General features: G+C 42.0%; 206 protein-coding genes, 1 tRNA gene, 1 other RNA gene, 16 pseudogenes and 1 riboswitch (2 of these 225 only partly in view). Of the genes and pseudogenes, 176 read left to right on the top strand and 48 right to left on the bottom strand.

The window, feature by feature from the left end; genetic code table 11:
- The 14 genes and pseudogenes from GFC28_RS19435 to GFC28_RS02620 form a co-directional block, all read left to right on the top strand.
- A protein-coding gene (locus GFC28_RS19435) for a hypothetical protein (protein ID WP_172798631.1) crosses the window boundary here: on the top strand, positions 1-66 show its 3' portion. 105 nt of this gene lie to the left of the window's left edge; the window shows 66 of its 171 coding nt (coding positions 106-171); its start codon lies off the left edge, out of view; its stop codon occupies positions 64-66.
- 95 nt (positions 67-161) lie between these two features.
- Positions 162-2,099, top strand: coding sequence for an ATP-dependent DNA helicase (locus tag GFC28_RS02560; RefSeq protein WP_044744014.1), 1,938 nt, complete (start codon positions 162-164; stop codon positions 2,097-2,099).
- 107 nt (positions 2,100-2,206) lie between these two features.
- The gene (locus GFC28_RS02565; protein ID WP_044744015.1) at positions 2,207-3,715 is read left to right on the top strand and encodes a carboxypeptidase M32; all 1,509 of its coding nucleotides are present in this window, start codon (positions 2,207-2,209) and stop codon (positions 3,713-3,715) included.
- A 1,187-nt stretch (positions 3,716-4,902) separates the two neighbouring features.
- Positions 4,903-11,898: a DNRLRE domain-containing protein gene (locus GFC28_RS02570; protein ID WP_066329477.1), complete on the top strand. Its 6,996-nt coding sequence runs from the start codon at positions 4,903-4,905 to the stop codon at positions 11,896-11,898.
- Positions 11,899-12,138, top strand: a complete 240-nt coding sequence (locus tag GFC28_RS02575; protein ID WP_044743717.1) for a hypothetical protein — start codon at positions 11,899-11,901, stop codon at positions 12,136-12,138.
- A gap of 250 nt (positions 12,139-12,388) precedes the next feature.
- Positions 12,389-12,634: a hypothetical protein gene (locus GFC28_RS02580; protein WP_044743719.1), complete on the top strand. Its 246-nt coding sequence runs from the start codon at positions 12,389-12,391 to the stop codon at positions 12,632-12,634.
- Between the two features lie 308 nt (positions 12,635-12,942).
- Positions 12,943-13,539, top strand: a complete 597-nt coding sequence (locus GFC28_RS02585) for a hypothetical protein (RefSeq protein ID WP_044743716.1) — start codon at positions 12,943-12,945, stop codon at positions 13,537-13,539.
- A 117-nt stretch (positions 13,540-13,656) separates the two neighbouring features.
- Positions 13,657-14,655: pseudogene (locus GFC28_RS19660) on the top strand (RHS repeat-associated core domain-containing protein); the annotation flags it as partial.
- Between the two features lie 18 nt (positions 14,656-14,673).
- Positions 14,674-15,102 carry a YxiG family protein gene (locus tag GFC28_RS02595; protein WP_044744209.1) on the top strand — a complete coding sequence of 143 codons (429 nt, stop codon included), beginning with the start codon at positions 14,674-14,676 and terminating at the stop codon, positions 15,100-15,102.
- Between the two features lie 86 nt (positions 15,103-15,188).
- Positions 15,189-15,341: pseudogene (locus GFC28_RS20180) on the top strand (RHS repeat-associated core domain-containing protein); the annotation flags it as partial.
- Positions 15,342-15,803: 462 nt separating this feature from the next.
- Positions 15,804-16,403 carry a hypothetical protein gene (locus tag GFC28_RS02605; RefSeq protein ID WP_044745802.1) on the top strand — a complete coding sequence of 200 codons (600 nt, stop codon included), beginning with the start codon at positions 15,804-15,806 and terminating at the stop codon, positions 16,401-16,403.
- Positions 16,404-16,653: 250 nt separating this feature from the next.
- Positions 16,654-17,217: a hypothetical protein gene (locus GFC28_RS02610; RefSeq protein WP_066329475.1), complete on the top strand. Its 564-nt coding sequence runs from the start codon at positions 16,654-16,656 to the stop codon at positions 17,215-17,217.
- A 116-nt stretch (positions 17,218-17,333) separates the two neighbouring features.
- A pseudogene (locus GFC28_RS20185) lies at positions 17,334-18,183 on the top strand (RHS repeat domain-containing protein); the annotation flags it as partial.
- 75 nt (positions 18,184-18,258) lie between these two features.
- Entirely contained in the window at positions 18,259-18,510 is a 252-nt protein-coding gene (locus GFC28_RS02620; RefSeq protein WP_066329471.1) for a hypothetical protein, read from the top strand.
- A gap of 148 nt (positions 18,511-18,658) precedes the next feature.
- Here the strand turns inward: GFC28_RS02620 and GFC28_RS20190 are convergent.
- A pseudogene (locus tag GFC28_RS20190) lies at positions 18,659-19,601 on the bottom strand (IS630 family transposase).
- Between the two features lie 560 nt (positions 19,602-20,161).
- On the opposite strand from GFC28_RS20190, the gene GFC28_RS02635 reads away from it, so the two are divergent.
- The 7 genes and pseudogenes from GFC28_RS02635 (at position 20,162) to GFC28_RS02665 (ending at position 26,218) form a co-directional block, all read left to right on the top strand.
- On the top strand, positions 20,162-21,685 hold the full coding sequence (locus GFC28_RS02635; RefSeq protein WP_172798673.1) for an RHS repeat domain-containing protein: 1,524 nt from the start codon (positions 20,162-20,164) through the stop codon (positions 21,683-21,685).
- On the top strand, positions 21,686-22,282 hold the full coding sequence (locus GFC28_RS02640; protein WP_044746045.1) for a hypothetical protein: 597 nt from the start codon (positions 21,686-21,688) through the stop codon (positions 22,280-22,282).
- 86 nt (positions 22,283-22,368) lie between these two features.
- A pseudogene (locus GFC28_RS20195) lies at positions 22,369-22,833 on the top strand (RHS repeat domain-containing protein); the annotation flags it as partial.
- 14 nt (positions 22,834-22,847) lie between these two features.
- Entirely contained in the window at positions 22,848-23,510 is a 663-nt protein-coding gene (locus GFC28_RS02650; protein WP_044746044.1) for an Imm26 family immunity protein, read from the top strand.
- A gap of 104 nt (positions 23,511-23,614) precedes the next feature.
- Positions 23,615-23,704: pseudogene (locus GFC28_RS20200) on the top strand (RHS repeat-associated core domain-containing protein); the annotation flags it as partial.
- Between the two features lie 692 nt (positions 23,705-24,396).
- Complete coding sequence (locus GFC28_RS02660; RefSeq protein ID WP_052661022.1) at positions 24,397-25,080, top strand: YiiX/YebB-like N1pC/P60 family cysteine hydrolase; 684 nt, start codon at positions 24,397-24,399, stop codon at positions 25,078-25,080.
- Positions 25,081-25,153: 73 nt separating this feature from the next.
- Positions 25,154-26,218, top strand: coding sequence for a hypothetical protein (locus GFC28_RS02665; protein ID WP_044746042.1), 1,065 nt, complete (start codon positions 25,154-25,156; stop codon positions 26,216-26,218).
- A gap of 205 nt (positions 26,219-26,423) precedes the next feature.
- Here the strand turns inward: GFC28_RS02665 and GFC28_RS02670 are convergent, their stop codons facing one another.
- The 4 genes from GFC28_RS02670 to GFC28_RS02685 all read right to left on the bottom strand — a co-directional run bounded on the left by GFC28_RS02670 (position 26,424) and on the right by GFC28_RS02685 (position 30,370).
- The gene (locus tag GFC28_RS02670) at positions 26,424-27,872 is read right to left on the bottom strand and encodes a flavin monoamine oxidase family protein (RefSeq protein ID WP_044746041.1); all 1,449 of its coding nucleotides are present in this window, start codon (positions 27,870-27,872) and stop codon (positions 26,424-26,426) included.
- 230 nt (positions 27,873-28,102) lie between these two features.
- Complete coding sequence (locus GFC28_RS02675) at positions 28,103-29,749, bottom strand: b(o/a)3-type cytochrome-c oxidase subunit 1 (RefSeq protein WP_044746040.1); 1,647 nt, start codon at positions 29,747-29,749, stop codon at positions 28,103-28,105.
- Positions 29,749-30,222 (bottom strand): cytochrome c oxidase subunit II, encoded by a 474-nt coding sequence (locus GFC28_RS02680; RefSeq protein ID WP_044746051.1) that lies wholly within the window; start codon positions 30,220-30,222, stop codon positions 29,749-29,751. The genes GFC28_RS02675 and GFC28_RS02680 overlap by 1 nt, the downstream gene beginning before the upstream one ends.
- 22 nt (positions 30,223-30,244) lie before the next feature.
- On the bottom strand, positions 30,245-30,370 hold the full coding sequence (locus GFC28_RS02685; protein WP_044746039.1) for a hypothetical protein: 126 nt from the start codon (positions 30,368-30,370) through the stop codon (positions 30,245-30,247).
- 625 nt (positions 30,371-30,995) lie between these two features.
- A riboswitch (purine riboswitch) is annotated at positions 30,996-31,097 on the top strand.
- A gap of 142 nt (positions 31,098-31,239) precedes the next feature.
- Here GFC28_RS02685 and GFC28_RS02690 point away from each other — a divergent pair.
- From GFC28_RS02690 to GFC28_RS02760, 17 genes are all read left to right on the top strand, one after another.
- A complete protein-coding gene (locus tag GFC28_RS02690) occupies positions 31,240-31,824 on the top strand; it encodes a xanthine phosphoribosyltransferase (RefSeq protein ID WP_044746038.1) in 585 nt (194 codons plus the stop codon).
- Positions 31,821-33,128 carry a nucleobase:cation symporter-2 family protein gene (locus tag GFC28_RS02695; protein WP_044746037.1) on the top strand — a complete coding sequence of 436 codons (1,308 nt, stop codon included), beginning with the start codon at positions 31,821-31,823 and terminating at the stop codon, positions 33,126-33,128. Before GFC28_RS02690 ends, GFC28_RS02695 begins: the two co-directional genes overlap by 4 nt.
- A 222-nt stretch (positions 33,129-33,350) precedes the next feature.
- Positions 33,351-34,070, top strand: a complete 720-nt coding sequence (locus GFC28_RS02700) for a YebC/PmpR family DNA-binding transcriptional regulator (RefSeq protein WP_044746036.1) — start codon at positions 33,351-33,353, stop codon at positions 34,068-34,070.
- 355 nt (positions 34,071-34,425) lie between these two features.
- On the top strand, positions 34,426-35,499 hold the full coding sequence (locus GFC28_RS02705; protein WP_044746035.1) for a type III polyketide synthase: 1,074 nt from the start codon (positions 34,426-34,428) through the stop codon (positions 35,497-35,499).
- Between the two features lie 7 nt (positions 35,500-35,506).
- Entirely contained in the window at positions 35,507-36,067 is a 561-nt protein-coding gene (locus GFC28_RS02710) for an isoprenylcysteine carboxyl methyltransferase family protein (RefSeq protein WP_044746034.1), read from the top strand.
- A 95-nt stretch (positions 36,068-36,162) separates the two neighbouring features.
- Positions 36,163-39,849 (top strand): dynamin family protein, encoded by a 3,687-nt coding sequence (locus tag GFC28_RS02715; protein WP_044746033.1) that lies wholly within the window; start codon positions 36,163-36,165, stop codon positions 39,847-39,849.
- A gap of 60 nt (positions 39,850-39,909) precedes the next feature.
- Positions 39,910-40,104: a hypothetical protein gene (locus tag GFC28_RS02720; protein WP_044746032.1), complete on the top strand. Its 195-nt coding sequence runs from the start codon at positions 39,910-39,912 to the stop codon at positions 40,102-40,104.
- Positions 40,097-40,375 (top strand): YpbS family protein, encoded by a 279-nt coding sequence (locus GFC28_RS02725; RefSeq protein ID WP_044746031.1) that lies wholly within the window; start codon positions 40,097-40,099, stop codon positions 40,373-40,375. The genes GFC28_RS02720 and GFC28_RS02725 overlap by 8 nt, the downstream gene beginning before the upstream one ends.
- The gene (locus GFC28_RS02730; RefSeq protein WP_044746030.1) at positions 40,372-41,208 is read left to right on the top strand and encodes a sulfurtransferase; all 837 of its coding nucleotides are present in this window, start codon (positions 40,372-40,374) and stop codon (positions 41,206-41,208) included. Before GFC28_RS02725 ends, GFC28_RS02730 begins: the two co-directional genes overlap by 4 nt.
- A gap of 69 nt (positions 41,209-41,277) precedes the next feature.
- Positions 41,278-41,418, top strand: coding sequence for a hypothetical protein (locus tag GFC28_RS19440; protein WP_172798632.1), 141 nt, complete (start codon positions 41,278-41,280; stop codon positions 41,416-41,418).
- Between the two features lie 133 nt (positions 41,419-41,551).
- Entirely contained in the window at positions 41,552-42,067 is a 516-nt protein-coding gene (locus tag GFC28_RS02735; protein ID WP_044746029.1) for a TlpA disulfide reductase family protein, read from the top strand.
- 115 nt (positions 42,068-42,182) lie between these two features.
- The gene (locus GFC28_RS18665; RefSeq protein WP_080861042.1) at positions 42,183-42,314 is read left to right on the top strand and encodes an FbpB family small basic protein; all 132 of its coding nucleotides are present in this window, start codon (positions 42,183-42,185) and stop codon (positions 42,312-42,314) included.
- A 56-nt stretch (positions 42,315-42,370) separates the two neighbouring features.
- Entirely contained in the window at positions 42,371-42,514 is a 144-nt protein-coding gene (locus tag GFC28_RS02740; RefSeq protein ID WP_044746028.1) for an acid-soluble spore protein N, read from the top strand.
- 60 nt (positions 42,515-42,574) lie between these two features.
- The gene (gene tlp / locus GFC28_RS02745) at positions 42,575-42,808 is read left to right on the top strand and encodes a small acid-soluble spore protein Tlp (protein ID WP_044746027.1); all 234 of its coding nucleotides are present in this window, start codon (positions 42,575-42,577) and stop codon (positions 42,806-42,808) included.
- A gap of 110 nt (positions 42,809-42,918) precedes the next feature.
- On the top strand, positions 42,919-43,335 hold the full coding sequence (locus tag GFC28_RS02750; protein ID WP_044746026.1) for an acyl-CoA thioesterase: 417 nt from the start codon (positions 42,919-42,921) through the stop codon (positions 43,333-43,335).
- A gap of 10 nt (positions 43,336-43,345) precedes the next feature.
- Complete coding sequence (locus GFC28_RS02755) at positions 43,346-43,675, top strand: hypothetical protein (protein WP_044746025.1); 330 nt, start codon at positions 43,346-43,348, stop codon at positions 43,673-43,675.
- The gene (locus GFC28_RS02760; RefSeq protein ID WP_044746024.1) at positions 43,662-44,057 is read left to right on the top strand and encodes a hotdog fold thioesterase; all 396 of its coding nucleotides are present in this window, start codon (positions 43,662-43,664) and stop codon (positions 44,055-44,057) included. Before GFC28_RS02755 ends, GFC28_RS02760 begins: the two co-directional genes overlap by 14 nt.
- A gap of 30 nt (positions 44,058-44,087) precedes the next feature.
- On the opposite strand, the gene GFC28_RS02765 is transcribed toward GFC28_RS02760, so the two are convergent.
- A complete protein-coding gene (locus GFC28_RS02765) occupies positions 44,088-44,375 on the bottom strand; it encodes a HesB/YadR/YfhF family protein (RefSeq protein ID WP_044746023.1) in 288 nt (95 codons plus the stop codon).
- 135 nt (positions 44,376-44,510) lie between these two features.
- Between GFC28_RS02765 and GFC28_RS19945 the strand changes: the two genes are divergently transcribed.
- Positions 44,511-44,645, top strand: a complete 135-nt coding sequence (locus tag GFC28_RS19945; RefSeq protein ID WP_255363059.1) for a hypothetical protein — start codon at positions 44,511-44,513, stop codon at positions 44,643-44,645.
- 281 nt (positions 44,646-44,926) lie between these two features.
- Positions 44,927-45,865 carry a magnesium transporter CorA family protein gene (locus GFC28_RS02770; RefSeq protein ID WP_044746022.1) on the top strand — a complete coding sequence of 313 codons (939 nt, stop codon included), beginning with the start codon at positions 44,927-44,929 and terminating at the stop codon, positions 45,863-45,865.
- 63 nt (positions 45,866-45,928) lie between these two features.
- On the opposite strand, the gene GFC28_RS02775 is transcribed toward GFC28_RS02770, so the two are convergent.
- Positions 45,929-46,525, bottom strand: a complete 597-nt coding sequence (locus GFC28_RS02775; RefSeq protein ID WP_044746021.1) for a DUF502 domain-containing protein — start codon at positions 46,523-46,525, stop codon at positions 45,929-45,931.
- 182 nt (positions 46,526-46,707) lie between these two features.
- Here GFC28_RS02775 and GFC28_RS02780 point away from each other — a divergent pair, with 182 nt between their 5' ends.
- The 13 genes from GFC28_RS02780 (at position 46,708) to GFC28_RS18670 (ending at position 59,107) form a co-directional block, all read left to right on the top strand.
- A complete protein-coding gene (locus tag GFC28_RS02780) occupies positions 46,708-48,147 on the top strand; it encodes an NAD(P)/FAD-dependent oxidoreductase (protein WP_044746020.1) in 1,440 nt (479 codons plus the stop codon).
- Between the two features lie 313 nt (positions 48,148-48,460).
- Positions 48,461-49,453, top strand: coding sequence for a biotin synthase BioB (gene bioB, locus GFC28_RS02785; protein WP_044746019.1), 993 nt, complete (start codon positions 48,461-48,463; stop codon positions 49,451-49,453).
- Between the two features lie 290 nt (positions 49,454-49,743).
- Positions 49,744-50,664 carry an NAD(P)/FAD-dependent oxidoreductase gene (locus GFC28_RS02790; protein ID WP_044746018.1) on the top strand — a complete coding sequence of 307 codons (921 nt, stop codon included), beginning with the start codon at positions 49,744-49,746 and terminating at the stop codon, positions 50,662-50,664.
- A gap of 104 nt (positions 50,665-50,768) precedes the next feature.
- Positions 50,769-52,136 carry an aspartate aminotransferase family protein gene (locus tag GFC28_RS02795; protein ID WP_044746017.1) on the top strand — a complete coding sequence of 456 codons (1,368 nt, stop codon included), beginning with the start codon at positions 50,769-50,771 and terminating at the stop codon, positions 52,134-52,136.
- Complete coding sequence (locus GFC28_RS02800; RefSeq protein WP_044746016.1) at positions 52,117-52,818, top strand: CoA transferase subunit A; 702 nt, start codon at positions 52,117-52,119, stop codon at positions 52,816-52,818. Before GFC28_RS02795 ends, GFC28_RS02800 begins: the two co-directional genes overlap by 20 nt.
- Positions 52,797-53,459, top strand: coding sequence for a 3-oxoacid CoA-transferase subunit B (locus GFC28_RS02805; RefSeq protein ID WP_044746015.1), 663 nt, complete (start codon positions 52,797-52,799; stop codon positions 53,457-53,459). The genes GFC28_RS02800 and GFC28_RS02805 overlap by 22 nt, the downstream gene beginning before the upstream one ends.
- A 15-nt stretch (positions 53,460-53,474) precedes the next feature.
- Positions 53,475-54,749 carry a peptidase gene (locus tag GFC28_RS02810; protein WP_044746014.1) on the top strand — a complete coding sequence of 425 codons (1,275 nt, stop codon included), beginning with the start codon at positions 53,475-53,477 and terminating at the stop codon, positions 54,747-54,749.
- A 36-nt stretch (positions 54,750-54,785) separates the two neighbouring features.
- A complete protein-coding gene (ablB, locus tag GFC28_RS02815; protein ID WP_044746013.1) occupies positions 54,786-55,625 on the top strand; it encodes a putative beta-lysine N-acetyltransferase in 840 nt (279 codons plus the stop codon).
- A gap of 83 nt (positions 55,626-55,708) precedes the next feature.
- Positions 55,709-57,112, top strand: a complete 1,404-nt coding sequence (gene ablA / locus GFC28_RS02820) for a lysine 2,3-aminomutase (RefSeq protein ID WP_044746012.1) — start codon at positions 55,709-55,711, stop codon at positions 57,110-57,112.
- Entirely contained in the window at positions 57,109-57,381 is a 273-nt protein-coding gene (locus GFC28_RS02825; protein WP_044746011.1) for a YokU family protein, read from the top strand. Before ablA ends, GFC28_RS02825 begins: the two co-directional genes overlap by 4 nt.
- A gap of 294 nt (positions 57,382-57,675) precedes the next feature.
- Positions 57,676-57,894, top strand: coding sequence for a YozE family protein (locus GFC28_RS02830; protein ID WP_044746010.1), 219 nt, complete (start codon positions 57,676-57,678; stop codon positions 57,892-57,894).
- Between the two features lie 141 nt (positions 57,895-58,035).
- On the top strand, positions 58,036-58,686 hold the full coding sequence (locus GFC28_RS02835) for a hypothetical protein (RefSeq protein ID WP_044746009.1): 651 nt from the start codon (positions 58,036-58,038) through the stop codon (positions 58,684-58,686).
- A gap of 244 nt (positions 58,687-58,930) precedes the next feature.
- On the top strand, positions 58,931-59,107 hold the full coding sequence (locus tag GFC28_RS18670) for a YozD family protein (RefSeq protein WP_080861053.1): 177 nt from the start codon (positions 58,931-58,933) through the stop codon (positions 59,105-59,107).
- A gap of 36 nt (positions 59,108-59,143) precedes the next feature.
- On the opposite strand, the gene GFC28_RS02840 is transcribed toward GFC28_RS18670, so the two are convergent.
- Positions 59,144-60,265, bottom strand: coding sequence for a DUF2515 family protein (locus tag GFC28_RS02840; RefSeq protein ID WP_044746008.1), 1,122 nt, complete (start codon positions 60,263-60,265; stop codon positions 59,144-59,146).
- A gap of 277 nt (positions 60,266-60,542) precedes the next feature.
- On the opposite strand from GFC28_RS02840, the gene GFC28_RS02850 reads away from it, so the two are divergent.
- The 4 genes from GFC28_RS02850 to GFC28_RS02865 all read left to right on the top strand — a co-directional run bounded on the left by GFC28_RS02850 (position 60,543) and on the right by GFC28_RS02865 (position 63,013).
- Positions 60,543-61,370 (top strand): serine/threonine protein kinase, encoded by an 828-nt coding sequence (locus tag GFC28_RS02850; RefSeq protein ID WP_044746006.1) that lies wholly within the window; start codon positions 60,543-60,545, stop codon positions 61,368-61,370.
- Positions 61,354-62,118, top strand: a complete 765-nt coding sequence (locus GFC28_RS02855) for a sporulation protein (RefSeq protein ID WP_044746005.1) — start codon at positions 61,354-61,356, stop codon at positions 62,116-62,118. Before GFC28_RS02850 ends, GFC28_RS02855 begins: the two co-directional genes overlap by 17 nt.
- 304 nt (positions 62,119-62,422) lie before the next feature.
- Positions 62,423-62,740: a YodL domain-containing protein gene (locus GFC28_RS02860; protein WP_044746004.1), complete on the top strand. Its 318-nt coding sequence runs from the start codon at positions 62,423-62,425 to the stop codon at positions 62,738-62,740.
- Between the two features lie 93 nt (positions 62,741-62,833).
- Complete coding sequence (locus GFC28_RS02865; protein WP_044746003.1) at positions 62,834-63,013, top strand: hypothetical protein; 180 nt, start codon at positions 62,834-62,836, stop codon at positions 63,011-63,013.
- A gap of 62 nt (positions 63,014-63,075) precedes the next feature.
- Here GFC28_RS02865 and GFC28_RS19445 read toward each other — a convergent pair whose 3' ends face one another.
- Positions 63,076-63,231: a hypothetical protein gene (locus tag GFC28_RS19445; protein ID WP_172798633.1), complete on the bottom strand. Its 156-nt coding sequence runs from the start codon at positions 63,229-63,231 to the stop codon at positions 63,076-63,078.
- A 118-nt stretch (positions 63,232-63,349) separates the two neighbouring features.
- On the opposite strand from GFC28_RS19445, the gene GFC28_RS02870 reads away from it, so the two are divergent.
- From GFC28_RS02870 to GFC28_RS02880, 3 genes are all read left to right on the top strand, one after another.
- Positions 63,350-63,745: a hypothetical protein gene (locus GFC28_RS02870; RefSeq protein WP_080861063.1), complete on the top strand. Its 396-nt coding sequence runs from the start codon at positions 63,350-63,352 to the stop codon at positions 63,743-63,745.
- Between the two features lie 440 nt (positions 63,746-64,185).
- Positions 64,186-64,890, top strand: coding sequence for a purine-nucleoside phosphorylase (gene deoD, locus GFC28_RS02875; RefSeq protein ID WP_044746002.1), 705 nt, complete (start codon positions 64,186-64,188; stop codon positions 64,888-64,890).
- A gap of 50 nt (positions 64,891-64,940) precedes the next feature.
- Positions 64,941-65,789, top strand: coding sequence for a M15 family metallopeptidase (locus GFC28_RS02880; protein WP_044746049.1), 849 nt, complete (start codon positions 64,941-64,943; stop codon positions 65,787-65,789).
- A gap of 316 nt (positions 65,790-66,105) precedes the next feature.
- Here the strand turns inward: GFC28_RS02880 and GFC28_RS02885 are convergent, their stop codons facing one another.
- Both GFC28_RS02885 and GFC28_RS02890 read right to left on the bottom strand, forming a co-directional pair.
- On the bottom strand, positions 66,106-66,366 hold the full coding sequence (locus tag GFC28_RS02885) for a hypothetical protein (RefSeq protein WP_066329456.1): 261 nt from the start codon (positions 66,364-66,366) through the stop codon (positions 66,106-66,108).
- A gap of 69 nt (positions 66,367-66,435) precedes the next feature.
- Complete coding sequence (locus GFC28_RS02890; RefSeq protein WP_044746048.1) at positions 66,436-67,134, bottom strand: class I SAM-dependent methyltransferase; 699 nt, start codon at positions 67,132-67,134, stop codon at positions 66,436-66,438.
- Between the two features lie 198 nt (positions 67,135-67,332).
- Between GFC28_RS02890 and GFC28_RS02895 the strand changes: the two genes are divergently transcribed.
- From GFC28_RS02895 to GFC28_RS02910, 5 genes are all read left to right on the top strand, one after another.
- Positions 67,333-68,196: a cation diffusion facilitator family transporter gene (locus tag GFC28_RS02895; RefSeq protein WP_044746001.1), complete on the top strand. Its 864-nt coding sequence runs from the start codon at positions 67,333-67,335 to the stop codon at positions 68,194-68,196.
- 60 nt (positions 68,197-68,256) lie between these two features.
- Complete coding sequence (gene corA, locus GFC28_RS02900; protein ID WP_044746000.1) at positions 68,257-69,165, top strand: magnesium/cobalt transporter CorA; 909 nt, start codon at positions 68,257-68,259, stop codon at positions 69,163-69,165.
- Between the two features lie 431 nt (positions 69,166-69,596).
- Positions 69,597-70,511 (top strand): EamA family transporter RarD, encoded by a 915-nt coding sequence (rarD, locus tag GFC28_RS02905; RefSeq protein WP_044745999.1) that lies wholly within the window; start codon positions 69,597-69,599, stop codon positions 70,509-70,511.
- 331 nt (positions 70,512-70,842) lie between these two features.
- Complete coding sequence (locus tag GFC28_RS18675; RefSeq protein WP_082063809.1) at positions 70,843-70,941, top strand: YjcZ family sporulation protein; 99 nt, start codon at positions 70,843-70,845, stop codon at positions 70,939-70,941.
- 44 nt (positions 70,942-70,985) lie between these two features.
- Positions 70,986-71,141 carry a YjcZ family sporulation protein gene (locus GFC28_RS02910; protein ID WP_063504935.1) on the top strand — a complete coding sequence of 52 codons (156 nt, stop codon included), beginning with the start codon at positions 70,986-70,988 and terminating at the stop codon, positions 71,139-71,141.
- 45 nt (positions 71,142-71,186) lie between these two features.
- On the opposite strand, the gene GFC28_RS02915 is transcribed toward GFC28_RS02910, so the two are convergent.
- The 3 genes from GFC28_RS02915 to GFC28_RS02925 all read right to left on the bottom strand — a co-directional run bounded on the left by GFC28_RS02915 (position 71,187) and on the right by GFC28_RS02925 (position 75,448).
- Positions 71,187-72,557 carry an MATE family efflux transporter gene (locus GFC28_RS02915; protein WP_044745998.1) on the bottom strand — a complete coding sequence of 457 codons (1,371 nt, stop codon included), beginning with the start codon at positions 72,555-72,557 and terminating at the stop codon, positions 71,187-71,189.
- A 289-nt stretch (positions 72,558-72,846) separates the two neighbouring features.
- Entirely contained in the window at positions 72,847-74,112 is a 1,266-nt protein-coding gene (locus GFC28_RS02920; protein WP_044745997.1) for a two-component system sensor histidine kinase NtrB, read from the bottom strand.
- 154 nt (positions 74,113-74,266) lie between these two features.
- The gene (locus tag GFC28_RS02925; protein WP_044745996.1) at positions 74,267-75,448 is read right to left on the bottom strand and encodes an alanyl-tRNA editing protein; all 1,182 of its coding nucleotides are present in this window, start codon (positions 75,446-75,448) and stop codon (positions 74,267-74,269) included.
- 607 nt (positions 75,449-76,055) lie between these two features.
- Here GFC28_RS02925 and GFC28_RS02930 point away from each other — a divergent pair.
- Positions 76,056-77,258 carry an MFS transporter gene (locus tag GFC28_RS02930; protein ID WP_044745995.1) on the top strand — a complete coding sequence of 401 codons (1,203 nt, stop codon included), beginning with the start codon at positions 76,056-76,058 and terminating at the stop codon, positions 77,256-77,258.
- A gap of 112 nt (positions 77,259-77,370) precedes the next feature.
- Here the strand turns inward: GFC28_RS02930 and GFC28_RS02935 are convergent, their stop codons facing one another.
- From GFC28_RS02935 to GFC28_RS02945, 3 genes and pseudogenes are all read right to left on the bottom strand, one after another.
- The gene (locus GFC28_RS02935) at positions 77,371-78,507 is read right to left on the bottom strand and encodes a tetracycline resistance MFS efflux pump (protein WP_044746047.1); all 1,137 of its coding nucleotides are present in this window, start codon (positions 78,505-78,507) and stop codon (positions 77,371-77,373) included.
- A 159-nt stretch (positions 78,508-78,666) separates the two neighbouring features.
- Positions 78,667-79,826, bottom strand: a pseudogene (locus GFC28_RS02940) (RNA-guided endonuclease InsQ/TnpB family protein).
- Positions 79,813-80,420: pseudogene (locus GFC28_RS02945) on the bottom strand (IS607 family transposase). The pseudogenes GFC28_RS02940 and GFC28_RS02945 overlap by 14 nt, the downstream one beginning before the upstream one ends.
- Positions 80,421-80,886: 466 nt before the next feature.
- Between GFC28_RS02945 and ilvA the strand changes: the two are divergent.
- Positions 80,887-82,095: a threonine ammonia-lyase gene (gene ilvA, locus GFC28_RS02950; RefSeq protein ID WP_044745994.1), complete on the top strand. Its 1,209-nt coding sequence runs from the start codon at positions 80,887-80,889 to the stop codon at positions 82,093-82,095.
- 30 nt (positions 82,096-82,125) lie between these two features.
- Here the strand turns inward: ilvA and GFC28_RS02955 are convergent, their stop codons facing one another.
- Positions 82,126-82,377, bottom strand: a complete 252-nt coding sequence (locus GFC28_RS02955) for a DUF6154 family protein (RefSeq protein ID WP_044745993.1) — start codon at positions 82,375-82,377, stop codon at positions 82,126-82,128.
- A 153-nt stretch (positions 82,378-82,530) separates the two neighbouring features.
- Positions 82,531-82,782 carry a hypothetical protein gene (locus tag GFC28_RS02960; protein WP_044745992.1) on the bottom strand — a complete coding sequence of 84 codons (252 nt, stop codon included), beginning with the start codon at positions 82,780-82,782 and terminating at the stop codon, positions 82,531-82,533.
- A 129-nt stretch (positions 82,783-82,911) separates the two neighbouring features.
- On the opposite strand from GFC28_RS02960, the gene GFC28_RS02965 reads away from it, so the two are divergent.
- Positions 82,912-83,676: an alpha/beta hydrolase family protein gene (locus GFC28_RS02965; RefSeq protein WP_044745991.1), complete on the top strand. Its 765-nt coding sequence runs from the start codon at positions 82,912-82,914 to the stop codon at positions 83,674-83,676.
- A 309-nt stretch (positions 83,677-83,985) separates the two neighbouring features.
- Here the strand turns inward: GFC28_RS02965 and GFC28_RS02970 are convergent, their stop codons facing one another.
- A complete protein-coding gene (locus GFC28_RS02970; protein WP_172798674.1) occupies positions 83,986-84,522 on the bottom strand; it encodes a flavodoxin family protein in 537 nt (178 codons plus the stop codon).
- Positions 84,523-84,680: 158 nt separating this feature from the next.
- On the opposite strand from GFC28_RS02970, the gene GFC28_RS02975 reads away from it, so the two are divergent.
- From GFC28_RS02975 to GFC28_RS03045, 16 genes and pseudogenes are all read left to right on the top strand, one after another.
- A complete protein-coding gene (locus tag GFC28_RS02975) occupies positions 84,681-85,328 on the top strand; it encodes a TetR/AcrR family transcriptional regulator (protein ID WP_044745989.1) in 648 nt (215 codons plus the stop codon).
- 167 nt (positions 85,329-85,495) lie between these two features.
- Positions 85,496-85,856, top strand: a pseudogene (tnpA, locus tag GFC28_RS02980) (IS200/IS605 family transposase).
- Between the two features lie 12 nt (positions 85,857-85,868).
- Positions 85,869-86,978: an RNA-guided endonuclease InsQ/TnpB family protein gene (locus GFC28_RS02985; RefSeq protein WP_066329453.1), complete on the top strand. Its 1,110-nt coding sequence runs from the start codon at positions 85,869-85,871 to the stop codon at positions 86,976-86,978.
- 235 nt (positions 86,979-87,213) lie between these two features.
- On the top strand, positions 87,214-88,356 hold the full coding sequence (locus tag GFC28_RS02990) for an acyl-CoA dehydrogenase (protein WP_044741650.1): 1,143 nt from the start codon (positions 87,214-87,216) through the stop codon (positions 88,354-88,356).
- A gap of 54 nt (positions 88,357-88,410) precedes the next feature.
- Positions 88,411-90,063, top strand: a complete 1,653-nt coding sequence (locus GFC28_RS02995) for an AMP-binding protein (RefSeq protein ID WP_257722552.1) — start codon at positions 88,411-88,413, stop codon at positions 90,061-90,063.
- A 10-nt stretch (positions 90,064-90,073) separates the two neighbouring features.
- Entirely contained in the window at positions 90,074-91,429 is a 1,356-nt protein-coding gene (locus tag GFC28_RS03000) for an acetyl-CoA carboxylase biotin carboxylase subunit (RefSeq protein WP_044741649.1), read from the top strand.
- An 85-nt stretch (positions 91,430-91,514) separates the two neighbouring features.
- The gene (locus tag GFC28_RS03005; RefSeq protein WP_044741648.1) at positions 91,515-91,727 is read left to right on the top strand and encodes an acetyl-CoA carboxylase biotin carboxyl carrier protein subunit; all 213 of its coding nucleotides are present in this window, start codon (positions 91,515-91,517) and stop codon (positions 91,725-91,727) included.
- Between the two features lie 12 nt (positions 91,728-91,739).
- Positions 91,740-92,648 carry a hydroxymethylglutaryl-CoA lyase gene (locus tag GFC28_RS03010; RefSeq protein ID WP_044741647.1) on the top strand — a complete coding sequence of 303 codons (909 nt, stop codon included), beginning with the start codon at positions 91,740-91,742 and terminating at the stop codon, positions 92,646-92,648.
- A gap of 17 nt (positions 92,649-92,665) precedes the next feature.
- Positions 92,666-93,445 (top strand): enoyl-CoA hydratase, encoded by a 780-nt coding sequence (locus GFC28_RS03015; RefSeq protein WP_044741646.1) that lies wholly within the window; start codon positions 92,666-92,668, stop codon positions 93,443-93,445.
- A gap of 14 nt (positions 93,446-93,459) precedes the next feature.
- The gene (locus GFC28_RS03020; protein ID WP_044741645.1) at positions 93,460-95,007 is read left to right on the top strand and encodes an acyl-CoA carboxylase subunit beta; all 1,548 of its coding nucleotides are present in this window, start codon (positions 93,460-93,462) and stop codon (positions 95,005-95,007) included.
- A 56-nt stretch (positions 95,008-95,063) separates the two neighbouring features.
- A non-coding RNA gene (gene ssrS, locus GFC28_RS03025) (6S RNA) lies at positions 95,064-95,254 on the top strand.
- A gap of 272 nt (positions 95,255-95,526) precedes the next feature.
- Positions 95,527-95,970, top strand: coding sequence for a MarR family winged helix-turn-helix transcriptional regulator (locus tag GFC28_RS03030; RefSeq protein WP_044741644.1), 444 nt, complete (start codon positions 95,527-95,529; stop codon positions 95,968-95,970).
- Between the two features lie 4 nt (positions 95,971-95,974).
- Positions 95,975-96,613, top strand: coding sequence for an HlyD family secretion protein (locus GFC28_RS03035; protein WP_044741643.1), 639 nt, complete (start codon positions 95,975-95,977; stop codon positions 96,611-96,613).
- Positions 96,614-96,758: 145 nt separating this feature from the next.
- Complete coding sequence (locus GFC28_RS03040; RefSeq protein ID WP_369818766.1) at positions 96,759-98,309, top strand: DHA2 family efflux MFS transporter permease subunit; 1,551 nt, start codon at positions 96,759-96,761, stop codon at positions 98,307-98,309.
- 173 nt (positions 98,310-98,482) lie between these two features.
- Positions 98,483-98,653 (top strand): DUF2639 domain-containing protein, encoded by a 171-nt coding sequence (locus GFC28_RS18680; protein ID WP_082063415.1) that lies wholly within the window; start codon positions 98,483-98,485, stop codon positions 98,651-98,653.
- 44 nt (positions 98,654-98,697) lie between these two features.
- Positions 98,698-98,904 carry a DUF6501 family protein gene (locus tag GFC28_RS03045; RefSeq protein WP_044741641.1) on the top strand — a complete coding sequence of 69 codons (207 nt, stop codon included), beginning with the start codon at positions 98,698-98,700 and terminating at the stop codon, positions 98,902-98,904.
- Positions 98,905-99,117: 213 nt separating this feature from the next.
- Here GFC28_RS03045 and GFC28_RS03050 read toward each other — a convergent pair whose 3' ends face one another.
- From GFC28_RS03050 to GFC28_RS03060, 3 genes are read right to left on the bottom strand one after another with little or no spacing between them, the layout of a single operon-like run.
- Positions 99,118-100,257, bottom strand: a complete 1,140-nt coding sequence (locus GFC28_RS03050) for a Ger(x)C family spore germination protein (protein ID WP_044741640.1) — start codon at positions 100,255-100,257, stop codon at positions 99,118-99,120.
- Entirely contained in the window at positions 100,257-101,783 is a 1,527-nt protein-coding gene (locus GFC28_RS03055; protein ID WP_044741639.1) for a spore germination protein, read from the bottom strand. Before GFC28_RS03055 ends, GFC28_RS03050 begins: the two co-directional genes overlap by 1 nt.
- Positions 101,783-102,871: an endospore germination permease gene (locus GFC28_RS03060; RefSeq protein WP_044741638.1), complete on the bottom strand. Its 1,089-nt coding sequence runs from the start codon at positions 102,869-102,871 to the stop codon at positions 101,783-101,785. The genes GFC28_RS03055 and GFC28_RS03060 overlap by 1 nt, the downstream gene beginning before the upstream one ends.
- A 281-nt stretch (positions 102,872-103,152) precedes the next feature.
- On the opposite strand from GFC28_RS03060, the gene GFC28_RS03065 reads away from it, so the two are divergent.
- The 3 genes from GFC28_RS03065 (at position 103,153) to GFC28_RS03075 (ending at position 105,881) form a co-directional block, all read left to right on the top strand.
- Positions 103,153-104,028, top strand: a complete 876-nt coding sequence (locus tag GFC28_RS03065; RefSeq protein ID WP_044741637.1) for a DMT family transporter — start codon at positions 103,153-103,155, stop codon at positions 104,026-104,028.
- Positions 104,029-104,054: 26 nt separating this feature from the next.
- Positions 104,055-104,960 carry a DMT family transporter gene (locus GFC28_RS03070; protein ID WP_044741636.1) on the top strand — a complete coding sequence of 302 codons (906 nt, stop codon included), beginning with the start codon at positions 104,055-104,057 and terminating at the stop codon, positions 104,958-104,960.
- A 315-nt stretch (positions 104,961-105,275) separates the two neighbouring features.
- Positions 105,276-105,881: a nitrous oxide reductase accessory protein NosL gene (locus GFC28_RS03075; RefSeq protein WP_044741635.1), complete on the top strand. Its 606-nt coding sequence runs from the start codon at positions 105,276-105,278 to the stop codon at positions 105,879-105,881.
- Positions 105,882-105,925: 44 nt separating this feature from the next.
- Here the strand turns inward: GFC28_RS03075 and GFC28_RS03080 are convergent, their stop codons facing one another.
- The 5 genes from GFC28_RS03080 to GFC28_RS03100 form a co-directional block, all read right to left on the bottom strand.
- Positions 105,926-106,636: an ABC transporter ATP-binding protein gene (locus GFC28_RS03080; protein WP_231883441.1), complete on the bottom strand. Its 711-nt coding sequence runs from the start codon at positions 106,634-106,636 to the stop codon at positions 105,926-105,928.
- On the bottom strand, positions 106,633-107,457 hold the full coding sequence (locus tag GFC28_RS03085) for an ABC transporter permease (RefSeq protein WP_044741634.1): 825 nt from the start codon (positions 107,455-107,457) through the stop codon (positions 106,633-106,635). The genes GFC28_RS03080 and GFC28_RS03085 overlap by 4 nt, the downstream gene beginning before the upstream one ends.
- A complete protein-coding gene (locus GFC28_RS03090; RefSeq protein WP_231883440.1) occupies positions 107,454-107,915 on the bottom strand; it encodes a nitrous oxide reductase accessory protein NosL in 462 nt (153 codons plus the stop codon). Before GFC28_RS03090 ends, GFC28_RS03085 begins: the two co-directional genes overlap by 4 nt.
- Complete coding sequence (locus tag GFC28_RS03095; RefSeq protein ID WP_044741633.1) at positions 107,912-109,243, bottom strand: right-handed parallel beta-helix repeat-containing protein; 1,332 nt, start codon at positions 109,241-109,243, stop codon at positions 107,912-107,914. The genes GFC28_RS03090 and GFC28_RS03095 overlap by 4 nt, the downstream gene beginning before the upstream one ends.
- A 1,180-nt stretch (positions 109,244-110,423) precedes the next feature.
- On the bottom strand, positions 110,424-111,674 hold the full coding sequence (locus GFC28_RS03100) for a sensor histidine kinase (RefSeq protein ID WP_044741632.1): 1,251 nt from the start codon (positions 111,672-111,674) through the stop codon (positions 110,424-110,426).
- A gap of 815 nt (positions 111,675-112,489) precedes the next feature.
- Between GFC28_RS03100 and GFC28_RS03105 the strand changes: the two are divergent.
- From GFC28_RS03105 to GFC28_RS03155, 12 genes and pseudogenes are all read left to right on the top strand, one after another.
- Positions 112,490-112,789: pseudogene (locus tag GFC28_RS03105) on the top strand (GntR family transcriptional regulator); the annotation flags it as partial.
- 108 nt (positions 112,790-112,897) lie between these two features.
- A complete protein-coding gene (locus tag GFC28_RS03110) occupies positions 112,898-114,184 on the top strand; it encodes an IS110 family RNA-guided transposase (protein WP_066329493.1) in 1,287 nt (428 codons plus the stop codon).
- 474 nt (positions 114,185-114,658) lie between these two features.
- A complete protein-coding gene (locus tag GFC28_RS03115; RefSeq protein ID WP_066329411.1) occupies positions 114,659-115,933 on the top strand; it encodes an IS110 family RNA-guided transposase in 1,275 nt (424 codons plus the stop codon).
- Positions 115,934-116,417: 484 nt separating this feature from the next.
- Positions 116,418-117,317 carry an ABC transporter ATP-binding protein gene (locus GFC28_RS03120; RefSeq protein ID WP_044741630.1) on the top strand — a complete coding sequence of 300 codons (900 nt, stop codon included), beginning with the start codon at positions 116,418-116,420 and terminating at the stop codon, positions 117,315-117,317.
- Positions 117,292-119,004 carry a DUF6449 domain-containing protein gene (locus tag GFC28_RS03125; protein ID WP_044741629.1) on the top strand — a complete coding sequence of 571 codons (1,713 nt, stop codon included), beginning with the start codon at positions 117,292-117,294 and terminating at the stop codon, positions 119,002-119,004. Before GFC28_RS03120 ends, GFC28_RS03125 begins: the two co-directional genes overlap by 26 nt.
- A gap of 452 nt (positions 119,005-119,456) precedes the next feature.
- Positions 119,457-119,756 (top strand): ArsR/SmtB family transcription factor, encoded by a 300-nt coding sequence (locus tag GFC28_RS03130; protein WP_044741628.1) that lies wholly within the window; start codon positions 119,457-119,459, stop codon positions 119,754-119,756.
- 8 nt (positions 119,757-119,764) lie between these two features.
- Positions 119,765-119,976 (top strand): annotated as a pseudogene (locus GFC28_RS20205) (IS1595 family transposase); the annotation flags it as partial.
- Between the two features lie 34 nt (positions 119,977-120,010).
- Positions 120,011-120,478 carry a DinB family protein gene (locus GFC28_RS03135; RefSeq protein WP_044741627.1) on the top strand — a complete coding sequence of 156 codons (468 nt, stop codon included), beginning with the start codon at positions 120,011-120,013 and terminating at the stop codon, positions 120,476-120,478.
- 161 nt (positions 120,479-120,639) lie between these two features.
- Positions 120,640-122,745: a heavy metal translocating P-type ATPase gene (locus GFC28_RS03140; protein ID WP_044741626.1), complete on the top strand. Its 2,106-nt coding sequence runs from the start codon at positions 120,640-120,642 to the stop codon at positions 122,743-122,745.
- A gap of 239 nt (positions 122,746-122,984) precedes the next feature.
- Positions 122,985-124,442: a SpoIIE family protein phosphatase gene (locus tag GFC28_RS03145; protein WP_044741625.1), complete on the top strand. Its 1,458-nt coding sequence runs from the start codon at positions 122,985-122,987 to the stop codon at positions 124,440-124,442.
- A gap of 856 nt (positions 124,443-125,298) precedes the next feature.
- Positions 125,299-127,038, top strand: coding sequence for an ABC transporter ATP-binding protein (locus GFC28_RS03150; RefSeq protein WP_044741624.1), 1,740 nt, complete (start codon positions 125,299-125,301; stop codon positions 127,036-127,038).
- Between the two features lies 1 nt (position 127,039).
- Positions 127,040-128,812, top strand: a complete 1,773-nt coding sequence (locus GFC28_RS03155; protein WP_231883469.1) for an ABC transporter ATP-binding protein — start codon at positions 127,040-127,042, stop codon at positions 128,810-128,812.
- A gap of 34 nt (positions 128,813-128,846) precedes the next feature.
- Here GFC28_RS03155 and GFC28_RS03160 read toward each other — a convergent pair whose 3' ends face one another.
- The gene (locus tag GFC28_RS03160; RefSeq protein WP_044741622.1) at positions 128,847-129,482 is read right to left on the bottom strand and encodes an MOSC domain-containing protein; all 636 of its coding nucleotides are present in this window, start codon (positions 129,480-129,482) and stop codon (positions 128,847-128,849) included.
- 473 nt (positions 129,483-129,955) lie between these two features.
- Complete coding sequence (locus GFC28_RS03165) at positions 129,956-130,573, bottom strand: hypothetical protein (RefSeq protein ID WP_052660897.1); 618 nt, start codon at positions 130,571-130,573, stop codon at positions 129,956-129,958.
- Positions 130,574-130,907: 334 nt separating this feature from the next.
- Between GFC28_RS03165 and GFC28_RS03170 the strand changes: the two genes are divergently transcribed.
- The 14 genes from GFC28_RS03170 to GFC28_RS03240 all read left to right on the top strand — a co-directional run bounded on the left by GFC28_RS03170 (position 130,908) and on the right by GFC28_RS03240 (position 145,474).
- A complete protein-coding gene (locus tag GFC28_RS03170) occupies positions 130,908-131,465 on the top strand; it encodes a thioredoxin family protein (protein WP_044741621.1) in 558 nt (185 codons plus the stop codon).
- A gap of 70 nt (positions 131,466-131,535) precedes the next feature.
- On the top strand, positions 131,536-131,934 hold the full coding sequence (locus GFC28_RS03175) for a gamma-glutamylcyclotransferase family protein (RefSeq protein ID WP_044741620.1): 399 nt from the start codon (positions 131,536-131,538) through the stop codon (positions 131,932-131,934).
- 665 nt (positions 131,935-132,599) lie between these two features.
- The gene (locus tag GFC28_RS03180) at positions 132,600-133,484 is read left to right on the top strand and encodes a sulfite exporter TauE/SafE family protein (RefSeq protein WP_044741619.1); all 885 of its coding nucleotides are present in this window, start codon (positions 132,600-132,602) and stop codon (positions 133,482-133,484) included.
- Positions 133,485-134,027: 543 nt separating this feature from the next.
- Positions 134,028-135,392 carry a type I glutamate--ammonia ligase gene (gene glnA, locus GFC28_RS03190; protein ID WP_044741617.1) on the top strand — a complete coding sequence of 455 codons (1,365 nt, stop codon included), beginning with the start codon at positions 134,028-134,030 and terminating at the stop codon, positions 135,390-135,392.
- Positions 135,393-136,142: 750 nt separating this feature from the next.
- On the top strand, positions 136,143-137,108 hold the full coding sequence (locus tag GFC28_RS03195) for a sugar kinase (RefSeq protein WP_044741616.1): 966 nt from the start codon (positions 136,143-136,145) through the stop codon (positions 137,106-137,108).
- A complete protein-coding gene (locus GFC28_RS03200; protein ID WP_044741615.1) occupies positions 137,093-138,391 on the top strand; it encodes an MFS transporter in 1,299 nt (432 codons plus the stop codon). The genes GFC28_RS03195 and GFC28_RS03200 overlap by 16 nt, the downstream gene beginning before the upstream one ends.
- Positions 138,392-138,584: 193 nt before the next feature.
- Entirely contained in the window at positions 138,585-139,598 is a 1,014-nt protein-coding gene (locus tag GFC28_RS03205; RefSeq protein ID WP_044741614.1) for a LacI family DNA-binding transcriptional regulator, read from the top strand.
- A 63-nt stretch (positions 139,599-139,661) separates the two neighbouring features.
- On the top strand, positions 139,662-140,300 hold the full coding sequence (hxlA, locus tag GFC28_RS03210; RefSeq protein ID WP_044741613.1) for a 3-hexulose-6-phosphate synthase: 639 nt from the start codon (positions 139,662-139,664) through the stop codon (positions 140,298-140,300).
- Positions 140,297-140,848: a 6-phospho-3-hexuloisomerase gene (gene hxlB / locus GFC28_RS03215; RefSeq protein WP_052660896.1), complete on the top strand. Its 552-nt coding sequence runs from the start codon at positions 140,297-140,299 to the stop codon at positions 140,846-140,848. Before hxlA ends, hxlB begins: the two co-directional genes overlap by 4 nt.
- A 158-nt stretch (positions 140,849-141,006) precedes the next feature.
- A complete protein-coding gene (locus tag GFC28_RS03220) occupies positions 141,007-141,969 on the top strand; it encodes an MBL fold metallo-hydrolase (protein ID WP_044741612.1) in 963 nt (320 codons plus the stop codon).
- A gap of 98 nt (positions 141,970-142,067) precedes the next feature.
- On the top strand, positions 142,068-142,856 hold the full coding sequence (locus GFC28_RS03225) for a GDSL-type esterase/lipase family protein (protein WP_044741611.1): 789 nt from the start codon (positions 142,068-142,070) through the stop codon (positions 142,854-142,856).
- Positions 142,853-143,761: an ABC transporter ATP-binding protein gene (locus tag GFC28_RS03230; RefSeq protein ID WP_044741610.1), complete on the top strand. Its 909-nt coding sequence runs from the start codon at positions 142,853-142,855 to the stop codon at positions 143,759-143,761. The genes GFC28_RS03225 and GFC28_RS03230 overlap by 4 nt, the downstream gene beginning before the upstream one ends.
- On the top strand, positions 143,754-144,734 hold the full coding sequence (locus tag GFC28_RS03235) for an ABC transporter permease (RefSeq protein ID WP_044741609.1): 981 nt from the start codon (positions 143,754-143,756) through the stop codon (positions 144,732-144,734). Before GFC28_RS03230 ends, GFC28_RS03235 begins: the two co-directional genes overlap by 8 nt.
- Positions 144,735-144,850: 116 nt before the next feature.
- On the top strand, positions 144,851-145,474 hold the full coding sequence (locus GFC28_RS03240; RefSeq protein WP_369818746.1) for an NUDIX hydrolase: 624 nt from the start codon (positions 144,851-144,853) through the stop codon (positions 145,472-145,474).
- A 42-nt stretch (positions 145,475-145,516) separates the two neighbouring features.
- On the opposite strand, the gene GFC28_RS03245 is transcribed toward GFC28_RS03240, so the two are convergent.
- Entirely contained in the window at positions 145,517-146,410 is an 894-nt protein-coding gene (locus tag GFC28_RS03245; protein WP_044741607.1) for a DMT family transporter, read from the bottom strand.
- Between the two features lie 129 nt (positions 146,411-146,539).
- Here GFC28_RS03245 and GFC28_RS03250 point away from each other — a divergent pair, with 129 nt between their 5' ends.
- The 8 genes from GFC28_RS03250 to GFC28_RS03285 all read left to right on the top strand — a co-directional run bounded on the left by GFC28_RS03250 (position 146,540) and on the right by GFC28_RS03285 (position 153,749).
- On the top strand, positions 146,540-147,427 hold the full coding sequence (locus tag GFC28_RS03250) for a LysR family transcriptional regulator (RefSeq protein ID WP_044741606.1): 888 nt from the start codon (positions 146,540-146,542) through the stop codon (positions 147,425-147,427).
- Between the two features lie 83 nt (positions 147,428-147,510).
- Positions 147,511-147,936 carry an SRPBCC family protein gene (locus GFC28_RS03255; protein WP_044741605.1) on the top strand — a complete coding sequence of 142 codons (426 nt, stop codon included), beginning with the start codon at positions 147,511-147,513 and terminating at the stop codon, positions 147,934-147,936.
- Position 147,937: 1 nt separating this feature from the next.
- Entirely contained in the window at positions 147,938-148,273 is a 336-nt protein-coding gene (locus tag GFC28_RS03260) for an ArsR/SmtB family transcription factor (protein WP_044741604.1), read from the top strand.
- 252 nt (positions 148,274-148,525) lie between these two features.
- Entirely contained in the window at positions 148,526-149,734 is a 1,209-nt protein-coding gene (locus GFC28_RS03265) for a DNA polymerase IV (RefSeq protein WP_044741603.1), read from the top strand.
- A gap of 393 nt (positions 149,735-150,127) precedes the next feature.
- Positions 150,128-150,442, top strand: a complete 315-nt coding sequence (locus tag GFC28_RS03270; RefSeq protein WP_269465544.1) for a metal-sensing transcriptional repressor — start codon at positions 150,128-150,130, stop codon at positions 150,440-150,442.
- A gap of 13 nt (positions 150,443-150,455) precedes the next feature.
- The gene (locus tag GFC28_RS03275; RefSeq protein WP_044741602.1) at positions 150,456-152,840 is read left to right on the top strand and encodes a heavy metal translocating P-type ATPase; all 2,385 of its coding nucleotides are present in this window, start codon (positions 150,456-150,458) and stop codon (positions 152,838-152,840) included.
- A gap of 22 nt (positions 152,841-152,862) precedes the next feature.
- Entirely contained in the window at positions 152,863-153,069 is a 207-nt protein-coding gene (gene copZ, locus GFC28_RS03280) for a copper chaperone CopZ (protein WP_044741601.1), read from the top strand.
- A 128-nt stretch (positions 153,070-153,197) separates the two neighbouring features.
- Entirely contained in the window at positions 153,198-153,749 is a 552-nt protein-coding gene (locus GFC28_RS03285; protein WP_044741600.1) for a DJ-1/PfpI family protein, read from the top strand.
- A 227-nt stretch (positions 153,750-153,976) separates the two neighbouring features.
- Here the strand turns inward: GFC28_RS03285 and GFC28_RS03290 are convergent, their stop codons facing one another.
- The 6 genes and pseudogenes from GFC28_RS03290 to GFC28_RS03315 form a co-directional block, all read right to left on the bottom strand.
- A complete protein-coding gene (locus tag GFC28_RS03290; protein ID WP_044741652.1) occupies positions 153,977-154,885 on the bottom strand; it encodes a DMT family transporter in 909 nt (302 codons plus the stop codon).
- Between the two features lie 165 nt (positions 154,886-155,050).
- Positions 155,051-155,230, bottom strand: a pseudogene (locus tag GFC28_RS03295) (DUF1572 family protein); the annotation flags it as partial.
- Between the two features lie 343 nt (positions 155,231-155,573).
- Positions 155,574-155,906 (bottom strand): DUF1572 family protein, encoded by a 333-nt coding sequence (locus GFC28_RS03300; RefSeq protein ID WP_082063746.1) that lies wholly within the window; start codon positions 155,904-155,906, stop codon positions 155,574-155,576.
- Positions 155,907-156,014: 108 nt separating this feature from the next.
- Complete coding sequence (locus GFC28_RS03305; RefSeq protein WP_044744724.1) at positions 156,015-157,232, bottom strand: MFS transporter; 1,218 nt, start codon at positions 157,230-157,232, stop codon at positions 156,015-156,017.
- Positions 157,233-157,255: 23 nt separating this feature from the next.
- The gene (locus GFC28_RS03310; protein WP_044744723.1) at positions 157,256-157,696 is read right to left on the bottom strand and encodes a MerR family transcriptional regulator; all 441 of its coding nucleotides are present in this window, start codon (positions 157,694-157,696) and stop codon (positions 157,256-157,258) included.
- Between the two features lie 269 nt (positions 157,697-157,965).
- Entirely contained in the window at positions 157,966-158,970 is a 1,005-nt protein-coding gene (locus tag GFC28_RS03315; RefSeq protein ID WP_044744722.1) for an LLM class flavin-dependent oxidoreductase, read from the bottom strand.
- 516 nt (positions 158,971-159,486) lie between these two features.
- Between GFC28_RS03315 and GFC28_RS03320 the strand changes: the two genes are divergently transcribed.
- The 3 genes from GFC28_RS03320 to odhB all read left to right on the top strand — a co-directional run bounded on the left by GFC28_RS03320 (position 159,487) and on the right by odhB (position 164,027).
- A tRNA-Gln gene (locus GFC28_RS03320) sits at positions 159,487-159,558 on the top strand.
- 302 nt (positions 159,559-159,860) lie between these two features.
- The gene (locus GFC28_RS03330) at positions 159,861-162,719 is read left to right on the top strand and encodes a 2-oxoglutarate dehydrogenase E1 component (protein ID WP_044745809.1); all 2,859 of its coding nucleotides are present in this window, start codon (positions 159,861-159,863) and stop codon (positions 162,717-162,719) included.
- Between the two features lie 42 nt (positions 162,720-162,761).
- On the top strand, positions 162,762-164,027 hold the full coding sequence (gene odhB, locus GFC28_RS03335; RefSeq protein WP_044745808.1) for a 2-oxoglutarate dehydrogenase complex dihydrolipoyllysine-residue succinyltransferase: 1,266 nt from the start codon (positions 162,762-162,764) through the stop codon (positions 164,025-164,027).
- A 513-nt stretch (positions 164,028-164,540) separates the two neighbouring features.
- Here the strand turns inward: odhB and GFC28_RS03340 are convergent.
- Positions 164,541-165,959, bottom strand: coding sequence for an amino acid permease (locus GFC28_RS03340; protein ID WP_044745807.1), 1,419 nt, complete (start codon positions 165,957-165,959; stop codon positions 164,541-164,543).
- A 254-nt stretch (positions 165,960-166,213) separates the two neighbouring features.
- Positions 166,214-166,705, bottom strand: a complete 492-nt coding sequence (locus GFC28_RS03345) for a QueT transporter family protein (RefSeq protein WP_044745806.1) — start codon at positions 166,703-166,705, stop codon at positions 166,214-166,216.
- Positions 166,706-166,918: 213 nt separating this feature from the next.
- Between GFC28_RS03345 and GFC28_RS03350 the strand changes: the two genes are divergently transcribed.
- Positions 166,919-167,671 carry an NAD-dependent protein deacylase gene (locus GFC28_RS03350; protein WP_044745805.1) on the top strand — a complete coding sequence of 251 codons (753 nt, stop codon included), beginning with the start codon at positions 166,919-166,921 and terminating at the stop codon, positions 167,669-167,671.
- A gap of 208 nt (positions 167,672-167,879) precedes the next feature.
- Here GFC28_RS03350 and maa read toward each other — a convergent pair whose 3' ends face one another.
- The gene (gene maa / locus GFC28_RS03355; RefSeq protein WP_044745804.1) at positions 167,880-168,449 is read right to left on the bottom strand and encodes a maltose O-acetyltransferase; all 570 of its coding nucleotides are present in this window, start codon (positions 168,447-168,449) and stop codon (positions 167,880-167,882) included.
- Positions 168,450-168,767: 318 nt separating this feature from the next.
- Here maa and GFC28_RS03360 point away from each other — a divergent pair, with 318 nt between their 5' ends.
- Positions 168,768-169,505 (top strand): N-acetylmuramoyl-L-alanine amidase, encoded by a 738-nt coding sequence (locus GFC28_RS03360; RefSeq protein ID WP_066329445.1) that lies wholly within the window; start codon positions 168,768-168,770, stop codon positions 169,503-169,505.
- Between the two features lie 286 nt (positions 169,506-169,791).
- On the opposite strand, the gene GFC28_RS03365 is transcribed toward GFC28_RS03360, so the two are convergent.
- Positions 169,792-170,679 (bottom strand): LysR family transcriptional regulator, encoded by an 888-nt coding sequence (locus GFC28_RS03365; protein ID WP_172798634.1) that lies wholly within the window; start codon positions 170,677-170,679, stop codon positions 169,792-169,794.
- A gap of 128 nt (positions 170,680-170,807) precedes the next feature.
- On the opposite strand from GFC28_RS03365, the gene GFC28_RS03370 reads away from it, so the two are divergent.
- The 11 genes from GFC28_RS03370 (at position 170,808) to GFC28_RS03415 (ending at position 182,167) form a co-directional block, all read left to right on the top strand.
- Positions 170,808-171,734, top strand: a complete 927-nt coding sequence (locus tag GFC28_RS03370; RefSeq protein WP_369818765.1) for a DMT family transporter — start codon at positions 170,808-170,810, stop codon at positions 171,732-171,734.
- A 125-nt stretch (positions 171,735-171,859) separates the two neighbouring features.
- Positions 171,860-172,024 (top strand): hypothetical protein, encoded by a 165-nt coding sequence (locus tag GFC28_RS19450; RefSeq protein WP_172798635.1) that lies wholly within the window; start codon positions 171,860-171,862, stop codon positions 172,022-172,024.
- A 527-nt stretch (positions 172,025-172,551) separates the two neighbouring features.
- Positions 172,552-172,692, top strand: a complete 141-nt coding sequence (locus GFC28_RS18685; protein ID WP_080861200.1) for a YrzI family small protein — start codon at positions 172,552-172,554, stop codon at positions 172,690-172,692.
- A 136-nt stretch (positions 172,693-172,828) separates the two neighbouring features.
- Complete coding sequence (locus GFC28_RS03380; protein WP_044744011.1) at positions 172,829-174,589, top strand: ABC transporter ATP-binding protein; 1,761 nt, start codon at positions 172,829-172,831, stop codon at positions 174,587-174,589.
- Positions 174,586-176,607, top strand: a complete 2,022-nt coding sequence (locus GFC28_RS03385) for an ABC transporter ATP-binding protein (RefSeq protein WP_044744012.1) — start codon at positions 174,586-174,588, stop codon at positions 176,605-176,607. Before GFC28_RS03380 ends, GFC28_RS03385 begins: the two co-directional genes overlap by 4 nt.
- 155 nt (positions 176,608-176,762) lie before the next feature.
- Complete coding sequence (locus tag GFC28_RS03390) at positions 176,763-177,944, top strand: IS701 family transposase (protein WP_066329444.1); 1,182 nt, start codon at positions 176,763-176,765, stop codon at positions 177,942-177,944.
- A 262-nt stretch (positions 177,945-178,206) separates the two neighbouring features.
- Positions 178,207-178,647, top strand: coding sequence for a PH domain-containing protein (locus tag GFC28_RS03395; protein WP_004577731.1), 441 nt, complete (start codon positions 178,207-178,209; stop codon positions 178,645-178,647).
- A 181-nt stretch (positions 178,648-178,828) separates the two neighbouring features.
- Positions 178,829-179,398: an SdpA family antimicrobial peptide system protein gene (locus tag GFC28_RS03400; RefSeq protein WP_052661017.1), complete on the top strand. Its 570-nt coding sequence runs from the start codon at positions 178,829-178,831 to the stop codon at positions 179,396-179,398.
- Positions 179,383-180,333: a sporulation-delaying protein SdpB family protein gene (locus GFC28_RS03405; RefSeq protein ID WP_044745799.1), complete on the top strand. Its 951-nt coding sequence runs from the start codon at positions 179,383-179,385 to the stop codon at positions 180,331-180,333. Before GFC28_RS03400 ends, GFC28_RS03405 begins: the two co-directional genes overlap by 16 nt.
- A 364-nt stretch (positions 180,334-180,697) precedes the next feature.
- The gene (locus GFC28_RS03410; protein WP_044743090.1) at positions 180,698-181,390 is read left to right on the top strand and encodes a sporulation delaying protein family toxin; all 693 of its coding nucleotides are present in this window, start codon (positions 180,698-180,700) and stop codon (positions 181,388-181,390) included.
- Positions 181,391-181,780: 390 nt separating this feature from the next.
- Positions 181,781-182,167 carry a thiol-disulfide oxidoreductase DCC family protein gene (locus GFC28_RS03415; RefSeq protein ID WP_052123408.1) on the top strand — a complete coding sequence of 129 codons (387 nt, stop codon included), beginning with the start codon at positions 181,781-181,783 and terminating at the stop codon, positions 182,165-182,167.
- A gap of 83 nt (positions 182,168-182,250) precedes the next feature.
- Here the strand turns inward: GFC28_RS03415 and GFC28_RS19670 are convergent.
- Positions 182,251-182,415: pseudogene (locus GFC28_RS19670) on the bottom strand (ATP-binding protein); the annotation flags it as partial.
- A gap of 76 nt (positions 182,416-182,491) precedes the next feature.
- On the opposite strand from GFC28_RS19670, the gene GFC28_RS03425 reads away from it, so the two are divergent.
- Positions 182,492-183,642, top strand: a protein-coding gene (locus tag GFC28_RS03425) for an IS3 family transposase (RefSeq protein WP_197478858.1) whose coding sequence is annotated in 2 segments (ribosomal slippage) — positions 182,492-182,747 and positions 182,747-183,642 — 1,152 coding nt in all. Because the reading frame shifts where the segments join, the coding sequence is not laid out codon by codon here.
- 41 nt (positions 183,643-183,683) lie between these two features.
- On the opposite strand, the pseudogene GFC28_RS20210 reads toward GFC28_RS03425, so the two are convergent.
- Positions 183,684-183,797 (bottom strand): annotated as a pseudogene (locus GFC28_RS20210) (helix-turn-helix domain-containing protein); the annotation flags it as partial.
- 214 nt (positions 183,798-184,011) lie between these two features.
- Here GFC28_RS20210 and GFC28_RS03430 point away from each other — a divergent pair.
- The 18 genes and pseudogenes from GFC28_RS03430 to GFC28_RS03515 all read left to right on the top strand — a co-directional run bounded on the left by GFC28_RS03430 (position 184,012) and on the right by GFC28_RS03515 (position 204,346).
- Positions 184,012-184,638, top strand: a complete 627-nt coding sequence (locus GFC28_RS03430) for a hypothetical protein (protein WP_197478857.1) — start codon at positions 184,012-184,014, stop codon at positions 184,636-184,638.
- Positions 184,639-184,683: 45 nt separating this feature from the next.
- Positions 184,684-185,914: pseudogene (locus GFC28_RS03435) on the top strand (IS701 family transposase).
- Positions 185,915-186,295: 381 nt separating this feature from the next.
- Positions 186,296-187,486, top strand: coding sequence for an N-acetylglucosamine-6-phosphate deacetylase (gene nagA, locus GFC28_RS03440; protein WP_044742510.1), 1,191 nt, complete (start codon positions 186,296-186,298; stop codon positions 187,484-187,486).
- Positions 187,473-188,228 carry a glucosamine-6-phosphate deaminase gene (nagB, locus tag GFC28_RS03445; protein ID WP_044742511.1) on the top strand — a complete coding sequence of 252 codons (756 nt, stop codon included), beginning with the start codon at positions 187,473-187,475 and terminating at the stop codon, positions 188,226-188,228. Before nagA ends, nagB begins: the two co-directional genes overlap by 14 nt.
- Positions 188,225-188,947 (top strand): GntR family transcriptional regulator, encoded by a 723-nt coding sequence (locus GFC28_RS03450; protein ID WP_044742512.1) that lies wholly within the window; start codon positions 188,225-188,227, stop codon positions 188,945-188,947. Before nagB ends, GFC28_RS03450 begins: the two co-directional genes overlap by 4 nt.
- Positions 188,948-189,005: 58 nt before the next feature.
- Positions 189,006-190,382, top strand: coding sequence for an N-acetylglucosamine-specific PTS transporter subunit IIBC (nagE, locus tag GFC28_RS03455; RefSeq protein WP_044742513.1), 1,377 nt, complete (start codon positions 189,006-189,008; stop codon positions 190,380-190,382).
- Positions 190,383-190,459: 77 nt separating this feature from the next.
- Complete coding sequence (locus GFC28_RS03460; protein WP_044742514.1) at positions 190,460-191,191, top strand: SIS domain-containing protein; 732 nt, start codon at positions 190,460-190,462, stop codon at positions 191,189-191,191.
- 748 nt (positions 191,192-191,939) lie between these two features.
- Positions 191,940-193,175 (top strand): EAL and HDOD domain-containing protein, encoded by a 1,236-nt coding sequence (locus tag GFC28_RS03465; RefSeq protein ID WP_044742515.1) that lies wholly within the window; start codon positions 191,940-191,942, stop codon positions 193,173-193,175.
- A 350-nt stretch (positions 193,176-193,525) separates the two neighbouring features.
- A complete protein-coding gene (locus tag GFC28_RS03470; RefSeq protein WP_044742516.1) occupies positions 193,526-195,259 on the top strand; it encodes a methyl-accepting chemotaxis protein in 1,734 nt (577 codons plus the stop codon).
- A 431-nt stretch (positions 195,260-195,690) separates the two neighbouring features.
- Complete coding sequence (locus GFC28_RS03475; protein WP_044742517.1) at positions 195,691-196,569, top strand: GNAT family N-acetyltransferase; 879 nt, start codon at positions 195,691-195,693, stop codon at positions 196,567-196,569.
- A gap of 107 nt (positions 196,570-196,676) precedes the next feature.
- Complete coding sequence (locus tag GFC28_RS03480) at positions 196,677-197,480, top strand: DUF2935 domain-containing protein (RefSeq protein ID WP_044742518.1); 804 nt, start codon at positions 196,677-196,679, stop codon at positions 197,478-197,480.
- A gap of 148 nt (positions 197,481-197,628) precedes the next feature.
- Entirely contained in the window at positions 197,629-197,856 is a 228-nt protein-coding gene (locus GFC28_RS03485; protein WP_044742520.1) for an alpha/beta-type small acid-soluble spore protein, read from the top strand.
- Positions 197,857-198,402: 546 nt separating this feature from the next.
- Positions 198,403-199,224 (top strand): ABC transporter ATP-binding protein, encoded by an 822-nt coding sequence (locus GFC28_RS03490; protein ID WP_044742519.1) that lies wholly within the window; start codon positions 198,403-198,405, stop codon positions 199,222-199,224.
- Between the two features lie 104 nt (positions 199,225-199,328).
- The gene (locus GFC28_RS20215) at positions 199,329-199,670 is read left to right on the top strand and encodes an HAD family hydrolase (RefSeq protein ID WP_052660938.1); all 342 of its coding nucleotides are present in this window, start codon (positions 199,329-199,331) and stop codon (positions 199,668-199,670) included.
- Between the two features lie 313 nt (positions 199,671-199,983).
- Positions 199,984-200,541: a 5'-nucleotidase, lipoprotein e(P4) family gene (locus GFC28_RS03500; RefSeq protein ID WP_172798636.1), complete on the top strand. Its 558-nt coding sequence runs from the start codon at positions 199,984-199,986 to the stop codon at positions 200,539-200,541.
- Between the two features lie 188 nt (positions 200,542-200,729).
- Complete coding sequence (locus GFC28_RS03505; RefSeq protein ID WP_044742478.1) at positions 200,730-201,722, top strand: zinc-dependent alcohol dehydrogenase family protein; 993 nt, start codon at positions 200,730-200,732, stop codon at positions 201,720-201,722.
- Between the two features lie 674 nt (positions 201,723-202,396).
- Positions 202,397-203,290: a DMT family transporter gene (locus GFC28_RS03510; RefSeq protein WP_044742477.1), complete on the top strand. Its 894-nt coding sequence runs from the start codon at positions 202,397-202,399 to the stop codon at positions 203,288-203,290.
- A gap of 189 nt (positions 203,291-203,479) precedes the next feature.
- Positions 203,480-204,346 (top strand): oxidoreductase, encoded by an 867-nt coding sequence (locus GFC28_RS03515; RefSeq protein ID WP_044742476.1) that lies wholly within the window; start codon positions 203,480-203,482, stop codon positions 204,344-204,346.
- Positions 204,347-204,415: 69 nt separating this feature from the next.
- Here GFC28_RS03515 and GFC28_RS03520 read toward each other — a convergent pair whose 3' ends face one another.
- Together GFC28_RS03520 and GFC28_RS03525 are read right to left on the bottom strand one after the other, a co-directional pair.
- Complete coding sequence (locus GFC28_RS03520; RefSeq protein WP_044742475.1) at positions 204,416-206,515, bottom strand: DNA topoisomerase III; 2,100 nt, start codon at positions 206,513-206,515, stop codon at positions 204,416-204,418.
- A gap of 440 nt (positions 206,516-206,955) precedes the next feature.
- On the bottom strand, positions 206,956-207,453 hold the full coding sequence (locus GFC28_RS03525; RefSeq protein ID WP_044742474.1) for a YhcN/YlaJ family sporulation lipoprotein: 498 nt from the start codon (positions 207,451-207,453) through the stop codon (positions 206,956-206,958).
- Positions 207,454-207,914: 461 nt separating this feature from the next.
- Between GFC28_RS03525 and GFC28_RS03530 the strand changes: the two genes are divergently transcribed.
- The 4 genes from GFC28_RS03530 (at position 207,915) to GFC28_RS03545 (ending at position 211,739) form a co-directional block, all read left to right on the top strand.
- Positions 207,915-208,535: a nitroreductase family protein gene (locus GFC28_RS03530; RefSeq protein ID WP_044742473.1), complete on the top strand. Its 621-nt coding sequence runs from the start codon at positions 207,915-207,917 to the stop codon at positions 208,533-208,535.
- Positions 208,536-208,559: 24 nt separating this feature from the next.
- Positions 208,560-208,955: a DoxX family protein gene (locus GFC28_RS03535; RefSeq protein ID WP_044742472.1), complete on the top strand. Its 396-nt coding sequence runs from the start codon at positions 208,560-208,562 to the stop codon at positions 208,953-208,955.
- A 159-nt stretch (positions 208,956-209,114) separates the two neighbouring features.
- Positions 209,115-210,170: an FUSC family protein gene (locus GFC28_RS03540; protein WP_044742471.1), complete on the top strand. Its 1,056-nt coding sequence runs from the start codon at positions 209,115-209,117 to the stop codon at positions 210,168-210,170.
- Between the two features lie 309 nt (positions 210,171-210,479).
- On the top strand, positions 210,480-211,739 hold the full coding sequence (locus GFC28_RS03545; RefSeq protein ID WP_044742470.1) for an MFS transporter: 1,260 nt from the start codon (positions 210,480-210,482) through the stop codon (positions 211,737-211,739).
- Between the two features lie 321 nt (positions 211,740-212,060).
- On the opposite strand, the gene GFC28_RS03550 is transcribed toward GFC28_RS03545, so the two are convergent.
- Positions 212,061-213,293 (bottom strand): MFS transporter, encoded by a 1,233-nt coding sequence (locus tag GFC28_RS03550; protein WP_044742469.1) that lies wholly within the window; start codon positions 213,291-213,293, stop codon positions 212,061-212,063.
- 717 nt (positions 213,294-214,010) lie between these two features.
- On the opposite strand from GFC28_RS03550, the gene GFC28_RS03555 reads away from it, so the two are divergent.
- The 4 genes from GFC28_RS03555 to GFC28_RS03565 all read left to right on the top strand — a co-directional run bounded on the left by GFC28_RS03555 (position 214,011) and on the right by GFC28_RS03565 (position 216,929).
- Positions 214,011-215,072 (top strand): PQQ-dependent sugar dehydrogenase, encoded by a 1,062-nt coding sequence (locus GFC28_RS03555; protein ID WP_052660935.1) that lies wholly within the window; start codon positions 214,011-214,013, stop codon positions 215,070-215,072.
- Between the two features lie 75 nt (positions 215,073-215,147).
- A complete protein-coding gene (locus GFC28_RS19170; protein ID WP_156487505.1) occupies positions 215,148-215,318 on the top strand; it encodes a hypothetical protein in 171 nt (56 codons plus the stop codon).
- Between the two features lie 26 nt (positions 215,319-215,344).
- Positions 215,345-215,839, top strand: coding sequence for a M15 family metallopeptidase (locus GFC28_RS03560; RefSeq protein ID WP_197478856.1), 495 nt, complete (start codon positions 215,345-215,347; stop codon positions 215,837-215,839).
- Between the two features lie 73 nt (positions 215,840-215,912).
- On the top strand, positions 215,913-216,929 hold the full coding sequence (locus GFC28_RS03565; protein ID WP_044742467.1) for a S66 family peptidase: 1,017 nt from the start codon (positions 215,913-215,915) through the stop codon (positions 216,927-216,929).
- 158 nt (positions 216,930-217,087) lie between these two features.
- Here the strand turns inward: GFC28_RS03565 and GFC28_RS03570 are convergent, their stop codons facing one another.
- A complete protein-coding gene (locus GFC28_RS03570; RefSeq protein WP_044742466.1) occupies positions 217,088-217,585 on the bottom strand; it encodes an NUDIX hydrolase in 498 nt (165 codons plus the stop codon).
- A 276-nt stretch (positions 217,586-217,861) separates the two neighbouring features.
- Between GFC28_RS03570 and GFC28_RS19175 the strand changes: the two are divergent.
- The 10 genes and pseudogenes from GFC28_RS19175 (at position 217,862) to GFC28_RS03610 (ending at position 227,621) form a co-directional block, all read left to right on the top strand.
- Positions 217,862-218,124: pseudogene (locus tag GFC28_RS19175) on the top strand (YiaA/YiaB family inner membrane protein).
- A gap of 157 nt (positions 218,125-218,281) precedes the next feature.
- The gene (locus GFC28_RS20220) at positions 218,282-218,452 is read left to right on the top strand and encodes a DUF4083 family protein (RefSeq protein ID WP_082063572.1); all 171 of its coding nucleotides are present in this window, start codon (positions 218,282-218,284) and stop codon (positions 218,450-218,452) included.
- Between the two features lie 68 nt (positions 218,453-218,520).
- A complete protein-coding gene (locus GFC28_RS03575; RefSeq protein WP_044742465.1) occupies positions 218,521-218,979 on the top strand; it encodes a YoqH family protein in 459 nt (152 codons plus the stop codon).
- 346 nt (positions 218,980-219,325) lie between these two features.
- Positions 219,326-221,392: a BglG family transcription antiterminator gene (locus GFC28_RS03580; RefSeq protein ID WP_044742464.1), complete on the top strand. Its 2,067-nt coding sequence runs from the start codon at positions 219,326-219,328 to the stop codon at positions 221,390-221,392.
- Between the two features lie 236 nt (positions 221,393-221,628).
- Positions 221,629-221,910 carry a PTS sugar transporter subunit IIB gene (locus tag GFC28_RS03585; RefSeq protein ID WP_044742463.1) on the top strand — a complete coding sequence of 94 codons (282 nt, stop codon included), beginning with the start codon at positions 221,629-221,631 and terminating at the stop codon, positions 221,908-221,910.
- Between the two features lie 19 nt (positions 221,911-221,929).
- Entirely contained in the window at positions 221,930-223,306 is a 1,377-nt protein-coding gene (locus GFC28_RS03590) for a PTS ascorbate transporter subunit IIC (RefSeq protein ID WP_044742462.1), read from the top strand.
- 88 nt (positions 223,307-223,394) lie between these two features.
- On the top strand, positions 223,395-224,237 hold the full coding sequence (locus tag GFC28_RS03595; RefSeq protein WP_044742461.1) for a transketolase: 843 nt from the start codon (positions 223,395-223,397) through the stop codon (positions 224,235-224,237).
- Entirely contained in the window at positions 224,234-225,196 is a 963-nt protein-coding gene (locus GFC28_RS03600; protein ID WP_044742460.1) for a transketolase family protein, read from the top strand. Before GFC28_RS03595 ends, GFC28_RS03600 begins: the two co-directional genes overlap by 4 nt.
- 260 nt (positions 225,197-225,456) lie before the next feature.
- Positions 225,457-226,014, top strand: coding sequence for a GNAT family N-acetyltransferase (locus GFC28_RS03605; RefSeq protein WP_044742481.1), 558 nt, complete (start codon positions 225,457-225,459; stop codon positions 226,012-226,014).
- A gap of 284 nt (positions 226,015-226,298) precedes the next feature.
- The gene (locus GFC28_RS03610) at positions 226,299-227,621 is read left to right on the top strand and encodes a TIGR00366 family protein (protein WP_044742459.1); all 1,323 of its coding nucleotides are present in this window, start codon (positions 226,299-226,301) and stop codon (positions 227,619-227,621) included.
- Between the two features lie 110 nt (positions 227,622-227,731).
- Here GFC28_RS03610 and pdxR read toward each other — a convergent pair whose 3' ends face one another.
- Positions 227,732-229,183, bottom strand: a complete 1,452-nt coding sequence (gene pdxR, locus GFC28_RS03615) for a MocR-like pyridoxine biosynthesis transcription factor PdxR (protein ID WP_044742458.1) — start codon at positions 229,181-229,183, stop codon at positions 227,732-227,734.
- A gap of 264 nt (positions 229,184-229,447) precedes the next feature.
- Between pdxR and GFC28_RS03620 the strand changes: the two genes are divergently transcribed.
- Entirely contained in the window at positions 229,448-230,068 is a 621-nt protein-coding gene (locus tag GFC28_RS03620) for a LysE/ArgO family amino acid transporter (RefSeq protein ID WP_044742457.1), read from the top strand.
- A 388-nt stretch (positions 230,069-230,456) separates the two neighbouring features.
- Positions 230,457-230,686, top strand: partial view of an Nramp family divalent metal transporter gene (locus tag GFC28_RS03625; RefSeq protein WP_172798637.1) — the 5' portion only. The gene runs 1,126 nt beyond the window's last position; only the first 230 of its 1,356 coding nucleotides appear in the window; it begins with the start codon at positions 230,457-230,459; its stop codon lies beyond the right edge, outside the window.

Consider the following 230,686-nt stretch of genomic DNA (forward strand, 5'->3'; position numbering starts at 1 on the left):
GAAATAGCCAAACACGAATGGAAACAAGCATTTACATATGCAATGTCTGATGTGTTTCGTGCGTAATGGCGGCCAGTGTTCCGACTCTTACATTGACATCCTCCGACAGATAAGGGATAATAATTGATTGTTACTCTTATTATGTTGGAGGGGGTCGAAGGATGAGCCGCGAGCGCTATCCTTTTTCGTTAGAAAAAAACGAGAACTTTTTTGATAAATTAAATGAATGGATCGGCGATGTATTTTATGATGTTTTGCCGGACGCTGGCTTTGAATTGCGCGATGAGCAAGTTTATATGGCGTTTCAGCTGGAAAGAGCGTTTAAAGAAAAGAAAGTGATGTTTGCTGAAGCCGGGGTGGGAACAGGAAAAACGATCGTTTATTTGCTTTATGCGATCTGTTATGCGCGTTATACCGGGAAACCAGCGATCATTGCTTGTGCCGATGAAACACTCATTGAGCAGTTAGTGAAAAAAGAGGGGGATATCGCCAAAATTTCCCTGGTGCTCGGCTTACATATTGATGTGCGTCTTGCTAAATCACAAGATCAGTATTTATGTTTAAATAAGCTTGATCGAGTGTTAATGACGGAAGATGATGTCGAGCTTTACGAGCAAATTTTTGATGATCTTCCTGATTTTGTACATGATTACAAAGCGCTGCAGTCGTTCTATCATTACGGAGACCGCAAAGAATATGCACATTTAAGCGACGAGCAATGGCGAAAAATTGCCTGGGATTCATTTCAAGATTGCTTTGCCTGTGATAAGCGGCACCGCTGTGGACAAACATTGTCGCGTGAGCATTATCGGAAAGCAGCTGATTTAATTGTTTGTTCACACGATTTTTATATGGAGCACGTATGGACATATGAGGCACGCAAACGGGAGGGACAGCTTCCGCTTTTGCCTGAGGCGTGCTGTGTGGTCTTTGACGAAGGCCATTTATTGGAATTTGCCGCTCAAAAGGCCTTAACATATCGAATGAAGGAAACAACATTAGAAACACTATTGACTCGCTTATTAGAAAACGACATTCGTGAGGAGCTCGCTTATCTTATTGAAGAAACGCTGCAGCTGAATGCTCGCTTTTTTGCTGAGCTGACGGCTTGCGCGGTAGAAATTGCAGGTTCGAATCGCCAAGAAATTTCTTTCTCTGACCAGTTGATGAAACGAGGCAAACAACTGCTTGCAGCGATTGAGAAGATCGGCAATGAACTTGTTTTTGAAAGTGAAACATTTACCATCGATCACTATCAATTAAATATTGTTGATGAATATTTAGATCAGATTAGCCATTCACTTCACTTATTGATCCATAATCGCGATGCGATTACGTGGCTGGAAGTACTGAACGAAGGAAAAACACTAGTCATCATGCCGCGGACGGTGCAGGAAGTATTGCAGGAGAAAGTGTTTAGCAAAAATATTCCTTTTATCTTCTCATCTGCTACGCTGTCGAATCACCAATCGTTTGAGTATATCGCGATGAGCTTAGGAATTAAGGATTATTTATCTTTTAGCGTGGAATCACCGTTTAATTACGATGAGCAGATGACGATTTATATGCCGTTTTTTGCAAATGATGAAACGTTATTTGAACAAAAATATCGCTATGCGCTGCAAAAAATTCGCGAAACAAATGGACGGGCTTTACTTTTGTTCCCTTCACGGCAAGAGCTGCAAAGATTTAAGAAAAAGGCCGTACATGAGGACGGGCTTTCCTTTTTATTTGAAGGAGACCAAGAAATAAGTGAGCTTGTAGCGACTTTCCAAAGACAAGAAGAAACGATTTTATGCTCTGAACATTTATGGGAAGGATTAGATATTCCGGGACCGTCGTTGGCAAACGTCATCATCTGGTCGCTTCCATATCCGCCAAACGACCCTGTGTTTCAAGCGAAACGGAAGGCATACGAAAATCCATTTTGGGAAGTCGATGTTCCGTATATGTTATTGCGGTTGCGCCAAGGAATAGGGCGACTGATCCGCACACATGAGGATCAAGGAATCGTGTCCATTTTTGTAACGAATGAGGAAAGCGAGAAAGTAATTGAAGCAGTTAAAAGAGTGCTGCCGACGAATGTAAGGGAAGAATAATTTCTTCCCTTTTTTTTCGTGGCATGGTTATTTTCATAAAGAAAGAGGAAAAGGAAGATGAAGAGGGAATTATAATAATTTGGGCGAACCAAGAAAGGGGGATAAATATGCTGAAGGAAATGGAGCAGCAATTTTTGCGCTATGTAAAAAAAATGATGAGCTACAATGAAGCGATCCAACTAATGTATTGGGACATGCGGACTGGCGCCCCGAAAAAAGGCTTAGAGCAGCGTGCAGAAGTAGTCGGTATTCTATCTCAAGAAATGTTTAAAATGTCGATATCAGAGGAAATGGCCGCTTATATCGCCAAGCTGTCACCAAGCCATGTGCAAACGGAGCTATCTGCAGTGGTGCAATGTGCCTTAGCGGAATGCAGAAAAGAATATGAACGAAATAAAAAAATTCCGGTTGAGGAATATAAGGAATATGTTGTGTTGCAGTCGAAAGCGGAAAGCGTTTGGGAAGAAGCGAAAGAAAAATCCGATTTTGCGATGTTTCGTCCTTATTTAGAAAGATTAGTGGAGTTTAATCAAAAATTTATCGAATATTGGGGCTATCAAGGACATCCGTACAATACGTTGCTTGATTTGTATGAAACGGGCATAACGGTTGAACTGCTCGACCAAGTATTTGCCAAACTGCGAGAGCGTATGGTTCCGCTTGTTCAAGCAGTGGCCGCTGCCGAGCATAAACCCGACACCTCATTTTTATTTCAGAAATTTCCGAAGGAGAAACAGCGCGCTTTTAGCCTCGAATTGTTGCGCGAGCTTGGCTACGATTTTTCCGCCGGCCGTTTAGACGAGACGGTTCATCCGTTTGCGATTGGGTTAAATCCAGGAGATGTCCGGATTACCACTCGATACGATGAGCACGATTTTCGCACGGCTCTATTTGGTACGATTCATGAGTGCGGCCATGCGATATATGAGCAAAATATCGCTAAAGAGCTGGTCGGTACGCCCCTATGTACAGGAACGTCAATGGGAATTCATGAGTCGCAGTCGCTGTTTTACGAAAATTTCATCGGCCGTCATTATTCATATTGGAAGCGCCATTATCCGCTTCTCCAGAAATACGCGCCAGAGCAATTTGCCAGCATCACATTAGATGAGTTTTATCGGGCGGTGAATGAAGCGAAGCCATCTCTTATTCGCATTGAAGCGGATGAGCTCACCTATTCTTTACATATTATGATTCGCTATGAAATCGAGAAAGAACTGTTCAATGGAAGCGTTGCTGTGGACGACTTGCCGGAGCTTTGGAACGATAAATACGAGGAATATCTAGGCATTCGACCGGATTCCGATGCGTCTGGCATATTGCAGGATGTGCATTGGTCAGGAGGCAGCTTTGGCTACTTTCCTTCTTATGCGCTTGGCTATATGTATGCCGCCCAATTCAAGCATGCGATGCTGAAGGATCTGCCTCATTTTGACGATTTGCTGGAAAAGGGAGACATGCTCCCGATCCGCAGCTGGCTGACAGAAAAAGTCCATTGCTTCGGAAAAACGAAAAAGCCGCTTGACATTTTGCAAGAAGCGACAGGTGAAGAGCTAAATGTGGATTATTTAATTCAATACCTAGAAGATAAATATCGAGCGATTTATCAGCTATAAACCTATTGGAACCACCTTTTGCCCGCTTGGATAGGCGGAGAAAAGGTGGCTTTTTATACCATCACCGCAGGCTGAAGCCGTTGATTTATTCAGAATGAGAGAGACGAAGTGAAGCACAAGAGGAGGCAGAGCAAAGAACGTGGTTGTTTCTGTGTCAGACAGCAGTAGCATTCAAGTATTTAATAGACAAACAGCTAAATGAGGATATCAAAATGAGCCGTGCTTCCATCGGGAATTGCTGGGACTAACAGGCTGCATGGGAAAAGAGATTGCAATTTATGGTTAGAATTAGACACAGTTATTGAAAGAAATAAAAAATATAGTTCAGTGATGACAATAAGGTATATAAGGGAATTAGCTGTGGTGATTTTAGGACGAGGAAATATTAAAAAAGAAATATAGGTTTTCATAATCCTCATTTTTTGTTGTCAAAAAGAGTGCAAGACAAAACCTTTTCTAGAAAAATGAATGTACGTTTTCAGCATGATGATAACGAGAACAGTTTATTTAGATTTTCTGTGTTGCTATATTCTGGGGGCTCTGCTAAATGTTATATAAAGAAATTAATAATCAATTGAGCCTCCCTCTCATAGTTTGGCAGTGACCACTCGATTTGATAAAGATTTTGCTTTTTCGATAAGAAAAAAATAATAGAATGAGTTAGTATTAAACTCTAGGTACTAAGGTTAGACTTGCACTCTTATGTCAGGCTTCTTCTGACAAATGACGATTGGTAATTTGTGAAAGCTTTAGAAAGAGTAAATAATTGATTACAGCCGTCCCCCATGTACATGTAAATCCGTATTGCATAACTACTCGCAAAAAACGCACCTTTAGTTCTTATGAGATATGGATTGAATGAAAGAGTATGATTGAGAAAAAGAGCGTGTAGATACGTTTTCGTTTTAATTCCTGTATTATCAACTGCTTCAGTTTTTCATTAAAAAATCATATGTCTTTTTTATTCTCTCCAACTTGAACGAAAGCACTAAGCTATTCTTAAATAAGGTCTGGCTTTTTATTCTGCTTCTCTGGAATGGCCGCCCAGATTAGGAATAGGAGGAAAAGGGATCATCGGACTGAATTTTGTCGAAATTTCTCGTATATTGTCTGTCGAAAAATCTTGCCACTCCCTTTTCTCCTCGCTACAATGTTTTTGAACCATGGATAGATAAAGGGAGAATACGATGAAACCACGCAAAAGGATGAAACAACTTAGAAAATGGTTCATTTGGAGTCTGGCTTTTTTGTTAATTTTGACTAGCCTCCCAGTGGAGGGGTGGGCGGAAGCGATTCACGCTCAGGCGGACAACACCGCCAAGCCGTCACCGTCCCGAGTGCCGCCCGCTCCTTCCTTTCAGCTTCAGCCTGGGGAGCTTATGGAACAACGGACCGAGAGAACCAAGGTATTCTATAATGGAGACGGCACGTTTACCAAGCACATTTATTTTGAACCGATTCACCTAAAGAAAAAAGGGGAGAAACGGTTTGAAGAGATATCCCCAGGTTTAATGGATCGTTCCGATCGCCCCAATGTGGTGGAAACGGATCGTACGATGCTCGAGACGGATTTTTATAAAAAAATGGTGAACGGGGAATATGCGACCTTTCATTACAATGGCTCCTCGATTTCGTACTCGATTGTCGAAGCATCGGGAGAGGGCGTCCCACCGATCCGAGCCAAGGATGTAGTCGCTACCTATCAGAAAAAAGACAATAAAATTCTTCATAAAAATGTATTTCCACATATAGATTTACAAAATATCGCCTTTAATGAATCGACAAAAGAAGATATCGTGCTTCGTTCTTTTAATGGGTATCATATTTTTAAATTTCATTTGAAAACGGACTTACACGCAGCCGTTCAAGAGGACGGTTCCATTTTATTTACCAACCAGAAAAAAGAAAAGGTGTTTGAACTGCCGAAGCCTTTTATGGTCGATTCCAATCTTGATGAGCGTTCAGGAGAGGTGCAACGGTCTGAACAGGTCACGTATGAGCTTCAACCGGATGATCAAGGGTATATCTTAACGGTCACGGCCGATCCAGAATGGTTGAAAGATCCGAAGCGAGTGTATCCTGTCTATATTGATCCGAGCACTTCCATTCAGCTATCGACGGATACCTTTGTGATGAGCGCGTATCCGACGACGAACTATAGTTCTGCTTCGAGTAAGTGGGACTCTGCACAAGGACAATATGTGCTCAAAGTAGGCTATTATGATGGAACGACAGGGACGTGTTACGGGTTTTTAAACCCGGATATTTCTAGTGTCAAGAACATGAATGTGACCAGCGCTACATTCAATGTGTATGTGCCCCACTCCTACTATGCTACAACAGCCACCGGCTTATGGTTGGACGCGGTCAACGGCTCGTGGTCGGCGAGCACTTTAACATGGAATAATCAGCCTTCTTCTACCAATATCGGCAAGGTCGATGTCGCCAGAGACCAATGGGCGCAATTTAATGTCACCAATACGGTTAAAGAATGGGCAGCTGGAACCAAACCGAATTATGGCTTGAAACTTCATACGAACGGAAATGGACAAACATATTGGAAAAAAGTTGTCTCTTCCACGAACAGTAATTATAAACCCTATTTGTCTGTCACGTATACGATCCCCGTTCCAAATACACCGACAGGAACGGCCTACAGTAATGGGGATGGAACCGGCTATGTCGATCTATCATGGAATCCCGTTCTGGGCGCAACCGGGTACAAAGTATGGATTTATAACGGGAAAGAGTATGAGTCGTTTAGTGTCGGAAACGTGACCTCTTGGAGCACAAAAGGAAAGAAGATTTGGCCGACGGCTTCAGAAATCAGCGCGGGACGCTATGATTTGCATCAGGACGGCTTAGGAACCGAATTAGCTGTGGATCCGTCTCCTGTCTATCGCAATTCAGGAGGAAGCTATCCGAATAGTAAGAACTATTGGTTCCGTGTCAGCGCGATCTTCCCTCAAGGGGAAAGCGCGGTATCAGAGGCCTATATGCCCGCCATTCCGAATTTAGCGAAGCCATCCGCTCCGACAGGAAAAAGCTATACCAATGGAGATGGAACCGGCTATATAGATGTTCAATGGAACCCGGTGAGTGGCGCGACGGGATATAAAATTTGGATTTTTAATGGAGCCTCCTATGAATCGCTCAACGTCGGAAATGTGACGTCGTGGACCACCAAAGGGAAAAAATATTGGCCGACTCCGGCAGAGGTGGACGCTGGTCGCTATCAGCTGCATTTAAATGATAGCCGCGGGGCCGAACTGCCTGTGGATCCTTCTTGGACCTACGCCAACGCAGGAACGCGATATGAGAATTCAACGAACTACTGGATTCGGGTCAGTGCCTATAATTCACAAGGGGAAACGGTCTTTTCGGAGGCGTATATGCCGAGAATTCCGGACTTATCCGTACCGCCCGCCCCTTCTGGATTTGCTTACGCCAATCAGGTAGGCAGCCAATCTGGTTATGTGATGCTGGACTGGGACAAAATAGAGGGAGCCACAGGGTACAAGGTTTGGATGTTTAACGGGCTTTACTATGAAGCCTTTGATGTAGGAGATGTAGACCATTGGACGACACAAAATAAAGGAATTTGGCCGACGCCACAGGAAATTGAACAAGGCGATTCGAATACGTTAACATTGCATCATGATGGACAAGGAGTCGAACTGCCGAAAGATCCTTCGCCTATGTATGCGAAAATGGGAACCAAATACGCAACGAGCACGGGTTATTGGTTCCGGCTTAGTGCCTACAACGCTGAGGGGGAAACGATTTTCTCTGGGAACGCATTCACGGTGAAAATTCCGGAGGCGAATGAGTATTTAGGGAAGGAAGAATACTGGTCCATTATCGATGTTCCTTACGGAAGCGTCAATGCCGCCACTGGAAATCTCATCATCGACGAAGATGATCTTTCGATTTCTGGAAGAGGCCCGGAGCTTAGAATCACAAGAACCTACAATAGTTTATCCGCATCGACCGGGTTATTCGGAAAAGGATGGCATAGCGATGCGGAAATGACGATTGTGGCTCAAGGAAATGAAGCCCGATTTATAGACGAAGATGGGACGCTCCATCGATTTACGAAATTATCCGATGGCACCTATAAAGCGCCAACAGGGGTTTACTTGGAATTAAGTGAAACGACAAATGAATATATACTGACGACTAAAGATCAAACGAAGCTATATTTTCAAAAAACAGATGGAAAGGTAACCAAAATCGTGGATGGTCATGGAAATACCACCGCCTATGGTTATGCCAATGGAAAGGTAGTGTCTATCACGGATGCGTCCGGAAGAAAACTGGATATTCAGTACAACTCGAACGGAAAAATTGAAAAAATCACCGACCCGATGAACCGGACCATCACATATGAGTATGAGAATGATCAGTTAACCAAAGTGACCCAAACGGGCGGAGAAATCACCAGATACCAATATAATGAACAGGGACGGTTGGAAAAAGTATTCGAACCGACGCATACGGAGGATAAGCCGGTTGTCAATCAGTTCGTATATGACGGAGGCCGGCTCCATCAAGTGATCGACCCGGAGAATCACACGTATACATTAAGCTACGATTCGACGAAACGGCAGCTGGTCATGGAGAAACCGAATGGCCGCAAAACCCGCTACACCTTTAATGAGGCCGCCAACCCGATTGAAATCGTGGAGGATGTCGGCGGTTTAAACATTACGACCAGTTATGTTTACGAAGGAAATAACTTAAAGGAAACACGCGATCCCAATGACCAACATGCGGCGAACCCTACTGAATCGTATACGTATGACGCCAACGGAAATGTATTAACGGCGAAAGATAGTTATGGGACGGAAACCTACCAGTATAACCAAAATCATGATGTGGTCTCCATGAAAGATACGGAAGGCGATACCACCACGATTGCCTATGATGGCTTAAATCCGGTATCCGAAACCGATCAATCGGGAAAAACGTCTTCTGTAGCGAAGTACGATGCCTATGGCAACATCATTGAGGAAAGTGATACATTAGGTAGTGCGACGAATTTACTCTCTAATCCTAGCTTTGAACAGGGAACGACCGCTTGGAATTTGCTTCGTTCGAATGACTCTGGACAGTTACAGGAAGATACGAATGTCTATAATGGATTGACGGGACGGAAAACGCTAAAAATCACGGTGAACTCCACGTCGCCTGCCACCGAACTGGGCTATGTGGCGGCCACCCAAGAAATTGCAATCAAACCGAACGTCACATATACATTAAGTGGAAAAATGAAAACGAACTTAACGAAAGCCCATGCGTTTTTTAATATCGAACTTTTAGATAGCCAAAATCGCCGGATTTCTTGGATAGACAATCGCTATAGCCAATTGACGGGCACAAGACCTTGGACGGATCGACAACTGACCTTTAAGACGCCTGCGAATGCGGTGAAAGTGCGCATCTATTTAGAGATCGATCACCAATCACCAACCGCATCAGGGGAAGCGTGGTTTGATACTGTTCAATTCGAGGAAGCGCAGGTTTCTTCGAGCTACAACCCAGTATTAAATAGCAGTTTTGAAGGAAACGTTGCGAATTGGAGCGGAACGGGCGGAAGCGTAGACAATATGGAATCATTCGATGGGTCTTACTCCCTCAAAGTATCGAGAACGAGCACCACGCAGTCCGCGAGTGAATATAAGCAGACCGTGATCGTAGGGCAAACTTCGAGTGATACGCCGCTTCGTCTGACACTCACCGGTCTTTCCAAAGCGCAGGATGTCAAAGCCAATGGAACCGTGAGCCCAAGCGATTATTCGATTACCGCGAAAGCGTATTTTGTCGACGGAACGACCCAAACGTATACGGCAGATTTTCCGATCGGCACGCAAGAGTGGAACCGTGCCGCCGTTTCGATTCAGCCTTCCAAGCCAATGGATAAAATCGACCTATCCGCTGTCTTCCGCGGCAATTACACCGGAACGGTCTGGTTTGACGCCATTCGCTTAATGGAAGGAAACGTTGTCACGAAAAACAAGTATGACGCCAAAGGCAACTATGTGGAGGAAGAAACAGATGAAGCCGGGTATGTCACGAAAAAGAGCTATGATGCGGTAGGAAATCTGTTAAGTGAATATGATGAGAAGGGACATCAAAAACAGTACAAGTATGACCCATCCAATCGTTTAAAACAACTCCTATTGGCGAATGGAACGTCCGTCCACTATGATTATGACTTGAACGGCAATATGACTTCGAAAGTCATTCAAACGAGCAGCGGTCCGTCACAAGGATTTACCTATTCGTATGATAAGACGGGAAAACTCCTGAAAACGGTTGGTCCATTAAATGACGTAACAACCAATGAGTATGATGCCAACGGCAATAAAATCAAAACCGTCTTGCCGAAAGGCAACACGATTCAATGGACGTATGACGGAACGGAACGAGTCAAGACCATTTCCTACAACAACGTCCCGTATTACGAATTTAGTTATGATAAAAATGGGAATGAACTTTCGGTTCAATACTTAAAAGACGGCACGACGAAGACTAGAAAGTTTGATGAGAAGAACCGTGTGACGGAGCAATCCGACCGCGGCGGAGTCCAAAAATGGACGTATCCGACCACCTCGGATAAATTGCAACAGTTCCTGTTCTCGCACGGATCATTTAGCCAAACCGTCACCTACCAATACAACGCGTTGGATCAAAATACGGTTGTTCAAGATGGAACGTATACGTACCGTTTGGATTATGACGAAAGAGGCCATGTCCGCACGTTTACCACCGGAAATGAAGCGGGTGCCACCTTTACGTATGACGACCGCGGCTTGGTGAACAGTCTGGTGGTGGGAACGGCGAACGGAACCGAGTTATTGGCGGAAACGTACCGTTACGACGAAAACGGCAATCGGACCCGAATCGAAACGTCGAACGGGGACGTCACGGTGTACAGCTATGATGAGCTCGATCAGTTGAAGACCGAACAATGGCCAGATGGAACGACGATCGAGTATACGTACGATGGATTCGGGAACCGGACGAAAATCGTGAAAACGAAAGACGGATCATCGACGACGACGACGGCCGATTATAATGCGGCGAATCAATTGGTTCGTTTCGGCGATGAAACGATCACGTACGATGCGAACGGCAACCGGACCGAAGACAGTGAGTACCAATATGAATGGAACGAAGCCGATCAGCTTGTCGCTATCACTCGAAAAGGCGAAAGCGCGCCGTTTGTCACATACAAATATGACGACGACGGCCGCCGCATTCAAAAGAACGTCAATGGCGTGGTGACGAACTACCACTACCAAGGCGACGGCCTCAACGTCTTATATGAAACCGACGCAAGCGGAAATGTGGTACAATCATATGTATACGGAGAAAACGGCCAGCTGTTGGCGATGAAAAAAGGCGGGGCGACGTACTTCTACCACTATAACGCGCATGGCGATGTCATTGCTTTGACCGATGCGCAAGGAAATGTGGTGGCCCGTTACGAGTACGACACATGGGGCCAACTTCTTTCAAAATCCGGTGAGATGGCAACCGAAAACCCGTATCGCTACGCGGGATACCAATATGATGAAGAGACGGGACTCTACTATCTGATCGCCCGATACTACCACCCGACCCATGGCGTGTTCTTGTCTATGGACCCTGATCCAGGAGATTCGGACGATATCTTGACGCAGAACGGCTACACATATGCGAACAACAACCCGGTGATGCTGGTCGATCCGGATGGGCATTTTGTGTGGATGGCGATTAATGCGGGATTTGCGGCGTATGATGGGTATAAGGCCTTTAAAAAAGGCGGTTGGAAAGCGGCGGCGATTGCCGTTGGCGTAGGGCTTGTTGGTGGTGCGGCTTTTAAAGGTGCCAAAATTGCGTATAGGGTGTATAAAGCTAGACGGGCTCTAAATTTTGCTAAAGTTACTAGAAAGGCTGTAGCTGGAAAAATAACAGGATATACTAAACATGGTTTAGCACAGGCTATGCAAAGAGATGGTGGTAGAGGAGTGGCTCCTAAAGCTATTCTAGATGCAACTAGAACCCCAAAGAAAGTGGTTCAACAGTCAGGAGGAAGAACGAAATATGTGGGTAAGAATGCGGTTGTAGTTCTAAATAAGAACGGAAAAATAATTACTACTTACGCAAAGGGCTCAAAAGGTATAAGGAGGAAGTAAATGTTAAAGCTAAGCGCAGATATGTTACTTTTATTAAGAGAATGCTTGGAATCCCGTAGACCCGACCTTCTGTGGGTTTTAAATAATGAAATTAATATAAATGAAACCTTAGGTAACGAATTGAGAGATATTGTAAATGAAGAGTTTTTGGAAAAAGGATTAAATAATGATGATGAACCAAATGAGCTGGGGATAAAATTAGAGAGATTAATAGACGAAATTGGAAGGTGTTTTATGTAAGTATGTCTGTTTAAAAGGTGAGATTTCCCAGATTTACGATTTATAATCGTGAATTAATCCTTAGAAGACAAATTCTCTTGAAGTTTTTCGATTAGAGTAATAGGTATGTGTCGAAAGAGAATGTGGCATGGGACTTTGAATCATAATGGTAGAATTATACAGGTTAGACCTGATACTAAATTTACTGGTGGTGCCAAGGTTCACTATCGTTTTGATAGGAATGGGAACTATATTGGAAAGTGGTGAAAAAATGAGACAACCAACAAAAGAGGAAGTGGTTGATAAACTAAAAATGATTTTACAAGGAAAGCTAACAAGAGAAGAAGCAGCAGATTGGGCTTCAGAATATGTCATGCAGGATGAGCCAAATATATCAGATGAAACTGTTTGGGAACTTTTACAAATTGTTTCCGGAGTTGATTTAAAAGATGGTCCGGATGAATACCTACATGTAGAACAAGACGTTATGGATTGGATAACCAAGTATAGCGATTAAAAATATTAAAAAAACCTTGATTGGTTATGTGCCTTTCAAGGTTTTTCAATTTCAAGCCTAACAGATCTATCAAAGAGATGAAGGTGTTTATAATCGAGGAACTGATGAGGGGAACTACATTTTATTAGAAATTTAAGAAAGAATGGTTGGAGTTTTGAGAGAAAGGGAAGTATATTTAGGTTAACTAAAAATGGAGCTGCATACATTGTGCGTGCCAAGGACAAAAACTGGCATGGATGGACGGCAGAGTATTTTCCAAAAGGACATAAAGGCGCCGCACCTTTAAAAATTCGGTTAGGTGATAAAGAATGAACTTGAAAGAACTATTTATTAAAGCCGAAAAAGAGTATTTAGAGATAAAAGAAATTTTAAGTACAACATTTCAGCTTCAATGTGAATTGCCAGATCAAGTATTCCAAAGGGGGTATGGTAGTTTTCTTTTTGGGAAATATAACTATTTATTTAAAGAAGAGTTTTGGAATAGCATTCAAGAGTTGTCTAAAATATCAGGCGATTCATATGTCCTATTAGCAGAACTGGAAAATTATTATAACGAAAAAATGGGATGGTATGAATGTGTTAAAATTCCAGTTGAACTCACTTATGAACATTATTTAGACATTTTCAACACGGAAGAAAGCGATAATGGAAAATTTGGTTTGGTTCATTATGGTTTTTATTTCGTTTTTACTTCGCCGTCTTTGCAATGGGGAATCTGGGCGGAAAGAGATATTGAAACTTATGTGTTTTCGTGCAAAGAAAATTTTAAATCTAAACTTGCTGAAATTCGATTGCCAGGCGCTTTTCAGCTAAAAGAGGTTACCAATCATATTAATTCAGTCTATTATGACGAGGAGGAGGCTAAAAAGTTTTGCGAGAAGTTATTAAGGAACTACAAAAATTAGGAATTTGTAGCTAATACCATTTCAAAACTTAAAGGGTGAAGACAATTTTTGAAAAGCAGGAGAAATTCTATTCTCTTGCTTTTCTATTTTAATTACGGTGCCAGACATGTGCCGGGAAAAGGCGAAAGCACGCCGTTTGTGACCTACCAATATGATGAAGATGGCCGCCGCATTCAAAAGAACGTGAATGGCGTCGTGACGAACTACCACTACCAAGGCGACAGCCTCAACGTCTTATATGAAACCGACGCGAGCGGAACTGTGGTACAATCATATGTATACGGAGAAAACGGCCAACTGTTGGCGATGAAAAAAGGCGGGGCGACGTACTTCTACCACTACAACGCCCATGGCGATGTCATCGCCTTAACCGATGCGCAAGGAAATGTGGTGGCCCGTTACGAGTACGACACATGGGGCCAAATTCGTTCTCAAACGGATGCCCTAGCAACCGAAAACCCGTATCGCTATGCGGGATACCAATATGATGAAGAGACGGGACTCTACTACTTGATCGCCCGTTATTACCACCCAACCCATGGCGTGTTCTTGTCCATGGACCCTGATCCAGGAGATTCGGATGATATTTTGACGCAGAACGGCTACACATATGCGAACAACAACCCGGTGATGCTGGTCGATCCGGATGGGCATTTTGTGTGGATGGCGATTAATGCGGGATTTGCGGCGTATGATGGGTACAAAGCCTTTAAAAAAGGCGGTTGGAAAGCAGCAGCGATTGCCGTTGGCGTGGGACTGGTTGGCGGTGCGGCGTTTAAAGGAGCCAAAATTGCGTATAGAGCATATAAAGCAGGTAAATTTTCAAAAACTTATAGGCTAGCGAAAAAAGTATCAAAAACATTTGGCGGAACTTTAGGAAGAACTAAAGGCGATGGATGGAAGGTAACTATTCCGGATGGTAGAAAACCTCTAGTTGTAAGAGTTATGAATAAAGGTGGAGTACGTAATAAACCGTACTTTAGAATAAGTAAAGATGGTCGAGGTTCTTTGACGTTAAATGGTGAGTGGTCTAGTCGTAGGGAACTCACACATATTACCGTATCGAGAAGATCCTATAAACAAATTGTGAGAGCGATTAATAAATACAGAGGATAGATGGGGTGAGTAATTAGTATGAGCTCGGAAAAATTAGTTACTTTACTAAATGAAATGTGGGCTAGCATAGTCGAAAGTTTTCATATTGATATTTTATACCATACGATTAGTCTAAAAGTTAAAGTAAGTGATACTAAGGGACATTATCAGATTATATTTAAGGGTGTTTCTTCTTTTTATTTCATAGAAAACTCTGGAGAATTCCGCCTAAATCCTATCGATCCAGAAGATGGGGATTACACTGAACTAACTTCAATTGATTATTATCAAAATGGAATAGGTAAAATTCATATTAGTTCAGCAAAAGAAATTTGGGTTGGTGAATATTTTTCTTCAGCTAATTTTGTACTTGAGTTTTGGGAGGCGTTATTATTTATCGAAGCAAAAAGTATAGTGATTAACGAGGAGGAGTTTCTAGTAGATTATCCACTTAAAGAGCAAAGTTAAAAACTTCTAAATTAATATTACAGAAATGGCTGTCCCATGTAGTATGAGGCAGCCATTTATTAATTAATATACGACAGACGGATCCCTATTACTTGATCGCCCGTTATTACCACCCGACCCATGGTGTGTTCTTGTCCATGGACCCTGATCCGGGAGATTCGGACGATATCCTCACACAAAACGGCTATACGTACGCGAACAACAACCCGGTGATGCTGGTCGATCCGGATGGGCATTTTGTGTGGATGGCGATTAATGCGGGATTTGCGGCGTATGATGGGTATAAGGCCTTTAAAAAAGGCGGTTGGAAAGCTGCGGCGATTGCGGTAGGTGTAGGGCTTGTTGGAGGTGCTGCGTTTAAAGGAGCTAAAATTGCGTATAGGGCATATAAAGCGAAAAAAGCTACAAAGTTTTTAGCCTATATAGGTCAAAAATCTAAATACATTAACATAACAAAAGGTAAAAGTGTTTATAATAGAGGAACTGATGTCAAGGTGCTATCTTTTGTTAGGAATTTGAGAAAATCTGGTTGGGGCTACAGACGCATTAAATCTCAAAATCAAGATGTACTCCTTTTTGAAAAAGATGGCACAAAGTATGCTCTTCGAAAATTTGCAAAGTCACATAGAGGTTGGACTGCTGATTACATTCCAAAAGGACACAAACGAGCAGCTTTAAAAATTCGACTAGGGGATGATTAAGTGAGCTCTGAAGAGTACTTTATTAAAAATCAAAATGAATATATTGAAATGAAAAAAACATTGAGCAATATTTTTATAATTAATCAATCAATGCCAAACCAGGTCTTTCGTGAAGGGTATGGCGGTTTTCTTTTTGGGGAATATGATGGTATGTTTCAAGAGGAGTTCTGGAATTCATTGAAACTATTGGCTCAAAAGTCAGGTGATCAATATATTTTACTGGCCGAATTAGACAACTACTATAATGAAAGAATGGAAAGGTATGAATGGGCAAAAATCCCGGTTAATCTTTCCTATGGAGATTATTTAGACATCTTAAATGCAGAACCCTTAGAGGATATTCATATTGGATTGGTTAACTATAGTTGTAAATTAGTGTTCACCTCACCATCTCTACAATGGGGAATTTGGGGAGAGTGGGAGCAGGAGCTCTATGTATTTGCATGCAAAGAAAATTTTACGTCTAAATTTAAAGACTCTACTTTAACGATCGCCTTTCAATTAGATGAAGATTTAGAAGATTACATTTATGCATCCTATCGTGAAAAGGAAGCCTCTAAATCATTTTGCGAGAAGTTATTAAGAAACTACAAAAATTAGGGATTTTCAGATAATACCATTTTAGAAATTAAAGGATAAAGGGAGTTTTGGAAAAGCAAGAGAACCCCCATTCCCTTGCTTTTCTATTCTAATCAATCAAGATAGGTACTGTGTCTAGTTTGCAGTGTATGAAGAGTATAAGATGTATAAAACCGAAGAATGATGAAAATATGCAGCTAAAAAGATGCATCTAGATTTAAAACGTTACGGAGTGTATGAGGATATACATTTTTAAAAGGGAGGGGTTCCATTGTCATCGGTACCACATTACCTGATTCCGATCCAAGCAAAGCTTGATGATTTACGTAGGATTTCCCAATCACAACATATACGAGTATTTGTAAGTTGTTCGGATTTAGATCCTGACTATCGGGAAGCTTTTAGCTGCACGCAAGTCGTACTGCAGGTGAATCATCAGGAATGTTATGTAGTGACGGCGGAGCAAACAGAAATCGCTTATAAAGCGGAGATTGATCATCTTCTCATTGTAAAGGAAAAAGAAATACCAACATTACAATCGTTCAATCCTAAAGAAAAATTAGAGTTTATCCAGATAAAAGAAATGCAATCTCAAAATGGATTTCAACTGATTACTTTTTTAGAAGAAGACTATTATTTTAACTCTAGTGGGCTAATTTTCACTTTTGAAGCAGGAGCAGCTCTTATGTTAGCCAATCATAATGAAAAAATTTTCATTAGCATTGGAAACACTCCGTATGTGCTCCTTACGACCTCAAACATCGAGGATATTCATAAGATTTTATTAAAAAGGGAGTTAAAGCCTTATACATTACAGATGAAACCTAGTATTTAAAAAAAGAGGAAGCGATCTTTTGGTTAGTATCGCAAGAACGGCGTCAAAGTGTTTCTTGGTCAGAGGTTATCCCGGGGTTTCGGGTATAACCTCTTTTTGTTATAAAAATACGATGACGCATTCAAAAGAACATCAATGGCGTGGTGACGAACTACCACTACCAAGGCGACAGCTTAAATATTCTGTACGAAACCGATGCAAGTGGAAATGTGGTACAATCGTATGTATACGGAGAAAACGGCCAGCTGTTGTCAATGAAAAAGGGCAATGTCACCTACTTCTACCACATACAACGCGCATGGTGATGTCATCGCGTTAACCGATGCGCAAGGAAATGTGGTGGCCCGTTACGAGTACGACACATGGGGCCAAATTCGTTCTCAAACGGATGCCCTAGCAACCGAAAACCCGTATCGCTATGCGGGATACCAATATGATGAAGAGACGGGACTCTACTACTTGATCGCCCGTTATTACCACCCAACCCATGGCGTGTTCTTGTCCATGGACCCTGATCCGGGAGATTCGGATGATATTCTAACCCAAAACGGCTACACATATGCGAACAACAACCCGGTGATGATGGTCGATCCGGATGGGAAATATGCTATAGTTCGTAAGTATATAAATAAGTATGATAAGGAATTTACAAGATGGAGCAAAAATAAGTATGTATCTAGAGAAGTTGGTAAGAGTGCTGCTAGCGGTGCGGTAAAAGGTGCAATTTTCGGAGGTTTAGCAGGTTCTGGATGGAGAGCGTTTATTAAATACATTAAAGTGGGAAAAGCTTTCGGAGGATTAGTCGGTAAAAAGACAATACCAAGAGTGGGGGCTATGGGAGGAGCTGTTATAGGTTATCATTTAGGAGCATCTAAAGGAGCTATTGGGGGTTATGGGAAACACTTGTTCGGGAAATTTTATGTTTGGAGCAAAAGTAAGTATAAAAGTTGGAGAAAAAATAGATAGGATCTTAAAAATTGTAAAGTAAGTAATCAAGGGGAGTGTATATGATTAAAATAAGTATATGAAAGGGTGAAGGGATTGTATTTACTGATATTTTGTTTCCTAAGTATAGGGATTACTTTGACTACTGTTTCTATATATAAAGTTATACAGGAAATCAAACGAGAAGAATCTAGGATTGGAAAATTACAAACCTTTCTACTAATTATATTTGATATATTTATTGAAAATCCAATATCTGGTACTGCAATTGCCTTTTTATTTGGTATGGCATCACTAGCTGCAGGTTTAATTTTTCTGTTATTAGTTATGTTTGATATGGCTGTATAACTTTAAGTAATCTAAAAACTGCGAAACTTATTTGTCTCAAAGTCTTTTCACAAAAATATTAATTAGGAGAGGAAAAGAAGTAAAGTTCTTTTCTAGTTATTCTATTATAATTACTATATACATCCAAATTGAAATTTTAACCTCTGGTTCACGCAATACACCCGATGCAGCGTAACACCTCATCAGGGTGCTGTAAGACGTATTGTTCAAAACGAGTAATCGACTGGGCCATGTCATTTTCATCTTTATGCAAGACGTTGGCGATGACTTCATCTTTCAGCCATTTCCATAACCGTTCAATGGGGTTTAAATGTGGGGAATACGGCGGCAAAAAGATAAAGTGAAATACAGCGCCTTCTTCACTCTCAAGGAAAGCTTGCACCATGTTGGCATGATGAATACGCGCATGGTCCAATACAAGCAAGATGAATCGATCCGAATATTTCTCTTTCAACAGGCGCAAAAAGTCTAGAAACGTCTCGGTATTGGCGGATGATGCACGATGAAACATGATATCGCCTTGTTGAACGTTGACGGCACCGAAAATCGACACGTGGGCATGGTGACCGTAGCTTGGCACTTGTTTTTGATTTCCCACTTCTGCCCATGTCGTACGAAACGCTTGATACGCGCGAACATGTGTCTCATCCACATAAAACATGGTGACGTTCTCGGTGATTAGTTTTTTTTATAAATTCAAGTTCCTTTTGAAAAGCAGCTTGATGTTCTGGATTACCTTTCACAAGCTTATAAGTCGGGCGCGTCCATGACAAGCGAAGACGATGTAACCACTTGCGAATGCCTTCACGTGACATCGAAACACCATACGTTTGTTGGATGTAAGATTGTAAAATACGTGTGTTCCATGACGAAGCAATGCCCCGACCGACCTCCACAGGGGTGGTGGTTAACACGAGTTGTCTGATTTCTTGTTGTTGTTCTTCCGTAAGAAACGGCACGCGACCAGGTGGCAAGCGACGATCGAGTAAATGATCGAGCCCTCCTTCATTAAACCGTGCCACATAGAGGGCAACCGATTGACGGCATCGATTAACCATTTTGGCGACATCTTTTCCGAGATGCCCTTCCATGACGAGACGAACGGCAGTAACCCGAGCACGAAGCAAAGCATCTTTGATTTTCCGTTCTTGTTTCCGAAGTGTTCGAGGTGTTCAGCCGTGATCATTCGTCATTTTAAGACGTTTCATGTCATGTCCGCTCCTTTTATACATGGGTATGTAGGAGCAGTATAACCATGGAAAAAGGTGTTCATACAGAAATCATTACTTTAAAGTGCATGTATATATTCTAATCAAGGAATCGGGTTCATGTCTCCTTTTTTGTATGAATGTAAATTTATGTTAGCGAATTTGCGCATCTACAGTTATATATCTATAAAAATGCTAGAGAGTTTGACTCTGCCTAGCATTTTTATTTTTTATACCTAATTTATAATGATGTATTTTCATTTTAATACTTAAAGGACGGCACGACGAAGACAAGAAAATTTGATCCGGCGAATCGAGTCATCGAACAGTCCAACCGCGGAGGATTACAAAAATGGACGTATCCGACCACCTCGGATAAATTGCAACAGTTCCTGTTCTCGCACGGATCATTTAGCCAAACCGTCACCTACCAATACAACGCGTTGGATCAAAATACGGTTGTTCAAGATGGAACGTATACGTACCGTTTGGATTATGACGAAAGAGGCCATGTTCGCACGTTTACCACCGGAAATGAAGCGGGTGCCACCTTTACGTATGACGACCGCGGCTTGGTGAACAGTCTGGTGGTGGGAACGGCGAACGGAACTGAGTTATTGGCGGAAACGTACCGTTACGACGAAAACGGCAATCGGACGAAAATCGAGTCCTCAACAGGAGAAGCGATCGTTTACCGTTATGATGCGCTCGATCAACTAGTGGAAGAGCAATGGCCGGATGGAACGACGATCGAGTACACGTACGATGGATTCGGGAACCGGACGAAAATCGTGAAAACGAAAGAGGGATCATCGACGACGACGACGGCCGATTATAATGCGGCGAATCAATTGGTTCGTTTCGGCGATGAAACGATCACGTACGATGCGAACGGCAACCGGACCGAAGACAGTGAGTACCAATATGAATGGAACGAAGCCGATCAGCTTGTCGCTATCACTCGAAAAGGCGAAAGCGCGCCGTTTGTCACATACAAATATGACGACGACGGCCGCCGCATTCAAAAGAACGTCAATGGCGTGGTGACGAACTACCACTACCAAGGCGACAGCCTCAACGTCTTGTATGAAACCGACGCAAACGGAAATGTGGTACAATCGTATATATACGGAGAAAACGGCCAGCTGTTGGCGATGAAAAAAGGCGGGGCGACGTACTTCTACCACTACAACGCCCATGGCGATGTCATCGCGTTAACGGATGCGCAAGGAAATGTGGTCGCTCGTTACGAGTACGACACATGGGGCCAGCTTCTTTCAAAATCCGGTGAAATGGCAGCCGAAAACCCATATCGCTACGCGGGATACCAATACGATGAAGAGACGGGACTCTACTACTTGATCGCCCGTTATTACCACCCAACCCATGTCGTGTTCTTGTCCATGGACCCTGATCCAGGAGATTCGGACGATATCTTGACGCAGAACGGCTACACATATGCGAACAACAACCCGGTGATGCTGGTCGATCCGGATGGGCATTTTGTGTGGATGGCGATTAATGCGGGATTTGCGGCGTATGATGGGTATAAGGCCTTTAAAAAAGGTGGTTGGAAAGCAGCAGCGATTGCCGTTGGCGTGGGACTGGTTGGAGGTGCTGCGTTTAAAGGAGCTAAAATTGCGTATAGGGCATATAAAGCGAAAAAAGCCAAAAAGCTTTTGGCTTATATAGGCCAAAAATCTAAATACATTAACAAAACAAAAGGTAAAAGTGTTCGTAATATAGGAACTGATGTAAAGGTACTATCTTTTGTTAGAAATTTAAGAAAATCTGGGTGGGGCTACAGACGTGTTAAATCCAAAACACAAGATGTACTCCTCTTTGAAAAAAATGACGCAAGGTATGTTGTTCGACGATATGCCGATTCATATGACGGTTGGACTGCTGAATACACTCCGAAAGGGCGCAAAAAAGCAACTCTAAAAATTCGGCTAGGGGATGATTAAATGAACCTTGAAGAGTTCTTTATTAAAAATAAAAACGATTATATTGAGATGAAAGAAAGATTGAGTAACATTTTTATACTTAATCAATCAATGCCAAATCAGGTCTTTCGTAGAGAGTATAATGGTTTCCTTTTTGGGGAGTATCACGGTATGTATGAAGAGGAATTCTGGAAGGGATTACAAATATTAGCTCGAAAGTCAGGTGATAAATATATTCTATTGGCGGAACTAGAAAACTATTATAATGAAAGAATGAAAAGATATGAATGGGCAAAAATCCCGGTTGATCTTTCCTACGAAAATTATTTAGACATCTTAAATGCAGAACCTTTTGAGAATATTTATATTGGGTTGGTTGACTATAGCTGTAAATTAGTGTTTACCTCACCATCTCTACAATGGGGGATTTGGGGAGAAAGAGATCAGGAGCTTTATGTATTTGCGTGCAAAGAAAATTTTAAGTCTAAATTTAAAGAATCACCCTTAACGGACGCTTTGCAGTTGAATGAAGCTTTAGATTATATTTATGCAGTCTATCATGACAAGGAAGCCGCTAAATCGTTTTGTGAGAAGTTGTTGAAAAACTACAAAAATTAATAGCTTGCAGATAATACCATTTCAAAAATTAAAGGATTAAGGTAACTCTCGAAAAGCAAGAGAAACTTCATTCTCTTGCTTTTTCATTAATGTTAGTGGATTCGGACGGGCATTTTTTCTGGTTTGTGGTTAATGCGGGATTTGCGGCGTATGATGGGTATAAGGCGTATAAATCGGGAAAAGGATGGAAAGGTGTCGCGGTCGCGGCGGCGTTTGGTTTTGTTGGTGGAGGGCGAATTAAAGCTGCTAAGCAAGCGTCACATAGTGTTTATTTATTGACTAAGAATAGCAAGGTTGTGTATGTAGGAAGAACTAAAAATGTTGTTAGTCGGAGAAGTGCCCATAAACTAGGGAAACATCGAGATGCAACGTTTAGTGTTGTAAAATCGAATCTGACTTATGCAGAAGCTAGAGGATTAGAACATAGATTATATCTAAAATATGGTGGGAAAAAGAAATTGAGAAATGTTATTAGGCCAATAAGCCGTAAGAATAAAAAGTATAAATATTACATGAGTGTATCTAGAAATGCGTACAGATCATTAAAGTAGTTGGGGGGATTAAAATGAAGGAAAAAAAACTGAAGTTACATGAGTTACTTACTTCTAATCTTAACGAAATTAACGATGTTACATTAAAAGAAATTGAGAATAGAATAATGGAGGCTATCAATTTTGACAATAGAAAAATACGTGATCTAACAATAACAGAAGTAAAAATAAAGTTTAAAAAAAACAGGAGCAAATATTTTAAAGAAATCAATCAAGGAGATATTTTTGAAATTTATTTGCGGGACATTAGTAAATATGTGTACGGTATTGTTGTATCGGGGGAAATAAACAAAAATAAGGATGAAGAGATTTTAATTGGTTATTTGAACAAATTCTCTCCCACAGCGCTTCTAATAGATGAAATTTTTCAGTTAGTCAAGCAAAGGAAATTTTTATTCATTGCAAATACAGGAATTAGCGGTATTAGGGAACGTAGGTGGAGATTTGTTACTAATTACTCCGATAAAGTATTTAGTGATGAAGAACTAAGAAAGATACCATATAAAGTCTATTTTTTGGATAAGTATCGTAAGAGCGTCGGGGATAGTGTAAAAGAAATCGCGGAATGTGAAGTGATTTCGAAAGAGGAAGCCGATCAGATTCCTAATCCTCTTGGAATCACTGGTGAGAAAGCGATTGAAAATTTGTTAATTCAAAAATTCCAAGATACTATTTGAACGAGGAAGCAATCTTTTTGCTAAACTCGATGATCCAATTGTAAGGACATATTCCAAATATTTCTTAGTGAGAGGTTATCCGAGAATTTCGAGGATAACCTCTTTTTGTTATATCAAAATACGACGAAGACGGCCGCCGCATTCAAAAGAACGTCAATGGCGTGGTGACGAACTACCACTACCAAGGCGACAGCTATAAAGGATTTTTTATGGACTTTTTTCAATTCGGAATTTTCGAATTAAATTAATGCAACGCTAGTGATTAGACTTCTAAGTAGCAAAGAAAATTGTTATATAAAGATTTTTTTGCTTTGTATCCCCATTACGAACCGTTAAGGAAACTATTTAAATGAATTCTCCCATTTTTTTGAAGAATTAAAAGTGCTAAAGCTGATGATAAAATTGGTCTTGACATAGCTATTTTTTATTTAAGAATTTAAAGAAATGATACCACCAATAAATATTTATTAAACACAAAAGTAAAACTACTACTGCCCACCAAGATCCTTTAAATAATTCAGATATAAAAAATTCTAATTCGTTTCCCCGAGTTCTATACAATGGGAAAATGGATAGAAAAACGGTTATCACTATCAATGATACTATGTTTAATATTGAAAACCTAACTTTCTTAAAAATTCCATATATAGAAAAAAGTATACTTAGAATAATGATACCTACAATTAAAACAAGTAACCAAAATGGTATAGTTGTAAATCCGCTCAAAAAATTCCTCTCCTCTACACATTCAATAATTATATTATAACATATAAAGAAATTTTTGCATTTTATGTTGGATTTTTTAAATTCATTTATTGAAAAAACAAAAAATTTTGATATATTTTATTATGGGTACCCAATAATTATAAAGAAAGGAAGATTAATATTGAAATTGAAGTTAAAGGTATTAATTGCTACTGCAGTGTTATGCTCTAGTCTTTCCACGGTAACCAGCAATACTTTAGCTAATAATAAGGTTACTACAGAACAGCAATTGCAAGCTGAATGGGAAAAGGAAGAAAGAGAAACTCAACAAGCTATCAAAAACTTTCAACCGACTACTGCTGAAGAAAGTAGAAAAAACCTTGAAGCATTGAAAAAAATGGCACCTGAAAAATATGAAGAAGCAACAAAAGTTAACATTCTAGCGAATTCAGGAAAAATGGGAACTGTAGGAGATATTTTAATTACTTATGATAATAAAACATCTGTTTGGGCACATGGACACGCTGCTATTGTTAGAGATAATAATGACTATATTGTAGAAGCGTGGCCGGATGTAGGTGTCCGTGTTTACCAAAATAACTGGGCAAATAGATTCTCTACCAAAAAGAAGTTTTATGTAAAAGACGCATCTTATTCGAAATATGACTCTGCTCAAAAATGGGCTTATTATCAAGTAGGAGATCCTTATAGCCTCACAGCAACAAAAGATAGTGTAGACAAGTTTTACTGCTCACAACTAGTCTGGAAAGCTTGGAACAATACAGGTTATGATTTAGATGCTGATGGTGGCCAAATTGTGACTCCTGCTGATTTAGAAGAGCATAGTTTAACAATAGCATATTAACCATTTTTCAAAAGCAGAACCATTTTTGTTGTTCTGCTTTTGAAAATATAATCATAGAGGAGATAAATTTATTATGAGTCAAAAAGAAAAAAGGACGATAAAAATACTATTAATAATAGTAGCATCAGCTGCATTCATTTGGTTTTTAGGTAATTTACTCTTAGACTTTTTATCTTATAAAAAAAGTAATATTGTAATGAATGAAAATATAGAACTTAAATTAAATGATGGAGAATTGCATTTTATATACTCTCATCCATTCGATGATGGAAGTTATTATTTAAAAACGAAAGACGGCCTTAACTTTGAAAAAGTAAAATTTGACCTAAATGATATATCATATCTTTATAATGACTTTGACAATAATGTTTATTTATTATCGCAACATGCCTTTTCTTACTATAAAATTACAAAAAAAGGAGATGATATCGTTGAAAATAAAGTTCCATTTCCTTTAACTTTTATGTTTAAGGATCAAAATCTAGAAGTGTTTGGAATTAATAAAGACATTCAATCTAATACGCTAGATGTTCGTGATTTAAAATATCATAAGAAATACCAAATAGAATATCCCACTTATTTATCTTTAATGAATTATGATGATAAATACATATATTTATCTAATGATGTTATAGATCAGGAAAAATCTGTGATACGAATCATCAGTAGAGAAAATGGAGAAGAAGTTAAAACAATTGAAATATCAAGCACAGCAACTGATTTAGTATTTTATAAAGATAAAGTGGTTGCTGTAACGGATCATTTTCTACATTTCATAGATAAGAATACTTTTGACGTTATGGACATTTCTTATCCATTAAGTTCAGCAGTAGGAGAAGGCGATAAAGCAATAAGTATAAATAATAAACTCTATGTTAGCTACAACAATAAAGGGAAAGTTTCAATTCTTACTCTTGATGAAAAATACAAATGGGAAAATACTATTAACTTGGATATTAATTATGGTTCAGGTAAATTTATCGATCATCAATTTTTTGTATTAGAACAATACGAGCTATCAGAAGATGCTGGTGGCAAATTAAGTGTTTACGACATCACTGAAGATAAAGTTACATCCATTTTTTTACCGAAACAAGATCGTAAAGTTCAAGATTTTGTCCTGACTAAAAATAATTAAATAGGCAGGAATGGATCCATTCTTTGCAGGGCAATATCATACCCGACACTCCATGTGAAGCGGTGAATATGCAATAAATGGTGTCTATCCTTAATTGCCACTAACACTTTTTTCTTTCAAGTCCCCGAAAACCTTTCTAATAGGAATGCTCCCCCACCTACATTTCGCTTAGAGGTGGGAGACTCCTTTAAAATAAAACTAGAGATTATGGCAGATGGTTTACTTCAAGTGCCACGCGGATTCCTGATTTAATCGCTGTTTGGATCCATCCGTGCGGGACATCCGTGTGCTCGCCGGCAAAATACATTCTTCCTTCTGGAGAAGCGATATGTGGCGAAAGCTCTGTTTCTTGCCATGGTTTATATAATGTAAAACATCCGCTAGAATAAGGATATTTCCCCCAATTATGCGAGATCCCTATCACAAAATGATCGGAAATAGACTGATCATAAATAATCGATAAGGTGTCCAAAGCCTTTCTAATTTGCTCATCTTCGGTTAGGCTTTCCCATGGTAACGCATCATCTTCCCATGTATAGCTAGCTAGCATGACTCCATGTCCTTCTGAGTCGAAATCATGACTTGGAAAATAGGAAAAGCGAGTAGGAAGATCAGTAATGACTCTTCCGCCGTACATTCCTTCCTTTTCCCAAAACCGTTGGCTGAATTGTAAGCCTATTTTGGCCGAAGTAACATAATGAAGCTCGCGAATCGCCTTTCGTTTTTCGTGAGAAACAGAATCGTATGGTTCCATCTGAACAAACTGTAAGGTGGAGAAGGGAATGGTAATGATTGCAATATCACCAGTGTAGTGGTAAAGAGATTTTGTTTGCGGATGAATACAAGAAATGGTCACATCGTGCTGCGTCTGATGAATTTTGACGACTTGACGATTAAAATGAATGTTCGGATATAGTTCAGACAAAAAAGCGTTCGGCAATAAATCGTTGCCGCCTTTAATTTCATAAAAATGCACATCGTCGTTGAAAAGAAGGGACATTTCTCGTAAAACTTCAACCAAAGAAAATTCTGGGAATCCTTCGATCATATGCATAATTTTGATTAATTCAATGGCTGCGTTTGATAAGAAAAGACCATAAGGGTTTGAACGAAGATAGTCGTCCACTGAAAACTTTTCGAAATACTCAATCACAATAGGCCAATGTTTCTTCGGATTTTGAGAGACAAAACGGAAAATCGGTTCGACCATTTTGGTAATGAGTTGATTGACATTTTTTCCTTTTTCCGAAGGGGAGACAGGATAGTTCAAAATGTCAGGATTGCGTAAATATTGACCGTATGTCGTTTTAATTCCATTTAAGTAAAGGATGTCATGAGGGGATGAATTAATGAATGGCTGCAAAGGCAAATTGAATTTTTTTACATATTCCATCACTAAACGGTGAGAGTTCGGAATTCTCATTGCGCCAACATCTAAATAGAGCCCTTCTGTAAATGGAGCCCTTTTTGTGAAAACTCTTCCGCCCACACGGGTCGATGCTTCGATGATTTGCACATTATGTCCGGCGTGGTTTAGCAGGGAAGCTGCCACAAGTCCGGACATTCCTGCTCCTACAATTAAAATTCTTTTGGGATAACTTGATTTTTCTATTCCGCTTTGGATAATTTGGATCATTTTTTTTTCTGATACCATGCTCGTACGATTCCTCCCGCTCTGTGTTCATCACTACATTTTATTTTGCTAGTGAAGGGATTTATGCTATTTTTAACATGTTTTAACATATTTGCTAAAGAGCTTTCGCTTTTTTAAAAAAATATAGCGGGAGAGTTGAAAAGCAGATGCCATATAAAAAGCCATCCATTCCAGAGCGCTTTGGAATGGACGGCTGAAACGATGTCTTGTCCATCTTAATCGGATCGATGTTACCAAAGTTTATAGCCTTTTGAGCCAGGAGGAGCATTTTGGATCATATCAATGAACGGAATCGTATAAGCGATCAAAATCAAGATGATGGCGATGCCGATCCAAAGCTTCCAGTTTTCGAAAACAAGCGGTGTACGTTCTGCCTGTTCGGCTACTTCAGCGACAGGGAACTCTGTTTCTCCTTTTGGAGCAAAGAAAGCTAAATTGGTGACGATAACAAGCACTAAAATAATACCGATGAACAGAATAGTCCCACCGACGGCTTGGGCAATTTGATACGGAATCCATTCAAGGGCCTGCGGTGAATTCGCATATGTTGAAAATGCCGAACGACGCGGAGCGCCAAGCAATCCAGCAAAATGCATCGCACCGGACATAAAGGACATGCCGACCACCCATACAATTGTTTGGATAATGGCCAAGCGATTCATCGCTCTTGTCATGATGCGACCGCTTAAATGAGGAATAAGCCAATAGGCTGCGCCAAAAAATGTAAGAACAACGGTAGTAGCCAATGTTAAATGAAAGTGTCCTGTTACCCAAACGGTATTGTGGACGACCTGATTCAGCTGATTCGAAGCATTGACCAATCCGCCAGCTCCTGCAGGAATGAAAAATAACATCCCGACAAACGGAGCAAAAAAGCGGGCGTCCCCCCAAGGAAGCTTGCGCAGCCATCCAAATAAGCCTGTTGCTCCTTTCGAGCGGCCGTACATTTCAAAAGTGGCAAACATTGCAAAAGCTGTCATTAATGACGGAACCACGACCATAAATGTTAAGACAACCTGAACGTATTTCCAGAACGGGTCAATCCCCGGTTCTGTTAATTGATGGTGGAAGCCAACAGGAGTGGAGAAAAGTAAAAATAAGATAAACGATAGCCGAGCCAATGAATCAGAGAACATTTTGCCGCCGATCACTTTTGGAATAATGGCATACCAAATCATATAGGCTGGCAACAGCCAGAAATAAACGAGCGGGTGACCAAAATACCAAAACAAGGTTCGGCTGACAAGTACATTGATTTGATCGACAAGTCCAAGAGACCATGGTAATAGCTGAATTAAAACAGTAGCTGCTACTCCAAGCGAACAAATCAACCATAGCACCATGTTGACAACAGCCATAAACGAGAGAAGCGGTCCGACCTGTCCTGGATTTGCTTTTTTCCAGCGAGCATAATGAACAAATACGACGAATCCGCTGATCCAGCTGCCGACGACAACAAGGGTTAAGCCGAGGTAAAAACCAGGATGCGCCTGCAGCGGAGCATAAAATGTATATAAAACAGAGGCTTCCCCAATTAAGATGAAAAAGGCTGTGATGGCTGTGCCGATAGTCATTAGCCAAAAGCCAATCCATCCCCAAAAGCGGTTGCGGTCGGAAAAGGCTCCAGTCGTCCGACTGATAGCGGCGAATTGAAATCCAATAATAAAGAATGTGGTTAAAACAAGACCAAGCAATACGCCGTGAGTGGTTAAAATGGTATAATAGCTAATATTTGCAGGTAAATTAAACTTTCCGGAACGAACTAACGTCTGTAGCAGCCCTGCTAAGCCGCCGAGAGCTAGTGCGATAAATGCTACATAAATATGGGCCAGCGCCAATTTAGCGTCGCGGCGATCGACCTTTAACACATCGTTCATTACTTATCCACCACCTTGATTCGGGCTGTCATCATATGGTGACCAGCTCCGCAATATTCATTGCACAAAATGGTATATTCGCCGGTTTTGTCAAATGTTTTTGTTAATGAGTTCACATATCCGGGCTCTACCATCATATTTATATTGGTCCCTACTACTTCAAAGCCGTGAATGACATCTTTGGTTGTAATATTAATCGTCACTTTTGCTCCTTTTGGAATTTCAACCTGAGCCGGCGTATAAGCGAATGCTGATGCCACCATGTTGAGCTGATATTCATTATTTCCTGTTTTGACTAATCCCGGTTTATCAAATGGGGGCGTTTGATCCACTTTCTCTGGATCGATGGTTGTCAAACAGCTTGGCGGCTGGTTTCCTTTAGCGAATGCGCCTACGCCAAGGACGGTTAAAAACACGAATAAGCAGCCAATACCAAAAATCAGCCAAATTTTTTCATATTTGTGTATGTGCATGCCGTCCATTCTCCCCTTTCCCTTAAAGACGTTCTAAAAATAGAAAATAAACACTGACCCATGTGAAGATAAGGAAAAAACCTAGCAAAAACACCGAAACCAGCGTTCCTTTTAAATGGTTGTCTTCTGCCGCTTTTCCTTTTGTCATCCTCCCATACCTCCTTTCCGCTGTACCCCCCAACAAGTGATTACACCTTCATAATACAAAACAAATGATCATTTGGTAGGGGATTTTTGTTATTTCACAAATTGTTCATTCCTTGCTTTAGCACTATTGGAATAGTAAGAAATTAATAGATCCACCTTTTTAAGCAAAATCGTTCATAGGAAATATGACGATATTGTGAACATAGGTTTGCCAGCTGACCTATCATAGATGAACAGTGTTTGTAAAAAATGCACAGTCCGAAGAGTCTTGTGACTTGCTTTTTCATTACACAGCTATGAGGCAAAAGTCGCGACGATGGAGCTTGCAGATCCTGTAAAGCAGCTCGACTGCCTTCCTTTGTTTTAGGGAAATGGACCGGGTTTTCTCTTGTTCATATGTCAAGTTAAAAGATAAAACGAATGATCTCTGGAAAATCAATGAACGGAGGCGAATCTGTCCCTTGTTTTGGCGCGTTTTTGTATAGGAAAAGGAGAGGAATGAATGATAGAAAAGGCCGAGGCAGTGAATGGAATTAGCCGAATAATTCATCTTGTTTTTGTTAAAATGTTCGCTTCTCTCTTGCGATCTCTTTTCAAACAAGGGAAATCATGCTATACTGCTAATAACTTGATATCGCTGACTCACTCATATAATAGCAGGGATATGGCCTGCTAGTTTCTACCGATCAACCGTAAATTGATCGACTATGAGTGGCAATGTCAGAAACGGACGGATGGAATAAATGAAGGCCTTCATTTTGCCGCATGACCCCATCCTTTGTTTTCTATTGGCTTAAAAGACATTGCCTTACTCATACAAAGAGTGGGGGCGATGTTTTTTAAGCTTTTTATTTTCAAAGGAGGAACAGCATGCGAGAATTAATGGAAAAAATCAGAGAAGAAGGAGAAGCGATTTCCGATCATGTGCTGAAGGTGGACCGCTTTTTAAACCACCAAGTTGACCCTGAACTGATGATGCGAATTGGCGAAAATTTTGCGGACGCGTTTCGGAATGAGGGGATCACTAAAGTGCTGACATTGGAATCATCCGGGATCAGTCCCGCTCTAATGACCGCATATATATTGAAGGTGCCGCTTTTATTTGCAAGAAAACGCAAATCTTTAACGCTGCAAAACGATTTGTATACAGCCACTGTCTATTCATTTACGAAGCAGGAATATACCGAAATTTCCGTATCCCGTTCGTTTCTTCAGAAAGACGATCGTGTTTTGATTATTGATGATTTTTTGGCAAACGGTCAAGCAGCATTAGGACTAACAGGAATTGTGCAGCAAGCGGAGGCAGAAGTAGCAGGAATTGGCATTGTGATTGAAAAAGCATTTCAAGATGGCGGAGAGCAGTTGCGCCGCTTAGGTTTTCGGGTGGTGTCTCTTGCCCGCATTACCTCTTTAAAGGAAGGCGTACAATTCGCAGAAGAGGTGATGTGCCAATGAATCCAATCAAATTAGGTTCTTTAGGCCTGCAGCATGTTTTGGCGATGTATGCCGGGGCCATTATTGTTCCTTTAACAGTCGGAGGAGCCTTGAAGCTGACATCAGAGCAGCTGACCTATCTTGTGGCGATTGATTTGTTAATGTGCGGGATTGCTACTTTATTGCAAGTATGGCGTACGGGGTTTTTCGGGATCGGCTTGCCGGTTGTATTAGGCTGTACCTTTACGGCCGTTGGCCCGATGATTGCGATCGGACAGCGGTACGGATTGTCAGCGGTATACGGCGCTATTATCGCTTCTGGAATTTTTGTTATCTTCATTGCCAAGTATTTTAGTAAACTGCGTGTTCTTTTTCCGCCGATTGTGACAGGTTCGGTTGTTACAGTCATCGGTTTGACTCTGATTCCGGCGGCCATGAACAACATGGCAGGCGGACAAGGGGCGAAAGACTTTGGTCATATTGATAATATTGCCCTTTCATTCGGTGTTCTGTTATTGATTATCGTGTTGTATCGGTTTTCTACTGGATTTATTCGTTCGATTGCGATTTTGCTCGGCATGATTGCTGGAACCATTGTGGCAGCATGGATGGGGAAGGTTGATATGAGCGCTGTTCAAGAGGCTTCGTGGCTTCATCTCCCTCATTTATTTTATTTTGGGATGCCTACTTTTAATCTAACAGCTGTCTTAACAATGATTTTAGTCGCAATTGTGAGTTTGGTCGAATCGACAGGCGTCTACTTTGCTTTGAGCGATATTTGCAAACAGCCGTTGACGGACAAAGACTTAGCAAATGGCTATCGCGCGGAAGGCTTGGCCATTTTGCTGGGCGGATTGTTCCAAGCGTTTCCTTACACCACTTACTCGCAAAATGTGGGCCTTGTCCAGCTTTCTGGAGTGAAGAAGCGCCGAGTCATTTATGTGGTGGGAACGATTCTGGTTGTGCTCGGATTGATTCCAAAAGTCGCCGCGCTGACCACGATTATTCCGGCTCCTGTGTTAGGCGGAGCGATGGTGGCGATGTTTGGGATGGTCATTGCTTATGGCATTAAAATGCTCAGCCAAGTGGAGTTTGCCTCACAAGAGAATTTATTTATTATTGCTTGTTCAGTTGGCGTAGGGCTTGGGGTCACAGCGGTGCCAAATTTATTTGCGGAGCTGCCGTCAAGCATTCGAATTTTAACTGATAGCGGCATTGTCGCTGGCAGCCTGACAGCCATTGTTTTAAATATCATTTTCCATGTCTGGCCGGCGAAAAAACGCAGCCATTCCGCTTCTCCCCTTCAAGAGCAGCAAGTATCATAAAGAATAACAAACAGCGCCGTCTCGTCTTTAGCAAAAGCGAGATGGCGCTGTTTTGTATTTTTCTATGCTTTTAAACACTGGACAGAAGGGAGTAAAACTAGCTAAAAATGGCTAACTTCATATATAATATAATATTGTGACTAGATAAAATGCCTTATGTGGTTTCAAAAACGTCAGATATGGCTTTGACAGATTCAAAATATAGAAAGAGAGTGAAGCAGAATGGGACGTAAATGGAACAACATCAAAGAAAAGAAAGCGTCGAAGGATGCGAATACAAGCCGTATTTATGCCAAATTCGGGCGGCAAATTTACGTGGCTGCTAAGCAGGGAGAACCAGATCCAGAGTCAAACCGGGCTTTAAAAATGGTGCTTGAGCGAGCCAAAACATATAGTGTGCCAAAAGCGATTATTGACCGAGCGATTGAAAAAGCGAAGGGAAGCTCGGATGAAAGCTATGATGAATTGCGTTATGAAGGCTTTGGACCGAATGGATCAATGGTCATTGTCGATGCGCTTACGAATAATGTGAATCGGACAGCATCAGAGGTGCGCGCAGCCTTCGGTAAAAACGGCGGCAATATGGGAGTAAGCGGATCGGTATCGTATATGTTTGATGCCACGGCTGTCATTGGTGTCGAAGGGAAGACGGTGGATGAAGTGCTTGAACTATTAATGGAAGCAGATATTGATGCGCGCGATATTTTGGAAGAGGATGAAACGGTGATCGTTTACGCCGAACCCGATCAATTCCATGCGATGCAGGAGGTGTTTCAGCGCGCAGGAATCACAGAATTTACCGTGGCTGAACTGACCATGCTCCCACAAAATTATGTCACGCTTTCTGATGAAGCGCTGGCTCAATTTAAAAAAATGATCGACGCATTGGAAGATTTAGAGGATGTTCAGCGCGTGTACCATAATGTCGATATGGATGAATAATGGCTTAAGCTCCGAAGTGTGTTGAAATAGGAAAAATAATGAACGATCCGTGCTGTGAACGGGAAAGATGGCCGATGTGCCAATCATTTTATCTTTGAGCGGTAGACATGTTGAATAGATTTGATCTGTATGACAGACAGAAGAGGCTGTTTCTATGAGCAGCCTCTTTTTTATATAGAATCGTTTTTCTGTTTCATACGATTTTTCGATGATTTCCATGAATGATGTTCCAACAGCGATGGACGGCACGTTTTCCTGACCAGGTGGAAGAAGAAAAGGAAAGAATGGAATCATTTGCATTTTTTTTAACACAAAGGGAATAGTACAGGTAGCTGATGAAAAAAGAGGTGGTTGTATGCCTGCGATTATTTCCGCTGGTCTTGCTTCATTGCCATTTACGGTTACGCAAGACGAGATACGTCAATATGTGAAACGGCTTTTTGCGTCCTCTGTTCCACATATCGAGCGGCTGCTGCCGGTCTTTGCGAACGGCGGCATTCAATCGCGATCGTTCGTTCAGCCGCTTGAGTGGTATGAAAAACGGCACGGCTTTTCAGAAAAAAACGAGCTATATATAGACCGCGCTGTCCATTATGGATGTGAGGCGATTGAAAAATGCTTAAGCAATGAGACCTTTTTGTCTAAACCGATCAACTATGAAGAAGTAGAAGCGATTTTTTATATTTCCACTACTGGCCTTGCCACGCCAAGTATCGAAGCAAGAATCATGAACCAACTGCCGTTTTCTCCTCATACGAAGCGTGTGCCGATTTGGGGATTAGGCTGCGCGGGTGGAGCGGCCGGGCTAGCGCGCGCTTATGAATATTGCTTAGCGTTTCCGAAAGCAAAGGTGCTGGTCGTCGCCGCTGAATTTTGCAGTCTCACCTTTCAGCCGCATGATACCGGAAAAAGCAATTTGATTGGCACATCGTTATTTGCTGACGGGGTTGCCTGTCTTTGTGTGGCAGGGGATGAAGCTGTCGATAACGTGCCTCGTCCGCATATTGTTGATGTGCAGTCGGTGCTTATGCCGCATTCTGAAGAGGTAATGGGGTGGAACATTCAGGATGATGGTTGGTTTGTCGTCTTTTCCAAAGATATTCCATCACTCGTTCGTTCATGGCTGAAGCCGAATGTAGAAGCATTTTTGCAAAGAAACGGCCTGGCGCTGCAGGACCTGCGCCATTTGATTGCCCACCCAGGAGGAAAAAAAGTCATTGAAGCCTATCAAGAAGCGCTTATGATGGATGAGTCAAAAACAAATGGATCCTTTGAGATTTTGCGTCGATTTGGCAATATGTCTTCTGCTACGGTCTATTTTGTTCTCGAACAATTTATGCAGCAGCCCATTCCAAAAGGTGATTATGGTTTAATGATGGCCCTTGGCCCAGGATTTAGCGCGGAGCTCATTTTAATGTGCTGGGAGTGAATAACGTATGCTCATTTATGCCTTCTTTTGTCTTATTGTGTCCATGCGGGTGCTTGAATTATGGATCGCTAAACGGAATGAGCGGAGATTAAAGGCGATAGGGGCAAAGGAGTTTGGCCGTGCGCACTATCGTTGGATGGTCATTATGCATACGTTTTTTTTACTTTCTTTTTTGTTTGAGTCACTATACAAAGGAGGGCATCTTTCGCCATGGTGGCCATTCTTTTTTGGCGTGTTTCTTATTGTTCAATGGTTGCGCATTTGGTCCATTGTTTCATTAGGCCCGTTTTGGAATACTAAAATTTTGATCTTGCCTAACGCTCATGTCGTGGTAAAAGGGCCCTATCGCTTTTTGCGCCACCCCAATTATCTGGTTGTTGTTCTTGAATTTTTGCTTATTCCTTTGTTGTTTCAAGCGTACATAACGGCGGTTGTGTTTTCTTTTTTGAACGTTTGCGTCTTATTTGTCCGAATTTCGACTGAAGAAAAAGCGCTTGCCGCCATGACAGATTATGAATCTCGTTTTCGAAATCGCTCTCGTTTTTTTCCGTTTCTCCCTGCCAAATAACGGCGGGAGATTTTTTTGCAATTTTTTATGTTGGGAAATGTGCGCAAATACAGTAAAATAGGTATATATGTTGCAAACGTAAGGGGTTTTGATACATGGTTCAGATAACACAACGTTCATCATTGCGTCCTTGGCTTGCCAAACTAGCTTATCTTCATGACGAATGGGTGAACGAGGGAGATCAAGAAAATGCCAAAAAAGCACAGCAGCTGTTGCGAAAAATAGCAGATGAGGAATTTTCCATTGCCTTTTGTGGCCATTTTTCTGCTGGAAAATCAAGCATCATCAATGAATTAATCGGTGAACCGCTGCTGCCGTCAAGTCCGATTCCGACAAGCGCTAACCTTGTCAAAGTGAAGGCTGGACGGGAATATGCCCGCGTTTTTTATAAGAACGGACAGTCGGTCGAATATGCGTCTCCCTATGAATATGAACAAATTCGTGCATATTGCAAAAACGGAGAGGAAATTGAAGCGATCGAGATCAGCCGGAAAACGACGCACATCCCCGAAGGTGTGGCGATTTTGGATACTCCAGGCATTGACTCGACGGACGATGCGCATCGGCTTGCTACTGAATCAGCGCTTCATTTGGCAGATGTCGTCTTTTATATGATGGATTATAACCATGTTCAATCGGAATTAAATTTTCAATTTACAAAGGAATTGACAAGTGACGGAAAGGCATTGTATTTAATTGTCAATCAGATTGATAAGCACCGTGATGGAGAGCTTTCGTTTTCAGAGTTTCAGCAATCGGTGCGCGAGGCGTTTCGCCAATGGAATGTTCAGGTGGAGCGTATCTTTTTTACCTCTCTGAAAGAACGAGAACATCCATTCAATGAATTGAATGAGCTTGTCCATTTTTTCCAGCTGCTATTTGCCGAAAAAGAGGCGCGGCTTCTCTCCGGAGTCGAGGTGGCAGCTAAGCGGCTTGTCAGCGATCACCTTGCTTTTATAGAAAACCAGGATGCCAAAGAGGAAGAGGCCATTTATGCTCGTATGGAGCATGTAACGAAATCCAAGGAAGAAAGTGATATCGATGATCTTGAGAGCCGACTGCATGAGATTGATGCGCTTTGCGCGGAGGTGGAGACGAAGTTTCAGCAGGAGCTTGACAGCATTTTAGAGCATGCGTATGTCATGCCGTTTGAAACGAGAGAATTGGCGAAAGCTTATTTGCAATCGGTTCAGCCGGATTTTAAAATCGGGTTCCTGTTTAGTAAAGCAAAAACAGAGCAGGAACGGAAAGCAAGGCTCACGGCATTTTACGAAAATGTGAAAGAAAAAGCGACATCACAAATCGAATGGCATGTACGCGACCATCTTGTTCGGTTTTTAAAAGAGCATGACATTGGCGATGTCCAGTTAATGAGCCAATGTCAGCAGTTGTCTGTTGTATGGAGTGAGCAGCTGCTAGAGTCGCTTGTTAAAAAAGGAGCGGGGGTTACAGGAGAATCTGTATTAAATTATACAAATGATGTGGCGACGGAATTGAAAAAGCGGTATCGAAGCGAAGCGATGCACATCTTTGCCCCTGTTTTTTCCTTCTGGAAAAATACGGTGCAAGCAGAGCGAAATGAGCTTGCCGAGCAATTAAAAATAGAAAAGGAAAAGCAGCAGCTGCTTGATGAATTAGCGAAACGAAAGCAGCAGCGTGACGACCATTACGCCCAATTGCTAGCGCTATTGGAATCCGAGGCTCCTAGCCATATACAGGAAGCGCGGGTTCAGGAGCTTGTCAGCGAATTAACGCCAATTCAAGTTGAGCAGGCTGTGCCTTCTGTCGGCAAAGAACAGCATTCGAATGCTGCGCGTCAAGCAGAAAAAAGTGAGGCGATTCACAGCGAATCGGTGTCATTAAGCAGTGATAAAACAAAAGAAAAAACAGCGAAAGCGATTGTCAATTTACGTCAAGCTGCCGAGCTTGTGTCTGGCATTCCAGGCATGACACGTTTTATTCATGGATTGACGGAAAAAGCGAGCCGCCTTGAAAACCGAACATTTACCGTGGCGCTGTTTGGGGCGTTCAGCGCCGGAAAATCATCGTTCGCCAACGCGTTAATGGGAGAGCAGTTATTGCCATCGTCACCGAATCCAACGACGGCAACCATTAATAAAATTGTGCCGCCGACTTCTAGCTATCCACATGGCACAGTGGTCGTTCAGATGAAAACAGCCTCACAGCTGTTAAAGGATTTGCAAAACTCGTTGCGCTATTTTCATTTGAAGGCAGAAACGATGGAAGAGGCGCTGGGAGCGTGCGAAAAAGCGCTGTTGATCGAAACGGTCGAAGCGAAGGAAAAGCCGCATTATACGTTCCTGCAGTCGGTCGTCCGCGGATACACAGACGTAAAGGACGTGCTGGGAACCTCTTTGCAAATCGGTCTTGATGAATTCCAGCAATATGTAGCTGATGAGACGAAAGCCTGCTTTGTGGAGTGGATGGAGCTGTATTATGACTGTGCGCTCACTCGGCAGGGCATTGCGCTGGTCGATACGCCAGGGGCGGACTCCATTAATGCCCGTCATACAGGAGTAGCGTTTGAATACATTAAAAATGCCGATGCTGTTTTGTTTGTCACTTACTATAATCATGCCTTCTCGAAAGCAGACCGCGAGTTTTTAATCCAGCTTGGGCGCGTCAAAGACACATTCAGCATGGATAAAATGTTTTTTATCGTCAATGCTGCGGATCTGGCGAATTCACAAGAAGAGTTAGAAACGGTCACTTCCTATGTGAAAGAGCAGCTCGAGCATTTCGGCATCCGTTTTCCGCGCTTGTATGCCTTATCAAGCCGATTGGCTCTTGAGGAGAAAACAGAAAAAAAACAGCAGCACCATTACGGGATTTTGCGCGAATCTGGGATTCGCGCCTTCGAAGCGGATTTTATTCGCTTCATTATGGGAGAATTAACAAATGTAGCCGTAGCGGAGGCGTACGCTGAACTGAAGCGCCTGCGTGCGACTTTGCAAGACTATATGGTCCAAGCGAAACAAGGAAATGAAGAAAAGGCAGCGAAGCGGCAAAAGCTGGGCGACGAACAGGCTCGGATTCAGGCGCTGCTTCAATCCTCTGATCTTGCTATGGATAGGCAAGCATTAAAACAAGAAATTGCTGAATTAGCGTATTATATCAAGCAGCGTATTTCATTCCGCATGGGCGATTGGTTTAAAGAAGCGTTCAATCCGGCTGCATTGCGTGATGATGGCCGGGATATCCGTCAGGCGCTTTCTGGCTGCCTGCGCGAGCTGCTTCAATCTGTCGGTTTTGATTTGGCGCAAGAAATGCGGGCAACGAGCTTGCGCATTGAACGTTTTCTTACAAACAAGGCACAGGATCGCTTTCAACTGCTCGCAAATGAGATCGGCCGCATTCATCAGGGAATTACGCTATCGAAGGTCGAGCTTCCTGCATTTGCGACACTGGAGTTTTCTGAAGGGCTTGAGCAGCTGAATGAATCACACTTTAAAAAAGCGCTGTCGCTTTATAAAAATGCAAAAGCATTTTTTGAACGGGATGAAAAGCGGCTCATGAGAGAAGAAATTGAAAAGCAGCTGCAGCAGCCAATTCATGAATATGTGTCCGAAAATGGAGCGCGCCTCTTTGCATTTTATCAAGAAGAACACGAAAAGCGGATCCATCATTTGCTTTATGCGCTGCAGCAACAAATGGATGACTATTTTGCAGGCCTCATGACGGCACTTACCGAACAAGTGGATGTAGAACATCTCGGTAAAGTGGAGGAGCAGCTGTCGGCTCTCTTACCACAAAATGAGTAATTAGAAAAAAACTGAAGCGGTGATTGAACGTGCGATTGAAGATAGGGGAGAAAGCGAACGATGACGCGGTTTCATGCTTGTGCCACGTGCATTCATTATCGGATGAAAAAAACAGAGAACGGAATGTACCGCTATTGTCAACGGCTCGGCTATGAAACGAAGCCGCATTATCAATTTCGCTGCTGGACGCCAAAGCCGCACGTTCGATCACTAATGGAAAAAGAACGAGCAAGAGAGGAGAAAAAAGATGAGTGAAGTTCATCATGCGATCACAGCACATTCTCATAAGCAGCATAGACTGATCAAGCAGTTTTTACAGCTCGATGCACAACGCGAGCGCTATATTGAGGAAGCGGTGGAGCATTGCCGAAATGGACAGCCATTTACTGTTGAAAAGATTAATGAGACGACCAAGCAAATCAATGAGCTGGCTAAACAAGGTGTGGTTCCGCAGCGAAAATACGTGACTGTCGACATGGTCGCGGAATACGTAGAACGTCTAAAAACGAAAGGGGAACGTAAATGAAATATATCGTTTCGCCACAATGGATGTCTGAAAGGCTCTCTCGCGATGATGTGCGGGTCATTGACTGCCGCTTTTACATGGGCGATTCTTCCCGCGGCATAAATGAGTACATACAATCTCATATTCCAGGCGCGCTTTATTTTGACTTAGAAAGAGATTTGTCCGGTCCTGTCCATGAACACGGGGGACGGCATCCGCTTCCTGAGTTTGATGAATTGATTGAGAAATTATCAGCGGCTGGAATTGACCGTGATACGACGGTTGTTGCTTATGACGATCAAGATGGTGCAATGGCCGCTCGTTTTTGGTGGCTGCTGCGCTATTTAGGGCATGAACGTGTTTATGTGTTGGATGGCGGCTATACGAGATGGAAAGAGGCTGGATATCCGATAACCGAAGAAGTGGTTGTATTTCCGAAGCGTACCTTTATTCCTGCTTATCAGCCATCTCTTTTGGCGACGACAGAAGATGTAAGACGCGCAAGTGAACAGGCTTCCGCCATTTTGGTGGATTCACGCGAGCCGAAGCGTTATTTGGGCATTGAAGAGCCTATTGATCGAATGGCTGGCCATATTCCTGGAGCAAAAAATTGTTTTTGGAAAGATGCACTAACAAGCGAAGGATATTGGAAGAAGCCGCATGAGCAAGCCGCGCGTTTTGCTTCCATTTCGAAGGACGAGAAGATTATCGTGTATTGCGGTTCAGGTGTCACCGCTTGTCCGAATGTTCTCGCGCTATCGGAAGCGGGCTATACGAACGTGCAGCTATATGTAGGCAGCTTTAGCGATTGGATTTCTTATCCGGATCATCCGATTGCAACAGGAGAGAATTAACAGCATACTTTCCATGCGGCTGACGGAAACTACATATGCAGTTCCTGATTTTCAAAAGAGGTGAAGCAAGTGGGCCGCACAAAGCTCGGAAACGCAAATGCACAGCGCAACAATAACGCCAAGCAAAAAAACGGATTCAACAACGAGTTTGCTTCTTATGCTGAAATAGAAGCGAAAAAAATGCAAAACGACCATAAAAACAGTCGCTAGCATGTGTATGTCTAAGACGGGATCAAGTGGAGCTATTTTTTATCAAGCGTTTGTGAATGGAAAGGGCTAGGAAAATATACAGCCCTTTCTCTTTTTTTTCTTTTATGCTTAAATGGTGATAGGAGGGAAAAGCATGAAAAAAATCGTTGCTATTGTTTTGCTGCTCGGTTTGACTGGATATGGGATTTGGCAGGCTTTGGCAGCCGAACAGCAAAATCGGAAAGCGGGGCTGGCCGTTGGTGATATCGCATATGATTTTGCATTAAAGACCCCAGAGGGTCAACAAATTCGTTTATCGGATTTGCGCGGCAAGCCAGTGATCATCAATTTCTGGGCAACTTGGTGCCCGCCTTGTCAGAAGGAAATGCCGGATATTGAGAAGTTTTACAAGCAGTACAAAGATGATGTGGAGCTTTTATCTGTTCATTTAACATCACAGGACCGCCGCGAAAACTTAAGCCCATTTATGAAAAAATATGGCTTAACCTTTCCGATTGTGATGGATGAAAAAGGAGAGGTATTAAAGCTGTATAACATTCAAACCATTCCGACGACCTATATTATTGATGGTCAAGGCGTCATTCGCAAAAAGGTAATCGGGCCGATGACATATAAACAAATGCAAGATATCATAAGCCGTCTTCCGTAAGAAGCATCCTTCAACATGAAGGAGCTTCTTTTTATTTTTTTCGAAAATTTGTAATAAATTTTGCTTATTTGGGAAATTATTAAAATTATAATAAAAATGAGAGGGGTTGGATCAAATGAGAAAGAACCGAAAGCTGACATTTGAACAATTAGTGTTGGAAAATAAACGGCAATTGTTAAATGATGAGAAAGCGATGGAGGAAATCGAAAAAAAATTAGAGGAACGGATGCTGAAAAAGGCAGAGTAAAATGATGCATAAGCCGATTTAAACCGAGCACACTAGATGGTGAGGAGGCGAGAGTCATGAGCAATCCAAAAGGAAGCAGAAAACATTTCGTTCCAAACCATCTAGGCACTCAGCCGCGTGCTGCGGGCGGAAATAAAGGAAAAAAAATGCAGGATCAATCAGGGCAGCACGCTCAAGTCATCCAAACAAAGGGTGAGTAATTTTTTGTTAACATAATAAAATTATTATAAAATTAAATCGATATCAAGGAGGAACTGAAGATGGCTTATCAACGTCCAAACCCAGATGATCGCAGTGATAATGTTGAGAAATTACAAAACATGGTGCAAAATACCATTGAAAATATAGAAGAAGCCCACGAAGCCATCCCTTTTTCTTCATCAGAAGAACGAAAACAGATCGAAGCCAAAAATAAACGGCGTGAAGAAGCCATTGCTGCGCTGCGTTCTGAAATTAAAGATGAAGCGGCAGCGCGCCAAAACGGTTATCAGTAACAATGAAAGAAGACGATCCCGCTGATGCTGCGGATCGTCTTCTTTGCTATTTACAGGACAAAAGGTCATTCATATGGTAAGATAAAGAAAAAAGTAGGTGGGGGAATGCCATGAAAATTGCTGAGAAACAAATCGAAGTACGCTATGCTGAAACGGACCAAATGGGAGTTGTTTATCACGCCAATTATCTGATTTGGATGGAAATTGGGCGGACCGAATTTATCAAACAGCTCGGATTTCATTATGCTGATATGGAAAAGGAAGATATCCTCTCTCCTGTAACCGATTTGCAAATTTCATATAAAAAGCCGCTTCGCTATGGCGATATGGCAACCGTTAGAACATGGATTGATGCCTATGATGGAATCCGTGTGACGTATGGTTATGAAATCTTTACATCAGACGGCGAGCTGGCGGCAACTGGAAAAACACAGCATGTGTGCGTCAGACGCGATTCCTTTCGACCGATTTTAATTCGCAAATATTTTCCGGACTGGCATGAAGCTTACGAGCGTGCCAAAAAGTAAGGCGATACATATGGCATTTGGCATTCGAAGGAATGAGCTGGAATTATGGAAGAAAAAGGTGATAAACGGAGAAATCGCTTTTCTCACTCACTTTTGGTATGATCAGCGCTTTCCGCATTATACGACAGTCACAAAAGTGGGGTGCGGCGATTTAGACAAGCTGCTGGCCTGGGGCGAAAAATATCAGCTTCGTCCTGAATGGGTTCATCAACGAGACTCTTTTCCGCATTTTGATTTATTAGGAGAGAAGCAGAAAGAAGTTTTGCGGCAGGAAGGATTGATGGATCATTTAGAACGATTTCATTTAGAAAAAGGGGATAAGTGCAATGAATGCAAATGAAATGGGGAAGGGAACGTTATTAGAAGTGCTTGGAATCGAAATTACGGAAATAGGGCACGGGCGTGTTGTAGCTACAATGCCGGTAGATCACCGGACGCATCAGCCGTTTGGTTTGCTTCATGGCGGAGCGTCGGTTGCCTTGGCGGAAACCGTTGCCAGTCTGGGCGCTTACGCATTGGTGGATCAAGATACAGAAAGTGTGGCCGGGCTGGAAATCAACGCTAATCACGTACGTCCAGTCCGAAGCGGAACAGTGACAGCGACTGGTACGGTCCTTCACCGCGGCAGAACAACGATGGTATGGGATATTCGCATCGTGGACGATCAACAGCGACTTGTTTGTGTCTCTCGCTGTACCATCGCTATTATAAAAAAAAGCTAGCTTTTTTAAGTCAGCTAGCTTTTTCGCTTTTTATTCAAGTGAAAAAACGGGTTCACTTGCTTGTTCATTAAAATCAACAATCAAATCATGCCCGTCAAAGTACCATATATCGTTGTCCTCAACAAAAAAGGTGATACCATCTATAGTCGTTTGCGCTTTTGGATCGGAAGGGACGCTTTTTTCCATGCCGAGTGAAAAGCCTTTCTGCACGGTGCTGCATCCACCATATCGTGCAAAAAAGCGAATAGAATCTCCTTCGCGTAAATCAAGCTCCTCTTTATACCATGCTAACGCTTTTGGTTTGATAATAATTTCCATGATAAACCCTCCTTATTCACCATTATAAAGCATTTTTGGCAAAACGGGCGAATATTTGCTGCAGAAATCATTGACTAAACAGGGCGATGATTACATAAAGTAAATATACATCATCCATGAAGGGGGAAAGGTTCATTGACAAAAAAACAAGCTGATTTTCCGTTAAGCTATGAGTCAGATGGGATCATGAAGAAAAAGCATCAGCAAAAGCCTTCGACACCTAAAAAAGAAAATAAGGATTTTTTCAATACGACGCAAGCAAGTGAATAAAGTAGCCATGCAGCAGGCTACTTTTTTATTGCAATAAACAAATTTTTACTATACAAATAGTTATTTCAACGCTATTATTAATAAGGACACATATTTTGGAGAAGGGGTGACGTTTTCGCATATGAGTAGTCGAAGTTCAAACGAACCTGAGCCGGAATACTGCGGGGAAGCATTGCCTTTTCCTTTGCGAATGAACGAGCTACTCGCCATCCGAAAACGGGCTCCATTCGAAAGGAAAAGATAGCAAGCCTTCCTCGCTTGGAAAAGGAGGAAGCGTGCATATGATGAAGATGTATTTGTCAAATGCTAATGGAAAAATTGAAGAAATTCATGAGCTTAAAAACGGTTGCTGGATTAAGCTAGTAGCTCCGACGGAAGAAGAGATTCGCTATATCGCTAACCATTTGGACATCCCGATTGATTCGATCAAAGACGCCCTCGATGATGAAGAACGTTCGCGTGTCGAAAAGGAAGATAATCATGTGTTAATTATCGTGGATATCCCGATCATTACTCATGATGAAGTGGATGGCCCTATTTATGAAACGATTCCGATCGGAATGATTATTACGAATACATGCTTTATTACGGTTTGCCTTCAAGAAAATCCGATTTTTGAAGAATTTGCGAACCACAAAATTAAAAATTTTTACACCTTTATGAAAACGCGTTTTGCTTTGCAAATGCTTTATATGATTTCGACTTACTATTTGCGGTATTTAAAGCAAATCAACCGCCGCACAAGCGAAATTGAAAAAGAGCTGCATCAATCGATGAAAAATCAGGAGCTGTTCTCGCTGTTAAGCATGGAGAAAAGCTTAGTGTATTTCATGACCTCGCTAAAAGCGAATAACATTGTCATGGAACGGCTTATGCGCCTTAATTACTTGCGAATGTATGATGACGATCAAGAGCTGTTGGAGGATGTGATCATCGAGAATAAGCAAGCGATTGAGATGGCTGAAGTATACAGCAGTATTTTGAGCGGAATGATGGATGCTTTTGCTTCGGTCATTTCTAACAACTTGAATATTGTGATGAAATTTTTAACAGCTGTGACGATTGTGATTTCACTGCCAACCATGGTTGCCAGCTTCTATGGAATGAACGTCCCAATTCCGTATCAGCATTCCCCATATGCGTTTATGGTGGCAATGCTTCTGGCCGCTTTGCTATCGAGCATTACCGCCTTTGTTTTTTGGAAAAAGCGATATTTTTAGCAAAACAAAAACCGCCCTTGATAAAAGGGCGGTTTTTGTTCGGGATTAAAACGATCATTACGGCTATTCTACACGCTTTTCCTTGTTTTTAGACGCCGTCATCCCGCCAGAAAGGATGAATTTCATTGCTTCTTCCGGTTTGACATTGATCACCTCAATCTGCGTTTTGGGAACGAGGACGGTGATTCCTGCTACTTGAAATGTCTGCGGAATGTAGACGGCTACGTACTCTTTAAGAGGATGAAAAAGCGATTCCACTTCTTCTGACGTAATAAAACCAATGCATTTTATTTCCGTGTGCGGCAGATCGATAAGGACGACCTTTGAAAACGACCGTTTTTCACCAATAAAGGAAGAGATCGTATCTTTTAAAACCGAATAAACGGTTTTCATCAGCGGAATGCTTTCGAGCAGCCGATCGATCAGCTTAATGAGACGGCCGCTAATATATTGGGTCGATAGCCATCCTAAAACGGTAATGAGAGCAATCGTGCATAAAATGCCGATGCCGGGTATGTATGCTTCATGAAGATACGGCTTGACATATTTTCCGAGCAGTCCATCGAAAAAAGTGAATATTTTAATAAACACATAGATGGCCAGCACAATTGGAACAACTGTCAATACGCCGTTCATAAAATTTTTTGCAAGGGTCTTCATGCATTTGCTCCTTTCTATGTGATCCTCTATCACCTTATCAAGTTTTCTCAGAAAAGACAAGATTTATAAATACGAACATTTATATATTTTTTTTGTAAAAAGTTCGTATTTATAATTGACGATTCATCTTATCCTTGCTATAGTTACAAATGGAAAAAAATGATGCGTTGGAGGACAGGATCATGAAGTCACATTATGACGTTATTGTCGTTGGTGCTGGACCGGCCGGTATTTTTACTTGCTATGAATTGACGTTGAAGCGAAAAGAAGCGAAGATTTTGCTCATTGATAAAGGTCACGATATTTATAAGCGGCGCTGCCCGATTCTGGAAAAAAGGATCGAAAAATGTCCGCCGCCGATGGGGAAAAAAGATTATGCTGGCTGTGTGCCCGCCTGTTCGATCACGAACGGATTTGGCGGTGCAGGGGCGTACTCTGATGGAAAATTCAATATTACCAGCGAGTTTGGTGGTTGGATGACGGACTATTTACCCGCTTCGCTTGTGCTCGACTTGATTCATTACGTCGATGAAATTAATTTGCAGCATGGTGCCACATCTACTATTACTGACCCGACGACAGAAAAGGTCAAGGAGATTGAACGGCGCGCGTATGCTGCTGGTTTAAAACTGCTAAGGGCGAACGTTCGGCATTTAGGAACGGAGCAAAATCTCGAGATTTTAAAAAGCATTTATGAATATTTGCGTGAGCGCATTGACATGGCTTTTCAAATAGAAGTAGAGGATATCTTAACTGAGAAGCAAAGCGAACGCCATACGGTCAAAGGAGTGGTTTTAAGGGACGGAACTTCCGTAATGGCTGAAAAGGTTGTAATTGCTCCGGGACGTGATGGCTCAGCATGGCTCGCCAAAATATTGAAAAAACGCCGTTTGCGCATGCTGAATAACCAAGTGGATATCGGAGTGCGCGTGGAAACAGCCAACATTGTGATGGAGGAAATTAACGAACATTTATATGAAGGGAAATTTGTTTTCAACACATCGGTCGGTACACAAGTCCGTACATTTTGCAGCAATCCATCAGGTCATGTTGTCGTGGAAAACCATTCTGGAACGATGCTGGCGAACGGGCATGCGTATAAAGATCCAAAGTTGGGCAGCAATAATACGAATTTTGCCCTGCTTGTCTCACATAAATTTTCTGAGCCATTTGATCAACCAAATGAATACGCTCATAAAATTTCTCGGCTGGCCAATGCTTTATCGAACGGTGGCATCATTGTACAAAAATACGGAGATCTTCTAAAAGGAAGACGGTCAACGGAAAAGCGCATCAAAGAAGGATTTATCGAACCGACATTAAAAGAAGCGGTTCCAGGCGATTTAGGTCTCGTGCTTCCTTACAATACAATGAAAAGCTTAATCGAAATGACGGAAGCGCTGAATCATGTGACACCTGGGCTTGCTTCTGAGCATACTTTGTTTTATGGAGTAGAAGCGAAATTTTATTCTGCGCGTCCGAAACTAACCGATCGTTTTGAAACAGAGATTACGGGTCTATATGTTGGAGGAGATGGCGCAGGAATTACCCGCGGTCTTGCTCAGGCAGGCGCATGCGGTGTTTGGATTGCCCGCGATATCGCGCAAAAGCTAGCAAAATAGCAGGATAGGCGTACGCCTATCCTGTTTTTTATGGTGATTGAACGGTATTTCTATTGAACTGGGAAAATGGAACCACTACAAAAAACTCACAGTCGCAAGCAAGCTAGTGGCCTACCTTGGTCAAGCTATAGTGCTCACGCGGCGACGTACCAGGCTATATTGATAAGCACTACGGGTATTTGTTTTCGTCAATGGAAAGAATACTCTCGATGAATGATTGTATTCTTATTGTCAACTTATTTATTAAAAAAGTTGACAATAAGAACCTTCTACCCTACGATAAATGTAATCGTATGGAAAGGGGAGAGAAAATATGAAAAACTGGTTGGAGTTAGCCGATCAAGTGTTGGCTGGATATGAGCTGAACGATGAAGAGGCGCTGGCGCTGTTAGACTGTCCGGATGAACAGCTTCTTCTTTTATTGCAAGGGGCCTATCATATTCGCTGCGCGTATTTTGGAAATAAAGTGAAGTTAAATATGATTATTAATGCTAAATCTGGATTATGTCCAGAAAATTGCGGGTATTGCTCGCAATCCTCGATTTCGACGGCCCGTGTCCAACCGTACAAAATGGTAGATAAAGAAACGCTGATTCGCGGAGCGGAGGAAGCTTATCGTTTACAGGTAGGTACATACTGCATCGTGGCAAGCGGTCGCGGGCCAAGCGAAAAAGAGATAGATACGGTTGTTTCTGCTGTCAAAGAAATAAAAGAGCGATTTGGTTTAAAAGTGTGCGCCTGTCTCGATATTTTAAAACCTCAACAAGCCCTCCGCCTTAAAGAAGCAGAAGTGGATCGCTATAATCATAATATTAATACATCGAAAGAGCATCATCCTAAAATTACAACCTCACATACATACGATGATCGTGTACAGACGGTACAAATCGTCAAGCAAGTTGGCATTTCCCCGTGCTCTGGCGTTATTATTGGCATGAAAGAAACGAAACAGGATGTCGTTGATATGGCCAGAAGTTTAAAGGTGCTAGATGCTGACTCCATTCCGGTGAATTTTCTGCATGCAATCGACGGCACGCCACTTGCGGGAACGGATGAGTTAGATCCGCGGTACTGTCTAAAGGTACTGGCTCTGTTCCGCTATATCAATCCATCAAAAGAAATTCGCATCTCCGGCGGACGAGAGGTGAATTTGCGATCACTCCAGCCGCTCGGGTTATATGCCGCCAACTCCATTTTTGTCGGGGATTATTTAACAACGGCCGGTCAAGAAAAATCGGAGGACTATCGCATGATAGAAGATCTTGGATTTGAAATTGATTTTACTAGTCCCGAGCTTGTTGGTTAGCCTGATGCCGCTGACTTCGATGATGAGGGCAGCTTAGACTGTTAACGAACGCTTTCATTCTGCGTCACTGGCCTCGCTTATCCGCTCATGAACGTCTTTTGCTCGATTCGTCGTCTTCACTCAGCCGCGTTCCTTGTTTGCTTCAGTCTCAGGGGAAATCAACACCATGAATGGAGGTTATAGACAGAGGCCCTTTTGACTTTGTCTATCACCTTCGTTGCCGTTTGATGAATCAAAACGGAAAAAGTGAACGACAATAAAAAAGAATGACATCCTAGGGAAGTGAAACGATGAAGGACTATGAATGCATTATTATTGGCGGAGGAATTGCTGGGCTGCAGGCTGCCATCCAATTAGGCCGTTATCATCATCGCGTTCTTGTTATAGATGCTCAGAATGGCCGTTCCACACTGTGCCGAGCTTATCACAACTTGCTTGGCTGGCCGGATGGAGTCAGCGGTGAACAGCTGCGATCAAGCGGAAGGCAGCAGGCAGAACGGCTGAACGTTCACTTCGTAGACGACGAAATTGTCACTGCTTCCAAGGAGGAGGAACAATTTCAGCTTATGGGCAAAAGTGGACGACGGTACGAAGCAAAACGGATTTTATTGGCGACGGGAATAAAGGATCGTATTCCTCCGATTCCTAATCTGATTCCTTGTTTAGGGACGAGCGTTTACGTGTGCCCGGATTGTGATGGATATGAGGTGACCGATAAGAGGGTGATTGTACTTGGTGCCGGAATGGCAGGGGCCAATATGGCGTTGACACTCCTCTATTGGACGAGAGAAATCACTTATATCAATCATGATGGTGAGGATGTGGCTCCAGAGCTAAAGAGAAAGCTGCAAGAACAAAATATTCGCTATGTACGCGAACCGATTGAAGCAGTGTTGGTGAAGGACGGTCCGCTTTTCGGCGGTGTCCGTCTGCAAAACGGCACTGTGATTGCAGGAGAGCGCGGATTTATTGCTTTTGGAAATAATCAGGTGAATACAAATTTAGCCAAACAGCTTGGAGTAGAAAGGTTGGAAAATCGGCACATTCCGACAGACGCGAGAACGAAACAGACAAATGTCCCCAATGTATGGGCTGCTGGCGATATCGGAGTTCATTCGGAGCAAGTAGCGATTGCTATGGGGGAGGGGGTTCAAGCGGCGATTTGGATTCATAAAAGCATTATGGCAGAAAAAAACGCGAGCCTTAGGTGAAAGGCTCGCGTTTTTACATGATGTAGCGCCGAGCATTTCTTTTCATGAAAAAGTTTTGATTCGCATAATATCTCAATACAGAGACAGAAAAGGGGGAAGCAGCTGTGGTGCCTACATATTTGATTAAACCGCATCTCCAGCGCCACTATCCGACCGTGCAGTACGCCAAAGGAATCTATGTGTATGATACGAATGGAAAAAAATATGTAGACGGCTGTTCCGGGGCCGTGACAGCCAATCTCGGGCATGGTGTTCCAGAAATTATTGAAGCGATGAAGGAACAGGCGAATAAAGTATCGTTTGTATACCGTTCCCAATTTACAAGCGAAGCGGCTGAAAAGCTTGCCGAAACGTTAAATGAGCGCATTGGCGGCGAAACTCGCTATTGGACGTTTCTTGTCAACAGCGGATCGGAAGCGACAGAAACGGCTATGAAAATCGCCATTCAATATTGGCAAGAGAAAGGAAAAAAGGGAAAAAATAAAATTTTATCACGTTGGCTTAGCTACCATGGCATTACGCTCGGAGCACTTTCCATGTCTGGACATACAGCAAGAAGAGAGCGTTTTGTTCCTTTGCTTGAAGATTTTCCAAATGTGCCTCCTCCATATTGTTATCGTTGTCCCTATCAGTTAACTTGGCCATCGTGTCAATGGCGCTGTGCCGATGAACTGGAGGAAGCGATTATTCGCATCGGTGCCGAGCACATTGCTGCTTTTATTGCTGAACCGATTATCGGAGCAGCAGGCGCGGCGCTGACTCCGCCAGAAGGGTATTATGAACGCATTCAAGCGATTTGCCGTCGCCATGAGATTTTATTTATTGCCGATGAGGTCATGACAGGGCTTGGCCGGACAGGAAAAATGATGGGGCTTGACCATTGGCAGGCAAAGGCGGACATTATTGCGCTTGGAAAAGGATTGGGAGCTGGATATACGCCGATTGCTGCTACGCTTGTCAGCGAGCACGTGATTGAGCCGATTAGAAATGGGTCAGGAGTGGTGATGAGCGGACATACGTTAAGCGCAAATCCGCTTTCAGCTGCTGTTGCTTTGGCTGTGCTTCAATATATCGATCAGCATCGTTTAGTTCAAAAAGCAGAGGAGATCGGGAGCGATTTATTTACGAAGCTATGCCGTTTGCAGCAGAAGTTTTCATGGATTGGCGACATCCGCGGCAAAGGATTAATGCTTGGAATCGAGTTCACCGTTCCCAATACCAAAACAATGACGCCCAATAAATGGACATTTACGGATATCGTTGTGACGAAGGCCCAAGAAAAGGGTTTGCTTGTGTATCCGTCTGCTGCGGGAAATGGAAAAGATGGAGCAGCGATCATCATTGCTCCACCGCTCACGATTGAGCGCGCACAACTCGATGAATTAGTAAGTTTGCTAGAGGAAGCCTTTCATCATATTGAAAAGCATTCTCCAATGAAAGGGAATGGTCGCAATGATGGTAGCCGGAAATGAGTATGGCAAAATCGTTTCTATTGAATATGCGATTGACAAAGTAATGGACGGCTGCACCTTGATGGTTGGCGGGTTTGGCGGTGTTGGTTCGCCACCCACGCTGCTTCAGGAGGTGTTTGACAAAGGAGTGGAGCAGCTGACGCTCATCTGTAACGATACAGCCTTTCCTCATATCGGGGTTGGTCCACTTGTGAAAGAAGGAAGAGTAAAAAAAGCAATTGTTTCGCATATCGGCTCCAATCCGATTGCGGGTTCCTTATTTCAAGAAGGGAAGATGGAGGTAGAGTTTTCTCCGCAAGGAATTCTGATCGAACGAATTCGCGCCGGAGGAGCTGGATTAGGAGGAATCCTTGTGGATATTGGCATGGATCATGAATGGTTGTCAAAAGGGAAGCCAATCGTTGAAGTAGATGGAAAGCGCTTTCTTTTGGAGCGTCCGTTGACAGCAGATGTATCGCTTGTATATGCGAAAAAAGCAGATCCTTTCGGCAATCTAGTATATGACAAAAGTGCACGCAATACAAATCCGCTTGTCGCGATGGCCGGAAATATAACCATTGCTGAAGTCGAAGAGATTGTGCCGCTTGGCGAACTGAATCCGGAGGAAATTGTAACGCCAGGGATTTTTGTTCACTATATTGTGAAAAGCAGAGGAGTGAATTGGAAGTGGGCATGGGAATAAGGGAGCGTATCGCCAAACGGGCTGCGAAAGAACTCAAGGATGGAATGATCGTCAATCTTGGCATCGGTATTCCGTCACTGATTCCTAATTTTTTGCCGAAAGGGATGCGCATTATGTTTCAGGCGGAAAACGGCATTTTGGGCATGGGGGAAAGTCCGGACAAAGGCAAAGAGGATGCCAACCTTTGCAACGCTGCCGGCTATCCGGTCACGATTGTCGATGGAGCTTCTTATTTTGACAGTGCTACCGCTTTTGCCATGATTCGAAAGGGATTGATTGATGTTACAGTTCTCGGAGGATTGCAGGTAAGTGAACAAGGAGATTTAGCGAATTGGATGGTTCCGGGGAAACGTGTTCCGGGAGTTGGCGGAGGAATGGAACTGGCTCAAAAAACGAAAAAAGTGATTGTGGTGATGAGCCATGTTAGTAAAGATGGCGAGCCCAAAATTGTGACGGAATGCTCTTTACCGCTGACAGCTAGGCAATGCGTCCATTTGATTATTACGGATCAAGCGGTTATTGAAGTGACAAAAGAAGGGTTATTGTTAACAGAAGTGATGGCTCCGTATCATGTGGAAGATGTAGTGGCCAATACGGGAGCGTTTCTTCAGATTGCCCCGTCTCTTAAACGAATCGAATAAAAAAGAGGTGAAAGAATGAAAGATATACAGAATCAGCTTCATCAATGGATTTTAAAAAATCAGGATCAAGCCATCCAATTATTAAGGCGGCTTGTTCAAGAGGCGAGCACACAAAAAAATGAAGCAAACGCACAAGCGCTCATTATCGAAAAATGTCGACAGCTGCAGTTAGAGCTTGATATATGGGAGCCGGATATCGAAAAGCTGCGACAGCATCCATATTTTGTATCAGCACGCACTAGCTTTAGAAATAGCCCGAATGTTGTAGCTATCTGGAAAGGAGCAGGCGGAGGGCGGTCTCTTATTTTGAATAGCCATATTGACGTTGTTCCTGAGGGAGATACGCAGCAATGGAAAGATGATCCATACAGCGGACAGATAAAGGAAGGAAAAGTATATGGACGAGGCGCCTCTGATATGAAAGGAGGAACCGCATCGCTCTTATTGGCGATCGAGGCACTGCAATCCCTTGGTATCAAGTTAAAAGGAAACGTGATTTTTCAAAGTGTGATTGAAGAAGAAAGCGGTGGGGCAGGCACTTTAGCTGCTGTTTTGCGCGGATACCAAGCGGACGGGGCCATCATTCCTGAACCGACAAATATGAAACTATTTCCAAAGCAGCAAGGTTCTCTCTGGTTCCGTTTGATCGTCTCAGGCAAATCGGCACACGGCGGCACACGTTATGAAGGAGTGAGTGCGATTGAGAAGGCATCGCTTATTTTAGCAAGGATTCAGCAGTTAGAAACAGAAAGAAATCAACGCATGGTCGATCCGCTGTACGAAAATATCCCGATTCCAATTCCAATTAATGTCGGTACGATCCATGGAGGAACATGGCCTTCCTCTGTGCCTGATTGTGTGGTTTTAGAAGGGAGAATGGGGGTAGCGCCAAATGAAACGATTGAGCAGGCGAAGCAGGAGATGGCGCGCGCCATTCATGAATGCAATGAGCAAGATGAATGGCTTCGAGAGCATCCTGTTCAGTTAGAATGGTTTGGCGCTCAATGGCTGCCAAGCGAGATTGAACCAACGCATCCGCTCATGCAAGCATTGAGCCGTTCGTATCGTCATGTGAAGCGGGAGGAACCGGTGATTGAGGCGGCACCATGGGGAACAGATGGAGGGCTTCTTACACAAGTCGGAAAGATCCCTACCGTTGTGTTTGGTCCGGGAACGACAGCAGTGGCCCATTATCCGAATGAATATATTGAAATATCGCAGATGCTGGAAGCGGCAGAAATGATTGCATTAACGATGATCGATTGGTGTGAAATGGACACATCAGTCTAAAATCTTTTGGCCATTTGTGAGGAAAGGGGAAGTGATATGAACGACTGGATTAAAGAAACGCAGTTTGCCGCTTCTGTCGTCTTTGATGATTTTAATGAACGGTTGCGCGTCGAAGATTATCGCGGGAGCGTTTTACCGCTTATTCATTCTATCAAAACCGCCGCTCAACAAAAGAAATATAGCAAATTAATTGTTAAAGCGAGAAACGAGCATGTGCCATTGTTCATTGAAAAAGGATTTCGCTATGAAGGATGGATTCAAGGATACTTTCATGGGAGTGACGCTCATATTCTTACCTACTATTTTCAGCAAGAGAGGCGCATGAGCGGGCATGAATGGGCAGAGGATCAAATGGTGGCAGACATTCAGACAAAATCGCCGCTCTCTTCCTTGTCGCCGCTTCCTGACCTTTATAAGCTGCGGAACGCGCAAGAAGCGGACGCTGTGGCGCTTGTCGAGCTATATCGAACAGTCTTTAAAATTTATCCCTCTCCATTGCACGAGCTCGGATATATGGAGAGCATTTTGAAAAAAGGCGCGCTCTTTTGCCTGATCGAGCATGACAAGCAAATTGTCAGTGCCGCATCTGCAGAAGTGAATCGGATGTATTACAACGCAGAGCTTACGGATTGTGCTACGCTTCCTGAGCATCGCGAGCATGGACTTATGAAGCATTTGCTTCGCTTTTTAGAAATGGAACTGAAAAAACAAGGCATTTTTTGCGCTTACTCGCTGGCCCGTGCGCAATCGTATGGAATGAACGCTGCCTTTCATCAGCTAGGCTATCGTTATAGCGGCCGGCTGATTAATAATTGCTATATTTTTAATGATTTAGAAGATATGAATATATGGGTAAAAGATTTGTCGGCGACATGATGCCTTTTTAGTAAAAACGCATAAATATGGTAGCAAGCCAAAAAAGGCAGCACGACGATCAAATAAAGGAGGGTTTACTACCTATGAGTCTATATCGGCCGAAACGCCATTGGAAGGAAATCGAGCTTTGGAAGGATGTCACAGAAGAGCAGTGGAATAATTGGCTTTGGCAATTAACGAATACGATTCGTACGCTTGATGATTTGAAAAAGGTCATTCATTTAACACCAGAGGAAGAAGAAGGGGTGAAAATTTCTGCTAAAACCATCCCGTTGAACATTACTCCTTATTACGCCTCATTGATGAATCCAGATGATCCTCGCTGCCCGATTCGCATGCAGTCTGTGCCAATTGGAAAAGAACAGTATAAAACAAAATACGACCTTGAAGATCCGCTGCATGAGGACGAAGATTCTCCCGTTCCGGGACTGACTCATCGCTATCCGGACCGTGTTCTCTTTTTAATTACGAACCAATGCTCGATGTACTGCCGCTACTGTACGCGAAGACGTTTTTCCGGCCAGGTCGGTATGGGGGTGCCAAAAAAGCAGCTGGATGTTGCCATTGATTATATCGCACAGACTCCGCAAGTGCGCGATGTTTTATTGTCAGGTGGCGATGCTTTATTAGTCAATGATCAAATTTTAGAGTACATTTTAAAAAAACTGCGAGCCATTCCCCATGTTGAAATTATTCGCATCGGCACAAGAGCTCCGGTGGTATTTCCGCAGCGGATTACCGAAAATTTATGCAACATCTTAAAAAAATATCATCCAGTATGGCTGAATACCCACTTCAATACTTCCATTGAGATTACGGAAGAATCAAAACGTGCCTGTGAAATGCTGGTTGATGCCGGCGTTCCTGTGGGGAATCAAGCCGTCATTTTAGCGGGAATTAACGACAGCGTTCCAATCATGAAAAAACTAATGCATGATTTAGTGAAAATTCGTGTGCGTCCGTATTATATTTATCAGTGTGATTTATCAGAAGGAATTAGCCATTTTCGCGCTCCTGTATCAAAAGGGTTAGAAATCATTGAAGGATTGCGGGGACACACCTCGGGATATGCCGTGCCGGTTTTTGTGGTTGACGCTCCTGGCGGCGGCGGGAAAATTGCCTTGCAACCGAACTACCTCATTTCACAAACGCCAGAAAAAGTGATTTTGCGCAATTATGAAGGCGTGATTACGTCATATCCGGAGCCGAAGGGTTATGTTCCCAATCGAGCGGAGGCCTATTTCCAAGAAATTTTTCCGGATATGGATCAGAAGCAATCAACGGCGGGTATTTCCGGCATCGCCAATGACACACGATTTTCGATTGTTCCTGAAAAATTAGAGCGCATTGAACGACGAAAAATGTATGAATCAGATCCTGCTCATAAATCATTAAAGGATTTGCGGGAAAAAAGAGATGAACTGAAAGAGAAAAAATATCAAGCGATGCTGAAAAAAACAAATGAAACGGAGATGAAGAAGGAATGACTACATGCCTTTGGTGCGGGTTTTCACAAGCTCAAGAAACGAAACAAACGGTTTATTGGGAGCTGCCAGACGGGCTTCGGGCGATTGAAATTACCCATACTCCAAGCATTTCCTGTCCGGACTGCCAAATGGTGTATCAAGAAGATGATGTGGTTGAAGCGATTGAGGATCAGCTCTTTTTAATTGATACGAGCCGTTTGTCCAGTACCGTCACTTATGAAGAGCTAATGAGCCAGCCGCGCCGTTTAAAAAGAAATTATTTTAAATAACATCAGATGTGTGGATGATTCACTAAAAACCTATGGATGTCGCTTGATTCCTCGCTTTTCGGCCTTAGACGCAAGCCCTTCTCGAACAACAAACGTTGGCGAAACGGATATGTCTGCTGCCGTTCTTATTCGAAGGAAGAGGCAGAGAAGCCAATATTTAACCAGATCGTTCTCTGTTTTTGTAAAATAATGGATGATTCACACTTATGAAATGAAAATATCTCTTCACAAATATCATGAAACCCATTAAAATGACAAGCAGCAGAAGAATGAATAAAAAAGAGGATGAGAGAAATGGAGCGTTCATTTTATCGATATTTGCTGAGATTTCGCGATGGAAAAAAAGATGACCCATTTGTTCGCTTGGCGAATGGGGTTTATCATGATCACGGTTTTCCAAAAGCTTCAGCTGATTACGATGAAATCAGCCGTTATTTAGAAATGAATGGGGATTATGTAGAAAGCATGACGGTGTTTGATGAAGTATGGGAGCGTTTTTTGCAAGAAGCGTAAGCGCGTTCAAGCAAGAACGCTCTTTTTTCATTCGATCGCTTACGAAATTGGATTTCTGCATATTCCTTGGATAATGAGTGTCCGCTTGTTTCTATCTGCATATAATTTACTATAGCACTTGATCGAAGGGAGGGAAACTTGATGAAGACGCCAAAATTTGCGCTTGGCGATATTGTTGTCAATACGTTGTATGGAACGGTAGGGATGGTGACTGACATTCAGCATGTTGATGATATGTTTTTGTATGAAGTAAATCATAGTCAAAGCTTATTTATGGAACAATCGCTTGTATTGCTATCAGAATTTTCCGGTGATGTGCTCATTGCGGAAGAAATTGAAATTGAACTTCCTTTCTTTCTTGGTGAGCTTGTGCATGTCCACAATTATGATCACGATTTATTTAAAATTATTGGTGTACGGACGGAGATCTATCGTTATCAAGAAGAAAGCTGGGAGGAAATTGTATATGAGCTAAAGCGCTTAGAGGACGGTTTAGAAATCGAGGCGAATATTGAGGATGTCATTTCCATCGCGTCTTCAGAAGAAACATCGGTAACGGTTTTACAAGATATCACACTCCTTGGGTATCTTGGTGAGCATCAATTGCTTTCTTCGTATTTACCGCTTCCAGAACGCCCGACAGAGGATGGATCAATCGATCAACTGTTAGATGCTTATAACGATTATCAACGGCTATATGAATGGTTTGGCGACGAACAGTATAAGAGCATGATGGAAATGACAGTCACTCGTTTACAAAAGCTTGTCCAAAAGAAAGATTTACCATCATAAAAATTGGATAAGTATATAGAAAAAATAAGGGATACCTAAGCAAACAATCGCTAAAAATAGGCTGTTTGTGACGGTTTCCATGACATGATCAATGATTTCGTCCATTTTATTCAAAGCAACCCCTCCCTTGTTTTGCTATTTCTAATGTATGAGCGACTCTTTTTTTGCATACATACGGATGAAAAAAATCTTTTGACATAAATCGGAGTTTTGCCACATACAACAATACAAAGGGGGCGATAGGATGAAAGAAATCGAGGTCGTCATTGATACGGAAGAAATTGCGGAATTTTTTTTTAAAGAACTGATTCGCCGCGGTTTTGTTCCATCGCGGATGGAGCTTGAGGAGATGGCGGATATTACGTTTGACTACTTAATTGAGAAATGCATTATTGATGAAGAAATGGATGATGATGAATAAGAAAAGAAAAAGAACGACGAGATGACCTCGTCGTTTTTAGTTTGTTAACTTTGCGGCAGCAAGCAGCTTTTTGAGATTTTGCTTATAATGACTGGTGATTTCTGGCGCTTTGACGAATGGAAGTTGTTTGATTTCTTGTAGGATTGCGAGATCGTGAAACCAATCGCGGCGATCAGAAAAACGATGCGTCACATCAGCCCATGCTTCTTGTAAGTGCGGGCTGTAGATATGAGCGGCTTTTGTATGGTTGATCGCCGAAAAAATATGCGGCCAAAAATCAGCGCGCGATCCTGTATGCTTGGTTTGGCTAACAAAACGGCCCACGCCTCTTAAAATACGCTTTCGGTAAAACAGCATGCCATAAAGAGCTTTTCCTATCTGAATGCGGTGATATACATCAGCGAAGTCACGAGCCGTGATCCCAGCAAGATGGATTCGCTCGTTATGCACATAAGGAATCAATAAATCATTCAATCCGAGCCATTGCTGAATGAGAAATGGAAAAGAATCAAGAACGTGCCATTGATAGAACGGATGGTCAACGACCCGCTGTTGAATATATTGCTGCTCGTTAATAATGAGTGCTACGGTCAATAGTGGAGAATCCTTTGTTTGATAAAAATACTCCCAAAACGGGCGCATAAATGAAGAAACAGAGAAGGCGGGAAGCAGATGAAACAGCGCTTTGTTATGTTGCCTGCTTGCTTCATATAGCAAAAGCTGAGGATAAGCATCGTGGAAGATTAAGGCATTGGCTCGTTCTAAAAATAAAAAAAGCGGCTGAATTTGCTCATGGCCAATAATCGATGGGATTAACCCGCCTTTGAGATCAGTCATATTCCAGCCTCCATTACGCGAAACGAGATGTGCTACAAGCGCCCAATGAATCTCGGGAAAGCGTGTGAAAAAAGAAAGATACGCTTGTGTACGTGTAACGTTATTGCGGTTATGATGTTTTGTTTGTTGGCGAATCCAGGAGATAAGACGCTTTTCTTCGTCCGTGAACGGCTGGCTTTTTTCTGGCTTCTCCCACTGTCGGCATAAGTATTCACATATAGAAGATGAGGCAATCGGAATGGACTCCCGATATAAAAGATGTCGATATAGTGATTGGAATGGGTGAGAAATCTTGGCGATCCAATTGTGAAAGCTGTCCATTGCAAGTATCTCCTTAAAACTTTTTGAAACTTCCTTTGCCTTTTGACGTATATATAAGGGACTATGGATCAAAGGGAGCGATGGCAGTGTTAAGAAAAATCATGAAGTCGATTCTGAAAGAAAACCTTTCGCGCCGCCACCATAAGCCACATTATTCGAGCAGCGATCATTATTCAAAATATCGTAAGCATATTCATCCATCTCATTACGGTCATGGGCATTATAAAAAGAAGCATCGCAGCGGAAGCTTTTTTTCCAGCTTCTTTAGCAGCTAACCATGAATCTTTCTTATTTTTTCACGAACATTCAGCGAATATTCGAACGACGCTATAAAAAAGGAGCTGTTTTGTATGGCCGCTACGAAATCATACAGGAGCTAGGGATGGGAAGCTATGGCATCACGTATTTGGCGAACGATTTGCACACAAATAAACAAGTCGTGATCAAGCAAATGCGAAAGCGGAAGCGGAAAACAAGAGAAGATTCTTTTAGAAGAGAGGCCGCTATTTTAAGGCAACTCAATCACTCGCAAATTCCTGCTTTATACGACACGTTTACTGTGCGTCATACCCCCCATCTCGTAATGGAGTATATGGAGGGGGACACGGTAGAATCACTTATCTTTGCAAAGGGAAAAGTATTTACGGAAGAAGAAGCCTTTCAATTATTAAAACAAGTATTAACGATTGTTGAGTATATTCATGCAAAAGGAATTGTTCATCGTGATTTGCGAATCCCGAATATCTTGCTGCGCGATGAGGATGTCTGCATTATCGACTTTGGTCTGGCGCGCTTTTTATCCGAACAGGATCCTCATATAGAAACATATATTCTGGAAAAAAAGCTACGCCGGCAGATTGATGTGAAAAGCGACATTTATGCATTGGGACACTTTTTATTGTTTTTGCTCTATTCTTCCTATGAGCCGACGACGAAAGAGGAAAGAAGCTGGGAAGAAGAATTGGAAATATCGAATTTCGCTCGCACCATTTTGCGAAGGATGCTGCAAATTACGGAGCCTTATGACGAGATCGCGTCATTAAAGGAGGATATTGATTGCATGCTCAAACGGAAGGAGAGGAACAAGCATGTCATTGTTTCATAAAATGCTGGCAAGCATCGGAATAGGAGCGGCTAAAGTAGATGCCAAGCTGATATCTGAAAGGCTTATGATCGGCGACGATGTTCAGGGAGTGGTCGATATCATAGGAGGCAGCAGCGCGCAAGAAATTGATCATATTTATATTTCTCTCTATACTACGTATACAGTGGAAATTGATGATCGAAAAAGCACGCGCCATGCGTTGATTGGCAAATGGCGCATCACTGACAAGTTTACGATCGGAGCTCATGAGAGGCGGCAAATCCCTTTTTGTTTTACTCTCCCGATTGAGACGCCGATCTCTGTTGGAAGGACAAAGGTATGGCTTCATACAGGATTGGATATCAAGCAAGCGCTTGACCCAACAGATGAAGATTACATTCGCGTTGAACCGTCTCCGGTCATGACCGCTGTATTAGCGGCTGTGGAACAGCTTGGATTCCGATTGCGTGAGGCGGAATGTAAAAAAGCGAGAGGTGCGAACGGTCTTCCTTTTGTTCAAGAGTTTGAGTATGTTCCGAAATCCGGATCATTCCGCAGTAAATTGGATGAGATTGAACTTGTATTTTCGCCGATTTCGAAAGATGAAGTCGAAATATACATGCAGATTGATCGTCGGGCGCGTGGATTGGGCAGCTTGCTGGCAGAGGCGATGGATTTAGATGAATCGCATGTTCGGTTTCGCGTCACCACTGCTGAAATTGCCCAGCTTCCTCAAAAGCTTTCCCGTTTGCTACAATCGTATTGCTAAAAGCGGAGCGACAAGCAGACGATGGTGCCACTTGCCTCGTTGATGAACGTCTTGATTCGATTCGCATCTTTGCTCAGCCGCGTTTCTTATCTGAAAAGCGTCAAGACAGTTGAAGATGGAACATTCGAAATGAGTGGATGTCGGAGAGATAGGGAAAGTCAAAATGAATTTTGTCTGAAATCTGAAAGATTGGGCTACAAGCCCGATCTTTTTTTAGTTCGACAAAACAACTGTTATTTTGCTAAAGGAATCGACAGTCAACATGACTAATAAATTGATAAAAGAAATGAAAGGGAGATGTTATATGGTTCGGCTGTTAGTGAAAAAAATGTTGAAATCACGGCAAATCTACGATGCGACACTGCTGCAGACGCCAAGATACGGACAGGTGAAGGGATATGAGCCTGTTTATCGTTTAACGGTCAATGCTACTACGCATGATGAAGCACTGGCGATTATTTATCGGATGTTTAACGTAGCGGATTTGCTTCCAAAAGACTATAAGGCGCGGTATGTTAGTACAGGAGATGTTGTCCTCATTGATGAAGGAACGTACGGAAAAACGTATTACAAGCTTTGCGCAGATGGATGGAAAAAAATCAATCGTGTCCACATTCGGTAATTGTTAATTTTAGAAAATTCTAAAAAATTATTTTGTTTGTCGAGAAAGTATGCTACAATGAAAAAAATCGAATAGTTTCGTGGACACAAGGGAATGGATAAAAATAAAAAAGGAGGCGAGGATTTGAAACGGCAACAAGAGCCACCGACTGTGGCGCCGGGAATAGACGATGATGAAGAATTGAGACAAAAAGCTTCAAAAGAGGAAATTGCGCGCGGAGACTATACGAAGGTTGTGACGCTCGCGCTGGATGAAGTAGATTCATCGTCGTAAAAACAAACCCTTGTGTTCAGCAAGGGTTTGTTTCGTTTTACCATTAAATTTTGTAAGGCGTATTAGCTGTCAGGGTTGTCGTGATGGCCGGGACCGTTTTTTCGTCCGGTTGCTGAATACTCCTTAGCATGTGCTGCGTTTTCTGACTGTAGCGCCTCTTTTGGAATATGATTATTCTTCTTCTGTCCGTTTATTCGGTTTCGATGTTTTTTCCCCATTGTTTCGCCTCCTTTGTGTTGTTTGCCTATTAGTATGTGCCGCTTCTATAGGATTATCGTTGGAGATTTTTTGCAGGGTTTTGACTTTAAATGCTAAATAAAGGAAGGAGATTGAAGAATGATGACGGCATTAATCGCTTCTGCTTTTCTTTCGGTAATATTGACAATGGTTTTATTGTCTATAAAAGCAGTCATAGAGAGAAAGTTTAACCGGCGCAGAAAAATTTCGAGTTTGCATGTTGCCAATGTGCTGCTGCTCGGCATAATCATTGCTGGCCTGTATTATATATTAAGCGAAGCGAATAGTCGGCCCTCGTTTCCGTCATTCTTTTATGTATATTTTGGAGCCATTCAACTGCTGTTGCCAATCTATGCCCTTGTTTGCATCGGATTTTCAAAATACGAAAGAAAAAGGAAAAAATATATAATAAGTCCTGATAAAAAGGTATTGTATATTAAAGAGGAGTATTTAGCTCGGGGGCGGCATGATAACTATCAATCGAAGACTTCCTAGCTTTTTGGCTATCGTTGCTTTTTCTTCTATATGAATGTGGTCAGTAGAGAAAATAGGGAGGAGACACTCCCTACCTTTTTTGTGCTTCTGGTCTTTTCCTACGAAATCTTCTTCTAACTGTACCTACCAATCAAATTTTTCAATCATGAATCAAATAAAAAGATGTTCATAATATAAAAAAGAAAGGGCCGCTCGTTGTACGGATTGGGACAGATGTAACTGGGAATGTTTATATTTGTATCAATATGGATTTATAGTTGGGCTTTTATGGCATCAATAGCATAGACAGGTCCATAGAATGGTCTCTTGCCGTCGATTTTTCAAAGATGATTCATTCCGTCTTCCGTGTGTGGATCGATCCATCATTCTTACCATTGTGCATATTCAGTAAAGAGTGTACAATGGTTGAGTAAAACGATATTTTTGAAGGAGGACATGGAATGAGTATCCATATCGAAGCGAAAGAACATGAAATTGCTGAGAAAGTTTTGCTGCCAGGAGATCCGCTTCGAGCACAATATATCGCAGAAACATTTTTAGAAGGAGCAACGTGCTACAACCGCGTACGCGGCATGTTTGGTTTTACAGGTACATATAAAGGACACCGAATTTCTGTTCAAGGAACGGGAATGGGGGTACCGTCTATTTCGATTTATATAAATGAACTGATGCAAAGCTATAACGCCCAAACGCTGATTCGTGTAGGCACATGCGGAGCGATTCAAAAAGATGTAAAGGTGCGCGACGTGATTTTGGCCATGAGCGCATCAACTGATTCACAAATGAACCGTGCCACGTTTGGGGCTGTGGACTATGCGCCAACAGCGAACTTTGATTTGCTGCGAACAGCATATGATATTGGCGGTGAAAAGGGCCTGCAGCTAAAAGTAGGGAACGTATTCACAGCCGATATGTTCTATAACGAAAATGCAGAGTTTGAAAAATGGGCGCGTTACGGAGTGTTGGCGGTTGAGATGGAAACAGCTGCACTTTATACATTAGCCGCTAAATTTGGCCGTAAAGCCCTTTCAATTCTAACGGTGAGCGACCATATTTTAACTGGCGAAGAAACAACGGCGCAAGAGCGTCAAACAACGTTTAATGATATGATCGAAGTCGCTTTAGAAGCGGCGATCCGTTCTTAATCCGTACAATTCGAAGTGAGCCAAGAATGCTTAAAAGCAAGGTGAAAAACATGCAAAAAGTAATCATCACAGCCATAGCGGCAGCGTGTCTGCTCGGTGGTTGCGCAGCGCAAAAAGAACATATGCAGCATCAGTCGCAAGAACAAACGGAGCCGACAGATCAGCATCCGGAAAAAGTGAATACAAAGGAACAAGGCAATGAGACGAAAGAGCCAGTGACCGAGCAAGAAACAAAGCCGCCAACAGATCCGGATCTAGTGCTTGAATCGCAATATTGGAATGTAGTTGAAGTAAAAAACGGCATGAAGGTCATTATGAACCCTGCTAATATATTGGCGATGGTGAACAAGGAACAGAGCTTGCCATCTACCTATAAACCAAGTGACTTAGTGATTCCAAATGTACCGTTTTCTTTTTCTGAAACGAATGTCGAAAAGCGGCATATGCGCAAAGAAGCGGCAAAAGCTCTCGAACAATTATTTACAGCTGCCCGTCAAGCGGGTATCCAGCTTGTAGCCGTATCGGGATATCGCTCTTATGATCGGCAAAAGGTTTTATTTGATGAAGAAGTGCGAAAGAACGGGAAAGCGAAAGCGGTTCAAGCTGTGGCGATCCCAGGACAAAGCGAACATCAAACAGGGCTGGCTATAGACATTTCAAGCCCGAGCGTCCGCAATGGCTTGACGGAAGCTTTTGGCCAAACGAAAGAAGGGAAATGGGTAGCAGCCCATGCTCATGAATACGGATTTATTGTTCGCTATCCAAAGGGCAAGGAAGCGATTACCGGATATGAGTATGAGCCATGGCATTTGCGCTATGTCGGAACAAAAGCCGCTAAAGTCATTTTTGAAAAAGGAATTACGCTAGAAGAATATTTCCGGATTGTAAAAAAAGTATAGCGTCTTCTTACGCTTTCATCATGCAAAACAAAAGCAGCGGATCTACCATGGATCCGCTGCTTGCTCATTTAGGGAGTTCTGGAACTCACGAGAATCGCTAGGAATGAATCACATTTAGCAGATGGCGATCTTCCCCTTGCGTTTGAACGCTAAAACGGAAGCGCAGTTGTGTTTTTATCCTTCTAATCGTACAGGCAACTAAACTGAAGCGCAGATGTTTTCGACTCATTAATGAATAGGGAAATCTGCGGAGCAGATGGAGAAGATTCATGAGCAAGGATACTGTACGGTTTCTTAGGAAGGAAAAAGAGAATGCCTACCAGAATAATCCGACTAATGCGATTCCTGCAATTGCACCGAGTGCAATTCCATAGCCAAATCCCCAACCCCATCCCCATCCCCAACCTGGATATCCGTATCCAAATCCGCCTAAATTTCGTCGGTCATTAGGGATGATATAGACACGATTGGGTGTGACGCGAGTAATTCGTCCAACATGAACATTGCCGGATCGATCATGAATTCGCACCACTTGGCCGCGATAACGGCAGCAGACATCGTACCATTGTTGTGACATGTATAGTCCTCCTTTTTATTGATACATTTATAGGGTATGTGTCGAAAAAAAAGAGGTTTGTACCAATGTCTACTTTTGGCACGAAAATATGCAATAACCAAGCTGAGTACCATATCGTTTTTTCATATATTCATGTGTGTTTAAGATTGCCATTGTCTCAGCAGATAAACGAGTTTCCAGTGTGAAGATCGTTTGGTCGGCAGGATATTGGGTGGTGGAATAGGCAGCCATTTGAATTGCACGAAATCCGTATTTGCGTAAAAGAAGATGCCACTCTTTTTTTGTAAGAAGCTGTCGAAATTGATAAAACGAACAAATTTCCTTTTTGTCGCTTTCGGACAACTGCGCATGAGCCGCTTCAATACCAATGAGCTTCCCATGTGGTTTTAACGCTCGATAGATTTCTTGTAACGCTTTTGGCAGTTTGACGAAAGAAAGAACAGATTCGCATAATACAATATCAAATTGCTCAGGTTGAAATGGTAAAGATTCAACGGAAGCTTGATATAGATGAACCGGCTGCGGAAGGGAAGAAAAGCGGCTTTTGGCTTTTTCAAGCATTTTAGGATGAATATCAATAGCGGTTACGTGAGCGCCGTATGTTTCGGAAATGTAAGCAGCCGTTTGTCCGGTTCCGCATCCGACATCGAGAATTCGGGTTGTTGGTTGTATATTAAGTTTACGTAATATTTCTTTGGTTAACAAAGGCCCACCGGGATGTGCACTATCGATTCCTAACTCTGCTAAAACATCAAGATATGTTTTCAATTTTTCGTCCTCCAATGATTCTTTTTTATAATTTATGCGCAATGAGTGAATTTTGCCTTTATGCAATAAAGTTCCCTCAATAGGAAAAAGTTTGTCTTACTCTATAGTCCTTCTGTACGCCAATTTTGTTGTTGTAGACCCACATGGTGTTATGCTGATAAACTATTACATGCAAATAGAAAAAGAAAGGTGAAATGCATGAAAGCAGAAGTTGGGGCTTGGGTGAGTATAGGGAGCTATCTGATCTTAGCGGCAGCGAAGCTTGCTATTGGTTATATTGCTCATTCGGATGGAGTGACGGCCGATGGATGGAACAATTTTACGGATATTGTTGCTTCTGTTGCCGTTTTAGCGGGAATAAAAATTGCGCAGAAACCGAGAGATCACAATCATCCATATGGACATTCGCGGGCAGAAAACATTTCATCGCTGATTGCCGCCTTTATTATGATGTCTATTGGAATCGATGTTGCTCTGAAGGGGGCTTTGTCGCTTTTTCATCAAGAACAAAATGAACCGCCGCAATGGCTGGCTGCGTGGGTAGGAATCGTTTCAACTTTGGTGATGATGCTAGTGTATCGATTTAATCATCGTCTTTCTCAGCGTGTCAATAGCCCAGCATTGGCGGCAGCAGCAAAGGATCATTTATCGGATGCGCTCGTCAGCATCGGGACGGTCGTTGGGATTATTGGTGCGCAGTTTCATCTTTTTTGGCTTGATCCATTAGCGGCCTTTATGATTGGGATCATGATTTGTAAAACGGCTTGGCATATTTTTGCTGAAACCTCGCATTTGTTGACGGACGGATTTGATGAACAGACTTTAGCTGTGTATGAGCAAGAAATTGCTGAGATTGAAGGAGTTAAGCATGTTTCAGATGTGAAAGCGCGAATGGTAGGCAATCAAATCATTTTGGATGTGACCATTCATGTTGATGCAGCGCTGACAGTGGCGAAAAGCCATGAAATCGCTGATGAAGTGGAACGGATGATGCGGAACAAGCATCAAATTGAAATGACTCATGTTCATATTGAGCCAGCCTTCAACCTTAATCGTTCATAAATGATTAAGGTTTTTTTCATACTATAGAATAAATGCCGTAATGAAGAAAGGATTGTATCGATGCGACACGATGGAATAGCAGAGAAATGCTGGATTCATTTTACCGAGAGAACAAAACACGAGTTGAAATTGCTGGCGGAACAATTGAAGCTTCATCCACTCGCAACGCAATCTCTTTTGAGCGAGAGCCATTTACCGAAAATTGACGTATATGATGACAGTCTTTTTATTTCGCTGGCTTGGATCCAGGAGGAATGGCGTGTGAGCCGCTTACAGCTTATTATCACCAAGCAATATGTGATTAGCTATACAAAGAATGATGAGCCAATGATTGAGCAAGTAGAAAAAAAGCTGCTTCATCATCCCGAAGAAGCGGTTGATCCGTGCTTTGTTTTTTATCGGATGTTAGATGTAGCTACGTTTCATTTTTTACATGTGATTGATGAAATAGCCAATAAAATTCAAGCGCTTGAAAAACAAGTATTTAAAACCCCTTTTGAAAATGAGATTGGCCATAGCGTATATCGCTGGAAAGTAAAAATTCACGAGCTCCGCCAAACGATTGAAGCTCAAGAAGAAATGATGAAAACGTTAAACCATCCAGAAATTCCGCATATAAACGAAAAAATCCGTCCTTACCTTCAGGATGTGTCAAGCCGTTTCTCAAGGAGCACAGCCGCACTAGATGCGTTTAAGGAAACGTTATCAGATATTTTTAATTTACAGCTTTCATTGAAATCAGACCATATGAATACGATTATGAAGACGTTAACATTAGTTAGTGTGATTTTTATGCCAATGACCTTTGTCGCTGGTGTGTATGGGATGAATTTTAAATGGATGCCAGAGTTAACATGGACATATGGGTACATTTATGCATTGGGATTAATGGGCGGATTAGGAATAGCGATTGCATTTTATTTTAAGAAAAAAGGCTGGTGGGGAAAAAAGAAGGACGGCTCTATATAAGCAAAAGGACCATTAGTGTAAAAAGAAAAGGAAGGACGGGGGCTGCATCGATAGATGATATAACTGGACAGTTGTATGAATATGGAGCTATGCTGGTTGCGTGACGAAGGCAAGTCTGCTGATGACCGTGGTGATTTTGATCCAATACCAGTCTCCGTCCTAAGAGAAGAAGAGAGAGAAATTTTCTGTAAAAGATCTTTTGCTTGGAAAGCTATGTAAAGCGATTTATAATAGTAGCATTATGATAGCTGTTTGATCTGGAAGCTATCAGGCAAGACAAAGGTGGAAGACAAAGGTGGGATTGTTTTTTGAAGGAAGGTCAGATTTGCCTGCTCTTCGGTGGTTCTTAGTAGATACTTTGAAACAGACAGAGAGTGGATAGCTGATTCTGAGCCTACGAAAGCGGAAACACAAAAAAGGGGATAAGCAAAATGAAGCAACACAATGAAAAAGTAGGTATCCTGTATACGGCTGCAGCCTATTTGATGTGGGGAGTTTTACCTCTTTATTGGAAATTGCTTGATGAGCGTCAAGCGAGTGAAATTTTAGCGCATCGCATTGTTTGGTCATTCGTTTTTATGATTGCGTTGTTGACGTTAACAAAACAAATGCGTTCATGCTGGAAGCAATTTTTTGAGATGGTAAAGCAGCCAAAACAAGCATGGGGGATCATTGCGTCTTCATGCTTAATTAGCGGCAACTGGTTTATCTACATATGGGCGGTGAATCACGGACATATTGTGGAAGCAAGTCTTGGCTACTATATCAATCCGCTCATTAGCGTTGTTTTAGGCATGATTGTATTGAAAGAGCGTTTAAACACATGGCAGTGGCTCTCTTTTTTACTCGCGTCTATCGGTGTTTGTCTCATTACTCTTCAATATGGAAAGTTTCCTTGGGTTGCGTTATCGCTTGCGTTGTCGTTTGGATTTTATGGATTGGCGAAAAAGTTGACATCGTTTGATTCCGCCATCGGTTTGACGATTGAAACGATGATGGTGACACCGTTGTCCTTTATTTATCTCATTTTTTTATATGCCCAGTCTCAAGATTTGCCTTCCTTTTCATGGTGGCAAACGCTTTTGTTAATCGGTGCAGGTCCAGTTACAGCGTTGCCGCTGCTGTATTTTGCGAAAGGTGCAAAACGCATTTCATTGACAATGCTCGGTTTTCTTCAATATATCTCGCCAACGTTAAGCTTATTATTTGGGGTTTTTCTGTTTCACGAAACATTCACTAAGACGCATGTCTATGCATTTAGTTGTATTTGGTGTGCCTTGCTTATTTTTTCGTTTGCAAATGTGAAGCAGCTGCAACTGCCAAAGCGAAATTCAATGAAAATATAAACGAAATAAAAAATAGTCTTCGCCATGCGAGGACTATTTTTTTATTTATGAAAGTTCATAATACTCAGATCCAATCGATTCACTGATGATCCTCGATACATATGATGAATGAACAGTATATGTAAAAAATGACGGTCGGTCGCCTAACCGTCAAAGGCGGATCATCCCCCACTCACATAGAAAGTGATATCGATCAGCGTTGCATGTAATGATGAACGAGCGTTACGGGTTCATGGAATGATATACAAATACCCATTTTTATAAAAAAGTCTAACCATTTTCACCTAAAGTGAATAGTCTACTAGTACAAAAGCGAAGGAGGTGCTCAAAGATGGGTGCAGCTTATGGCGGCGGTTTTGCGTTAATCGTTGTATTGTTTATTCTGTTGATTATTGTAGGTGCAGCATTTGTTGGTGGCTGGATGTACTAATTCACCCTGCCATCATAACATGGCAATAAAAGGAGGGGTGTAGCATGTCATTTGGATACGGATGGGGCTATGGCGGCTTCGGTGGTTGCGGCGGCTATGGTGGCTACGGCGGCTACGGTGGCTACGGATATGGACGTGGCTTTGTGCTTATCGTCGTCTTGTTTATCCTGTTAATTATCGTTGGTGCAGCTTGGTGCTAACGAAAGCCAACTAAAAATAAAAAAAGATAAAACGGAAGAAGCCAACTAAGCTTCTTCCGTTGCTTTTTCATGATGATTGTATTTTTTTTGGATCAGTACGAGCCGGCATGAAAGAAAGATCGCGCCAGTAGCCAATCCAGTAATTAATCCGATCCAGTATCCGAATGCTCGGGCAGAGGTAAAATTGGCGAGAATATATCCGACTGGCAATCCGATAGCCCAGTATGATAAAAAAGCAGCAATAAACGTGGCATTTACATCCTTATATCCCCGTAGTGCTCCTTGGATAGGGGCAGCCACTGCATCAGAAAACTGGAAAAAGATTGCATAAAGTAAAAATTGTTTGGTTAACAGCAGCACTTCTTGTTCACTTGTATATAAAGCGGCCACTTCGCCGCGGAAGAAATAAAGCAGCAAAGAAGTAATGACCGCAATGGCGACCGCCATTCCAACACCAAGTGCGCTATATTGCCTAGCATCGCGCTGCCGCTTTGCCCCGACTTCAAAACCCACGGCAATGGTTAAAGCCATAGAAACGCTTAGCGGAATCATATAAAGGAGCGATGCAAAATTGATGGCACTTTGGTGCGCAGCAATGGTCATTGTACCGAATTCGCTCATTAGTAAAGTTACAGCGGAAAAGATACTGGTTTCAAAAAAAATCGAAAATCCGATGGGAATTCCTACTTTCAGTAGTTCCTTCCATGCCGAAAGGGATAGCCGATATAATCTCTGAAAAATGTGATATCGCGAAAAGCGTTTTAATTTGTAAATCATAAAAAAAGAAAGAAAACAGCAAAACCAATATGTAATGGCTGTAGCGTATCCCGCTCCGACACCACCTAACTTTGGAAAACCCAAGCGTCCATAGATCAGCAAATAGTTAAACACAATATTAACGGGCAAAGCGGATAACGTAATCAACATGGTGATTTTCGTTTGACCGAGCGCGTCCATAAAGCAGCGAAGAACATAATAAATGAACAGCGGCACCATTCCCCAAGCAAGAGCGAATAAATAGCGGGAAGCAATGGTTTGCACGCTGCTTTCTAGTTTCATGCTTGTCAAGAGTCTCTCCACTCCTAGTGCGCCGATCAAAAGCACGAAGACAGCGATGGCAGCAGCTAAATAAACCGCTTGAAGGACATAATAGGGAATTTGCTCATGCCGTTGGGCGCCAAGATGTTGAGAGATAATGGGGGTTAGGGCTAATAGGATTCCACTAATTCCAGTAAAGATAGGGACCCAAATATTTGAACCGATGGCTACTCCAGCTAAATCTTGGGCGCTGGCATGCCCCGACATGGTCACATCAGCAAAATTCATGGCATAAAGGCCGATTTGAGTGATGAAAACTGGAAAAAGAAGATGAAAAAATTGAATCATTTTTTGCTTGAGAGTAAAAGTTTGTTCCATAAAAGTCCCTCCCTCTTAGTGACGAAGCGGCATCAATCGCACAGGGGCCTTTACTTGATGGGATGCTTCGTTAGTGTGATGGTTGCAATATCAATGCTTCAATGAAGTTGCTGGAAATAGACCTTGCAGATTAAAGGATTTTTGAGCAAGTCAACGGGCGAATGCAAGTCTGTAGATTTGCATTCGCCACGTGTTCGCCTAAAGGGGGGCAAACAACATCGCTTTCCGACTGGATAAAAAGCGGCCGCAAAATCATGAAAAATAAACAAAATAAGAAACTACCCCCATGTTAAGAGGCAGCTTCCCGTTGATTGATCGGCAATTCAATGATAAAGCATGTTCCGTCTTCGCCGCTTTGCACTTTCATTGTGCCTTTATGCAATTCCACAATTTTTCTTGAGAGAGAAAGACCAAGTCCTGTTCCCGCTTCTTTTGTTGAGAAAAATGGATCAAAAATATGCTCAATAATCGTCGGCGGAATTCCTGGACCGTTATCTTGAAAATAAATTTGCACAATATTATTGTGCAGCTTGCTCGAAATAGCAATGCATAATGTTCTTTCTGTCTTTGCTTCAATCGCGTTGCGAAATAAATTGAGAAATACCTGCAGCAATTGATTTTTATCGGCTTCGACATCGTACATACCCAATCGTTCATCTAAATCAAAATGAACCTTAATATTGTGAAGCAGCGCTTCGCTTTGCAGGAGAATGCCTAAATCTTCAGTGATAAACTGATTAATGTTGATGTGATTTGTTTTTACTTCCGCTGGTTTAGCGATGTTTAGAAAGTCGGTGATAATGCCGTTTGCCCGATCCAGTTCGGGAATCAGCAGCTTATCAATCAGCGCAATAATTTTATCTGGAAGATCGTTTTTAAAAAATTGCAAATATCCCCGTACAGTCGTAAGCGGGTTGCGAATCTCATGAGCAATTCCAGCTGCAATGCGTCCTGCTACGGCCAGTTTTTCTGTTTCCTTCATCAAGTTAAGCGACTGAAACATGCTGATAACCCGTTTAATCGATCCATCGGCGTTATGAATCAAACGCGTATTTATAATGCCGTAATAGCGGTCAAGCACTTCCTGATTATAAATAGGTTCATTTTTTTCGATGGATTTAAGCGTCACAATGAGTTCATCAGGCAATTGCAGCAATTCGCGTATATGTTTGCCGATGACTGAGTCGCGGTTCACTCCTGTATCGTTGGCCGCCTGTAAATTACAAAGTGTGATCATACCGTTACCGTCCACAAAAACGATATGATGCGGAACAAGATCAAGGATCGGCGACAAAAACGCCTCAATTTGCTCAAATGGCAAGTCATTGCTTAAATCAACATCCAACTGCAGATGAGCGCCATTTTCATGTTGAACAGGGAGGAAGCCGATGATGGGCTCTTTTTGACCCCGTTTTTTTTCCATCGTCATCCCTAATGTATAGTCAGTAAATTCAAAAGGAAACGTTAATTCTTTGATAAAATTTTTATAGAATTGCAATTCTTTTTCTAATTGAGCAATCCGTTTATTTAATTGTTGATGAGATGTATTTAGCATAATTAGCCACTACTCCTTAATGAAAACAGCCTTCGTTAAGTAGTGTACAGAAAATTTTTTGTTTTCGCCAGAGGAAATCATAAATTTTGTAACAATTTTGTAATATAATATTTGGTTGTACGACAAAAAGATCTGATCCAATGAATGATGGTGATCATGTATGGGTCGATAACCCATTTTGCAGCTGCTGGATAAAGGAAATTAACTCATCGTTAGTGGAAAAGACAGCCTGTGCTTGTCGGTCATTGCCGCCTCCTTTGCCATTTGTGGCTTCAAGCTGTTGTTTTAGCACATTTCCAGCATGAAAAGAATGGCTAGGGGATTTGACAATAATCAAACGAGATTCGGCTTTTGTTGCTAAGATGGCCGTTTTTTGATAATGAGTAACCACTTCGCTGGCAATGATTTGCAAATCTTTGCTTGGAAGGTCCTCATAGATGCGAAAAACAATGGAAGAATCATTCGCTTCTTGAACGATTCCTTCTGCTTCTATGCGGGCCATCATTTGCTTCATGTGCTGCAGCTGCTTTTGGTATTCCTTATTGTCTGCTTCTAGCTTGTATAGAACATTGGCAAGCATCTCTCGATGAGCGCCGAAATGCTGGCTTAATGATGTTAAGAGGCGATGGGATGTTTGATAATCGTCAAGCGCTCGCCTTCCACATTTAAAGAATAGGCGCGTCATCCCGCGGTGCTTTTCCGTTTTAAGCAGTTTAATGATGCCAATTTCTCCTGTTCTTGAGACATGGGTGCCGCAGCAAGCGGAAATGTCAATTCCTTGAATTTCTACGACCCGAATATCTCCGTCCAGCTCTGGCAGCTTGCGGAATGGCAGCTTTTTTGCTTCTTCCTGTGACACGTAATAGGTTTTAATAGGGATGTTGTTATAAATCAACATATTGGCCTGATCTTCAATCGCGAGTAATTGCTGCTCTGATAAAGCAGGGATATCTAAATCAATCGATACGATATCACGGCCAAGATGAAAGCTTTTGGTATGCGCATCTAGTAGCTCTATGCAGACGGCCGAAAGTAGATGCTGGCCGCTATGCTGTTGCGTGTGATCCCACCGGCGCTGTGCATCTATTTCACAGTGAACAGATGATGAGGCCGGGAGCGCCGATAAGCGATGATATACTTCACCGTTTTCCTCAAACACATCCATGACAGGAATCGCTTCAATGGTTCCACAATCAGAAGGCTGTCCGCCTCCTTCAGGATAAAAAGCTGTTTCTTCTAGAGTCACAATGTATGTATCTCCGTCCTTTTGGCTGCTTGTAATCGTTGTTTTCCAGCTTGTTATAGAAGGGGAAGTATAATAGAGCTTGACTGTCATATAGGTCACCCTTTCTCTCTTATTTCTTTCTCATCTTAACCATATAAGATGGGAGTTTCAACAAAGATATTTCCAATTCTAACATATTCATCGAGAAGTTTCCTGCTTTTAACCTAAAAATCAATTCAAAAAAGAGCAGCGGATAGAAAAAAGGCCCGTTGCTAAACACGACTTAAAGATTGAGAGAACAGAATCCGTAAAAAATCACGGTCAGAAGGCAGCTCCTCAAGCTTGCCTTTTCGTTACATATCGGCTGACAAAGGTAGGAAGCCGTTGTTTTCAGGCCTATTCTTAGTTCTATGAAGCAGCGTTGTTCGCTTCCGACTGTCAACGGTGAAAAAAAGTGTAAATTCCAGATCGATGCAAGTGCTAGCACGATAAATTCTAAAGGCGGCTGGGCCTTTTATATGGTTCGCTTCAACTCTTATCCATAACAATCTTTCTATTCTACCATATCACAAACAATAATACAGAAGTTTATTCAATTTAATTAAACTATGTTCTAAATAATCAATACAAATTTATGAAAAAAGGATCATTAAGAAGTAGTTTGCTAGTTGAGAAAATTATGATAAAATGTCAATGGAAAAGAAAGGGAGATATGGACATGTGGAGAAACAGAAATGTATGGATCATTTTGTCAGGAGAATTCATAGCAGGGCTTGGGCTATGGGTCGGCATTATCGGAAATTTAGAGTTTTTACAGAGGCACGTTTCTTCTGATTTTTTCAAATCGCTTATTTTATTTATAGGGCTGTTAGCCGGTGTTTTAGTCAGCCCGATGGCCGGGAAAGTGTGCGACCGTTTTCCTAAAAAAACCGTTTTATTATATTCAGGGTTATTGCGGATGATTAGCGTTATTTTTATGATGCTCGCCCTTCATTTTTCTTCCATTGGCTGGATGATTATGTTTACCATTGTCATTCAAATCGCCGCTGCTTTTTATTTTCCAGCGCTTCAAGCAACCATACCGCTCGTGGTGGAGGAGAGACAGCTTCTATCTATGAATGGCGTTCATATGAATGTATCGACCATTTCTCGTATTCTTGGTACAGCTTTAGGCGGTCTGCTGTTAGCGGTCGTTAGTCTTTATTCTTTATATATTTCCAGTTTTATCGCATATGGCTTGCTTCTTGTAGCGACCTGCTTTTTACAAGTGAGCGAAGAAAAAAGCCTCATTGGCCGTCAGCGAGGCAAAAAGGCCAATTTTAGCGAGCTGATCCCTATATTAAAACAATATCCGCTCGTCAAAATTTCCTTATTGCTGACGATTATCCCGACCTTATTCCTAGGAGGATTTAATTTAACGGTCATTAATATAAGTGAATTGCAAAATGATAGCACGATCAAAGGCTTGCTATATACAGTAGAAGGAATTTCGTTTATGGTAGGGACGTTCGTTTTAAAACGGATTGCCGCAAAGTATGATATGCAAAAAATGCTATACGCCTTCTCTTTATTGATTGCTTTTGCGCATGTGTCCTTATATTTTGCCGATATCAAAATAACATCGCTTCTTTCTTTTGCTTTATTTGGATTTAGTGTCGGCTGCTTTTTTCCAACGGTCGCTACCATTTTTCAAAAAACGATTCCGAAAGAATATCATGGCCGTTTTTTCTCATTAAAAAATATGCTGGATCGTATCATGTTTCAAATTGTTCTTCTTGGAACAGGATTCTTGCTTGATATGATCGGATTGAAAAATATGATGGTTGTATTCGGTACGGTTTCTTTCATATTAGTCATTTATTTTTTTGCAAAAGAATCGCGACAATCGGTGACTGTTCAAGGCCACGATTCATCTCTGTAAAGCTTGTTCTTTTTAGATCTAGAGGCGAGTTTTGCTGACAAATGGCTATGTTGGAACAGCCAGCTCTTATTAAAAAAAGATGTCCCAAAACCAAATGGCTTTGGGACGTTTTTTATGAAGCGGTTTGGTGCTGCTCTTTTTGCTTATACACAAATAAATAGTAGCAAGAGAGGGCCAAAACAGACAGGATCACTCCAGATATATAAGGAAGGGTGATGGTAATTGTAAATAACCATCCTGCCACTGGAGGACCGATAATGCGTCCTAACGAGTCGAAAGAGGAGAGAATTCCTGTTGCGCTCCCTTGCCCTCCGTTTGTCTGTTTCGTAATAAGGGAGGAAAGACAAGGACGAATCATGCCATTTCCGACACCAAAAATGGATAAATACAGAGCGGCTGTCCAAAAGTCATGAATCAGTAAAATCAAGGCAAAGCCAGCTGCCGAAATCACAATGCCTGCTTGAATGACTTTTCCTTCTCCAAAGGTGCGAATCAGCCTGCCGATGAGTCCTCCTTGAATAAAAGCGCTAGCAAGTCCCATGATCATAAAAATATATCCAAGCTCCGTCGAGTGAAGATGGGCCCGTTTTGCTGCGAAGTAAGCAAAAGTGGCTTCAAGACCTGATAATGAAAAAGAAATAAACCATTGTAGAATATATAAGAGTAGGATCGGACGGTTAAGATCTTGCCAAATGGAAGCCGATGGGGCCACTCGATTTGCTTGTGCTTGCTCCTTCGTAAGCGATTCTTTTAAAAACAAAAACACGAATAATGAAGTAAGCAAAGACAGGGTTCCAGCTATGAAAAACGGCGTATGTAAGCTTATTTTTGAAAAAATTCCCCCGATGGCTGGTCCAAAAATAAATCCAAGTCCAATGGCTGCACCGATCATTCCCATTCCTTTCCCTCTCTCCTCAGGGGAAGTAATATCAGCCACATAAGCCATTGCGGTTGGCATCGTAGCGGAAGAAAGAATCCCGCCGACGATGCGGGCTATAAACAGCAGGGAAAGAGTTTTCGCCACAGCGAATAAAAAAAAGGAAAGAGATAAACCTATAATTCCTACAAGTAAAATCGGTTTGCGGCCATATTGGTCCGAAATGCGTCCCCAGATGGGAGCGAACAGAAATTGCATCAAAGAATAGATAGACATAAGCAGTCCAAGTTCCGTTGGGGTGGCACCAATGCTTTCGGCAAAAAACGGAAGAACCGGGATGATAATGCCAAACCCGCACATGACTAAAAACATAACAGAAAATAAAAGTGCTAATGATGTTTTCAATAAGCTTCCGTTACGCAAAACTTACAAAACTCGACAAAAACCTTGTGAAAGTTTCTGTTTGCTTCCTCATTCATCGCGCCCGATTTCGCCAGGGCTACTCTCGTTTGGTGTAACGCTCCAGAGGCTTCACTTCCCGCGTAACTCGCGGTACGAAACAAATGCAGTATATTTCGATAAATTTATGCTCGCATTCAAATCTCTGTCGATACTTATTCCGCAAGCATCACATCTAAATGTTCGTTCAGATCATTTCAATGATTTCTTTAAATATCCGCATGAACTACACATTTTTGAGGATGGATACCATTGGCTTGCTTCGATAAACTCAATGCCATATGCCTCGCACTTATGTTTTAGCTTTTGCTTAAAAGCATACAGGCGTTGTTGTTGTATCGCTTTTGATCAATGGCGATTTTTCATTATCCCTTTAATGTTTAGGTCTTCCATTATGATTCGAGCGGGCTTGGTTCTCACCAGTTCATTTGACCCTTTTTCATAATCCTTGCGGATATTTTTCATCTGAATGCGCAATTTCTGCATCTGCGTTTCGAGTTTTGTCATGTTGCGTGTTTTGACGTAACGGATTACACCTCCTTCTTCTTGGATTTTGTTCCTTTCATACTTTCTCGAACATTTCCGTTGCAACCGACGGAAACGCTTCTCTAATCGCTTTAATCGTTTTGATTGGGTTACATTGGGGTATATTGTACCATTTGAACAAACAACGAAATATTTCACCCCAACATCCATGCCTAATAATTCATTAGACAACGCCTCGTTTGGAGAATCCACTTCAAAGCTGACAGAGATATACCCATGCACCCCGTCGAATGTTACTCGTGGATTAACATATTTAGCTTGAACAGGGATTTCCCCTTTTTCTGACAGAAGGATCCATCCGACTTTTTCAATATACACATGTGTATCGCTGAATTTAATTTTGGCTGTATCTTGATAGAACGATGGTTTGTTTCGTTTCTTGCTTTTAAACTTTGGCTTATTTGCTTTTCCATTAAAAAACTTCTTATATGCATCACATAAATCTTTAATCGCTTGCTTGGCAATATTGTTGCTATAATCATACAACCATTTGTAATCAGGATTTGTCTGTTTTAATGCTGTTTGCGCACATCTCCATCTTTGATGAAATTCCCGCCGTTTTTATCGTTATTTTTTTGCTGTTCTAATGCCCAATTGTACGCCCATCGAGCCACACCAGCGCAACCAAACAGCTTGGTGCGCTGTTTATTATTTGGTTCTAATCTAATTTTTCTAGTTCGTATCATCATGAACCAACTCTTTTATTATTTTTTGGCTCTGTTTGCTCGTTTCTCTTGAAGCTTACAACTAAAAACGGTGATCATTTGTACTAAATCCTCTACTAACTCTTGTTCTTCTGTCTTTTCGGTGTTGTCAATAATTTCAATCTCTACGCCATAGCAAGCAGATATGCTCCATCAATTCAAAACCCAATCGAACCAACCTGTCTTTATAAAGAACAACGACTTTTTCCACCCTATTGCTACATAATTTAAATCAATTCATTTCTTTAGCCCTTGTTTCGAATAGTTCATCCCGCTACCGATGTCTTCAATGATTTCAAAAGAATAACCTTCTGCCATCATATATGTTCGAACAGCTTCAACTTGACGCTCTAGGTCGTCTTTTTGCTTTTTACTAGAGATTCGGCAATCCCCAATTACCTTTTTCTGCACTTTTTGTTTCCTAATACTTGATTCAATTGCTCGTCGGAATAGTATCTAAATCCAGACGGAGCCATTATATGCAGGTTTTAATACTCCTTTTTTATCCCCATTCCTTAATGTCTGTTCGCTTTTTCCGATTAACTCCGCAAATTTTCCTATGCTATAATACGCCATAAAAATCACCTCTATATACAACTTACCGAAAGTGAGTAAAATGTATATAGTTTTATAAAAAATTATAGAAATATTTTAACTGTTTACGCCCTCCTTATTATCATCGAGCTATTTGTGAGAACGAAGAGTCAGCTCTTGGCATGTCTCATGTCGCAGCAAGATCACGGATGTTGACATCAACCTGTCGTCTCCAATGATGAAATGCCGCAGAGGTTAGTCTCTTTTCTTAAAGCATGAGGGCTTGATTTTTTCTCAGCGAACAACAACGAAAGGACAAGTCATGATTGATTTGCCTCTTCCATCATAAAGGAATGAATGGTTATTTGCCAAGTAAAGGCGAAAGAAGAAAAGCAGATGCAAACAGGTAAAAGTACGGGCTTTTCATCACTTATGATAGCATATCGCTTAGAGATTCGATATAATGACAATGCGTGGATTAAACGATAAATAGTTAGGTGATGAAAGGATGCTAACACTTCAAGATGTTTTACAGGCCAGAGAAAAAATGAAAGAGACTGTTCATCACACTCCGTTGGAGCATTCCCAAACATTCAGTCAATTTTCTCAAAACGAAGTGTATATGAAATTGGAGAATTTGCAAAAAACGGGATCTTTTAAAGTGCGGGGGTCATTTAACAAGATTATGACATTAAGTGAAGAGGAACGGAAACGAGGAGTGGTGGCGGCATCGGCGGGAAATCATGCTCAAGGAGTCGCCTATTCAAGTGCGATGATTGGCATTCCTTGCACGATTGTCATGCCGAAAGGGGCGCCTTTAAGCAAAGTACAGGCGACACAAGGATATGGAGCCGAAGTCGTTTTGCATGGCGATGTGTTTGATGAGTCGCTGGAATATGCTTTACAATTGCAAAAAGAACGTGAAGCGACATTTGTCCATCCCTTTGATGATTTAGCGGTCATTGCTGGTCAAGGCACGATTGGTTTGGAAATTATCGAGCAGCTGCCTGATGTGGATGTGGTGCTGTGTCCAGTAGGAGGAGGGGGGTTGCTCGCTGGATTAGCCTTTACATTGAAGCAACTAAAACCATCGATTCAAGTATACGGTGTGGAATCATCGGCATGTCCCGGCATGACGGAAGCGCTTCGCCAAAAAAAACCGGTGACGATCGTCTCTGCTGACACGATTGCTGATGGGATTGCCGTCAAAAAGCCAGGTGGCATCACATACCAATACATTGAAAAATATGTCGACGGAGTGGTTTGTGTAGAAGAAACAGAAATTTCAAGAACGATGCTTTATTTACTTGAACGGAACAAGCTGCTTGTAGAGGGATCGGGCGCTTGTCCGCTTGCGGCGTTATTATATCATAAAGTCCCATTCAAAGGAAAAAAAGTGGTCGCGGTATTAAGCGGAGGAAATGTGGATGTTACATTAATTTCCCGGATCATTGAACGCGGTTTAGTGGAGTCAGGACGGTTTGTCACATTCACCACGATCATTTCCGATAAACCTGGACAGCTCAATAAACTGCTTCGCATTATTGCGGAATTGGAAGCTAATGTCATGTCCATTCATCATCAGCGCATTGGAGCAAAGGTATTGCCGGGTCAAGCAGAGATTCACTTTTCACTTGAAACGAAAAATCAAGACCACATTCATCGCGTCCATCAAGTGTTGATCAATGAAGGATATGATGTAGAGTTTTTTCAATAAAAATAAAAGGGTGGCGGCAAGCCATCCTTTTTAATGAATAATAGAGGAGGAAGACCACTTTGTTTGTCCGACTCCTTCATTGGCTATTTTTGCTTTCAGACATTCAAGAATGTAAAGGCCGACCATGCCGACCAATTCGGTTTCGTCCATATCTTCAATCAGCTGCAGCAAATCTTTTCGACTCAACTCTTCTAAAATAGACATGGTCATGATTTCTGCGTCTTCTTCGTCTCCAGTCAGCCGATCTTTATAATATTCATACAATTCATCAACAAATTTCATCAATAAGTCCTCCACAAGGCTAATGGCCCTTCATTGATTGCGCCCCTCCTCCCCATGAATACTCCTATCAGGAATTGTCTATTTCTTGCTTATTTCGTTATGGTTGATAAGTGTTTTTTTAGTGATTTCTGATCAAGAGGAGGGCTCTTCTTTTTACTTCATGTCAGAAAAATGCTGTGCATGCTTAATGAACATTTCCTGATTTTCAATGAGTCCGCATGCGGCACATTGAACACGATAGCTCGGTCCGCGGTAAGGCAGATGGAAAGGATCAAGGGAATCATTGGTATATTCTTGTTCAATTTCACCTGTTTGCGGATGGAGCTTGACGGCCACGGGACGCTGTTCAATTAAGTTAAAGCGTGTTCGATTCGTTTTGCAATTTGGACATAACATTGGTTCCAAATGGCTCACCTCCGTTTATTATCTTTTAAAATAAAAGCATAGATTATACATAAAGTCACTCATTTTTCCTATCCATATAAAAAATTGCCAGGACAAGGAACGAATACGAAGATAAAGGGGGAAGAGAAGATGCAAAAAGCCATTACGTTAGTGCATCGCGGAATGACACTTCGCGGAATGGAACATATTCCTCCACGAAAGGAAGGGGAAAAAGTTCCGGCGGTCATTTTATTTCATGGTTTTACAGGGACGAAGCTTGAGCCGCATCGATTGTTTCTTAAGTTGTCGCGGGCGCTAGAGAAGCAAGGAATAGCGAGCTTTCGTTTTGATTTTCTCGGAAGCGGGGAAAGCGACGGGAATTTTGAAGATATGACTGTATCAAGCGAAATAGCAGAAGCGCACGCCATTCTTGATTTTGTAAAAAAAGATGAGCGCATTGATGTGACGAAGATTTGTTTGCTTGGTCTTAGTATGGGAGGGCTCGTAGCGAGTGTTTTAGCTGGAGAAAGAGCGGCTGAAATTCATAAGCTTATTTTACTAGCGCCGGCAGGAAATATGTATGAGCTGCTGATGTATACGGTTAAGCAAAACAAGATGGATATCACTGCTCCTTATTATGACCATACGGGTAATTTAGTCGGTCGCTCATTTTTAGAAGATTTGAAAACGATCAATGTATTCGAACGAGCGAAGCCGTATAGAGGTCCAGTCTTACTGATTCATGGCACGAATGATGATGTGGTCCCTTATCAAGTAAGCAGCCAGTATCAGCAGAGATGTTATGGAGAGCAAGCAACCATTCACTGGATTAACGGTGCCAATCATACGTTTGATCGGCATGAATGGGAATGCGAAGTGCTTGATAAGGTTCTGCAATTTGCCTCGATTTATTAAACTTATTGTTTATTTTGTCAGGATGGTCTAGCTTCCCACAAAAACAGTGGGTACTTATTGAATGTTTCGTCGCCTGCTCCTACCGTAGAAAAAGCCTTGATGTTCATCATCGATGCCGAATGGTATCACAAATTGTATCTTCATACTCGTGGTGCTAGTTGGGTAGATGATCCTGATCCCTTCCATATTCGCTCTCATGTGAACCGCCGAGAGGTCGGCGCGCGGTCACACTTTGACGCGACCAAGGTAAGCCACCGACTTGCTCTCCAGCGGATGTGTGAAAAAGTTTATTTTTAAAAAGGAACGGAACTAAAGCGAACGAAAAATCTTATTCCAATATTTTGCTTCACTTAGTGCTCGCTGGTCGGAAAGAATTTCATCAGGCGCGTTTCCTTGACCGATTAAGTAACCGATATACGTCAAGCCAACAAACTGGAAAATGTATTGGAATTGCTGGATAAGCGGCAGTCCTTTTATATACGGATCATCTCCACCAACAGCCACAACAAACGCTTTTTTTGATTTCATTTCCTCCTTGAAGGAAAAATGAGGATCTCGCAAGCTTTGTGACCACCGATCAATAAACAGCTTCATTTGTCCACTCATTCCATACCAATAAATCGGTGTGGCAAAAATCAAAATATCATGTTCGCGAACAAGACGAATGATTTTTTCATAGTCATCTGCCACAGGAGTAAATCCTTCTGGATCATGCCGTTTATCAATAATCAGTGTAATCGAAAAATCTTTCATATAGATCTGTTGATGAGCGATCCCCTCTAGCACAATTTGCGCTAATCGTGCTGTATTCCCGTTTTCGCGTGAACTGCCATTCATGAGAAGAATATTAGCCATTGAACTTACCTCTTTCTTTTTTTTATCAACGCTTATTATAAACAATTATTGACATCTGGGTCATTTATTACGTATTTTATAGATAGCAATTACAAAATATTTAACTTTTCTAAAAATTATGTTAATATAAACGATAAAGGAGATTTTCAATGGCAAATAAAACGTTAAAAGAAAGAATTATCGATACGGCTCTATATCTTTTTGAACAATATGGCTATCATGGAGTTACCGTCGATCGGATTGTCACAGAAATTAACGCATCAAAAGGCGGTTTTTATCATAATTTTAAATCAAAAGATGAACTTCTTTATCACATTCACGATGTGTTTATTACTTACGTGCTCAACAAGGCGCAGGCGGCCTATGAAAACTATAAAACGCCTACAGAGCGTTTATGTGCCATTATTCAATCATTTGTCAAAGTATTTCATTTATACAAGCCGCATATCACGGTGTTTTACCAAGAAAGCACTTATTTAAAACCGGAGTATTCACAAAAAATCAATGAAAAGCGTGATGAGTTTAAGCAGGTGATTTTCCGGGTCATTCGCGAAGGCATTGCCGCAGGCGAGTTTCGTCCAGAGCTTTCTGTAGAAATTACAGGCATGACGATTATTGGTATGGTGAACTGGACGTATAAATGGTATAAGCCGGAAGGACCGATGACAATCGAACAAATTGCCGACTATTTTATTGATTTTATTTTGCATGCTGTCCTTACAGAAGAAGCTAAGCAAAAATCGGAAAATATCATTTATTTCATCAAAAACAAGCAAGCTTCACTCCGATCGTTTTAACATCTTTCCGAAAGAAGTCTCCCACTTCTAAACGAAGTGAAAGTGGGAGATGAATTTCGGTTAGGCGTAGCCTAAAGTGGTCTCTTTTTTTGTGTGTTATGATATAATTAGTTTTAGAAAAATGAAAGGCCGTTGTATCAATGAAATGAGACAATAATAACCATTCAGTGTTCCTGTTGTATTATCATCTTGTTCTGGTTGTAAAATATCGCAGAAAAGTGATTGATGATCCCATATCTGACTATGCAAAAGATATGTTTGTGAGATTGGGTAAAAATTACGATATTTCCTTGGTCGAATGGAATCACGATATGGACCATGTGCATATTTTGTTCAAAGCACATCCAAATAGTGAACGATCAAAGTTCATCAATGCCTATAAAAGTGCAAGTCAAAAAGCATTTTCCGAAAGTGAAAAGAAAACGGTGGAAAGAATATTTTTGGTCAAGAAGCTTTTGCCTGCTTACAACGGGTGGTGCGCCCATTGAAGTAATAAAAAAATATATAGAAAATCAAGGTATGAAGTGATGTGGTGTCGATATGGCAAACAAAGCCTATCAGTTCCGTCTATACCCAACAAAAGAACAAGAACAACTGCTCGCCAACACTTTCGGTTGTGTCCGTTTCGTGTATAACAAAATGCTTGAAGAACGCATACAAATTTTTGAAAAGTTCAAGGACGATAAAGAATCCTTGAAACAGCAAAAATTTCCGACCCCTACCAAGTACAAAAAGGAGTTTCCTTGGCTAAAAGAAGTGGATAGCCTTGCGCTGGCAAATGCCCAATTGAATTTGCAGAAGGCGTTTCAAAACTTCTTTTCTGGCCGCGCTGGATTTCCAAAGTTCAAAAACCGCAAGGCGAAACAGTCGTACACCACAAATGTGGTGAATGGCAACATGAAGCTTTCAGATGGCTATATCAAGCTGCCCAAACTGAAATGGATCAAGCTCAAGCAACATCGGGAGATTCCTGCCCACCATATCATCAAGGCTTGTACGATCACGAAAACAAAAACAGGAAAATACTATATTTCTATTCTCACAGAGTACGAACATCAACCTGCACCAAAAGAAGTACAAACGGTTGTTGGGCTTGACTTTTCCATGAATATGCTGTATGTCGATAGCGAGGGTAAGAGAGCCAATTATCCTCGATTCTATCGCAAAGCATTGGAAAAATTAGCGAAAGAACAGCGTAAATGGTCTCGTAAAAAGGAAGGCTCTAATCGTTGGCATAAACAGCGTCTGAAAGCAGTGAAGTTGCATGAGAAAATTGCCAATCAGCGCAAGGACTTTCTGCATAAGGAATCGCACAAATTAGCGAAACGGTATGATTGCGTGGTGATTGAAGACCTCAACATGAAAGCAATGTCCCAAGCCCTCCATTTCGGTCAAAGCGTTCATGATAACGGCTGGGGCATGTTTATCACTTTCCTTCGGTACAAATTGGAAGAACAGGGGAAGAAGCTGATCAAAATCGACAAATGGTTTCCATCATCAAAAACTTGTTCGTGCTGCGGTAAAGTTAGGAAGTCTCTATCGCTTTCTGAGCGTACATTCCGCTGTGAATGTGGATTCGAGAGCGACAGGGACGTCAATGCGGCCATCAATATCAAACATGAGGGCATGAAACGATTAGCGATAGTCTAACTTGTCCTCGAACCGTGGGGCACACGGGGATCGCTCGGTCAACTTCTCATCATGAGATGGGATTACCCGAGAAGCCCCCACCTCTAAGCGAAGCGTAGGTGGTGGGAGTATGTCACAAAATGATGCTTACTGAATGTAAGTGCTGCTCGTGAAACAAACCAACTAGTCGGTCTTAAAACAATTCAAAACCGACTAGTCGGTTTTAGAATAATATGTTATAAATGGGGGAGAGAGAATGAATTTTGAACTGACAAAAGAGCAACAGATGATTAAAGAAATGGTAAGGGAGTTTGCCGAGAAGGAAATTGCACCAAACGCGGCGAAATGGGATGAAGAAGCCTATTTTTCTGTCGGAATATTCAAAAAGATGGGAGAATTAGGGCTATTGGGAATCCCGTTTCCAGAAGAATACGGCGGAGCTGGTGGCGATACGATTTCATATGCCGTCGCTGTTGAGGAAATTGGCCGTGCTTGTGGCGGGACAGGTCTTAGCTATGCTGCTGCTGTCTCACTAGGTGCAAGCCCTATTTACTATTTCGGCACAGAAGAGCAAAAGCAAAAATGGCTTGTTCCGATGGCAAGAGGAGAGGCGTTGGGAGCGTTCGGATTAACCGAACCGAATGCTGGTTCTGATGCTGGGGGAACCCGGACGAGAGCGGTGCTAGACGGAGATGAATATATCATCAATGGAGAAAAATGCTGGATTACGAATGCGGGGCATGCAAGGCAAGTGATTGTGACTGCAGTCACCGGAAAGGATGAGAGAGGAAAAAATATCATCTCTGCTATTATTGTTCCAACAGATACCCCGGGATTTACGATTCGATGCAATTACGACAAAATGGGTGTCCGTGCTTCCAATACGTGCGAGCTTGTGCTAGAAAATGTGCGTGTGCCGAAAGAGAACGTATTAGGGGATCCAGCAAAGGGCTTTAAGCAATTTTTATATACTCTCGATGGCGGCCGCATTTCGATTGCTGCTCTTGCCGTTGGAATCGCTCAAGCTGCGTTTGAGAAAGCGCTTCAATATGCGAAAGAACGCACACAATTTGGCCAATCCATTTCTAAATTTCAAGCGATTCAGTTTAAGCTTGCCGATATGGCGATGGAAATCGAATTAGCCCGCAATATGGTGTATAAAGCGGCTTGGCTAAAAGACCAAGGGAAACCGTTTACAAAAGAAGCCTCTTTTGCTAAACTGTTCGCTTCTGAAGCTGGCTTCCGCATATGTAATCAAGCCATTCAGATCCATGGCGGATACGGGTACATGAAAGAATATGGAGTCGAGCGCCATTTGCGCGATATTAAGCTTATGGAAATTGGTGAAGGCACATCTGAAATTCAGCGGCTCGTCATTGCCCGTCAGCTTGGATGTTAAAGGCAGAAAAATGGCGCGGATGAAAATTTCATTCAACCAAAGGAGGCGCATGTTATGGCGGAGATGTTAGAGGTTACAGTTGGCAAGCTATTAGAAGAAAAAGCGAACGCTTACCCAGAGCATGAGGCTGTTGTGTATGCAGATCGCGGACTTAGAATGACATACAGGCAGTTTGATGAATATTGCCGTCTTGTTGCTCGGGGATTCATGAAGCTGGGCATTGAGACAGGAGAGAATGTTGCCATTTGGGCAACGAACACTCCTGAATGGCTGGCGTGCCAGTTTGCTACAGGTAAAATGGGGGCTGTGCTTGTAACGGTCAATACGAACTACCGCACAGCTGAATTAGAATACTTATTGAAGCAATCAGATTCTACCACGCTGATTTTAATAGAACGATATCGCGATTCCTCTTACATTGACACTATTTATGAGATTGCTCCCGAACTGTACGAATGTCAGCCAGGACAGCTGAAGTCGAAACGTCTTCCGCGTCTAAAAAATGTGATTGTTCTGGGGGACCAACGTTACCCAGGCACATACACGTGGAATGATATTTTGGCGATGGCCCATGACATCACCGAAGAGGAACTTGATCAACGAATGAACGCTCTTGACCCTCACGATGTCATCAACATGCAATATACCTCAGGAACGACGGGCTTTCCAAAAGGAGTGATGCTCAGTCACTACAACATTGTCAACAATGCCTACAACATCGCTCAATGCATGAAGCTTACAAAAGAAGATCGTTTATGTATTCCTGTGCCATTTTTCCACTGCTTTGGCTGCGTGCTTGGCGTCTTAGCATGCGTCTCTGTCGGCGCTACGATCGTGCCAATTCAAGAATTCAACGCGAAACAAGTGCTTCAAACGGTTCAAGATGAAAAATGCACAGCTTTACATGGCGTGCCAACCATGTTTATTGCCGAGTTGAACGACCCTGATTTTGAAAAATACGACTTGTCTTCCTTGCGGACAGGAATTATGGCAGGATCAAACTGCCCAATCGAAGTGATGAAGGCGGTCATTGAAAAAATGGGAGTCAAGGAAATTACGATTGCTTATGGACAAACTGAGTCTTCGCCTGTCATTACTCAGACGAGAACGGATGACCCTATTCATTTGCGTGTCGAGACAGTGGGGCGTGCGCTTCCGAATGTTGAAGTCAAAATTGTCGAACCGGGCACAAACAGGGAAGTGCCACGCGGGGTGCAAGGAGAGTTATGTACAAGAGGCTATCATGTCATGAAAGGATATTATAACAATCCGGAAGCAACGAGAGAAGCGATTGATGACGAAGGATGGCTTCATACAGGTGACTTAGCAATAATGGATGAAAATGGATATTGTCGTATTACTGGAAGGTTAAAGGATATGATTATTCGCGGCGGAGAAAACATTTATCCGCGAGAAATTGAAGAATTTTTATATCGGCATCCGAAAATTCTAGATGTTCAAGTGGTTGGGGTGCCTGATGAGAAGTATGGGGAAGAAGTGATGGCGTGGATTATTTTAAAACCAGGGCAAGCTGCAACGGCTGAGGAAATTCGTGAATTTTGCCGCGGAAAAATATCGCGTCATAAAATTCCTCGTTATATTGAATTTACGGATTCATATCCGATGACAGCGTCTGGAAAAATCCAAAAATTTAAGTTGCGTGAGCAGGCTAAACAAATTCTTCGTGCCAAGACAATCAATGAATAGGAGGAGTTGCATGTTTAAAAAAGTATTAGTGGCGAACCGGGGAGAAATTGCAGCACGAGTCATTCGAACATGCCAGCGGTTAGGAATTCAGACGGTGGCGATATACTCAGAAGCAGATGCTGATTCTCTCCATGTCAAATGGGCAGACGAAGCTTATTTAATCGGAAAGCCGCGTGTCAGCGAGAGTTATTTAAATATTGAAAAAATTATTGAGGTCGCCAAAGCGACGAAAGCGGAAGCCATTCATCCAGGATATGGTCTGTTATCGGAAAATCCGGCGTTTGCGCGTCGTTGTGAAGAGGAAGGAATCGTATTTATCGGGCCGAATGCGGATGTGATTGCGAAAATGGGAAGCAAGATTGAATCGCGGAAAACGATGGCAGAGGCAGGTGTGCCGATCGTTCCAGGCATTTCGTTTCCGCTTCAAAATGTTGAAGAAGCAGTGAGCGCGGCAGCGACAATCGGTTATCCCATTATGCTAAAGGCATCTGCGGGTGGTGGCGGCATCGGCATGCAAATCGTCCATAATGAGGAGGAATTGCGCAAAGCGTTTGAAGGCAACCAAAAGCGGGCGACTTCTTTCTTTGGCGATGGGGCGATGTATTTGGAAAAGTATATTCAGAACCCTCGTCATATTGAAGTTCAGCTTCTTGCGGATCGCCACGGAAATTATGTGTATTTATGGGAGCGTGAATGTTCGATTCAGCGGCGTCATCAAAAGGTGATTGAAGAAGCTCCTTCCTTGTTTTTAGATGAGCAAACAAGAAAAAAAATGGGAGAGACAGCGATTCAAGCTGCCAAATATATCGGTTATACAAATGCAGGAACGATTGAATTTCTTGTTGACGAACAGAAAAATTTCTACTTTCTTGAAATGAATACGCGACTTCAGGTAGAGCATCCAGTAACAGAGGAAATCACCGGTTTGGATCTTGTCGAAGAGCAGCTGCGCGTCGCTGCCGGAGAAAAGCTTGGCTATAGTCAAGAGCACATCCAGCGTCGAGGGCATGCCATTGAGGTGCGGATTTACGCGGAAGATCCAAAAACCTTTTTTCCATCCCCAGGAGCCATTACGGCCTTTCAATTACCGGAAGGAGAGCATATTCGCAATGAAACAGCTGTTCAAAGCGGAATGGTTGTAACGCCGTTTTATGATCCTATGATTGCTAAATTAATTGTGAAAGGCGAAAACCGAAAGGAAGCAATTGATCGCATGTTGCAAGCGCTCGACAGCTATCAAATTGAAGGAATTAAAACAAACATTCCAATGTTAAAAGAAGTATTAACACACCCGGCATTTCAAGCGGGGCATACGACAACAGATTTTGTCAATCGTCATTTAAGCAATATTTCGATCAAAAAATAAGAGGCTCATGAAGTCTTCCACTTTTCTTCATTAAGAAAGTGGAAGACCTTCGATCATCAAGATTAGGAAATGGAGGAATAAAAAGATGAATCAAATTGTGGCAACAATGGCAGGAAATGTATGGAAAATCGTTGTTTCTGTTGGTGAAAAAATTGAGGAAGGGCAAGATGTCGTGATTTTAGAATCAATGAAAATGGAAATTCCCATTGCTGCAGAAGCAAGCGGAGTCGTTAAAGAAATTCATGTGCAAGAAGGCGATTTTGTCAATGAAGGCGACCTTTTGCTTGAATTGGAATAAGAGGTGAGGAGCGTGGGAAACTGGCCGAAACACGTAACAATTAAAGAGGTAGGGCCTCGTGATGGGCTGCAAAACGAAAAGACAGCCATTGCGACTGAAGATAAAATTGCTTGGATTAATCAGCTTTCCAAAACAGGGTTGACGTACATTGAAATCACATCATTTGTTCATCCAAAATGGATTCCGCAGCTCGCTGATGCCTTCGATGTTGCAACAGGAATTGAGAGAGTTCCTAGTGTTACATACGCTGCACTTGTTCCGAATCAAAAAGGGCTCGAAAAAGCTTTGGCGGCTCAAGTGGATGAAATCTCAGTATTTATGTCGGCAAGTGAGACACACAATCAAAGAAATATTAATAAATCCATCTCCGACACCTTTCCTGTTCTAACCGCTGTTGTTCAGGAAGCAAAGCGTGCTCAAAAAACCGTTCGCGGCTATCTTTCAACGGTTTTTGGTTGCCCTTATGAGGGGGAAGTTTCCGTTGAACAGGTAGCCGCTATATCAGAGCGGTTGTTTGAAATGGGAGTGGATGAGCTTTCGTTAGGCGATACGATCGGTGTTGCTACCCCGCGCCAAGTGGAAGCTGTACTCAACTCACTTTTAAAGAGATTTCCAAAAGAAAAACTAGCCATGCATTTTCACGATACGAGAGGAACCGCTTTAGCCAATGTACTGATTTCATTAGAAATGGGCATTACAACCTTTGATAGCTCACTCGGCGGATTGGGCGGCTGCCCATATGCTCCAGGAGCTTCCGGAAATGTCGCAACGGATGATTTATTATATATGCTTCATGGCATGGATATTGCTACAGGCATTGACGCCACGCGGCTAACGGAAGCGGCGCTATTCATTCAAAACAAAATCGGTCGAGCGCTCAGTAGCCATCAGTTACAAACCATCGATTCGTGTTTGTCTTAATGAAGGAGAGTGATTGAATGGAACCTTCTATTCTCTATGAGGCGGCGAATGGAGTGGCGGTGCTGACCTTGCATCGCCCGCAAGCAGCCAACGCTTTGTCCACTGCGATGTTAAACGAGCTGAAGCAAAAGCTTGAGCAATTAAAATTTGATCGCTCGATTCGATGTGTAATTGTAACAGGAAGTGGAAAAAAAGCATTTTGCGCTGGTGCCGACTTAAAAGAACGCGCCAGTATGACTGAAACAGAGGTGAGAAAAACGGTCGCGCTGATTCGCGATACGATCAATGAAGTTGAACAGCTTCCAGCACCGACGATTTGTGCCATGAATGGTGTTGCTTTTGGCGGTGGCCTGGAATTGGCGTTAGCCTGTGACATCCGCATTGCCTCTGATCATGTCCAGCTTGGATTAACCGAGACATCGCTTGGCATTATTCCGGGAGCCGGCGGAACTCAGCGGCTTCCGCGTTTAATTGGAAAAGGCAAAGCAAAAGAGCTCATTTTTACGGCCAAGCGGCTAACAGCGGCGGAAGCGGCCCAGCTCGGAATAGTAGAGTATGTTGTGCCTGATGAGCAGTTAATGGAAAAGGCGAATGAACTTGCCGAACAAATCATCCAAAATGCGCCGATCGCTGTTTCCCAAGCTAAAATAGCCATTAATCGAGGTCTGGAAGTCGATTTATATACAGGCTTGAAGCTGGAACAGATGGCTTATGAGATGACCATTCCAACAAAGGACCGTTTAGAAGGGCTGCAGGCCTTTAAAGAAAAACGGAAGCCTGTTTATAAAGGAGAGTAAAGGAGGAAGTGCGAGTGATCAACGAGCAAGCAAAAACGTTGACTGAGAAATTGGCGGAACAAATTGAAAAAATTGAGCAAGGTGGTGCAATAAAGTACCATCAAAAAAACGCGGAGCAAGGCAAGCTATTTGTACGGGATCGTCTAAAGCTGTTATTTGATGATGGAATGCAATTTGAGGATGCTTTATTTGCCAACTGTCTTGCTGACGGTCTGCCGGCTGACGGGGTGGTAACGGGGGTCGGCAAAATCAATGGGCAAACCGTATGTGTAATGGCCAATGATTCAACGGTAAAGGCCGGGTCTTGGGGATCACGCACCGTAGAAAAAATCATTCGCATCCAAGAAACCGCGGAAAAGCTTCGATGCCCGATGCTGTATTTAGTAGACTCTGCCGGAGCGCGCATTACCGACCAGGTGGAAATGTTTCCTGGCCGACGCGGGGCAGGGCGCATTTTTTACAATCAGGTGAAGCTGTCTGGAAAAGTGCCGCAAATCTGTTTATTATTTGGTCCATCGGCAGCCGGTGGTGCTTATATTCCTGCTTTTTGTGATATCGTCATTATGGTTGAAGGGAATGCTTCGATGTATTTAGGATCGCCGCGAATGGCCGAAATGGTCATTGGCGAAAAAGTGACGCTCGAAGAGATGGGTGGAGCGCGTATGCACTGCAGTGTTTCAGGATGCGGAGATGTACTTGTAAAAACGGAAGAAGAAGCGATCCAATTTGCACGCAAGTACTTATCTTATTTTCCGGCCAACTTCGCTGAAAAACCACCGGTTGTCGAAGCAAAGCCAGCGAAGAGCTTTGAAAAAAACATCGAGGATATTTTGCCGTTGAATCAAAATGCGCCGTTTAATATGTATGATTTGATTGAGCGTTTTGTGGATGAAGACTCTTTTTGCGAAATCAAAAAGCTGTTTGCACCTGAATTGATTACAGGACTTGCTCGCTTGAATGGACAGCCAATCGGCATCCTCGCTAACCAGCCGCGCGTCAAGGGCGGTGTCTTGTTCCATGATTCGGCTGATAAAGCAGCCAAATTTATTACTTTATGTGATGCCTTCAATATTCCGCTTTTATTTTTAGCCGATATTCCAGGATTTATGATCGGCACAAAAGTGGAAAGAGCAGGAATTATCCGACATGGAGCGAAAATGATTTCAGCGATGTCAGAAGCAACGGTTCCAAAAATTTCTGTTATTGTGCGGAAAGCGTATGGGGCCGGTCTTTATGCGATGGCTGGTCCAGCCTTTGAACCGGATTGCTGCTTAGCATTTCCTAATGCGCAAATTGCCGTGATGGGGCCGGAAGCAGCCGTTAATGCGGTATATGCCAATAAAATTGCTGAGCTTCCTAAAGAAGAACAAGCGGCCTTTATTGAACAAAAACGGGAGGAATATCGCCGCGATATTGATATTTATCGCTTAGCGTCAGAGATGGTCATCGATGGCATTATCGCACCAAATCAGCTGCGGGAAGAATTGACTCGCCGCTTTGATGCCTATATGTCGAAATACATCGTCTTTTCGGAAAGAAAGCATGGAGTGTATCCGGTGTAATAAAAAATCGGGAATTGATACTTGCAAGGTAGCAAAAGATTATGTATGATAATAATCACCTGCTGCGTTGTACGTGACAGAATGAAGTTTCAACCGATGACTGTAAAGAGGGAGTTCTATATCGAAACGGGAATGTCATGCCTCGATAATCGGATGCGGAGGACGACAAGAACGTTTCTGCGAACACCCACCTAGTGGAGTGTGGTTGAGAAACTCCATTCAGAAAACGGCAAATCGCGGCATCTTTATTCGATCATACAAAAGCCGATCTCTTTCAGAGGTCGGCTTTTTGTTATATTGATATAGATAAATTTTTATCTTTTTTGATAAAATTTTTATTTGTCTGAATGAGATCTTATTACGATAACAGTAGTTTTGCTTGTTTGATAAAGGACATACTAATCTCTGAAATGATAAAGGCAAGATAGTTGATTTTTAATAAAAATATGCTATAATCAATTTTCGTATGAGAATAATTCGTATTGAAATTATTTAAATTGAAATGAAAGGAGGGAACCAATGAATCCATTAGGGCGTGACTTGATGTATTCTGTTTTTCGGATTCAAAAAGCGTTATATCGCCTAGTTCGCGAGGATGCCACGCGAGTGGGGATCACAGAACTGCAGCTCATTATTCTTTACACGCTGTTTAAACAAGAGAACGTCCGTTTAAATGATCTGGCGGAGAAGTTAAATATGAGCAATAGTACGGTCAGCGGGACAGTGGACCGATTAGTCAGTGCGGATTTGGTAATGCGCGAAACATCTAAAGAAGACAGACGCGCTGTAACCCTATACTTAACCGATAAAGGCCGAAAAAAGCTTAAAGAAGCGTTCAATGACGAGGAGTCGGTCCTGTTTCGACAGTTAAAACGCTTGACAGATGTAATCAGTAAGGAAGAGTTAGAACATCTCATATCGCTTCATGGCACTATTCGAGACATTTTGCTAGGGGAGGAATAAACGAGTGAATACAAGACGTCTCATTACATTGAATATCATTGTTCTTATTTTACTTGTAGCCGGCGGCTTTGCGGCTTATTATTATGTAAACGAAGCGACGAACTATATTAAAACAGATAACGCTCACGTTGACGGGCAGCAAATTGTGATTGCGTCTCCCGTTTCAGGAAAGCTGACAAATTGGTCTGCCGATATCGGAAAAAACTTTCGCAAAGATGATAAGGTTGGGGAAGTATCCGACGGAGAGCATACAATCTCTGTGACAGCGCCGCAAAATGTTACGATTGTTCAGCAAAGTGCTGTAGCGAATTCTTTTGTGGCTGCCGGGACAGCGTTGGCACGGGGATATGATTTAGATGACTTATGGGTTACTGCGAACATCAATGAAACCGATATAGAGGATGTAAAGGTTGGTCAAGACGTTGATATTTACGTTGATGCTTATCCAGATCGGAAATTTACAGGAACGGTTCAAAAGCTTGGCTATGCGACAGCAAACACATTCAGCTTGCTTCCAAGCTCCAATAATACAGGAAACTATACAAAAGTGACACAAGTTGTCCCTGTTACGATTTCCATTGATAACTACAGCGGAGCGGGACTAGTGCCGGGCATGAATGTCACCGTTCGCATTCATAAGTAGGTGATCAAGCATGTCTAGCTTTTTCATAGCCTATATTGTTTTTTCTGTTTTCGTACTAGCTGCATTGAACTATGCAATAAAGAGAAAACGGAACGTCGCTACCCGTGTAGTTAGCGATGAAACGGACGTTGCTGTAGCTCCGGCGATGGGGGCAGAAGAACAGCAGCAGCCTCCTTCTGCTTCAGCTCATCAAGAAGAGTTAGGCAGCCGCGGGAAAGTAGTCGTCACCATCATGCTTGGCGCCTTCGTTGCCATTTTAAATCAAACATTAATCAATGTGGCATTGCCGCACATGATGAATGATTTTAATGTAGAAACATCGACAATCCAATGGCTTGTTACCGGATATATGCTAGTTAACGGCGTCCTGATTCCGATCAGCCCATTTCTAATCGCGAAATTTCCAACCAAAAAGCTGTTTCTCTCAGGAATGGCCTTTTTTGCGCTTGGCGCCTTCGTTTGCTCCTTGGCGCCTTCCTTTGGCGTGATTTTAACTGGACGCTTAATTCAAGCGGTTGGCGCTGGAATCATTATGCAGCTCATGATGGTCATTATGCTGAATATTTTCCCTCCTGAAAAACGGGGAATGGCAATGGGAACCGTGGGAATTGCAATGATGTTTGCCCCAGCGGTCGGCCCGACGTTATCAGGATGGATTGTCGAGCATTATTCATGGCGTCTGTTGTTCGATATTGTTCTGCCAATTGCTATAGTGGATATTATTTTAGCGTTTATGTGGCTGAAAAATACGCCGAAAACAGCCAATCCAACGTTGGATGTTCGAGGAGCTATTTATTCCACTCTCGGCTTTGGGGGAGTGCTGTACGGTTTTAGTGAAGCAGGAAGCAATGGCTGGGGGAATACAGAGGTAGCCGTTTCCATTGTCATTGGTGCTATCTTCTTGGTTCTGTTTATATGGCGCTGCTTTACAGTGGAGCATCCTATTTTGAATTTACGGGTATTTAAATATAATATTTTCACCTTAACAACTGTCATTGGCTGTGTCATTAATATGGCTTTATTTGCCGCAATGGTGCTGCTTCCGGTTTATTTGCAAAATCTTCGCGGTTTTACTCCGTTGGACTCCGGTTTGCTTTTACTGCCGGGAGCCATTGTCATGGCGATTATGTCGCCGATTTCCGGAGCCATCTTTGACCGAATTGGCGCTAGATGGCTAGCCATTGTTGGGCTTGTTATTACAGTTGTTACAACATGGGAATTTAGCCGATTGACGATGGACACACCCTATTCGCATATTTTATGGCTGTACATTTTCCGGATGTTTGGCATGTCCATGCTATCGATGCCAATTATGACGGCAGGATTGAATGTGCTGCCGCGTCATTTGTATAGCCATGGAACGGCAACAGCGAATACGCTGCGCCAAGTTGCTTCTTCCTTGGGAACTGCTTTTCTTGTGACGGTTATGTCGAATCGCTCCAAGTTTCACGCTGAAAGCTATCGAAATGAAATGACACTGAATAATCCGACGATAGCAGACCTAGTTGCTCAATTGAAGCATTTAATCCCAAGTGATGAAGCCGTCACTCAACTGTTGTACGGAATGGTGCAGCAACGTTCAGCTGTTGAAGGAATTAACGATGCATTCATAGTAGCAACAGGACTTGCTTTTTTAGCGTTGATTTTATCATTTTTCTTAAAAGGGAAAAACAAAGATCGCGCCTCATCGGTTTAACAAAAAGGGGAGTGCAGCCGATCTTTGCTTCGGAAAACCACTTCTGTTGCCTTGCTGTAAACAACAAAAAATGCGGAGAAGCTGTTTACGCTTCTCCGCATTTTTTGTTCTATCATATGTGCGGTGAACATATAGTATAGGAAAAGTTGCGGAAAAAGAAAGGAGAAGTTTTTATGGCCCATTTTGGTTCAAAAGGCTGGCTTGTTCAACAATTAAAGGATATCGGCATTCGCCGCCACCCGATCGGACAGAAGAAGGTAGAAGCGTACAAGGCTTCCGTTTTATATGGTCTGTATCAAAAATATGCTGCCAAACGTGTTGATCCACAAGAAAAAAATGCTTAAAATAGAACTAACAATGACCCTATAATAAAGGAGAGCAATACGAAATGATTCATCAGACATGGCTAAATCGCCCAACGATCAAAAAAGTAACATGTGTACATACAAATGCAGAAAAGTATGTTGTGAATCGTGTGTTAACTGAGGGAAAGACGTATGACGTAAAAAATGAAACGGAAGAATTTTACTTTATTGTTGATAACACAGGCCGAGTAGGAGGATTTTATAAAGATTATTTTAAAGAGGCGAATTAATCGCCTCTTTATTTATTAGCAAAATATATCTCATGTTGAGCTTGATGGGAACGACCTGTATAAACGCATTTCACAGATGGAATGAATGATTCTAAAGAGCAGTGGCCAGAAACAAGAACATCTGTTTGTTTTTGCCGTCATTCATGCGGCAAAGGCGGCCCATTGTTTAAGAGATGTTCAAGAGGAAGAGGGATTCAAAAATGCTATTTCAGGCTATTTGGTAAACTTCCGTTCTCCTGATGTACTGATGGATAGCTTGACTTTAACATCTTTTAATGTATCTTTCTTTAACGGCAAGGCTTTATCTACCGTTATTCTTTTCCAGGCAGCAGGGTTTTCCCGATACAATACCTCGGATAAATTTAACATATCAATATCATATTTTCGTCCTAACTCATATAGATCTTTGATCTCTTTTTCAATCGTTTTTTGAGCAAGGTCAATCAGCTCTTTTTCGGTTAATGGCTGTGATACCTCGATAATGCTTCCTTGTATTTTGAGTTCAACAGTAAATTCCGGTGTGCCTTTGTTCATTTTGTAAGAGATTTTTGATTTTGGCCCAAGTACGACAACAGAGGCAACGACTCTTTTGCCTTTTTTAATATAAATTGGTGTTCGGGAGATTTTTTCTTCTACCCAGCGGATTCCCATAATTTTAGAACGGTTAAAGCATTTTTGCACCTCGTGCTGGCGCATAAAGCAGATGCCGGATAAGGTAAGCATCGGCTTTTTTTGATGATTTTCTTCCCATGTTTTCTCCGAAATTCCCAAATAAGGAACTCTTGCGGTTTTTCCTGGTTCGTTCAGATCGGATTCGAAACGGTTTAAACGAATGGGCCGGATAAAAGAGCTTTGCTGGAAAATATCCTCTGGGTTGCCGAGCAAGGAGAAATAAACAGATGTTTGCAATAATGGAACGGTAGCAAAAAGCTTGTCTAACGGTTCTTTTGTTGCATACACCCATAATGTATGGCGAATTTCATTATATCGATCAATCAAATCTAAAACATCCTTAACAGGTTTTGCCTTTAAAGCACGCTCCGTAAAGACAATTCCTTTGATTTGTCCCCATGATACCATTTGTTGAATGGAAGGATAAATATTATCCGTAACAATATTAAAGGTTTCTCCTGTTGCTTTTCCTACTGCTGTGTCTACTCTTTGCTGTCCGCCGCCAGCATTCGTTTTAGCGAGCCCGGTAAAATTGATGAATTGCACATAGACGATAAATTTATGGTCTTTATAATCCACTCCCATCGCATGCACATAGACAACGTGGTCAATGTCCTTTGTTCCCCAGCATCCGGTTAATAATGTAAGAGAAAGCAGCAAGGGGATGGCACGTTTTAGCATTAGTTGTTCTCCCCTTTTGATGTATTATCCTTTGGATACACTACTTCCGCTCTATTTCTAAATCTTTTCCAAACAATGGTAGTCAATACTTTTAAAATATCGCGTGTAGGAGGCGAGAGCGGTGTTAAATAAGGGATTCCAAATGTTGTAATATTGGCTACATAGGTTAATAACAAAAAGAGAGAAACGATAAATCCGAATAAGCCGAAGAACGCCGAAAAAACAAGAACGATAAACCGCAACAACGTGACGACACCGGATAAGTTTTGGTTGACAAGCGTAAATGTAGCGACGACGGAAATCGCTGTTACGACAAGTGTAGGGGGAGCGGCCAGTCCAGCATCGATAGCCGCTTGCCCGATAATGAGCCCGCCAACGACAGATAAGGTTTGCCCGATCGCAATCGGCAGCCGCATCCCGGCTTCCTTAAAAATTTCGAACAACCCAAGCATGAGAAACATTTCCAATGTAACTGGAAGAGGAACGCCCTGTCGGGAAAGAACGACTGTAGCAAGCATGGTAAACGGCAGCTCATAAGGATGGAATGCCGTTAAGCAAACCCAAAATCCCGGCAGATAAATCGCTAAAGAAATCCCTAGCAGCCGTAATATCCGTTGGAAAAAAACAAAGATAAAAGCGGTATTGTTATCCTCTGATGTATTTAATAAAAAGGTTAAATTCGCCGGACCGATCGCTGCTGTGGGCGCACCGTCGACAAGGAGGACAAAGCGTCCGTTTAATAAACAGCTGACAGCAAAATCGGCTCTGCCGGTGTAACTGAATGTCGGAAATAAAGAAAAGCGGCGATCCCCAAGTAGTTCTTCAAGCTGATTCGTGCCTGTCATAATATCAATATTGAGATTCAATATTCGTCTTCTTGCTTCATCAATGATTTGCGTATTGGCGATATCTTTAATATATAATAACCCCACTTTTGTTTGGCTTCTTGTCCCGACAATAAACAATTCATAAGATAATTGATGGGATTTGACGCGTTTGCGGATCAGCGCGACGTTTTTAGAAATTTCTTCGATAAATCCATCCTTTGCCCCTCTGATCGATACTTCTGTATTCGGTTCTTCCGGGTTTCGGTTGGGCGGATTGGCCAGGGTTAACGAATATAGAACGTCCGCTTCTTGAAAATATACGAGCAAATCACCGTTAAATAAAATATAGTTCATATCATCAATCGTTACTTCTTTTCCAAGAAGCTCCATAGGCATCAATTTGTTAGCCTCGATTTCCTCTACCGTTTGACAAGGATAGTCGCGGCACATTTCACGAAACATGGGAAAAATCACTTGCCTAAGCTGCCGTGTATCGCATAATTCTTCACAATACACAAAGACAAGCGTCAGCGATCCGCTGCTGCTTTTGGCTGGTTGAATTTTAGATGTCAGAATGGCCACATCTTTACAGTTAGAGTAAAAATAGCGAAGCGATTCTTCGGTAACCAACATTGTTTCTTTACCGCTATGATCATTATTCTTTTGCTTGGATTGTGCGGCTCGTAACGGAATTTGCATTATGATCCTCTCCTTGTTTTTATGTATGAAATGAATGCTAATATCCCGAGCAAGCCCGATAGGCTTAACATAAAATATAAAGAGAATGGTAAAATAAAGTCATTTAATACATATAAAAATTGTGGATCACTTACAGGAAGAAGTGAAAGAGCACAAATGACAACATAGACAAAAATCAAAATCCAGCGCCGTGTTTGTTTGTTCGATACCGCGAACAACTCAGGGATTAACGCTGTGGCAAATGAAATGCGAATAAATGCACCTGAGAGCCATTGATAAATGGAAAGGAAATCAATATGTTCAATATAGGTTCCTAAGTTCACTAACCGCCATTGCTCAAAGGCGGGATAACGCAACAATCTTGCGGTTCTTGGACCAAACTCAATGATGGCGCCGATTGTCGGGCCGATGCTTAAGCTGGCTGCGAAAATGCCAATAAAAATAAGTCCAAGAAACGGAAATTTTGGCTGCAAACGGTGCTGCATAAACAAGATCATGATAATTTCCGCATAGCCTGCCCCTGTATAAATCATTCCCTTTAATACCGGATCCCATCCGTTTTCCATAATGGGCTTTAGCAAGGAATAGTCTTTGTGCGGTACCGTAGAAAGCATGACTAAAATTCCAAAAATCACGACGAATGGCAAAACAATGCCGGATGTTTTCGCGATGGAATCAATGCCTAGATAGGCGTTGTAAAAGCAAAGTCCTACTAATAAAAGGATAATGATCCAGCTTGGTGTTGAAGTTAAATACGTTGTTGTTGTGAATGTAACCGTGTCTTTTAACGTGACATAACTGATGATGACTAATAATAACGTGCCAGAAAATGACACAATATATGCGATCACGCTAGAGAATTCGTTTTTAAGCCAGATGAATAAATTGATTTGTTTTGACTGTTTCATAATGAAATACAAGAGGACCATCCATACAGGCAACAGTCCAAGTGTTAAGATGGCTGAAATCCACGCATCGCGATGAGCGGCATCCAGTAAAAGTGGGATAACGATCACGTGGTCCATCAATCCGACGGATAACAGAAAAATAAATAACACCTGTACGATGCTTAACGGATAATGGTTCACAATCGGCCACCTTCTTTCGGAAATCAGAGAATTTAGGATACTAGTTTTTCCCGGTAAAGGAGAATATATTCTTTGCGAAAAATAGGTGTGGAAAAGAAAGAAAAATTTGATACAATGAAACAAAATATAAATTTGGCAGAGGAGGAAGAGGAATGAAAAGAACATTGTTTGAAAACGATCAGCCAGCCGCTTGCTTCTAAGACGGGGCAAGCTGGCGTATAGGTATGCTCCGTCTTGCGTGCAGAGAATGATCTTTAACGAAAGACGGAGGTTGATAAACGATGAAAAAAACATTGATGGGGGCTTTGTATTTATCGGTTGCATCAAGCATTTGGGGAGGAATGTATGTCGTCAGTAAATATGTGCTCGACTATGTTCCGCCGTTTACACTGATGTGGTTGCGCTATGTGATCGCTTTTACCGTTTTGTTTGGCGTTTTACAGCTGCAAAAAAAGCGAGTTTCTGTGAAAGCAAATGATTGGAAGTGGATTGGCTGGATCGGCGTCATCGGCTATTTTATTTCTATCTCCCTGCAATTTATTGGAACAAAACTGTCGGATGCGCATACGGGAGCGCTCATTACATCCGCTACCCCGGCTTTTATTGTTTTATTTGCTCGCTGGCTGCTGCATGAAGCGATCACTGTAAGAAAAATCGCAGCTCTTGTGTTAGCGACAGCTGGGGTCATTGTTGTCATTGGTCTAAGCGGTGGAAAAGAATCATCGCTTTGGGGCAGTGTGATATTGGTCGGAGCCGCGCTTACTTGGGCGCTGCTGTCAGTGTTAGTAAAGATCGCTTCCGCTCGGCTTTCAACGTTAGTTATCACAACTTACGCGATTTTTGTGGCACTTATTTGCACCACTCCAATGATGGTATGGGAGCTTGTCAGACAATCTGTTTTTTTGCTTCATCCGCCTATCGTTTTTGGTGTTCTGTATCTTGGTGTGGTGTCTACAGCAGGAGCCTTTTTCCTTTGGAATAAGGGAATGGAAATGATGGATGCGGGAGTCGGTTCCTTATTTTTCTTTTTCCAGCCGCTTGTCGGTTCCCTATTTGGCTGGTTATTTTTACATGAACGGCTGAGTGGAGCATTTTGGTATGGTGGTGCTTTGATCATTGCCGGAGTAGTGATTGCTGTGCTCGACGAAAAGAAGTAGTTCTGGGCGACATAGGGAGGAGAGAAATGGTGTCGAGTCGTGCCAAAGGATTAGTAATGGTTATATCAGGTGCGGCGCTTTGGGGATTGTCTGGAACGGCGGCGCAAGTATTGTTTCAAGAAAAGCAAGTAACGGCGGAATGGCTTGTTGCGGTAAGGATGCTGCTGTCAGGGATCGCTTTGCTTGCTATAAGTGCATATAAAAAGTTGCATCCTTTGTCGATTTGGAAAGAAAGAAGCAGCGCCAAGCCATTATTATGGTTTGGACTAGTCGGAATGCTTGGCGTGCAGTATACGTATTTTGCTTCGATTGCTACAGGTAATGCCGCTACCGCGACATTGTTGCAATATTTGGCGCCGATTTATATTGTGCTATATTCCATCATAAAAGAACGACAAAAGCCGTCTAAAACAACGGGCGCAGCCATTTTGCTTGCAATTGCTGGCACATTTTTGCTAATGACGAATGGAGCGGCCAATGAGCTAACCGTCTCATTGGTTTCCGTGATTTGGGGAGTGCTTTCTGGCATGGCCCTAGCATTTTATACATTGTCATCTGCGCAGCTATTGAAAAAATGGAATTCGCTGATCGTCGTGGGCTGGGGCATGATGATTGGCGGAGCGGCGATGTGCCTTATTCTTCCGTCTATTTTTTCGACGAATATCATTTTTGGAGTGGATACATGGCTTTTAATTCTATTTGTTGTTGTTTTTGGTACATTGCTTGCTTTTTTGCTATTTGTGGAAAGCATTCGTCATTTATCACCTACAGAATCAAGCTTGTTATCAAGCGTAGAGCCGCTGTCTGCTGTGGCAGCCTCGTTTGTATTTTTGCATGTTTCTTTTGGAGAATGGCAAATGGTAGGAGCGTTATGCATTATTGGCACGGTAGGGATGCTTTCAGTTAAAAGGATGCAAAAAAGCATCTCATAGCATCTGTGTGCTTAAGATGGAAACAAGAGCAATGAAGCCGCGCGCATGTATTCGGCTGCTTCGTATAACTGTGTATATGAAGAAAGATGAAGCATAGGGAGTTTGGTTGCTCCCTATGTTTCTTTTTTTATTCAAGATGTTTTCACAGTTTCGACATAAACATTCGCTAAAATGCAACTGTGATAGGAAGGGGGTACGGGTCGACTGACGTTTTTTTGTTTGAAAGCGAAGAGAAAAAGTAAAGGAGTGATGGTGCATCACAGCTCCATGTACATGGAAATAGGAACGAATGATGAAAGAAGGGGGAAAGAGCAGATGAAAAAATGGCTGCAAAAGGCATTAGTAAGCACTACAAGTTTATGGCTATTGGCTGGGTGTGTTGAGAAAGAAGCTACACCATCTACCAATCAGCAGAAGTCACAGTCACAGGCCGATGTTCAACATGTGCAAAATAGTGAAGAGCCGCAGGAAGGGACTACATGCGCATTTTGCAACATGAAGGTGTATTCGAAAAATGAGGAGCTTGGCAAATTTACAGCAAAGCTAATCAAAGCAAATGGTCAAGTGGTCTTCTTTGACGATATTGGATGTATGCTTAATTATGAGCGCGATATGAAAGAAGAAGGGGCCAAAAAATATGTAAGAGACTATCAAACGTACGACTGGATTGAAATGGATCAAGCTATAGTGGTGAAAGCAGATATCCAAACGCCGATGAAATATGGATTTGCTCTGTTCAAGGATAAAGAAGAAGCAGAAGAGTATGTGCAGAAGCATCCAGATGTTCATGCGATGCTCTCTGATTGGGATGCTGTAGATGAAGTAGCGTTGAAAAAATACAATATGAAAAAAATGAATCAAGGTGACATGAACGATATGAATGGAGAGATGAATCATAGCCAGCATATGAACGGGCAATGAATCATAAAAATGAGGGTGTCCCATCATTTTTGGGACACCCTCCGCTATGATGGCTGATAATGACGAAAGAAAGCTTCTTCTAGTGATGGATAGCTTTGTTGGATGCGCGCCACAGAGTCGCATAGCAGCAGAGTTCCGCGGTGAATAAAAGCTACTTGGTCTGCGAGTTCTTCTACAAGCGATAAGACATGAGTGGAAAATAAAATGGTAGTCCCTTTTTGTTTTTCTTCTATCATCATCTCTTTAAACCGATAAATCCAATAAGGATCGAGTCCGTTTGTTGGTTCGTCTAAAATTAAAATTGGCGATTCCGGAAGCAGCGCTTGTGCTAAGGAGAGCCGCTGCTGCATTCCCTTAGAGTAATAAGCAATTTTTTTATGTCGTTCTTCATATAATCCTACTGCTTTTAGTATTTCGTTGACTCTTTCTTGTGAAATGTCCCGCAATTGCGCAAAAAAGGACAATGTCTCATATCCGGTTAACATACCTGGGAAGAGGAGGTGATCAGGCATAAAGGAAAATAATTTTTTGTAATTCTGATTGGCACCAACGCGTTGACCGTTAAATAAAATTTCTCCAGATGAAGGTTTTAGCATGCCGATCAGCATTTTGATGATCGTACTTTTACCTGTACCGTTCTCACCACAAAGGGCAAAACATTCACCTTTTGACACTGTAAAAGAAATGTCCGTGATATGATGAGAGCGAAAAATCTTTGTCAGCTTGTTGACATGAATAATAGACTGTTTATTCATAAGCGATTCCTTCTTTTTATCCATTGATTTGTAATGAAAAGAGGGAGTATGGTCCAAAGAATGACGGACGCGATAAAAGTGACTTGGCCGTATACGTGTTCTGCCCATATCGTAAAGTTATAGATGCTTGGGCCTAACACCGTTCCGCTTTTTAATGAAATAATACTCCACACCCGAACAAGTTCCACAGGATTTAAAAATACAGACAGGCTCAAAATAGGAAGAACCCAATTTGTTTGAGCGATAGAAGAAATGAGCGCCATAACAATAAATTCATAAAATAAAACATAGAAGGCCCATACAAGCAAGCTTATTCCTAACGCATGGAAGCGGTTAGGAGAGAAAAAGCCAATCAGCAACGCGATAGATAAAAACATCAACATCAATAACAAACTAAAGAGAAAAAAGAAAAACAGTGATCCTGACAGCTGCTGAAATAGGAGAAGCAAGAATAATCCGACAAGACCGTATGAAAAAGATAGTGCTGCTGATAAAGCTAAAGAGAGACCGATATATTTGCCGATAAGAATCGAAACAGGAGATATAGGTGCTGTAAATAACAGTAGTAAGTACCCGTCTTCTTGCTCGCCAGCAACAAACATCGTTCCCATAAGCAAAGTTAGCAGGGGAACAAGGAAAAGAGACAAATTAAGCAAGCTTGCCGTTACCCGGCTAAAGCCTGAAAATCCGCTGACACTGCTCGTCATTCCGGTATAGACCGTAATGACAGCGACGGCTGTAAACAAAAGGCTGAAGCTGAGCAGCCATTTGCTTCGTGTAATCATCTTGAGTTCTCGTTTAGCAATAATCCACCCATTCATTGGACAAATCCCCACTTATGTTGCTGAAGCTCTTTAAAACTCAGCAACGTTCCTTGTTTTTGTTCAGAGATGAAAGCTTCGGCTCGTTTTTTTGTGGAAAAACTGACAACACCGTATGACATAGGAGTCGGAAAATTCGGGATATACACATAAAAAGCATTTTCCCAACGAATCCATTTTCCCGACTGAACATCACGTACATACGTGGTAGCTATATTTGTTGCTTCAACGGATTTTTTTTGAATAAACTCTACCATACAGCCGATATCGTCAAATTTATACACCTCTCCGTTTTTTAACAAGAGTTCGGTGGCGTAATTTTTAGCTGCGATATTCATATGACAAACCTCACAAGCATCAATATCCGAATTAATCGGTTGGGGCTTGTAGCTTTCTTCACGTCCGCATGCTGCAAGAGCAATGGAAGATGCGCAAAAGAGTATGAACCATTTTTTCACTGGCTGATTCTCCTTCCTCTATAGATTACGTACACACTAATAGCGGTTAAAGCGACGCTTACTACTCCCCATAATCCAATAGGGTGATCGGTTTTATTCATTTGCGTAGTAGAATGCAGTGGCTGAACAAAGGGAAACGGATCGACAGTACTAGTTTGAAGCGGGGCGGTGATTCCCACTGTATTCCACAGCTTGATAGCTGGACTTTCAAAGAAAAAAGACCAATAAGAATTTTTATAAATCCGATTTGACTGATAGGGTGTTTCACCAATCCCATCGCCATTAAGATCAAAGGAATTATAATCATCCCAATAGTTCCCTGTTTTGGAGTTGTTCAACGATAACGATCCTTGATTAGCATCTATTTGCAATAAATTCCCAATCAAGTCATTAGAATAAAATACAGAATGGCGATTATCCGCGTTTACTTCTAAGCCGATGTAATTATTGGCGATGATATTATTTCTTGCTGTTATATAGTCTGCTTGTTCAAAAGCGATACCAGTATGATTACGAACCCATTGATTATCTTCCAAAACAACATGCGCAGATTCATAAAGGAATGCGCCATATCCACGATAATCAAGATGATTGGTGACAATGTTCTGTCTGATTTGTAAGTTTTTACTGTCCATAATCATCAATCCTGTTATATTGTTTTGCAGAGAATTTTGATCAATGTTCCCTATATTGGAAAACATGAAATGAACCGCATAACGTGAGCGAGTAATGGTATTGTTTCGAATGCGAATATGGCTGACACGCTCTGTGTATACGCCGTCTTGAACGCCAGTAATCTGATTGTGCTCCACAACGATATTATTTGTATTTTCAAGATCAATACCGTTTCCACGCTTTGCCAAAGAAACAGGGGAACTGCTTACTTGGTTATAGCGGACAATATGGTTGCTCCCATGAGAAATCTTGATTCCATTTTTCACATGATGAATGATGTTTTGCTCAATGACACTCTGATAACTATTTATGAATTGAATAGCGGCATCCTCTTCTTGGGAACCACTGTATCGAAGCTCCATATTTCGAATGGTGACACCAGACGACTTAACGGTGATAATGCTTCCTTTCATATTGCCGTCAATGATGGTTCCTTTTTCCCCAACTAAAGAAATTGGCTTAGTAATATAAAGATGTTCTTGATATATGCCTTTTTGCACAAAAATGGTCGCTCCGTTTTCTGCTTGATTGATTACGTGTTGAATGGACATGCCAGGTTTGACTGAATAAGACGCCGCGTAGACCTCTTGATTAGATCCGCATAGCCAAACGATAAAGACGAAGAGAAAAAGAAAATACGTACGCATAGCCATAGGTTTCCATCCTTTTTATGTATGCTGATTCAATCAATATAATACTAGAAAAATGTGTGCAATTTGTGAAGAAAGATTAGCGAATTGTGGAAGGAGAGAGCAAAGGGCATGATCTAAAGAAGGAAGAAATAGCTTGACTGCCTTTTCTAGGATGTATAGCGAAATGTTTTGACAGCTGAGGGAGAGGAATAAATGATGAGATCATATTATCATCAACGAAAGCCAAAAGAAATGAAAGCGGTGATTGGCTTGGATTTTCCTATGAACACGTGGTATGTCGATAGCGGGGGAAAGAGAGTCCATTCCCTCAATTCTTAGCGAAGCGTAGGGGGAGGAGTATGTCACTCAAACATTATTGACTAAGAAGGTTTTATCAATTATATTTAACACCATTCATCGAGAAGTCTTCCACCTCTAAACGAAGGGAAGGTGAGAGAGATTGTAACAAGGTATTATTTTCCCCGCTACCGTTTGGCAAGGATGAGCTATCTTTTTATTGCTTTATATCTTCTGTAAAATTCGATATAGCTTAGCTTTTTGCCTTGTTTGAAGTAAAATTTATGGCACATTAATCTAGGGGAGAATTGCGTCATATCCCGGCATAAATGTAGAGTACAGATACACTTCCTTTTCATAATTATTTTCCTCTTTATTTCTTTCTCCTTTAAACGATCTTCTAACAGGGAGGCTACTCCATATTAGTAGTATCTTGTTGGAATTCTCTAAAATTCATAGTCATGAATAAGAGTCTAAATAACCCTTGAAGGATCCTCTGAACATTTTTTATGATGGTCCCATTCGTAATAAACATCTTTGTTTTTAACCAAGTCAATTATGTGCTGCTGTTTCATAAATTGTCCTTTGATGTTTTGATTATCTGACTTTTTTCGCTAAACTGCTTGGGACGGTCTTATTATTTATGATTAATCGTATGTTTTCAAGAAGACAATAGCAATTGCACACTGAAGAAGTCGCGAAGAAATAATGAACAAACAGGATAAAATCTGTATGGTAATTTATCCGTTTTACAAAGTACAGAGTTTTTAAAAAAATATTTTTTGGTGCTCCTGAGATGACAAGAAAACTTGATATATCAACATTTTTAAAGAGAAGATGTTCGAACAACGCCGCTTCACAGAATCAACAATGGGATGAAAACGGCATTGTTCCAAGCTCGGCATCAAGCCTTAGGAAACATGATGGTGGTCAATGTTCCGTGGCCGACTTCACTTTGAATCTGCCACGTTCCGTTCATCGTCTCAATTAATTTGACTGCAACCATGGATCCTAATCCCGTTCCTTTTTCTTTTGTACTAAAATAAGGCTCACCAAAACGGCTGATTTGTTCTTTGGTCATGCCGATCCCTGTATCCTGGACGGTAATAATAATCCCATTCTCTTGAACCGTTGATGAAACAGTGAGTATACCGCCGTTTGGCATCGCTTCAATACTATTTTTCATTAGGTTAAGAAAACATTGTCGAAAGTGCTGGGCATTGCCGATGATCGACCCCGGCTGCAGCTTTTCTTCAATTTTGATTCCATTCATTTGTGCGATCGGCTGAAGCATATGAATAACATAGCATAGCTCCTGGTCGACCATTAATGGTTCTGTTTTATTGGTCGATGGTTTGGCAAATGTTAAGTAATCATTAATAATCGTTTCCGCCCGATGAATCTCCTCAAGAGCAATGTGCATGTACTCGTCTTGAGTCTCCTTTGGAACAGACTGTGATTTCATTAATTGAATAAAGCCTTTCACGACAGTCAATGGATTGCGCACCTCGTGGGAAATGCTTGCAGCAAGCTGGCTGACGATTTCCATTTTTTCTACTTTAATGAGCTTCGACCGCATGATAATTGCTTCCTTCAATGTTTCCATAATGTAAACAACAAACAACATTCCGAACGGAGGGATGAGAATAAAATCGACAATATAAGATTGAGTCACTTGAAAATCAGAGATGGCTATCGCAATTCCTGTTGTCAAAACAGCGAGAAAAAAGGTCAGGCAGACCGAAGTATATAGCTTGCTCGTCCGGTTTAATCGCTGAAAAGCGGGAGAGACAAGGGCTGCCACGATAAACATCGTTACATAAACGACGACAGTTAAAAATTGAAATCCATAAAAAATAGACCGAACAATCAGCAAAATAAAAAGCAATGCGCCGCCAGCTATTCCTCCCCCATACAGTGTACCAATTAAGAAAGGAATTTGCCGCAAATCGTGGATGCAATTATCTGCAATGTAAATGGGAAATTTCATACATAACAATAGGGAAAAGCCTGTACAAGCTATAAAAAGCCATTGGCTTTGGCGAGAATTTTCCTTCCAAAACTTACCGTGATCATAAATGAAATAATAGACAAAAATGCTGGACAAAATGTAGAATAAATTGTTTAAAAGGTTTTGGTTAATATATGTCCCCATTATTAGATCCCCTAACTAATGAACTCTAACAATAATAATTATACGAAAAGAAGAAGGAATGAAAATAGCCTTTCCTAATAAACAAAGAATTTTTGAATCTCTTATTTACAAATGAGCGGTTTGACTTCTCTTGCATTTTCCCGAATTCCACCAGTAGCCTATTCGTTTTTTAAATAAACGGTAGACAAAGCACTCATCATTGTCTTTGATATAAAGGAAAGGTCTGGGGAGAGCGTTCCAGAAGAGGGATGAGAAAGCCAAAACTTTGCTTCATTTGCTGTATGTATATAAATACAGATGGATGCTTCCATAATAGAATCCCACCCCTTTCATCTTTTTCAGTCGACTTATATGCTTATGTATATCGGGTTATAGATACCATGAGAAGATGAGACGTCAAAGGTAGAATCCTATTTTTTACGGACAGAGGCAAGTCACGGTTCTATCTAGCTAATTTTTCAACATCCGCAAATCCTTCTCTGCTATTCTTTCTGCTCGTTTTGTGCCGCATGTCGATTATTTAAGTGTTCCTATATGACCGTATGAGGGTCATATGGAGGAGTGAATGATGAAACATCTTTCTTATATCACAGGAAATATCCTCCTGATGATAGGAGAGAAAGGTAGAAGAAGCAAGCCGCTTTTATGAAGTGAAGCAGGCTCGATTTATAATTTGTTAACATTCTATCACATCCGTTGATTTTGGGATATGAGTTGATGAATAAAGTTTTTTATTAAGAAAAGTTGCTTTTTTAGCTCAACTGTACTATGATTTATATTACAGTTAGTACAGACGTGAGAAAGGAGGAGGGGAGATGTTTGAACTTGATATTCGCAGTCGTCAGCCAATTTATGAACAATTAGTTGAAAAAATAAAGGAATTCATTATTCATGAAGTGTGGGGCCCAAACGAACAGCTGCCGTCTGTCAGATTATTAGCGAAGGAGCTAACGATTAATCCGAACACGATTCAAAAAGCGTATCGTGAACTTGAACATCAAGGCTATATTTACTCCATTCCCGGAAAAGGCCATTTTGTCGCTACACAGCCGGAAGAAGTCAGTCGTGAAAAATTAGAGACAGCTAAGCAGCAGTTGCTGAAGCTTTTATGTGAGCATTCCTGTAATGAGGAAAAATGAGATTTGAAACAAAAAAAGTCCCCTTGGTATGATACAGGGTGTCAAGGCCTTGACCCCTAACTAATAAACCAAGGAGGACCTAATATGAATTATAACCGAAATTCGAAAATTAGACAAATCACTGAACAAACATTAATCATTGGCGTTGATATCGCAAAACACAAACACGTGGCAAGAGCTCAAGATCACCGGGGATTCGATCTATCGAAGGCCGTTGTATTTGAAAACTCAAGAACAGGGTTTCAAACGTTTTTAAATTGGGTACACACCTTGATGAATCAACATGAAAAAAGAGATGTCATCGTAGGAATGGAGCCAACGGGACACTATTGGCTAAATCTTGCTTACTTCTTACAAGCTTATGACATCCGATGTGTTACCGTGAATCCGATGCATGTGAAACGAAGTAAAGAGCTGGATGACAACTCTCCTACGAAAAATGACGTGAAAGACGCAAAAGTCATAGCCCAACTCGTCAAGGATGGACGATATTCCATCCCGATTCTTCCAAAGGGAATCTACGCAGAATTACGTGAAGGCATGAAACTTCATGATATGATGACACAGGATCTATATGCGGTTCAAGCCCAAGTACACAATTGGCTGGATCGCTATTTTCCGGAGTTTCTTACGGTGTTTAAAGATTGGACCGGAAAAGCAGCGCTGCAACTTTTAAAATTGGGATATCTTCCAAAAGAAATCGCAAAGATTCCATGCGAACAGCTTCTTTTGGAAGTCAAGAAAGTCGTCAAACGAGCCGTTGGAAGGAAGCGAATCGAACAATTGAAAGAGGCAGCCCAATCCTCTATCGGGCTTCAAACGGGCACTCAAATGGCCAAGGAAGAATTACGTTATTTACTCGAGAAATACGAGTATTTAACCCATCGTCTAGACGAACTGGAAAAGCAATTAAGTGAAATGGTTCAAACGATTCCGGGCGCCAAAGAGATGAGCGAGATCAAAGGCATCGGAGAAATGACGGTTGTGGGCTTTTTCGCGGAAGTGGGTAGCCTCCACCAGTATCAGCATCCACGCCAAATCATCAAACTGGCGGGGCTGAACTTAAAAAAGAATGAATCAGGGAAACATCGAGGAAAAACGACGATTAGTAAACGAGGCCGAAAACGACTGCGCGCCCTCTTATTCCGGGTGGTGATGCCCCTATCAGCGAAAAACAGAGCCTTTAAAGCCTTACATGAATACTATCGCACACGGCCGGATAACCCATTAACCGGTAAGCAGTCTCTTGTGGCATTATGCAGTAAACTTATTCGAATCTTGTTCACGATTGGTCGACGTCAAATTCCGTTCAGTGAAGAGAAAATGATGCAAGATATTCCACACTTAAAGACATTACAGGAAGTCGCTTAACCTGAAAACACGTATTGAAGGTAGACATCAGAAGCACGGAGAAGTCGGTCGTTATCACACCATACGGGCATAGACCCAGCAAGTGAGCATAAACCGACCTCCACCTCATGGATAGGTTGAACGAAGGAATGTAGGAGCGAAAGGACTCCGTGAGACATGGGAGGGTACACCGCCATGAGACGAGTGGAGATCCATTGGTGCGATCATAGGGAAAAGTCCTCCATTTTCAAAAAAATAGGATGATGGAGTTTGTTCCCCTACACCCTACCTATCCAAAAATTTATAAATATTGAATTTATATCCTTATTCCTGATGTCTACGAAACGTCGATGCTTATAAAAATCAAAGAAATTTAAAGAAAAAACGAGTAAATCAATATTTTATAGAGGGAGGTTTGAAACAAAAAAGTCCCCTTGGTATGATACAGGGTGTCATGGCCATGACCCCTAACTAATAAACCAAGGAGGACTCGATATGAATTATAACCGAAATTCGAAAATTAGACAAATCACTGAACAAACGTTAATCATTGGCGTTGATATCGCAAAACACAAACATGTGGCAAGAGCTCAAGATTATCGGGGAATGGACTTATCAAAGGCCGTTGTATTTGAAAACTCAAGAATAGGGTTTCAAACGTTTTTAAATTGGGTACACACCTTGATGAACCAACATGAAAAAAGAGATGTCATCGTAGGAATGGAGCCAACCGGACACTACTGGTTGAATCTCGCTTATTTTTTAACTTCACATGACATCCTATGTGTGACAGTCAATCCGATGCATGTGAAACGAAGTAAAGAGCTGGATGACAACTCTCCTACGAAAAACGACGTGAAAGATGCGAAGGTCATTGCCCAACTCGTCAAGGATGGCCGATATTCCATCCCGATTCTTCCAGAGGGAATCTACGCAGAATTACGTGAAGGCGTGAAACTTCACGATATGATGACACAGGATCTATATGCGGTTCAAGCTCAAGTACACAATTGGCTGGATCGATATTTTCCTGAGTTTCTTACGGTGTTTAAAGATTGGACAGGAAAAGCAGCGCTACAGCTTTTGAAATTGGGATATCTGCCAAACGAAATCGCAAAGATTCCATCCGAACGGCTTCTTGTAGAAGTCAAGAAAGTGGCGAAACGAGCTGTTGGAATGAAGCGAATGGAACAGTTCAAAGAGGCTGCCAAAGTCTCCATTGGACTTCAACCGGGCACTCAAATGGCCAAAGAAGAGTTACGTTATTTACTCGAGAAATACGAGTATTTAACCCATCGTCTAGACGAATTGGAAAAGCAGTTAAGTGAAATGGTTCAAACGATTCCGGGGGCCAAAGAGATGTGTGAGATCAAAGGCATCGGAGAAATGACCGTGGTTGGTTTTTTCGCTGAAGTGGGCAACCTCCACCAATATCAGCATCCACGCCAAATCATTAAATTGGCGGGGCTGAACTTAAAAAAGAATGAATCAGGGAAACATCGAGGAAAAACAACGATTAGTAAGCGAGGACGAAAACGACTGCGCGCCCTCTTATTCCGAGTGGTGATGCCTTTATCAACGAAAAACAAAGGGTTTAAAGCCTTACATGAATACTATCGCACACGGACTCATAATCCATTAACCGGTAAGCAGTCTCTTGTCGCTTTATGTAGTAAACTCATTCGAATCTTATTCGTCATTGGTCGACGTCAAATTTCGTTCAGTGAAGAGAAAATGATACAAGATATTCCACACTTAAAGACATTATAGGAAATCGCCTAATCTCAAACAATGTATCGAAGATAGACATTAGAAGCACGGAGAAGTCGGTCGTAAATCCCCATTCGGGCATAGACCCAGCAAGTGAGCATATTCCGACCTCCACCTCATGGATAGGTTGAACGAAGGAATGTAGGAGCGAAGGACTCCGTGAGACATGGGAGGGTACACCGCCATGAGACAAGTGGAGATCCATTGGTGCGATCATAAGGAAATGACCTCCATTTTTAAAAAATTGGATGATGGAGCTTGTCCCCCTACATTCTATCTATCCAAAAATTTATAGATATTCAATATCTATCCTTATTTCTGATGTCTACGAAACGTCTATGTTCATGAAAATCGAAGAAATTCAAAGAAAAAACGAGAAAATTGATATTTTATAGAGGGAGGCGTTCTATATTGGAATGAAGAAAGATGCCATTTTATCTCTAGTAGATGAAGCGGAACAAATAGCAGGAGGAGGAGATCCGCGATGATTGAAATCCATCATGTCCGCAAAGGATTTGAACAGGTAGAAGCGGTCAAAGATGTAAGTCTGCATGTTCAAAAAGGCTCGATTTATGGACTTCTCGGTTCAAATGGTGCCGGAAAAACAACGTTGTTAAAGATGCTTGCCGGCATTTATAAACCAGACGACGGCGATATTTTTATTGAGGGAGAACCGATTTTTGAAAATGTTAAGCTAAAGAAGAAACTGCTTTTTTTACCTGATAACCCCTATTTTTTTCCACATGCTACAATCCAGCAAATGGCACAATTTTATAGAGACGTTTATCCTGGCTGGAATGAAGAACGATTTTGGCAGCTACAGGAATGGTTTTCGATCGATGTACAGCAAAAAATTCAACGCATGTCGAAAGGAATGCAGCGCCAAGCAGCATTTTGGCTCGCCTTTTCCGTTATGCCGGATGTATTGATTCTTGACGAACCTTTTGACGGGTTGGATGCCGTGATGAGAAAAAAGATGAAAAACTTACTTGTACAGGATGTGGCGGAGCGGAATATGACGGTTTTCATTTCATCGCATAACTTGAGAGAGGTTGAAGATCTTTGCGATCATGTCGGTATTTTACACAATGGTGAAATGATTATGGAGAGGGAGATTGATGATTTAAAAGCAGATGTTCATAAAATTCAAGTTGCTTTTCGCGACGGTATTCCTTCTTCTTTTCTTACCGGTTTGCAAGTCGTTTATCAAGAGCAGCGAGGCAGTGTCCTTTTATGCATTGTTCGAGGCAATCGTGAAGAAGTGGATGCGTATATTCAGCGATTTGCGCCAGTCATTTTTGATGTACTACCGCTTACTTTAGAAGAAATTTTTGTTTATGAAATGGGGAGGGTCGGGTATGCTATCGAAAGCGTTATGGTTTAACCGTTCTATCTGGCTGCAGCACTTTCGGAATATTGGCTGGATTGCGATTGTCCATTTGCTTCTATTATTAGCAATCGTTCCACTTCCGATTATGATGGCCTATACAAATGGCAAAAATCAATTAGATTATCTCAGAGGTCTTAAAAATGTATTTGATATTTCCGCGCCGTTTCAGGGAATGCTCGTTTTTACGATTCCGGTTTTGTTAGGGATTTTTTTGTTTCGCTATATGCAAGTAAAACAGTCGGCTGACTATATGCATAGTTTACCGTTTCGTCGTGAATCATTATTTACACAACATATGATGCTCGGCGGGATGATCCTGCTTGTTCCACTTGTTTTTACCGCTTTAGTAGTGTCTGTTTTATGTTATTGGCTGCCACTTGATCGCATTGCATCGGCTGATATTGTACTATGGATAGCGGAAGTATTTTTGATGGAAATGTTTGTGTTTGCTGTTAGTGTTTTTGTCGGGATGCTAACAGGAATTTCGGTGCTTCAAGGTATATTTGCCTACATTTTATTTTTATTTCCAGCAGGAATTTTTGTTCTCGTATTAACGAATATGAGATATGTATTAGCCGGGTTTGCTGCTGATTATTATTTAAATGCTAATATAGAGAAAATCGTTCCATTTATTCGATTTATAGAGCTGAGTATGCGAGATTTTAGCTTACAAGAAGCGATAGGCTACCTCTTTTTAACAGGATTATGCATCGTCATGGCGTTATGGATGTATAGGAAGCGCCCTAGTGAAGCAGCCAATCAGGCGCTTGCTTTTCCGATATTGCGCCCGGTGTTTTTATTTGGGGTCCCTTTCTGCTTCATGCTTGTTGGGGGGATATACTTTAGAGAAGTAATGAATGGCAGCTTCGGCTGGATTCTATTTGGTTATATGGTCTTCTCCATTATCGGATTTTTGGTTGCGGAGATGGTGATCGAGAAAACATGGCGCGTCTTTCATAAATGGAAAGGATATGTCTACTTTTTGCTGCCTATGCTGCTTGTTGGCACTGTTCTTTATTTTGATCTGACAGGATATGAAAAACGAATGCCAAAGCTCGCCGATATTGAAAAGGTATACTTTGGTGATTCCGTGTCTCGATTTGACATAGATACGCAACAAAGGGAAAATCATTCATTGATAGAGCAGCCCAATCAATTTTTAAGTAGTAAAGAAAATATTCAAAATGTATATATTTTTCACGAACAACTCATTGCCAATAAGCCGACACTGCCTTCACCGTTTGCCGATACTAAACGTGTCGTCATTGGATATGTTTTGAAAAATGGGGATCGCCTCATTCGGGTATACGATGTGCCTACCGATCCATACATGCCTTTTTATAAACAGATCATTGAATCAAATGAATATAAGCAAAATTACTATTTTATTTTGCGAGAAAAAGAAGTGGCGCCAATCCGTCAAGTAACTATTATGATGGGAGATGAAAGATTCAAAGAAATCGTGCTCAGCGATCCAAAGGAGATAAGCGGATTTATGGAAGGATTAAAAAACGATCTGAGACAGGAAAGTGCGGAATCCATACTGAAAAACCATGAATCATGGGGAACGATTGAGTTACTCCAAAGCGATGGAGATATGATTTATGTTACGTGGAAAAAAACATATGCCAATATCGAGAAGTGGCTGTCCCGGCAAAAATTACTTCCCAATCACAGGTAGCAACAAAAACGATTGGCTAAACTGAGAAGAGCAAAGAAATAAGGATCGACGGGCGTAGGTTTATGAACGGATCTGGAAGCGGCATGGCTCAAACTCTCGTCACACGTTTGTAAAACGAAGGCAAGTCTGCGGATTGGCCTTCGTTTTATTTTCTTCAAATGGGCGGATTGGCTTGTTATCCGCATAGTCGCTTAGGGCAAGCAGAAGCAATGATTTTCAGTGATCAGCGCGTCATCTAGCTATGAATGCGCTTAATCTTTGTTCAATGAGCAAAAAACAAACAAGGTCATAGCGCCTTGTTTTTATTGATTTTTGTTTAACATATCCACTAAGAAGTTTTCCACTTTGAAACGCCATGTAAGCGGGAGAGAAATAAAAAGCAAAATGAATGGACCGATTGTTTGCCTATTATATATACTATATTCAAATGAACATTTGAATGAGAGGATAAAATGGTTCGCGACATATGTGAAGTGTTTTGCTTTGATGAGAAAAAAGTAGCAGCTGTAAAGGGACAAATGGACAAGATTGAAGGAGTCGAACAGCTGTTTAAAGCTTTATCGGATGCCACTCGTTTAAAAATTCCTTATGCGCTTACATTGGAGAAAGAATTATGTGTTTGCGATGTTGTTCCTATAATTGACGCGACCGTAGCAACAGCCTCGCATCATTTGCGCGTTCTTCGTGATATGGGGCTTGCTAAGCACCGAAAAGAAGGAAAGCTTGTGTTTTATTCGTTAGGCTATGTTTAAACCACATTAGTTACCACAGCCGCTTGAAGAAATGGATGGACCGCTTTAATGGGTGTCGCAACTTAAGTATTTGCAGCATTACCTGGCTTGGTTTCGTTATTTAGACAGTAAGGAAAATGAAAACACAACGTCAAACAGGAAGAACATGTTGGTCAATTCTTGCCTGTTTACTGTAAAAGAAACAAATTCCAAACTAAGACAGAGATCATTTTCTTCGTGAAAAACGACTACATTGCTGATAGGGAGCGAATACGTTGATAAAACTGTTTTATTATAACTGGATGGTAAGAGATGAATGGTTTGAACTATGCAAGCAAGTCCCAAATGAAGAATTGTTGCGTAATCGAATTGGTGGAGTAGGCAGCATTCTTTATACACTTTTCCATATTTCAGACGTAGAATATAGCTGGATTCGTGGAATACAAGGTAAACCAGATATCCAAGTCCAATATGAGAACTATAAAACACTGGAACAAGTAAAGAAACTTTCAGATTCTTGGGTGCAAGAGACAAAGTCGTTCCTTGATGCGTGGTCAAATGATTTAGAAAACGAAATTGTGACTGTTCCATGGACTGAAGGGCGTTATACAAAAGGTGAAATATTACGCCATGTAATTGCACATGAAATTCATCATATGGGTCAGCTATCCATATGGGCAAGAGAGATTGGGATTCAACCAATATCAGCAAATGTAATTGGTAGAGGGTTGTTTACAATGTGAATCAAGGGCAAGTAATCGGTTTGAATTAGCCGCTTTTTTAGTGAGCAGTTTTATTCTGGTCAAAAATCAACATTAAAAGAAAACAGAGCCATTCGTTAAAGGTGAGCACCTTTATCAATTGATATCGATGGCTCTTATGCATGTAGGGGAGGAGGAAGGAGATGGAAAATAGACATGTATATCGTCTTCAAGGACTTTCCTGTGCTAATTGTGCAGCAAAATTTGAACAAAACGTCAAAGCAATTGCGACGGTAAAAGAGGCACATGTGAATTTTGGAGCCGCCAAACTGACCGTTATTGGTGAGGCCTCGATTGCAGAGTTGGAGAAAGCGGGAGCCTTTGACGGAATTCGTCTCATTCCAGAGCACGCCCAAACGCAGTCATCGGCACCGGAATTTTGGCAAACACGGGCGACTGTGTTGGCATTGATTTCTGCATGCTTTCTTATGATGGGATATGCTGCCTCTTTATGGATGGAAGAAAGCGAATGGCTTGCGATTGGAGCATTTGCCTTAGCAATTGCTGTGGGCGGTTATGATTTGCTTCGAGTGGGATTGCTAAATTTATGGCATTTCCGCTTTGATATGAAAACACTGATGACGATTGCAATCATCGGGGCAGCGTTTATCGGAGAGTGGAAAGAAGGAGCCGTTGTTGTACTTTTGTTTGCTATCAGTGAAGCGCTGGAACGCTATGCAATGGATCGATCTCGTCGTTCAATTCAGTACTTGATTGATGCTGCACCAAAAAAGGCGATGGTTCGCAAAGGGAATCAGGAATATGAAGTCGATGTTGATGAGCTGGAAATTGGAGATATTATGATTGTCAAGCCAGGACAAAAGATTGCGGCAGACGGCATTGTTGTGCATGGGGCCTCAGCCGTTAATGAAGCGACCATTACAGGAGAATCAATGCCTGTTTATAAAAGTGTGAATGACGAGGTGTATGCTGGAACTATTAATGAGGAAGGGGCATTAGAGGTCAAAGTTACGAAAAAACGCAGCGAATCTATGCTGGCGAAAATGATTGATCTTGTCGAAGAAGCTCAAGCCGAGCGGGCTCCTGCTCAACAATTGGTCGATCGCTTCGCCCGCTATTATACTCCGCTGATTATGCTGATCGCTTTTATTGTTGCTGTGATGCCGCCTCTTCTGTTCGAAGAAAGTTGGGAAGCATGGGTTTATCGTGGATTAGCTGTATTGGTGGTCGGTTGTCCATGTGCGCTTGTCATCAGTACTCCTGTCGCTATTGTCACAGCTATCGGTCATGCCGCACGGCGCGGGATTCTTATTAAAGGCGGAATTTATTTGGAAGAAATGGGAAAAATCACAGCTATCGCTTTTGATAAAACGGGAACTTTGACAAAAGGAACGCCAGAAGTCGCAGCTATTCGTTTATTTTCTAATCATGTCACGGAAGAAGAATGGCTTCAGATTGCGGCTGCGATTGAAAAATATTCTCAGCACCCTATTGCTTCAGCCATTGTGCGAAAAGCACAAGAGCGAGGTGTTGTATTCACTGAGCGTCAAGTGACGAATTTTTATTCGATTACAGGAAAGGGAGCTTCTGCATCCGTCGACGGAATCACCTATTATATTGGAAGCCCGGCTTTGTTTTCAGAATACCTGTTATCGAAGGAAGTTCACGCTACCATTCAGCAGCTTCAACAGGCAGGAAATACGGTGGTCGTGCTGGGAAGTGAGCATCAGTTGCTAGGGGTGGCGGCTGTTTCTGACCAAGTTCGTGAATATGCAGCCGATACCATTCAAGAGCTTTGCAAAGAAAAAATAAAACAGCTGACAGTAGTCACAGGAGATCATCGGGTGACGGCTGAATATGTTGGCCGCTCAATTGGCCTCACAGAAATACAAGCAGAATTGCTTCCTGAAGATAAGCTTCGCGTGATGAAAGAAATGAGAGAGAAATATGGTCGAGTGGCGATGATCGGTGATGGAGTTAATGATGCCCCAGCATTAGCAGCAGCCAATGTTGGAGTGGCGATGGGAACAGGGGGAACCGATGTGGCTCTGGAAACGGCGGATATTGTGTTAATGGGAGATGATCTTCGCCAACTACCTTATGTCATTCGCCTAAGCCGTAAAGCGCTGCGAATGATTAAAGAAAATATTGTTTTAGCTTTATCTTTAAAGCTTTTAGCCTTAATTTTGATCGTTCCTGGATGGCTTACATTGTGGATGGCGATTTTTGCAGATATGGGAGCAACATTCATCGTGCTTTTCAATTCAATGCGCTTAATGCGAATATAGCGTGCAATCTCTCTGGACCTCATAGGGACAGAGGGTTTTTATTGATTTGGTGTTCAAAGGCAAGTCCTTAGACTTGCCTTTTGAGATGTCCATTTTTTCCGCCCGAATTCTATAGATCATATCGGGTGATCCTCTTATCATTTTGATTTTATATATTTTTTAGAAGGAAACAACAAGAAATTTGTAGAATGAATAAAATAACGCTTTATCTAAAAATTATAGAAAAGGGCGGATTTTAAATGAAAAAAGAACATGTATATGTGTCGAAAAGTGAAGAAATTTTTCATAGGCAGGAAGGAATCATCATTACCAATCGTGATGCTAGAATTGTTGCTGTGAATGAAATACTGCTAGCCTCCATTGGCTATCGCCAGCAGCAATTGATTGGCCAGCCTGTTCATCTATTGTTTACGCAATATAGTATTTCCACCTATCATCTCATTTGGGAGAATGTTTTAAAGGAGGGCTATTGGGACGGAAATGTTCATTCGTATCAATTGCAAGACGGGCTCCTTTTAAGACGTTTAACCGTCTATGGTTTAGCAGATCATCATGGCCAAAACAATTTATTCATATGGAAGTTTTCTGACATATTGGAAATCGAAAACGTATTGAACGCTATTTATAAAATACCAATGATGGCTGTCGTTACATTGTATAAGGATATGACGATCAAGCATTGGAGCGAAGCAGCAGAATTATTATTCGGATGGAAAAAAGAAGAGATCATTGGCCGGCCTTTACTTTCATTATTTTCATACCATTTGTTTGATCTGGCTAAAATGATTCGTCAGACAGGGAGTGAGGGGCTTTTAGATTTGGAATGCGAAGCAAGAAAAAAAGATACAACGATGATGAATGTTGTTTTTTCAGTCGTTCCAGTCACGGACTCGGTTGGAGAAACGACAGGTTATGTCATGACGATCAGGGATGTAACAAAGGTCAAACAAAAAGAACGAGAGCAGCAAAAGAATTCAGAGCTGATCAAAAACATTCAGCAAAGCATATTCACTTCTCCGATTCAAACGAAGGATATAACGATGGATGCGGTTTATATTCCATCGGAGGAATTATCTGGGGATATGTATGCTTGCTATCGAATTGATGAGGTTCGCTTTGGGGTTATAATAATCGACATTATGTGCCGCGGACTTTCCTCTTCTCTAATCATTATGTTATTGCGCTCACAATTAAGAGAGCTCATCCTTCGTGTTACTGATCCCGCTTGTGTAGCGACGGAGCTTGAAAAATATGTACAAACCCTATTCCCCGAGAGCTCTAGAGAAATGTCCTCACTGTTTTCAATGATTTATGCTGTAATCGATACAAAAAAGCAACAAATTGAATATATAAATGCAGGCCATCCTTCCGGGTTTTTATTAACTAATAATGAAATTATTGAGATGGATCAAGGAGGATGGGCGATCGGCAGTCCATTTTCTGTTCCGTTTAAAAAAGAAGTGATTCATTATAATCAACAGGTAAGGCTTTTTTTATATACAGATGGAATTCTAGGGGAAATCGACCAGTCCCCATTATCCAGTATGATTCACATTCTTCATGATTTGAAAGAACATCGTTCTTTATCTGATCAACAATTTTTGCGACTGCTTGTTGATAAGCATATATGCGAGAACCGCCCGGCAAATGACGTGTGTATGCTTTCCATGACGATTGGCGAAGCCTCGACGGATTGATTAATAGATGTTGCTGCACACGGCGAAATCACTGAAAAGCAAGGATAAAAAAGATTGCATAAATGATAAGTTTGTCTTGTTTTTTGTTGTCATTCCTTGTTTTTGAATAGCTGCCGCTGCTTTTTTAATTGTTGTGGCGCTGTTAGATAAGCGTTGCATGAGTTTCATACTTTTTGTTGAAACTTTTTTTTTGTCTAAATTATAATTATATTTACTGGATGATGATTGTTGTACGTCTCACTGCTGGAATATTGCCTCATAAATCGTTTACTGCCGCTATTTCTTTCTGCTTCTTTTCACTTCTCTTCTGATATGTTCATCATAGGATTATTAATGAGAGACATGTATTCGTAAAAATGGTTTTATGGTTAGTAATTTCTAAAAAGTGAAGAATGCTATGGATCAAGATAAGCCCATAATGTTAGATACAATGTTTTATATACTGGATAAATATAGAAGAAAGATGAAACGCATGGGAGCTGTAAGAACTACGGTCGAAGACTATTGATTGACCTCGTACACGTCAAAGCGCGACCGAGCGCCGAACAACAAATTGAAAACCTATTTATAAGACTAGTTGTGGCGACCTTCAGAATTTCACATTCACTCCCATCACGAAGAGAAACCATTTTTTTATGTCATAGGAATTTTTCCTCCATGTCTGAGATTCGTCTTATATATATTTTTTATAAAGAGGTCGCGGATCTGGAAGTTTTTTAGTTTGGGAGGATAAGTGGTGAAATGTTTACTCTTGAATGTATAGTCAGTCGGTTGATACACCGACGTATCAAAAAAATTGTAAAACCTCCACCATGCAAGTTAAAATAAAAGACACAACGAAGGGTGGGGAAAAACAATGCGCTATGTATTATCCTATTTAAAACCATACAGAAAATGGATGATAATAGCCTGGATGCTCATGTTGATTGAATTGTTTGTGGAACTGTGGCATCCGTTATTAATGGAAAAAATTATTGATAATGGAGTGATGAAAAATGACTTGCATGTCATTTGGAAATGGGGCGCTGTGATGGTTGCGACCTCTCTTCTTGCTTTTCTGTCTGGTATTGCCAATTCGTTTGCTGCCGCTTACGTTGGACAACAGTACGGATTTGCGTTGCGAAATGCGCTCTTTCAAAAGGTTCAGTCGTTTTCGTTATTTCATTTTTCCCAATTTCCACCGGCTTCTTTAATTACGAGGATGACGAATGATGTATCCCAAATGCAAAATATGGTATTTATGAGCTTGCGAGTGATGCTTAGGGCGCCACTCTTGATTATTTTTGGTGTAGTCATGGCGCTGTTTGTCCATGTGAAGCTTGCTCTTATTTTGCTCATTGTCGTACCGGCGTCGCTCGCTTTTTTACTTTTTATGATGAACAAAGCCGCTCAATTTTTTACAAAGGTGCAGCGCATATTGGACCGTGTCAACAGCATTATGAGCGAAAATATCGCCGGTATAAGACTGATTAAGGCATGGGGGCGCAGCCTTTATGAGAAAAGAAGATTTACCGAAACGAATCAAGCGCTTATGACGCGGACCATGACCGTTTTGCGACTTATAGAAACGATCACTCCTGTTTTGCTGTTGGTGATGAATGTGGCAATCGTTATCATTTTACTCATCGGACGAGTGGAAATTCATACAGGCAGTGCAACAGCAGGGGAAGTCGTAGCGGTGATTAATTACACGACACGTATGACGGCTGCTTTATCGCTCTTTACTTTTGTAACGACAGCGTTTTCTCGTGCCAAGGCATCAGGGCAGCGTATTGCCAATATACTGACAGCGCCGGTTGATATGCTCGATAAGGACAAACGAGACGAACAGCCTGTTGAAACAGGAAGCATTCAATTCGAGAACGTTTCGTTTCGATATCCGGAAACCGATGTCGATGTATTGCGCGACATTTCGTTTTCTATCGGTGCACATGAAACGGTAGCGATTTTGGGAGAGACTGGTTCTGGCAAGTCTTCGTTGCTTCAGCTGATTCCTCGGCTATATGATGCTACGGACGGAACTATTAAAGTGGACGGAATCGACATTCGGCAAATAAGACAAGAACGCTTGCGCACAGCTATCGGCTTTGTACCGCAGGATATTTTGTTATTTTCGGGAACGATTCGCGATAACATTTGCTTTGGAATGGACAATGTGACAGAAGAAGAGATGATACAAGCCGCGAAAAACGCCCAAATTCATGATACCATTATGAGTTTTCCCGAAGGGTATGATACGATGGTCGGACAAAAAGGGGTGACTCTGTCGGGAGGACAAAAACAGCGTATTTCTATCGCTCGAGTACTTGTACGCCATCCCAAAATTCTTTTGTTAGATGACAGTACAAGCGCATTGGATGTTCAAACAGAAGCTCAGTTGTTACAGGGATTAAAATCCTATTCATGCACAACTCTCATTGTCACTCAAAAAATATCAACCGCCATGGAGGCAGATACGATTATTTTGCTTAAAGACGGAAAATTGCTGGCGCATGGAACGCATGAATATTTGTTACGAACGAATGGGTTATACTCTAAGCTTGTTGAATCACAGCTTGGAAAGAAGGGAATTAGCGATGTTAAGAGCACCACATAGAATGATGGGAGTCAAAGAAAATAAGCGGAGCGTGAAAGAAAATGCTCAAACGCTGCGGCGCATATGGGGCTTTCTCGAGCATCAAAAGGGACGCCTAGCAGTTGTCATCGTAATGGTGATGATTAGCTCTGGTCTCAGTCTTCTTGGCCCATATATCGTGGGGAGAGCTGTCGATACATATATTATCGCCAAGCGTACAGATGGCTTTTGGATGGTTGTTGTTGCTCTTTTGCTTATTTATCTCGCTTTGTCGTTATCAAGCTTTTTACAAAGCTACTGGATGATTGGGATTGCGCAAAAGACGATTTACGCAATTCGCACTGAATTATTTGGACAATTTCATCAGCTTCCTATCTCTTTTTTCAATCAAAGGCAATCGGGGGAGCTAATGAGCCGATTGACGAACGATATTGACAATATGAGCCAAACGTTCAACAGTACGGTTATCCAAGTGATTTCAAGTACTCTTACGCTTATCGGAGCGGTGGTGGTGATGCTCCTGTTAAGTCCTCTCTTGACAGCGGTAACGCTGTTGATTGTGCCGATTATGTATGGATCTATGAAATGGATTACGAATCGAACACAAATGAGGTTTAAAGAGCAGCAGAGAAATTTAGGAGAGTTGAACGGATTTATTGAAGAAGTGATTTCTGGACAAAAAGTCGTTAAGTTATTTTCCCAAGAAAAAAAGATGATTGCTCAGTTTTTAGAAAAAAGTGAACAGCTCAAGCAATCAGGATTTTGGGCGCAAACCTATTCAGGTTTTATTCCCAAACTTATGAACGTGCTAAATAATATGAGTTTTGCCTTAATTGCGGGTGTCGGAGGAATTTTCGCATTTAAAGGAATGATTTCAATCGGAACGATTGTGATTTTTTCAGAATATGCCAGACAATTTACACGTCCGCTCAATGATCTTGCCAATCAATGGAATACATTTCTATCTGCATTGGCTGGTGCTGAGCGGGTGTTTGAAATTATTGACCAAGACAAGGAAGAGGATGATGAAGCAGAAGCGATTGATTTGCCTGCTGTGCGCGGAAATGTTGAATTTCGCAATGTGTCTTTTTCATATGATCAAAAACGAAAAGCGATTCAAAATGTCAATTTTTCAGTAACAGAAGGCGAGACGGTAGCGCTTGTTGGACCGACGGGTGTCGGAAAAACCACGATTATTCAGCTTCTTATGCGATTTTATGATCCGGATCATGGACAAATTTTGATTGATGGGATAGATACTCGGCGAGTGAAGCGGTCCAGTCTTCGCAGCCAGATGGCGTTTGTATTGCAAGACCCTTTTTTGTTTCAAGGAACGATTCGCGAGAATATTCGTTATGGCAGACTGGAGGCAACAGATGAAGAAGTGGTGGAAGCGGCTAAGTGGGCGAATGCGCATTCGTTTATTACAAAATTGCCAAAAGGCTATGATACCGTTTTACAGCCGGACGGCAGCGGTATTAGTCAAGGACAAAAGCAATTGCTGGCAATTGCTAGGGCAATGATCGCGAAACCGTCTATTTTAATTTTGGATGAAGCGACAAGCAATATTGACACAATGACGGAACTGATGATTCAAGAGGCGCTTGAGCGTTTGATGGAGAAGCGAACCTGCTTTGTTATCGCCCATCGGCTCAATACGATTCAACAAGCTGATCGCATTCTTGTTTTGCGTGAAGGAACCGTGGTGGAACAAGGAACGCATGATTCCCTTCTGAAGGAAAAAGGATTTTACAGTGAGCTGTATTATCGACAATTTAAAAAGGACGCCATATAAAAGTCTTGCACGGCATATCCGTGCAAGACTTTTATCACCTCTCCATTCGTTTGATGAATGATTGGCGCCAATCTTCCGATAAGGCAGGCTCGGCAACAATGGTTTTCATAGCCGCTACATTCGCTTTATCGATATAATAAATAGTATTCACATCATGAATAGAGAGAGCAAGCGGGCTCCGATCGATTAATGTGAGAGGATCACCTTTCTGTATGGAACCTTCTTGAAGCACGCGAAAATAAAAGCCTGTGTAGCCGGTTTCTTGAACTTTGAGCGGCAGATCCTTTAACCCGTGGCGTTTAGCTAATTTAAAACACGGCTGACGCGGCTGTGAAACTTGGATGACCGCTGTACCGACCTCATATACATCGCCGATGCAGACTTGGTTTTCCGTCAATCCAAAGAGAGTCAAATTTTCCCCAAATGCACCTGGGGTGAATGAGCGGTGATAGACTTGCTCCCAAAACGAAAAATGTTCAGACGCATAAGCACAAATCGCTTTATCCGGCCCCCCATGGTGAATAAGATCCGCTTGTCCATCGCCAATACAATGGGTTTTTGTGACAGTGACGAACCCGTTCACTGGCTGTTTATAAATTCCGGTAGTCAGGGGCTTTCCGTCAATTGTCACCGTTTGCGGCATCCCGATATTGATTGAAACAATGTGCATCATTTTTTCCTCCTTGTCTGTCAAGCTATGATATAGACATCCATGACAAAAAATGTGATCACCATCGGAAGGACGAAAACCTTATTTGTTGAATTTGCTTCCTTTACTTGCGCTGATGAAAGGAATTTTTGCAGGATAGATGAAACGGAGTCTTTTTTATTGTTTGTGCCTTTCGGTAGGGTTCGTGCTATCTTTTGAGTTTTTGTCTGGACGGCACTGCTTTCCGATCAACGAACCAATTTGGAAGGCAGCTCGCTATTCTTCTGTCGCGTGAGCGCGTGAATCACTACCTTTGTCCATTAGAAAATATTTTGTATCTGCTCCGTTCTTTGTTCTGTATGTATATCAACAATTTCTATTTCAACTTTCTGCATTTTCTATTATGCTTGTTTGCTGATAGAAAGTCTACTTGTTTTGATGACAAACGCATGGTGTTTTTCTATGAAAAAAGATCCTTTGCTGAATGCAAAGGATCACATGTGCATCAGCTCTTTTTCGGAGGTCTCGGTTTGGCTTGGCTGTTGAGAATTTCTCGTGAATATGGATGAAATCGTCTGCTTAATGGTTTCCACGATATGTGTGCATCGCTCAAAAATAATCTCTTTGATAGTATCGAGCTGTCTCATTATTTTATATTGCGATGCTTCTTGGGCTTCTAATCGTTTGATGACCGTGTCATGAAACACACCTTGAAGCTCCAGCTTTTCTGCTAACTTTTGATATAGCTTTTCTTGTCCCTCCAAGCGTGCGCTCAATCCTTGATACAGCTCGTCTTGAAAGGCGATTTGTTGAGCCAGTCTTTTCATTGTGTTTTCCTGAACAGAAAGGGAATCAAGAATCGCTTTCTTTACGGTTTGATCGTTTTCGCTCATTTCTTGCCATTGGGCATATAAATGTTCATGCTGTTGCTGTTGCAAGGAAAAAGAGTGCTGAAGTTGCTCCATGGAAGCGGACAAATGCTCATGAAATTGCTGCTGTTCATTCAACAACTCTTCAGTTTGAGGACGCCGATGATGAAAAACAGGAAAGGTAGCAGAGCTGCTTGGATCAGCAGGCGGCGTGGCTTTTTTATGCAAATAAATAAACGACATGCTTCTCCTCCTTTCTAATAAAAATGAAGTGCATCCATAGTATATGCATGTGCTTGTTTATGCGTTTATAGGGATTTAGTTTGGCATGTTCATATTTGTGGGAATGTTGGCAGTTTGTCCGTAGTGGAGCGGTTGAACAACGTCGCTGCACAGAATCAGGAATGGGTCTGAAAGGAGGCGTGTTCCTTCTTTCGTTGCGCATTCTGTATGACGGAAAGGCAAATCACATCGTTCTTCCAGCTGTGGATGTTTTTATAGGCACAGGATTTGTAGGGAAAAAAGAAGTCTGTTATAATCGAAGAAAAATACGACATTGCAGAGAGGATGTGGAAATATGCCTGCGGTTGAATCAGCAATGTTTCCATTAGGAAAGCAAGCGCCGTCTTTTGCTCTTGTCAATGCGATTGATGGCAAGATCGTGCGGTTGGAGGATGTGAAATCTGATGCAGCGACTGTCATCATGTTTATTTGCAACCATTGCCCGTTTGTTAAGCATGTGCAGCATGAATTGATCCGTCTCGCCCACGATTATCAGCCAAAAGGGGTGTCGTTTGTTGCCATCAACTCGAATGACGCCGAGAAATATCCGGATGATTCTCCGGAAAATATGAAAAAAGTCGCTGAAGAGTTAGGATATCCGTTCCCTTACTTGTTTGATGAAACGCAAGAGGTAGCGAAAGCATATCAAGCGGCATGCACGCCAGATTTTTATATTTTTGATAACGAATTAAAATGTGTGTATCGCGGCCAATTGGATGACTCAAGACCGAATAATGGCATTCCTGTTACCGGTGCTTCTATTCGGGAGGCCTTAGATGCCCTCCTAGCTAATCAGCCCGTGTCTGAACAGCAAAAGCCAAGCATCGGCTGCAGCATAAAATGGAAGGAGTAAAGCTGGCTCGAGCGGCCAGCTCTTTTTTATATTTAGCCGTTTACTTTGATAATAAGGTAGGGAGAGAGGAATGAAGGAACAAACGTGTCGAGTGTTTGTATATGGAACGTTATTAACAGGTGAAGTGAATCATGAAATTGCGGCTCCTTATTTGCAAAACGTGAAGCCGGGAAAAGTAAAGGGAAAATTGTATGATGTCGGATCATATCCGGCCCTTGTACTGGATCAGGAGGGGGAAGTAGTTGGTGAATGGCTGACTATAACGATAGATGGAATTCGAAGGATGGATGAGCTGGAGGATTATGAGGAAGGAAGAAACGATAACGAATACGAGCGCGTATGGATTAGAGACTGTACTCAGGAGATAGAGGGATATGTGTACGTCTACCATCCTGACAAGGCACTCCACCTTCCTTTGATTGAATCGGGTTCATGGCGCCAGCATCGTCCAAAAAAGAGGAATGCGTAAAGGGAAAAGTGGCTCTTGTCACATCAACGGGTGATGAAAACATTCGTAAGCTCATGAAACGAGGCCGTCCATTTAAGAATAATACGGAAAACGTAGGAGCAGTGCCGTATAAACGATATAGATACAACTGGATGCATCAACAGTTGTTTAGGCTATAACTGATTTCGACGGTAGGGTGATCGAACAACTCCGCTTCCTGATAACTAAAATCATCTGGAAATGGCTGGTTGTTCGCTTTTTGTCGTGCGAATGTGTGGTGAAAGCCAATCCACAGATTGTCCCCTGATCTGTCCACTCCTCAAAAGGTGGCCGCTCCATCTTTAAGGTGTATTTCATTAGATGCAAGTGATTAAGCGAGCATATAGAATGAAGCGGAAGACGAAATCGTATGGAGAAGATAAAAAATGAATGATAAAACACACTTGACAAGTAGGAATACTTGGTATTAATGTATTAAATAATGAAAAAATTCAAACAGGTAAATGCTGATCAGACAAACTGAAGGCACTTTATGGTTGGGGAATGCATATCCGACAATAAAGTGTCTTTTTTTGTCTATCAAAGGGAGGGATGCAGGAAAACTTAAGAACGCTTTTCTGAGCAAAAGATAGACATCGACACATGAAATAAATGATTTTGCAAAGATTAGGGGGAGGTTGAAGATCATGAAAAAGCTGATTGTATTTATCATGGTTGGGTTTATCGCCCAACTGATTGATGGCTCACTTGGGATGGCTTATGGGGTGACTTCGACAACACTGCTTCTTGCTTTTGGAATTGCGCCGGCTGTTGCTTCGGCATCTGTACATTTAGCTGAGGTAGTGACAACCGCCGCTTCTGGAGCTTCTCATTTAAAATTTGGAAACGTAGACCGCGATATGGTGTTAAAACTGATTATTCCGGGATCGATTGGTGCATTTGTTGGCGCCTGCTTTTTAAGTCATCTGCCTGGAGATTTAATTAAACCGTACATTTCTACTTTTTTATTAATTCTTGGACTTTATATTATCTATCGCTTTTTATTTCTTCAGTCGTCTCAAGAAACGGAACGAGTACAAAAGATGTCAAATAAACAGCTGGTTCCGCTCGGACTGTTAGCTGGTTTTTTTGACGCAACCGGCGGCGGAGGATGGGGTCCGATCGCAACACCTGTCCTTTTAGCGAAAAAAGGAGTAGAAGCCCGCAAAGTCGTGGGAACTGTTGATACATCAGAGTTTGCGGTAGCCGTGTCTGCTACGCTTGGATTTTTCATTTCTTTAGGATGGGAGGAAGTGAACTGGTTTTGGGTCGGTACGCTCATGCTAGGAGGAATTATCGCAGCACCGATTGCTGCTTGGATTGTTAGAATCATGCCTTCCCATTTGCTTGGCGTGCTTGTCGGAGGATTAATTGTGTTAACGAATGCACGCACATTGCTTCACTCTTGGAATGTAGCGGAAAATTTGTATATGGTAGTTTATAGCATCATTATTGCCGGCTGGGTGTTTTCGGTTTGGTGGGCCATCCGCAATCATAAAAAGAGACTAATATCGGATCATTTGGCTTCGTAGCCTGTGATGGATAAATGTTGGAGATAAATTCATCCCTCTGTTTGGGGAAAGCCTATGTATATCGAAGGGAGTGCCTTCCCATTTTAGCGGCGTCACTCAATGTAACGATCTTAATCCAATGGAATGTGTCAATATTTCCCCGCATATGAGCGGACAAGGAACTCCCTGCAACAGTCGTCTTTCAGACCAAGTGATGTGTCTGAAAACGGTTGATTGTTTGATTCTCGGTCATGCTTGGGTGTGACCGAGACATCTGATCGTCGAAAAAAAGGAGATCTTCTGTTTATCTTCAAAGCCAACCTTTTACTCAAAAGGTTGGCTTTTATAATAGGAAGAATGAATGAATATACAAAAAAATGAAAGGTTATTGCACTTGGCTACAATCTTTCAAGCATATAAAAACAGCTGATCAAGAAAACGCTTTCTTAAAAAATTATAAAAATACAGAAAGATTTATAAAAAAAGTGATTGTCAAAACGGGAATGTTTCAATATAATAAAATCATGTTAGAAAACTATACGCACGAATGTGAGGTTATGTAACATGTCTAAGGTGTTAGTTTCGCAAGTGAACAATGATACGGCAGTTCTTGAACAAATTAAAGAGACGATTCAACAAAAACATGTAGAGCTTTTACATTTGCAATTTGTAGATATTGAAGGAATTTTAAAGCATGTGACGGTTACGGTTGAGCAATTGGATGATGTGGTCAATGGAAAAATCATGTTTGACGGCTCCTCCATTAAAGGATTTTCGCCTATAAACAAATCAGATTTGTATCTTCTTCCAGATCTTAACACATTTGCTGTTTTGCCTTGGACGGTAGAAGAGGGATATTCGGAGGCACGTTTTCTTTGCTCTGTAATGAACCCAGATGCAACGCGATTTGAAGGAGATCCTCGTAACGTATTAAAGAAAACAGTCGAACGTGCGGCGCAGCAAGGGTATACGATTTCTGTCGGTCCGGAATTAGAATTTTTCTTATTCAAAACGGATGAACACGGAAATCCAACGACACAAACACAAGATAATGGCGGTTATTTTGAACCATCGCCAAAAGATCTTGGGGAACGCGTTCGTCTTGAGATTTATCGAGCATTAAAAGCGATGGGCTTCAAAATCGAAGCCTCACATCATGAGGTGGCCGAAGGACAGCATGAAATTAACTTTAAATACGCGGATGCATTAGGCTCTGCTGACAATGCTACAACTTATAAATGGGTAGTGAAAACGATTGCAAGCAAATATGGATTGCATGCTACTTTCATGCCAAAGCCTGTCTTCGGCATTAACGGATCAGGAATGCACGTCAATATGTCATTATTTAAAGATGGAGAAAATGCATTCTTTGACCCGAGTGATGAAAATCAGCTTTCAGAAACAGCATATCAATTTATCGCTGGTTTATTAAAAAATGTGAAAAGTTTTGCAGCGGTCACAAACCCACTTGTCAATTCCTATAAACGTCTTGTTCCGGGATATGAGGCACCATGCTATATTGCTTGGTCAGCATCCAACCGTTCGGCGCTTATCCGGATCCCGGCTAAACGCGGTGTAGCGACACGTGTAGAGCTTCGCTGTCCAGATCCAGCGGCCAACCCTTATTTAGCGTTTGCTGTGATTGCGGCAGCTGGACTTGATGGTATTGAAAAAGTGCTGAAAGCGCCAGCTCCGATTGATGAGGACATTTTCCATATGACAGAAGAGCGTCGGGAAGAGCTTGGTATTGAAAATCTTCCAGCAAGCTTAGGAGACGCTGTGTCTGAATTTGTAAATGGTACGATTGGACGCCAAACGCTAGGTAATCACGTATTTGATGAATATGTAGCCATGAAAAATGAGGAATGGAATAGCTACCGCACAGCTGTGCATGCATGGGAACTTGAACAATATCAAGGAAAGTTTTAATAAATTTCCAAAAGAAGTCTCCCATCTTTAAGGAACGTGAAGGGCGATAGCCCAGTGAGTAGGGGGGAGAATGAATTTCGGTTGGCGATGGCCAACGGATAGGATACTTTATCGTTCAAACGGACCCCTTTAGAACGAAGGGAAGCGTAAAGGGTCCTTGTGTGGGGCTTATCGTTCAGCGAACATGAAGCCCCTCCTCTAAGCGAAGTGTAGATAGTGGGTAGTTCACGGGTGCATAAATTATGGAGAAAAGCAGGCGATTTTTGCCTGCTTTTTTATTTTTAAAAAGGAATAAGAGAGAGCAGGGAAATGGCTGAAATCTTAGCTTGTCTTTCATGAAAAGTCTAAAAATTTTAAAAATTACTTGAGAAAACGCTTACGTAAATGTTATAATTCTTGTAAACCGATTTACAAAACCGATTTACAAGCCTTAAACGAAGAGGAGACGTTTGAAAGCGAGAAAAGTTTCAATTTTTTCGGGGGGGTGGCTCTCTTTCATGATGACACACGAGCTATAAATATAAGGGATGGATATGGAATTCAATGGCCCGCGTTCAAACAACAGCAGTATTTGGACTCTTATCACATGTCTGCATGATGAAAGCAAACTTATGAGATTTGTCTCTGACTGATCATCGATTTTTCAGCGATCTTTTCTTCGATTTTCAAGCTGCCTTTATATGGTTTGGACGGATCTTTAACAAAAATACGAAAATCGCAGAATCAAGAGGATGAGAAAGGGGAGAGAGGATGGATGTTGTCACGTTTGGAGAAGCGATGGTGATGTTTGTTGCGGAGGAGCCTGGATCGCTTCAGCAGGTGAGCCGCTTTCAGCGAGCGCTTGCCGGGGCGGAGGTCAATACGGCCATCGGGTTTGCTCGATTAGGACTAAAAAGCGGGTGGGTCAGCAAAGTCGGAAATGATGTGTTTGGGAACTATATTCTCGAGCAGCTACGTCAGGAACAGGTGAACATTGAGCAGGTCCACATCTCTGCTTCTTTTGCGACAGGCTTTCAGCTAAAAGCAAAAGTAAGTGAGGGAGATCCAGAAGTACAATATTTTCGAAAACATTCAGCCGCCAGTCATTTAAGCGTGGCTGATTTTGACGAAGCCTATTTCCGTTCCGCTAAACATCTGCATATGACAGGGATTCCTTTAGCCCTTTCCAGCTCCATGCGAGAATTTGCCAAGCACGCGCAATCATTTATGAGAAAAGAAGGAAAAACGATATCGTTCGATCCTAATCTAAGACCTGCATTATGGACAACAAAAGGCGAGATGATTCGAGTGGTTAATGAATATGCTTTTAAAAGTGATTACGTTCTTCCGGGAATCGAAGAGGGAAAATGGCTAACGGGCTATACAAAGCCGAGCGATATCGCTGATTTTTATTTAAAAAGAGGAGTGAAGCTGGTTGTTATAAAATTAGGAAGCAAAGGGGCGTTTTATAAATCTTGCGATGAGGAGGGATATGTTCCGGGATATCGAGTATCGAAAGTAGTAGATACTGTTGGGGCCGGAGATGGTTTTGCTGTAGGACTTATCAGCGGGATTTTAGAAGGAATGCCCGTTTTCCAAGCGGTGATGCGAGGAAACGCGATCGGAGCTTTAGCTGTTCAATCAATAGGTGACAGCGACGGCTATCCTAATCGAAAAGAGTTAGACAGCTTCATGCAAAAATATAATGGGGAGGATGCGGCATGCAGCGTACAATAGCGAAATCGCGCTGGTATCGTTTAATTCCGATTGTTTTTATTACGTACAGTCTAGCTTATTTGGATCGTGCCAACTATGGATTTGGCGCGGCGGGAGGATTGGCCGAGGATTTACATATTTCCGCAGCGACATCTTCACTGCTCGGCTCGCTATTTTTTCTTGGTTATTTTTTCTTTCAGGTTCCCGGTGCCCATTATGCCGAAAATAAAAGCGCGAAAAAGCTGATTTTTTGGTCGCTCATTCTTTGGGGAGGACTTGCGAGTGCCACTGGCATCGTCAGTAATATCCAGTGGCTTATGATCATTCGCTTTTTATTAGGAGTGGTAGAAAGCGCTGTCATGCCTTCCATGCTTGTATTTTTAAGCCACTGGTTTACGAAGGAGGAGCGTTCGCGAGCAAACACCTTTTTGATTTTAGGGAATCCTGCAACAGTGCTATGGATGTCTATCTTATCAGGGTATTTAATTGAAGCAGTAGGCTGGCGCTGGATGTTTATTGCTGAAGGCGTCCCGGCCATCATATGGGCTTTTATTTGGTGGAAGCTTGTCAATGATGAACCAAAAGAGGCCAAATGGTTGACGGATGAAGAAAAACAGCAGCTGCAAGCTCAATTGGAGCGCGAACAGCAAGAATTAACGCCTGTAAAAAATTACAGTCAGGCATTCCGTTCAAAAACGGTCATATTATTGAGTTTGCAATATGCGCTTTGGAGCATTGGGGTATACGGATTTGTCATGTGGCTTCCATCTATTATCCATGCCGCGCCTAATATGGATATTGTCAAAACGGGCTGGTTATCATCTGTTCCTTATGTGTTGGCGATTATTTTCATGTTCGCCGCTTCCTACTACTCTGACAAACTGTTGAATCGAACCATATTTGTATGGCCGTTTCTACTTGTTGGAGCGATTACCTTTTATGCTTCCTATATGATTGGCACAAGCCACTTTTGGATCTCCTTTTTTTTACTGGTAGTAGCAGGAGCAGCCATGTATGCCCCGTACGGACCGTTTTTTGCGATTATTCCTGAAATCTTGCCTCGCAATGTTGCTGGAGGAGCGATGGCCTTAATCAATAGTATGGGAGCGCTCGGATCGTTCGTCGGCTCTTATATTGTCGGCTATTTGAATGGGGCCACGGGAGGATTTGGAGCCTCGTATATTTTTATGGCAGGATCTTTGTTCTTCGCCGCGATCTTCACGATGATGGCGGTGAAAGGACAACAATCCCTAAAAAAGAAACGTGTGCCTGAGCAATGGGAGGTCCATCAAGCACACAAATGAAAGGCTATCATTATTATACGATAAAAATTGCATATTTGCACGATGACGGCACAATAATCAGAAATAGACGGTTGAAAGGCTAGCGAGGAAAAGAGAATTTGCTTTTCTTCCCATGTGCTGGATAGGCCAGTTTATTCTTGTTAAAATGGAAATAATCGAAATTTAGCGAAGTTTATAAAAAGGAAGAGGGGTTATGAAAAGAATAACAATGGCAGATGTAGCCAAAGCGGCAGGGGTATCAAAAAGCACGGTATCGCAATTTTTAAATAAACGATATGAGCATATGGGAGAAGAGACAAAAGAAAAGATTCGTGAGGCCATTGAACGGCTTGGCTATCATCCGAATTATATTGCCAGAAGTTTAAAGCAAAAACGGACAGCCATGATCGGAATTATTGTTGCTAATATTATGCATAGCTTTTCGACGGAAATTAGCAGAGCCATCGAAGATTTTTGTCATGAGCATGATATGCATGCCATTGTTTGTAATGCAGACGACGATCCGGTTAAAGAACGGAAATATATTGAGATGCTGCGAGCAAGACAAGTGGATGGGTTAATCCTTTTTCCGACTGGCGGCAATCTTGAGTTGTACAAACAAATGGAGCAGGAACGTTATCCAGTCGTATTTGTAGACCGCAAGATTTCAGAAGTCAATATCCGTACCATTGTTGTGAATAATAAGGAGGCAACCTATCAGGCGGTGGCCCATTTGATTGAAAAGGGGCATCGAGACATTGCCATAATTACGCCACCGCTAACGATTTATCCGCGCATTGAGAGAATGAACGGTTATAAGCAGGCGCTAAACGACTATCGCATTCCCATCAAACAAGAATATATGATTTCAACAGAAATCCAGCGAATGATTTCCGAATTAAGCCGTTTATTTGCATTGCCGGACAAACCAACTGCATTAGTAGCGGGGAATGATTTATCCTTTTTTGAAGTCATGAAATTTTTAAAAGAAAACGGTCTTCGCGTTCCAAATGATGTGGCCGTCGTTGTATTTGACAATATTCCTTTTGCTAGTTTTTCTGAACCGACAATGACCACGATTGCTCAACCGGCATATGCGATGGGGAAAAAAGCGGCCGAGTTGCTGCTGCAGCAAATTCATCATCACGAGGAATTACCCGATTCAAACTTATACACTTTCCCGTGTACATTGATGATTCGTGAATCTTCTAGCAGAGCGCTTATATAGGATACAACTTGGCATATATTGTCTGGGAGAAAAAGCCGCCTTGATGGGGAAAGGAGAAGGAGGATGTACATTCAGCTTGCGCTTGATCGAATGACGATGGATGAAGCGATTCATGTAACAGAGGAGGTGTATCATGAAATTGATTGGATTGAAGTCGGCACCTCTTTAATTAAAGAATACGGTGTTCAAAGTATTGAAAGGCTGAAAAAAGAGTTTCCAAATAAACTGCTTGTGGCGGATATGAAAACAATGGATAACGCGGCATATGAATGCCAGATGTGCTTTGAAGCGGGAGCTGACGTGATGACAGCGATGGGAGTCGCGCCGAATATTACCGTGAAGACATGCTTGGATGAAGCAAAAAAGAGAAAGAAAAGAGTCATGATTGATTTATTGAATGTCCATGAAACGCTTCTGCCGTCATTGCTAGAATATAAGGAAGCGATTTTTTGCCTTCATGTAAGCAAGGATGAACAAGAGCTTTTTGGTTTCAACGCAGCACGGTTCCTTATGTTTTTGGAGGAGATGCAAGGACGGACATGGGCGATTGCTGGAGGAATTTCCCTTGATTCTCTTGATATGGTGAAGCAGCTGCAGCCCTATGTCGTGATTATCGGTTCTGCCATCACAAAGGCAGAGAATAAACAGAAGGCGGCCCAAACACTGAAACAAGCGATTTTTGCAAGGAGGAGTCATGGATGAACGATCCCCTTCAATTAATCATGAAAGAGATCGAACAGGCGCTTTGTGATTTTCAAACGACTAGCATGGAACGGGTGGTAACGATTCTTTCCTCTGCGACACGAGTTTTTGTGGCAGGAGAAGGACGTTCTGGATTGATGGCCAAAGCGTTTGCGATGCGCCTTATGCATCTTGGCGCCGATGTTTATGTAGTCGGGGAGACGATCACGCCGTCGATACAGAATGGAGATGTATTAATCGCAGTGTCTGGTTCAGGTGTAACTAAAAGTACCGTTTGGATGGCGGAAAAAGCGAGGCAGCTTGGCTGTCCAGTGATGGCTTTTACGACTGATGTAGCCTCCCCGCTTGCTCAAAATGCTTCCTGCATAGTTTATGTTCCTGCAGCGACTAAATATCGCCGCGATCATGAAAAAGCAAGCATACAGCCGTTAAGCTCTCTATTTGACCAGTGCATCCATATTATTTTAGATGCCATTTGCCTGCAATATGCAGAAGTGAAACAGGTTGAACACAAACAAGCCTTTAGCCAGCATAGCAATCTAGATTGAACACTCCCCCCACCTCTGATTCGCTTAGAGGTGGGGATTTCTTGATCAGAGAATGATGAATGTGCCATTGAATGCCGTTTTATATCTTTTTATAGAGATTCTTCACTTATTTTGATAAAATATTTAGAAAGCTTCAATAGGGGATGGGAGATGAATGTATGCAGACGATCATGGATTTAGGAAATGGAATTTCGCTAATTGATGTATTCGATGTCGGCTGGGCTGAGCGTACCGGTACATATGTGCTTCATGAAGAAGAGCTGACGATTATCGAAACGAGCGCCAGCCCATCGATTCCACATTTATTAAAAGGTCTAGAAGCTTTAGGGTTGCATACCGCTGATGTGCGCAATATTATTGTTACGCATATTCATTTGGACCATGCTGGCGGTGCAGGGCTGTTGCTAGAAAAATGCCCCCATGCAAACATTATCGTTCATCCGAAAGGAAAGCGCCATTTGGCCGATCCTACGCGATTAATTCAAGGGGCAAGAGCGGTGTATGGAGAAAAATTTGCTGAATTGTTTGAGCCGATCATCCCGATTCCGGAAGAGCGCATTGTAGTAAAAGAAGACGGGGACACACTTCAGCTGAGCGAGCACCGCACTTTAACGTTTTTCAACACTCCTGGACATGCGAACCACCATTTTTCCATCTATGATTCTCGGAGCAAGGGAATTTTTACAGGGGATACGTTAGGAGTATTTTACCATCAGCTGCTGGAATACGGACTGGAGCTGTATTTGCCTTCCACTTCACCAAACCAGTTTGATCCCCATGCGATGCTTGCCTCGGCAGAACGGCTCGAAGCATTAGAACTCGATTATGTTTATTTTGGTCATTTTGGCATGTCTAAAAATCCGAAAGCTGTATTTGAGCAGCTGCGCTATTGGCTGCCAAAATTTATTGAAATAGGAGAACACGTGATGGAGAAACAGTCCACCCGTGATTTTGAAGAAAAAGCAAAGGCGGTGACTCAAGGCCTGTTGGAGCTTGTACAGCCGTGTTTAGCCGCACATCATGTGCCGCGGCAAGCTCATGTACACTCTGTGCTGGAGCTGGATGCTAGTGTTTGTGCGATGGGAATTATTGATTATTTACAAAAGCGATTGGATCAATAAAAGCGGCTGCTTGATGCGCCGCTTTTTTTCCATTATGCAGCATTCTATTTTATAATGAATGATAGTACAGTGTGCTGCGAAAGGATGATCGTGGGAAAATGAATATGGTAAAAGTGATTGCGGTTCTTTCTATCATTGCAGGAGGCTGCTGGCTTTTTGGGCTTGGCTTGACCGTTTACGACCAATTTTTTCAGCCAACTGCTTCGCTGTCGACCCATTATCGTGCAGAAGAAACGACCGATGAGGACCACCGTTTGCAGATTGTGGCGATTGGTGACTCATTAACCCGGGGAACAGGTGATGAAACAGGAAAGGGGTATGTTGGCTACGTTTTGGACGAGCTGCGGACGAAAACGAAGCAACCGATTCAGCTGACAAATTTGGCGATCAAAGGACAGGAGTCGGAGCAGCTGCTGCAACAACTCCAGCAAAATGAAGTACAGCGCCAATTGAAGCAAGCGGACTTTGTATTTATGACGATCGGTGGCAATGATTTGTTTCAAGGAGGAGAGACGCTACAGAATCTCTCGGCTGAGTACATCAACCGAATAAAAAGCGTTTATTTGCGGCATTTAGATGCCATTTTCCGAACGATTCGATCGGTGAATCCAAACGCGGTTGTTTTTTATATTGGGCTTTACAATCCGTTTAACCAGCTAGATCATGCGGAAACTACTTCAGCGATTGTGCGCCAGTGGAATTATGATTCAGCCGAAGTAGCGGCGCGTTATCCTCATATTATTGCTGTTCCAACGTACGATTTATTTGAATTGCGTGTCAATGATTATCTTTATAGCGATCAATTCCATCCAAATAAGGAAGGGTACAAGCTGATCGGCGAACGGCTGTCTTCGCTGATTACATTTACAAAGGAGGGGAAAAAATGACGCAGACGCTCGTTGTTGAAGATTTGCAAAAAAAAATCGGAAGAAAAACGATTATTAAAGGTCTCTCATTTTCGTTAAAAAAAGGGGAAGTATTTGGTTTTTTAGGTCCTAATGGAGCGGGAAAAACGACGACGATTCGTATGCTTGTCGGCTTGATTAAACCGTCAGCAGGCCGAATTACGATTTGTGGATATGATCTTCAGCGTCAATTTACGAAGGCCATCCGTCATATTGGCTGTATTGTAGAAAACCCTGAACTTTACCCTTATTTAACTGGATGGGAAAATTTAGAACATTTTGCTCGCATGCTACCGGATATTTCGAAAGAACGAATAACGGAAGTAGTCAAGCTTGTAGGATTGCAGAACCGTATTCATGACCGCGTTCGCACCTATTCATTAGGGATGAGACAGCGTTTAGGTATTGCTCAAGCGTTGTTAGGAAAGCCATCTGTGCTGATTTTAGATGAACCGACAAATGGACTGGATCCGATCGGCATTCGCGAGATGAGGGAGTTTATTCGTTTTTTAGCCGAAAAAGAAGGGTTAAGTGTGCTTGTTTCTTCTCATTTATTGAGTGAAATTCAGCTGATGTGTGATCGGGTAGCGATTCTGTCAAAAGGAAGCATCATTCGCATCGATACAGTAGACCGTTTATTAAAGGAACAAGCGCGGGTCGTTTGGAAGGTAGAGCCGCTGGAACAAGCAAAAAAACAATTAGAAAGCGAAACGGTGATTTTATCAGCACAGGCTGATACATTGATTACATATTATGAAAAAGAGAAATTGGCAGCATGGAATGAAAGATTAGTGCAAGCAGGTGTTAAGGTGAGCCAAATGGAACCGAAGTTGCCGACACTAGAGGATTTATTCATTGAGCTGACAGGAGGAGAGACGATTGACTGATCTTGTCTATAATGAAATGTTAAAAATTATCCGTAAAAAGCGGTTATTTATTATTGCTGCCATTACCGCTGTTCTTGTGGCTTTATTTACATATGCGCAATTTAAGCATGTACAGGATGTGCAAAAACGGCTCGGCACGGCCGATTGGCGAACACAGCTTCAGCAGCAAATTATTGATACGCAAAATCGCTTGAATTCAAGCGGCATTGATGAAGAATGGCGCAAGTTTTTACAAATTCGCCTTCAGCAGCAACAATATTATTTAGACCACAACATTAATCCGTCGGCGCCAGGGGCTCCGACTTTTATGCGCACCTTTGTTGAAAACGCTATTGATCTGTTTCTTCCATTGATGGTAATGGTCGTAGTGGCTGATTTAGTTTCTTCAGAAGCAAGCGGAGGAACGATCAAATTATTGCTCACAAGGCCAATAAAGAGATGGAAAATCCTATTAAGCAAATATATCGCGATGCTATTGTCGATCTCCTTTATTGTCCTATCACTTGTATGTCTCTCATGGCTGATTTCCGGCGCTGTATTCGGATATGGCGGATGGAATTTGCCGCTGTTGACAGGGTTTACAATTCAAGGAGAAGAATTGAATACAGCCAATGTCCACTTAATTTCTCAATGGAAATATTTGTTGATGGAGCTAGGACTTGCTTGGTTTGTAGCTGTTGTTGTAGGAACATTGACATTTATGTTATCGGTATTAATAAGAAGCACGGCAGCCGTGATGGGAGTCATGCTGGCAGCCTTGATTTCTGGCGCTATTTTAGCGAACATGGTTTCTTCTTGGGAATCCGCCAAATATTTTTTTATGGTCAATTTGCGTCTGACAGACTATATTAGTGGAACAGCGCCGCCGATTAATGGAATGACGCTCGGATTTTCGATGAGTGTTCTAGCGGTATGGGGAATCGCTGCCTTGCTTATCGCTTTTTTCGTTTTTGTTAAGCGTGATGTTTATTAATCCATTTTTTTCATAAATACAGCTTGAAATGGAACGAATCTTCTTAAACAAGCCGGCTGTCAAAAATAGAAGAAAGATCCAAACATTTTTTATCTATAATAGGACAAAAGGGAGGGATGAGAATGGATGGAAAGATCAAAAAGCTGCAGCAGCGAACTCCGTCACTGCTCGGCATCGAGCAGTTCGCCCAATTTGCCATTCTGCTGCCGCTGATAAAAAAAGAGAAAGACACTCATCTGTTATTTGAGGTTCGCTCACTTCAGCTTCGGCGACAACCTGGGGAAATTTGTTTTCCAGGGGGCAAGGTCGATCATGACGATGAGAATGAACAAGCGGCCGCTATCCGTGAAACGTGCGAAGAGCTGGGAATCGAAAAAGATGCTATTCATGATGTATTTCCGCTTGATTATATGGTTTCCCCATTTGGGATGGTCCTTTATCCGTTTGTCGCTACTCTTGCTTCTCCTCATTTAATAAAGCCGAATGAATCGGAAGTGGACGAAATCTTCACGGTGCCGTTGTCGTTTTTTTATGAGACGCAGCCAGAGATTTATCATGTGCAGCTTCAAGCGTGTCCCGATGCCAATTTTCCTTTTGATAAAATTCCAGGAGGGAAAAACTATCGTTGGCGTCCGCGGCAAATCGATGAATACTTTTATTATTATGAAGATAAGGTCATTTGGGGACTGACGGCAAAAATTGTTCATCATTTTATTGAGCTTCTTCGGTCAACGGAATAGCCATAGAAACGTTTGGGCAGCAAAAACCCAAACGTTTTTTGTTTACATCTCCATCGCTTTTCTTGCCGCTAGGCTTTGTCGCTTTTGCTTTCCACTTTGAACTTGAGCATAAATAACACCAAACAGAACGAGTGCAGCTCCAAAGTATCCTTTAAGCGGCAAAACCTCTCCTAAAAAGATGTAGCCGAATAAAGCAGCAAAAACAGGTTCAAGTGAAAAAATCAAGCCAGTATAAGTGGCTGTCGTATATTTTTGAGCAACTGTTTGTACGACAAATCCAATTGCGCTGCAAAATATACTTAAGGAGAAAATGGCGATCCATGATTCTATTTGAGTTGGAATACTTGGCGATTCAAACAAAAGCGAGCATAAGGCTCCAAGACCTCCGCAAAAGCCAAGCTGCAGGACGCCAAGGGCAATGGAGTCAACGTTTTTGGTCAGCTGCCCGGTCATCATAATATGAGCCGCATACGATACAGCTGTCATTAGGCAGAATATATCCCCTTGGCTTATCGCGAAGCCGTGGTTTAATGTTAACAGTCCGATTCCGCACATGGCAGCGCCTGCGCCGATGATGACGCGTTTTTCTGGCTTTTTCTTTAAAAAGATAGCAGAAAACAGCGGAACTAATACAACGGTGAATCCTACTAAAAAGCCCGCATGTGAAGTAGAGGTGGATTTTACGCCCACTGTAACGAACGCAAATACGAAAAATAAGATGGTTCCTAGAAGGGCTGCTCTTTTTACAATTTTTCGGTCAAGCTGAAGCAGCCGTCGATAAAAAATAAGGGCCGATAAGCAAAAGGCAATGCCGAATCTCCAAGCAATCAAGCTAAATGGTTGAATGGAATTCAGCCCCATTTTCATAAATAAGTAAGAAGAACCCCAAAATATCGTAATCAAAAATAACATGACATTTGCTTTCGTTTGACTCATTGGTTGACCCTCTCCCTAAATTGTTGAATGGATTGTTTGGTGAATAGTATACATGTACAATGAATATAAGAAAATTGAATCTTTATCATATTTTTTATGAAAAAAATTCATGAAAAAGGAGCAAAATGGATGTCGTTGACTAAGTTTGAAATATTCCATACAGTGGTAGAGTTTGGCAGTCTTTCGAAAGCAGCGGAGGCTCTTCGTTTAACTCAATCGGCCATAAGCCATGCCATCGCGAGCTTGGAAGCGGAGTGGGGATTTTTGCTTTTACAGCGAGACCGATCGGGTGTGCGTTTAACAAGCAATGGAGAGCAAGTATTGAAATTAGTGCGAGAAATACTAAACTGGAATGAAAAATTAAAACAGCAAGTCGCTGCTATTAACGGATTAGAGGTTGGTATGGTGCGAATCGGCACTTTTACTAGTGTTTCAGCGCGCTGGCTTCCCGGGGTCATTCGCATGTTTCATACGCACCATCCTTTGATCGAGATGAAACTGTTAGAAGGGGATTATGACGAGATTCGCCATTGGATTTCCAGTGGAGAGGTAGATTTTGGTTTTTTATCTTTAACAGCTGCGAAATCTTTAGAAACGATCCCTTTAAAGAAGGATCGAATGGTGTGCATGGTTCCACGGCAACACCATTTATCTGGAAAAACATCGATTCCACTCGAGCAGCTCGAAGAAGAGGAGTTTATTATGCCAAAATGGGGATACGACCATGATGTGAGAACTATATTAAAGGAAAATCGCGTGTTTCCGAAAGTGAAGTATGAGGTGGTAGAGGATCAAGCGATTATAGCTATGGTACAGAATGGGCTTGGCATCAGTATTTTGCCAGAAATGGCGCTTTTTCGAATGCCAGATGATCTTTGTACCATCCATTTAGAGGGAGATTATTACCGGACGATTGGCATCGCAGCGTCATCTTTCTATCACCTTTCTCCTGCTGCCAAAACATTCATTCATTGCGTTCAATCATGGCTTCGTTCACAAAGCTTGCTAGATTTTTAGAAAAATTGACATGAAACTAAATGGTTTCGTATAATCAAAATGAAACTATTTGGTTTCGAAAAATAAAGCTGGAGGACATGAAAATGAACATTGGAAATCGTTCTTCGTTAACGGATATTCGCCGAACAGTGAGATTAAATGCCCCTATTGATCAAGCATGGAAAGCGGTAGCTACCTCCGAAGGTCTTGCTGCTTGGTTTATGCCGAATGATTTTCAACCGATTGTCGGCCATCGATTTCATCTCAACGCTGGTCCGTTTGGAATGTCACCGTGCGAAGTAACCGAAATAAATCCGCCGCACCGACTTTCATTTCGCTGGGGGAAGGACTGGGTTTTGACGTTTGAATTAAAGGAGATAGCCAACCAGACAGACCTTACATTGATCCATTCTGGATGGGATATGGACAAGGAGACAGAATTTGGAGAACGCCACACCATCGTACGCGACCGAATGGATCAGGGCTGGGGGAAGCTGCTTGCATCATTAAAGGACTATTTAGAGGTATAAAATGTCAGCTTTATCAAAAAAGCATGATGTGTTCCAAGCCATCGCTGATCCTACTCGGCGAAAGCTATTAAACTTGCTGGCGGATGAGGAATTATCTGTTACCCTTATCAGCAAACATTTTCCGATTAGCCGTACCGCTGTTTCGAAACATTTGCGTATTTTGGCGGAAGCAGGTCTTGTTCAAGAGAGGAAAGTCGGGCGGGAAACGCGGTATCGGTTAGAACCGACTCCGCTTCTTGAACTGAAGAACTGGCTTGCTTTTTACGAACGATTTTGGGATAACAAACTTGCAATGCTTCAACATTATATAGAACACGATCGAAAAACAGATGTATAATAGTAGAAAAAGAGCGAAAATAGAGCCAAGCCGAACCACACTGGCTCTATTTTCAGGAAAGCAAAAAACTCGCGATGGCGACTTTTTCCTGACCGCTACCTTTTAGCCGCACATTTAGCGAACTAATTGGTCGACATCCATCCGGTATCGTGAAGTTTGTGATTTTTGAATTTACTGCTGCTGGTTTAAGGCACGTCTGATGTGCATATGTTCAATCATTTTTTACTGGAAAAATGACAGGACGTGAGTTCAATGAATCAGAAAAATCAGAAAAAAGGAAGGATCATTTTTCACGTTGACTGTAACTCGTTTTTTGCCAGTTGTGAAATCGCTCGCCAACCCGAATTAAAAGAAAAAGCAGTCGTGGTGGCTGGAGATCCGAAAGAACGGAAAGGAATTGTTCTGGCTGCTAATTACGTTGCTAAGCAGCGTTACGGCATTTATACGACAATGACGCTTTGGGAAGCGAGAAAAAAGTGTCCGGAGCTGGTTGTCTTGCCCCCTGATTTTAGTTTCTATCGCAAAATGAGCCAGGAAGTATTTCGCTTTTTAGCCTCTTTTTCTTCCGTTCTAGAACCTGCTTCGATCGATGAAGGTTATTTGGATATGACAGCATGTGACTGGCCTGGGCCGCCGCTCGAAATAGCGGAACGGATTCAAAAAGGATTGCTGCAGACGCTGCAAATTCCTGTCAGCATTGGGATTGCGCCTAATAAATTTTTAGCTAAAATGGCGAGTGAAATGAAAAAGCCATTGGGAATTACCGTGCTGCGGAAGCGGGAGGTCCCGGTGAGGCTTTGGCCTCTTCCGGTCCAAGCGATGCATGGAATCGGTGAACGAACGGCGCAAAGACTGAGCCAAATGGGCATTTTTACAATTGGCGAACTTGCAAAAGCAGAAATGCACCTCCTTCAGCAGTCTTTCGGAGTAAATGGCATTCGCCTTAAGGAGCGGGCGAATGGAATCGATGATCGTCCGGTGGATCCCGAGGCGCGGACGAAAGGGAAATCAGTTGGAAATTCTACCACTCTTTCGCAAGATGTGACGGAGGAACGAGTCCTTTTCGATGTCCTGCGCCGTTTAGCACAATCGGTTAGTCAGCGGATGAAGCAAAAAGGTGTGGTTTCTGCGACTGTTCAAATTATGGTCCGTTACCGTGATTTTCAGACGATTACACGCAGCAAAACATGGGAACGCCCATTTCGAGAGGCAGATGAAATTTTTCAATATGCTGCATATCTGTTCAAAAAGCATTGGAATGGAAGCGCTGTAAGACTCCTTGGAGTTACGGCGTTGGATGTATTTGATCAAAAAGAGGCGGTTAAGCAGCTGGATTTGTTCCATTTTGAAGAGGATGCGAGGGACGAAGCGTTGTTGAATACAGTGAAGCATCTTCAGAAGAAGTTTGGTCAAAACATTATTCTTCGGGGCTCTGAGCTGTTTCATAAGCCTGACAAATAGAAACGAGCTAGAGAAGAGGAGATGCGTCTCCTTTCACATCGTAGGCAAAGTCCATTTTGGCTTTGTCTACCATCATTTTCAGCATCTTTCATGCAGGGCGAAGGCATTGATCAAAGTAAGTATGAGAGGAGCAGAGATGCATCTTCTTTCATTTTGGGTCAAGCCATAATCATTTATTTCGTTAATGAATAACAAGTAGACACATGGGATGAGTCTCTCTCACCTACCCTCCGTTAAGAGGGGGAGGCTTTTCGGTGTTCGGTGGATGATGTTAAAAAGAGCGAGCAGAGGAAGCGGAGGTCATCATATTTTCATCTTGGAGAAAAAAATAGGATTCTTCGTTTGCGTTTTATACCCGTTACGGGTATAATGTACTTGAGGAAGTTGCTGAATATGAAAGAAGGGATAACAATGGAGCATCACGATCATAAAAAGACGATGCGCACCGAGCAGGAAATAGACGATTTGCTAAAGCGGCTCAAGCGCATCGAAGGACAAGTGCGCGGGGTGCAAAAAATGATTGAAGACCACCGCTATTGCGTGGATATTTTAGTGCAAATTTCCGCTATTACGGCTGCGCTAAACAAAGTGGGATTGAACCTGTTAGAAAGGCATGTCAGCCATTGCGTGTCTAAAGCGATTCGCGATGGCAACGGAGAAGAATCAATCCGAGAGCTCATGGATGTTTTTAAGCAATTTGCGAAATAAGGGAGGAAGGGCCATGGGTCAACAAAAGCATGTGACAATGAAAATTACAGGGATGACATGTGCCGCTTGCTCTAATCGAATTGAGAAAATGCTAAATAAGATGGATGGGGTACAAGCTACGGTGAATTTGGCCATGGAAACGGCAGCAGTTCAATATGATTCCTCCAAGCAAAACCTTGCAGATATTTCTGGCCAAATTCAGAAGCTTGGATACGGTGTTGCTTCCAAAAAAGTGACATTCGATATGGAAGGAATGACATGTGCCGCTTGTGCAGCAAGAATTGAAAAAGGATTGCAGCGAATGGATGGCATAGCTGATGTCGCGGTCAACTTGGCGACGAATAGCGCTGTTGTCGAGTATTATGAAGAAATGGTGACAATCGAACATATCATAGAGAAGATAAACAAGCTTGGCTATAAAGCGCAAATTCGAGATAGCAAGCACAAGTCTAAGCAAAAGCAGCACCAAAAACAACCGCTGCTTTTTGTCTCTATTGCCTTATCGTTGCCGCTTCTTTATACGATGATGGCGCATCTGCCGATCAGCACAGGCTTGCCGATGCCGTCATTATTGATGAACCCATGGTTTCAACTTTTTTTAGCTACTCCAGTGCAATTTTATATCGGAGCTCCTTTCTATATGGGGGCGTATCGGGCGCTGCGCAACAAGAGTGCGAATATGGATGTACTGGTCGCTCTCGGCACGTCAGCGGCCTACTTTTATAGCTTGTATGAAGCGGTACAAGCCTTTATACATCCTGGGTACGTGCCAAGTCTCTATTTTGAAACAAGCGCGGTATTAATTACGCTTGTACTTGTCGGCAAATACTTTGAAGCGTTGGCAAAAGGAAGAACGACAGAAGCGATTACTAAACTATTGAGCTTGCAGGCAAAGGAAGCAATTGTGCTCCAAGATGGTCAAGAAAAGAGAGTGCCGATTGAGAAGGTGCAGGTTGGTGATCTTCTCCTTGTCAAGCCTGGAGAGAAAATTCCCGTGGATGGACTTGTCGTTTCTGGATCATCGTCTGTCGATGAGTCAATGATTACCGGAGAATCGATTCCTGTTGATAAAAAAGAAGGAGATGTTGTCATCGGAGCTACTATTAATCAACAAGGGGCACTAACGATTCGGGCAGAAAAGGTCGGAAAAGATACGGCACTTGCCAATATTATACGAATTGTTGAAGAAGCGCAAGGCTCCAAAGCACCCATCCAGCGCCTTGCGGATGTGATTTCGGGAATCTTTGTTCCCATTGTGGTCGGCATTGCTTTAGTAGCGTTTGTCATCTGGTATGCTTGGGTGATGCCGGGAGATTTACCAAAAGCGCTTGAAGTAGCGATTTCTGTACTTGTCATTGCGTGTCCATGCGCTCTCGGTCTTGCTACTCCGACGTCCATCATGGTCGGGACAGGTAAGGGAGCAGAGCAAGGCATTCTTTTTAGAGCGGGAAAATCATTAGAAATGGCTCATAAGATCCATACCATTTTGTTGGACAAAACAGGAACTGTGACAAAGGGAAAACCGGAGGTAACCGATATCCTTGTGCTGCAAAACGAAATGCTCAGCTATGCCGCTTCTGCTGAAGGTGTTTCTGAGCATCCATTAGCACATGCTATTGTCGAATATGCGAAGCAGCAGCAGATTCCGCTGAAGCCTGTGGCTTCTTTTTCCGCTATTGTCGGCCATGGTCTGAAGGCGTTGGTCGAGGGGAAAGAGGTAATCGTCGGAACGCGCAAACTGATGAAGGAATACGGAATTGCGTTTTCCATGTATGAAGAAAAGCTAGTTGAATTTGAAAAGCATGGAAAAACAACAGTGATGGTTGCCATTGAGGGACAGTTGGCTGGTGTAATTGCCGTCGCTGATACGGTAAAAGCAAGCTCAAATGAAGCGATTCAAGCACTAAAGCAGCTCGGTCTGGAAGTATGCATGGTGACAGGAGATAATCAACGGACAGCAGAATTCATTGCTCACCAAGTGCAGATCGATCATGTATACGCAGAAGTGCTTCCAGAAGAGAAGGCGGATCTTGTCGCGAAACTGCAAAAACAAGGGAAACAGGTGGCGATGGTCGGTGACGGCATCAATGATGCGCCGGCTCTGGCGAGAGCGGATATTGGCATAGCGATTGGCACCGGTACCGATGTTGCCATTGAAACAGCGGATATCACATTAGTTGGTGGAGATTTGCGCCATATTCCGAAAATGATCCAGCTGAGCCGCAAAACAATGAAAAATATTCGTCAAAACTTATTTTGGGCTTTATTCTACAATTCAATCGGCATTCCGATTGCGGCGTCCGGTCTATTGGAGCCATGGATTGCCGGCGCCGCCATGGCATTTAGCTCCGTTTCAGTTGTGGCGAACGCGCTTCGCTTGAAGCGTGTGAACATATAAAAATAAAAGGGAGGAATTCATCATGACCGTTACATTGCAAGTAAAGGGAATGACATGCGGACATTGCAAAGCCGCTGTGACGAATGCTTTGCGCGAGCTTGAGGGAGTGCAGCGCGTGGAGGTACACCTTGAGAAAGGAACAGTGGATGTTGAATATGATGAAGCAACAGTGAAGCTTGAAGCGTTAAAAGAAGTGATTGAAGAACAAGGATATGATGTAGAATCATAATTTTGCGCGGCATCTTCTCGAATGAGAAGATGCTTTTTTACGCTATTATTAGGACATTTTTCTTTTTCTTTTTTTGTTTTTCTATTATGATAGAGATGTAAAGAAAAAAATGGTAAGGAGGAAAGATCATGAGCAAAAACGTATTAATTGTCGCAGGTGATGCGGTGGAGGCGCTAGAAATATACTATCCGTACTACCGGTTGCTGGAAGAAGGATATCAAGTAACGATTGCTGCTCCTAAGAAAAAGAAATTGCACACCGTTGTCCACGATTTTGCTGATTGGGATACGTATGTGGAAAAGCAAGGATATTTGATCGAAGCGCAAGCTGCCTTTGCTGATATTGATCCAAACGATTATGATGGATTAGTGATTCCAGGCGGACGTGCTCCTGAATATATTCGGCTTGATGCGGATCTTCAGCGAATTGTTCGCCATTTTTTTGAAGCAAACAAGCCCATTGCTGCTATTTGTCACGCTTCGCTTATTTTTGAAACGATGTCAGATGTGGTCAAAGGTCGCAGTTTGACAGCTTATATTGCCTGCAAGCCAGGGGTGGAGGCATTAGGGGCAACCTATGTATCCGACCGTACGATTCATGTTGATCAAAACCTTGTTTCTGCTCATGCTTGGCCAGACTTACCAATTTTTATGCGCGAATTTATCCGTTTACTTCAATAAGAAAAGCAGGATTCTAGATTGTAGACAAAGCCAAAAGACAGGCTTTGTCTACAATTATACATATTCAGCATCCCCGCATAAAAGCGTTTGTCAGAAGTCTGAATCCCCCCTTATCTTAAAGGGGGAGTGTTATGGGAAACCCATATCGTAACATCCAATTCGTCTGCTTTGCAATGGTGATTGCGAAACAGAGCTTGATGCCGGTCGGCGTGAGAACTTTTCTCTTGTTAATGTCCAGATGAGACGGTTGCGTCTGTTGAACGAGAAGCTTTTGTCTTAGGAATAGCGGTTGCTAAATATACGCCTGTTAGCACAAGCGCACCGCCGACAAGCTGTGGCATGGAAAGTGAATCGCCTAATAAAAAAGTGATTAATGCGGTAAAAACGGCAATAAAATTTAAGTAGATGCCAGCATAGCTTGGTCCTACTTTTTTCACCGATACATTCCAAAACAAAAATGACAAGACGGATGGAAATAGACTAATATAAAGAATCCCGATGCTGTTGCCCTTGCTTAGTTCGTGTAATGAAAAAGGATGAAAGAACATAAAAGGAAGAAGCGCAACAATGCTAAAAAACACTGAGAAAGCTGTGGCTGTAATCGGCGGTACAGCTAATTTTCTTCCCATAATCGAATAAAGCGCCCAAACTACGCCAGCTAACAGCATCATTAAATCACCAAGGTTGTAGTTTGCTTGAAAAATGAACAGCAAATGTCCTTTCGTTAAAATAAAGAGGACACCGATCAGTGAAACAGCAAAACCAAATATGTTCATTAGGGTGATTCGTTCCTTCAATAAAAAATAGGAGAACATCACGATAATGGCTGGATTAAGGGCATTGACAATGGCCGCATTCATTGGCGACGTGTATTTAAGCGCCCCATATAAGAGCAAGTTATAACCAATAATTCCGAGAATGCCGTTGACAAGCAGCGGCAGCCACCAGCGTTTCAACACCTCGGTGTAACGCGGACGTTCCAACAGATAAGTAAGCGGAAGAAGGAAGATCAAGGCAATGCACCAGCGAATAAATGTCAGCCATAAAGGTCCCGTTTCTTTAATCACCTGTTTTCCGACGACGTAATTGCCCGCCCAAAACAAATTAGCAAGCAGCAAAAATAATTTTTCCCTCAGCGTATTTTCCTCCTTTTCTATCCTGTATTTTACTAAATTTCCCGCCGTTTTCATACATAAAATGGAATGGCTTACTTAATAGATAGAGTCGACCGATCGTCAGGAAAAGGGATCATCGTCTGTTCACATTCCAATGATTTTTTTGTTTATTGAGACATTTTGGTGCTAGCCTTTTTTTCTTGGAATCGTTAATGTTTTCCATTCTGTAGATGTTAATTGCTTAGCGATATAAACAATCTGGCCGATATGGTACGAATAATGATACATTTGCCGTTCAATGGCTTCTATCACTGAATGCGGTTCATGGCGAATCGTAACCGTGCGCAGCAGATCGCTTTCGCTAATGGTGTTTAACATTCTTCAGTCGAGAAGTCTCCCACTTCTAAATCTTGCGAAGCTTGATGAAAGTGGGAGATGAATCGACTTCGGACAAGGACAGGCTTTTGCCTGTTCAATTGTCTGACCCTGTGGTAAAATAAACCTATGTCGTTCTTTCATAACTGGATATAGGAGGTTGCATGGAGAAAATAAAATGCGAAAACCAAGCTGATCCTTCCATGCGTAAAATATCCAAGGTACAAAAGAACTCCGAATTGTCGGACATCTAGGGTTGGAACGACCCGAAGTCACGCTCAGGGAGACGAAAGGCGGCTTTCGTCGTGGAACTGAGAAGCTCCCACTTCAAGCTTTAGCTAAGTGGTGAGTAGTTCACTGTAGTCAAAAAAGGATGCCATCCTTTTTCCCAACATATTAAAACCTCCTCTCTTGTTGTGAACTCATTTATAAATTCGTCGTCCCGGTTTCTATTAGGTTTTTCACCGTCAGAATGAAAAAAATTCGTCCAGCGGGAAATCATGTTTCCGCTCATATGCTTGACAATGACAGCTACACTATTGGTTTCTTCATTAAAGGTGTGGAAAAGCTGATCGTCAGACAGCTGTTCCATCGCTTTCTCAGCTGTTTTTTTCATATCCATAAATCGGTCCTTAACTACTCGCAAATATTCTTGAGCAACGTTCATAGGCTCGCCTCCTTGGTTATTTTTATTCTCTTTGCATGAGCGATGTTCCTTTTTCACTTCGTTATGAAAATGTAAAACCCCGCTTCACGATGGGAAGCGGAGTTAGATTTAATGGGCAGCTGATGCTGTATCGATATGATGAAGATGTCTGCGCCCTGACAAAATAGCGGCGACCCCACAAGCGACCGCCAATGCTCCAACATAAAAAGGAACGTGCGGATTATACCATTCCGCTAGCTTGCTAGCAAGCCATGGACCGATTGCGCCAAAGACAAAGCGAATAAAGCTGTAGGCAGCAGAAGCAGTCGATCGTTCCACTGGAGCCGCCAGCATAACGGCCGTTGTCATCAGCGTGTTATTGACACCTAAAAACGCACCTGCGATAACCACAGCGCTGATCACGGTCATTTGCGAGGATGTCCAAATCCCCATAACCAAAAGCGTCAGCGCGAAACATAGTAGCATCGCACTCATAGAGCTCACAGTGCCAAAGCGGTTTTGGAGCTTTGGGGCAACGAAGACAGAAGTAATGGCGAGCAGCAGTCCCCAGCCAAAGAAGACGAAGCCGAGACCATGCTCATTTAAATTCATAACAAATGGTGTATAAGCCATTAAAGTGAAAAAACCAAAATTATAGCAGAGTGCGGCAATTCCTAATGTGAATAACGAACGATATCGCAGCGCTTTAAAGGGATCGGCTAGAGAGGTGCGTGTTTTAGGCTTCGGCAGCTTTGGCAATAAGATGAGAATGGACAGAAATGCCAATGCCATTAAAACACCAACGCCTAAAAAAGGACCTCTCCATGAGATCGAACCTAATTCGCCGCCTAATAGCGGTCCGACCGAAATGCCGAGGTCAAGGGCTGCTTCATATAAAATAATGGCTTTAGCTGGTCCGCCGCTAGATAAGCCAACAATCGCTGATAAAGCCGTTGCGATAAATAGGGCATTTCCAAGTCCCCATCCTGCTCGGAATCCGACAAGCTGTTCAATCGTACTTGACAGCCCGCCGCAAACAGCAAAAATGACAATCAAGAGAGTTCCTGATAGCAATGTCCATTTTGTTCCTAAGCGGCTTGAAACGAACCCAGTAATCAGCATAGCCAGTCCGGTAATCAATGTATAGCTGGAAAACAATAATGAAACCTGGCTGGGAGAAGCATGCAACTTACTGGCAATGGCTGGTAGAATCGGGTCGACAAGACCTAATCCCATAAATGAGATGACACAGGCAAAGGCGACAGCCCATACGGCCTTTGGCTGGTCGAGCAATCTGCCGCTTCGGGATTGAAGCTCTGTTTCGATTGGCGTAGATGCGGATTTCATACTGGATCCCCTTTATGAAATGATTATTTTGATAATTCTTCATCAATCTTTACGATCGCTGCTCGCGCCCGTTCGCGAAGCGTAACTAATTCCGTTTGAACAGACATGATTTTATGAATTTTCTCCTCGATCATTTGGAGCTGGTCGTCAAGAAGATGGATAATTTCTATTAATTTTTCTTTTCGCTCTCGCGGATCGGTTACTTTTTTGTAATCCGCTCGCTGATTTTCTAATGTGTCTCTGAGAGAAAGGAAGTGGTGCAGCTCCTGCAATGAAAATCCAAGCACTTCTTTCGCTATCGTGATCTTTTTCAGAAACTCGACATGATCCTGTGTATAAAGTCTCGTACCTCCTTGGCTGCGGGGAGGAGGGGGCAGCAGCCCGATTTCTTCGTAATAGCGAATCGTTCGTTTGCTAAGCCCGCTTAATTTGGCCACTTCGTCAATTTTTAATAATTCCTCCATTTGAACATAGACCTCCTGTCAATTAGCCATTATATATAAATTTAACGTTAACGTCAAATTTATACATAAATATTATAAATAAATTAAGATGGATAGATATTAAAATATAACGTTAACGTTATATTTTATATAGTATGATGAGAAGTATGAGAGAATGCCAATAGTGAATGATTGCGCCCAAACAAACCGTCATGATGAATAGAAACCTCTCGCCGTTAACAGGAACAAAGGCAAGGGGAATGAATCATCTAGAAAATAGCGGGCATAAGCTATGACATCATTTCTTTGGCGATAAGCTCAAACGATCGAAGCTTGTCTTGAAAATCATAAGTAATGGTAACAAGCATAATTTCATCAGTCTTATATGCTTTGCTTAAATCGATTAATTGCTGCTTCACTTGACTTGGCGTTCCAACAATCATTCGCTTACGGTTTTCTTTTATGCGTTTGATTTCGAACGGGCTATAAGAATAGGCGGCAGCCGTTTCTGGGCTTGGAGTGCCTGTTGATTTCATGCCTTGTTCAATCATTAAAAGAGAAAGGTCTAAGCTAGACGCGATCCGTTCCGCTTCTTGTTCTGTTTCGCCACAAATCACAAAAGTAGCGACCATGCTTAATGGCTGTGATAAATGGCGGGAGGGAATAAACCGCTCATGATAAAGCTGGGTATAGTACTCTCCTCCTTCTCCATTAATGAACCGTGCAAAGACAAACGGTAATCCTTTTTGGGCGGCTAAGATGGCACTTGCAGAACTGGATCCTAGCAGCCAGACGCTTGGAGATTCTTGAATATGAGGAGTAGCCTTTAACCCATAAAAGGGGTGAGCGCTATCAAGATCATCATGCAAGTAGCCGAGTAAGTCATCAATTTGCTCAGGGTAGCGATCGACATTTCTTGGTCTTCCATCATGCAAAGCCATGGTAGCCAGAGGCATGCCTCCTGGGGCTCTTCCCAGACCTAAATCGATGCGGTCTGGATAAAGACCTGCTAATACCTTAAAATTTTCCGCTACCTTATAGGCGCTGTAATGCGGCAGCATCACGCCGCCGGAGCCGACGCGAATGCGATTGGTTTTTGCTGCGATGTGAGCAATTAAAACTTCTGGAGAGGAGCCGGCCAAACTTTGTGTATCGTGATGTTCTGAAACCCAAAAACGAACATAACCCAGTTTTTCAACAAACTCAGCAAGCTTTGCTGTATTGGAAAGAGCCTCTTCTGCTGTCATTCCTTGTGAAATGGGTGATTGATCTAACACACTTAATTTTAAACGCATCGAATAGTTTCCTCCCTTTAAAAGCTGGTATTTACTATTATTAAGCGGCTATAAGAATATGTCTATTGATCTGCTTAGCAAGCGGACGTCTTTACTGTATATATCATGAACGAATAGGAGTGGCAAACATTCATAAACGGAAGGAAGAGGAAAGTTGAGTGATTGGCTTTTTCATTATCCATATGACGTCCAAATCGGTCATGATCTGCTCATTTTGGAGACAAAGTGCAGCTATAAATGACAATGGATTTCTAGCATTTGTTCCCTATTTCTTCTGATGACTCGAAATGTTGCTGCTTTTTCATTGATAGGGACTTGTCAATCTGAATCTGTATAGTGGCGCACTCATAGGTAGTTTAGCAAAAACGATAGGAGTCAATTTGTTACTTCCCCGTTTTATTGTATACGGTTATTCTAACTTGGTTATACTACAATTGAGCACGTTGGATATGCCAGTGGCACTCCAGCATATCATTACATAGCATAATCATAAAAATTTGTTCTCCTTTATATCAATGGGCTATAGCCAAGCGGTAAGGCAACGGACTTTGACTCCGTGATGCGCTGGTTCGAATCCAGCTAGCCCAGCTATCTCAATTGGAGCCATTGCGATTTTCTTCTTTACATTACATTTTGTTTGTAAATTTTGTTTCTAAAGAAGAAATAAGCATGGCTCTTTTTATGTTTTTTTTATATAATGAGTACGGACGAAAAGTTAGAAAAGTAATAAAAATCAAGTTATTTGGATTTTCGTCTAAATCGTAGTAAAATGGAAATGAAATCGGTTTATCTTCCATTTCAAGTGTGTAGATATTTGAATTCAAGAAATGGTTTTGTGTCTCGCTTGTTGATGGAAGAATTCGTAATCAGTGCTGGAGGGTTATCTAAAAATGAACACGCTTAGTGACAGTAGCAGAAGTCCATGGGAAAAATTTCACGGTCCAAATCTCGGATACGTCATGGAGATGTATGAGCAGTATGTGCAGGATCCTAACTTGGTTGACGAAGAGCTAAGGAGCCTGTTCGACCGCTGGGGACCGCCTGAGTTGGCGGACGTAGGTCGTTATGACAACCAAAAAAGCATAACGGTTGACTCTTATGTTTCGCCAAGTGCATTGGAAAAATGCGTCCAAGCTGTTAAGCTGGCGGAGCATATTCGTGTTTTCGGCCATTTGGATGGAAAAATCAATCCGTTAGAAACGGAGGAGCAACGTTCAAAGGCACAAATAGATCTGCAAAAGTTTGGGTTGACGAAAGAGGATCTTTTATCAATCCCAGCTTCCATTATAAGTCCATATTTGCCTAATCATATAAAAAATGCGTTTGAAGCCATTGAATATTTAAAAGAAGTTTACACATCTAAACTTACGTTTGAATTTGGTCATGTTCAGGATGAAGAAGAGAAAAACTGGCTTTTGCGGATGGTAGAATCAGGGGAGTATCGTCCGGTCGTTTCCAACGAAAAAAGAGTCGAAGTTCTTAAGCGTTTAACAGAAGTGGAAATTTTTGAGCAATTTTTGCATCGGACATTTGTAGGACAAAAGCGTTTCTCCATTGAAGGGGTTGATACGCTTGTTCCATTGCTCGATGAAATCATTTCTGAGTCTGTACAAAAAGGCATCCAATCGATTAATATTGGAATGGCCCACCGCGGTCGTTTAAATGTTTTGGCACATGTGCTAGGAAAGCCGTACGAGATGATTTTTGCTGAATTCCAGCATGCGCCAAATAAAGAATTGATCCCATCTGAAGGATCGATCGGAATTACATATGGATGGACAGGAGATGTGAAATACCATTTAGGGCTTGATCGAAAAATTAAAAAAGAAAATACGGTTCGTGCCGTTATCACTTTAGCCAATAACCCAAGCCATTTAGAGTTTGTCAATCCAGTGGTGGCTGGTTATACGAGAGCTGCACAAGAGACTCGAAATAAGCCTGGCTTTCCTGAACAGGATGAAAATAAAGCGCTTGCTATTTTAATTCATGGCGATGCCGCATTCCCAGGTCAGGGGGTCGTCGCAGAAACGTTAAATTTAAGCCGATTAAGAGGCTATAAGACAGGTGGAACGATTCATATCATCGCTAATAATATGATTGGATTTACGACAGAAAGCGAAGATTCTCGTTCTACCAAATACGCGAGCGATTTAGCAAAAGGCTTTGAAATTCCGATTGTTCATGTGAATGCGGATGATCCGGAAGCCGTGCTGGCCGCTGCGCATTTAGCCGTCATTTATCGGCAAAAATTCAAAAAAGATTTCTTGATTGATTTAATCGGCTATCGCCGTCACGGTCATAACGAGATGGATGAGCCAGCTGCGACCAATCCATTAATGTATCAAATCATTCGCAAGCACCCGACGGCTCGCAAGCTTTATGCAGATCGTCTGGAACAGCTTGGAATTATCTGTTCGGCAGAAGAAGTAAATCGTTTTAGAAAAGAAGTAGAAACAAAACTGCAATCCGCTTATCAAAAAGTGGCCAATGTGAAAGAAGAGCTGGACTATGAAATGAATCCGCCGGAAGTAGCGGAAAAAGGCATTCCAAAAATTCATACAAGCGTACCAGCTGAGGTTTTGGAACAAGTGAATCGCGAGCTTGTACAATGGCCAAAGGGTTTTCGTGTATTTAATAAGCTTGAACGGATTTTGCAACGTCGCATTCATGCTTTTCAAGAGAATAAAATCGATTGGGCTCATGCGGAGGCGCTTGCATTTGCAACCATTCTTCAGGAGGGCATTCCGATTCGACTAACAGGCCAAGATTCAGAAAGAGGAACGTTTGCCCAACGCCATTTAATTTTACATGATGAAAAAACAGGAGAGAGATTCTCGCCATTGCATCAATTGTCTGAAAGCAAGGCCTCTTTTGCGGTGCATAACAGCCCGCTATCTGAGACGAGCGTGCTTGGCTTTGAATACGGCTATAACGTTATTGCCCCAGAAACGTTAGTGATATGGGAGGCTCAATTTGGTGACTTCTCCAACTCAGCACAAGTCATTATCGATCAGTTTATTTCGTCTGGAAGAGCGAAATGGGGACAAAAATCGGGGCTTGTCATGCTTCTTCCGCACGGGTATGAAGGACAAGGGCCTGAGCATTCAAGTGCTCGGTTAGAGCGTTTCCTTACATTGGCAGCAGAAAATAACTGGACAGTTGCCAATATGACGAAATCATCGCAATACTTTCATATTTTGCGGCGACAAGCACTTGTTTTACAAAAAGAAGAAGTGCGTCCGCTTGTAATTATGTCGCCAAAAAGTTTGTTGCGTCATCCATTGGTCGTATCCGGAGCGGCAGATTTGAGCGAAGGAAGCTTCCAGCCAGTGTTGCCACAACCGGGATTAGGACAAAATCCAGCGAAAGTGGAACGATTAATTTTATGCTCAGGTAAAATCGCAATCGATTTAGAAGAAAAATTGGCGGAAGTTGCAGATCGGGAATGGTTCCATATTTTAAGAGTGGAAGAATTATATCCGTTCCCAATGAAGGAAATTGCTTCTTACATTCAGCAGTTCCCGAATTTAAAAGAACTAGTATGGGTACAGGAAGAGCCAAAAAATATGGGCGCTTGGAACTTTGTTGAACCAAGATTGCTTACATTAGCTCCAAGTGGTGTACATGTTTCTTATATTGGCCGGAGACGTCGTTCAAGCACAGCAGAAGGGGATCCGGTCGTTCATAAGAGGGAACAAGCGAGAATTATCAATCAAGCTTTTGTGCGTTCATACGTTCATCATATTTAAATTAAAAATATAAAGTGAGAAGGGCGAAAGGAGATAATCACGGTGGCAGAAATCAAAGTACCAGAATTAGCAGAATCAATAACAGAAGGAACGATTTTTCAGTGGTTAAAAAAACCGGGCGATTTCGTTCAAAAAGGAGAACCGCTTGCCGAATTAGAAACAGATAAAGTGAACGTAGAATTAATGTCTGAGGAATCGGGAGTCATTACGCAATTGTTGTTTAACGAAGGGGACACAGTAAGAGTAGGAGATACGATCGCGATTGTATCAGAAGGAGCAGAGGCCGCTGCACCACAAGCAGTGGAACCGGCGCCGCAGCCAGAAGCGGCAGAGCCTGTTCAGCCGGCAGCCGCCCAATCGGCCCCTGCTTCCGTTGAGCAAGGAGAAGCAAAATCGGTCCAGCGTCCAATTGCTTCACCGGCGGCAAGAAAACTGGCTCGTGAAAAAGGAATCGATTTGACTCAAGTAACGCCAGTTGATCCGCTTGGCCGTATACGTAAGCAAGATGTAGAAGCTTACGCAAGCCAGCCAGTTCCATCGATTCAGCCAGCGCCAGCCGTTGAAGCTGTCAAGCCGTCGCAGCCTAGTGCGGCAATGGATCCAGAGAAACCAGTCGAGCGAATGAGAATGTCTCGCCGTCGCCAAACGATTGCAAAGCGGCTTGTCGAAGTTCAGCATACAGCAGCTATGCTGACAACCTTTAACGAAATTGACATGACGGCTGTCATGAATTTGCGCAAGCGTCGGAAAGATGCTTTTTATCAGGAACACGATGTGCGTCTTGGCTTTATGTCATTTTTCACGAAAGCGGTTGTGGCCGCATTGAAAAAATATCCGCTGCTCAATGCGGAAATTCAAGGCGATGATATCATTGTGAAAAAGTATTATGATATCGGGGTAGCGGTATCTACCGAAGAAGGGTTAGTCGTGCCTGTGGTGCGTGATGCCGATAAGAAAAATTTTGCGGAGATTGAACGTGAAATTTTACATTTAGCGACAAAAGCGCGTGAAAACAAATTAAGTCTTAAAGACTTACAAGGCGGTACGTTTACCATCACAAATGGCGGTGTGTTCGGTTCGTTAATGTCGACACCAATTTTAAATGGTCCGCAAGTTGGTATTTTAGGAATGCACAAAATCCAACTTCGTCCTGTAGCGATTGATGAAGAGCGCATGGAAAACCGTCCGATGATGTATGTTGCACTCTCATATGATCACCGCATTATCGACGGAAAAGAAGCCGTCGGTTTCCTAGTAAAAGTGAAAGAACTTCTTGAAGATCCAGAGCAGCTTTTATTAGAATCATAAGAACCACGATGGATGGGGTGTCTAATCAGTCGATTTTCCGGCTGATAGGCGCCCCTTTCTTTCACCTTTTTACGTCGTCCACCGAGAATCTCCCACCTCTTAAATGTAGGCGGAGGAGGTTTATGATTTTTCATCAAGAAGGATAGGGGATAAAAGCAATCGCCATGTTTGTTTTGTATGGAGCAACATAATCTACCGTCTGGATAAAGTTCTGAAAACGCCATGAACTCTATCATCTATGTCCATTAGCTAGTTTGTTGCAAAAATAAAGAATGTTTGATGACAAGGGAATGTTCTGCTGATAGAAAGTAGAATGGTCTTTCCAGCAATAGAGGAAGGGAATCTTGACGTCCGTAAAGAATTGGATAAAATGGCGCTGAATTTGATTTGAATCGATAGGGAAAGGAGGAAATTCGACTACATGAAACATGAAGGACGTTAAAATGGTTGTAGAACAAAGTCAATGTTGACTTCGTCTACAACACGGAGAGGGTCATTCATATTGATTCTCTTTTATGCTCCTTTTAATTTTGCCCGTTCTTGATGATTGTTTTTTGGTTTCATCAATAGCGGATATAGAAGTATTCCTGCCACAAATAAACCGATTCCTAAGAAAAAGGTGTGCCAGTCTGCCGTTCCTGTTTTAATGACCCAAAGCGAATAGAAAAGAGCTGCCAATGTAATCAAACCGTCACGTACGCGCTGCGTTGTTTCATTTTGATATGTTTCCCCTGTGATAATGAGCTTCAACTGATATAAAGCAGAGACAAGATATGGAACGAGATAAGCTAAGGTCGCTACGACAATCGCAAAATTGTACGCTTCGTTCATCGTTCCTGAGATAGTGGAAAATAGAAAAATTTGTGTCATTACATTAGTTATGAGCAACGAACGCACAGGGCTTCCGTTTTGATTGATTTTCCCAAAAAAGCGAGGGAATAGCGCTTCTTTTGCTGCTTGATATGGAACTTCTGAACTTACTACAATCCAGCCGACTGTCGATCCGAAAAGAGAAATCAGCGCTAAAATCGCCATCATATAAGCACCGCTGTTTCCAAGAACGGAATAAAGGGCATCAACAAGCGGCTTTTGCGATTCTCTTAGTTCCTCTTGGGAAAGAGCTCCCATTGTTAGTAATGTAATTCCCATATAAATCAAGACGGAAATGACCAGGCCAAGGAATGTCGCTTTCTTAACATCCTTTGGAGATTGGGCCCGGTTTGAGAGCATAACGGCTGATTCAATGCCGATAAAAGCCCAAAGCATGGTAATAGCCGCCCCATTAAGTTGGGATGGCACAGAAACCGTCTGTCCTTTTTCATTTATAAAAGAAAGGCTGTCTACATTTGCTGCATGAAACACCCATAGCGTACCGATAATATAAAGGAAGAAACCAATCACTTTCGCTCCGGTTGTGAAGATGTTTATTTTTCCAGCCTTTTGAAAATCTCTCACGAGAATCCAATGAATTCCCCACAATACACCAGTGCAAATCATAAATGTAAGTCCTTTTCCTGTTTCCAAAGAAAAAGAACCGATGGTTAATAAAGTTTGCTTGCTTTGCATGATTGGAAAAAAAGTGCTCAAATAACCAGCAAACGAAATAATGACGGATGCCGTTGCTGCCCAGTTTGCTGCCCAATATCCCCAAGCCATGCTGTAGCCGGCTACTTTCCCCATTTGCGGGGAAGAAAACAAGGCCTGCGCATAGCTCTGTGGTCCAGCTTTTAGCTCCGGTTTTCTTGTGATTAAATTGCCAAATACGAGCGCGATCATCCAAACTCCAAGCCCTGTTGTGATCCATGCCAATACGGATCCGACAGGGCTAGATACTTGCGCAAGATTCGCTGGGATCATAAAAATACCGCCGCCGATCATGTTTCCGATAACAAAGGCGGTCAACACCCATAAGCCCCATTTTTTTGCTGCCATTTGTATTGCCTCCTTCTGTGCAACGTCTAGATGAATCAATTAAGGATTTCATTTCTTTTTTCATCATAGCTGATCTTTTTAGTTTGGTAAAGTGATAATATGATAAAGAAGTAAAGTTGTTTAATTTTGAAAAGTATGTATTTTCGACCGCTCATTTTCTAATCATTTTACATCAACTAAATTTAAATAGAACTATGTTCTAAATAATCAATAATAAATAAAAAAAAATAAAAAATAGCGGCAAGATTGCCGCCTCATTTTTCCATTAATCGATCCAATCGAACTCGGCGATGAATGCCGTACATAATCGGAGCGCCAATCGCCATCGTAACCAGCTCGCCAGCGGCCGTTGTCAGCCACGTCAAAAGAAACGGTAAGTCTAATGCCAGCTTCAGCTCCCAAGCAATGATAAACATAGTCAACGTAAAAATGAGAGTATTAACAGCCATACGAGCCCATAGATTTTCGACGTAACGCGTGATCACAATGGTTGTTAATAAAGCGATGACCGATTGTCCAACTCCAAAAACAAGATCATACATGCCTAAAGGGGAAAAAAAGAAATTCGCCAAAAAGACACCTAATATAATTCCAAAGAAATATTTCTTATGAAACACAATGAAGTGATTTAAGATTTCTGATACGCGAAATTGCACATTTGTAAAGCCAAATGGCTGAATCAGCATTGTAACGATAATATACACGGCAGCTAAAATACCGTTAATGGCCATTGTTCGTACATTCATTTCTCTCCTTCTCCTTTTACAACATATCGTGTAGCTGAAAGAAAACGCAGCAATTTATATTCTAACATAAACGGTGGAAAACGCCATTATGGTTTTGCGTTAAGTTTGTTGACCGCTCATGATGAGTTGCGGGCGTGCGAGAAAAAGCGTAGAATGAAGATATCCAAGCTCCTCGATTTTTGAGGGGCTATTTTGTTGAAAGGGGAGAAATCAATGGAGGAATATAAAGAATTAGCTGAACAACTAGCACGCGCGAAAACGATCGCGGTTTTGACAGGAGCAGGAATGAGCACGGAGTCAGGCATTCCAGATTTTCGCGGCCAAAATGGAATTTATGCGCAAGAAGACAATGTCGAATATTACTTGTCGGAGCACTATTTCACTTCCCACCCTGTTGATTTTTGGCATCGCTTTAAACGAATGTTTTCATTAAAAATGATGGGCACGTTCTTGCCTAATAAAGGGCATATCTTTCTTCAAGCGTTAGAAGCTGCTGGGAAAAAAGTGACGATTTTAACGCAGAACATCGATGGGCTCCACACAAAAGTAGGAAGCACGAATGTGATCGAATTGCACGGAACCTTGCAAACGGCCACATGTCCTATCTGTAGCCAAAAGTACGATTTATCGTTTATAAATTCACAAGACGTTCCTGGTTGCCAACAAAAGGGATGTGGTGAAATTCTAAAGCCTGATGTGGTTCTATTTGGCGGAATCGTACCAAGAATCGATGAAGCATTTGCCGCAGCAGCAGAAAGCGACGTCTTGCTGGCGATGGGCACAAGTCTTGAAGTAACGCCTGTCAATCACATTCCGTTTTATGTCACTTCCGAATCTCCTCGTACATACAAGGCTATAATTAATAAAACAGCAACGAGAATGGACCATCTTTTCGATCTTGTCATTCACCATTCTATTGGGGATACCGTTTCACAATTGCGGGCGTATATGGCAGAGCTGCGGTGAGTGATGGCAAAAAATACAACTTTGAAGGGTGAACCATCATGAAGCAGATACTCAAAACTAGCATGATACCAAAGATCAAGCTTGCCTTTTAAGCGAAAAAACGCATTGATCGACAGTCATTTGTCACGGACGCACGTCAATAGGGGATCGATATCACGCTCAATCCCCTATAGAGCCGTCTCATTCAATAAATATCAATTAGACTGTTTTATGCTTTTAAATGACTGATTGTTTTGATGATTCGAGCCGGATTTCCTCCTACTACAACATTGTTCGGGATATCCTTTGTGACGACGGCTCCAGAAGCGATGACAACATTGTTTCCTATTGTTACGCCAGGATTAATGACTGCTCTGCCGCCGATCCACACATTATGGCCAATGCTGACGGGCTTTCCGTATTCGGCACCGGAGTTTCTTTCCAAAGGGTCTAACGGATGAGTAGCAGTATAAATATGGACACCTGGGGCGATTAGGCAGTTATCGCCAATTTTTATCTCACATACATCCAAGAAAACACAATCAAAATTGGCGAAAAAATTTTCACCGACATGAATGTTATACCCATAATCACAACGAAAAGGAGGTTCAATGAAGAGATTTTTTCCTGTTGAACCAAAAAGTTCTTTCAATAAGGAAGTCCGTTTTTGATGCTCGGTTTCCAATGTTTGATTAAACAATCTGGTCAATCGACGAGCGCGCTCCCGCTCCGCTGCTAGTTCGGGATCAGCCGCCATATATAATTCACCGCTTAACATTTTCTCTTTTTCCGTTTTCATATGGCTCCTCCTCATACACACTGAAAATGATTTCTAATTTAACCTAAATGTATAATACTATAAAATGATGAGCATCACGACCAATTCTATCGACAGGAATTATATTTTAGGTGATATGGGGGATCTGTATTCCGCAAGCACCCAAATTATCGAATAGATGCATATCCGCCGTTGCCCTTGTCCTGGGTGTTGCATATGTTACTTTTGAAACGGAAATTTTTGATGCAGGTGTATTCATGCAAAGAATCGAGTATATAAGGTACGGTGTTACATCAATGGTGTCGATCCATATACTCTCGAGAAAGGGGATGATCAATAATGGTGAAAATCGTACTTGATGCAGGGCATGGTGGAACGGATAGCGGAGCTGTAGGGAACGGTCTACAGGAAAAAAATCTGACGTTAAATATTGTCAAAAAGATCGGGAATTTACTCGCTGAATACGAAGGGGTCAGCATCATCTACACGCGGACGGATGACCGTTTCGTGGAGTTGTCGGAGCGTGCGGCCATCGCGAACAGGGCGGATGCCGATTTTTTCTTATCCGTTCACATCAATGCCGGCAGTGGAACAGGATTTGAGTCCTACATTTACAATGGCAATGTGAGCCCGTCGACCATTGCGTATCAGAACACGATCCACAGCGAGATCATGAAAGCGATCGCCGGCGTGCAGGATCGCGGTAAAAAGCGAGCGAACTACGCGGTACTGCGCGAAACGAAAATGCCGGCATTGCTCACAGAAAACCTGTTCATTGATAATGCGAACGATGCGGCCAAATTGAAATCAGAGCCATTCCTTTTACAAGTGGCACATGGCCATGTCGAAGGGATTGCGAAAGCATTTGGCTTGAAAAGGAAAGCAACACAGCAAAAACAGGAGGAGCCAAAGATGCCAGCACCTGAAAAAACAGCGTATGACAAAGCGGTCGATGCAGCGTTTGAATTTTTGAAGCAACACGGAGTGGTGACACAGGATCGACGAGAGGAACCCGTGACACGAGCACAAGTTTTTTTGATGTTGCATCGATTGGCACAAAATATGTTGCAGAAATAGTAAAAGTAGTCCCTGCCCAAATAGCAGGGACTTTTTCTGTGAGTAAACGAACCTCCCCTCCTCCACTTCGCTTAGCGGTAAGCGACTTCTCGGTGAATGTGTGAAAGGTCCAGTCTGGACTGTAACAGAATAAGCTTGTACCGAGCACCCTTCTGAATAAGATATCGAAAAGGAAGAAGTTCTGACTCCTGCTAAGTATAATAAAGAAATTTCTTTGGCTAAAGGACGCCGCTAGCCTGGCATGGGCTGATGCCTAATTGAATTCACAAAAAGGAACCAATCAATCTCACGGCATTTTTTCTTCTAAAAGAAGATGGATTAATTGTTTCATTGATTGCGATAGCCACTTCTTTTGGTGATACACCAACTGCAAATAAAGTTTAGGCTTTATGTTGGAAAGGGGAAGGAGCATTAATTTTCCATTTGCGATTTCTTCCTTTACCGCCATGAGCGGTAAAAACGCGATTCCAAGCCCATAAGCCACACATCGTTTAATTGCTTCAATACTCCCTAATTCAATGGTTAATTCAAGCCGTACTGCATGGCGGCGATATAAATTTTCGATCATTTCACGGTAGCTACAGCCTTGCTCTGTCACAATGAGCTTTTCATTTTCCAAATCTCTCATATAGATAGGGTCCCGTTGGACGAAAGGATGATCAGGCTTTGCGACTAGCACTAATGGTTCTTCTTTGATGATCATAAAATGTAAATCTGGATCTTCTTGTTTTTGATCAAGAATAATAGCTAAATCGTATTTTCCTTCTTTTATACCTTTAACTAAATATTGGCATACTCCTTGCTGGAGGAGTAAATTCACCCGCGGATACTTATTTTTAAATGCTTGCAAATATGGAGGAAGATAAAAGCCTGCAATGGATTCAATAGTGCCGATCGATAAGCTTCCAGCCAGTTCTGCTTGCTCAGAAAGGCTTTGTCTTGCTTCATCAAGCAGATGGATCATTTTATTAGCATATTCTAACAATTCCTTTCCAGCGGGTGTCAATTTGATTCTGCCGCTCCAACGTTCAAACAAAATGACCCCAAATTCTTCTTCCAATTTTTTGATTTGTGTGGTGACGCTTGATTGAGCATAACCTAGCACTTCCCCAGCTTTGGTAAAACTGTTCCACTTTGCGGCTTCGCGAAACGTTTGCAAATAATTGATATTCATTGCAATCAAACTCCTATCAAAAATCTTGATGAATAGCATCAATTATTATCAATAACACCTATGACCAAATATTTGTAGAATTGATTATATCAGAAATTTTATCGATTATGGGAGGATTTTTTGTGCAAATGAATCATATAAAAACGTATATTTTGCTTTTCCTGACAGCCGCTATTTGGGGAGGCGCTTTCATTGCGGGGAAAATAGCGACGGTCAGCCTGCATCCTGTTTCAGTTGCTTTTTTCCGCTTTTTTGGGGCCAGCCTGATTCTTTTTCCGCTCATGCGTTGGAGGGAACGGCAAGCAAAGGTTCCTACCAAAAAAGACTGGGGGATGTTTGCGCTGCTTGGCCTTACAGGTATTTTTCTATATAACGTTTGTTTTTTTATTGCGACTAAATACGCGCCGATTGTCAAAAGCTCTCTCGTTATTGCGGTGAATGCTCCGTTGATTACGCTCTTTTCGGGCCTGTTTTTAAAGGAAAAAATCAACGCTAAAAGCATATTAGGTATGGTTATGGCGCTCATCGGAGCTTTATATATTATCACAAACGGGCAGCTATCCGTTATTGTAAAGCTTGGGCTCTCTCCGATTGATTTTGTTTTAGTAGGCGCCTGTCTCAGTTGGAGTATATATTCTGTGATCGGGAAGGTGGTGATGAAAAAATATAGCCCTTTAGCGGCAACGACGTATGCAACGGGATTCGGAACGCTTTTCTTATTTCCTTTCGCTTTGTACTATACCTCTTTCACCGCGATAAAAGCGAGCAATTGGGAAGTATGGCTTAGTGTGTTATATGTAGCGGTCATTGTTTCTGCTATTAGCTTTGTTTGGTGGTATAACGGTATCCAAAAGGTAGGCGCGTCAACCGCCTCCATTTTTATTAACGTGATGCCTATATCGGCAGCTGTGATGGGAACAATCGTGTTCCATGAACGCTTGACATGGACCCATATAATTGGAGCGTTATTCGTATTTGGTGGCATTTTGTTTAATATTTATAGTAAGAAAGAAAAAAAGAGCGTGCTAGTATCCAGAGAAGGGAAAGTGATGTAACGAGCGTGATCGATAGCGTCATCCTTCGTTTTTAACTACTTTAGAGTAGAATGAATGGAGGACTACCTTTATTTATCCATCCAAATGAAGGTATAATGATAAAAAATGAAAAAAGGATGGGAATCATGCATATTGGTGATATCATTTTTCAATTGTTCGTTATCGTGATGCCGGCTTTGCTTATCACAGGAGTGGTTTTGTTTGTTTATTCCGTCAAAAAACGCAAAGCGCAATTAAATCGAATCGAGGAAAAATTGGCGGAAATGTCAAAGCTGCCGAATGAGCAATAGTTAGGGCGGAATCATCAACAACGAAGGCTATAGATTGAAAGTTTTCAACATGATCCGTCTCCCACCTATTAACAGAGTGTGGGTGGGAGAGGATCATGGAGAGCGTTTCAGTCTTCAGGCACATGGTATGGCGGGCATCTTTCGCTGGTTGGATATGTATAGAAAACGTAGAGCTTATTTTTCTTACGAATGATTTTGCAGAAAAAGGTTTACAACTTAGTTATCTTTGGATATAATTTACTTTGTAACATGATTTCGGAAGGAGGATGAACACAATGACTAACATGATGAAAGCTGTAGCATCTAAAAATGAATATGTGCGAACGATTCAACCTTCCGATTCTGTTATGGCTATCATTTTTTAACTGAAGAAGGAATGCCGCAGGGAAGGAGATCGTTTTTTCCTGCGGCTTTTTATGTAGATATAAAGCCGTGGGATGACGCTATTCCCGCGGCTTTTTTGCTTTTTTGAAGCCGCTGGAGACTCTTTTTCCATGCGGCTTTTTTATGAAAGGAGGTGGGAAAGAATGATGGTTCATCTGTTGTTTGTAACCATTACGATTCAACGAAGAAAGTGGACAATCGAAGAGATTGAACATGAGCAATTAGTCAAGAAGATTGAAGAAGAAATGATGGATCGTAAATGCGGTATATATCCGAGATTTTAATATTTGTTTGATCATCAACTAAGTGACTTAAAGGAGGAATACAAAAATGGAAATGAAATGGATGATGCTGGCATTACAAGCGAGAGAGATCAACAGCGGTTAGATGTAAACAAACAGTGAAAGGGGATGATTTGGAGTGTTTTCAGTATTATGGAAACTTCAAGCGTTTTTTAAACAGCATTGGAAACGATACACGATTGCGATTGTGCTTTTAGTAGTGGTCGGAATGTTAGAAATGATTCCTCCCAGGATCATCGGAATCGCGATTGATGATATGTATGTGAACGGTTTAGATAAAAGCCAACTGCTCAAGTACCTAGCTTTATTGTTAGGGTTAGCAGGCGTGATTTACAGCATCAACTATATATGGATGTATCAGCTGTTTGGCGGTGCGTTTTTACTTGAAAGAAGCTTGCGTTCCCGATTTATGAAGCACTTGCTTTCCATGACACCGACCTTTTACGAGAAAAACCGTACAGGAGACTTAATGGCAAGAGCGACAAACGATCTAAGAGCGATATCGATGACAGCCGGATTCGGCATCTTAACTCTCGTGGATTCAAGTGTATTTATGCTTGTTATTTTATTGACAATGGGGGGGCTCATTAGCTGGAAGCTGACTTTGGCGGCTTTGTTGCCGCTTCCAGTGATGGCAGTGGCGATGAACGTATACGGAAAAAAAATCCACGAACGCTTTACAAAAGCTCAAGATGCTTTTGGCGATATGAACGACTATGTACTCGAATCCATTTCCGGTGTTCGTGTCATTCGCGCTTATGTGCAGGAAAAAGAAGATGAGGCACGGTTTAAACGACTAACCGAAGAGGTATATCAAAAAAATATGAAGGTCGCCCGTATTGATTCATTATTTGATCCTACCATTAAAGTGCTGGTCGGCCTGAGTTATTTAATCGGCATCGGATATGGATCGTATTTAGTCTTTCATAAAGAAATGACGTTAGGAGAATTAGTTTCCTTTAATGTATATCTAGGAATGCTGATTTGGCCGATGTTTGCCATTGGCGAACTCATTAACATTATGCAGCGAGGCAATGCTTCGCTTGATCGCGTCAATGAAACGCTTGCCTATCTTCCAGATGTTCAAAACCACCCGCAGCCGGTCTTACTCGAAAAGCCAGAAACAATTGAATTTCAACAGGTAACGTTCCGCTATCCGTCAGCCACCATTCCGCATTTACAACATATATCTTTTTCGCTCCAACGAGGACAAACGCTTGGAATCGTCGGGCGAACAGGAAGCGGAAAAACGACGCTTATGAAACAGCTGCTGCGGCAATATCCATTGGGAGCAGGAAGCATAACGATTTCCGGTGTGCCGATTGAACGTATTCCAATGGAAGTCATTCAAAGCTGGATCGGATATGTTCCACAAGACCATATTTTATTTTCGAAAACAGTAAAAGAAAATATTTTATTTGGCCGAAAGGATGCGGACAGTGAAGAATTGCAGCGTGTGATTGAATTGGCTGCACTCCATAATGATATTCAGCTGCTGCCGCAGGGGCTTGATACATTAGTAGGAGAGAAGGGAATCGCGCTATCTGGAGGACAAAAGCAGCGGATTTCCATCGCTCGGGCGCTGTTACTCAATCCGGAGATTTTAATTTTGGATGATGCACTTTCAGCCGTCGATGCCAAAACAGAAGCAGCTATTATTGAAAATATTCGGCGCGAGCGCACCGGCAAAACAAATATCATTGTAACCCACCGCTTATCAGCCATTCAGCACGCGGATTGGATTCTTGTTTTGGAAAATGGAAGAATCATCGAGGAAGGCACACATGAGCAGCTATTAGAACAAAATGGCTGGTATAAAGAACAATTTATTCGTCAGCAAGCAGCAAAGGATCCAGAAAACAGCGGGGTGTTTTTATGAATACAGGTAAACGGCTAATCGCTTATGCGCTTCAGTACAAAAAAATCATTGTGGCGGCCTTATTTATGCTGGCGATTTCAGTGGCTGCCGAATTAACGGGTCCGTTGATCGCTAAAAAAATTATTGATCGACACATTTTAGGAATTGAATCTCCATGGTATGAGGCTGATAAAAATGACGATCAAGCGGTTTTTTATAATGGAAAATGGTATAAACGAAGCGACGATTTCGCTCAAGGAGAAGCAAAAGGCAAAGAAGTACGTTTGCTACAAATTGGCCGCGATTATTATTTTGTAGACCGCGCGATCACATTTGATGGCAAACGGTCGATTCAAAACGGGATGTTAGTGATTCAACATGGTGAGCAAAAAGCCGTATATCCGATTGAAAAACTGTCGAACAGCGAGCTGTTCCGTTTTTATCAGCCGGAAATTCGGTCGATTATTTATCTTTTGGCACTTTATTTTTCTTTGTTATTGGCGGCAACAGTGTTTCAGTATGGACAGCGCTACTGTCTGCAAATGGCGGCTAATCGCATTATTCAAACGATGCGCAAGGATTTGTTCGCTCATATCCAACGCCTGCCAATTCGCTATTTCGACCGCCTGCCTGTCGGAAAAATTGTCGCCCGCATCACAAATGATACCGAAGCCATTCGTGAATTGTATGTGACGGTGCTGGCTACTTTTTTTACAAGCACTATTTACATGACAGGAATTTTTATTGCCTTGTTTCTGTTAGATGTGCGCTTAGCGCTTCTATGCCTCATTCTTATTCCGATTTTAGCCGTCTGGATGAAAATTTACCGCCAATATGCGTCTCGCTATAACCATATTATTCGTTCACGGCTAAGTGACATTAATGCAATGGTCAATGAGTCTATTCAAGGCATGCCGATTATTCAAGCGTTTCGCAGACAAAAAGAAACTGAACGGGAATTTGAAACACTCAATCGCGAATATTTTGTGTATCAAAACAAGCTTCTAAACTTAAATTCGCTCACCTCCCACAATTTAGTAGGGGTGCTGCGCAATCTTGCCTTTGTCGCATTAATTTGGCATTTTGGCCACGATTCATTCAATCACCAAGCGATTTCACTCGGCCTTCTCTATGCGTTTGTTGATTATTTGAATCGCTTATTCCAGCCCATTACAGAAATGGTCAATCAATTGGCCAACCTAGAGCAGTCAAGAGTAGCAGCTCATCGTATTTTTACGCTTCTTGATGAAGAAGGGGAAGAGGTATATGATGGAGAGATGCCTCGCTATCAGGGAAATGTCGTATTTGAACATGTGTTTTTTGGATATAAAGAAGGGGAATATGTGCTAAAAGACATTTCTTTTTCTGCTAAGCCGGGCGAAACTATTGCACTTGTCGGCCACACGGGGTCAGGAAAAAGCTCGATCATGAATTTGCTGTTCCGTTTTTATGACATCGAAAAGGGACAGATTTTCATTGATGGGAAGGATATAAAAACCATCCCGAAACAGCTGCTTCGAAAACATATGGCGATCGTGTTGCAGGATGCGTTTTTATTTACAGGAACGATTGCTTCAAATGTCGGTTTAAATGATCCTGCTATTTCCCGACAGAAAATAGAACAGGCCCTTCGGGAGATTGGAGCCGATCAACTATTGGAAAATTTGCCAAATGGATTTGATGAACCAGTCGTGGAAAGAGGCAGCACCTTGTCATCGGGACAGAGACAGCTGATTTCGTTTGCACGGGCGTTGGCGTTTGATCCGGCTATTCTAGTGCTGGACGAAGCGACGGCCAACATCGATACAGAAACGGAGGCGACGATTCAAAAAGCGCTGGAAGTTTTAAAACAAGGACGGACAACATTTATTATTGCTCACCGTTTGTCAACCATTAAAAATGCGGATCAAATTCTCGTGCTAGATCGCGGGATGATTGTTGAACGCGGAACGCATGAAGAGCTAATGAAAAAAGAGGGAATCTATTATCATATGTATCAGCTGCAGCAAGGGAACAAAGAAACAACGAAAGCGGGTTAAAGGTAAAGGGGGCTAGCATTAGCCTCCTTCTAGATTACTGTAGATGAGCAAATCCACTAACATAAATTTACAACTAAACAAAAGAAGAGACATGAACCCGATTCCTTGGTTAGAATAGATGCGCTACCAACTACCCACAAGGAGGTTCATGTCTCATGAATAGACTAGCACATCATCAAGAAATTCACAAGTTTTTTACGATGTTAGGGTTGTCCCTTTATTTTTCAAAACCTGTCCTGAAGCATCTCGTTCATATCGTAGATGCGATGGTGACGAAAGGTTTTTCGGGAACGTTGACCGATCTTCATCATGGGAGCTTTCATCCGAACCATCGCACGACACTCAGCCATTTTTTCACGAAAAGCCCTTGGGAGGAAGAAACGCTGCTTCGCAAACTCCAGCAGTGGATCCTTCGTCGTGTCGAACGCAGCGCGAAACGAGAGAATCAACCCCTGTTTGTTTCGATCGATGATACGATTTGCCAAAAAACCAAGCCCTCGTCACGGGCCACGCACGCGATTCAAGGGTGTGATTGGCATTATTCTCATGCGGATAGAAAGTCTGTCTGGGGACATTCTCTTGTTTGGCTCATGGTTCATACGATGACCCAAGCGTTTCCCTTTGCGTTCCGCCTCTACGACAAGGCGGCTGGGAAAAGCAAGGGGGAACTCGCGATCGAGATGCTTTCTTCGTTGGATGTACAACGTCCCGTCTATGTGCTGATGGATTCGTGGTATCCCTCACAAGCGCTCGTGGAAGCTTGTCTGAAAAAGGGATTCCACGTCATCGCCATGCTCAAGACCAACCGAATTCTCTACCCGAAGGGCATCGCCGTCCAAGCGAAGCAGTTGGCCCGCTCCATCGAACCAGACGACACTCACCTCGTCACGGTGGGAGAAGAGCGTTATCGGGTGTATCGCTACGAAGGCGCTCTCAAAGGTCTCGATGATGCCGTGGTGCTGCTCGCTTGGAAAGCCGATCAGCCGATGACACCCGAACATCTTCACTGTGTCTTGAGCACCGACCGGGAGCTAAGCGATGAAGAGATCTTGCGCTACTATGCCCAGCGTTGGTCGATCGAATGCTTTTTTCGACAAGCGAAAGACCAGCTGAAGCTCGATGGGTACCGCGTTCGTCAAGTTCGAGCGGTGAAACGGTATGGGATGTTGGTGCAACTCGCTTATGTGTACAGCATGTTCGAGTCGAACGGCGAGGTTTCTAATGGGCTGGATCTCCTGCGCAAGAGAAAAGGACATCGCCTCGTGGAGTTCATTTACCATGCAGCGAAGCAAGATATCCCCATCGATGTTGTCAAAAAACAGCTCCATGTGGCATAAGGGGTGCCCCGTTTATCTCTTTTCGCATGGTAATTATTGTAATGAAAATTGCTCAACTACAGTTATAAAAATAATTTGACATCACAAGCAGGGTGAGAGTGTTAGAAATTACTTACAAATATGTCCTCTGTACATAAAAAATTCATGGCAAAAAATATCTCATAAAGTCTTTATTCAATTTTTTTAAGCATCACTTGTTTTTTACATATATAAACATGGTAAAATATAATAAACATAGATGTAAAAGGAAGGAGGGATTGAGTTGGTATTTTACTCGAAAAAAGGACCCATTAGTTCCATCCTGACATGGCTATTAATCGTTGGGAGTATTGCGTTGCCAACAGCTGTCCACTTAGAGTTAGGTACTATAGCGGAGGATCTAACTGTTACTGACAAAATTTTATTAACAGTCATTTGTAGTTTATTTACACTATTTTTGCTTTCAGGATGGTTCCATACATTTTACATTTTAACTGACAAAGTCTTAAAAGTTAGAGGAGGAATTTTTAGTTGGACAATTCCTCTTGAAGAGATTGAAGTGATTACTGAGTCTAAAAATCCTCTAGCGGCACCAGCTCTATCACTTGATCGTTTACAAGTAGTGTACGGGAAATCGAAGTTCATCTTAATTTCTCCTAAAGACAAATCGTTATTTTTAAAACAAATAAAAAAAATGAGGCCAGAAATAATCGTTGAATGTTAAATTGGTTTGGTTCAAAAAGACTAGATGCCTTAGAGGTGTTTAGTTCTTTTTTTTACTTTTTTGGTAATTATATGTTCACAAAATAAAGAAATTGATTTATTATTAAGATGAATTCTGTTTTTTAGATTTTTGTGAATATTATAAATTAAATCTATTAGGATATTAGGAAGGTGTTAATGTAATGAACAAAGGAGAAATTATAAGTATTCGTGATAAAAAGGCACTAGGCGCAACTTTTTTAATTACAGTCTGTGCTTTGATTATACTGTTTGTTTACGCGATCCATGCTGCCCTACCTACTAATCCAGTCACACTACCGTTCGAAAGTAAGATCAATATGATCAAATGGTTTCCTCAAGGATGGGGCTTTTTTAGTAAGGATCCCAGAGAGGAACAATTTTTCGCATACGACATGAAAACAGGTAATTCTGTTTTTACCTTTCCTAATAACCGGCCTGAGAATTTTTTTGGTTTAAGACGATATGGGAGAGCACAAGGAATTGAGTATGGTCGCATTTACTCAAATATTCCTCCCTCTGCTTGGAGCACCTGTAAAAAGGATCCTATGGATTGTCTAAATCAGTTAGAAAAAAGTATAGAAGTAAAAAATGACATTCCTAATCCGACAATATGTGGAGAAGTAGGAGTGGTAAATAAAAAACTTGTGCCTTGGGCTTGGAGTAAAAGTATGGAAAATATTAAAATGCCATCTAAAGTAGTAAGGGTGAATGTATTATGCTCCAAAAGATAGGCAACCAGGTTTATGAATGGGTAGTCAATCAAAATCCTTGGACCAATGTCTATGGGCTAGCAAGAAGCTTAATTGCATTTTCCACAGCTCTTACATTATTAGTAAACGATGTGACAACGTTTTTTAGACCTGTTGCAGGTGTAGATACATATCCTAACTGCACAAATAACCATTTGTCAATTTTTTGTTTAGTACCAGCAGATTATTTTTATTTAAATGTCGCTAAATGGATTGCTATTATTATTCTTTTAATTACTGCTAGTGGTTGGCGTCCAAGAATAACAGGGATTTTACATTGGTGGATAGCATTCAGTTTACAGACGTCCGCTGTTACATTAGACGGGGGAGAGCAGGTTGCACAAGTTTTGACCTTCCTAATGATTCCTATTACATTAACAGATCCAAGAAAGTGGCATTGGGAATCTATTAAAAAATATGATCATTCTATTAAAGCATTGCATGCTAGAGTAGTAGCTTTGGTTTGTTTTGGATGTATTAGGTTTCAGGTAAGCATTATTTACTTCCATGCTGCAGTAGCCAAATACTTTAGAGAGGAATGGATCGATGGAACAGCACTTTATTACTATTTATCCGATCCAATGCTAGGTTTACCAAATTTTATTAAAAAATTTGCAGATCCCATTTTAACAAGCCCTCTAGTAGCATTTTTTACTTGGGGAACAACCGTTTTAGAGTTATTTCTTTTCTTAGGCTTATTTGCTAAAGATAAATGGAAAAAACCACTTCTAATAAGTGGATTTATTCTGCATGGTTTGATTGCTATTATGTTAGGACTCATTAGTTTTGCAATCATTATGTTTGCTGCTTTAATTCTTTATTTAAGACCTTTGGATAAAGAATACAAGTTTGGTAAAGGGAAATTTAAGTTTAGTTCCAATAATGAGGCAACAATGATTGAAAAACAAGGGGCCTAACATAATTAAAAATAAACAAGGTAGGTGGTATGTGACCGCTAAATAAAACTGAACAGAATTCGATTGATTAAATTGAACAGTTTTTAACCAGTTAGAAGCATGCACTTTACATGGAGTGGCGTACATGATAGCCTCGTTTCATGCGGCTGATTCTTGTTGTTGCTCGCTTTTTAGGAAATATCTTGTACACAGAGGCTCCATGTCAAGTGATAGGGATTACGCTGGAATTTCCAGAAAAGTGTTCACTCTTATTTAGCGAAAACGGTTCAATTTTTCTCGTCGGTTACATGGTAGATGAAAAAGGTTAAACACACCTCATCTTATTATTCTCTTCATTAAAAAATTAAAAAAAGGGGGAATTAAAATGAACAAGAAAATAGCAAGAAAAGTAATATCTAGTACATTATCTGTAGCTCTATTAACGGGTTTAGGTACCCAAGTGGCGAGTGCTAAAACTGTAGACACGTATAAAGAACGATGGTTTGAATTATTTAGCAACAATGCTGATAAGAGAGAAGACAAACAAATTAAAGAGGATATTGCTAAATATAGTGGAGAAACCATTTTTAAAGGCTTACTATTCGGACAAGGTCCTGTTAGTAAGTTATTCCCTGAGATTTGGACGCCAAAGATTTCAAAAAAAATATCCACGGAGGAAAATAAAAAAGCTGTTGCATTTATTATTCAGGAAATGAAAAAGTTAGATCCTAGTTTCTTTGTTAGATTCAAAGAAAAGATTACGAGTGGAGATCAATTAAAAGTTGATGAAGCAATGAGGGAAGGAGCAGAATTATTTGAAAAAGTATTAAAAAAACATAATGCAAAAAAACGAGAAAATATAACTGATACAGCAACTGGTATGTGCATGGTAGGATATCAAGTATATACTTATGTGCTATATGTACAAATTGGTGGAGCAGTCGAAACATTTGTCGCAGTTGCTGGCGTATATGTATATGCCGGTGTAAAATTCTGGCCAAAATCTACAGCAAATAGTAGTGATCTTGAAAAAGAAATGTTTATAAATACAGTTGTAGAACGATTGAGTATCGAATAATAAACTGTACTTGAACATACAAATAAAAGGGGGACATGAACCTGATTCGTTGGTTAGAGTAGATGTAACACTAAACTATTACACAAGAAGGTTCATGTCTCTCGAATAAACTATCACTTACTAAGAGATCCGCAATATCTTATCTTCTTTAGAGTGATCGCTACATATTCGAAAGTGGTGATGAGTCCTTTGGTTATTTTATGCCATAGTGACCCGAGAATTCAGCGGAACGAAGACGGATGTTCACCGTTTTAGTTTTCACATAAGGTATCGAGCCAATTTGAGATATTTCTAAATAAGGAAGTTAGGGTCGAATATGGCTTCTTCATGCTTTACACTACTATATCATATGCCATTTTCAAATGTGTGTCAAAGAACTAGGGTGATATTATGATTAAAGATATATTTAAGATAGATGTATATTATGACAGTTGGTGTCCAATGTGTACATCCATTAAGAAAAAGATTGAATATCTAGATTGGTTTCGATTAGTTAACTTTATCTCTTTCCGCGATGGAGATTTAAAAATAGATATCGATAAATCTAATTTAGAAGAAAGAATGCATGCAAAAATCTTTAGAAATGGAAAAATTGTCACTGATGTAGATGCCTTTTCTGCTATAGCTATAAGGGTACCCTTATTAGTCCCTATGTATTTTGTACTTAGGTTGAGTAGTATCCTCGGTTTTGGTAAACAATTATATGATCATATAGCAAAAAAGAGAAAGATTGTTCCCGTAGGACATTGTAAAGAGAATTGCTACATCAAAAGATAGAGGTATGACAAGTATAATACGTTTTCCGACATGTAAAATTTTATATCACCAACATTACTCTGCAGCTTTGCCATGTGTTGTTGTCAAGGCCGATTATTTTTTCCCCAAAATCGCCGGTTTAAAATTCCCCAGAAGGACCTTTCATTGATCCTTCTGTTTTCTTGTTGAATCCTCTTTTCCCGTAATCGATAGCTTTCCCCCTTTAGATTAAAAATGATGGAATGATGCAGTAATCGATCTAACATCGCTTGATGCTAGACTAAATAGTGGACACCGAGAATCGAGAATGCGACAATAAACCTAGTAAAGTCGAGGTGTCCGAAGATGAGTCAGAAATATGACAAAGAGTTCAAAATCCAAACCGTAAAAATGATTCAGGAACAGGGGAAGCCGGTGGCGCAGGTCGCCCGAGAATTGGGCGTATCCGACAATACTCTGTACCGCTGGATCAACGAATTCAAACAGGATCCGGTCAATGCGTTTCGCGGCAGCGGCAACCTGAAAATCGAGGAAAAAACCCTTCTCGAAATGCAGAAACGAATCCGCCAACTCGAGATGGAGAACGAAATTTTAAAAAAGGCGATGCACATCTTCGCAAAAGACCGGAACGGATCTTTGCGTTTATCCACAAACACCGCTCCAAGTATCCGGTATCGGAGATGTGCAAGGTTTTGAACGTATCCCGGAGTGGTTATTATCAATGGACCAGGCGCCAGGAAAGCGAGCAAAAGAAACGTCGCCGAGAACTGGAACAACAGATTAGCCGTATCTTTGTGGACTCGCGTCGCCTGTACGGCAGCCCGAAGATCGCTCAAGTCTTGCGCCAGCAAGGTGTTCGGGTATCCGAAAAAACGGTCGCCCGCATCATGAAGGAACTGGGGCTTAAGTCGCGCACCGTCAAGACATACAAGGCGACGACGAACTCGAACCACAATCTGCCCGTGCATGACAATGTGCTGAACCAGCAGTTCAGGGCACAAGCTCCCCATCAAGTCTGGATGGCGGACATCACTTACGTTCCGACAGACGAGGGATGGCTCTATGTCGCGAGCGTGATGGACTTGTACACGCGCAAAATCGTAGGCTGGCACGCCGATGAGCGAATGACCAAGGAATTGGTCCTGCAAGCTCTGGATCAGGCTTACAACCGTCAACGGCCGAAAGGCGAAGTCCTGCATCATTCCGATCGCGGCAGCCAATACGCATCTCATGAGTACCAAAAACGGCTCTTGAAATACGGGATGAAATGCAGCATGAGCCGCAAGGGCAACTGCTATGACCATGCCTGCATCGAATCGTTCCACAGCGTGCTCAAAAAGGAACTCGTCTATCTGGAGAAGTTCAGAACCCGCAAGGAAGCCCAAAGTCGGATTTTTGAATACATCGAGTTTTTCTACAACCGGAAACGCGTACATTCCGCTATCGGGTATCTTACACCTTTTCAATACGAACAAATGTACGGTCAAATTGCGTAATTTTCTCGATTCTGGCTGTCCAATCTATTGACAGAGGTCCAAATATATTTTCGGACGGTTTTCCGATCGATCCCCCATTTCCTCGCCATATCGGAAATACTCATTCCCCTTTCATACATTTCTTTGATCATAAAAAATTCCCCTCTCGTCATCATGAACCATAGCTCCTCTCATTGACACGATGGTTCTATTGTAAGTGAGGAATTTTATTCCGGCTATATTGGGGATTTTATCATCGGCTTTAACATTGTTTCAGATATAAACCAAGTAAAGGAACATTTCAATAATGATGTGTTCGTTTTTTTTGTTTTTTTTTTTGGAAATGTTGTTGAAAACGGGGATGTATCCACGTTGAAAGGAGTTTTCGACGTGGCTTTTTTGTTGCAAATCCAAGAAACATATATTGAAGAATGGCATGATTGCTATTTGTCGGAGTCAAAGAAAACAGGTTTTGTCTGTACGCTACAATTGGCTAACAAAAAACACAGTTTCTATGGTCTTAACGATTTAGACGCATTGCTCAAAGAGACGAAAAAACGAAAAACTGATGTGTATTTAAGCCTGAACGCTTTCGAATATGGTTCACGCACAACCAAAGCATTAAAACAGATCCGTAACATCGGCGTTGATATTGATTGCTACAAAGTCAATGTTTCCATTTCAAAGGCTTTAGAAGAGATTAAGCAGCTGATCATTAAAGGGAGAATCCCTAATCCCAATTTAGTGATTTTCTCTGGGCGCGGTCTGCAGCTGGTCTATTCCATTAGCGGCGGAGCGGCGCCGACAATGGCTTTCCTGTCTCAATACATTACCACTCAACATATCGCTACATTAAAGCATTTAGGAGCGGATACAGCCGCTACAGATGTGACGTGTGTATTTCGCTTGCCTTATAGCATTAACGGCCGGAATGGCCAGCAAGTTACCGTGGAGATATGGAGAACATTAGAGTACAGTTTAGAAGAATTATATACTGTAGATGAGCAAATCCACTAACATAAATTTACAACTAAACAAAAGAAGAGACATGAACCCGATTCCTTGGTTAGAATAGATGTGCTACCAACTACCCACAAGGAGGTTCATGTCTCATAATAGACTAGCACATCATCAAGAAATTCACAAGTTTTTTACGATGTTAGGGTTGTCCCTTTATTTTTCAAAACCTGTCCTGAAGCATCTCGTTCATATCGTGGATGCGATGGTGACGAAAGGTTTTTCGGGAACGTTGACCGATCTTCATCATGGGAGCTTTCATCCGAACCATCGCACGACACTCAGCCATTTTTTCACGAAAAGCCCTTGGGAGGAAGAAACGCTGCTTCGCAAACTCCAGCAGTGGAGCCTTCGTCGTGTCGAACGCAGCGCGAAACGAGAGAATCAACCCCTGTTTGTTTCGATCGATGATACGATTTGCCAAAAAACCAAGCCCTCGTCACGGGCCACGCACGCGATTCAAGGGTGTGATTGGCATTATTCTCATGCGGATAGAAAGTCTGTCTGGGGACATTCTCTTGTTTGGCTCATGGTTCATACGATGACCCAAGCGTTTCCCTTTGCGTTCCGCCTCTACGACAAGGCGGCTGGGAAAAGCAAGGGGGAACTCGCGATCGAGATGCTTTCTTCGTTGGATGTACAATGTCCCGTCTATGTGCTGATGGATTCGTGGTATCCCTCACAAGCGCTCGTGGAAGCTTGTCTGAAAAAGGGATTCCACGTCATCGCCATGCTCAAGACCAACCGGATTCTCTACCCGAAGGGCATCGCCGTCCAAGCGAAGCAGTTGGCCCGCTCCATCGAACCAGACGACACTCACCTCGTCACGGTGGGAGAAGAGCGTTATCGGGTGTATCGCTACGAAGGCGCTCTCAAAGGTCTCGATGATGCCGTGGTGCTGCTTGCTTGGAAAGCCGATCAGCCGATGACACCCGAACATCTTCACTGTGTCTTGAGCACCGACCGGGAGCTAAGCGATGAAGAGATCTTGCGCTACTATGCCCAGCGTTGGTCGATCGAATGCTTTTTTCGACAAGCGAAAGACCAGCTGAAGCTCGATGGGTACCGCGTTCGTCAAGTTCGAGCGGTGAAACGGTATGGGATGTTGGTGCAACTCGCTTATGTGTACAGCATGTTCGAGTCGAACGGCGAGGTTTCTAATGGGCTGGATCTCCTGCGCAAGAGAAAAGGACATCGCCTCGTGGAGTTCATTTACCATGCAGCGAAGCAAGATATCCCCATCGATGTTGTCAAAAAACAGCTCCATGTGGCATAAGGGGTGCCCCGTTTATCTCTTTTCGCATGGTAATTATTGTAATGAAAATTGCTCAACTACAGTAGATTATTGACAAACGTCAATGGATCTCGTTCGTCCGCTCAGAACGTCCCTTGTTCGATTCTCGTCCGCACTCGGCTATGTTCCTTGTTCACCAAGTTTAAGCCCATCTGATGCGAAACCCATCACAAACAATGAAGGATGGTTAACATATTAGCCTTTTTATTTTATTTGCGCTATTTCCATGCCTATGAAGACGGCCAGATTCGTTTGTTGATAGCGAATCAATGTCCTCATACATATCTATAAAAATATTAAATTGGTATAGACAACTATATAATATAATGTTAAGATGACTTTAAGGAAAGAAGGGGTGCGAGAATGGATCAGTTTTTACTAAAAAATGCGACGATCTATGCGGAAAACGAACAGATTCAACGAGGATATTTATTAATTGAAAATGGCAAAATAACCTACGTCGGCCCAACCCCTCCGCCATCCAATGCTAAGGAAATTGAATTAAGCATTCATGATTGTGTGCTTCCTGGTTTTATCGATCTTCATATTCACGGTGCTGCTGGTGCTGATGTGATGGATGCCACAGCAAAAGCTTTACAAACAATGGCCTCCGTATTGCCAAAGGAAGGAACCACTAGCTTTCTAGCAACCACGATGACAGCAGCTTCCAGCGAGATTGAAAAAGCGGTGAAAAATGTAGCGAACTATATGGCACATGACAATCGGCCCGGAGAAGCAGAGGTGCTCGGAATTCACTTAGAGGGGCCTTTTCTTTCGCCAAAGCGGGCGGGTGCCCAGTATCCCCGCAATATCATCAAGCCGGATATTGAACTCTTCAAAAAATGGCAGAAGGAAGCCAATGGGCATATCCGTCTTGTCACACTGGCGCCAGAGGAAGAAAACGGGCTGTCTCTTACTGCATATTTAAAGGAGACAGGAGTGATTGCCTCCATTGGCCATTCTGATGCGGTTTATGCCGAAGTGAAAGAAGCCATTCAAGCCGGGGTGACACAGGCTACGCATTTATTTAACGGTATGCGCGGACTGCATCATCGGGAACCTGGGGTGGTCGGCGCGGTGTTGATGCATGAGGAAGTATTATGTGAAATTATCGCAGACGGCATTCATGTAGCACCTGAAATGGTTCGCTTTGCTTATCGCAACAAAGGAAGCGAGGGATTGATTGCGATTACCGATGCAATGCGCGCCAAATGTCTCGGTGAAGGGCAGTATGATCTGGGAGGTCAGCAAGTCACCGTTCGGGGAAAACAAGCTACATTAAAAGACGGGACGCTTGCAGGAAGCATACTGAAATTAAAGGATGCTGTGAAAAATATAATGGAATTTACCCGGTGTTCGCTTGAAGAAGCGATCCGCATGGCGAGCTGGAACCCTGCTAAACAATTAGGCATTCTTGATCGAAAAGGAAGCATTCTCCCAGGTAAAGATGCTGATATAGTCGTGCTTAATCAAGAACGGGAGGTTATCCTAACTTTTTGCCGGGGAAGGCTAGCCTATGCCAAACAGGAGGTGTTGCGCAGTGAAAATCATTGAAGTACGCGACTACAAAGAGATGAGCCAAAAAGCAGCGGAGTGGATCATCCATCAAGTGCGAATCAATCCGCATTCAGTGCTCGGACTAGCCACTGGAGGAACGATGCTTGGAACTTATGCGGCGCTTGTGGAAGATTATCGAAATCACCAAACAACCTACCGCCATGTTCATACGGTGAATTTAGATGAATATATCGGACTGGATGGCGATCATCCTAGCAGTTACCGGTATTATATGAATCATCATTTTTTCCATTTCATTGACATCCCGCCATCGCAGACGCATATTCCGAATGGGCTTGCGGAGGATGTCGAAGCAGAATGCCAGCGTTATGAGGAGATGATCCAAGCAGTAGGAGGAATAGATTTACAAATCGTGGGGATTGGCCAAAACGGTCATATCGGCTTTAATGAACCTGGCACTTCATTTGATTCTACTACTCATGTAGTGAGGCTAGCTGAATCAACCCGAAAAGCCAATGCGCGCTTTTTCTCTTCCATAGAAGAAGTGCCAACCCATGCGATTACAATGGGAATAGCGACCATTATGAAGAGCAAGCAAATTCTTTTATTAGCATCAGGAGAGGAAAAAGCCACGATCTTATCTCAGTTATTAGAAACAGAAGTAACACCAGCGATCCCGGCCTCCATTTTGAAAACACATGACAATGTCACCATCATGGCTGATCAAAAAGCGCTCGCTTTAGTTAGTGAAGAACAGAGAAAGGTGTATGCACAATGATTAATAAACATTCGCCGCTTCCGATTTACTATCAGCTTGAACAGGGAATTAAAGAAATGATTGAAAAAGGACAGCTGCAACCAGGAGAAATGATTCCCTCTGAACGGGAATGGTCAGAACGATATGACATTAGCCGAATGACAGTTCGACAGGCAATCAACAATCTAGTGAATGACGGCTATTTAGTGAGACAACGCGGCAAAGGAACGTTTGTCGCGACGAAAAAAATTGAGCAGCCGCTAAAAGGGCTAACCAGCTTTTCAGAGGATATGCGGGCAAGAGGAATGGAACCGGGCACAAAGGTATTAAGCTTTAGTACCATTCCGGCGAGCTCTTCATTAGCAGGACAGCTTCATGTTTCGGAAGGAGAAGAAGTCTACGAAATCAGACGCCTTCGCCTTGCTGATCAGCTGCCGATCGCCTTGGAGATCGCCTATGTTCCATGTTCGCTTGTTCCTCATTTAACAGAAGAAATTGTAAGCGGTTCCTTTTATGAATTTATTGAGCAGAAACAGCTACTGACGATTCGATCCGCTACACAAATATTAGAAGCATCTGTGGCTCGAAAAGTTGAGGCCGATCTTTTGCAAATTAAAGAAGGGGCCCCCGTGCTACTGATCCAGCGCAACAGCTATTTAGAAAACGGTCAGCCGCTTGAGGTCGTGAAGTCGGTGTATCGAGCTGACCGCTATAAATTTATGATTGAAATGGAACGATAATCGATTTCATGAAGTGTACGTTATGAAATGATAGATGGGAAAAGGAGAGAGGATGCTTATGTTAGGTTTTTTACAAAGGCTCGGCAAAGCGTTAATGCTGCCGATCGCTGTTTTGCCGGCAGCGGCCTTGCTGCTTCGTTTAGGTCAGCCCGACTTACTCGATATTCCTTTTGTCGCCGAGACAGGAAATGCTGTGTTCGCCAATTTGCCTTTGCTATTTGCGATCGGGGTTGCAGTAGGACTAGCAAAAGATAACAACGGTGCTGCTGCTTTAGCTGGGGCGATCGGATATTTCATCTTAACCAAAGGAGCCGTTTCCATTAACAAGGACATTGATATGTCCGTGTTAGGCGGGTTTATTTCCGGAATTGCGGCCGGTTTGCTGTATAATCGCTATCATAATATCAAATTACCGGATTGGCTTGGTTTTTTCGGCGGCAAACGGTTTGTGCCGATTATCACTTCGCTGACAATGCTAATCGCAGCGCTTGTTGCTGGCTATGTTTGGCCGCCGATCCAAGACGGCATTAATGCGGTCGGCGAATGGATTGTTGGTCTCGGTGCGGTTGGAGTCGGTATTTTCGGCTTTTTAAACCGTCTATTAATCCCAGTTGGTTTACATCACGTCTTAAATAGTTTAGTATGGTTTGTGTTTGGAGAATTTGCTGGAAAAACGGGCGATCTTAATCGCTTTTTTGCGGGGGATCCAAGCGCAGGAATTTTTATGGCCGGGTTTTTCCCGGTGATGATGTTTGGTCTTCCGGCGGCAGCGCTGGCTATGATCGCTACCGCCAAAAAAGAACGCCGCAAAATGGTAGCAGGCGCGTTGCTTGGAGTTGCGTTTACTTCCTTTTTAACAGGTGTGACGGAACCTATTGAATTTTTATTTATGTTTTTATCTCCGCTGCTTTATGTTGTTCACGCTGTGTTGACAGGCCTTTCGCTCGCGATTGCAACGATGCTTGGCATCCATCACGGTTTTGGTTTTTCAGCTGGCGCGATCGACTTTTTCTTAAACTGGGGAATTGCGCAAAAACCGCTCTTATTGCTACTACAAGGAATGATCTATGGCGGAGTTTATTTTATCGTCTTCTATTTTCTTATCAAAAAGCTTGATTTAAAAACACCAGGACGTGAAGACGACGATGAAGAAAATTTAGCATTCCATGATGAACCAACCACCTCCGCAACCACCAAATATGAGGCATTAGCAGAGAAATATATGGAAGCGCTTGGCGGAAAAGAGAATTTAACAACGATTGATCATTGTGTGACGCGCTTGCGTCTAAAAGTAAAGGATATGTCAAAGGTACAAGATAACCAGTTAAAACAACTTGGGGCTAAAGGGGTCATCCGTCTCAATCAAACCGATCTTCAAGTCGTCATTGGCACCGATGTAGAGTTTATTGCGAATGAAATGAAAAAGCAGGGATAGAGAAAGCGAACGGACCATTGCTGCAAAAGAATGGTCCGTTATGTTCGGAAAGTACCGTAAAGATGGGAGATGGGAATATGCTTGGCAAAAGATATGCACAACGCATCAAAGAACAGCTTCAGCTTGTAGAAGAAACTCAATGGAAAGAGGTGGAGAAAGCAGCGCGGCTTATTGCTCATTCCATTAAAGAAGGAGGACTTGTGCATATTTTTGGTTGCGGCCATTCTCACATGCTGGCAGAGGAGATTTTTTATCGTGCTGGAGGGCTTGTTCCGGTTAATCCCATATTCGAAACAAGTCTCATGCTTCATGAAGGGGCTGTTAAAAGCTCGATGCTTGAAAAAACGGAAGGCTATGCTTCGATGATCCTGGAACGTTATCAGCCCCAGCCTAATGAAGTGATGATTATCGTTTCCCATTCTGGAGTGAATGCTGTACCAATAGAAATGGCGATGGAAGCAGTAAAAAAAGGACTAAAGGTCATCGCCATTACATCGTCTGCTTATTCGCAAGTACCTTCCCGCCATTCTTCAGGCCAAAAACTGTATGAATTGGCGCATATTATGATTGACACCCATGTCCCCTATGGCGATGCGCTGATTGCGATTCCACAGTTAAAAGTCAACATAGCCCCAAGTTCTACTGTGGTGGGAGCGTTTATCTTAAATATGCTCATTGCAGAAGTTATCGAAGAGCTGCTTCATTTAGGCATCATCCCACCGGTTTTTGTGAGCGGAAATGTGGAAGGTGGATTTGAACATAATCAATCATACATTCAGCAATACCGTTCCCGTATAAGACACTTGTAGATACAAATCCAACGGCAATGAACAGCCCGCCCCCATCTCTAATAAAAAGAGAGGGGGTTTTTAATTCTCTAGGAGGCGTAGCGATCACTACATCATTTAACCATCCATCGAGAAGTCTCCCACGTCTAAACGAAGTGAATGGTTTGCCGACTACGTCAGAAAGGCGAGGAATCAAGCCATGTCAATGGGGTGTTATTGGATCATCAACACCCCCATCATACAATGAAAAGCATTCGATTGAGCCGGAAGCAGTGAGCCTCAGTTCCCCGTGATGAAGCAATCTTTTTAAGTTTTTATGGAAAGATATCATCTGCCTGCAATCTATGGTTATTTTTTGTAAAAATTTATGTGTTTTGTACAGATATATGGTAAAATAGGACTATATTATGAACCTGTGGTGCTAGTTAAGCATGGTGCACAACTAGATGAATGCCTCAACATTTGTCCACATGTAAGTAAGATCATGCCTCAATTCTGGCACTTGGCTGTTGTAAAATCATCATCATATAAAATGAGCTTCATTCATCTATCTGTAAATACCACTATTGACGATCTAATTATTTTACTTAAAAAAAAAGCGTATGCTAAGAGCAACCAGCTTTGCCTACTGTGGCAGAAAAGCGGGGAAATCAAGAAATGTCAATAGATTTTTCTTAGACTATCGACATATTTGATCTGTAGAGATCAAATATGTCTCATGGCGAACTTTATATTGTTATATCATTATGATGTTAATGGGGGATCAGTGATGGACATTTATGTGGGACGGCAGCCTATTCTCAACAAAAAATACGAATTGTTTGGTTACGAATTGTTATATCGAAGCGGCGAGCAAAATTTTTATGACTCCATTGATGGAGACCATGCCACAATAGACGTCCTTATTAATAGTTTTATGAATATTGGAATTGAAAAATTGACAAATGGCGCGCGCTGCTTTATTAACTTTACGGAAAAACTGCTAGAAAAAAACATTCCTCTCTATTTTCCAAATAAATTGATTGTCGTTGAAATTCTTGAAACTATTCCATATTCCGAGAAGTTGCTTCATATATGTAAAAATCTTAAAGAAAAAGGATATATCATCGCTTTGGATGATTTTGTTTTTCAAGCAGATTATCGTCCTCTTTTTCCTTACATCGATTTCATTAAGATTGATTTTTTTGATTTAAATATCGAACAAGCTCGTTATATTCAAAACATCATCAAGCAATACAACATTCAGTTTATTGCAGAAAAAATTGAAACGCACGATCAATTACAATTGGCGACTCATCATGGATTTTCCTATTTTCAAGGATATTTCTTCAATAAACCCGTCGTTTTAAAAGAAAAATCTTTACCAAAAATAACGAATACTTCCCGTTTAACGTTGCTAAAACAAATGAACCAAGCGGAGTTCAATTTTGATAAAATTGTCAAAACAATTGAAAATGATCCAGCGCTTGCGTATCGTTTGCTAAAAGTGGTGAACTCATTTTTCTTATACTCCTCTCCTAAAATTAAATCCATTCGTCATGCAGCTATTTTGCTTGGTGTCAGCTATTTACGCAGCTGGCTAACGATATTAACGTTCCAAGAAGCCAGCAATCCATTTGAAAATGAGGTGATTGTCAACTCTTTAATTCGGGCAAAAATGTTGGAACAAGTTGCGGTTCGTTTAAATATGCATGAGGAAAAAGACAGCTTGTTTTTTATGGGGATTTGTTCTTCCTTGCACCTTTTGCTTGAACGTCCTTTAGCCGATATTTTAGATGAATTAAACGTAGATGAGGCGATTAAAGATGGACTATTCAAAGAAAAACACTTGTTTTTTGGTTTATATCAATTTGTGTTGGCCATTGAGCTCAATGATTTGATGAAAGCGAAACAATTGGCGGAAGAATTGGGCCTTTCTTTGTCAGAAGCATTATTATGGTATCAACAATGTATTGAATGGGTAGTTCAATTGCAAAGAAACAGTGTCAACAGTGAGCAAAGGTAATTTGGATGGGAATCTTGAAGAAATCTAATTTCAGCTCTTGACGCTAGTTGGATCTTACGCGCAATGAATATATAGATTCGGATAGAAAAAGCGACATCCAACTTGATGCGCCACGATTTGTCATCAAATGGGCAGATGATTCCCGATTTTGGCGGTCGGACGAATAACACCGCCTATCGACAAGTGGATTTGTCGATAGGTGGCTTGTTGCTTGGCGCTCTGTCACTTTTGTGACAGGTTACATATTTTTTTAAATGAATGATAAAAAATAAGAAAAAAGAACTAAATTTGTAGTATAATAGAACTATATTGTACCTTATATATTGTTACAAAAGGTGAAGGGGGATTATATGCTGTTAAAATGGCTACAACCAAATGTGCAAGAACTCCTTGAACAAGGAACAGACTATTCTTTTGAAGGTCGTTTTGCTGACACACTATCATTTAATCATTTTACTAAGGAAGATTTCCGTCAATTGCAGGACGTTTATCAACTACTCGCTTCTCATCAGGATGAACTTGTGCAGTTTTTTTATGAAATGCTCCAACAAATTCATGCAAAAGCAGCGCAATCCATTACTCAAGCTCGCATTACGCAGTACGTCCATACATTTTTTACGATGGAGCGCAATCGGGCATATGTCAATGAAATTTTGTCCTTTTTCCATTTGCTGCGCAGAAAAAAAGTGAATATTGGCAAATTGATCGTCGCTTTTAATCAATTTAACTTTTATATGGGCACCCTTCTGTTGTCAAAAAAAGGGGGGTCTCCTAAACGATATTTAACACTAATGAGATCGCTACAGCGTGCTTTTAATATCGAACTGGAAGTGCTGGTTGAAGCCTACACGGAAGCGATGCTTGAGCAAATTGCCGACGGCACGGCCCAATTAATGGAGAAAAACGCAGAAATTATGTTTATTAAAGATTTACTGCACTCTCTTGATGAACAAAATGCAGATGTCCAAATGGTAACAGCTGCAACAGAAGAAATGAACACATCCGTTTCCGAAGTGGCTAATGCAGCGATGGCGATTGCTGAAAAAACTACCTCATCGGTTGAACGAGCGGAAAAGGGCCAGCACATGATGACTTCTGCATTTAACGAAATCATCGAAACAGATGAAATGTTTAACAACATGGTAGAGCGCTTTGAGCATTTACAGCAGCATTTGAGTGCTATTGAAAAAGTGATGCAGCTTGTCAACGGCATCGCGGACCAAACCAACCTTTTAGCGCTGAATGCCTCCATTGAGGCGGCGCGTGCTGGAGAACATGGCAGAGGGTTTGCCGTTGTAGCTGAAGAGATCCGTAAACTAGCGGATCACACCGTTCAGTCGCTTAGCGAAGTGCACAAAAACGTAGGAGAGCTGCGAAATATTTCGGCTGAAGTCTCTTCAGCTATTCATTCCACCTCTTCTGTTATTCGCCAAGCTGTTACACAAGCTCAGGAAGCGATGCCATTGTTAAATGAAATCACGCAGGCAATGAATGACATTCAAGATCACACCAGTACGAATGCAGCTGTTGCTGAGGAGCAATCGGCGGCTGTCGATGAAATTGCTCAACGTATGTCCTCGATTGCTTCGCTAACAGAATCTGTGCGTGAAATTGGCCAAACAACAGGAAAAACGGTGCATCAGTTAAGTAAAGCCATTGACCAATTTCGCTTGCAGCTCGTTCAAGATAGTGGTGTTCATCTTTCTTCAAAAGCGCTTCTTTATTTGGCCAAAACAGATCACCTTCTTTGGAAATGGCGAATTTATAATATGATGATCGGCTTTGAGCATATTCGTGCCGAAGATGTGGCCTCTCATCGCCACTGTCGTCTTGGAAAATGGTATTTTGATCCCGAAATACAAGCCCAATTAAAGGGAGTCCCGGCCTTCGATCAGCTGGATGAGCCTCATCAGCGTGTTCATATCGCGGCAAAGGAGGCAGCAGAATTTTATGCCCAAGGACGCCTCGAACAAGCAGAAGCAAGTTTACGCCGATTGGAGAAAGCCTCTGCTCAAGTCATCGAATGGCTCGATGAGCTGATTCATAAAATCGAACAAGAGCGCACTTTTGAAACCCGTCTCTAGACAGAGCGGGTTTTTTATAGATTGATTGAAAAACTTTTTCCTGTCTAAATAGCGTATACTATTTGTGGAGTTACATTCATGTGTAAAAATACATATAGAATGAAGAAAAATTTGATTAAAAATGATCATGTTATTTATTGCTTTTAATGAATAGAACGGAAAGAGCTTATGGATGGAAGGCGGATAGGTGAAAAAAGGGCGATTTTCAAAAGTTTTCCATCCATGCTTTTTTCCAGACATTATTCGTTCAATCTGTATCCATAAGCAAAAAATGCTCATCTCGGTTCCATGGCGGTTCATATCATAAAAGAAGAGGCAAAACCCAATACGGTCTCAGACAGCAGCAATTGCCCTTTCTTCTTCGCTGAACAGAGTGACAGAAGCCACAAAACATTGAATAATTGAGAAGAAAGCAGAGAGGAGACAGATGTATGCTACATATTAAACGATTATCACAATGCACGTTAGAGGAAGCAGTCACGGCTTGGAATACGGGTTTTGAAGGATACTATTTTGATGCTACGATGACCGTTGAACGATTTTTAGAGAGGCTCGTACTTGAAGGATTATCTCCAACGCTATCAATCATTGCTTTTCAGGATGAGAAGCCAATTGGCATCATCAAAAATGGCATTCGTCTGTTCAATGGAATGAAAATTGCTTGGAATGGCGGAACGGGGGTGGCGTCTGCATTTAGAAAAAAAGGCATTGGAAAAGCGATGATGGAAGCTGCTCTTTCTATCTATCAAGAAGAAGGTGTCCAGCTAGCCACATTAGAGGCGATCCGTGCCAATCAAAGAGCGATTTCTCTTTATGAACAAATGGGATATCAAATGGTCGATGAGCTGGAGCATTTGGAATGGAAGGGAGCTTATCTACATGCACAGTCAGCTTCCTATCCTTATCTAGTGGAAAAGACTATTCCGCAACAGGTGAGCGATTTGTCCTTTTATAAAGGATTAAACCCTTGGCAAACACAATGGCAAAGCGCAAAAGATGGGGAGGCGATCATCGTAAAAGACGAACAAGGACTTCCCATCGGATATGCTTATTATCGCAGAAGTTTTCATGGACATGGAAAACATGAAAAAACGATCTTATTTCAATGTGAGGCTCATCCTGAGAGAAACGATGCAGAAGATCTCATTCGTTTTATGATTGGTCAAGTGCTCGCCTTCGCTGACGATTCGGTCGTTACGATCATTCCCAATCTGCCTGTCAATCAATCCAAACAAACCTATTCCATTTTAAAGGAAATTGGGTTTCAGACTATCGTCCAGCAAGTATTTATGGTGAAAGAGCTGAAATAAAGAAAAAATTAGAATCTCTCCTTGTATGAACAGATTGGGGCATAGGCCATGCTATTTGGGAATACATATTGAAGTGGTTTCGATTTTTTTAGAAGGAGAGGGCATTCATGAGCAGTACGCTGGAAGAGAAAGCGAGATTTGAACATCGATTTTGGCTTCAGGTTTTAGGTGATCATGCCCGATTTATTTATGAGGCTTTGGCTCCAGTAGAAAAAGAGGATATTGCGACTGCCTACCAGTTTATCCAAGCATTTGACCGTCTTCTTGGCAAAACGGATTCGGAAAATTGGTCTCAATTAACTTTAGCGGCAGAAGCGGAAGCGCTGCGACTGCGCGAATTTAAGCTACATCTGATCAGAAAGCATTTATTGGGACAAATCAAAATACATCTTTCACCAACCTTTCTTAATCATATGGTGAATGAGCTGGAGGAATATTTGCGACTATTGAGTTATTTTAAAGCTAATCAAATGCCGCCTGTTTCTCATGAGCTTCACCATCATTTAATTTGGCTGTTAGACGCTGCGGGGCATGCCGGTATCATATCTTCTAATTTAGATGACGTCGAAAAGTCATTAAAGAAGAAAAGCAAAAAATATCAAAAGAACTTTGAAGCTTTTTATTTAAAAGCGGTTGAACTTACCGGATATTTGCGTACGAATTTATCTAGCTTTCCTGCATTAAAAAAGATGAATTCGGATGCCGCATTAGAGATTAAACTGTTCCAGCAATTTCTTCAAGAATTAGAGGAGCTTGAACTTAGCGCCCAAGCTCTTGGCACGTTCACCGCGCTTATGGCGGATCATATGTTTCGCGAAGAGTGTTATTATTTAATGAAACTGGCTGAATCCGCTGACTTAGAAAGTCCGCATTGCGATCCGGCCAAACCTCGAATAGAAGAACGAACCTAATTTCTTTATGTAGCATGCGTGCTGCTTTTGTTGAATGTTTGATTGGCAATTTTTATCATTCCATAAATTACCTGAATTAATGATGAATAAAACACTTTTTTTAATAAATATTAATAACAAACTATTAAAGGAGATGATGATATTGCCAATGTCACAACAACACGGAAGAAGCAGCCAATCAAATGAGATTTTAATTCCTCATGCTGCGGCTGCGATTGAACAAATGAAATACGAAATCGCTCGTGAGTTTGGTGTCGAGCTTGGTCCTGATACAAGCTCTCGAGCAAATGGCTCTGTCGGAGGAGAAATTACAAAACGTCTTGTCTTAATGGCTCAAGAAAAATTACAATCAGCTTTTCGTCCAACGATCCATTAATCGCTATATAGACGCAAGGTTTACATTCAGGAAGGGTTGCAATTCAACTCTAATCACAGTTTCATTTATTAAATGGATCATCGACATTCCTAAAGCCGTATCTTTTCGTAATGGAAAAAAAGCATCTTAATCTTCATCATGAATGATTAGGATGCTTTTATTTTTTAACTGTGGTCAAATCATCGGACCACATTTCTATAAGCATTTTGATTTCTTCCTATTTTTCGATGGTTACGTGATGAAGAGAAGTCTATAACCTACCTTGAACCTTCGAAAAACATCTATCTCTTTCCTTATCGGATGCTGCTCTGTTCATTTTCCAAACGATCATTTACAAAAAAATAGAAAAAGAATTATAATAAAATGTAATATTCAGAATTTTTTAATTGAGTTGTTCGGACTGCTGTTATCAAAAGAACATTCATACAACTTACAGCACCGTTCCCTATGAACCCGATACATGTTTAGAGCGATGGGCTTGTAAATGTCGCGATGTTGGCATGTTTTGCGGTGTGGAAAGATTTTAGAATAGAGGTGTACAATAGAATGGAAGCAATTATCCAGATGAACAATGTATCACTGATTAAAGGAAATCGGGTCATTTTGAAAGAGCTGAACTGGGAAGTTAACGAGAAAGAGCATTGGGTTATTTTAGGTTTGAACGGTTCAGGAAAAACCTCTTTATTGAATATTGTGACAGGCTATCAATATCCAACAAAAGGAGAGGTAACGGTTTTAGGAAATGTATTTGGCAAAACGAATTTGCCGAATCTTCGAAAGCAAATCGGTTTTGTGAGCAGCGCTTTAGACGCTTTTCAATCAACGCTTGCCTCTGAATCAGTAGAGGATATTATTATCAGCGGCAAATTCGCCAGCATTGGTTTATATGAAAAAACGACGGATGAAGATAGGAAGCAGGCAGAACAGCTGATGCATATGTTTCGAATGAACCACCTGCAAGGAAAAGCATATGATACATTATCGCAGGGAGAAAAGCGGAAGACGCTGATTGCCAGAGCCTTAATGGCCCAGCCTAAGCTGCTCATATTAGACGAGCCTTCCGTTGGATTAGACATTTTAACGCGGGAGGAATTGCTATGGTCTATTAAAGAGATTATCGCTAGTCAACGCTGCCATATTCTCTATGTCACTCACTATATCGAGGAGATTATTGAAGAAATGACACATGTTTTAGTATTAAAGGAAGGGAAAATCATTGCTTCGGGAAAAAAAGAGGAGGTGCTGATCGATCAACATTTATCTGAAGCCTTTCAGCTAGACATCAGCGTTCGTTGGGAAAATAAGCGGCCATGGGTTTCTATTCACCACAAAGCAGAGACACTTCATTCCAGCTATGATAAAAGCTGATGGTGCGATGCGGTTGAAAAAGAAAGATGCATGATCAGCAAAAAAGTGTAAAAAATACAAGAGGACATGCTTCAAAACACAAGGCAGCTTAGGAGGTAAACAGCATGAACAAATGGAGCAGCACATTAAGCGGTCTGATTGCTGCTAACATTTTTTCTTTTTCCGTCTTTGCAGTGAACGCCGAGACGGCCATAGCGCCGCAGTCAGTAGAAAAAACGGTGCCATCCACATCCAACAACGAACATATGCTGATGGCTACCCTTTGGTATCAGAAATCAGGAGAGATGCAAGCACTTTATTATCAAGCATACAACCTGGGGAAAATGGTGGTTGACGACGCTCTTAAACAGCAGCGCAATAGTCATTCAAGGAAGAAACTGGCCATCGTGCTCGACATTGATGAAACCATTTTAACATTCTTCAGTCGAGAAGTCTCCCACTTCTAAATCTTGCGAAGCTTGATGAAAGTGGGAGATGAATCGACTTCGGACAAGGACAGGCTTTTGCCTGTTCAATTGTCTGACCCTGTGGTAAAATAAACCTATGTCGTTCTTTCATAACTGGATATAGGAGGTTGCATGGAGAAAATAAAATGCGAAAACCAAGCTGATCCTTCCATGCGTAAAATATCCAAGGTACAAAAGAACTCCGAATTGTCGGACATCTAGGGTTGGAACGACCCGAAGTCACGCTCAGGGAGACGAAAGGCGGCTTTCGTCGTGGAACTGAGAAGCTCCCACTTCAAGCTTTAGCTAAGTGGTGAGTAGTTCACATAATAGCCCCTATGAAGCTTATATTATTCAAAAAGGAGTGCCGAACTTTACCGACTGGCATAAATGGGTGATGCAAGCACAAGCAGACGCTCTTCCAGGTGCTGTTGAATTCCTTACATACGTTGATTCGAAAGGAATCGATATTTTCTACGTATCCAACCGCGATGAAAACGAGGTAAAGGCAACGATTAAAAACTTGAAGGAAAAAGGATTTCCACAAGCAACAGCGGACCATATGCTGTTTCGCGCCAAAGAAAATAGCAAAGAACCTCGCCGGCAAAAAATCCAGCAAACCTACGAAATTGTAGCATTGTTTGGAGATAATTTAAGCGATTTTACAAAAGAGTTTGACCAAAAGCCATTAGAAGAGCGCAATGCTAACGTGGATCGCTTCCGTGAAGAGTTCGGCCGCAAATTTATTGTTCTCCCGAATCCGATGTACGGCGACTGGGAGAATGCTATTTATGGCTACGACCTTGACCAAACGTTTGCTGAAAAAGCGAAAGTAAGAAAACAAGCATTGGACGCATATCCATTAAAATAACCGCTGATCAGCTATCTTTCCCCTTTTTCATTTGCTTCGAAAGGTTGTTCATGGTGGCAGTGATTTTCACCAAGAACGACCTTTTTCTGTAACACGATGCCCCAGCTTTATAGATAGTCTTGAACAATTCTCTATTATATACTGAAAATAACGTCTGATTATTTCTACTAGAAAAAGGAGGGGAGCATTTGCAAGCAAGATGTATCCGGTTTGATGAATTCGGAAACCCTGAAAATGTATTGAAATTGGAAAATAAACCTATTCATCGACCTAAAAACGGAGAAGTGCTTGTTCGTATGAAAGCACGCCCGATCAATCCTTCTGATCTGCTGCCAATCCAAGGAGTTTACTCCCACCGCATTTCCTTACCTGCGATTCCCGGATATGAAGGAGTAGGAATTGTTGAAGATGTCGGCCCTTTGGTTTCACGAGATTGGGTTGGCAAGCGTGTCCTTCCTTTGCGGGGGGAAGGTACGTGGCAGGAGTTTGTCAAAACATCGGCGGAATTTGCGGTTGTAATCCCTCATTCTATCAATGATGTTACTGCTGCACAACTATATATCAACCCGGTTACCGCGTGGGTTATTTGCACCGAAGTATTAAAGCTGCGACCAAATGAGATTTTATTAGTCAATGCTTGCGGTTCCTCGATTGGCCGAATTTTTGCCCAGCTTTCAAAAATTCTCGGATTTCGCCTAATCGCCGTGACAAGAAACGATCATCACACAAAAGAACTGCTTGACCTTGGCGCTTCCTATGTGATTAATACATCAAATACCTTGTTATATCGGACTGTTATGGAACTTACGAATGGATTGGGTGCGACTGCGGCTGTTGATTCCATCGGCGGAGCGGACGGGACTGAGCTAGCCTTTTGCGTTCGTCCTGAAGGAGTGTTACTAACAATTGGCCTTTTATCAGGAACTCCTGTCAATTGGATGAAAGTGTCAGAAAAGGCGAAAGTTCATATAAAACTGTTTCATCTTCGCCACTGGAATCAACAAGTGTCTGTACAAGCTTGGCAAGAAACTTTTGACCATTTGCTCGAACTTATCCATGAAAAGAAGCTACAGTTGATGACGCCTGCTGCCTATTATTCATTAGGCGATATAAAGGAAGCGATCCGCGCGGTCGAAGCCACACCGTTTAACAAAGGAAAAATTTTTTTGACGAGTCCCTAAAAACGGCTTATGGAGTGTTTTTTTACTTAAAACTCAATTTGGGGTGATTGCGAAAGAATCTCTCAAAAAATCCATATCATCAGCGGAAAAACGACGCTAGCAAGAACGTTATCAGCCTAGCTTCATATTCTGTTCTATGAATGAGACAACATTGTCTGGAAAAGATCCAAAAGAAGAAGTGAAAAGGAAGGAGATAAGTATTTTTCGCACATGATTCGTCCAAACGCTTGAATGATTGAAGGGCGTCTAGTATACATGGGGATCCGAAAGTTTTTGCGAGGCCGAATGGCTCCTTTTTCTAGATACGAGTGATTTGGAGAGAATACGGCACATCATCAAGCGATTTATTTTGCAAAAATGAAGCTGGAAAAGCGAACGATCAACGATCTTCAACATCTTCATGAAGGAACTATCTTTGTTGAAAAAGAAAACGAACAGGTTCATCGTTCTGAAAGATAGCAACAGGATAAATGGACCGCGTCTCCTTCAAGCGAAAAAATGAATCGTGTACGGAAAATTAGATTGTTTAAGATTTCAAAGTGATTATAATTGTATCTAGGATGCTATATGATTTTGCGATAACCCGTTCACCCAAAAAAAGTAAAGATGGGGAAGAGGTTTTAAAGGATCGCCGCATTTCGTTCTAGATTTTAATGATTCGAGGTGCAAGCAATATGTGGAAAGGATATGTGCTCGTATTTTTATCAGCAACGGGATTTGCCTTCATTCCCATCTTTGCGTTATATGCGTACGATAGCGGTGTAACAGTCACAACTTTGCTGTTTTTGCGTTTTGCGTTTGCTGCACTTTTCTTTTTTATGTATTTACTTATCAAAGAAAAGCATTGGAAAGTGTCATGGTCCCATCTTTTTTATCTGTTTTTGCTAGGCGGCATTTGTTATACTATGCAATCTACTTTTTATTTTAATGCAGTGAAGTACATCCCGTCCTCACTAGCGGCTTTATTGCTTTACTTAAATCCGATCTTTGTTGCTATTCTTTCATTTTTCATCAATAAAGAGAAGCTAACCATGCGAATCATCACCGCGATAGGTATTTCTTTAATAGGGATGATAATGGTGTTAGGGGCTCCGGCGGGGGACATTCAACCAGCTGGTGTAGGACTGGCGATCGGAGCAGCGGTGATTTATTCGATCTATATTATTATGGGGAGCAAAGTGACGGCACAAGTACAGCCGATTACGACTAGCGCCTATATTGCGTTATTTGCGGCGATGTCCTTTTTTATATGGGGCACATTGACGCAAACGCTTCATTTTCATTTTGATCATATCGGCTGGCTTCCCGTCATCGGAACCTCTTTCTTCTCTAGCATTCTCGCTATGCTTACATTTTTTGCCGGAATGAATATGATCGGGCCAACCAAAGCATCGATTCTAAGCATGATTGAGCCAGTCATTACGTTTCTCCTATCTATGGTATTTTTGCATGAAACAATGTCCATGATGCAAATCATTGGTGGGCTGATTGTACTAAGCGGCGCCATGTTAGTCGTAATGGCAAGAGAAAACAGGACCGAAAAGAAAGTAGCCTCCATCCGTTCATGATGGGGGTTTTTAACATGATCGGCCGAGAAGTCTGCCCCCTCAGGGAAGGAGGTTTATTTCTGCAACCATAACAAAAGTGAGGAAAGCAGGAATGACCGCTATCCTTATCCAATTGAATATAGGCACGTTTAACACATTAATCAGGAATATGACGGAAGAAGAAACAAAACGTCAGGAGGGGATGATTGTATGAATCAAAATTTACATAAATCTCCCGTTGCGTTTGTGACGGGGGCATCAAGCGGCTTTGGATTACGGACAAGCCTGGCGCTTGCTCGTGAAGGTTATCAGGTAGTGGCTTCGATGCGAAACGTTCAGAATAAAGGAGGACTAGAAACGGCCGCTCAAGAAGCTGGGGTCATCGATCGGTTAGAGGTTATTTCATTGGATGTCACCGACTTTTCCGCTGTGGAAATGGTCATTCAAGACGTAATCAACCGTTATGGACAGATTGATGTATTAGTAAACAACGCAGGCTTCGCCGCAGGCGGCTTTACAGAAGAGCTTGATATAGAGGAATGGCAGCAGCAATTCCAAACGAACTTTTTTGGACTAGTCGCTGTCACAAAGGCGGTGTTGCCATCGATGAGAGAGCGGCGAAATGGCAAGATCGTCAATATCAGCAGCATTAGCGGACGAATCGGGTTCCCTTCGATGGGCCCTTATGTAGCATCAAAATTTGCCGTAGAAGGGTTTAGCGAGTCGCTTCGTTTGGAAATGTTGCCATACGGAGTTTATGTCGTGTTAATCGAACCTGGCTCTTACAAAACGGATATTTGGTCAAAATCGCTAGGAAGAGTAACGATCTCTCCTCATTCCGCTTATGCCAAGGAGATGAACGCCGTTTTAAAATACGTCAATCGCGTTGCAGAGACGGCACCTCCTCCAGACGAAGTCATTCGAAAGATTGTCGAGGTAGCAAAGTCCCCAGCCCCAGATTTACGATATCCGGTTGGCAGAGGGGTGAAACTAACGATAGCGCTGAAAAACCGACTTCCGTGGAAGTGGTGGGAGCGGATGGTCATCAAGCAGTTTCACAAAGAAAAAAGATCGTAAGGAGAGAGTGTCTAAAAAACGGGCGCCTCTTTCGTAAAAAGAAAAGAGGCGCCCGTTTCTAGTCTTATGTTAGCTTTCCTTTTTGTCTAATGCTTGTTTAAGCAATTCTCCTAAACTTGTGCCAAATGCGTCGTTTTCCGCGCTATACTTTTTCAACAACGCCCGGTCTTGGCGGTTAATCGCTGTGCTTTTCTTTTCCTCGGCTTTTTCGACCATGTTGCAACGGCGGCATTGAAAATAAACGCCCGCTTTTCCTTCATGGATTTCCATTCGTTTTTGACATTGCGGGCAGCGCCGTTTCGACAGCTTCGCTTCCTTTTTATGCTTGCGATAGCGGCACTCCGTGTTAGAACAGATGAGCACTTTGCCTTCTTTCGTTGTCCGTTCCTTTAAAAACGAGCCACACTCTGGGCACATTGAGCCGGTCAAATTGTGCGCCCGGTAGGTTTGCTTGCTTTGTTTAATCTCAGAGACAAGCTGTTCTGTTTGCCGGCGGATGTTTTGCAAAAAGGCTTTCGCATTTCCTTTTCCGCGAGCGATGGCTTCCAGCTCCCGTTCCCAGCGCGCTGTTAGTTCAGGTGATCTCAGCTCTTGATTAACGAGTTCGATTAGCTGTTTTCCTTTTTTTGTCGGATATAAGCGGCTATTTTTTCGTTCCACTGCTTCCGTTTCGAGAAGGCGCTCAATAATATCGGCTCTTGTGGCAGGTGTACCAAGGCCGTATTTTTCCATGTGTGATAAAATATCAGCTTCTGAATAACGAAGGGGCGGCTCTGTAAGTGCTTCTTTAAGTTCTAGCTCATTCAATGTCAACACTTGTCCTTTTCTTATGATCGGCAAATGTGGCCGGGATGGCTCATTGTCGCTTTTTCCTAGCACTTTGCGAAAACCGATATCCACGATTGCTGTTTCGCGAGCCGCTAGCTGCTCGCCTCCGGCATCAAAAACAACATGAATCGTTTCATATTCATAAGCAGGATAAAATAGCGCCAAAAAACGGCGAGCAATTAAATCATATAGTTTTCGCTCTTCGTCAGAGAGCTTCATCAGATGGAGCGGCTCTTCCGTTGGAATAATAGCATGATGGTCCGTTACTTTTTCTTGATTAAACACCCGTCTGGCGATGACCTTGCTTTTTTTGGCCAGAAGCGGACCAACTTCTTCCTTATAGCTTCCTGCCATCGCTTTCAGCCGCTCAAGCATCGTTGCTTCCATATCTGGTGTTAAATAGCGGGAGTCTGTACGCGGATAGGTGACAAGCTTATGATGCTCATAGAGCCGCTGCAAGATATTTAATGTTTTCTTTGCGGAAAATCCAAACCGTTTGTTGGCCTCGCGCTGCAGCTCAGTTAAATCATAGGGAAGCGGCTGTGGTTCTGTTTTTTTCTTTCGTTCTATAGAAATAACGGATGCTTGGTGTATTTGCAGCTTTTGATATAGCTGATGGGCCGCTTCTTTTGAAAAAATTCGCTTTTCGCCATTCTTCTCCCAAACCGCTGAAAACGGGCCGATGCGGGCATGAATGGTCCAATACGGCTTAGGGACAAAGTGTTGAATTTCTTTTTCACGCTCTATAATCATGGCGAGCGTCGGGGTTTGAACGCGTCCGGCCGACAGAGGTTCATTATACTTTGTCGTTAACGCTCTTGTGACATTTAAACCGATCAACCAATCCGCTTCTGCGCGACAAACAGCCGATTGATATAAAGAGTCAAATTGTGCTCCTGGTTTTAGCTGTTTGAATCCATCTCTAATCGCTTTGTCTGTTTGCGAAGAAATCCATAAGCGCCAGAGCGGCTTTTGCCAATGGATTTTTTGCAAAATCCATCTGGCGACAAGTTCGCCTTCGCGTCCTGCATCTGTAGCAATGATGCAATCCTTAATATCTGGGCGTTTAGCCAAATGGGCAATCGCCCTAAATTGCGGACTTGTTTGTTTAATAATAGTTAATCCCATTTTCTGTGGAATAATCGGCAAATCCTCGAGTCTCCATGTTTTATATTTCGGATCGTAATGCTCCGGCATTTTTAATTCAATTAAATGGCCAAGCGCCCATGTGACAATATATTTGCTTCCTTCAAAGTAGTGCTTATGAGGCTGTTTGCAGCCAAGCACACGGGCAATTTCACGGGCGACGCTCGGCTTTTCAGCAAGAACGAGAGATTTCAATGCTATTCTCCTTTCCATCCATCAACAGATTACTTGATTAAGTATAACGGAAAGAACACCGTTTTGCATCTTAGAGGAGAAAGGGAATTAAGTTTTTATGTTGAAAATGACTATCAGACAGAAGAAAATGGTTTCTATTTTTTGTAATGAAGGAGGTATCGTAACCTGAATCACGGTATAATGAGGCTGGTTTTCCTTTTTATGTTTATGTAAAACCTAAAATTCGCCCTTGTTTCAGTCTGCCAGGAGGGATGTTAAGCATACGAACCATTTTGCATAAAAGCATCATTCGAAGATCGATTAGAAAAAGAAAAAACGGACTAAAGTTAAACAAGGAAAAAGCTCAATCAGCCAAATAAGACTCAGACTGATTGAGCTTTCTTACTATGATCGATTATTCTTGTGCTACTTTTTCCATTTAATCTTGACTGCTCGTTTGATTAGCGCGCTGTTGGAAAGACGCGTCTGACCATTTCGCTAAATTCCTCGAAAAGTCCGGAGACCGGTCTCCCTTGCTGCAATTTTTGTGAATAATCAGCCATGCGTTCGACAAAATCAGGATTTGTTGAAACAAACACATTATCGATTTTTGGATCTGTCTGTTTCACTGTATTCGCAATTTTTCGCTCAACATCCTTTGTCATTTTGCCTTTTAGATGATTGCTGAGTATAACCGCGACATACGCTGTACGATTAGCGACAATCACATTTGCATCGCTTACTTCTTTCAAGTCCGCAACGCGGTCAGCTGCTGTTTGGGCGACTTCCATTCTTGTTTCTTGATTCGTCGGACGGTTGCGGTCAGGCGGATTATACCGGACATTTTGTACGCGGTTATCGTTATTTCTTGCTTCATTGTCATAATTATTAGCGGCACATCCAAACAAAAGAGGAATGGCAAGTGCCAAGGTCATGATTAGTTTTGCATATTTCAGCATGATTAGATCATCTCCTTTCAAGAAAAACCATCTCTGTTGTTAATGTGTCTCCATTTCCCTTTTTTATACGGTTAATCCGGAAAAATAAGCGCCGGCTGTTCATGTATGTGAAGGAAGATAGAATGAATCATCTGTCGATGAACAATTAAAGATGTAAAAACTTAAAGTGTTAAGTTTCAGCACGATATGAAAAAAATTGACAAAATGAAAAAAAGCGTAGTATATTTATCTTGAATTAAAAATAAATTAATTCGAGATATTTCAAAAATCTTTAAGAGCATTCAATATGGATTTGGTTTTAGGACTTGCCTGTCACACATAATTTATAGAAAGAAAAAAGATCTTAGCACAGTACCGGCAGATCCTCCTATAAGCCAGCCGTTTTGTTAGGTGAAGGGCAAGTAAGAAAGTGTCTCGAATTAACAATATTTGAATTAAGTATAAAAACTGGAGGAATCGAAATGGAACCTTTCACACAATTAGTCAAAGAACGTCGTTCCGCTCATAATTTTCTTGAAAATCATCCGATTAGCGAAAAAGAGCTAAATGAGATCTTCGAGTTAGTAAAGCTCGCGCCATCAGCTTTTAATCTACAGCATACTCGCTATTTGGTGGTTCTTCATCCTGACTTAAAAGAGAAAGTAAAAAAAGCTGCTTACGGACAACACAAAGTGTCGACAGCGTCTGCCGTCATTGTAGTCTTAGGAGACAAAAAGGCTTATCGGGAAGCAGCTCACATTTATGAAGGGCTTTTAGCACTGGGAATTTTAAATAAGCATGAATTCGAGCAAATGGTAGGGGATACTGTTTCTTTTTATGAAAACAGGGGCGAAGTCTTTCAGCGGGATGAAGCGATTCGAAACGCGTCGTTATCAGCCATGCTGTTTATGCTCGCTGCTAAGAGCAAAGGATGGGACACTTGCCCAATGATCGGCTTTGATCCTAACGAACTGAAGCAAACGTTAAATATTTCAGATCCATATGAGCCTGTGCTGATGATTACAGTAGGGAAAGAAAAAATTCAAAGCAGAAGGCCAAGAGGATACCGTAAACCGGTATCTGAATTTGTTAACTATTTATAAAACATCTTAGGGAGGGACAGAAAAATGATGGATGTAGGTTTATTGATTATTCGATTGGTGGTTGGTTTAACATTTATGGGACATGGTGCACAAAAATTATTTGGATGGTTTGGCGGTTATGGGATCAAGGGAACAGGAAGCTGGTTTGAGTCTATAGGCATGAAACCGGGGGTGACGATGGCCTTGTTGGCTGGATTAGCCGAGTTTATTGGCGGAGCTTTATTTGCTGCCGGCTTATTCACTTGGATCGCAGGATTGCTTCTCGCGCTTACGATGCTTGTGGCCATTGTGAAAGTCCATCAAGCGAATGGGTTTTGGGTTACACAAAATGGTTTTGAATACAATTTTGTTCTGCTCGCTGTTGCGATAGGAGTTGCCTTAATTGGACCTGGACAGTACGCAATAGATGCCCTTTTCTAAACAATAAACTTCTTATTGGGATTGAAGGAAAGCAGCCTTCAATCCTTTTTTACGGTTTAGGGGATCTAAAATCGTTTGGTTGTCATAATTTATTCGTTCCCGTTCATAATAACGATACAAATCGAAAGCAAGGAAGCCAGTTGGGATAAGGGGATTGTTATGAAAAACAACAAAAGCAGACAACAGCGCGATCTAATAAAAGGAATCATGCTTATCGTCAAAATTGCATTGGCAGCTGGCGTATCATGGGAGGTAGCGAAGCTGCTGGGCTCCAAACATCCTTACTTAGCACCGTTAACCGTCATTCTTTCTATGCAGGAAACCGTTTGGCATTCAGCTGCCTATGCTTTTTACAGAATGATTGGCACTGTTTTTGGCGTGGCTGTGACGGTCTTTATTGTCAGTCGTTTGGAGGTAAGTGGATGGACGATTGGCTGCTTGTTGCTTGGAGGGATGCTGCTTCCCGTCATACTAAGAGTACATAAAACCATCATTCATCAAGTGGCCTTGACCATTTTGTTAGTGTTTGTCTTTGCTCATCAAACAGCCAGTTATGCCTCGGATCGGGTGAGAGATACCATCGTCGGAGCATTTACCGCTATTTTCATTCACATGTTGCTTTTTCCACCGAGCTATATGAAAGAAGCCGGACAAACCTTAAATCAATTTGGTTTTCATCTTATCCAGCTATTTAAGAGAAGTGCTGATTGGGTCCATGGTCACTGTGATCCTCTTGAGGGACAAGCGTTAAAAAAAGATGTAGCCGACCTGCTGCAGGAGCTGCATCAAGTGCAGAAGGATTTACAAAAAGCAGAGAAAAGCCTTAAATTAAACATTTTCTCAAAAAATAAACAGCAGTCATTAAAGCAATATAAGCATCTCCTTTCGCTGTTGACAACAGGCTATCTGTATATTTCCGACATTCTTCCTCCGTTCCACGACTGGACCAAAATGGGAACGATGTCAGCAGATGAACGAGAGCAATGGACCATGCAATTAAAAATGCTGGGGGAATACATGGGAAATCAGCTCCATCAAGCAATGGAGAAGCAAAATCATTCAGGAGCTTCCGGGCGGATGCCTGACTTGCTTGACGTATCTGCGCTTTCCCTGCAAATTAGTGTTCCGTCCGAGTTAAAATGGTACCGATATCCATTAAGCCTGTATCAGCAAACCGCCCAACTCATTCAAGAATTAAAAATGACACGGCAATAACGGAGGAGAAGTAAGCCTTCTCTTTTTCTTTGCCATGCAAAGCCAATCAATTAGTAAGCTTGATATCGCATCTATACATATAAAGAGGAAAATTTTTATTGGTGAGGCTTGCTTGAATTAACAAATTAGATTAATATCTAATTAGATGTATATCGAATTAAAAGAAAAGATAATAACGCTTCCGCATTTTCATCAGATGATGGAAAAATCAATCAGTAAAAAAATGATGAGCAAACAACGACGATATCCATCATTTATTATTTTTTGCTCATCTAATTAGATATATATCAAATTAGAGAGGGGAATTGGATGGGAAGCATAGCTCATCTTTTGCAACAAGAAAAGCATTATCTGCGGCTATTTGGAGCGGGAATTGTGAATGGAATCGGCGATCGCTTTAGTCAAGTGGCGCTGTTATCGTTACTTTTAGAATTAACGGGCTCCGGGTGGGCTGTTGGTGCTGTTTTAGCCATTCGTGTTTTTCCTTTTTTATTATTCGGTCCTTTAGGAGGAAAGCTGGCCGATCAGTTTTCACGAAAAAACATCCTAATTATAACCGATCTATCTAGAATCATTTTTGCGATTTCGTTGGCATTTGCCAATAGCGCAGATGATATTTGGCTGATTTACATGAGTACGTTTATGCTAGCCGCAGGAGAATCCATTTACGCTCCTGCGCGAAAATCGTGGATTCCGTTGCTTGTCAAAAAAGATCATATCATCAAAATTAACAGTTTAGAGCAAGTTATGCTTGGCATTGTTTTAATCGGAGGATCATTGTCCGGGGGAATCGTGGCTTTTTATTTTGGAACGGATTTGACATTTTGGCTGAACGGGCTTTCATTTTTGCTTGCGGCTTTTATGATCGCTTCCATTCCATTCGTCCATCGAAAGAGAGAGCCAGATAAAGAAAAAAGAACAGGCATCTTTCACTCGATCCAAACAATCAAAAAGTTAGTAATAGCTTCTGCCGCTTTGTATATTGTCTGCTTGTTTGAACTGATTGTGCCGCTGTTTAATGGCATTGATAATGTTCTCATTAGCATCTATGCCATTCAAGAGTTTCATCTTGGCGATATAGGAGTCGGTCTGTTTTACGGGGCTCTTGGAGTGGGATTAATGTTAAGCTTTATGATTTCCCAGCGAATCACTCAGCATCTTTTATTCATTGGGCTGGCCGCACTTATAATAGAAGGGATAGGTCTTATGGTTTTAAGCCACGTCTACTTAGCATGGATCGCTTGTCTGCTTTATATTTTCATCTCTTTTGCATCTGGTATTTGCAATACATGTATGGATTCCATCGTTATGCAAGAAACACCTGTTGGCCAGCAAGGCTTCGTATTTGGATGGCTGGTAACCGTGTCAAACACCTTCATCGGAATATCCATGTTCACAGCTGGAATCATATTAGAAGCCGTGAGTAATCGAATGCTTGGTTTATTGGGAGGACTCGGCTTTGTGCTAACAGGGCTATTTCTTGCTATGGTATATTGGACTAAACAAAAGAAACGAATGATGAGAAAAGAATCATTTGATACGAATAGTCGAGGAGAAGATACGCGATGAACAAGCGATTGGTTGGTGCGGCTATTTACCATGAAGGATTTGTATAATATATTTTCACGGTTCACGGCCGCATTGGCATGGTGACAGTGAAAACGAAAATGTCGCTTCTTATCAATGGAGGTTGATTTTTAACACATCTACCGAGAAGCTCCCCCTCTAAACGGAATGAAGGCAGGAGAGGTTCATAATGCTAATGAATGAAAGTTTCTGTTTTTAAAGGAGGCAAAAAAGCTGTTGAACGTATGACTTGATTCATACGCTCAAACAGCTTTTTGTTTCAGGCTGCCTCATGCCGCCCAAACGGCTGGGCTTTGTGAGCTGTCATGATTTAGCTTTAGCAGGATGAAGCATTCGAAACATCGGAAGCATGATGATCATCCCAATGAAAAACAGCGCGGCGGAAATCTGATAAATAAGAAATAGAGATAGCTGTTCCTTCAAGAGACCAGACAAGCTCATTGTAATGACCATCGCTCCCATGAACATCGGTGTCAATATGCCGTTGACACGGCCTACGAACGCTGCATCCGTTTGATTCATAATAATGGTGTTCATGCCGATATGAAAAGCTGGCATAAACAAACCAATAGAAAACTCTGCCAATAGAGTGAGCCAAAACAGAGTGGACCAGCCGATCACAAAAATCCCTATGGCCATACTGCCCATTCCCATCATGAGTAAAATATGCGGCGCCACTCGATGGGAAAATGCCATAGCTAAACCTCCACCGATCATCATAGCGGCCCCGTGTGCGGCGAACAGCCATTGCAAATAGCTTTCTTCCATCCCAAGCCGCTCAGTCACAAGAAAGATAGACAAAGGCTGGATTAATCCCATCCCGAATCCAGCGGCAATAAATCCTCCGCCAAGAATCACAAGCACTTTACGCGACCATACATAGCGAAAGCCTTGCTTCATTTCATTCCAAAGGGGGACAGAAGAATCAGCTTTTTCGATTCGATCCGGCGGCAGCAGGGTTAGCACAAGAGCAGAGAATAAAAAAGCGAGACCGACGATCGCCATGGAAATATAAATTCCAAATTGTTGAAATACAAATGTTCCTAATACAGGGCCAATCACAACAAAGACGGCCATCATGGTTTGGAATAGCGACATGCCTGCTTGCATCTGTGCTTCGTGAACGTGCACTTTAAATAATTTCATTCCCGAAGGCTGAGAAAACTGCGATAAAATGGCAGAAACAAAGGTTGCGAGAAACACTGCTTTCCATGTGCTAAATAAAAGTGCAAGAAGGATGGCAAAAATTGATAGGGCACTTAAGAGATCACACCAGATCATTGTGCGTTTAGGCCGCCAGCGGTCGGCAAACGTTCCGCCGATAAATGAAAAGATAAAAATGGGTGCAAATTCAGCCACTGAAATAAGTGAAACAGCAAGTGCGTTGCCATTCGTTTTTTCGGTAACAAACAATAAAATCGCAAAGTTGCGAATCCAAATGCCGATTTGGATAAGCACTCCTGCTGTCATAATCGTTTGAATAAAGCGATTACGCAATAGCGAAGCCATAGATGGATTTGTATGTGTTACGGACATAACATAACCTCTCTACTTGTATTTATTTTCAAACTGTTAAGGCTTTGCAAGATTTAGCTGCCATGACACTCCAACTGTTGGCTGAATGGAGATGGAGCAAGCAGCATGAGAATTTTTCTTCCCTGTGCCACTGTTCAAATGTTTGCTTGCTTAAAAATATGGCCGGCGTAAACGAGTGAGGATGGCTGCTGTTAATCGCATCATCGGCTTGTTCCTTTAAGAGGAATGCCGCATATCAAACCGCCCCATTTTCATGACGAAAAAACATGCTTGATTTCTATTGGTTTGAACCCTTTTCCAATTTTCTCCTTTAGCAAACGTGTAAAAACAATAGGAGAAAATATACGAATATACGTTCTGTATCTCTATTATCAATCATCAGTGGCCATTTGTCAACTAAATAATCAATTTTTGAATTGATAGAAAAAGGGGGATTAAAAAGCGAAAACATCCGCCAAAAGGGATTTTCATATTTTTGCCGAATGAAAAATAGAAAACAAACTTCTCTAAATAAATACTATATGACTCTCCACATCACATAAAAGAGAAAAAGTCGTTCAATAAAATTTTTGTCCCTCCTTTTGCTGTATCAACTGTCCGTGGGTAAAAAATGGATCGTGATAAAAATAAGCGACATGATGAAGTGATGATGATCAACATAGCGACGAAGGAAGATTGACAAAAACGAAAACTATTGAATGATGGGGGAGAAAGCGAATGAAGAAACGCTTAGCAAGCATCACCTGTATCATGATTTTTCTAGCAAGTTGTTCAAATCAATCGGAAGATAACGAGCAAAATGACTCCCATCCTGTTGAACACGAAAGCATCATTGCGCAAGATTTAAGCGCGCCATGGGCGATAGAATGGGACGGCACCTCCTTTTATATTTCAGAACGGACAGGTTCCATTGTCAAAATAACAGGCAAGCAGAAGGTAAGACAAAATCTTCAATTGGATAAAAGGCTTGCGACGGCAGCTGAAGCAGGAGTATTAGGTTTTGCCCTCCACCCAGAGAAAAAGAACTATGCTTTTTTATATTACACATACGAGGATGAACACGGACAATTTAATCGGGTAGTGGAACTGCGTGAAAGGAGTGACGGATGGACAGAAGAGCGAGTGTTGTTAGATCGCATCCCAAGCGGCAATTTTCACCATGGCGGTAGAATCAAAATCGGACCAGATCGCAAGTTATATATTGCCACTGGAGATGCAACCGATCCAATGCTGGCGCAGGATTTATGGTCGCTTGGAGGAAAAATTCTGCGGATGCATTTGGATGGGACGATACCAAAAGACAATCCTTTTTCTGACTCATTTGTTTATAGCTATGGGCATCGCAACCCCCAAGGTCTGGTTTGGGATGAGAACGGTCAGCTGTATAGCTCTGAACACGGCTCCAGCGCGCATGATGAGATCAATACGATCCAACCTGGGGGCAACTATGGCTGGCCTTTTATTCAGGGAGACGAGAAACAGGAAGGAATGATCAAGCCGTTATTGCATTCTGGAGATCATACTTGGGCGCCATCTGGACTCGCTTATAACCGTGGGATTTTATACGCTGCCCAACTGCGTGGCGAAGGAGTTTTGGCGTTCAATCTTGAAACGAAAACATATAAGCAAATCGTGAATCATGTGGGCCGGGTACGTGATGTGTTTATATGGAAGGATGATTTATATTTTGTCACGAATAACACGGACGGCAGAGGGGTTCCCGGTCATCACGATGATAAGTTCATCCGGATTCCGTTAGCGAAGAGTTTTTCACACTAGCCTAAAAGAAGCTTTCTGCGTTGCTTTTAAAAACATGGCGAGGTTTACGGAAATCGAGAAAAAGAAGAGAGGTTTGTGAAAGAAACGAAAACGATTTTAATGAGCGATGCCCTTGTTTTCTCTATGCCTGTTGAGCCGTCACAAGAACCATTTGTTGACCTTGCTTACTTTGATCCAGATATTGCAGTAGATGCGGCTTTTGCAAACAGAAGCGATTACTTTTCGTTTGTGTCCGCCTGTCGATAGCCAAGAAGCTTTCTATAGCCAAAGCCTTGCTTCCAAAGGGCCTGCGCTTTTTGGTTAAAGAAGGATACAGACCTTTGCATATTCAGCAGCGTGCTTTTGATCGTGCTTTGCAACGGGCAAAGCTCCAGTTTCCAAACAAAAATTCAGCTGATCTTATAGCAGAGGCATCTAAATATGTGGCTCCGCCAAATATAGCTCCTCACCCAACAGGAGGAGCCATCGATTTAACTTTGGTTGATGTGAACGGCAGCGAGTTGGACCTTGGTACACCGTATGATGCTATACCGCAAGAGACAGACAACGCCACTTTTTTTGACGCAGCCAATATTAGCGAAGAAGCTCGAAAAAACCGGCAAATCCTCGCTCATGCTCTTCAATCTGTCGGTTTTGTGAATGATTTTACAGAATGGTGGCATTGGTCGTACGGTGACCGGTATTGGGCGGTGATGACTCAAGCCAACCAAGCCCTTTATCCCGCTGTTTTCGAACAAGAACGGATCGGTTTATATAAACATTCATAAATCAATAGCGGTGTCGTTATCCAAAGACTAAACTGCAAAATTTGAATGGTTAGACAGAACAGGAGAGAGGCGAATGATCGAATATCCATTTTTACGAAAAGGAGCAACAATTGGTATCACCGCACCTTCCTCAGGCGTCAAGCCCGCTTTGCATCCGATGCTTCGAGGGGCTTGCGAACGCATAGAGAAAAAAGGGTATAAAGTCGTTTGCGGTGAAACGGTTTGGACGCAAGAAAAAGCCAAATCGGCTCATGCAAAAAAGAGAGCGAACGAATGGATGGACATGATGCAAAATGAAAAGATTGATTTGATCATCCCGCCTTGGGGAGGGGAGCTATCAATTGAGATTCTCGAAGAACTCGATTTTGCAAAGATTAACAAAAAATGGATTTTAGGGTATTCTGATACAAGCGTTCTACTATTAGCGATTACGCTAAACACCGGAATCGCCACTGCTCACGGAACGAACTTTGTAGATATTAGAGGTGAATATGTTGATGAGACAACAGCCATGTGGGAGACGGTTTTGTCGACGCAGCCAGGTGCAGCTGTGATTCAATATTCTTCGCGAAAATATCAAAAGGAGTGGCAGCATGACAACCCATCTCCATGCGTGTTCCATCTTACAGAAGAGACATATTGGAAAAACATTACAAATAGACCTGTCAACCTGCAAGGCCGATTGCTCGGTGGCTGCATTGATGTCATTCGGCATTTGATTGGCACACCTTATGGCCGTGTCCGTGATTTTCGTCAAACCCATCTCAACGGCGAGCCTATCATTTGGTATTTAGAAAACTGCGAGCTTTCCACTACGGATTTGCGGCGTTCTCTTGTGCAAATGAAATTGGCGGGCTGGTTTGATCATTGTTCGGGAATTTTGTTTGGGCGCAGCGCTGCCAATAAACCGATTGATGGCTATACAGCAGAAGATGTGTATCAAGATTTGGCGCAAGAGCTGCAAATTCCCATTGTGTACGATATCGACTGCGGACACGTTCCGCCGCAAATCACTTTTATTAACGGAGCGTTGGCTGAAGTCAAAGTGAACAACGGAAAAGGGATCATTATCCAACATTTCAAACCGTAAATGTAAACAAAAGAGACATGAACATCGCTCCTAAATTCAGGAGGGTTCATGTCTTTCAAAACGGTTGCTCTGATGGACAGCTATTGTTCAGCAAACAGGATGAAAGAAGCTAAATGTGGCGATAGGAGCCCATCGAACCCTTTACTCTTGCTTGAAGGTTAATGTCTATGATGGTTTATAGCACGATAAAGGATTTCCTGATAAAGTTCGTTCCAATCATGATAATAGTCTATTACTTCATTTGGATTAATAAAAATTCTTTCAACTGATTCGTATTTTCCTTCAAAGTCCAATACTTGCTCAATATCCATACGATAAAAAACTTGATAGCCGATTTTGGGATAAGGACTGCTTTCATCCCATTTGGGATTGGCGCTATGATCAACGACAATATGCCCTAAAAGAAAACAGCTTCCTCTCACATAGCCTTCCTCATATGCTTCACGTTTGACACATTCTGTAGGAGTTTCTCCTTGTTCCATATGTCCGCCGGGAAAGTCCCATCCCCTATGGTTAAGATTCACCAGCAGCAGCTTGCCATCTTGAAAGCAAAAAGCGTGAGCACTTGTTATTAAATGTCTTGGCGGAAGCTGTGTATCCGGATTCCACGTTAATCTTACTTTTGCCTCTCCCCATTGAACAACTTTTGTGATCATGTTTTTCCCTCCATTTCTATCTTACTATAAAAAGAAAAAATAAAGGTTTTTAAAACAGGAATGGTTCAAATGAACTGAAATCTTCCTCGTATCTTTACTTTTCAATGTCATGCTCGTAACGATCTTATCAACGGGGCTCCGTTTTTATTTGTTGAATAAGGGGGAAACAGATATGAAGAAAACGATCTATGATTGTAGTATTGCTTATAAGAAGCCTTATTACTGGGGCGACGTACCATTATAAATTATGAGAAGTTGGTTTGGGAAGGGGAGCGAATAAGGCGTTACCGCCGCCGCAACACGCAGGCATTTACTATTTTTAGCTTGGGCGTCTTTCGTTTTATCATACGCGTTCATGTTGATTGGACTGTACAATATGGATGCGCCGCTCGTTGAGAAAGGATCATTACGCCGTCTGCGCCTGTTTTTTAGTCATGTCCTCATTCGTGCTGCAAAAAACGATTCGCAACAATGTCGAAGGCGATAATTATGAGAAAGAGCATATGCCAAAAAGGACGGAAAAAGAAGAAGCGAAATGATCCTTAGATGAATGTTCAATTATGTATTTTGTGCATAAAGAAGCATAACACGTCTTTATATATGTTGTCTCATCATAGGGAAGCTTAAAGTAAAATTTTCTCTGCTACCGCGTCACTCCTTATGGTACAATAAGGAAAAAAAGGGAGTTGGCATGTATTGGGGAGACCTCATCTTTTTGCTGTTGATGTTGCGGCTTTCATAAGTGCGATCTTTTGGGTGACCCGATCATTATTAAGGAGAAGCAGAGGCTCTGAAAGCCAATTAACTCAAATAGAAGAAAAGCTCAAGCGGATCATTGAACTGCTGAAGAAGCAGACGAAAAAATAGCGGATGGATGGTATAAGGGCGTAAAAAAAGAGAAACACTAACCCAAAATGAACGGAATGGAGGTACATATGCAACGGGTTATTTTTGGGTTAGGGTTAATCGGGATGATGACTGTAAGCTCTCACCACACTTATGCAGAATCCGAACGATCTTTGCCATGCAGCATGGTTTTGCCATCTGTAGATCAGCAAAGTAAAAATGCAAACGGAGCCGCTCTGATTTACAAGGTGAAGCTGACGCCAAGTTTTCCGCGAACAAGCATCAGTATCCACGCTCTCCATTTGCCCGCCCCTAGCACTTTAGGAAATTACGATACGTATGAAGGGTTTGCTTTTATTCCAGGAGAAATTAGCTGGCGATTCAAGCTCCAGCCCATCCAAGAAAAGCATGGTTCGATATGGGCGGGAAAAATAGAGGATATTACCGCTCAAATGACAGGAGTGCAAATACAAGTGCGCCCATCCAATTCAAAAACGAGGCAATTAGGAGCTCCTGTCTTAACGAACCATGTGAAATATTGTAAATGAATATCGAAAAATAAAAAACAGCTGGCTGTTCATAGCCAGCTATTTTTATGACAGAAATGGCAAATGAACAATTGATCGATTCACTTATGATCTTCGTGTTGTATACGTATGATGAATGACGGCACTTGTCAAAACTCACGGTTGGAAGGCCAGCTGTTGCCGGCTACACGGGGACAAATGTTGAGGGAGCGAGGCGTTGTATCTCTTGCTCAACAAGCACCATGGGTTAATCGTATAATAGATTGATCACAATGATTCATTGTCTCAGAAACATTCATTGTGCCAAACCATCCGCCACATTGTATCCGCTTTCACTTATACTATAACTAAAGGGAGGAGCTGCCTCATGCTTGATAAAAAAAATTCGGAATTATTTCAGCTGCTGATGTCGACAAGGCCGAAATCTTATCCGATTTTTATTGAAACCCATAGCTTGAGCGCAAGGCGCTTTTTTTACCATTTGGAAAAAATTAATGATTGGCTGAAACAAAACGATTTGCCAGAAATCGATACAAAGCAAACAGAGCTGATCATCCCAAGTCAGCTGATTGAGTATTGGAAGAGCCAACAGATGAAAACAAACCCTATCCATAGGAAACAGGTTCATTTTGATGAATGTGAGCGGGTTTTGATTTTATTGCTTTATACCTTTATTCGAACAGAGCTGATTTCAAATGCGCACTACCAGTTTTTATTAAACGTCAGCAAAAATACGGTTACTACTGATGTTAAACGCGCCAATGAGTTCAGCAAAAAATTCAGGGTCAAGATCCGCTATACGAGAGAACAAGGTTTTCATTTAAGAGGATCGGAAGAAGACAAACGAAATTTAATGCTAAAATGCATTTCTATGTTTTCGTCCCATCCTTCTAAGCACGAAATCTTTAAATATCTTTTTAGGAAGCAGGGGCATCAAGATCAATTTGCAACTTACGAAAAACATTTAAAGAACGTGGAAAAAGCTTTTCGCTTAACCTTTATTGAAGAAAGAATGTTTGACTTTATTTACCTGCTGCAAATGATTCACATTCGCCAGCATCAACAAAAATGGGTTCAAATTCACTCTGATACGAACCAATTTTTACAAAAGCATGATATGTATCCAGTGGCTCTGACAATCCAACAAGCTCTAAATGAAAGCACACAAACTGAAGAACTTGCCTATTTAACTATTCTGTTATTAGGAATTACCCAAGGACAATTATCGCCAACATCGACCGAGCTGCTAACTTCTATGACGGAAAAAATTATCAATGATTTTGAAAAATATGCGTGCTTTCAAATAAAAAATAAACCAAAAGCGATTGAAGCGCTTTATCGTCATTTTAAACCAGCCTATTATCGCATGCTGTATAAAATTCCAATTACCAATCCGCTATTAGAGGAAATTAAAGAAGAGCATGCAAGCTTGTTCAGCTTTGTATCAGAAGTGATGAAGCCCATTCAAGAAATGCTTAATATCGATATTCCCGAAGATGAGATTGGGTTTTTGACGATTCACTTTGGTGCTTTGCTTGAACAAAATGCACTTGAAGCCAAAAACAAAAAACCGATACGAGCGGTCATTGTTTGTTCTAACGGTATTAGTTCAAGTTTAATGGTTGAAACTTATTTGCACTCATTATTTCCAAACTTCCACTGGCTTTCGCCTATGTCAAAGGATGCGTTTTCCAATCTGGATGAGCGAGACTACGATATCGTGTTTTCTACGGTTCCGCTGCAAACAAGTAAGACGCTCTTTATCGTTAAACCGATTATGAACGAAGCGGAAAAAAAGCTTCTTCATCATACGGTAATGCAGCAACTATTTACCCATTCAACTCCATATCCGACACCGGAGCAAATCATAAAAATTATCGAAAAATATTGCGTGGTGCAGCATGCAGAAAAATTGAAAGAAGAAATTACGGCCGTGTTATATGGACAGCCGAACAAAACCAACTTGAGGAGGAGACAACCGTTGTTGAATGAACTGATTACAGAAGAAATGATTCAATTCGAAACAGGCATCTCCGATTGGAAGAAAGCCATTGCTAAAGTGGCAGAACCACTGTTGCAAAACGGATATATTCAGCCGTCCTACATTGATGAAATGATTGGAAACGTCGAGAAGTTAGGACCATATTTCATTGTCCATCCAGAGCTAGCGATTCCTCATGCTAGACCGGAATGCGGGGTACAAAAATTAGGAATGAGTATTTTAAAGCTTGATGAGCCTACTTATCTATTAAATGAAGAAAAGAATGCAGTCAAAGTGTTGATTTGTCTTGCAGCCATCGATAATACAACACATCTCAAAGCTCTCGCTCAGTTAACGAAGCTATTAGGAAATAAAGAAAGCCTTCAAGCACTTTTTCAAGCGAAAGATAAAGCCGAGCTTTTACAGCTTATTCATCAATATTCACTCACTTAATGCATGAATGAAACTTCATGAAATAGAGAAAGGAGGAGGAGGGCCAAACTTCATATACGAATATTTTCATAGACATGGAATTGATGCCGTTTTTCGGCTGGTCGGATGGCTGAGCCAAAACTGAATATAGGATGAAGAGAAGCGAAAGTCATCTCTGACCATCAATGTTCCAGAGGTCATAAGATTATTTTGTAAAAAACTATTTGATTCCAATCATTTTTTAGGAGGGATTTAGATTGAAAATTTTAGCCATTTGTGGATCCGGTCTTGGAAGCAGTTTTATGCTGGAAATGAATATTCAACAAGTATTAAGGGAGCTAGGGGTTGATCACATCGAAGTCGAACATTGCGATCTCAGCTCCGCTACAAGCGATATGGCTGATTTGTTCGTGATGGCTAAGGATATTGCAGAAGGCGCCAGCCATTTGGGAGATCGCATTATATTAGATAGCATTATCGATCAGGAAGAAATGAAAAATAAGCTAAAACAGAAGCTGGAGGAATTAGGAAAATTATAATTATAAGGAGGGGGTTCATGTGGGAAATGCGGTATTAAAGTTTGTGATGGATATTTTAAGCGAGCCGGCTGTATTAGTTTCCATCATTGCGCTAGTTGGACTCGTCATTCAAAAAAAGCCTGCCAGCGATATCATTAAAGGAACCACCAAATCGTTTTTAGGCTTCATTGTTATCTCTGCCGGGGCTAGCATCTTAGTGAGCTCGCTTGATCCTTTCGGCAAAATGTTTCAAGAAGCTTTCCACGTCAATGGAGTGGTGCCAAATAATGAAGCGATTGTGGCGATGGCATTATCCGAATACGGATCATCAACCGCTCTTATTATGTTTTTTGGAATGATTGCTAATATTTTAGTCGCTCGCTTTACAAAATTAAAATATATTTTCCTAACGGGACACCATACCTTGTATATGGCGTGCATGATTGCCGTGATTTTAGTTGCTGCGGGATTAAAAGGATTTCAGCTCGCCTTCGTCGGTTCTTTAGCGCTTGGTCTGATCATGGCAATTTTCCCAGCGCTGGCGCAACCGTTTATGAGAAAAATCACAGGAAATGATCAAGTCGGATTTGGCCATTTTAGCACGCTCGGGTATGCCTTATCTGGGGCGATCGGCAGTCTTGTCGGCAAAAATTCGCGTTCAACAGAAAAAATAAACTTTCCAAAAGGGCTCGGTTTTTTAAGAGACAGCTCTATCAGTATTGCATTAACAATGACCATCCTTTATATCATTGTAGCCAGCATTGCTGGACCGGACTACATTGAAAAAAATTTAAGCGGTGGGAAAAACTTCATTGTCTTTTCCATCATTCAAGCGATTACGTTTGCCGCGGGAGTGTTCATTATTTTATCCGGAGTTCGGCTTGTCCTAGCAGAAATTGTTCCTGCGTTTAAAGGAATTTCGACCAAGCTTGTTCCAAACGCCAAACCAGCTCTTGATTGCCCCATTGTGTTTCCATATGCACCAAATGCGGTATTAATCGGATTTTTTTGCAGCTTCTTAGGTGGGATCGTCGGCATGATGATTCTTGGAGTCGCCGGTTCGATCATTATTTTGCCAGGGGTTGTTCCGCATTTCTTCACAGGTGCGACAGCTGGCGTATTCGGGAATGCTACTGGTGGAATACGGGGCGCAACCATTGGATCTTTCGCCAATGGGCTGCTGATTACTTTCTTGCCAGTGTTCTTGATGCCGGTGCTAGGAGATTTAGGATTTGCCAATACCACCTTCTCTGATGCCGATTTTGGAGCTTCTGGCATTGTGTTAGGTTATATAGCGAATAATTTAGGTTCAGTAGGAATTACTGTAACGATCATCGCTGCTGTCGTCATTGCCGTCGCCCTTTCTTTTATTCGCAACAAGAAAAATGCTTCTCCTGATCATACCACCAACGTTTAATGTTGGTGGTTCTCTTCTTAGAATGGTCTGCTCTCGGTTTTATTTTAATAGTTTTTTCGCATCAGTCACGACGAAGGAGGAAGCAAAGATGAGCGAGCTGGAACGATGTCGCGATCAAATCAGATTATGGACATTAAAGCAGCTGTATGCTTTAGGGTTCGGCCATTATGGAGGAAGCCTTTCAATTGTTGAAGTCCTAGCCGTGCTATACGGCAAAATCATGAACATTTCTCCACAACAAATGCACGATGAACGGCGCGACCGTTTTATTTTATCAAAAGGGCATGGAGGACCAGCCCTTTATGCGACATTAGCTGTCAAAGGTTTTTTTTCATATGATCTACTCTATACGTTAAATCAAACTGGAACCCGTCTCCCTTCTCATCCCGACCGCAACTTAACACCGGGGGTAGAAATGACAACAGGATCATTAGGACAAGGACTTTCGGTCGCTGTCGGTGTTGCCTTATCACAAAAATTATCTGACTTGCCGTCTTATACGTATACGATTGTGGGAGATGGAGAGTTAAACGAAGGCCAGTGCTGGGAAGCGATCCAGTTTGCAGCCCATCACAAGCTCCATCGCCTATTTGTCTTTGTCGATGACAATAAAAAACAACTGGACGGCTGGACCAAAGAGATATGCGATCCTATCGACTTTGTAGAGAAGTTCCGCTCTTTCGGCTTTTGGGTGCGCCGAGTGAACGGCGCGAGCTTGGAAGAGATTGAAGCAGCCATTCAAGCGGGAAAACAGCAAACAGAAAAGCCCGTGGCGATCATTCTCGATACGATTAAGGGCCAAGGCGTGCCGTATTTAGAACAAAAGGAGGACAATCACCATATAAGGCCATCAGACGAAGACCGTCAAGCGATCGGGGAAGCGATTTATGAACTCGAACAAAAATGTTCCACCGAGGATGTGATCAGATGAGCCTAAAGTACTGGCCGTTGGAATTAGAAGAAAAGGAAATGCGCCAAATCTATGCGGAAACGCTTTTAGAGCTGGCGCAAAAGGATCCGCGTGTGGTCGCCTTAGAAGCAGATTTAATGAGTTCGATCTCCACCAATAAAATCCAGTCGTTTATTCCAAAGCAACTAATCAATTGCGGCATTATGGAAGCTCATATGATGGGAGTGGCGGCCGGCTTCTCCCTAACTGGAAAAATTCCGTTTGTTCATACATTTGCTCAATTCGCGACAAGACGAGCCTTTGATCAATTATTTGTATCATGCGCATACGCCCAATTAAATGTAAAAATTATTGGATCTGACGCGGGAGTGACGGCAGAGCATAACGGTGGAACTCATATGGCTTTTGAGGACCTTGGTCTTGTAAGATTGATTCCGCATGCGACCGTTTATGAAGTCAGCGACAGCACCATGTTTCGCGTACTGCTTAAACAAATCTATCAAGAATACGGGATTCATTATATTCGCACCATCCGTAAAAAAGCGACGCGTCTTTATACAAATGGTGAATCCTTTCCAAAAGGAAAAGGCAAATGCTTGCGCCAAGGTCATGACGTCGCTATCATCGCATCCGGAATTATGGTGGAAGAAGCATTGAAAGCAGCGGAACAGTTAGCCAGCCGAGGAATCGAAGCGATGGTCATTGACATGTATTCCATCAAGCCAATTGACCAAGATTTGCTCATACATGCGGCTCAAAAAACAAGATTGATTGTCACAGCCGAAAATCATAATGTCATTGGCGGATTAGGGAGTGCCGTTGCTGAAACGCTGATGGAAACATATCCGGTTCCAGTATACCGTGTGGGGGTTCGTGAACAATTCGGTCAAGTTGGAAAAATGGATGAATTAAAAGAGGTTTACGGGCTAACAGCGGAACAAATCGTCCAAACGGTAATGAAGAAATGGCCGAAAGAATAAGCTCATTTATGGTGGTGTTTTCACAGCAAATGGACTTGAAAACGCTTGGTAAACAAGGAACGTAGCCGTTCGAATCTCATGATGAGAGGACGACAGTGACGCAAAATAAAATCGTTTATCAAGAGCTTGAAACACGCATTATATGCGTGTTTTTTATATCGAACAGGATTTCAAACGAACAAGGAGAATGTAAGAATGAGGACGGCCAACCGTTTCGTGGCATTCTTTTTTCAGGAAAGGATAAAGATAAGGAGGATCGCATCATGAGAGTCTACGAAACCGATCGCTTGCGGTTAAGAGAACTAGATGACACATTTGCTGAAACCGTGCTGAGGTATTATGAAAAAAACCGAGATTTTCTGCAGAAGTGGGAGGCGGACAGACAAGAACATTTTTTTACATTGGCATATCAAGCCAATCGATTGCGTCAAGATTTAGAACTAGCTAAAGCAGGAAATTTGCTTAAGCTTTGGCTGTTTCGCAAAGATGCTGGAGATGAAGCATCAACCATTGGCTGCATCAGTTTTAGCCATATAATCCGCGGTATTTTTCAATCGTGTATTTTAGGATATAAGCTGGATCAAGAGGAAATAAAGAAAGGATACATCACGGAAGCACTGAAAAAAGGAATCGACATCATCTTCAATGAATATCGGCTTCATCGAATTGAAGCTCCCATTATGCCCAAAAATAAAGCCTCCATTCGAGTAGTCAAAAAACTTGGCTTCGAATGTGAAGGGATCGCCAAAAAAATGCTCAAAGTGAACGGAAAATGGGAAGACCACATCAGATGGGTGTTATTGAATGACCAAGTGTAAGGATATGGACAATTGGCTGCGGATGTTTTTAAAAGGGTGCTAATGTTTAAGACAAAAAGGAGGTGATGGTCTGCCTTCATTACGTTACGTTATCAGCATGAAGTCGGATAAGATACTCTGCCCTATATCTAGTTATAATAATAAATAAACAGTGAAGTAGTTTCAGTTCATTCTCTCCAAATATTTGAGAAATTGAAAAATTAGGAACAAATACACTGTTAATTTACTAATCTTTTATTTATTTATAATAGTATGAATATTCATGTTGTAAAGGAGAGAATGCTGTGAAAGTATTGTCCAATTTTTTTACTGTACTCGTTCAAAGGTTTTTGCCAGATCCTTTTGTCTTCGCGTTGATTCTAACTGCTATTTTGTTTATATCCGGGATCATCTTCACTCCCCATAGTCCACTCGAGATGGTTCATTTCTGGGGAGATGGTTTTTGGGACTTGCTGGCATTCGCTATGCAAATGAGCTTGATTTTAGTAACAGGGCACGCTTTAGCAAGTTCACCGCTTGTTAAAAAAGGACTACAAAACCTTGCCGGTGTTGCTAAAGCGCCTGCTCAGGGAGTCATCCTAGTAACATTAGGAGCGGCGCTCGCTTCTTTAATTAATTGGGGATTTGGCTTAATTGTCGGCGCTTTGTTTGCCAAAGAAGTGGCGAAACGAGTGCCAGGTTCTGATTATCGTCTGTTAATTGCAAGCGCTTACATAGGGTTTTTAACGTGGCATGGCGGACTTTCTGGGTCGGTTCCTTTATTAGCAGCCACACCCGGTAATCCGATGGAGAAAATATCCGGGATCATTCCATTAACGGAAACTATTTTTACCGGTTTTAATTTGTTTATTACCGTCTCGCTTCTTATTGTTTTACCAATTATGACAAGATTCATGATGCCGAAATCGCACGAAGTGGTAACAATTGACCCAAAACTGCTTGCTGAAGACCAAAACAATATACCATTGGCAGCAACAAGCGAAAAGAGCTTTGCGGTGCGGATGGAAAACAGCAGAATCTTAACGTATCTCATCGTTGCGCTTGGGTACGCATATTTAATTTATTACTTTGTCACAAATGGATTTAAAGTGGATGTCAATACCGTTAACTTAATCTTCTTTTTTACGGGTTTATTATTACACGGCACGCCTTTATCGTATATGCAAGCAATCACGAATGCTGCCCGCGGCACAGCTGGCATTTTAATTCAATTTCCTTTTTACGCCGGAATCCAAGGGATGATGGAGGAATCAGGATTAGGCGGCATGATTACGAATGCCTTTATCTCCATTTCTAATGAACATACTTTTCCGATTCTCGCTTTTTTAAGCTCTGGCTTCATTAATTTCTTTGTTCCCTCTGGAGGAGGGCATTGGGTCGTTCAAGGACCTTTCATTATGCCGGCAGCTGCTTCGTTAGGAGTCGATCCAGGTATTGCCGCAATGGCTATTGCGTATGGCGAAGCATGGATGAATATGGCACAGCCGTTTTGGGCACTGCCAGCTCTTGCGATTGCGGGGTTAGGAGTCCGAGACATTATGGGATATTGCGTAACAACGTTATTAGTATCGGGAATTATTTTTATAGTCGGACTGACATTTTTCTGATTTTTTGTAAATAAAAAAAAAATCCTCCTTGTATGTATGTCAAAGGAGGATTTTTCATTGTATCGCATCGGTGGACGAAGGAAAGAGGTAAAATAGATGATAGAAAAGAGTTATAAGGTTAGTTGACGAATCACTTCTGACAAACGAAAGATGCCGTTTTCAAGTTCATCCAAGGATGCATAGGAATAAGAAAGCCGAAGATACTGGGTTGCATGATGATCGTAGACATTTCCCGGATTTAACAAAATTCCGTGCTCTAACGCTTTTTCAAAAAGCTTTCTGCTAGAAATCGGAGGTAATAAGCGCAGCCATAGATAAAAACCGCCCTTAGGAACAGACCATGTCGCAATGTCGAAAAAGTGCTTTTGTAACGAATTAATCATGACATCTCTGCGCACCTTCAATTCTGTTCTGACTTTTTCTAAATGTTGGTGATACAATCCACTTGATAGCCATTCCGCCGCAACCCATTGAGATAAGGAACTCGATCCATAATCCGTTTGCATTTTAATATCTGCTAGTCGTTCAATGACAGGCTTTGGTCCGACCATCCAGCCGATGCGCAAACCAGGACTCAATGTTTTCGATATGCTGCCTAAGTATAGAACAAGTCCGTTCTTATCAATAGTCTTTAAGGGGGGAGGCGGCGGTGAATCTATCCAGAGTTCTCGGTATACGTCATCTTCAATAATTGGCAGCTGCTCTTGTTCACATACGTCCATGAGTTCTCTTCGTCTCTCTTTAGACATCAATATACCTGTTGGATTATGGAAAGATGGAATCGTATAAAGTAGTGAAGCATTCTGTCTCTTCTTTTGTTGCGCAATCATTTTTGCTTGAACACCATTTCCATCTAAAGGAAGCCCAAATAACCGCATGCCGGCGGATTGAAACACATGCAGAGAATACAAATACGATGGCTTCTCAAGAAAGATGGTAGAACCCCGATGTAATAAACCTATTGAAATCAATTGCAATGCTTGTAGGGCCCCTGACACAATCAAGATAGAGGATGGAGAAGCCTCGATTCCGATCGTTTTTAAATATGTACTAAGTTGTTCTCTCAGAAAAAGCAATCCTTTCGGTTCTTCGTAACCAAGCGAATCTATGCGGTCCGATATCCGATTCATGATTTGTTTCATCATCTCACGCGGAAATAGATCAGGAGAAAGCTTTCCTGTCCCCAATCGAATGATGTTAGGAGCAAATTCTGCTTTATGGATTTCCTGTATCGTAGGTAAATTAGGCGGATGAATTCCTGCCTGCACATAAGAGTTCCAATCGGGAGGCGAGGCAGACATCATCAAAGACCACGTATTGTTGATCACCTTTGTACCGCTTCTGCTTTTTCCTTCGAGCAATCCCTCTGAGATTAATTCTTCTACAGCCGTAACAATAGTGCTGCGGTTGACGCCCCATGCTTGAGCCAATGTACGCTGCGGAGGAATTTTCGTCCCTACAGTCCATTGTCCTGTTTCAATCTTTTCTCTTATATAGTCCTTAATTTGAATATAAAGAGGGATTGGCGATGATTTATCAGGATTCCAATCCAATTCGATCATGAAAAATTCTCTCCTTTGTAAGATGAGTTTGCTTTTCTAGGACCATAGAACACACTGGTTAAATAAACCTCCCCACCTACACTCCGTTTAGAGGGGGAAGATGGAATCGGTAGATATGTTAAAATTTACGCCCTGATTGTTCCACGTTCTGCTTTGATTATATATTTTGGTTGGGATAAAATCCATCCAATTGGTTGGAGACAATGATGGCTATCCAAGTATAATCATTATGTATCAATCGCACGCAAGGAGGGAATAGATAGAATGGTAGAAGCTTTTATTCATGGGTTTATTCTTGCATTGGGGTTGATTCTCCCGCTCGGTGTCCAAAATGTTTTTGTTTTTAACCAAGGAGCTCTTCAGTCTCGCTTGATTCAAGCGCTACCGGTTGTTTTGACTGCTTCGCTATGCGATACATTGTTAATTATGCTTGCTGTTTTCGGTGTATCTGTTGCGATCTTAGGTTCATTTTGGCTTAAAACCATACTGATGTGGGCTGGTCTGTTATTTTTGCTATTTATGGGATGGAACACTTGGAAAAGCACTCCGGCCGATAGCAGCAAACAGATAGCCGAGAAAGCTTTTACCCCTTTGAAGCAAATTGCATTCTCCACTTCGGTGTCGCTGCTGAATCCTCATGCAATTCTTGACACTATCGGGGTGATCGGAACAAGCTCACTCAGCTATACGGGTTCAGAAAGGATTGCGTTTACGGCCGCATGTATCATTGTTTCATGGATATGGTTCATCCTTTTAGCATTGATGGGAAAACTAACAGGGAAGCTAGATCCATCTGGACGACTGCTGCGAATCCTTAACAAGGGCTCAGCCTTAGTGATGTGGGGAGCGGCTATATATATTGGTTTGATGGTAGTGATGGCGTAGACACACTTCCAACGGACGTTTTTTTATAATAGGTTGACAAATGAAAAAAGGATTTATCCATTTTTTTAAGAATAACAGATGCTTATATTATCAACAAATACAGATGTTTTGTATATGGAAAGCATGAAATAATGAAAATCTTCTTGTAAAACATCATTTAGGACAGGGAACGTTGTTCAATGTTATTTTCTTGACTTAAAAAATTTCCGATGTACAATTTATCTAGTTAACGTTTCTTTTCTCTTTACATATATTAGAAGATCGAACGAATCTTTTTTCACTCTGACGAAGGCCGTTAAAGTCGGTCTGTTTTATCAGCAAATTTTTTTGCAATAAAAGTTTGCTCTGTACAAAATATTTAGTGAACACCAATCATGAGGTGGCCATCATGAATAAAAATCATAAAAAACTGCCGACTGCAGTTGAAACTGGATGGAGAAAGCAACGAACACAACCAACGTTGCCTGAAGTCTATCGAAGTTTGCGCATTCCCAAAACGGGATCTTGGTTCAAAAAGTTTCTTGCGTTTGCCGGGCCAGGGTATTTAGTGGCCGTGGGATATATGGATCCTGGAAACTGGGCGACCGATATTGCCGGGGGCTCGCAGTTTGGATACAC

Source organism: Anoxybacillus sp. B2M1 (assembly GCF_001634265.1).
In the GTDB taxonomy this organism is placed as follows: domain Bacteria; phylum Bacillota; class Bacilli; order Bacillales; family Anoxybacillaceae; genus Anoxybacteroides; species Anoxybacteroides rupiense.

Bases quoted from the DNA above. Each gene is read 5' to 3' on its own strand.
- GFC28_RS02560 (WP_044744014.1), top strand. From the start codon at position 162: ATGAGCCGCGAGCGCTATCCTTTTTCGTTAGAAAAAAACGAGAACTTT.
- GFC28_RS02565 (WP_044744015.1), top strand. From the start codon at position 2,207: ATGCTGAAGGAAATGGAGCAGCAATTTTTGCGCTATGTAAAAAAAATG.
- GFC28_RS02570 (WP_066329477.1), top strand. From the start codon at position 4,903: ATGAAACCACGCAAAAGGATGAAACAACTTAGAAAATGGTTCATTTGG.
- GFC28_RS02575 (WP_044743717.1), top strand. From the start codon at position 11,899: ATGTTAAAGCTAAGCGCAGATATGTTACTTTTATTAAGAGAATGCTTG.
- GFC28_RS02580 (WP_044743719.1), top strand. From the start codon at position 12,389: ATGAGACAACCAACAAAAGAGGAAGTGGTTGATAAACTAAAAATGATT.
- GFC28_RS02585 (WP_044743716.1), top strand. From the start codon at position 12,943: ATGAACTTGAAAGAACTATTTATTAAAGCCGAAAAAGAGTATTTAGAG.
- GFC28_RS02595 (WP_044744209.1), top strand. From the start codon at position 14,674: ATGAGCTCGGAAAAATTAGTTACTTTACTAAATGAAATGTGGGCTAGC.
- GFC28_RS02640 (WP_044746045.1), top strand. From the start codon at position 21,686: ATGAACCTTGAAGAGTTCTTTATTAAAAATAAAAACGATTATATTGAG.
- GFC28_RS02650 (WP_044746044.1), top strand. From the start codon at position 22,848: ATGAAGGAAAAAAAACTGAAGTTACATGAGTTACTTACTTCTAATCTT.
- GFC28_RS02665 (WP_044746042.1), top strand. From the start codon at position 25,154: ATGAGTCAAAAAGAAAAAAGGACGATAAAAATACTATTAATAATAGTA.
- GFC28_RS02670 (WP_044746041.1), bottom strand. From the start codon at position 27,872: ATGGTATCAGAAAAAAAAATGATCCAAATTATCCAAAGCGGAATAGAA.
- GFC28_RS02675 (WP_044746040.1), bottom strand. From the start codon at position 29,749: ATGAACGATGTGTTAAAGGTCGATCGCCGCGACGCTAAATTGGCGCTG.
- GFC28_RS02680 (WP_044746051.1), bottom strand. From the start codon at position 30,222: ATGCACATACACAAATATGAAAAAATTTGGCTGATTTTTGGTATTGGC.
- GFC28_RS02685 (WP_044746039.1), bottom strand. From the start codon at position 30,370: ATGACAAAAGGAAAAGCGGCAGAAGACAACCATTTAAAAGGAACGCTG.
- GFC28_RS02690 (WP_044746038.1), top strand. From the start codon at position 31,240: ATGCGAGAATTAATGGAAAAAATCAGAGAAGAAGGAGAAGCGATTTCC.
- GFC28_RS02695 (WP_044746037.1), top strand. From the start codon at position 31,821: ATGAATCCAATCAAATTAGGTTCTTTAGGCCTGCAGCATGTTTTGGCG.
- GFC28_RS02700 (WP_044746036.1), top strand. From the start codon at position 33,351: ATGGGACGTAAATGGAACAACATCAAAGAAAAGAAAGCGTCGAAGGAT.
- GFC28_RS02705 (WP_044746035.1), top strand. From the start codon at position 34,426: ATGCCTGCGATTATTTCCGCTGGTCTTGCTTCATTGCCATTTACGGTT.
- GFC28_RS02710 (WP_044746034.1), top strand. From the start codon at position 35,507: ATGCTCATTTATGCCTTCTTTTGTCTTATTGTGTCCATGCGGGTGCTT.
- GFC28_RS02715 (WP_044746033.1), top strand. From the start codon at position 36,163: ATGGTTCAGATAACACAACGTTCATCATTGCGTCCTTGGCTTGCCAAA.
- GFC28_RS02720 (WP_044746032.1), top strand. From the start codon at position 39,910: ATGACGCGGTTTCATGCTTGTGCCACGTGCATTCATTATCGGATGAAA.
- GFC28_RS02725 (WP_044746031.1), top strand. From the start codon at position 40,097: ATGAGTGAAGTTCATCATGCGATCACAGCACATTCTCATAAGCAGCAT.
- GFC28_RS02730 (WP_044746030.1), top strand. From the start codon at position 40,372: ATGAAATATATCGTTTCGCCACAATGGATGTCTGAAAGGCTCTCTCGC.
- GFC28_RS02735 (WP_044746029.1), top strand. From the start codon at position 41,552: ATGAAAAAAATCGTTGCTATTGTTTTGCTGCTCGGTTTGACTGGATAT.
- GFC28_RS18665 (WP_080861042.1), top strand. From the start codon at position 42,183: ATGAGAAAGAACCGAAAGCTGACATTTGAACAATTAGTGTTGGAAAAT.
- GFC28_RS02740 (WP_044746028.1), top strand. From the start codon at position 42,371: ATGAGCAATCCAAAAGGAAGCAGAAAACATTTCGTTCCAAACCATCTA.
- tlp (WP_044746027.1), top strand. From the start codon at position 42,575: ATGGCTTATCAACGTCCAAACCCAGATGATCGCAGTGATAATGTTGAG.
- GFC28_RS02750 (WP_044746026.1), top strand. From the start codon at position 42,919: ATGAAAATTGCTGAGAAACAAATCGAAGTACGCTATGCTGAAACGGAC.
- GFC28_RS02755 (WP_044746025.1), top strand. From the start codon at position 43,346: ATGGCATTTGGCATTCGAAGGAATGAGCTGGAATTATGGAAGAAAAAG.
- GFC28_RS02760 (WP_044746024.1), top strand. From the start codon at position 43,662: ATGAATGCAAATGAAATGGGGAAGGGAACGTTATTAGAAGTGCTTGGA.
- GFC28_RS02765 (WP_044746023.1), bottom strand. From the start codon at position 44,375: ATGGAAATTATTATCAAACCAAAAGCGTTAGCATGGTATAAAGAGGAG.
- GFC28_RS02770 (WP_044746022.1), top strand. From the start codon at position 44,927: ATGATGAAGATGTATTTGTCAAATGCTAATGGAAAAATTGAAGAAATT.
- GFC28_RS02775 (WP_044746021.1), bottom strand. From the start codon at position 46,525: ATGAAGACCCTTGCAAAAAATTTTATGAACGGCGTATTGACAGTTGTT.
- GFC28_RS02780 (WP_044746020.1), top strand. From the start codon at position 46,708: ATGAAGTCACATTATGACGTTATTGTCGTTGGTGCTGGACCGGCCGGT.
- bioB (WP_044746019.1), top strand. From the start codon at position 48,461: ATGAAAAACTGGTTGGAGTTAGCCGATCAAGTGTTGGCTGGATATGAG.
- GFC28_RS02790 (WP_044746018.1), top strand. From the start codon at position 49,744: ATGAAGGACTATGAATGCATTATTATTGGCGGAGGAATTGCTGGGCTG.
- GFC28_RS02800 (WP_044746016.1), top strand. From the start codon at position 52,117: ATGATGGTAGCCGGAAATGAGTATGGCAAAATCGTTTCTATTGAATAT.
- GFC28_RS02810 (WP_044746014.1), top strand. From the start codon at position 53,475: ATGAAAGATATACAGAATCAGCTTCATCAATGGATTTTAAAAAATCAG.
- ablB (WP_044746013.1), top strand. From the start codon at position 54,786: ATGAACGACTGGATTAAAGAAACGCAGTTTGCCGCTTCTGTCGTCTTT.
- ablA (WP_044746012.1), top strand. From the start codon at position 55,709: ATGAGTCTATATCGGCCGAAACGCCATTGGAAGGAAATCGAGCTTTGG.
- GFC28_RS02825 (WP_044746011.1), top strand. From the start codon at position 57,109: ATGACTACATGCCTTTGGTGCGGGTTTTCACAAGCTCAAGAAACGAAA.
- GFC28_RS02830 (WP_044746010.1), top strand. From the start codon at position 57,676: ATGGAGCGTTCATTTTATCGATATTTGCTGAGATTTCGCGATGGAAAA.
- GFC28_RS02835 (WP_044746009.1), top strand. From the start codon at position 58,036: ATGAAGACGCCAAAATTTGCGCTTGGCGATATTGTTGTCAATACGTTG.
- GFC28_RS18670 (WP_080861053.1), top strand. From the start codon at position 58,931: ATGAAAGAAATCGAGGTCGTCATTGATACGGAAGAAATTGCGGAATTT.
- GFC28_RS02840 (WP_044746008.1), bottom strand. From the start codon at position 60,265: ATGGACAGCTTTCACAATTGGATCGCCAAGATTTCTCACCCATTCCAA.
- GFC28_RS02850 (WP_044746006.1), top strand. From the start codon at position 60,543: ATGAATCTTTCTTATTTTTTCACGAACATTCAGCGAATATTCGAACGA.
- GFC28_RS02855 (WP_044746005.1), top strand. From the start codon at position 61,354: ATGTCATTGTTTCATAAAATGCTGGCAAGCATCGGAATAGGAGCGGCT.
- GFC28_RS02860 (WP_044746004.1), top strand. From the start codon at position 62,423: ATGGTTCGGCTGTTAGTGAAAAAAATGTTGAAATCACGGCAAATCTAC.
- GFC28_RS02865 (WP_044746003.1), top strand. From the start codon at position 62,834: ATGGATAAAAATAAAAAAGGAGGCGAGGATTTGAAACGGCAACAAGAG.
- GFC28_RS19445 (WP_172798633.1), bottom strand. From the start codon at position 63,231: ATGGGGAAAAAACATCGAAACCGAATAAACGGACAGAAGAAGAATAAT.
- GFC28_RS02870 (WP_080861063.1), top strand. From the start codon at position 63,350: ATGATGACGGCATTAATCGCTTCTGCTTTTCTTTCGGTAATATTGACA.
- deoD (WP_044746002.1), top strand. From the start codon at position 64,186: ATGAGTATCCATATCGAAGCGAAAGAACATGAAATTGCTGAGAAAGTT.
- GFC28_RS02880 (WP_044746049.1), top strand. From the start codon at position 64,941: ATGCAAAAAGTAATCATCACAGCCATAGCGGCAGCGTGTCTGCTCGGT.
- GFC28_RS02885 (WP_066329456.1), bottom strand. From the start codon at position 66,366: ATGTCACAACAATGGTACGATGTCTGCTGCCGTTATCGCGGCCAAGTG.
- GFC28_RS02895 (WP_044746001.1), top strand. From the start codon at position 67,333: ATGAAAGCAGAAGTTGGGGCTTGGGTGAGTATAGGGAGCTATCTGATC.
- corA (WP_044746000.1), top strand. From the start codon at position 68,257: ATGCGACACGATGGAATAGCAGAGAAATGCTGGATTCATTTTACCGAG.
- rarD (WP_044745999.1), top strand. From the start codon at position 69,597: ATGAAGCAACACAATGAAAAAGTAGGTATCCTGTATACGGCTGCAGCC.
- GFC28_RS18675 (WP_082063809.1), top strand. From the start codon at position 70,843: ATGGGTGCAGCTTATGGCGGCGGTTTTGCGTTAATCGTTGTATTGTTT.
- GFC28_RS02910 (WP_063504935.1), top strand. From the start codon at position 70,986: ATGTCATTTGGATACGGATGGGGCTATGGCGGCTTCGGTGGTTGCGGC.
- GFC28_RS02915 (WP_044745998.1), bottom strand. From the start codon at position 72,557: ATGGAACAAACTTTTACTCTCAAGCAAAAAATGATTCAATTTTTTCAT.
- GFC28_RS02920 (WP_044745997.1), bottom strand. From the start codon at position 74,112: ATGCTAAATACATCTCATCAACAATTAAATAAACGGATTGCTCAATTA.
- GFC28_RS02925 (WP_044745996.1), bottom strand. From the start codon at position 75,448: ATGACAGTCAAGCTCTATTATACTTCCCCTTCTATAACAAGCTGGAAA.
- GFC28_RS02930 (WP_044745995.1), top strand. From the start codon at position 76,056: ATGTGGAGAAACAGAAATGTATGGATCATTTTGTCAGGAGAATTCATA.
- GFC28_RS02935 (WP_044746047.1), bottom strand. From the start codon at position 78,507: ATGTTTTTAGTCATGTGCGGGTTTGGCATTATCATCCCGGTTCTTCCG.
- ilvA (WP_044745994.1), top strand. From the start codon at position 80,887: ATGCTAACACTTCAAGATGTTTTACAGGCCAGAGAAAAAATGAAAGAG.
- GFC28_RS02955 (WP_044745993.1), bottom strand. From the start codon at position 82,377: ATGAAATTTGTTGATGAATTGTATGAATATTATAAAGATCGGCTGACT.
- GFC28_RS02965 (WP_044745991.1), top strand. From the start codon at position 82,912: ATGCAAAAAGCCATTACGTTAGTGCATCGCGGAATGACACTTCGCGGA.
- GFC28_RS02975 (WP_044745989.1), top strand. From the start codon at position 84,681: ATGGCAAATAAAACGTTAAAAGAAAGAATTATCGATACGGCTCTATAT.
- GFC28_RS02985 (WP_066329453.1), top strand. From the start codon at position 85,869: ATGGCAAACAAAGCCTATCAGTTCCGTCTATACCCAACAAAAGAACAA.
- GFC28_RS02990 (WP_044741650.1), top strand. From the start codon at position 87,214: ATGAATTTTGAACTGACAAAAGAGCAACAGATGATTAAAGAAATGGTA.
- GFC28_RS02995 (WP_257722552.1), top strand. From the start codon at position 88,411: ATGGCGGAGATGTTAGAGGTTACAGTTGGCAAGCTATTAGAAGAAAAA.
- GFC28_RS03000 (WP_044741649.1), top strand. From the start codon at position 90,074: ATGTTTAAAAAAGTATTAGTGGCGAACCGGGGAGAAATTGCAGCACGA.
- GFC28_RS03005 (WP_044741648.1), top strand. From the start codon at position 91,515: ATGAATCAAATTGTGGCAACAATGGCAGGAAATGTATGGAAAATCGTT.
- GFC28_RS03015 (WP_044741646.1), top strand. From the start codon at position 92,666: ATGGAACCTTCTATTCTCTATGAGGCGGCGAATGGAGTGGCGGTGCTG.
- GFC28_RS03030 (WP_044741644.1), top strand. From the start codon at position 95,527: ATGAATCCATTAGGGCGTGACTTGATGTATTCTGTTTTTCGGATTCAA.
- GFC28_RS03040 (WP_369818766.1), top strand. From the start codon at position 96,759: ATGGGGGCAGAAGAACAGCAGCAGCCTCCTTCTGCTTCAGCTCATCAA.
- GFC28_RS18680 (WP_082063415.1), top strand. From the start codon at position 98,483: ATGGCCCATTTTGGTTCAAAAGGCTGGCTTGTTCAACAATTAAAGGAT.
- GFC28_RS03045 (WP_044741641.1), top strand. From the start codon at position 98,698: ATGATTCATCAGACATGGCTAAATCGCCCAACGATCAAAAAAGTAACA.
- GFC28_RS03050 (WP_044741640.1), bottom strand. From the start codon at position 100,257: ATGCTAAAACGTGCCATCCCCTTGCTGCTTTCTCTTACATTATTAACC.
- GFC28_RS03055 (WP_044741639.1), bottom strand. From the start codon at position 101,783: ATGCAAATTCCGTTACGAGCCGCACAATCCAAGCAAAAGAATAATGAT.
- GFC28_RS03065 (WP_044741637.1), top strand. From the start codon at position 103,153: ATGAAAAAAACATTGATGGGGGCTTTGTATTTATCGGTTGCATCAAGC.
- GFC28_RS03070 (WP_044741636.1), top strand. From the start codon at position 104,055: ATGGTGTCGAGTCGTGCCAAAGGATTAGTAATGGTTATATCAGGTGCG.
- GFC28_RS03075 (WP_044741635.1), top strand. From the start codon at position 105,276: ATGAAAAAATGGCTGCAAAAGGCATTAGTAAGCACTACAAGTTTATGG.
- GFC28_RS03080 (WP_231883441.1), bottom strand. From the start codon at position 106,636: ATGAATAAACAGTCTATTATTCATGTCAACAAGCTGACAAAGATTTTT.
- GFC28_RS03085 (WP_044741634.1), bottom strand. From the start codon at position 107,457: ATGAATGGGTGGATTATTGCTAAACGAGAACTCAAGATGATTACACGA.
- GFC28_RS03095 (WP_044741633.1), bottom strand. From the start codon at position 109,243: ATGGCTATGCGTACGTATTTTCTTTTTCTCTTCGTCTTTATCGTTTGG.
- GFC28_RS03100 (WP_044741632.1), bottom strand. From the start codon at position 111,674: ATGGGGACATATATTAACCAAAACCTTTTAAACAATTTATTCTACATT.
- GFC28_RS03110 (WP_066329493.1), top strand. From the start codon at position 112,898: ATGAATTATAACCGAAATTCGAAAATTAGACAAATCACTGAACAAACA.
- GFC28_RS03115 (WP_066329411.1), top strand. From the start codon at position 114,659: ATGAATTATAACCGAAATTCGAAAATTAGACAAATCACTGAACAAACG.
- GFC28_RS03120 (WP_044741630.1), top strand. From the start codon at position 116,418: ATGATTGAAATCCATCATGTCCGCAAAGGATTTGAACAGGTAGAAGCG.
- GFC28_RS03125 (WP_044741629.1), top strand. From the start codon at position 117,292: ATGCTATCGAAAGCGTTATGGTTTAACCGTTCTATCTGGCTGCAGCAC.
- GFC28_RS03130 (WP_044741628.1), top strand. From the start codon at position 119,457: ATGGTTCGCGACATATGTGAAGTGTTTTGCTTTGATGAGAAAAAAGTA.
- GFC28_RS03140 (WP_044741626.1), top strand. From the start codon at position 120,640: ATGGAAAATAGACATGTATATCGTCTTCAAGGACTTTCCTGTGCTAAT.
- GFC28_RS03145 (WP_044741625.1), top strand. From the start codon at position 122,985: ATGAAAAAAGAACATGTATATGTGTCGAAAAGTGAAGAAATTTTTCAT.
- GFC28_RS03150 (WP_044741624.1), top strand. From the start codon at position 125,299: ATGCGCTATGTATTATCCTATTTAAAACCATACAGAAAATGGATGATA.
- GFC28_RS03155 (WP_231883469.1), top strand. From the start codon at position 127,040: ATGATGGGAGTCAAAGAAAATAAGCGGAGCGTGAAAGAAAATGCTCAA.
- GFC28_RS03160 (WP_044741622.1), bottom strand. From the start codon at position 129,482: ATGCACATTGTTTCAATCAATATCGGGATGCCGCAAACGGTGACAATT.
- GFC28_RS03165 (WP_052660897.1), bottom strand. From the start codon at position 130,573: ATGTCGTTTATTTATTTGCATAAAAAAGCCACGCCGCCTGCTGATCCA.
- GFC28_RS03170 (WP_044741621.1), top strand. From the start codon at position 130,908: ATGCCTGCGGTTGAATCAGCAATGTTTCCATTAGGAAAGCAAGCGCCG.
- GFC28_RS03175 (WP_044741620.1), top strand. From the start codon at position 131,536: ATGAAGGAACAAACGTGTCGAGTGTTTGTATATGGAACGTTATTAACA.
- GFC28_RS03180 (WP_044741619.1), top strand. From the start codon at position 132,600: ATGAAAAAGCTGATTGTATTTATCATGGTTGGGTTTATCGCCCAACTG.
- glnA (WP_044741617.1), top strand. From the start codon at position 134,028: ATGTCTAAGGTGTTAGTTTCGCAAGTGAACAATGATACGGCAGTTCTT.
- GFC28_RS03195 (WP_044741616.1), top strand. From the start codon at position 136,143: ATGGATGTTGTCACGTTTGGAGAAGCGATGGTGATGTTTGTTGCGGAG.
- GFC28_RS03200 (WP_044741615.1), top strand. From the start codon at position 137,093: ATGCAGCGTACAATAGCGAAATCGCGCTGGTATCGTTTAATTCCGATT.
- GFC28_RS03205 (WP_044741614.1), top strand. From the start codon at position 138,585: ATGAAAAGAATAACAATGGCAGATGTAGCCAAAGCGGCAGGGGTATCA.
- hxlA (WP_044741613.1), top strand. From the start codon at position 139,662: ATGTACATTCAGCTTGCGCTTGATCGAATGACGATGGATGAAGCGATT.
- hxlB (WP_052660896.1), top strand. From the start codon at position 140,297: ATGAACGATCCCCTTCAATTAATCATGAAAGAGATCGAACAGGCGCTT.
- GFC28_RS03220 (WP_044741612.1), top strand. From the start codon at position 141,007: ATGCAGACGATCATGGATTTAGGAAATGGAATTTCGCTAATTGATGTA.
- GFC28_RS03225 (WP_044741611.1), top strand. From the start codon at position 142,068: ATGAATATGGTAAAAGTGATTGCGGTTCTTTCTATCATTGCAGGAGGC.
- GFC28_RS03230 (WP_044741610.1), top strand. From the start codon at position 142,853: ATGACGCAGACGCTCGTTGTTGAAGATTTGCAAAAAAAAATCGGAAGA.
- GFC28_RS03240 (WP_369818746.1), top strand. From the start codon at position 144,851: ATGAGAATGGATGGAAAGATCAAAAAGCTGCAGCAGCGAACTCCGTCA.
- GFC28_RS03245 (WP_044741607.1), bottom strand. From the start codon at position 146,410: ATGAGTCAAACGAAAGCAAATGTCATGTTATTTTTGATTACGATATTT.
- GFC28_RS03250 (WP_044741606.1), top strand. From the start codon at position 146,540: ATGTCGTTGACTAAGTTTGAAATATTCCATACAGTGGTAGAGTTTGGC.
- GFC28_RS03255 (WP_044741605.1), top strand. From the start codon at position 147,511: ATGAACATTGGAAATCGTTCTTCGTTAACGGATATTCGCCGAACAGTG.
- GFC28_RS03260 (WP_044741604.1), top strand. From the start codon at position 147,938: ATGTCAGCTTTATCAAAAAAGCATGATGTGTTCCAAGCCATCGCTGAT.
- GFC28_RS03265 (WP_044741603.1), top strand. From the start codon at position 148,526: ATGAATCAGAAAAATCAGAAAAAAGGAAGGATCATTTTTCACGTTGAC.
- GFC28_RS03270 (WP_269465544.1), top strand. From the start codon at position 150,128: ATGAAAGAAGGGATAACAATGGAGCATCACGATCATAAAAAGACGATG.
- GFC28_RS03275 (WP_044741602.1), top strand. From the start codon at position 150,456: ATGGGTCAACAAAAGCATGTGACAATGAAAATTACAGGGATGACATGT.
- copZ (WP_044741601.1), top strand. From the start codon at position 152,863: ATGACCGTTACATTGCAAGTAAAGGGAATGACATGCGGACATTGCAAA.
- GFC28_RS03285 (WP_044741600.1), top strand. From the start codon at position 153,198: ATGAGCAAAAACGTATTAATTGTCGCAGGTGATGCGGTGGAGGCGCTA.
- GFC28_RS03300 (WP_082063746.1), bottom strand. From the start codon at position 155,906: ATGAACGTTGCTCAAGAATATTTGCGAGTAGTTAAGGACCGATTTATG.
- GFC28_RS03305 (WP_044744724.1), bottom strand. From the start codon at position 157,232: ATGAAATCCGCATCTACGCCAATCGAAACAGAGCTTCAATCCCGAAGC.
- GFC28_RS03310 (WP_044744723.1), bottom strand. From the start codon at position 157,696: ATGGAGGAATTATTAAAAATTGACGAAGTGGCCAAATTAAGCGGGCTT.
- GFC28_RS03315 (WP_044744722.1), bottom strand. From the start codon at position 158,970: ATGCGTTTAAAATTAAGTGTGTTAGATCAATCACCCATTTCACAAGGA.
- GFC28_RS03330 (WP_044745809.1), top strand. From the start codon at position 159,861: ATGAACACGCTTAGTGACAGTAGCAGAAGTCCATGGGAAAAATTTCAC.
- GFC28_RS03340 (WP_044745807.1), bottom strand. From the start codon at position 165,959: ATGGCAGCAAAAAAATGGGGCTTATGGGTGTTGACCGCCTTTGTTATC.
- GFC28_RS03345 (WP_044745806.1), bottom strand. From the start codon at position 166,705: ATGAATGTACGAACAATGGCCATTAACGGTATTTTAGCTGCCGTGTAT.
- GFC28_RS03350 (WP_044745805.1), top strand. From the start codon at position 166,919: ATGGAGGAATATAAAGAATTAGCTGAACAACTAGCACGCGCGAAAACG.
- maa (WP_044745804.1), bottom strand. From the start codon at position 168,449: ATGAAAACGGAAAAAGAGAAAATGTTAAGCGGTGAATTATATATGGCG.
- GFC28_RS03360 (WP_066329445.1), top strand. From the start codon at position 168,768: ATGGTGAAAATCGTACTTGATGCAGGGCATGGTGGAACGGATAGCGGA.
- GFC28_RS03365 (WP_172798634.1), bottom strand. From the start codon at position 170,679: ATGAATATCAATTATTTGCAAACGTTTCGCGAAGCCGCAAAGTGGAAC.
- GFC28_RS03370 (WP_369818765.1), top strand. From the start codon at position 170,808: ATGAATCATATAAAAACGTATATTTTGCTTTTCCTGACAGCCGCTATT.
- GFC28_RS19450 (WP_172798635.1), top strand. From the start codon at position 171,860: ATGCATATTGGTGATATCATTTTTCAATTGTTCGTTATCGTGATGCCG.
- GFC28_RS18685 (WP_080861200.1), top strand. From the start codon at position 172,552: ATGATGGTTCATCTGTTGTTTGTAACCATTACGATTCAACGAAGAAAG.
- GFC28_RS03385 (WP_044744012.1), top strand. From the start codon at position 174,586: ATGAATACAGGTAAACGGCTAATCGCTTATGCGCTTCAGTACAAAAAA.
- GFC28_RS03390 (WP_066329444.1), top strand. From the start codon at position 176,763: ATGAATAGACTAGCACATCATCAAGAAATTCACAAGTTTTTTACGATG.
- GFC28_RS03400 (WP_052661017.1), top strand. From the start codon at position 178,829: ATGAACAAAGGAGAAATTATAAGTATTCGTGATAAAAAGGCACTAGGC.
- GFC28_RS03405 (WP_044745799.1), top strand. From the start codon at position 179,383: ATGCTCCAAAAGATAGGCAACCAGGTTTATGAATGGGTAGTCAATCAA.
- GFC28_RS03410 (WP_044743090.1), top strand. From the start codon at position 180,698: ATGAACAAGAAAATAGCAAGAAAAGTAATATCTAGTACATTATCTGTA.
- GFC28_RS03415 (WP_052123408.1), top strand. From the start codon at position 181,781: ATGATTAAAGATATATTTAAGATAGATGTATATTATGACAGTTGGTGT.
- nagA (WP_044742510.1), top strand. From the start codon at position 186,296: ATGGATCAGTTTTTACTAAAAAATGCGACGATCTATGCGGAAAACGAA.
- GFC28_RS03450 (WP_044742512.1), top strand. From the start codon at position 188,225: ATGATTAATAAACATTCGCCGCTTCCGATTTACTATCAGCTTGAACAG.
- nagE (WP_044742513.1), top strand. From the start codon at position 189,006: ATGTTAGGTTTTTTACAAAGGCTCGGCAAAGCGTTAATGCTGCCGATC.
- GFC28_RS03460 (WP_044742514.1), top strand. From the start codon at position 190,460: ATGCTTGGCAAAAGATATGCACAACGCATCAAAGAACAGCTTCAGCTT.
- GFC28_RS03465 (WP_044742515.1), top strand. From the start codon at position 191,940: ATGGACATTTATGTGGGACGGCAGCCTATTCTCAACAAAAAATACGAA.
- GFC28_RS03470 (WP_044742516.1), top strand. From the start codon at position 193,526: ATGCTGTTAAAATGGCTACAACCAAATGTGCAAGAACTCCTTGAACAA.
- GFC28_RS03475 (WP_044742517.1), top strand. From the start codon at position 195,691: ATGCTACATATTAAACGATTATCACAATGCACGTTAGAGGAAGCAGTC.
- GFC28_RS03480 (WP_044742518.1), top strand. From the start codon at position 196,677: ATGAGCAGTACGCTGGAAGAGAAAGCGAGATTTGAACATCGATTTTGG.
- GFC28_RS03485 (WP_044742520.1), top strand. From the start codon at position 197,629: ATGTCACAACAACACGGAAGAAGCAGCCAATCAAATGAGATTTTAATT.
- GFC28_RS03490 (WP_044742519.1), top strand. From the start codon at position 198,403: ATGGAAGCAATTATCCAGATGAACAATGTATCACTGATTAAAGGAAAT.
- GFC28_RS20215 (WP_052660938.1), top strand. From the start codon at position 199,329: ATGAACAAATGGAGCAGCACATTAAGCGGTCTGATTGCTGCTAACATT.
- GFC28_RS03510 (WP_044742477.1), top strand. From the start codon at position 202,397: ATGTGGAAAGGATATGTGCTCGTATTTTTATCAGCAACGGGATTTGCC.
- GFC28_RS03515 (WP_044742476.1), top strand. From the start codon at position 203,480: ATGAATCAAAATTTACATAAATCTCCCGTTGCGTTTGTGACGGGGGCA.
- GFC28_RS03525 (WP_044742474.1), bottom strand. From the start codon at position 207,453: ATGCTGAAATATGCAAAACTAATCATGACCTTGGCACTTGCCATTCCT.
- GFC28_RS03530 (WP_044742473.1), top strand. From the start codon at position 207,915: ATGGAACCTTTCACACAATTAGTCAAAGAACGTCGTTCCGCTCATAAT.
- GFC28_RS03535 (WP_044742472.1), top strand. From the start codon at position 208,560: ATGATGGATGTAGGTTTATTGATTATTCGATTGGTGGTTGGTTTAACA.
- GFC28_RS03540 (WP_044742471.1), top strand. From the start codon at position 209,115: ATGAAAAACAACAAAAGCAGACAACAGCGCGATCTAATAAAAGGAATC.
- GFC28_RS03545 (WP_044742470.1), top strand. From the start codon at position 210,480: ATGGGAAGCATAGCTCATCTTTTGCAACAAGAAAAGCATTATCTGCGG.
- GFC28_RS03550 (WP_044742469.1), bottom strand. From the start codon at position 213,293: ATGTCCGTAACACATACAAATCCATCTATGGCTTCGCTATTGCGTAAT.
- GFC28_RS03555 (WP_052660935.1), top strand. From the start codon at position 214,011: ATGAAGAAACGCTTAGCAAGCATCACCTGTATCATGATTTTTCTAGCA.
- GFC28_RS03565 (WP_044742467.1), top strand. From the start codon at position 215,913: ATGATCGAATATCCATTTTTACGAAAAGGAGCAACAATTGGTATCACC.
- GFC28_RS03570 (WP_044742466.1), bottom strand. From the start codon at position 217,585: ATGATCACAAAAGTTGTTCAATGGGGAGAGGCAAAAGTAAGATTAACG.
- GFC28_RS03575 (WP_044742465.1), top strand. From the start codon at position 218,521: ATGCAACGGGTTATTTTTGGGTTAGGGTTAATCGGGATGATGACTGTA.
- GFC28_RS03580 (WP_044742464.1), top strand. From the start codon at position 219,326: ATGCTTGATAAAAAAAATTCGGAATTATTTCAGCTGCTGATGTCGACA.
- GFC28_RS03595 (WP_044742461.1), top strand. From the start codon at position 223,395: ATGAGCGAGCTGGAACGATGTCGCGATCAAATCAGATTATGGACATTA.
- GFC28_RS03600 (WP_044742460.1), top strand. From the start codon at position 224,234: ATGAGCCTAAAGTACTGGCCGTTGGAATTAGAAGAAAAGGAAATGCGC.
- pdxR (WP_044742458.1), bottom strand. From the start codon at position 229,183: ATGATCGAATTGGATTGGAATCCTGATAAATCATCGCCAATCCCTCTT.
- GFC28_RS03620 (WP_044742457.1), top strand. From the start codon at position 229,448: ATGGTAGAAGCTTTTATTCATGGGTTTATTCTTGCATTGGGGTTGATT.